This is a genomic window from Marinobacter sp. (assembly GCF_034669625.1).
GTDB lineage: Bacteria > Pseudomonadota > Gammaproteobacteria > Pseudomonadales > Oleiphilaceae > Marinobacter.
In genome coordinates, this window is the sequence record NZ_JAXMOY010000001.1 from 230,687 (window position 1) to 459,028 (window position 228,342).

Genomic DNA, 228,342 nt, shown 5'->3' on the forward strand with positions numbered 1-228,342 from the left:
AGAACCGGTTGTGAAAACGGCCGTTCACGCGCTGGATCAACAGTGCCATCGGTTCTTCGCGCTGGTCCAGCCCGCGCCGTTTCCGGTATACCAGCGCATCCTCGCTCATGGACGAGGCATAGACCTCCCGGATGGCGTTTTCCAGAGCCGCCAGACGTTGCTCCGGTGAGCCCTGATTGACCAGGAAAACGCTGTCGTATTTGCCCGCAAAGGCGTTGCCGAAACCATCTTCTTGCAGGCTGGAGGAACGCACCAGAATCGGATATTGCCCGTAGTGGTCGAGCAGCCGTTCCAGTTCGGTCCGGATTTCATCCGGAAACTGGCCGCTCAGAATGCCTTTCTGCAAGGCCGGGGCTTCGCTCAGGTAACCGCTGGCGGAGCGCTGACGCATAATGGTTGGCCACAGGCCGTTGTGGACCAGAAACGCGTAGTAGGCATCGGTGCCCAGATAACTGGAATCATGGGGCTCCAGTTGCTCTTGCCATTGCTGCGGGTCGTCTTTGAGCAGGATGTTACGGGCAATCAGCATGCCGGTGGCCTTGCCGCCAATATAGCCGCTGCCAATCAGCCGACTGCGGATGCTCAGCAGGTCTTCCAGCGACAGGTAACGCCGGGCCAGGTCCAGTATTTGCGGGTCTCTGCTCACCAGAACTTGAAGGACCTTTTCCTGCAAGGCGGCGATGGCATCAGGATTCTGTTCGGCCAACGCTCGGCTTGCGTCCTGAAACAGACGGTCCCAGTAGTCCAGCAGAGGCTGGTTATGCAGACTTTCCTGCTCGAGGGAGGCCTGCAGCCGGGTTGCATCACTGCTGTAAGTGATCGGTTGAAACTGCCCGTTGTGCTCGCGATGCGGCAGGAACATGGTGGGGGATTGCCGCCGCCAGGCTTTGATCGGCTGGACCTGCACGTTGTCACCGTGGCGGTGTACGTCGAGCATCACTTGGGTGGTTTGGCGGATACGGTCCAGTGTCATCCGGGAGTGACGGTCCGGATGAAGAGCAAACCAGGCGACGGTATCCAGCTCGAACAGGAACGGACAAATAACCCGGAAAAAATTGCCCACCATGGCATCGGTGGCCCAGGCGTTGAGGAGTTCGCTCAGGCTGTCACAGATATAGAAAGCACCTCGACCATGTTGTTCGATCAGGCGCCAGACCCGGCCGGTGAAGCTTTCGAAGCCGCCCAAGGCGTCTATTTCGATGGTCCTTACGGCGGGGTGGTTTTCGATGATCGGGGGATGATCGCCAAAACGTAGGTAGAGAATCTGTCGGCCTGAATTCGCGGCAGCCTCTACAAAGGGGAGGACGAAACGGCGATAGTCATCGAGGTCGGATACCCGCCAGACAACATTGTCGCCGATTCTGAGGTGATCCAGAACCTCATCGAGCCCGTCCAGACCGGTGGATACCCGGTCCGGGGACTGACGAGGATCGTTCTCGTTCATGACAGGATCAGATAACGCCCATGGCGTCCATGGCTTTGGCTACCCGCAGGAAGCCGTTGATGTTGGCGCCCATGACGTAGTTGCCTTCGGCTCCGAACTCGGCAGACGTTTCGTAGCAGTTCTTGTGAATATCGATCATGATTTCCTCAAGACGCTTCTGGGTGTAGTCGAAGGTCCAGGAGTCGCGGCTGGCGTTCTGCTGCATTTCTAGCGCAGACGTGGCGACACCACCGGCGTTGGCGGCTTTGCCCGGGCCATAGGCGATTTTCGCGTCCTGGAAGATCAGAATGCCTTCGGGCGTCGTTGGCATGTTCGCGCCCTCAGCCACTGCGATACAACCGTTTTCAACCAGAATCTTGGCGTCTGTGCCGTTCAGCTCATTTTGAGTGGCACACGGCAGCGCGACGTCACAAGGCACGGACCATAGGTTACCGTTTTCAACGTATTTGGCGTCTTTGTGGATTTCAGTGTAGGCGCTGATACGGCGACGCTCAATTTCTTTGATCTGCTTGAGCGCTTTCAGATCGATGCCCTTCTCATCCACGATAATGCCCTGTGAGTCGGAGCAGGCAATGACTTTAGCGCCCAGCTCATGACACTTTTCGATGGCGTAGGTGGCCACGTTGCCGGAGCCGGAAACCACAACAGTCTTGCCCTCGAGTGAGTCGCCGCGAGCTTTTAGCATTTCATGGGTAAAGAATACCGTGCCGTAGCCAGTTGCTTCCGTACGGGCGCGACTGCCGCCCCAATCCAGGCCTTTACCAGTAAATACGCCGGATTCGTAGCGGTTGGTAATGCGCTTGTACTGGCCAAACAGATAACCGATTTCGCGACCGCCTACACCGATGTCGCCTGCTGGCACGTCGGTGTACTCGCCCAGATGACGATACAGTTCGGTCATCAGGCTCTGGCAGAAACGCATGATTTCGTTGTCGGAGCGACCTTTCGGATCGAAGTCACTGCCGCCTTTCCCGCCGCCGATGGGCAGGCCGGTCAGAGCATTCTTGAAGATCTGTTCGAAGCCCAGGAACTTGATGATGCCCAGATAAACAGACGGGTGGAAACGCAGGCCGCCTTTATAGGGGCCCAATGCGCTGTTGAACTCTACGCGGAACGCTCGGTTGATGTGAATCTCACCTTGGTCGTCCTGCCAGGGTACTCGGAAAATGATCTGACGCTCAGGTTCGCAGATGCGCTGGATGATTTTCTTGTCTGCGAACTCTGGGTACTTCACCAGAACGGGACCGAGGGTTTCCAAAACCTCGTGGACCGCTTGATGGAACTCCTTCTCGCCCGGGTTGCGGTGAAGGACGTCCTGGTAGATCGGTACCAGCTTTTCGTCGAGTTTTGCTGTCATAGGAATAGCCCTCGGGATACGCGTATTGAAACCCGAAAAAATCCGGGTGCCCAAAAAAAGGGCAGTGATTGCACCATAATCGAGCGCCACTTGGCAAGTCGGTCGCTCAATTATTGGCAGCATGCTTATCGGTAGGGACCAAAAATAAGAGGTGAGATTGCGCCCGACTTTCGGAGAGACCGGGTCATTTATGTTCTTCCTTGTCTCCATGTTTTTATTGAAAAGTGCCCGGAATGAATCGGCGTTGGCGGAGCAATCCCGCTAGAATGAATTCAAAGCACCTGTACCTACAAAGACGCTGGGTTTGCCCCGTTGGGCCAATCAACACAGAAGGCTGACTATGCTTAAACGCTTGATCCCCCTGGCTATTATTGCTGTCGGCGTTGTGGGTTTTATGATTCTTAAAGCGACAAGGCCCGAGCCGGCGGAAGTTGCCGCGACCGAGCGCAGTTGGCGGGTGGAGATTCAACGGGTAGAGCCGGCTAGCCGGGCGCCTGTGCTGTCGCTTTATGGAGAAGTGGTGGCGCCGGATCAGCAAACCATCACCGCTACTTTGGCGGGGCGCGTAGCGCAGCGGCCTGTCTCAGAGGGGATGGTTGTCCAGCAGGGTGACCTCCTGCTGGCGTTGGATGAGGCCGACACACGCCCTGCTCTGGCACAAGCCCGAGCACAGGTGGCCGACCTTGAGGCTCAGACCCGTTCGGAACAGGTTCGCTACAGTAACGATCAGGTGTCGCTTAAGAGTGAGAGGGCCATTCTTGCCAACGCTCGTCGCCAGTTCGAGAGAATTGAATCACTGGTGGAACGTAATCTGGCCTCACGGGAAAACCTGGAGGTGGCAACCGATGCTCTGGTTCGCGCCGAGTTGACGATCAGTGCCCGTACGCGCGCGATTCAGGAACACCCTGCGCGCCTGCAAAGTACCGAGGCCAGATTGGCTCAAGCTATGGCAACTCTCGCTTCTACGGAACGCGATATCGAGCGGGCCACGGTCTTGGCGCCGTTCGATGGGGTGGTCACAGGGATTCAGGTGGCGGTGGGAGATCAGGTTTCTCGCAATGAACCACTGTTTTCGGTCTATCCGAATCACGGCATGGAAGTGCGGGCGCGGGTCCCGCAGGCGTTTCAGGCGGAATTGATGGCGGCCGTTGAAAAAGGTGATGTTCTGACTGCTGAATCTGCACAAGGACATGAGTTTGTGCTGGAACGCTTTGCTGGTTTATCTGACCCAGCCGGCACAGAAGTTGTACTGGCACTTCAGGGTGAACCCGGTGTTCTGCGCCCCGGAGCGTTGCTGGCGCTTAGCCTGAATCGCCCAGCCCGAGCGCAAGCGGTGGCGGTTCCGTTTACGGCTTTGTACGGCGCCGACAGCGTGTATCTGATGACCGGTCAGGGCCGTATGAAGCGGGTCGAAGTAGAGCGAATTGGCGAAGCCCAAAGCGATAACGGCGAACGCTGGTTGCTTATAGCCGGGGAGCAGCTTACCCCCGGGGCTCCGGTGATCATCACGCATCTTCCCAACGCGGTGACCGGTCTCAAGGTTGAATTGGCCGTTGCCGCGGGAGACCCCTCCCTGTGAAACGTAAAAAGGGGGTGATTGGTTTTTTTGTTCATCACCGCGTCGCCGGCAACTTGGTGATGTTGGTGATGCTTCTGGGCGGTGTGTTGGCGCTGACCCGAATGAACATCCAGTTTTTTCCGACCTTCGCTTTGGATATGGTTAACGTGAGTGTGGTCTGGAGTGGAGCCTCCGCTGAGGACGTAGAGCAGGGTGTCACCGATCCACTGGAGCAGCGTCTGCGCAGTGTCGATGGCTTGAAGAAAATGACCTCCACTTCAGCCCAGAGCGTGTCGTCTATCACTTTGGAGTTCCACGAAGGCACCGATCCGATTCAGGCGGTGGATGACGTGCGCCAACAGGTCGACGAGTTCAATAATCTCCCCGCGGATGCAGAAGAGCCCCGGGTCACCCGGATAGAGCGATATGAACCGGTCGCTCGGTTGCTGGTATACGGCGATGTGGACCGAAGCGAACTGCGCGACATGGTCTATCGGTTTGAAGATGAACTGCTGGACCGGGGGATCGACCGGATCAGTATTCGAGGATTGCCGGAGCATCAGATAAGCATTGATGTGCCGGTGGAGCGCCTGGAAACCCTGGGCCTGACACTGGAGCAGATTGCGGACCGGGTAGCTTCGCTGTCTCGGGACCTCCCCGCCGGCATGATGGCCCAGCAGGACGCCACACGGGAGCTGCGCTCGGTGGAGCAGCGCAGAAGCCCCCAGGATTTTGAAACCGTGCCGCTGCTGAGTGCGGATCGTATTCGGCTGCAACTGGGTGACATCGCCATTATCCGGCAGGAGAGCCGTGATAATCAGACCGTGATGGAAAACGCCGGTCAGCCCGCCGTTGAGCTGCAATTGCAGAGAGCAGAAAACGGGGATTCGCTGGCTGCCGCCGAGGTTCTCGAAGGCTGGCTGGAAGAGACCCGCCCGGGCCTGCCGCCCACGATCAAACTCGATGTTTACGACGAAACCTGGCAGTTGCTGGAAGACCGTATTTCGTTGCTGGTGAACAACGGTCTGGGTGGTTTGGTGGTGGTGATTACCTTGCTGTATTTGTTTCTGCCCGGCCGAGTGGCCGCGTGGGTCGCGGTGGGTATTCCTACCGCGTTCATGGCGGCATTAGCGGTGCTGTGGTTGTTGGGCGGATCCATCAACATGATCTCACTGTTTGCACTGATCATGGCCTTGGGTGTCATCGTGGATGACGCCATTGTGGTCGGGGAAGACGCCGACGCCCACGCCCGACTGGGGGAAGAGTCCATCTATGCTGCTGAAGGGGCCGCCAAACGCATGGTTTGGCCGGTATTGGCCTCTTCCCTGACCACCGTCGCCGCGTTTATGCCGTTGCTGGTGGTGGGCGGTATTATCGGCAACATTCTCGGGGACATTCCGCTGGTGATGATCTGCGTTCTAGTGGCATCTCTGCTGGAATGTTTCATTGTCCTGCCGTCACACCTGCGCCGTGCGTTTATTGCCAAGACGAAAGGCAGTGACGACGAAGCCCCTCGGGGGAATCCGGTTGCCCGATTTCGGGATCGGTTTGAACAGGGATTCGACCGTTTTCGGCACGGTTCGTTTCGCCGATTTTCCCGGTACAGCCTGGAGCATCGAGGTGTGACGGTTGCCACGGCGGTGGCGCTGGCCTTGGTGACCGTGGGGCTGTTGGCCGGAGGCCGGTTGGGCTTCAATTTCTTCCCCACGCCCGAGCCTTCGGTGTTTTATGCCAACGCGAGTTTTGTCGCCGGCACCGACAAACAGACCGTTCAGGATTTCATTCATGATATGCAGCAATCCCTCGCGGAAACCGAAGAGGTCCTGGGTGGCGATCTGATTTTGACTGCCGTCACCACCTACGGTGCAACTCTGGGCGCTGAAGGCAGTTCCCGTAACGACGACGAACTGGGCGCGATGCTGGTTGAGTTGGTGCCTTCCGATCGCCGCTCGGTGCGTAACCCCGATTTTATCCGGGAGTGGCGTAGTCGCTTGAACCTGCCCGCAGGCCTGGATGCTCTGAACATAAACGAACGTCAGGCCGGCCCCCCGGGGCGCGACGTGAACGTGCGATTGATAGGGAGTAATGCGACCGGCCTGAAAAGTGCTGCCGATGAAGTGGCTCAAGCACTGAGTACCCTGCCCGGTGTGCTGGATGTAGAAGATGACATGCCCTGGGGGCGGGAGCAGTTAATTTATCAGGTGAGCGCTTATGGTGAAGCCCTTGGCTTGACCACGGTTGACTTGGGTCGGCAGCTGCGGGCGGCGTTTGATGGCCGCGTTGCGCAGATTTATCAACAGGGTCGTGACGAAATCGAAGTCAGGGTGCAGTTGCCGCGAGATCAACGCGAACAATACTCCACCTTGGCACGGATGACCGTGCGCGTGCCGGATGGCCGGTTTGTACCTTTGGCGCAGGTGATGAATCTGGATCACCGGCAGGGCTTCCAGGCATTGCGTCATGCGGATGGCAAGTTGGCGGTGGAAGTGACGTCGGCTCTGAATACACGGATAGTGACGACCGATCAGGTGCTAGAAAGTTTGGAAACGGACGTATTGTCCGATATTGCCAGTCGGTATGGGGTGCGCTATAGCTTCGAAGGCCGGTCGGCCGATCAGCGTGAGACTATGAATGATATGAAGGCGGGTCTGATCATCGGTGTCGGGCTGATGTACGTGGTGTTGGCGTGGGTTTTTGCATCCTGGATGCTCCCCGTGATCGTAATGGCGATTATTCCATTCGCTCTGGTGGGTGCGTTACTGGGGCATTGGCTGATGGGCTTACAGCTCACGATTTTATCGTTGTTCGGTCTGTTTGGTTTGTCCGGTATTGTGGTGAATAACGCGATTATTCTGGTCGCCTTCTATAATCAGCAGCGCCAGAAAGGCCTGGCCATTACCGATGCGCTGAACGAAGCCGTTGTCCAGCGAGTTCGTGCGGTATTACTGACCTCGCTCACCACCATTGGCGGGCTGATGCCGTTATTGTTTGAAACGTCACTGCAGGCCCAGTTTTTGATTCCGATGGCGACCTCCATCGCCTTTGGCTTGGGGTTGTCTACGGTACTGGTGCTGTTAGTTATTCCGGCCCTGTTATCGTGGGTGGAGCATTTTCGGGCGTGGCGGAGCGAACATCAATAATGGTTTCGGTTTGCCGGGCACTGTGGTCAAGTAGCTCTCGCAGGCGCAGCCGCTCTTCCTCTTGAGGTTCGTGCATATCGACGATGATCTCGACGCGGCGGTTCTTGGCCCGGCTGTCCGAGGAATTGTTGTCAACGCGAGGTTCGGTATCCGCAAGACCTTTTACCGCCAGCCGGACCGGTTCAACGCTGCCGGTTGCCAGCAACGCATTGGCAACGGCTGCGGCGCGAGCCGCTGATAGATCCCAGTTGCTGTAAAAACGTGAGTTGCGAATCGGGATGTCGTCCGTATGGCCTTCGACGGTGAGATCACCCGGAATATCCGCTAGCACCTCGGCCATCTCCAGCAGCAGTGTCTCAAAGTCCCAGGTCAACTCCGCTGAGCCAGAAGGGAAGGACCCTTTTTCTTCAACCCGAATAACGATCCGGTGTTGATCAAGGTCGGCTTCGACCGTAATGCGTCCGTCCTCAAGGGCTTCTGCCAGAACTTCCCGAATACGTGCAGCATTGGCTTCGAGCGCTTCTTTTGCCGCCTGTTCGCGGGCTTCTTCTGTAGGGCTCTTTAGCGTCTCCAGCTCAGGTTTTTGATCGGTGGTGGTTTGGCGGATTTCGTTCACCACCGTTGGCTCGGGCGGAGCCGGAGAGAAGGTATCGAAGATCGGGCTCGTACCTTGAGGTATTTCCAGAGCGGGCACTTCGCGCTGCACCCCGAAGGCTTTTGAAAGCTCGCCAGCAATCTGCTTGAACTTCATCGCATCGATCTCAGAGAACGACAACAGAAGTACAAAGAAGCACATCAACAGGGACATCAGATCGGCGAATGTGACCACCCATGCCGGGATGCCCGGTTTTTCCTCTTCTGGGAGCTCATCCATAGTGCTTATCCGTCGCTAGTCGCTGCCTCAGGCGCTTTGTCGCGCTGATTCGGAGGCAGGTAGCTAGAGAGCATCTGTTCGATGACACGAGGGTTGGTACCTTGCTGTATAGCAACCAGAGCGTCCGTGTAGAGCATTTGCATGCGAGCCTCTTCGGTCATCCGAAGCGACAGTTTGTCGGCAATGGGGGAGGCAATCATGGTTGCTATCATGGCGCCGTAGAGTGTGGTGAGCAGTGCCACAGCCATGGCCGGCCCGATGGATTTGGGATCTTCCATGTTGGACAGCATCTGCACCAAGCCGATCAGAGTACCAATCATGCCCATCGCCGGTGCGACGTCTGCCATGGCAGTGAACACTTTGGAGCCGGAGCGGTTGTAATCCAACGTCATCAGTCGCTCTTTGTCCAAAAGCTGTTTGATGGTTTCGTCGTTCTGACCGTCTACCAGCATCTGAATACCGCTGGCCAGAAACGGTGAGCTGACATCCCGACCTTCAAGGCCTAATGGCCCCTCTTTTCGGGCTATGCCGGCAATCTCCACCAGTTCTTCAATGCTCTCCTGAGTTTCCGGCAATTTGAATTTAAACGCTCGGGCGGCAGCTTTAAATGCGCCTAGAAACTGGGGAATGCTGAATTTGGCCAATACCACCAGCAGGGTGCCGCCAACGACAATCAGCAGGGAAGACGAGTTAAGGAAAACGTCGGGAGATACGCCGAGAATAACGGCAGAAGCGATGAGTAACAGTGCGCCGACAAGGCCGACCAGAGTAGCGAAATCCACATGCGCTCCGGAAAGTGAATGACTTAAGGTTGGAAGAAGATTACTGGCAGTTCATGGTTGAGGCAATTGGTTTATGATTTTACTCGCTTCCTGACGAAAGTTCTTTCCAAGCGGCGTACTTGTGTAAATCCGCTTCAACCAATTTCAAGCAGAGTGCCACAACACCCGCATCGTCGAGCAACCCGAAGCCGAAAATGAGATCGGGGATCAGATCCAACGGGTTCAGCACGTACAGTAATGCGCCTGCGACAGCGGCAATCGTTTTCCACGGAACGGTGCGGTAGCGACCTTTCCAGTAATCCCGAATCAGGGAAAACATCAGTTTGATGTCAGTGCTGAAGCGCTGGAGACGACCGCTGCTTTTGACCTTTGCTTCGATCGCCTCCTGCTTTTGTAGCAGTGCTTCCAGATCGTCTTTGCGAACTTTGCCCGCTTCGTCGTTCAGTTGTTTTTCTGCTGCTCTGTTTGAAAACACTGCCATGGCTGGGTGCCTATAAGTTTTAGCCCACAAAAATGCGCTTGGCCAGACCGGCCCCTTTCAGGCCCTGAATGGAAAGCGTGGTAATCAACCCGCCTATCATCGCGCCAACAACGCCACAGGTCAGAATGTCCTGCCCCGTCAGATACAGGCCGGGAATATCGGTTTTCGGTCTCAACCAGCGTTGTTCGAAACGCTCCGGGTTGTGATCCAGACCGTACAACTCACCTTCCTCGTAACGGCAGAACCAGGCCGTCGAAAGCGGAGTTGAGGTCTCCACGTAATCTATTTTACCGCGTAGTTGGGGGAGTTTGTCATACACCTCTTCCAACAGTCTTTCGGTGATGTTGGCTTTTAGCGCTTCGTATTCCTCTCCGCGCTTGCCCCATGTGGTTCCCTCCCAGGCCTCGAACAGTTCCCAGGGCGTGGGCGCGACCACTTCAAGGGTGGACGTGCCCGGCCAGCGGTTCTGGTAGTCCGGGTCTTTCGCCGCCGGGAACGACAGGTACACGACGGGGAAAGGCGCGTTGTGCGGGTCTTCCATGAAGGTTTTTACATTGGCGTCGTGATCTGCGCCCGGGTAAATCCAGAAGTTAGTGCGTGGTAAGCCAAGCTCTTCAGGCGTGCCTTTCAAGCCGATGTATAGGCCGATGTGCGCCATGGACGGCTTGATGTGTTTGCGGTCTTGCGGATAGCCGATCTTTTCGGATGCGTCCTTTGGCAGCAGTCGCTCAAAGGTGTTGATGACGCCAGCGCCACTGATGATCTTCGGCGCCCGGATTTCTTCTCCGTCGGCCATTCGCACGCCCACGGCCTTGCCCTTCTCGATCAAAATATCGGTGACGTCTGCGTAGGTAAATACTTCGCCGCCAGAGCTTTGAATGCCAGGAATGATCGTTTTGGCAATTTCCGAAGCCCCGCCTACCGGGTAAAAACCACCGTGCAAATAATGTTTGGCGATGATGGCGTGAATCATGAAACTCGACTGCTTCGGGGTAACACCACAGTCGCCCCATTGCCCGGTGATGGCAGCGATCAGTTCGTCATTATCGGTCAGCTCACGGAGTACCTCGTCAGTGGTGCGGTTAAAGCAGTCTGGCAGCACTTTATTCAACCCTTTGGATACCAGAGGGCTGATGAGTGAGGGTGAGAGCTTGGACAAGGTATACCACTGCATGCCGCTGGTGACTTGGTCGAGCAGCGACAGGTAGCGGTCGATGGCTTCCCCTTCTTCCGGGAACGCGTTAAGCAGCGAGTGTCGCAGGCCCTCTTTGCCCGCGCGCAGATTAATCACCTTGTCACCGAGGAAGAAACGGTCGTAGTTTTCATCCATCGGCGCCCATTTGAGCTTGCTGTCGGTGATGTAGTCGAACAGGCGCCGCGCGAGCGTGGTGCTTACCCCCATATCCCCGATGTAATGAACGCCCACATCCCATTCGTAGCCGTTGCGGGCGTAACTGTGGGTGTAGCCACCGGCGGTGTAATGCTGTTCCAGTACCAGAACTTTTTTGCCCGCCCGGGATAGGCACGCAGCAGCGGTCAGGCCGCCAATGCCGGAACCAATCACAATGGCATCGTAAGGGCCTTTCAAACGGTTGGCTCGGTATCGGGTACCGATTCTGATGGTGCTGGGTTTGAGGGTTCTTGGAGTTATTGTCTGTGCCACTGTGATGTCCTCATGATCCTGGATCGGGCGGTCTGATGAGGCGGTTCCAACTCAGCCGTCCCGGTATTATTGTTAGAGTAACTTTCAGCATCCTATGATCCTGTTTGCTTGTCTACACCTACGCGTTGAAGGTCTGAACGGGGCTTCCGTTTGATTAGCGGTTATTAACGCCCCTGCAGCATGAAGGTTTCATATTCCAGCCGATCAAACTTGCGAGATAGCAGTGCCAGCCCAATCACCGACGACAGGAAGGTAGCACCTGCGTATCCGTAGCCGTAGAAGTTCGCGCCAAGTTCGATGGTGGCGAAGGTGAAGATCAGGTTGCTGGCGAAAAAGATCACGCACAGGGATACGTTGATGTGCCGGGAGTCGAGATAGAACAGCACGTTCTGGATGGCCAATAGCATCAGCTGCATGCTGACCGAGACCAGATCAATGTAAAACATGGGCAGGTACAAGGTAGAGATGCCGATAGCGGCGAGAATCTCGTCAGCCCAGATGAACAGAATGATCAGCGTGAAGCTCTGAACTTTGCAAATCTCGTAAATACCGTTGCGGGCCACTCGCACCATTTCATCTCGAAAACCATTGATGTGGGCCAGTGTGTCGCCTTCCCTTACGGCGGCGTAGAAGCGGTCGTAGGCTTCGGAAAAATCGGTTTCCATTCTAACGAGAAAGACCGCCATGCCGGGAATGATGGCGAGGTAAGCCAGAAAGATCGAAAGATCGTAGATGGCCGACGCCCGGAGCGTGCCGATAACGTGCTGGGAGGTGTCGGGGTGAAACCAGAAGATGAATTTGTCGGCCCAGACCGCAGCATTAAACAGTAGTCCGGTTGCGATAAGGGCCGGAAACACTTGTGACCGGCGAGCAAAGCTGAAATCGATCAGTTGGTCGCTGGGGTATTGCCGAATGATGGTGAACAGAAAGCTGAACAGCAAGAGACTGTGGCCAAGAAGCAGGCCGCCCAACAAGCCTTCGAGTCCCAGACCGGATAGCAGCAAGGAGGCGATAATCGCTGTTGTGTAGCCAACGGCAAACAACACCACAATCAGGTAGTAAGATTTCATGCCCGACAGGAATATGGTGACAGGCCAGAGATTACACAGCACCACAAAATTGGCCAGCATCAACAGCTTATACAGCGTGCTGGTATCGGGCAGTAAAAACACAATGGCAGGCAGGCCACCCAGCAACGCCAGCACGGTCGAAAGCCAAAGCACGCCCATCAGGTTAGGCAGGATCAGGTCGTTGCGTTTTTCATAGAGCCGGTCGGCCACCCAGCGTGTAAACACATGCTGGAATAACCCGGAAAGGACCAGTGAAATTGCCATCAGGTAGGTCACCGAGACCAGGAACTGGATGATTTCCAGGTCACGAACGGCCAGTGTCAGACTGACGATACCAATCAGCATGACCCCGAGCACCGAGAGCACCCAAGGGCCCGAGCTGATGATGCTGGCAAGCCCGTAAGCGCCGATCAGGCTGCTCAGGCTGTCCCGCTTCAGAATGCGTCTGAGTTCGAATCCAATGCCAGCCATCAGTCTTCCCGGCCCTTGGCCGTTAATGCAGTGTCGTAGATATCTCGGTAGGAATCGTACATGGAATCCAGCGTGTAGAATTGTTTAACCCGAGCCAGCCCGGCTGCACTGGCCTGACGCCAGAGTTGGCTGTCGAGCAGAAGCCGGGTGGCCGCTCTGGCTGTGGCTTCAGGATCTGCGATTGGTACCACCGCCCCGCTGGCTCCCAAACGCTGGTCTTCGCGCGTTCCGCCTTCAATGAGCTCGCGACAGGCTCCGACATCGGTCGCAAGACAAGGCAGGCCTGCAGCGTTCGCTTCAAGGATTACCAGGGGCAGTGCCTCGGAGATCGACGTCAGTACCATCAGGCCCAGCTGTGGGAGTATGTCGTTCACGTTCTGGAAACCCAGGAACTTGACGCAGTCTTCCAGACCGAGGCTGCTGACCAATTCGCGGCACTCTTTCACATAGGTTGGGTCTTCTTCTTCCGGTCCGACGATCCAGCCTTCAACGTTCGGTATCACCTCGTAAACGGCCCGCATGGCCCGGATGAAGGTTTTGATGTCTTTAATAGGAACAACTCGGCCCACCAGCCCCATCACCATCGGTACTTCGTCAGACCGGGCGGCCAAAGCACCTTCAAAACGGCGGGGATCAATGCCGTTGGGAATAATGTGAGTGCGCGCCGGGTCGGCCCCGTCCGCGAGTTGGCGTTGCTGATTGCCCATGTAAAGCGAGATGATCGGGTCGGCCATTTGATACGACATCCGACCTAATGATTCGAAAAAGCGAATCCAGAGTTGCCGGATGTACCCCAGATCGTCGTTCAGGTTGGTGCTGACTTTATCGGTGACATCTTTGATCCAGTCGGCCTGAGAGAGGTCGATTTTTCGCTCTTTGGTGTAAATGCCATGCTCGGTCAGGATGTAAGGAATGCCTCGAGATTCTTTCAGCATGGCCCCCATCAAACCGGCGTACCCTGTGGAAACGGCATGCACTGCACGGGTTGGCGGAATGTTCTGGGCAATCTCGGCGATCCGGAATAGTGGCCCGTGCATGATTTTGATGGTCCAGAAGTAATCGATGAACGACGGGTCGGTGCAGTACTTGGTGTAGCTTTCGTCAATCACCTTCCAGCTTTCTTCGCTGTACAGAAAATCTTCTTTGCTGATGCCGTCTTTGCGCCCAAGGCCCTGGAATATTTCACTCATAACACCTTTCTGTACCGGGGCTTTGTTTCTTAACTGGGTGTGCAGCTTGCGCTGGGTATTGAACGCCGCCCGATTGCCTTTTCGAGCTTTGGGCTTTGATTCCGCTAAAGGATCCATCAAGTAGTGGCATTCGAGATGGACAACATTGTCCGGCAGTTCGTATTGTTTTTCCCCGTAGTGGCTGCGGTCGCCACCCAGGAAAATCAGCGAAAAATGGTATTGGGGCAACCCGGAAATGATCTGGTGCACCCAGGATGAAACACCACCGCGAACAAACGGGTAGGTGCCCTCCAACAACAGGGTAATGTCGGCAGTGGGTGTTTCCGGTGCCGCTGGTTTCCGGCCAATCATAGCCAACCCTCCATCAGTTCTTTTACCGGGGCGGAAGGACCGAAGCGTGAGCAGTTGGCCAGGTGAAAGCGTACCTTCTGAAAGTCTCGTGCCAGAAAGGCCATTTCTGCCTGATAGGGGTATATCAGCTCGGGGGGCGCGCCACTGGCCAGAGCAGCTTGGAATGCGTTATTGGCAGCTTCGGTATGGCCCAGAGCTAGTTCGATACGGCCAAGCAAACGCCAGTCGTTGTGAAAAGATTTTGCCGCGGTCAGGTCGGCAAGCAGATTGCGGGCATTCTCGAGGTAATACTGTTTTAGGCCGCCTTGTGCCAAGCCAAGATATGCGATTTCCCACCAAGTATGGGCCAGTCGGCGAGTCAGCCGGTGCCAGTCAGGATGGTCCGGATCATCGATAAGTTTCTTGAGCTTCTGGGCCCGGGTTGCGAGTTGTTTCTCTTTTTGTTCCAGCATTGAATAAGCCAACAGCCGGATGTCGTCCGTGGGGTCTTTGAGTGCTTCTTTCAAAATGTCGACGGCTTCCTGATCGGCTAATTGTCTCGATGCAAGTAAAGCTTTCAGGCGTTTGTCGGAGGAACTCGCCTCACGAAGCACTTCCCGCAAGCCGCCGTCACTAAAGCCCAGTTGCTCATCCATATCCACCGGGCGATAGGGTAGATCCGGGATGGCGGTTTCCTGCCACGGAATGTGGTGTTCGGAACGAGGCAGGCGAAGGGGCAGCAAAATACCCGCAAACACACCAATGCTGCCGATGACGGGCATGGCAAATTGTAGAGTGAATAAAAAGACGCCGGCCAACACCAAATTACGACGATAGCTGGCGGGTAAAAGGGGCAGACATACCACTGTAAACAGCAGTGTTGCCAGTGCGTGGGCGGTTAAATAGGCAGACAGCGCCAATAGCGAAGGCAGATCGGTAAAAAGCGCGGCAAGGCCGCCAGCTTCTATGGCCAGCCCCAGCGAAACAATCCATCCGCTCATGCTGGCTCCTTTTGTTGGCGATCAAGCCATTCGGATGGATCGATTTTGTCGCCAAGCGAGAGCTGCTGAATTCGAGCGAATGACTCCAGATAACGGCCGGACTGTAGCTGCACTGCATCTGCCAAGCGCTGAAGGTAGGCGGCAGTTCCTAGTTCGTCTGTGAGTGGTAACAACACGACAATCTGTGTATCCGCTGCTCCCGGCGGCTGGGTAATAACGTCCAAACCACGCCGCGTCTGCTGCATCATTTGGTGGACGTGAGTCGCGGAAGCCGCGCTGTTAAAGGCAAAGTGGACTAGTGTAGACGGCAATTGGTGGTCGCGGGCATCGGTTGTGACCCGTGCAAGTTGGAACAGGAAGTGGCGCCAGTCGGACTGTACCTGCCCTGAGATTTGGCTATGTTCCAGCAATATATCGGTCATGTGTCCCGACATAATCGCCAGTAAACGAAGTGTTTTAGGTTGGAAACTGAAAAAGGGCATAGCTTCTACAGTGACGATGCCGACCATATGCTGTTCCGAATCAATCAGCGGAAGGGCGAGAAGCAGTTGGGTGTCCAGATCACCCCGGTTGTCACGATATTCAGTGTGCACAGAAACCAAGGTTCTTTGTTCCAGCGCATGCACTAATAATGGATCGTCCGGGTTGAGTGGTTGCCCGCTGCCCACGGTTGCTACGGGCTCTTGTGCCAACACGCCATCGTTGATCGGATAGATGGCCGCAATTTGTAATTGCCCGTAACGCACCAGCAATCGCATCACCAGTGCCCCGGTCTCTGGGTTAAGGCCGGTGCCCCGGGCATGGGATATCTCGCTGTATAGTCGCCGCAAAGCTTCGCGTAGGCTGTTGGAGTTGCCGGCAAGCTGCTGTTCGAGACGATCGTGAGACACTTTTAGAAGGTAAAAGTTACGGGTGAATTCTTCCAGACGAACGTGACGGTATTGGTTGGCCGCGATGAGCTTTTCAATACGACGGTCCCAATAGTCCCGGAACTCCCCTGCCAGCAAGCCGGTTGTCAGAACACCGACGCCCCAGGTGTAAGGCAGCGGGTCACCCGGTAAGAAACCGGCCCTATGCATCAACCCGGCGGCGGTAAAAATCAGGCTGGAAGAGACCAGGGCCATCATGAAACCGTATCTTAGACCTGCGCCCAAGGCTGCCAAAACGGGCCAGGGGAAAGCTTCGCCAATAAACAGGGGGTTTTCCGGGTTCAGCCAGAGGCCTGCCGCGATAAACAGCAGTGTCATGAGAATGGTTTCCAGCCATTTCACCCAGACAGCAGTTTCCTTGCTGGAGAGACTGAGGTCGCCGTGTACGTCGGATTTAGTCATGTCGGTTTAACGTACAGCTTCAATCACAGGCATTTCGTCCAGCAATTCCTCAAGTACCTTGTGGCCGGCAACCGCAACGCCTTCTCGGCCCCAGCCAGTGCGGGCACCGGTGGCTGACCAAATCACCGAGTTGTCGTCGGCATTACGAAACACCAGGGTGAGGCCAACGGCGGGCTCGCCGTCGAGGCCGGATTTATACCGCCACTCATCCACGGTGCCTTCCACGATGATGTCTGCGCCTTGATCCATTGCCGTCGCAATGGCGTCCTGCTGGCGGTCATGGTTATCGTAGATCAACGGGTTGTCATCGGCGGGGAGGTAAAGCTCAACTTGCGTAGCGCCACGAGCTCGCAGCAGCGCACTGAGAATACTGGCGGCTTGGTCTCCGGCTTGAGGGGTCTGCGACAGGTTGCCTAGAGGAATCACCGCGAATCGGCTGTCGAGATCGACCGGCTCGGATTGAACCTGGCTTTGCATGACCGAGCAGCCAGCCATAAAGGCCAGAGATAACCCGAGGGTAAGAGATCGGATGAGCATCATAAAACTCCTGTTAGTGACCAAAATAAAGGGTATACGTTAATTTTGCGTTTGCACGGGGCTGGCCGCCCAGACTGTCGGAGCTGTAGCCGCCAGACAGGGCTAATTCGTCATCGCCAATCACCCGCCAGCCCAAGCCAACACGGGCACCGAAGTCAACGCTTGCGTTGGATAGTACGTACCCGGTATCCAGAGCTATAAAATAGCGAGGTGATGGCGTGGTTCGGTACAGGGCATGAGGTTCTCCGTGCGACCATTCGGAAGTGAAGCCCACGCGCTGATAGTCTTCGGTAAGCAAGTCACCCGGTGCGAACGGCGTTTCCAACAGCGACAGAGCCTCAGACGATAACGTATCACCAACGCTTAATTGCTGGCGTTGATAGTTCAGCGATAGGCGCCAAGCGGGATCATTCTCGAACAGGCGGTAGGTCGTTTGCAGGTTGGCGTTGTAGCCCTTGGCTATCCGGCCTCCGAAGGCTTCGTCGATCGTTCGGTAATCAAGACTTCCGTTGATCGTCAGCCTAGGCCAGGGGGCGTAGCTTGCGGATAACGACAGTCGATTGCTAGAGCTAAGCCACCAGGCCTCAGCGCTATCGCTAACGCGTTCATTGAGGGCTGCCGTGGCGGAGACGGACACACCGTCTGTGGGCTGGCTGTCCAGTGTGAGTAAACCAGACAATTGTTCCCCGCCCGCGAAGGTATAGGTGCCCATTTCGGCCGTAAGTAAGTGATCGACAAAGTTGTTCTGCAATTGCAGTTTGCCGTTAGTGCCCGGTTCCGGTGTTTGTTTGAGTAGCCCTTGGTCGTGGGCACTGGCTTGTTCTGCTGAAAACAGCCAGCGGTATCGGTCATGGCTGAATTGGCCGGTTAATACGGCAGTATTCAGAGAAAAACCGCCTAGGTCACGTATCTCGAGGCCAGCTTGCAAGGCTCGGTTGTCCGATTGGTAGAGGGGCGCTTGACGCGATGGCTCTGGGTCTCGGAGTACCGAATAGAGTTGCTCAACAACGTCCGGGTGCAGCTGTTCACGCTCTCTGGCGTTGTGCACGGCTTGTTGCCGCAAGGCTTCGGCTTCCGCGGCTTTGCCGGATTCGTAGGCCTTGGCATAATCGGCCAATGCCAGTAGCTGGTTCGGTTCGTCTGTTAATTGCTGACGCGCGGCGCTTAACCAGGCATTCGCTTTTTCCGGTTCACCCAGCGCGAAGTAACCATAGACCTGAAGTGCGTAATCATTGGCAGCGGGTGAGTCCTCCAGCCTCGTCAAAATGATGGGTAACCGCCCGGGTAATCGCTCAGGTTGACTGAGCAGGAACCAGCCCCAGCTGGAGAGCAGTCCGGTATTTTCCGGCGCCAAGCGATGCGCCTGAATGAAGGCCTGCTGTGCCGCTTCTGTGTTGTTCTGATGCTGATGTAAACGTGCGCTGAGCCGCCAGAACATCGGGTCACTCTTTGTTGCTGCTGAGCGTTCGTTCCATGTTTTGAGTGAGTCGGCCAGTTCGTCGAACCGGCCTAGGGAGCTTTGCAGCTCGGCCATGATGGTCAGGTAGCGGGTTTCATCGGTCTCTTGATATTGTTCGCTGCTCAGTTGCAGGGTTTCTTCCGGAGACCCGAATTGCCATGAATAGCCAAGCAGTTGCTCTCTTGTTTCTGCGGTCAGAGTGCCAGGTGGGCGTGAAGCAAGGCGATTATAGTACTGCCCGAGAATATCAGTACGATTCAGAATGTGGGCCAGGTCCAGTCGCATGGATTCGACTTCCTGCGCCAGTGCAGGATCTTCAGGGGTGAAGTCTAACGTAGCTAAAGCGGCCTCTGGATTTCGTGTGCGCCAATGGAGGTTGGCCACTTGTACTTTTTCTTCATCGGTGAGGTTCGGCGCCGCTTCCAATAGTTCAATGGCCTCGAAAAACTGACGATTGTCCGTTAACAGGGTAAGTTCGCGTTGCCGGAGCGCCTTGCTGGCCGGAAATTGTTGGGTGCCTTCCTTCAGATAACGATCCGCAGCTTGCCAGTCCCCCGCGCTGATCAGTGCATTCGTTAGTTCGATATAGCCTTCTTCAGACAGCTGCCGCCGCTCGGCATGCACTTTGTGCAGCTCAACCAACGTGGACCATTGAAACAAGCCCGCCGCCAGATTGGTTGCACGATCGTAGGCCCGGGAGGAATTGTCAGTCGGGGATTGCTCTAAAAACAGCTTGCGCCAATAGCTCAGGGCTTTTTTCGGTTGGTTGCTCCACTCATAGAGTTGGGCAAGCTGTTCTTGGTCTGAGCGGGTGAGGCTCCGGCCGTTTGTCTCCATCCGTTGTGCGGTTTTCAGGGCTTCCGACAGGTTGTTTTGCCCGAGTTGATGCGCCAGTAGCTGGCGCTGGATATCGGTGTTTGAAGGTTCGGCTATTGCGAGCTGAGCTAACCAGCGGGTGGTGATTTCGGGTTGCCCGGCAAAATTCGCAAGGCGAATGCCCTGCCGTAATTGTGGAGCATTCAGCTGGTTGCCTTTGTGCAGTGCAACGAACCTTTGTAATGCGCGTTGCGGTTCACTGGTGGCCAAATCGAGCCGTATCAAATTTTCGACAAAAGCTTGCTCTTCCTCCGCGGACACGAGCTGCCGGACAGATTCCAATGTGTAGATGGCGTCAGTCGGGTTGCCCAAAGCTTCTTGCTGTTTCGCTAAGGCTTGGCCCGCTCTTAAGCGTTTACTGCCTGTGGTCAGCTCAAAGAACTGTTGACGTATGGTCAGTTGTTCGTTGGCGGTAAGCAGCGGCAGGTTGTCGGCCATGAGTGTTTCTTTTTCCTCAATGGCATAAGGCTGCAACAGGGCTCGCCTGAGGGTGGTCGCGAGTTGGCTGCGTGCCAGTGCGTGCCCCAGCGTGGTTTGGGCTCGAAAGAACTCGCCTCTAATGAGCTCGGTGTAAGCGGTCATGGCTTCGATTGGCACACTGGGATTGTTCATCAAAGGCAGGAGTGTGCTTATTGCTTTGTCGTGCTCGCCTATTTTTTGTTGCATTCGACCCAACGTGAGGCGCAGGGCCTGGTTGTCCGGGTCAGATCTGAGCAGCGTATCCAGATAAGCAAGGGAAATGCTGTCTGGTGATTCAAGATACCCAGCGTTTTCGTATATGGCTTGTCGCGGAAACAGCAAATACAGCGTGACCATAATCAGCGCGGCCAACGCCAGCAAAGCGGGAACGCTGAAAAAGGCAGGCTTACGTGGGCGCATAGCTCAATCGCACTCCAACTCGAAGCGTCCTGCTTGTTGTGTGCGCGAGCGAAGGTGCACTGAATTATTGGTGGTACGTTGAATCAGCTTGGCCCCTTTGATGTCGCAGTGCGAGGTTCCTGACAAAGCAAAATCCAATGCTTGATAGCCTTTCAGTTCGATTTGAACTTGCCAGCGACCGTCATGGTGACTGCGTTGCCAGTTGACGACCTGCGCATTGGCGGAATCGAGCATCGGGCCGGGCTCGGGCTCTGGTGATAGCATCAGGAGAGGATCGCTACCGGCAAGATGGACGAAACGCACCCCTCCAACATCGTGATATCCGGCCACACCCTGGCTAAGTTTCATATTGGGATACTGGTTCTGGCTGATGCGCACGGTTGATGGTGGCCGAATGCCACGCCAACGGTAGCTGTTTTCGTCCGGTTGCAACAGAACGGAATAGTACTGGCCCTGAACACGCTCGGCATAGTCACTCAAATACAGTGGCGTTACGGGTTGTGACAGGGCGTAATCGTAGACTTCTTTCAGTGCTTGAAGCGCTTCGGGCTTGGTGCCGGAGTAAAAATGGTAATAGATACCGATGGGTTTCAGGCGATTGTGGGACGCCAGAATCTTGAAGCTATCTATCACGTTGCGATAGCCGAAAAATGGGCCCGTCCAGAGGTTGGTGTATACGTTTTCGTTCATGACCGGAGCGTATACCTGCAATTCGTCGCCTACCGGTCGCGCATCCGGCCAAACACCGGCTAATTCAGAATCGAAAGGTAGTGGGTGGGTGTCGCCACCGTTGACGTTTACCAGACCCAGCTCCCGGACGGCCTTCAGGGCTTTCGGGCCCGGCCGAGCATCGCCGGTCCAAAGGAAGATGGATACGGGCTTGTCTTTCGGGGCAAGGCGATTGTTGATGTAGGCGACAGCGTCGTCAGTTTCCCGGTCAACGTAGGGGCTGTAGCCGGGAATATTCATGGAATAGCCGTACAGTGTGTCGTTGAAATTCGGCGCTTTGCCTGAATCGCCCTCGAGTATGGCCCAGAAGAAAGGGTGGCTGTATGAGTGTGAAGCCACCTCGACTTTGTCCATTCTGAACATATCTCGGGCACTCGCCTCCGCTTCGGCACTGACTCCAGGGTAAAGGCCTTTGGGAGACGTTTCGGCTTCAATCACAGACACCGTATGAGGAATATCGTACACCTGCAGGATATTCTGTTGGATCGCTTCTGAGCTCAGCGGGCGGCCAGGTAATTCTGCTCGGGACACCAAACCGTCGCCGTCAATGTGTGCCGTCAGTATGCGACGACCACTTTCGGTGGTGCTATCAATGGCCGGGAGGTGGTTCAGCCTCAGTGCTTCTCTGAGGAAGCTGAACGGATCAAATAGCCAGTACGCTTGATCATCCGGCCCTTTCTCGAAAATAAAGGTTGCGCTGGCCACGGCACCTTTTTCGTGCGTGTAAACCGGACTGAACCGGGCGCCGGAAGCATCGGTGATTGTTAGCCACTGATTGGCTGCACCAGGCTGAGGTAATGGGTCAAAAGCGACTGGAGGTAGACGAGTGCTCTCAAAGTTGCCCATGGACGGGTGTCCTTTGGAAACCTTTAACTCCCCTTTGGGCGCGGCCGTTCGGCGGCTTTGCATCAGTTTGTTGCACTGAGTTGCGGTGGGCCGCAACCCGAACAGGACCACCGGGAAGTCGGCAGACTGTGATTTACTGGCCCAGCGACAAAAATTTGTTTTTCGAGCGTTGGTTTCCCACCAGGCGATCATGCCCACGTAACGGTCATCCAACGGCTCGTTTGGAAAGGGCTGTGAAAGGGAGCGATAAACTGGCACCAGCCCCAGACGCTCCAGCACAATGCCTAAACGTCGGTGTGCATCGGTTCGATCCATTTGGTCTTCTGACAGGTCGTGATACACCAGAACGTGGCGTTTTTTGACCACTGGATCCGACGGGCCAAGGCGGTTCAGGTTGTGGTCTGACACATAGGGAATGAAGCCGTCCTGTCTTAGCTGGTCCGACAGGTCCCGGGCTTGGGCGCTGTTTTTGGCGTAGTCGATCGCAATAATGGGCAGCTCGGGGTGCGTGTTACGCCAGTGAGCGAGTTGGCTGGCGAGCCACTCACGATCTTGATCGGAGACGGCGTAGTATCGGCGTCCACCGGCTTCGTAGCCGTTGCGCCAAGATTCGAAGGCCAGTGCATCGACGATGTCATGGGTCGATTCAGGCAGATGGAAACCGCGATTGATAATGATCCGGCTATCTGGAAAACGTTGGCGGATGGCTGTGATGAGCAGCCCCTGAGCCTCTGCGAACGCCTGGGCATTTTCCTGACCTTCAGTGGTCAGGAGATGGCTGTCCAAAGTGTCCAGAAAGACGCCTTTGAATCCGCGTGCCATGGCGGGTGCGATTAATTGCTCGAGCATAAAATGCCGGACATCTTCTCGTCGAATATCCAGCACATAACTCTTCCAGGCTGTATTTTCCCCGAGTACCCAGTCTGTTTGTAAGTTCTTTGATGCTTGGTCCGAATACGCCATTTCACCGGCGCTCAGATAGGCGATCGGACGGGTATTGCCTTTGTGCAGTAAGTCGAGGCGGGCGTCCGTAACCTGACTTGGCTGAAGCACCAGCCAGTCATATGCATACAGGCTGCCGATGGGGGCTTCGTGGCCGTAGTAAAAGCCCACGTTGCGAGGCGAGGTGGGGCCTGGAACACTTGCAGCCAGTGTTTGTATCGACAATAACAGTGTTGTGAGAAGTAGAAGATATCGATACATCTTATGCAGGGTCAGTTCTCTTTGGTGAGGCGGGGCACTCTTCCCCGGATGGGTTTCGACCAATCAGATGAGATTATAGATTTACATAGACTGACACAAGGAGTCCTTAGGCCAAAGCGCAGAGGTGTGTTAGTGGGTGTTCTTGGAACTTACAAAGCTCGATGCGGTCTCGCATCGAATCGATAGCGATGAGGGATAGGTATGACAACCATTCGGTTGTGGGATTTGCCCACGCGTTTGTTTCACTGGCTCTTGGTGCTGGCGGTCACGGGCGCAGTGATTACGATAAAAACAGGGATGCCGGAATGGCACGGACGACTGGGTTTGTTCGTGGTTGGTTTGTTGAGTTTTCGGGTTTTTTGGGGCTTTGCCGGCTCCACCTACGCACGTTTCAGTTTTTTTGTTCGTGGGCCTGTGACGGTTGTTCGCTATCTTAAAGGGCAATGGCAGGGCGTGGGGCATAATCCACTTGGCGCTCTGTCGGTGTTGGCCTTGCTCGGCTTGTTTGGGTTCCAGGCGGTGAGCGGTTTGTTTGCCAATGACGAGATTTCGTTTCAGGGCCCGTTGTACCCACTTGTTTCATCAGCGTGGAGCGACACGCTAAGCAGTTGGCATCGGCAGACAGAATGGTACCTTTACGGATTGGTGGCGCTGCATGTGCTGGCTGTGATGTGGTATTCGAAAGTAAAGAAAAACAGTTTGGTAAAACCGATGATTACCGGCAAGAAGCAAGTCGCGCCGGGCACGGCAGCTGATGCCAGTGGTGGCGGAGCGGTCGCGTTTTGGGTGTCGTTGGCGCTGGCGGGTGTTGTCGTTCTGGGTGCCAGCGGCAGTTTGGTGCCACCGCCGCCGGCCCCGGAGCCACCACCCCAGAATCTGGGGTGGTGACGAGCGTCGCTTACTTCGCGCGGAAGTTGTCGTGGCAGGCCTTGCAGGTCTTGCCCAAAGCAGCAAACTGGCGCGCCAGTGCGGCTTTGTCACCCTCGGCGGCAACAGCCTGAAGTTTGTTGGCTTCACGACCAAAGTTCATGCCTACTTCGCGGGCTTTTTCGGGCTGTTCGAAAAACTCGGGCTTGAGACGAGTGTCGTCAGCTTTATCCAATGATGATCCTGGGCTGAAAAGCGCGCCCAGGCCAGAATTGGCAACGGCCGCAATGGCATTGGCGGCGGCTTTCATCTGGTCGGCGTTGAAAGCAACATCACCCTCGATTGCTTGTGCTTTGATTTTGCTCATGTTCCAGGCCATGAACTGGTAAGCCGATTGGCGAGCTGTGATTTGATCTTCAATGCTCATCTGGGCAGCGGCTGGCATGGTGAATGACAGTGCCAGAGCAGCGCTGGTCAGCAGGTGTGTTTTTTTCATTTCAGATCCCTCTCTTGTTGGTAAACCTAATGGCAAAAAGGATTATAAAGGCGTGGTTCTAAGCATCCTACCTGTATAAACTCATTTCGTGACAATAATATGAGCCTAAAGTTCAACCCGGAGATCTTTCAGAATGGCAATTTGGACAGTAACCCCGAATCTTGAGCAAATGACCGCTGCAAGTCAGAACACGGCAGTCAGTCACATGGGAATCGAGTACCTGGAAATTGGTGACGATTACGTGAAAGGGCGTATGCCGGTTGATGAGCGGACTGTTCAGCCGTTCGGTATTTTGCACGGGGGTTCCTCGGTGGTGCTGGCAGAAACGCTGGGCAGTATGGCGGCCAACTGTGTTCTCAAAGATAAAGGTACCGTTGCGGTAGGCCTGGACATCAACGCTAACCACATTCGGCCAGTGGCCGGCGGCTGGGTTTACGGCACTGCTCGCGCTCTTCATATCGGAAGCGCGACTCAGGTTTGGGAAATTCGCCTGGAGAATGAGCAGGGTAAGCTCACCTGTATTTCCCGCCTGACCATGGCTGTGACCAAGCGCCGTTAATAGGCGCGGCCATTAAGCTGTGTCGGTCAATGCACCGTGAGATGCGCCCCCGAAGAGTCGTGATCAATTGGACCGTCTCGGGCTGGCGAGGCCCTGCATCACCAGGAGCTAGTGTTTGTTATGAATTCTGCTGATTCGTGTGTTCAGTGTCCTTGTGGTAGCGGGAAGGAGTACGCGCGCTGTTGTCAGCTCTGGCATCAGGGGGAGCCTGCTCCTTCGCCAGAAGCGCTGATGCGTGCCCGTTACACGGCCTTTGTGCTGAACAAACCGGACTATCTGCTGGCAACCTGGCACGCCGATACCCGGCCCACGGAGCTGGAACTGGAAGATTCGCCGGATTGGACGTCGTTGCAGGTGATCGACACCGCCGTGAAGGGGCGCCAAGGAACGGTGCACTTCCGCGCGACATATCGAGCGGGCGCTGGTTGGGGCTATCTTGAGGAACGATCGGATTTCATTAACGAAGGTGGTTGTTGGTACTACCTGAGTGGTGAAACGAATGAAGGCCAACTCAAGCCCGGACGGAACGATTCCTGCCCTTGTGGTAGTGGCCGTAAATACAAAGTCTGTTGTTTGCGTAAGTGATTGATTCATGGCCAACGCGGTTTCTGAATCCAGTAAGGGAGTGGCGTATGGCTTGGCGGCCTACACTCTGTGGGGCAGCTTTCCTCTGTATTTCGCGCTGTTTGAGGGTATTCCTGCCTGGGAGGTATTGATTCACCGGGTGGTGTGGTCGTGCGTATTTCTTGCGGTGGTCATTTCGCTGCTGAAACGCTGGTCACCGGTGAAAGCCGCTCTAAAACAGCCGAAACGGCTCGGTTTTGTACTGGGCTGTGCCGTGTTTATCGCCCTGAACTGGGGAATCTATATCTACGCTGTGGAAACGCGGCAGGTGATGCAGGCCAGCTTGGGTTACTTCCTGACGCCTTTGGTGAATGTGGCCATGGGTTTGCTGATTCTGGATGAACGTATATCGCGGCTGCAGGTGGTTGCAGTGGTGTTGGCTGCTGTGGCGATTGTGTACCAGATTGTTCTACTCGGCGAATTGCCCTGGATTACCTTGGTCCTGGCGTTTAGCTTCGGAACCTATGGGCTGATGCGCAAGAAGGTTGAGCTGGATGGGTTATCAGGGCTGTTCGTGGAAACCCTGTTGTTGTTGCCGCTGGGGCTGCTGGCACTGGCTTGGTTGTCGGCACAGGGGTTGTCACACCTTTCTGACAGCACAGGTAGTGCTTTGCTACTGCTGTCGAGCGGTATTGTGACCGCGATCCCGCTGCTGGCATTTGCCGGTGCCGCCCGCCGGTTACGGCTGTCTACCGTCGGGTTTCTGATGTATATCAACCCTACCCTGCAGTTTTTGATTGCGATGTTTATTTTTCATGAGCCACTGGGTACGGAGAAACTGATCAGTTTCGTGATGATTTGGCTGGCTTTGGCCATCTACTCCTGGTCGGCTTGGAATGGCAGGGTCCGGGCATGAAGCAGCCGATTACGGGCTACCACAAGGATAATGAAAACCATTGGGTTGCCCAGTTAGCTTGCGGGCATAACCAGCACGTACGCCACGACCCGCCGTGGGTGAATCGGCCCTGGGTTATTACGCCCGAGGGCCGGGCGTCCATGCGGGGGGGGCGAGCTGGACTGCAAAAAGTGTGATGTCAGCGCGCCGTTGGATGAGCAGCCTTAAACCATGGTCCCCAGATAGGTCTCAAGCTCGTTGGCCAGCCAACATACTACCGCGCCGCCTTGGGTTTGCTCCGTCTCCAACGCACTGAAGACTTTCCACCATCGGGCGCTCCGGTGATGGATGGTTTTCAGTTGCTCTTTCCTCAACGCTCCTGCAATCAGGGGCAAGGGCAGGTCCGCCCAGCCGGCGCCATCAATAACGGCATCTCGAATCAGTTCGTATTGCGTGAAGGCGAGATAGTTAGCCGTTTCCGGTGACTCCGCAACCAATTGAGAGTCTTCCATGTAGGCCATGGTAATCTCCGTGTGGGCGATCAGCTGATCCTGCGTCACCCGCTTGAGCTGGCACAGCGGATGGTCGGGCGCGGCTACCGTTAGCATGCGCACATCGGCCAGTTCTCTAAACCATTGATAGCCTTCGCTCAGGAGTTCGGGCATCAGGCCGTAGGCGACATCGACGGATTGATTTCGTACCAAATGGGCAAGTTCTCGAGGTGGCGCGAGATAAATCGACAAGCTGGTTTGTGGGAACTTTTGTTTGAGGCGTTTGAGAAGATCCCGCCAGATGATCTCTGGAATTGCGTCGTCTCGGGCGATGCGCAGCACGGATTCCGCGCCGCTTAAATGGTGTTGGCAGCGAGATTGTATTTGGCCGGCTACCTGGTCGAAGCGCCGGCAATCCGTCAGGATCGACTGGCCGATGGCGGTCAGGTGCAGCTGATTTCCGCTGCGTTCAAAGAGGTGGACTCCTAACTCATCTTCGAGCGCGGCCAGAGCCGTGCTTACGGTGGTGCGGCTGCGGTTCAGTTGTCGAGCGGCGGCGACAATACTGCCGTTATCGACAATCGCCAGAAATGTTTTGATTTGAGATGTTTTCACGATTGCTTGGTCTCGACGGTTTTTCCGTCGCTCAGTGACTCACGCTGACGAATTGATCCCACTAATATGGCCCCTTCCACACAGGAGGTCAAAATGTTCACTTCTATAGCGCGGGAAAAGCTGGCGCTGAAATTGTCTGCGATCGGAGCCGGTTTGTTTGCGGTTGCCGGTATTGTTTGGGGCCTTTGGGTCGATTCTCTGGTGATTCTTTTCGATGGCGCCTATTCCTTTGTCAGCTTGGCGTTGTCGCTATTGTCATTGTATGCCGCCCGTTTAATTCGTCGCCCAGCAACGGAAGACTATCCGTTTGGTATGGGCAGCGTAGAGCCGTTGGTTATTGCGGTGAAGGGGCTGGTGATCGGTTTAGTGTGTGTGCTTTCATTTGCCTCGGCGGTAGTGTCGATTCTACAGGGTGGCCGGCCGGTAGAGGCGGGTATGGCGCTGGTTTTTGGTGCCGTGAGTGTGGTGGGTTGTTTGGTTGTTTGGGGTTATTTGCGTTTGACCAGTCATCGCAATGGTTCCGGCCTTGTGCTGGCTGAGCAAGACCAGTGGCTTATGGATACCGTGTTAAGTGCGGCTGTGATGCTCGGTTTTGCCATCGCATGGCTGATAGAACGCAGTCAGTGGTCAGCGCTGTCGATGTACGCTGATCCGGTGATGATGCTGCTGATCTCGGGTTACTTCATGACGGTTCCTGTCAAAATGGTTCTGGGTGCGGTGCGTGAGTTGTTGCTCGCAGCGCCAGCGGAAGAGGCCATGGATGAAATTCATGATGCTTTGAAAGACCTTGGCGTAAACCCCGAGACGGTGAAAGTTGCTAAGCTTGGGCCGAACCTGTTGCTGGAAGCAAAATTGGTGCGTATGTAAGTGCTATTCGCGCACATGTCGCTGAAAAATTTGGTTAAACTGCACTTAAGTTGTGGCCGTATAGGCCGATACCAACATCAAACAAAGCCACTTTTTTGGCCGCCGCTGATACCAACAAGAATCCGGAGTCACAGACATGCCGCTGATACGCAATATGCGAATACGAACTCGACTGCTCATCGGCGTATTGGTGCCGGTGCTTCTTACTGCGGGGGCGATCGCCTGGATCACGGTCACTGAAATCAATGCCAACGGTCAGGCAGAGTTGGAACGCCTCGAAGAAGAGCTGTTTGCGGCGAAGAAACAGGGGCTTCAGGATCTAATTGAGGCGATCAACGATGTCGTTGAGGAGGCCAAAAATAACCCTGATCTATCGCCTGAAGAAGCCAAGAGCGAGGCGAGAAAGCGAATTCGCTCGATTTCGTTTGGTGATGGTAATTATGTGTTTGCTTACACTCGCGATGTATTTAACCTAGCGTATGCGCCGAATCCTGACAAAGAGGGCCCGACGACCAATCCCGCGGTCCGGGAGCTTGTCGGCGCTCTTTTCGAAGCGGCTCGTAATGACGGCTTTCATCAGTACGAATGGTCGAACCCGGCCTCGGGCGGAGATATTGAGCCGAAGATGTCTTACGCCGTCTTGGTCCCTGGTTGGGACTGGATGATCGGGGCAGGCGTTTATATTACTGATATTGATCGGGTGTTGGCGGCTGCCGAGCAAGATATTGTCGACACCATTTCATCGGCCATGCTCTTTATCCTGATAGCTACCATTGCGGTGGTGATCGTCGCACTGATCGTGGGTTTGTTGATTGGTCGCACGGTCACGGTGCCGTTGAAAAAGGTCACTGACCTGATGCAGGAGATTGCGGATGGCGATGGAGATTTGCGCCAGCGCTTGCCGGAGGAGGGTTCCGATGAGCTGGCGGATCTAGGGCGCCGGTTCAATCACTTCGTGATCAAAATGCAAAATACCATTCGCGAAGTCGGGATCACTACTGATCAAGTGGCTTCTGCTGCGGAAGAGCTTAGTCGGGTGGCCGCTGAAACCAGCCAGTCGGTGCAGGAGCAAGGCTCCGAAACGGATCAGATTGCCTCGGCGATCAATGAAATGGCCGCGACCATTCAGCAGATCTCAGGCAATACCAACGAAGTAGAAAGTGCGGCGTCGGATGCTGACCGCATGGCTCGCGAAGGGGGTGAAACCATCTCTAGCGCCCAGGGAGCGGTCACGCAGTTGTCACAGGAGATCGAAAGCACAGCCTCCAGCATCAATGCGTTGGCGGAGAAGTCCGGTGACATTCAGCAAGTGCTGGATGTTATTCATGCGGTGACCGAACAAACGAATCTATTGGCATTGAACGCCGCGATTGAGGCCGCCCGGGCAGGCGAGCACGGGCGTGGTTTTTCCGTGGTTGCCGATGAAGTGCGTCAGTTGGCGAAGCGCTCGGCGGAGTCAGCGGACCAGATTGGTGAAATGATTGGCGGCTTTGTCGCAGAAACCAAAGCCTCGGTCGAGCGGATGAATCATTCACGCCGGAGTTCTGAGGAAACGGTTGAGCGCATTAATCACGCCACCTCTGCGTTGAATACCATTGTGAATTCGATTGAGCAGATTCATGATCAGGTTACTCAAATTGCGGCGGCTGCTGAGCAGCAAAGCCAGGTGGCGGAAGAGGTGAACCAGAACGTGGTTCGGATCGTCGATGCTGCGCAACGAAGCGATACGGGGGTCACGCAGACCAACGACGCCAGCCACGAACTGGCCCGTTTGAGTGAGAGTCTGCGAGAGTTGGTCGCGCAGTTTAAAGTGTAAAGTCATTTCGGGTCTTGCTGGGGAGGCGATCCTGCGCGTTTATTGTGGTTAAATAAGAGGTTAGTGCACGTGCCCAATAGTTTTAACAATGGAAGTCTTTACTATGTTTATGCGTAATACCTTTCTGGCAGCCCTCGCCGCAGTTGCGGTTCTCGCCAGCCCGTTTGCAGCTGCCGATAAAACGTACACCATCCGTTTGGCGGAAACCTGGGGAACCAACTCCGGTTTGCTGAGCGATACAACTCGTAACATGGCCGCCATGGCCGAAAAGATGTCCGATGGTCGGTTGAAGTTTCGAATTGACTCGTCCAATAAGCACAAGGCGCCCTTCGGCATCTTCGATATGGTGCGTAACGGTCAGTACGACATGGGGCATACGGCCTCGTACTACTACAAAGGCACCATTCCGAACGCCATGTACTTCACCACCACACCGTTCGGTATGATTGCGCCAGAGACCTACGCGTGGTTCTACCATGGCGACGGTATGGAGCTGATGCAGAAGGTGTATGAGCCGTTTGGTTTGCTGTCCTTCCCGGGCGGTAACACCGGCAACCAGATGGGTGGCTGGTTCCGCCAAGAGATCAAGTCGCTGGAAGACCTAAAGGGCTTGAAGGTTCGGACTCCCGGGTTTGCGGGCGAAGTCATGTCAGAGTTGGGCGTGGCGGTGACCAATTTGCCACCTGGCGAGCTCTATACGGCTCTGGAGCGCGGCACCATCGATGCTGTCGAATGGGTGGGACCGGCACTGGATCTTAGAATGGGCTTTCACCAGATTGCCGATTACTACTACTCCGGCTGGCAGGAGCCGAGTGCCGAAGTTCAGTTTCTGATCAACCAGAAAACCTGGGAAAAGCTTCCGGAAGATCTGCAGGAAGTGCTGAGAGTTGCGATGCGTACCGCAGCCTACGACATGTACATCCAGACCACTCACGAAAGTGGCGCAGCCTGGGCCAGCATGAGAGCAGAATACCCGAATGTGACTCATAAGGTGTTCCCACCGGATGTGATTGACGCCCTTCGCGAGACCACCAACCGTTTGTTGAATGAGTTTGCCGCGGAAGACGAGCTGGCGAACGAAATCATTACGTCCCAGCGTGAATACCTGAAGCAGGTTCGTCCTTGGACAAACATTTCGGACAAAGCGTATTTGAACAGCGTAGCTGACCAGTAAAATCGGCATGAAAGCCAAGGGGCGTTGGGGTTGTGGAATACCCCAACGCCCCTTTTTGTTTGTCATGGTTTCTGGAAAAATACGCCGTTAACCCTTTAGGCGGCGGTCGATGAAACAAACACTGCTTTCTCTGAGCAAGCTTTCCAAGCAATTTGATGATCGTAAGGTGCTGGATTCGCTCGATCTTGAGATCTTTGATGGCGAATTTATCACCTTGTTGGGCCCTTCCGGCTGCGGCAAAACCACGCTCCTGCGCATGATGGCAGGGTTTGAACACCCGGATGAAGGTTCCATTACTCTGGGTGGCCAGGACCTGACACACACGCCTCCAGAAGCCCGCCCTCTTAATACCGTGTTCCAGAACTACGCTTTGTTTCCGCATATGTCGGTCTTCGACAATGTGGCCTATGGCTTGAAAATGGAAAAGCGTCCGAAGCCGGAAATTCTGCGGCGGGTCGACGAAGCTCTGGCCATGGTGCAGCTGGAAGATTTTGCCGAGCGCAAACCGCATCAGCTTTCCGGTGGCCAGCAGCAGCGGGTCGCTATTGCTCGGGCTGTGGTCAAACGCCCGAAAATGTTGCTGTTGGACGAGCCGCTGTCGGCACTGGATTACAAACTGCGCCGCACCATGCAGGTGGAGCTGAAACGCTTGCAGCGAGAGTTGGGTATTACCTTTGTGTTCGTGACCCACGATCAGGAAGAAGCTCTGTCTATGTCTGACCGCATTGTGGTGCTGAAGGACGGCTTGATACAGCAGCTGGGCACCCCGCGTGAAGTCTATGAGCGCCCCGCCAACCTGTTTACGGCCCGGTTTGTGGGAGAAACCAATCTCTTCCCGGGACGGTTAGATAGCCTTAATGAAGACGGCACCGTTATCGTGGATGTCTTCGGTTTGAAGCGCCGATTCCGCAAACCGGACTTTCCCGTTACTGAAGGGCAGTCCCTGCATGTTTTACTCCGGCCGGAGGATATCCGTGTGCTGGCACCGGACGATCACGATGGCGTGGCTGGTAAAGTGGTAGAACGCAACTACAAAGGCAGCACCCTGGATTCGGTGATCCATTTGGCCGATGGCACCGAAGTGCTGGCCTCTGAATTTTTTGATGAAGATGACCCGACGTTTGACTATCGCCTGGGTGAGCCGGTCCGGGTCAGCTGGGTTGACGGCTGGGAATGGCTATTGCCGGAAGAGCCTACGGTTGTGACCGAGGAAGACACCATTGATGGGTAACACATTGCAGCAACCATTCAGAACCGCGGTGCTGGTTCTGGTGTGGGGTTGGTTGCTGTTTCTGGTGTTTACCCCGAATCTGCTGGTGGTTGGTGCCAGCGTGATGACCCGAGACCCGAGCAACTTTATCGCGTTCCCGGTCAATCTGGATGCTTACCGCCAATTGCTGAATCCGCTGTATCTGGAAGTGTTTTTGCATTCCTTGTACATGGCGGCGATGACCACGTTGATTTGTTTACTGATTGGCTACCCGTTTGCGTGGTCGTTGTCCAAAATTGCCCGAAAACATCGGGTGTTACTGATCTTTCTGTTGATCGTGCCCTTCTGGACCAACTCCTTGGTGCGTACCTACGCCCTGAAGTTGATACTGGCAACTAACGGGCTGCTAAACAATGCTTTGATGGCGATGGGAATCATCGATGAGCCCATGCAGATGCTGTATACCGAAGGGGCTGTCATCATCGGTCTGGTGTATCTGTTGTTGCCGTTCATGATTTTGCCGTTGTACACGGTGTTCGAGGATTTGCGCGAAGATTTCCTGCGGGCTTCCCACGACTTGGGCGCAGGCCGTTGGTCAACGTTTATCCACGTTATCGTGCCGCTGACTCTGCCGGGCGTGCTGGCGGGCGTTATGCTGGTGTTGCTGCCGGCCATGGGCTTGTTCTTCGTGCCGGACGTTTTAGGTGGCTCGCGTAACTTACTGGTGGGCAACGTGATCAAAAACCAGTTTCTGGATGCTCGGAATTGGCCCTTCGGTGCGGCGGCCAGCATCATGCTGACTCTGGCAATGGCGTTTTTGATGTTTGCCCACCGGCTGAGTAAGCGGCGTATCGGGGAGGGCGGTGTATGAACCGCTGGTTGCCTCGGACCTACCTGACCCTTGTGTATGTGCTGCTGTATGTGCCGATTGCTGTGTTGGTGGTGTTCTCGTTCAATGATTCCCGCACCGGTTATGAATGGGGCGGTCTGAGCCTGCGCTGGTATGAGGCGCTGTTCAGCAACCGCGCCATGGTACAAGCCATGTGGAACTCGCTCTGGCTGGCGCTGTCGGCGGCGACCGTGTCGACCCTGATCGGCGCGCTGACCGCACTGGCCTTGCACCGATACCGTTTCCGGGGCAAGCAAATGCTGAGCGGTATGCTGTTCATCGTGATGATGTCGCCGGAAATTGTCCTGGCGATCTCGTTGCTGGGCTTGTTCCTGATGGTGGGGCTGCAGCTGGGTTACGTTTCCTTGCTGTTGGCACACGTCACCTTCTGTCTGCCATTCGTGGTCATTACGGTGATGGCGCGTTTGAGTGGCTTTGACGAGCGGTTGCCGGAGGCGGCCCGGGACTTGGGCGCCAGTGATTTCACTATGACGCGCACGGTGTTGATACCGGTGATCATGCCGGCCCTGCTGGCGGGGTGGTTGCTCGGCTTTACCCTGTCGTTGGATGACGTGGTGGTGAGTACCTTTGTCAGCGGCCCCAGTTATGAAATTTTGCCTTTGCGCATCTACTCTATGGTGCGAGTTGGCCTGAAACCGGAAGTGAATGCCCTAGGTACCCTGTTGCTGGTGTTTTCACTGCTGATGCTGATGTTATCCCAATGGATCCTGTTAAGGAGTAAACGATGAAGAAACTGGCACTGGCCACGATGCTGGCGGTTGGTCTGACTGGCTGCAGCAGTTCTGAAGAAACCCAAGTGTTGAACCTGTACAACTGGTCGGAGTACATGCCGCAGGAAGTGCTGGATCGTTTCACCGAGGAAACCGGCATCCAAGTGGTTTACACCACGTATGACAGCAACGAAGCTATGTATGCGCGTCTGAAACTCTTGGACGACAGTGCTGCTTATGATTTGGCCGTGCCATCGACTTACTACGTGAGCAAAATGCGTCAGGAAAACCTTCTGATGCCCATCGATCGCAGCAATATTGAAGGTTTCGATAATCTGTCACCTGAGTTGGTCAATCTGGACATCGACCCGGAAAACGCATACAGCGTGCCGTACTTGTGGGGCACCACAGGCCTTGGTGTGGACACCGCAGACGTAGAAGGCGAAGTGACTGCGTGGGCTGACCTTTGGGAAGAGCGTTTTGAAGGTCGCGTGGTGCTGACCAATGACATGCGCGAAGTGTTCCACGTAGCGTTGCGTGTATTGGGCTATCCCGGCAACAGCACCGATCCGGAACAGATTGAAGAAGCGTATGAGAAGTTGACCGAGCTGATGCCTGCTGTTCGTACCTTCAATTCCGACGCTCCGCGGATGCCTTTCCTGGAAGGTGAAACTGACATTGGTATGATCTGGAACGGTGAAGCTGTGATGGGGCGTGAAGCGTTGCCGACACTGGAATACGTTTACCCGGCTGAGGGCATCATTGCGTGGTTGGACAGCTTCGTGATTCCGAAAAACGCGAAAAACCCGGAAGCCGCTCACGAGTTTATTAGCTTCGTGCTAAAGCCGGAAATCTCAGCGCTGATCAGTGAGGACATCGGTTATGCCACGCCAAACCTTGCTGCCCGTGACTTGCTGGATGAATCGGTAGCCAATGATCGGTCCAGCTATCCGACGGCTGAAGACATGATCAACGCCGAATTCCAGGCCGATATCGGCGAAGAAGCTTTGCAGGTGTATGCGAAGTATTGGGAAAAGCTGAAGTCTGGTCTCTAAAGCGGTTTGTTCACCGGATTGAAAAAGGGAGGCCTCGGCCTCCCTTTTTCGTGGCGGGGTTTCACACAATCGTCATATATGGTCTATAACTTCCTGATAACAAGAAGTTAGCGAAGTGCTTCGCCACTGAATTTAGAGGAAGAAACGACCATGAAAGCCCAGAAAACACGGAACGCGGCACTGTTGTGTACCTCTCTGCTGGCCGCATCGGCCTCCAGCCAGTTGTTAGCGGAGGAGCTACGGTTGATCACTTGGGGCGGTTACGCTCCGGACGAAGTCGTGGCGCAGTTTGAGGAAGAAACTGGCATTGATGTAAAGATCACGCTGTCGAACAATGAAGACATGATCTCCAAGCTTCGGGCGACAGGCGGTGCCGGTTTTGATTTGGCCCAGCCGAGCCAGGACCGGATCGTTGGCGTTCAGCGCCAGTTCAATGTCTACAAGCCCATCGACTATAGCCGTATCAATACCGATCAGTTACAGCCATCTATGGTGAACGCCACCCAGGAAGCCACCGCGTTGAATGGCCAGTCCTACGGCGTGCCGTCGGTCTGGGGTACCAGTGGTTTGATTGTGCACAGCTCCGTGGCGGATACCGTCAACGATTACACCGACCTGTGTGATCCTGCTGTGGCGGGCAAGGTGAGTTACCGGCTCAAGCGCCCGACGCTGATGGGATTCGCCTTTGCCATGGGGATGGATCCGTTCGCGGCATACAACGATCGTGACGAATATGCGTCGATCATGGCGAAGGTCGAAGACAAACTGATCGAGTGTAAAGCCAACGTGAAAACCTACTGGACTGGTGGCGATCAATTATTGTCGCTTCTGCGCACCGGCGAAGTGACCGCGGCCATGGCTTGGGATGCCGGTGGCTGGAAGCTGAATGCAGAGAATCCGGAGATACAATTTGTTGCTCCGGAGTCCGGTGCTTTGGGTTGGATTGATACCTTTGCTATTCCGCGTCGCAGCGAAAATGAAGATGCGGCCTATAAGTGGATTAATTTCGTGATGCAGCCGGAAATTGCCGCGAAGATCACCAACGCCTCTGGTAACTTCACCGCGTCTAAAGCTGCGGACGAATTTGTGAAGGCGGACCTTCGTGATGCTTACCGCGCGAGCTTTGACGAGCAAGCCATCACCAACATTAAGTGGTACCCACCTGTGCCACCTGGGCTGGAAGCCACCGAAGGGCAAGTGCTGGATCGTGTTCAAGCGGCGAACTGATCTGCATGGCTACACAATCAGATCTTTCCTGTAACGGGCTGGTGCGGCGCTTCGGCGCCCATACAGCCGTAAATAACATTTCACTGGACGTACCTGCGGGTACCTTCTTCTCTATTCTCGGCCCCTCCGGTTGTGGAAAAACCACGCTGTTGCGCCTGTTGGCGGGCTTCGACAAGCCGAACGAGGGCGATATCTACATCCGTGGAGAGCGGATGAACGATGTGCCGCCCAACCACCGGCCAGTGAACATGGTGTTTCAACATCTGGCGTTGTTTCCCACCATGTCGGTAGGAGACAACATCGGTTATGGCCTGAAGCGGCGAAAAGTCGCTGCGGCGGAACGCCGGAAGTTGACGGCGGAGGTGCTCGAACAAGTCGGGCTACCCGGGCTTGAACACCGTAACCCGATGGAGTTGTCTGGTGGTCAGCGCCAACGGGTCGCCCTTGCCCGTTGTTTGGTGCTGAAGCCTACGCTGTTGTTGCTGGATGAGCCGCTAGGTGCGCTTGATCTTAAACTGCGGGAGCAGATGAAGGTCGAGCTCAAACACCTTCAGAAACAGTTCGGTACAACGTTTGTATACATTACTCATGACCAGTCGGAAGCCATGGTGATGTCGGATCAGGTGGCGGTGATGAAAGACGGTCGCTTTGATCAGGTGGCGCCACCGGAAGAACTCTACCGGGAGCCAGCGACCCCGTTCGTGGCGGGCTTTGTCGGCGATAATAATCGACTGTCGGGAGACGTGATCTCGCTGGCCGACAATCTGGCGCAGATTCGACTGGATAACGGCGAACTGGTGCGCGGGCGCGTGGCCGCGAGTGACCTTCAGCTCGGCGAACGTGCAGAATTGTACATCCGCCCTGAATCTCTGGTGTTCAACGATTCTACGCCGGATAACCACTATTCGGTGATGCAGGCCAGAGTGAAGGCGACACTTTTTGACGGCGCGAATAGTCGGGTTGAAGCGGAGAACAGCGGCAGCCCGATTTATGCTCGGCTGCCTCAGGACGGTTCGGCGCCGGCCTTGACCGCCGACAGTGCAATCAAGCTGGCTTGGGACCCTATGCTGGCTCGAGTGTTCAGGGCAGATTGGTCATGAAGTCTTCGGCGAGTCGTCTGTCACTCTGGCTGTTGCTGACTCCCTTCCTGCTGTGGATTGTGTTGCTGGTGTTGGTGCCGCACATACAGATGCTAAGGGTGTCGTTTCAGGTTCGGGAGAGCTGGGATACGCTGGCCTGGGGGCTGGAACAGTATCAGAACTTCTTTACCGAATCCTATTACTGGCGGACCTTCGTTCGCACCGGCGTGATGTCGTTGTTTACCACCTTTCTGACGCTGCTGGTGGCGTTTCCGATTGCCTGGTACATCGCCAAAATGGCCCGCGGCCGGAGTAAGGGCGTTCTGTTTCTGGCCTGCCTGATTCCATTCTGGGCCAGTGAGTTAGTACGTACTTACGGCTGGATGATCCTGTTGCGTGAAAGTGGTTTGTTCAGCTCCTGGCTGCAGGCATTGGGCTGGGCTGATGGTCCGGTGGAAATGCTCTATAACGATGTCGCGGTCATTATCGGACTGGTCTACAACGGCTTGCTGTTCATGGTGGTGCCTCTGGTGACCACTTTGGACGGTATGGACGAGAATCTGGTGGAGGCCGGTTACGATCTTGGCGGCGGCCATGCCACGGTGTTGCGGGAAGTCGTGGTGCCTTGGGCCATGCCCGGCATTGTTTCCGGTTGTATCGTGGTGTTCATGTTAACCCTCGGCAGCTACCTGACCCCCGTGTTGATGGGCGGTAAAGACAGTGCGTGGTTCACCGAACAGATCTTTACCCAGTTTATTACCCGTTTTAATTGGGAACAGGGGGCCGCGTTGGGTGTGCTTCTGCTGGTGTTGTCGTCCGTGATGGTCTGGTTGGGGCTGAAATTGTCCGGACAATCTCTGCGCAAGGTAATGGGGTGACCGCATGATCCGTTCAGTACCCCGTTCACGATTGTTTGATGGTCTGTATCTGGCCTATTTGGTCGCGTTTTTTGTGTATCTGGCGCTGCCGTTGCTGGTGACGGCAGCCTTTGCGTTCAATGATTCCCCGTTTCCTTCGTTGCCTTGGCAAGGTTTTACGCTGGATTGGTATTTGGCTGATGGTGTCGAAGGAAGAACGGGCCTGTTCCATGACGATAGCTTGCTTGGAGCACTCTGGGTCAGTACCAAAATTGCCTTCTGGGTCACTCTCGGCAGTGTTGCGCTGGGATGCGTGAATGCGGTGTTGTTTGAGCGTCTGCAGTTCCGCGGCAAGGAGTTCCTGTATTTGCTGATGCTGTTGCCGCTGGTGATTCCCGGGGTGATTCTCGGGGTCTCCATTCTGGTGTTCTATAGCGGTACCGCGAACGAGGTGTCCCGATTGTGGGGTATCGAACTGGATATCTTTCGGCCCGGCATGACGCTGGTGGTAATGGGGCAAGTAACGTTTATTACCACGCTGGCAACACTGGTGATCGGGGCACGGTTGCGAAAGTTTGATCCACAACTGGAAGAAGCCGCGCTGAACCTGGGCGCGACGCCCTTGGTGGCGTGGTTTACCGTGACCCTGCCTTGGTTGTTGCCCTCGATCTTTGGGGCTGCCGCGATGGCCTTTCTGATGTCTTTTGAGAACTTTAATACCACGGTCATGCTGACGGGCAGTGATACGCCCTTGACCGTTGCCTTGTTCAACCGATTGCGAGAAGGGTCCACGCCGGTGCTGAATGCCGTCGCGTTGTTCTTGATGGCGGTATCGGGGTTGTTAGCGATGCTGACCTTGCGGCAAAACCGAGGGAGTTAATGGTTCGCGGTATACAACGAAAAACCCCGCAGTTATCAACCGATAATTGCGGGGTTTTTCAGATCAGCGCCAGATGTTGCTGTCGATCTTTTCGTGCAGCTCCGGGTAGTCTTTTGACTTGAACTGCGGGACCACGCCTTCCTTGCGTTGGGCTAAGTAGTCTTGGGTCAGTTTTACGACCGTGCCGGACAACAGCACAATGGCGATCAGGTTGATCACAGCCATCAGACCCATGGACGCGTCTGCTGCGTTGAACACTGTGACTACGGCCTCGTAACCTCCCCACACGACCATGCCCAGAGCGGCCAGTCGCAGGATTGTCAGGCCCAGGGTGTTGCCCCCTTTGAGATACACCAGAGCGTTTTCAGCATAGGTATAGTTGGCGACGATTGAGGTAAAGGCAAAGAACAAGATGGCTACGGCAATGAAGTAGCTGCCGAATTCGCCAAGGTGAACTTCCATAGCCTGTTGTGTCAACTGAGTACCGGTAACGCCGGAGCCTGGCTCCAGAACGCCTGCCAACAAGATCATGACCGCCGTTGCCGTACACACCACGATGGTGTCAACAAATACGCCGAATGCCTGTACCAAGCCCTGGGAAGACGGGTGGTGTGGTGCAGGCGTTGCCGTTGCGGCAATGTTCGGTGCTGAACCCATGCCCGCTTCGTTAGAAAACAAACCACGCTTGATGCCGTTAAGCATGGCAGCGGTGACGGAACCGGCGGCGCCACCGGCAGCTTCTTCAAGGCCAAAGGCACTTTTGACAATCAGTGCCAGTACGCCCGGTACTTCAGTGATGTGCATGGCCATAACGCCCAACGCCAACAGGACATAGGCTCCGGCCATAAACGGCACAACGAATTCAGCGAAACGAACGATCTTGCGCAAACCACCGAAAATCACCACGCCGGCACAGGCTGCAATCACCACACCCACGCCGAGTTTTGGAGTGCCAAAGGCACCTTGCATAGCATCGGCAATGGAGTTGGCTTGAACCGCGTTAAACACCAGACCGAAGGAGATGATCAGGCACACTGCGAAAATGGCAGCAGCCCAAGGGGCTTTCAGCCCCTTGGCGATGTACACAGCGGGCCCACCACGGTATTGGCCGTTGCCATCACGAACTTTGTAAAGCTGTGCCAGCGTGCTTTCGGCATAGCCGGTGGCCATCCCGACCAAAGCGACCATCCACATCCAGAAGATGGCACCGGCACCGCCCAGATACAGCGCTACGGCAACACCAGCCAGGTTGCCTGTGCCTACGCGCGAGGCGAGACTGGTACACAGAGCTTGAAACGGCGATATGCCGTGGACGTCACTTTCACGGGAACCGCGGATGGCTCGTACCATCTCTCCGAAATGACGAAATTGAAGAAAACCGAGGCGAATGGTGAAAAAAATACCGACGGCGAGCAAGCCGTAAACGAGGACGTAGCCCCAGATAATGGAGTTGAGAAAATCGACAATTGCGGTCATCGACAAGCGCCTTGTGGGTTGTGAATGATGATTAACCTAGAGGCGAGGCAGTTTAGCACGGTGAAATTTTACGCAGCTTGCGGATATCCGTGATAGCCCGGCAGCAAAAAATCTGCTGCCGGGTGGTGTTCTGAAGGAGGGGGTGGCGTTGTCAGACCACCAGTACCGGGCACTTAGCCTGGGAGGCTACCCGGTGCGAGACGCTGCCCAGAAACATTCCGTCTTTGTCGGTGTTGGTGCCCTTGGTGCCGACGACAATCAGGTCGGCTTCTTTGTCCTGGGCGAACTTCACAATGACTTTCGACGGTCGGCCCGCTTTCACAAAGCCGCGGACCTTGGTGGCGCCATGTTCCTTGGCAAACTCTTTGGCGTGGTTAACCACGCCTTTCGCGTATTCCGACAGCACCTTGTCCGGAATGTCCATATCATCTGGCCGCCCTATTGATAGGGAGGCCTCAAACAGGCTGTGGTGTTTGTAAACGCAGAGGATGAAAATCTCCACGTCTGGCATCAGCTGTTGTAGCCCAATCGCCTTATCCAGTGCCCTCAGCGAAGTTTTGGAGCCATCAACGGCCGCCAGAATTCGTTTAAACATAGCAGTCTCCTGTTATTGGCCGGCAATCCGGCTTACTGCGGGTAAGCCAGATCCCTCAGGAACAACGCAATTTGCGGGAAGGCGATAATCAATCCAGCCGCCGCCACCAGCATGAAGATGAACGGTGGCGTGCCACGGATAACCTCCAGATAGGGCCGTTTGAAGATGGCGATGGCGGTGAATATATCGCAGCCGAACGGCGGTGTTGCCGAGCCAATTGCCACCTGCAAAGTGATCAATACACCGACCAGAACGGGGTCAAGGCCGGTGGACTGGATTGCAGGTGCGAAAATCGGGGTGAGTACCAAGATCACCACAATCGGGTCCACAAACATGCAGGCAACGAAGAAAGCGATACAAATCGCGATCAGCACGCCAACCGGGCCGGCTTCGTTGACGCCGACGGATTCCAGGATGGCTTGAGGAATCTGGGCAAAGGAAATGATCCAGGAGAAACCATTACCAACCGCGACCAAAATGAACACCACCGCTGTGATCAGGCCAGTGGATTTGGCGATCCGGTAAATGTCATTGAGTTTAAGCGAGCGGAAAACCACGAATTCCAGCAAGAACGCGTAAAGCACGCAAACGGCCGCCGCTTCTGTTGGACTGAAGATCCCGCCATAGATGCCACCGACAATAATGACCGGGAACATCATAGGCCATGAGGCATCCCGCACAGACAGAGCGCGTTGTTTCCAGCTGGCTTTTGCTTCCGTTGGCACGTCGTTCTTGTAGGCGTAAATCAGGCAGTACACCGAAAACATAAGCAAGATCAGAAGGCCCGGACCAATGCCGGCGATAAATAATTCTGCAATGGAGGTTTCGGAGATAACGCCGTAGATGATCATTCCGATACTGGGCGGAATCAGGAAGGCAATGTCACTGGCGTTGATGATCAGCGCCAGCGTAAAAGAGTCAGAGTAGCCAGCTTTCAGCATTTTTGGGCGCAGCGGAGAGCCCACGGCAACGACTGTTGCCTGAGTAGAGCCCGAGACTGCCCCGAACAGGGTGCATGAAGTGGCGGTGCTGATCGCCAGGCCGCCTTTAACGTGGCCAATAAACGACATAACCATGTTGATCAGCCGGTCGGCTGACTGGCCGCGGGTCATGATGTCTGCGGCCAGAATAAACATGGGTACGGCGATTAACGACGCCGGCCGGATGCCACCCATCATTTGCTGGATGAAAGTGCCCATCTGGCCGAAACCGTCAAACATCATTACAAAGCCAACCACCGCAGCGGTGATCAGCGGAATCATCATCGGGAAGCCCAGAAGCAGCAGCCCGATCATGATGAGCATCATAGTAGTTGCCATAGTATGCGTGTCCTCAACCTTCCAGGTTTCTGCTGCTGTTAAACTTCCGATTCTGTGTCGGCATAACCGTCAACCACCCCTGTTGAAAGGTAAACGTCCTTGCTGGTGAAGTTTTTGATGGCGGTGAGGAAGTACTGAATACCAGTGATAGCAAAACCGATCGGTGCCCAAACGTAAATCCACCAGATAGGTAAGCCCAGCGCAGGCAGGATTCGGCCTCGGCCGTGCAAGGTTTCTATGTATCCGTAGGAGTAGTAACACAGGAAAAACATCACCACTGAGGTAAAGAGAGCGATGATGATCATCAGAACTTTTCGACCGCTGGCCGGAAAAGCATCGTAGACCGCAGACATGCGAATATGGCGGCCGTGCCGGGCGGCATAACCAATGCCGGCAAAGGTGATCAGAATGATGAGAATTCGATTGATTTCGCCGGAGAAAAACAAGCCTTCTCCAAACACGAAGCGGCCAATCACGTTAGTACAGGTGTTGATGGCCATCAGGATAACGCCAGCGGCAAGCATCACCGCTTCGGTTTTGGCAATCCACTCGTCGATGGTGCCAAGAATGCCGGGCAAGCCGGATTCGTAGGTGCCGGTATCGTCTTCAACAGCCTCTTGGGGATGCTCAGACATGGGTGTTGCTCCACAACTGATTGCTCCCGGCCGGCAAAGACCCCGGCGGGGCGGGTTTAATCCTTAGCCGGACAACAAAGGGTGGCCTCAGCCACCCTTTGAATCCTGCTCTTTATTCGCCTTGGACGGCTTCCAGGTCGGTTTTGAACTGTTCCAGAAGGTCCTTGCCACGTTCACCGGTCATTTCAATGAACTTCTCTTCAACCTGCGGCGCGCGGGCGCGGAAGGCTTCGATCTGCTCATCGTTCAGGCGGGTAACGGTGACCTCGTCACTCTTCGAGGTAATCTTTTCCAGAGCTTCGTCGGCCAGGCCATCGATGTGCTCGATGATTTCTTCGAAGGCATAGTCGGCGGCATCCTGAACCAGTTTCTTGTCATCGTCAGACAAGCCGTTGTAGAAGTTCTGGTTGGCCATCATGGCGGTGGTGAACCAGCCGTGTCCGGTGAAAACCAGGTTCGGAGAGACTTCGTACAGGCCGCCTGACTCAATCCAGAAAATCGGGTTTTCCTGGCCTTGAATCATGTTGGTTTGCAGAGCACCATACACTTCACCCCAAGGGAGTGGGGTCGGGGTAGCGCCGAACGCCGAGTAGGTTTCAGACAACAGTGGGTTGGTCATAACCCGAATTTTTTTGTTGTTCAGCTCTTCAGGTGAGGTGACCGGCTCGTCAACGGTGACCACCATTTCCCCTTCAGGATACATCTGCAGCAGTTCCAGGCCCTGCTCTGAATACAACGCAGGGAAGTCCTGGTTGATCGCCTTGGATTCACGGAAGAATTCGATCACCGTGTCCATGTCGGTGGGCATCAAATAGGGGATAAAGAAAATCTGGGCTTCAGGAATCAGAGAGCCGGTGAAGCCAGGAGACTGGTTCACAAAATTGAGGATGCCAGCTTGGGTTTGCTCCATGATGTCGTCCGACTCACCCAGCTCACCAAAGCGGAATATTTGCAGCGTGTGGTCAGAGTTTTCTTCGATGTACTCTTTGAATTTGTAGGCGTAGACGTCTTGAACATCACCCTCGTATTCTTCGTGGGCGTAACGCCAGTTGGCTGCATTTACCGCGTTAGCAGCCGTCAGTCCGGCAAAAGCCAATGCAGAAACACCGACCAGTTTCCGGAATTTGTTTGTGCTGTTCATTGCGTGATCTCCGCTCGCTTCTGTTCGTTAGTTCCTTGTTAACCTTATAAAGACTGGCAAAACAAAGCGCTTTTCGCAAGGAATTGCCCAAAATTAGAAAATATGAGTAAGTGAACGAACGGAATCTGCAAGGTTCTGATTTTAGTCTGGATTCTTCTCTTGTAGACACGTTGTCATGAAATGACGAAATTCCCTGACGACCCTGTCCACGCTGTGTTCAAGCCGATGACCATCGGGAAGTACCAGCGTTTCCAAACCCTGCTGGTGCGCCAGATCAAGCACCGGCATGACGGGAACGACATCGTCATTCCAGCCATGAATAATTTGGCTGTGGTTGGCTCGAATGGTTGGGCTGGATTGCGGGTATTTCGCCAATGCCAGCGCTGGCGCCAGCAGAAAACAACCTAATACCGGGGTGTGCGAGCTGGTCTGAGCGCAGACCCAACCACCCATACTGGAGCCCGCCAAAATGGTCCGTTCCGGGACGGCACCCGCTGCAGTGATAGCTTCCTGCATTTGCTGGAGACGGGTTGCCGGGTCTTTGGTGCTGGTGTGATCAATTGCATGCGCAAAAACGCCGGGAAACTCTTCAGCCACGGCTTTCATGGCCTGAACTTTGGTACCGTTCGGGCCGCTTTCGAGCCCGTGTGAAAGAAAGACGAAAAAGCGAGGATCAGTCATTGGCCAAACTTCCAGCGAGAATGTCGAGAGCGTGCCGGCGCTTTTCCGGCTCATAGATATCAACGGTAAACATCAGTTCTTCTACCTGAATGTCGGAGAGCAGTTCGTCCAGTTGCTGTTTGATGTCACTCGAATTCCCGAGTACCTGCAGACCGAGAAAGTCTCTCACGCCGGCTTCTTCGGCGGCGTTCCACAGGCCTTCCATGGAGTCGACGGGAGGCTTCATCCACAAAGGTTGGCCACGGAACAGCGAAAGAATGCGCTGGTAGCTGGTGGTGGTCAGGTGTTTCGATTCATCCATAGAATCAGCCGGTACGGCAGGGATTGCGAGCATAGCGTAGGGCTTGTGCAGCTGCTTCGACGGTTGGAAGTTGTCGCGGTACACTCGCAGTGCTTCCCGGTACAAGCGGGGGGCGAAATGCCCAGCAAAGGCATAGGGCAACCCGCGCATCGCGGCAAGTTGTGCGCTATAGAGGCTCGAGCCCAACAGCCAAATGGGCACGTTGGTGCCCGCGCCCGGAATGGCTTTGACCTGTTGGCTTGGCTGCAATGGGCCAAGCAGGCTTTGCAGGTGTGCAACATCTTGCGGGAACTGGTCGGCCCCGATGCCTTCCCGGCGCAGTGCTCGGGCTGTTATCTGATCTGTGCCCGGTGCGCGGCCAAGCCCGAGATCAATGCGGCCCGGGTAGAGGCATTCCAGCGTGCCAAACTGTTCGGCAATGACCAGAGGCGGGTGATTCGGCAACATAACACCGCCAGAGCCGACCCGAATGCAGTTGGTTTTACTGGCAATGTGGCCCACTAGTACCGAGGTAGCCGAACTGGTGATGCCTTCCATGTTGTGATGCTCGGCCAGCCAGAAACGTTTGAAACCCAATGTTTCAGCGTGTTGCGCGTAGGCTACGCTGTTGGCCAGTGTGGCGGATACGGAATCACCTTCGCGCACGGAGGCCAGTTCAAGCAGGGAATATTCGAGTTTTCTGGACATGGGACTCCCGAGTGGTGGAAAGGTACGGCGTCAGTCGCCTAAACATGGCGCCGATAGGATGTGTCTTCAAGGGTAGACTGAAAATGGCTGGGTAAGAATCCGCTATTCTTTGGGTGTAGGAAGAAGTTTCTCAAGGACAGTTCGAAAGCATTCCGTTCTCGTTTGGCAAAGGACAGGATTGATGGTCGAGTTCATTGCAGTCGTGGTTGAACAACTGAAGAAAAACCTTGGAGATACACTGAGCGCTTTTGGTGGTCATGAGTTTGCCTGGCGCGAAGTGGGCGCTTATGTGCTCAGCCAAGTGGCGATTTCGATTCTGTATTTGGCTTTGTTTCTGAGTGCCTACTTGGTGTTGATAGGGCTTGTTCGTCTGGTTGCCGGTAAGCAAAACATGGATCGCTCGATATTCAGGCACGGAAAAACCGGATTGCGGTATCTGGCGGGACTGGGTGCGTTGCTGGTGATACTGGCGCAATTCGGTGCCGGAGTAGAGTTTTTAAAAGCGGTAGCCAGGGCCGGCTTGCTGGCGTTGGGATTTTACGTGGCGTGGCTGGTCATTCGTCGCCTGACCGCAGAAACCCTGCGTCGCAACCGGTTGGATGCGTCTATCCAGCAGTTGGCCGGTAATGTGTTGTCTGTGGTGATGTCGACCTTTGCGGTGGTCACCATTCTTGCGCAGTTCGGGTTTGACCTGCTGTCGATTGTAGCGGGTCTGGGTATTGTGGGTATTGCCGTGGGGTTTGCGGCTCAGTCGACACTGTCAAACTTCATTGCCGGTATCACCTTGCTGATTGAACGCCCCTTTCGCATTGGTGATTGGGTCACCATCAATGGTCAGGATGGAAAAGTGGTGAAGATTGCGCTGCGCACCACTTGGCTGCGGACCCGGGACAATATTTTCACCATGATTCCCAATGACAGCGTCGCTTCTTCCGAGATTGTTAATTACAGTGCCGAAGGCGCTACAAGGCTGAATATTTCGGTGGGTATTGCCTACAAAGAGTCTGCTCAGGCGGCCAGAGATGTGATTATGCCGGTCCTATTTAAACACCCGGATGTGCTGCAGTCGCCGGGCATGGAGCCCCGGGTAGTGCTTAAAAATCTGGGCGATTCGTCGGTCGATCTGGAAGTCAAAATCTGGATTACACCCGATAACCTGGATGTCCAGCCAAGCATCATGGCGGACGTGCTGGAACGGATCAAAGAGGCGCTTGACGAGGCCAGCATCGAAATACCCTTCCCGCATCTTCAACTCTTTGTTGATGAAGCCAAAGGTTTGAAACCTTTGTTGGAGCCGCTTTATCCAAAAAGCAAAGAAAATCAACAATTAGAGTCCGGAGGTGATAACGCGTGAGTGAACGGTTCTACGATGCTGCACCCAAAGCCACCCGGGCCGCGCAAGAAAGGCCAGCACCCAGGGTGTATCCCGAGAAGCCAGCGGAAGTGACGCTGTTCGGAACCTGCGTGGTGGACCTGTTTTTTCCCGAAGCAGGATTGGATGCCATCCACTTGCTGGAGCGAGAGGGCATTCGAGTGCACTTCCCGCAACAACAGTCTTGCTGTGGTCAGCCCGCCTGGACATCCGGTTATGTCAACGAGGCCAGAGACGTTGCCCGGTCCCAGCTGAACCTTCTGGATAACGGCTTGCCGGTGGTGGTGCCCTCCGGCTCCTGTGCAGGCATGTTTCGCCGGCATTATCAGGAAGTTTTTGCGGATGAGCCTGAGACCCTTGAACGGGTGGCGGATCTGGCCGAACGAACCTATGAACTGACTGAGTTTCTGTTGCACGTGTGCAAGGTGCAGTGGCGCGACATGGGCCAGCCCACCGAGATTGCCCTGCACACGTCCTGTTCGGCGCGCAGGGAAATGAATACCCATCATCACGCCCGGGAGCTGTTGGCCAAGTTAGAGAAAGTGACACGGCTGGATCACGAACACGAAAGCGAATGCTGCGGGTTTGGTGGCACCTTCGCTGTCCGTATGCCGGAAGTGTCCGGTGCCATGGTGCTCGATAAAACCCGAGCTCTGAGGGAAACCGGAGCCGTCGAGATGGTGACCGCTGATGGCGGCTGTCTGTTGAATATTAATGGTTCTTTGGATAAGCAAAAACAGGCTTTCCGAGGGCGGCATCTGGCCAGTTTTCTGTGGGAAAGAATTAATGGTGAGGGTGCGTCATGAGTCAGCGTATTCCTGTGACAGAACTCACCAGCAGTTTCCGTGGCCGTGCTAAAGAAGCCCTGGCGGACAGCCAGTTGCGGACTAATTTTCGGGTTGCTATGGACTCGCTGATGCAAAAGCGAGCGGACGCCTTTCCTGATGAGCAGGAGCGCGAGGGGTTGCGGGAACTGGGCAATCACATCAAAGCTCGTGCCTTGTCTCAGTTACCGGATTTGCTGGAACAACTGGAAGCCAAACTTACCGAAAACGGCGTCAATGTCCACTGGGCTGAAACTACCGAAGAAGCCAACCACATAGTGCATTCCATTATCGAGTCAAAACAGGGCTCACAGGTGGTCAAAGGCAAATCCATGGTCAGTGAAGAAATGGAGATGAACGACTATCTGGCCGCGCGGGGAATAGAGTGCCTGGAATCCGACATGGGCGAGTACATTGTCCAACTCGATGGTGAGAAGCCGTCTCACATTATCATGCCTGCCATCCATAAAAACCGCCAACAGGTCGCGCAACTTTTCCACAACAAACTGGGTGTCGAAGAAACCGACGATGTGAACGAGCTGATTCAGATTGGCCGGCGTACCCTACGCAAAAAATTTATGGAAGCGGATGTCGGGGTGTCGGGCGTGAATTTCGCGATCGCGGAAACCGGAACCTTGTTGCTGGTGGAGAACGAAGGCAACGGCCGCATGAGTACCACCGTCCCGCCTGTGCATGTGGCGGTCACCGGTATCGAAAAGGTGGTGGAGAACGTTCGGGATGTGGTGCCGTTGTTATCCTTGTTGACGCGCTCGGCACTGGGGCAGCCGATCACGACCTACGTAAACATGATCTCGGGCCCACGCCAACCGGAGGAGCTGGACGGCCCGGAAGAAGTGCATCTGGTGTTGCTCGATAACGGTCGCAGCGCGGCCTTCGCCGACGCACAGCTGCGCCAGACCCTGAACTGCATTCGTTGCGGCGCCTGCATGAACCATTGCCCGGTGTATACCCGAGTGGGCGGCCACACCTACGGCGAGGTTTACCCCGGGCCGATTGGCAAGATTGTGACCCCGCACATGGTTGGCCTTAAGCAAGTGCCAGACCATCCCAGCGCCTCGTCTCTGTGTGGCGCGTGTGGCGAAGTATGCCCGGTAAAAATTCCGATCCCGGAACTGCTGCAACGGCTGCGGCAGGAGAACGTAAAAAGCCCTGACGAGTCGTCGTCCGTTAACGGGGCTGGCGCCAAATACTCGCGTAAAGAGCGCGCGCTTTGGCGTATTTGGGCATCTCTGAACACCCGACCGGTTTTGTACAAATGCTTTTTGTGGGCGGCAACCCGTTTTGCCAAACTGACACCGAGCAAGCTTGGCCCCTGGACGGACAATCACACCGCGCCGATACCGGCTCGCCGGTCCCTACACGATTTGGCGAATGCCCACCTGAACACCAAGAAAAATCCGGGAGGCCAGCCGTGAGCGCTCGCAACAACATTCTGAACAAGCTGCGAGCCGGCTTGGAAGGCACCACGCCAAGGCCGGATGACTTTGACGAAGCGCTGGTGATCGAGCCTTGGCAATATGCCCCGGAAGATCGCATTCAGCGCCTTCGCAGTTTGATGGAAGCTGTTCACACCGAGGTAGATACACTGCCTGCAGCTGACTGGCCAGCCAAAGCACAGGCATTGTTGGACAGCCGAAATTTACGCAACGTGCTGTATGCACCGAGTACCGAGCACGGCCAGCAACTGGCAGAACATTGGGCGGATGCCGGAGCCAAACAGTTACTAGTGGCCTATGATCGTCCGATTGAAGAATGGAAAGACGAGCTGTTCTGGCAAGTGGATGCCAGTGTTACCGGCACGGCTGGCGCAATTGCGGCGACCGGATCGCTGGTGTTGTGGCCAGACCGGCACGAGCCCCGGTTGATGAGCCTGTTGCCGCCGCTGCACATTGCTTTGCTGAAGGCCAGCGAGATTGAAGACAACCTGTACCGCATGATGCAAAAACAGAACTGGGCGGCCGGATTACCCAGCAATCTCCTGCTGGTTTCCGGACCTTCCAAAACCGCGGATATCGAACAGGTGCTGGCTTACGGTGCTCATGGCCCGAAAGAACTGGTTGTCCTCATCCTTGAGGACGCCTGAATTCATGCATACGTCGTCAGCGCTTACTTAACGCCGAACCCTCGTTTGTTCAGGAAATCTTTCATGTGCGCGCGTAGTTTAGTAGTGAACAAAGGCTTCAACTGTTCCGACCAGTTGGTGCTCTTGTTGCCGCCTGTGCGCTCCTGGTAGTAACGGGCCATGGTGTCGTTAAACTCAGCGACCTGCGCTTCATCGTCAGAGTCGTCGTAGACGTCTTTTTTCAGGATGCTGGCCAATGGCAGGCGGGGTTTCACCTCCGGGTTTTGGTCCGGGTAGCCCAGGCATAGCCCGAACACCGGATAGACATGCTCCGGAAGCTTCAGCAGGTCGCTGACTTCCTGCGGGTTGTTGCGAATGCCGCCAATGTAGCAGATACCCAGACCTTCGGATTCCGCAGCCACCACCAAGTTCTGCGCCATTAAGGCGGCATCAACACTCGCGACCAGCAATTGCTCTGTCATGCCACGGATGACCTCTGCGCCCGATCGCTCGGCGGCTTCGGTCGCACGTTTCATATCGGCACAGAACACCAGGAAATCAGAGGCGCTTTCGACATAGGGTTGGCCGCCCGCCAATTCGGCCAGGCGCTTCCGGCTTTCAGAATTGACCACATGAACAAGGGTGTACGCCTGCACATGGCTGGAGGTGGCTGCACTCTGGCCGGTCCGAATCAGTTCTTCAAAAAGTTCCTTGGGGATCTGCTGATCTTTGAACTTGCGAATGGAGCGGTGTGATTGGAGAAGTTCGATTGTTGGATTCATGGTCTCTCATCGGTTGTGGATAGAAATCTGGTTAAGGTTCCCATCGTCGGTTAATTCCGTGTACTATGCTACTGTATAAATATACATGCATTTAACGACTGCGAGGACGCCTCATGGCAGTGCAATCATTATACTTTTCTGATCGGGACGGACTGGAAATGGCACTAAGCAACCCAGATACCATGCTCTTTCAAAGCAAAGCCGAAGCCGATGCACGGGATAAAGTACTGGAGTTGGCGGAGAATGTGGCGCTCTGGATGGAGAAAAATGTAGACGGACTTTCTGAAAAATTAGCAGAGCAGTGCGCGATGAGCATTGCCGAAAACAAAGATCTGTTCGCCAAAGCCATGAAAAAGCCGGAATTGCTTGCCGAGGCTGCGGAAGCCGCGCCGACGGAAGGCTGAGTTGCCGTCTTGGGCCCCGGCTCGAACAGGTTATCCCCGGTTCAGTTCGTAGGCGGCCATATTAACGGCTGAGGCCAGATTCAGGGACTCAATCGCCGCCGCGCCAGGGATGGTGTATCGATGGGCCTTGAGTTGGGTTAACGCTTCGGTCGGCACACCACGGGCTTCGTTGCCGAACAGGTAGCAATCGTGGTTCTGGAATTCGGGCCGGGTGAGGCTGTCACCGCCGATGTCCAGACAGGCAATGTTCGGGTAACGCTGGCTCAGGGCATCCAGACCGATGTCGGTTTCCAGCGGAACATGAAAAATGGCACCCATGCTGGAACGGACCACTTTCGGATTGTAAGGGTCGACACTGCCGGGGCTGAGCAGGCAACGCATGTCGCCAAACCACGCCAAGGTTCGCAAAATGGTGCCAAGGTTGCCTGGGTCCTGAACTTCATGCAGGTAAACGGCTTTTTCGCCGTCTGCAGAGTCGGTGCTGGCGGCGGTGGGCAAAGGAACCACCGCGAGGATACCTTGTGGGTTTTTGGTGTCAGTCAGTTGTGCCATTTGCCGATCGCTGATGACCTGCTTGGGCCAAGGGCTGCGCCAGTCTTCGTAGGTGCTGGTGACAAACAGCTGAGCCCGCTTCCAGTGCGGGTTGCTGGCAGTCGCCTTTTCCAGTTCGAGCACCAGGTGCTCACCTTCCACCAAGAAATGCCCCAACGATTGGCGATATTTCTTTTGATGCAGTTTCTTGATGTCGTCCAGCTTCACGGTAGGCTTCCATTGTTAAGCAGTGCTTGGCGGTGATGTGCCATTGTACTGGTGCACCTGTTGCTTGTCAGGCGCTTGGCGGCTTTTGCGGTCGTGTAGGCAGCGGCGTACAATGGCGCTTTCCCGCAGTAAACAGAAGACGATTCCGATGGCCCGTTCAAAAAGCAGTAACCGCTGGCTCGAAGAGCATGTTAACGATCCCTTTGTGAAGCAGGCTCAGCTGGACGGCTATCGCTCCCGTGCCAGTTACAAATTGCTGGAAATCAACGACAAAGATCGCCTGATCCAGCCCAACATGCTGGTGGTGGATCTTGGTTCCGCACCGGGTGGTTGGTCGCAGGTGGCAGCCAAACTGGTGGGCCACAAGGGTCGGGTACTCGCGTCGGACATCCTTCCTATGGATAACATCGCCGGAGTTGAGTTTATTCAGGGCGATTTCACGGAAGAGTCGGTGTTTGACGAACTCATGGGGGCGTTGGACGGCGCCAAAGCTGATGTGGTTATTTCCGATATGGCACCCAACATCAGTGGCGTGAACGCGGCCGATCAGGCGGCATCGATGTACCTTGTGGAGCTGGCTTTGGACATGGCCTGCCAGGTACTGAAACCGAAAGGCAGTTTCGTGGCCAAAGTGTTCCACGGTGAAGGCCACGATGAGTACGTAAAATCGGTGCGCGCCGCCTTTGATAAGGTGTCGGTGCGCAAGCCGGATTCCTCGAGAGCCCGTTCCCGTGAAGTGTATCTGGTCGCCAAGGGGTTTCGGGGCGCCTGATGAGTACGGGGCCTGGCTGGCCCCAACGCCGATTGTTCTTGACGTGTTTTTGCCTTTTGGTCCTGCCGCTTTTGAAGGCTGTTTCCTACCCTGCCTTACGTTATCCCTGAATCCTTCCTCCACGACTCCTTTCGCAAAAAGGCTTCCACGGAATTCCTCGAAATTTTCCTTTTGGCGATTTACACCGCTCACCTAATTGGCTGAATTTCATGCTGAATTTCCGGTTCCTTGTAAAACTCATTCAAGTACCGAATAAAAATACCTATAAAACCAAGTAAAAACCATTGATTGGGTGAGTGGTAATGCTTAGTATCCTGTTGGGGTTAAACCTCTACTGTTGCATTTCCACATTCCGTTGGATGGAGAATAAAAACAATGTCCTTACAGAAGAGACCAGCAGGCGGTGAGCAGCCGTCGGCGTTAGGGGCGTTAAAACTACGCGTACCCTTCGTGCACTACAAACTAGAAATTCCGGATATTTTGCAGGGCGCAATTCTTTGTGTTGTCCCTTTGAGTATCACGGCACTTATGACTTCCGTATTAGGTATTCCGTTTGAGATCGCGGTTGCCTTTGTATTGTTCAACAACATACTTTACTTGCTGCATACGCACTTTGGTGACCCTACGGTTGCCGGTTGGATTACTGCGGGTATTCCTTTGTATGTTGCATTCTTGATGGGTTATCCAGAGGGGGAAGCCAGAATACTGGCGCTCATTGCTCTCCAATTGACCGTTGCTTTGGTTTTTCTGGGGCTTGGGGTTTTTAAGGGGGCGGATTCGCTAGTACGAAAAATGCCCATGTCTCTAAAAGCCGGCATCCTTATTGGTGCAGGTGTTTCTGCGGTGATGGGAGAGTTCGCTGCAGATGGTCGTGTTTGGACGATGCCAATCACTATTCTGACGGGCGCCGTCCTTGGTTTCTTCATGCTCTTCTCAGAAACGGCCGGACCACTGCGTGCCCGTTATGGTTTTTTCCGTTTTGTAGCTCAGTACGGTATAGCGATTCCTTTCCTAATAGCATACGTGTTCGGTCTGATTATCGGAGAGGTCGAGATGCCTGTGATCGAGTGGGGCTTCACGACTATTCCGATAGGTACGATCCTCGAGGAATACAGCATCATCGGTCTGGGGCTGCCGCCGTTTCAGTACTTTATCGATGCCATCCCGCTGGCTTTGGCTGCCTATATTATTGCGTTTGGCGATATCTTGGTTATGGACTCGCTGTTTAAAAATGCTGATAGCACCCGCAAGGATGAGAAGCTTGTTTTCAGCCCGCGTCGTAACAGCATCATCGTAGGCATTCGTAACACTCTGCATGGCATTTTTGCACCGTTCATCAGTCTGTCGGGTCCGGCTTGGACGGGTGGTCAGGCGCTGGTTATTAACCGCTATATGAACAATCCACGTTCTGTCATGGATAGCTACTGGGGTGGAGCAACCAGCCTGTACTGGGGGATGACCATAGCGATTGTGTTGGTGCCCGTTGTGACCTTGTTTAAGCCAGGGCTCAACATTGGTATGGCATTGACCTTGTTGATTCAGGGTTACTTGTGTGGATATCTGGCCATCGAAATGCTGGAACGTGAAACCAATCTTGAACGAGGCGTTGCAATCATTGTGGGGTCGGTTCTTGCCGTTAAAGGCGCGGCATGGGGTTTAGGCATCGGTCTCGTGTTGTGGCTTGTGTTGGAAAAAAACTGGTTCGCAGACGCCTACATTGCAACACATCACCATGATGACGAGCCTGCACCAGATGCAGATGCAGATGCAGATGCAGATGCAGATGCAGATGCAGATGTTGTTGCCGAACGAAGTTAAAGGCAGCAGAGCGTCGTCTGAGGGAACAATAAGAGGTTAAACGAAATGGAAAATATGTTTGAGGTCGGACTCGATAAGACAGAAGCGAATTATACGCCTCTGACACCTATCACCTTTATTCAGAGAACGGCCCTGGCGCATCCGTCGCGCACAGCGGTTATTCACGGGAGCATCCGTCGGGATTGGTTGGAAACCTATGAGCGCTGTCTGAAAATGGCCTCTGCGCTGCGCAAGCTCGGGGTGCGTAAAGGCGATACGGTCGCTGCTCTGTTGCCAAACATTCCTGAAATGCTGGAATTGCATTTCGCGGTGCCGATGATCGGTGCGGTATTGAATGCCCAAAACACCCGGTTAGATTCCAAGACCATGACCTTCATGCTCAATCACAGTCGCGCCAAGGTGTTCTTTACTGATAAAGAATACAGTGACCGATCCCGAGAAGCACTTAAGGGCTGCGATGCCAAGCCCACTGTCATCGATGTTGAAGACCCGAACTTTGAAGGCGGTGAGCTGATTGGAAAGATGACCTATGACGCTTTGCTGGCGACCGGTGACGATGATTTTCAATGGGAAATGCCGGACGATGAGTGGCAGGCCATTGCTTTGAATTACACCTCGGGCACTACCGGCAACCCCAAAGGCGTGGTTTACCATCACCGTGGGGCCAATTTGAACGCCATGAGTAATGTAATTGGTTTTGGATTGCCTGCAGGAGCTGTTTACTTGTGGACGCTGCCGATGTTCCATTGCAACGGCTGGTGCTACCCGTGGGCAGTAACAGCTGTGGCAGGCACACATGTGTGCCTGCGCTCACCGCAGCCTAAGGCAATCTATGAGGCGCTTTCAAAACACGGTGTTACTCACTTTTGTGCAGCCCCGGTTGTTATGAACATGCTCATTAATGCCCCCGAGGAAGATAAGAAGCCGTTTAGCCAACATGTGACAGCCGCAACTGGCGGCGCGGCGCCCCCAGCTGCAACCATTGAGGCTATGGAAGCTATGGGCGTGCAGGTGGTTCACTTGTATGGATTGACGGAGACCTACGGCCCCAGTCTGATTTGTGAATTCCAGGACGAATGGAGTTCCATGGATGCCAAGAACAAAGCCAGCAAGATGGCGCGCCAAGGCATTATCTCTCTGTCTATGACAGACATGATGGTGGCAGATCCTGTCACGCTTGAGCCCGTTGCAAAAGACGGGGTGAGCATTGGTGAGCTGTTTGTCCGAGGCAACTCCGTGATGAAGGGTTACCTCAATAATCCAGAAGAAACTGCCAAGGCCTTTAATGACGGTTGGTTCCACACTGGTGACCTCGGTGTATGGCACAGCGATGGTTATGTGGAAATCAAAGACCGTTCCAAAGACATTATTATCTCCGGCGGTGAAAATATTTCGACTTTAGAGGTCGAAAGCACACTATACGAGCACCCGGCGGTATTGGAAGCGGCGGTCGTTGCGGCGCCGGATGATCATTGGGGTGAAATTCCGTGTGCCTTTATTACCCTGAAATCCGGGAGTGACGGTGTGACAGAAGCGGACATGGTGGCTTTTTGTCGTACCAAGCTTGCCGGTTTTAAAGTGCCTAAGAAGATCGTGTTCGCAGATGATTTGCCGAAAACATCAACCGGTAAACTGCAGAAGCATGTGTTGAGGAGCCAGCTGACAGCATAGCGGTGGATTTGTTGTAACGTTGTAGCTATGTTCCCCCGGCCTCGGCCGGGGGCTTTGTTGGCATAAAAAAACCCGGCTAAAAGCCGGGAATAAGCCGTGAGATGCCAAGTTAAAGGGCGAAGCCCCCCAATTTGGTTTCCAGATATTCTTCAATACCTTCCTGAGCACCTTCCCGTCCAAGACCGCTGTTTTTCATGCCGCCAAATGGTGCTGCAGCGCTGGTGGGATTGATGTCGTTGATACCGATAATGCCGAAATCCAGAGCTTCAAACGCGCGCATAGCGGTGGTCATGTTGGCGCTGTAAATGTAGGCGGCTAAGCCATACTCGGTGTCGTTGGCCATAGCAATGACATCGTCTTCAGAACGATAGGTGATCACAGGAGCTACTGGGCCGAAGGTTTCTTCCCGGTAGATCTTCATGTCTGGAGTGACGCCGGATAGAACCGTTGGTGCGTAAAAATAACCGTCTGACAGGCCGTTTTCTGTCAAGCGCTGACCGCCGGTTTCAATTTTCGCGCCTTTGGCGACGGCATCCTGAACCTGACTGTCGACTTTCGCGATGGCTTGCTCGTTAATCAGCGGGCCAATGCCGACGCCATCAGTCATACCGTTACCGGCTACCAGGCGTTTGGCACGACTGGTCAGTTCTTTGATGAACGGTTCCAGGTGTTCTGCGTGCACGAACAGGCGGTTAGGGCTGATGCAGGCCTGACCGGTATTCAGGAACTTGACCAGTGAAAGGCCTTTGGCTGCATGCACCGGGTCGGCATCGGGGAAGACAATGGCGGGCGCGTGGCCACCGAGTTCCATAGAAACTCGCTTCATGTTGGCTGCAGCCAAAGCGTTCAGCTTTTTGCCAACAGGCGTAGAGCCGGTGAAGGTCAGCTTGCGGACTCGCGGGTCGGTGCAAAAGGCATCGCCTATCCGGGAAGGATCCTGCACGGTGAGCATGTTAATCACGCCGGCCGGGAAGCCTGCTTCGGCGAAGATTTCCAGCATCGCTTTAGCGCACAGAGGCGTACTTTCAGCCGGTTTCAGGATGACCGTACAACCGGCCGCCAGTGCGGGTCCCAGCTTTCGGGTAATCATGGAAATCGGGTAGTTCCAGGGCGTAATTGCGCCGACCACCCCGACAGGGGATTTCTGAACCATAAATCGCTGATTTTCCCGGGCGGAAGGGATGCTTTGCCCATACACGCGCTTGGCTTCTTCGGCAAACCAGAGCAGAAAATCGGCGCCGTATTGCACTTCATTGAGCGATGCTTTCAGGGGCTTGCCCTGCTCGCGGGTCATCAGTTCGGCGAGTTCGCGTTTCTGTCGGATCATCAGTTCCCAAGCTCGGTAGAGCAATTGGGAACGGTGATAGGCCGTGGTTTTTTTCCATTCTTTAAAAGCACAATCAGCAGCCGTAATGGCCGCCTCAATATCTTGATCTGAGCAGTCGGGCACGTGCCCGATGACTTCACCCGTTGCCGGGTTGGTGACCGGAAACTCGGTGCGCCCGGTTACCCATTCTCCGTTAATGTACATGAGGAGATACCTCTTCGTTGTTATTAAAACGCTGTTTCCGACAGCGCCATGATGGCGTCGTCTCCGGATCGCATCGAGCTCAGGTGCGCGGAGCAGCGCGGCAAGATGTGGTCCATGAAAAAGTTCGTAGTCGCCAGCTTGTTTGCTGCGAATGAGTCCGGGTCAGCTTCTGTATTCGCGGCTGCAGTAGCGGCTTTCAGCATTAGCCAGCCTGCAGTCACGGTAGAACTTAGCATCAGGTAGTCGAAGGCAACAGCGCCGGTAAACTGGTCGTCATCGCCGCGCTCTAGAATCAATCTTGTGGCATCTTCAAGGAAGGCTACCGATTGGTCAAATCTGGCCTGGCGCTCAGCAGTGAGCACCGAGCTGCTGAGCAGCGGCCCCGTGAGTGGTCGCATATCATTAATAAGCTCGGCCATGGACTGGCCATTGTCACGAACGGTTTTTCGGCCAATCAGGTCAAGGGCCTGAATACCGTTGGTGCCTTCGTATATCGGTAGAATGCGGGCGTCACGATAGTGTTGTGCAGCGCCGGTCTCTTCGATAAAACCCATACCGCCGTAACATTGAATGCCCAGAGACGTGACTTCCTGAGCGATTTCTGTGCACCAGCCTTTAACCAGTGGTGTCAGCAGGTCCGCTCGGCGCTTGTAGCGAGTTTGGATGTCGTCTGGCAGGGTTTTCGCGTTGGCGTAATCAACGGCGACACAGCCGGTATATGCGAGTCCTCGGGCGGCTTCGGTCAGGGTCTTCATAATCATCAGCATGCGACGTACGTCCGGATGCTTGATGATCGGGGAAACACCTTGTTCACCGGGAGCCGTGCCTTGTGTGCGCTCTAGCGTGTAGTCGCGCGCCTGTTGGTAAGCACGCTCGGCAATAGATACGCCCTGTAGGCCAACCGTCAGCCGTGCATTGTTCATCATGGTGAACATGCAGGCCAGGCCGCGATTCTCTTCGCCTACCAGATAACCGATGGCGCCCTCATTATCGCCGTAACTCATGACACAGGTCGGGCTGGCGTGGATGCCTAGCTTATGTTCCAGCGAGACCGCTTGGCAGTCGTTTCTTTTTCCGGGCTCTCCGGAAGCATCCGGCAGATACTTGGGTACAGCAAACAGTGATATACCTTTGACGCCGGGGGGTGCATCTGGCAAGCGAGCGAGTACAAGGTGGATGATGTTCTCCGCCATGTCATGCTCACCCCAAGTGATGAAAATCTTTTGACCTTTTATCCGGTAGGCATCGCCATCTGGACAGGCTTGAGTGCGAATGCCTGACAAATCCGAACCGGATTGTGGTTCAGTCAGGTTCATGGTCCCGGTCCATTGTCCGGAGATCATTTTTGGCAGCAGATGCTCTTTCAGCACATCGCTGGCGTTCTCCGAAAGCGCCTCTACGGCGCCTTGAGACAACAAAGGACAGAGCCCCCAAGCCATGTTGGCGGCGTGCCACATTTCCTGAACAGGAATGGCCAGAGAGAAAGGCAGGCCTTGCCCACCGAACTCCGGGTCAAACTGCAGACTGGCCCAGCCGCTCTCAGCGTATTGCTGGTAAGCCGCCCTGAAGCCCGATGGCGTTATTACCTTGTGGTCGCTATCCAGACGCACACCGGTTTTATCACCGGTGACGTTGGTTGGGGCGATGACTGAGCCGGCAAAACGAGCGGCCTCTTCAAGAATAGCGGCAACGACATCCTCGGAGGCATCTTCGTAGCCACAGGCTTTCGCCATTTCTGAAAACCCAGCGACTTGCTGCAGGGTAAATGCCATCTCACGGGTGGGTGCTCTGAACTCTGTCATGATTTACTCCCTTAGGCCATGTATTGGCCGCCGTTAACCGACATGTTAGTGCCGGTCACGAAGCTCGCTTCATCAGCCGTCAGGTAGGCTACAGCTCTGGCGATGTCTTCAGGCTTACCAAGGTGGCCAACCGGAATACCCGCAACAATGTTGTTCAGAACTTTTTCAGGTACCTGACGAACCATTGGGGTATCGATGTAGCCAGGGGAAACGGAGTTGGCGGTTACGCCTTTACGCGCACCTTCCTGAGCAATGGACTTGGTGAATCCATAGATGCCGGCTTTCGTGGCGGCATAGTTGCACTGGCCGAACTGACCTTTTTCACCGTTCAGGGACGAAATGTTCACGATCCGGCCAAAACCGCGCTCGCACATGTTCTCGAACACTTGCTGACACATATTGAACATGGAAGTCAGATTCACATTGATGACCTGGTTCCACTGTTCGGGCTGCATTCTCTTTAACGGTGCATCGTTGGTGATACCAGCGTTGTTAACCAGAATGTCGATGGAGCCTAGATCTTTCTCAACAGCAGTAACAAAAGATTTGCAGCCGTCAAAGTTGGTGACGTCCAGCGGGTAAGCGGTAACTTCAATGCCTTCTTGTTGAAGGCCGGCTTGCCAGTCTTTGGCCTGGGTTTCGTCGCCAGGCAAGTGAGTGCCCACTACTTTGCGCCCCTGAGCGGCCAGCGCTTTACACATAGCGGTCCCCAGACCACCGGTTGCTCCGGTAACAACTGCGATGCGATTCGTCATGGTGTTCTCCTTTCATTTTACGGATTGTTTATTTCAAGAGTTTCTTGATGTTGGATGACTGGGAAATGATTCCCTCTGAGGTGTACTGGTTACTGCGGTCAACAATCTTCGGAAGTTCGTACAGGTAATTAACCATCAAACCGGCAGATTGCTTCAGGCCTTTGTCTGAGGTGTCGGCCATCCAGTTGAGTCGTGCAACCTGGGCACCGTTGCTCAAATGGAAGTTGGCCACTGGGTCGTTTGCGCGCGAGGTGCCAGGTTTACTGGAACACAGGTAGGACACCGCCAGTTTCATGATGGCTTCCTGTTGGGCGCCGGTGGCATCGGCCTGACTTGCTCGAACCGGGTCCCGTGGCGGAGGGAAGCTAAGCCATTGTTCCCCACCCGGCAATTGGGTCAATTGGTCTGCCGGTGTGTTGTCCAGCCAGCGGCGGAAGCCCGGAATGGGTGACAGGGTTGCGAACTGTTTTAATTGGGGGAATTCCACCTGAAGCTTGCTGACCACTTGCTTGATGAGAAAGTTACCAAAGCTGATGCCTGCCAGGCCTTGTTGGGCGTTGGAGATTGAATAGAAAATCGCAGTATCAGCTTTATCAATGTCTTGCGTGGGGGCGTGCTCGTCCAGCAGTTTCTGAACGTTATCAGCCAAACCGTTCACCAACGCGACTTCAACGAAAATCAACGGTTCGTCGGGCATATTCGGATGAATAAAGGCGAAGCAGCGGCGGTCAAAATCCAGACGATTTTTGAGGTCGCTCCAGCTCTTGATGGCGTGTACGGCTTCGTAGGCAATCAGTTTCTCCAGCATGGCACCACTGGAATTCCAGCTGATTTCTTCCAGTTGTAGCAGGCCGATGTCGAACCATGTCGCCAGCAGGTCGCGAAGGTCGGTTTCCAGTGGTTTCAGTTCTGGATAGTGTTTGCAAAGCTGTAGCAGTTCTTCGCGCATATCCACCAGAAACTTAACCCCGGAAGGTACCCCATTAAATTGCTTAAGAAGCGCCGTACGGCTGGGCACCAGTGCTTTGCGCAGAGATTGGGCCGCTTGTGTTTTCTTGTTGGCTTTAGCGTTGTGCCACTGCTCGATGGCTTGCTCGACGCTGGCTTCGTCAACGCCGTAGTGCTCAGCGAGCAGGCCCAGGAAACGGGTTCTTCCGGTAGCCGAAAGTTTTAAATAGGCGCGACCGAGCAAGGCTGCGCGCTTGCGGGCTTCTACTTGACCGCCGTTTTCGGCAAGGCAATCGTCGATCCATTCTTTAACAGCGGCAAGATCCGGCTCCGGGAGGTCTTCGGCTATGTTCATGATGTCTGAACCGCGACGGCCTGTAGATTCCAATCCGCCCGGAACCAGTTTTTTAAAGGCCTTCTCAAAAATGCTTACGGGTTGCCTCTGCATAACCGCGACTCCCTATGTACAAAGCGGTGTTGTCTTTGTGAATGAAGGAAGGCTACCAGAGCATTTTGAAAAAACCAAGTAAAAGTACTTGGTTTGGTGGATACAAACCAGTAAAGTAGTCGGCATATGGATCAACGAGAGGAAAGCACAATGCAAGAATTACACGGTTATTACCTGGAAGACCTGGAAGTTGGAATGGAAGCGTTTTACGCCAAGACCATCACTGAGGCAGATGTTGTTTTGTTTGCCGGTATCAGCGGTGATGACAACCCGGTACACATTAATGCCGAGTATGCGAAGACCACACCGTTTAAAGAACGGATCGTTCACGGCATGTTCAGTGCGGCTTTGGTTTCTTGCGTGTTGGGCACACGCCTGCCAGGCCCGGGGGCCATCTATGTCGATCAGCAGATCAGATTCAAAGCACCGGTTCATATTGGCGACACCGTTGTTGCCTCTGCCAAGGTGATTGAGATCAATGTAGAGCGACGTCGGGTAAAACTGGAGACGGTCTGTAAAGTCGGCGACACCGTGGTTGCAGAGGGTGTTGCAACGAATATGGTTGACCGCCGCCCGGCGTAAGTCTGGAGATTATTATGTTAATGGATCAAGAGAATTGCCTCGTTGCCGTGATCGATGTGCAGGCCCGCTTGTTGGGCGGGGTGCATGAAAACGAGAAACTGGTTAACAACTGCAGTTGGTTGGTGCGCCTGGCCGGATTGTTGAACGTACCGGTGATTGGGTCCGAGCAGTACCCAGAGGGCTTGGGCCATACGGAAGAGGGGCTGCGCGAACTGGTGGGGCCTGCCAACATTTACGGCAAAACATTTTTTGCCTGTATTGATGACCCAGACTTCGAAAAGGCATTCCAGGCGCACGACCGCAAGCAGGTGGTTCTGTGTGGTATGGAATCTCAAGCTTGCGTGATGCAATCAGCTATAAGGCTGCTGGAAAAGGGAATGGAGGTGTTTGTGGTGGCGGATGCCATTTCCGCACGCAACTCGTACGACACTGAAGTGGCGCTGCGCCGGATGGAGCAGGCCGGAGCCCGGATCGTGAGTAAAGAAATGGTCGGCTTTGAATGGCTTCGGCGTTCGGATGCGGCCCAATTCAAGGCCTTCAGCAAAGAGTTTCTGCGCTAGTCAGTCGCGAGCCCCTGGCGCCCTGTGGTCAAGGGCTCCAGAGACCTTCAGAATAGGGTTAATTAACGCAACCCGAGCGCTCGAGATCGCATAGCCATGAAAAACCACACACCGGAAGAAGGGCTGACGGCCCTGACCGACGATGCCGAACGTAACCGCCTGCTGGCGGAAATGGCGGAACAATCTACCGACATGATCTCCCGGCACACACCGGAGGATTGGCGATTTATCTATGCGTCACCGGCCGTTATGCACTTGCTGGGGTATTCTGTTGAGGAGATCGTTGGCATCTCCGCCTACGACCTGTATCACCCCGATGATGTGGAAGATTTCCGTTTACGGGCACCGACGGTAAATTACGATCGGGGTTTGTATACCCACACTTACCGGTTTCGGTGTAAGGATGGTCATTACACCTGGCTGGAAAGTACCAGTCGAACCATTCGGGATCCTGAGACCAATGATATCCGGGAAATTCTGGTGGTCTCCCGAGATGCGAGCCACCGAGTCAAGGCTGACAAAGCCAGCCGTCGGTTGGCGCGCGTGCTGGAAAGTACTCAGGATCTGGTGATATTCGCGAACCTCGATTTTACCGTTTCACACCTGAATGAAACCGCGCGAAATGCTCTGGAGCTGGAACATACGGATTACAGTGCTTTCCCTTTATCCCGCTTTGTGACCGGAAAAGGCCTCGCGACCTTAATGGAAGAGGGGTTTCCTACCGCGGAAAAAACCGGGAACTGGCGTGGGGAACTGACTATGCGGAGCCTGAAATCCGCCCGCATACCGGTCCTGCTGGAGTTGCTTGCTCACCGTTCTTTACACGGAGACATCGAGTATTTCTCCTTGGTGGCCCATGACCTGACAGAGAAAAAAGCTGCGGAAGAGCAGCTCAAGCAGTACCAGGCTGATATCAATCACGCGAGCCGGTTGGTGACCATGGGAGAACTGGCATCGAGCCTGGCCCATGAGTTGAACCAGCCACTCTCGGCGATGGTGAACTATCTCCGCGGGATTGAGCGCAGGTTCGCCGATAAGCCTACATTGTCCTGGAGTGATGTAGAGTTACCGATTACCCGAAGCATCAAGACAGCGCTGAGGGCTGGGGAGATTATCCATCGAATGATGGACTTTACCCGCAAACAGGAACCGGTTGTTACCCGCCTCAATTTATCCGAGTTGATTGGCGAGATGATCGACTTCTGCGAGAGCATGGCAGAACGGGATAACGTTGGCATCGTGTTTGAGCAACCGGCAGACTTGCCAGCAGTCAGAGGGGATAAAATTCAGCTGGAGCAGGTCTTGTTGAACCTGATTGTGAACGCTATAGAGGCAAGCGCTTCAACCGACCAGGAAGAAACGGCCACAGTGACCATTAGTGTCAAGCCCCATGCAAACAATCAGTTGCGGGTTGAAGTGGATGATCAGGGGCAGGGGGTTTCGGAATCGGATATGTCCCGCCTATTTGATCGTTTTTTCTCAACCAAAGAAACCGGGCTTGGAATGGGGCTAGCCATCAGTCGTTCATTGGTAGAGAATCTTGAAGGTGAGCTTTGGGCAGAAAACATCCCTGCTGGAGGCGCTCGCTTCTCATTTACTCTCAATATTACTGATTGATCACCCATGAACTCTAATAAAGATGCACAAACAGTTTTCGTTATTGATGACGACACGGACGTAAGAGACTCTTTGAAGTGGCTGCTTGAGTCTGTCGGTCTCAACGTGCAGACCTACGAAAATGCGTTGGCATTTTTCGAGGGCTTCGATTCGAATGTTAGCGGTTGTATTGTGATGGATGTGCGAATGCCGGGCCTCAGTGGCATTAACGCCCAGAAGAAGTTACCTGAGTACAATATCGAACTGCCTGTGATCATGATTTCCGCCCACGGTAATGTGGATATGGCCGTGACTGCGTTGACGCAAGGTGCCACTACGTTTATCGAAAAGCCCTTTGATGATCAGGTGCTGATCGATCACGTTCACAATGCTCTGGAAAAAGATCAAACCCGATTTGCTCAGCGCCGCTCCCAGTCTCGGATCCGGGAGCGTTACGACAGCTTGACCCGAAGAGAGCGTCAGGTCTTGGAGCTGATTGTTAAGGGGTTATCGAACCAGGAGGCGGCCGATGAACTCGGTATCAACAGGAAAACTGTTGAGGGACACCGAGCCAACATGACGGCCAAAATGAAAGTAGATTCGTTTGCTGAGCTGGTGCAAGTGGCCATAGCCTTGGGGCTTGTTCAGGGCATCGCTCAGTAAGCTACAATCGCCTCTTTGCCCGACTGCCGGGCGCCGTGTTTCCTTCCTTTTTCTGTGTTCCCTTCCCTCCGTTCTGATGACCTTTGCTAGGAAGTCATCAGGGCGAATGTTGAGCAATGCGCCCGCCTACCGTCCAAACGGATTTCTCAATCACTCATCAATGTATGAGCCCATAAGGTTTCTTTGGCTAATCGTGCTACATGGTTCCGAAGTGCGGAATATAGTTTTGTAAATGGCCATAGAAAAGACTAATCTGGCTCTATCTCAATTACAAGAATTGCTCATCTTTGGTGGCTGACTGGTTTATGAATGGAACCCTTCGCTGGTTGCTAGCGTCTGCTGTGGTCATGGAGCTCGGGGCGATTTGCCTGCAGAGTAAGCCTCTTAGCGCCTTTGCAGGGCTAGTGTTCGTGCTGGTGTTTCTGGTGGGCAGCATGCGTCTTCAAGTTTATGCCCGAACTTTGTTCCTGCTTTCTCTCGCGCTAAGCATTGGCCTGTTGGCGAGCGGCAGTCTCGGGTTTGATGGCGGGCTTGATGCGCTGTCGGATGCCGCGTTCTATTCCACGTTTCTGGGCAGTCTGGGGATGATGCAGTGTCTGGTGCGCCGGTTTGAAGTGCTTCGGCGCATCCACGATGTCATGCTCGGGGGCAGGGTCTCCCTTTTGTACCCCAAGTATGCCTTGGTGAGTTGCGGTATTGCGTCAGTACTCAGTTTCGGAATGATGACTCTTTTGTGCGGCACCCTGGCCGACAGTCTCAAGGAACGAGGGGTCGAGGGACATGCGCGTGTTCAGTGGCTCCGAAGTGTACTGATTAGTGCCTTACGGGGATTCGCGTTGGTACCGCTGGTGGCGCCGACCAGTGTGGCGGTCGCGATTCTCACCCGGGAGCTGCCGCAGCTAAGCTGGTCATCGCTTTTGCCTTTCGGATTTGTGGCCGCGTTGTTGATGATTGTGATTGGCTGGATGTTGGAAAGGCACCGGTTCAGGGAAATCAGCGGTGAACGTGTTGCTCTCGACGGCTGGCCCGCGGGCACCGGTAAACTATTTGTGTTGGTTCTGGTGGTGTTCTCTTGCATGGGATTGCTGGTCGCGCTGGTCGAGGTAAAAGTTTCGGTGGCGGCAATGCTGGCAGTTCCGGCGGTTACTCTGGCTTATATGATGTGGCAGGAGCGTTCTCCACGCTCGGCTATAACCGAGGGTGTCGGGCAGTTGACCGGGATGTTCAACGAGATGGCGATTTTTGCGGGCTCTGCCATGCTGGGGGTATCGGCGGCGGCTATCGTGCCTGCGAATATGTTCGACGGGTTTGTGGTTAGCGGTTGGGGGAGCTACCTGATTGCGGCATTGGGCTTGTTGATCATGCCGCTGTTTTCCATGGTCGGCGTGATTCCGATAACCGTACTCAGTGTTCAGTCAGGCATGCTCGCGCAACTGGTGGCAAATGGTGCAGACCCAATGCTGGTTGCTATTGGTCTGGTTATCGGCTTCTCGCTGGCGATGATGGTTTCACCTTTCGGGCCTTCGGTGATGTTGCTGTCCCGGTTTGGGCAGGTTTCCCGTCACGTGGTGGCTTTTCAATGGAACGGTCTTTTTGTTGTGCTGGTGGTGCCGATGTTGCTGGTATTGCTGGCGGTATTTGCGGTGGTTCTGCCGACCTTGGGTTGACCGGCAGCCCCTTGGCTGGTCGCGACGTTAGTTCGCGCCTGGAGCAGCTGGTCCGCTACGAAGCGTGCCGTCATCGATGCTGCGAAGTAGGTGTATTTGTCAATTACACGAACCTATTCCGCATTGCAAAATTACGTGCCGATATTTTGTGATAAAGTTTGCTCGAGCATCCAATCCGGTTGTTCAGTGGTGTGCGGCAGTGCATGTGTTTCAAATCTGGCATGAAAGTTGATTGAATATTGTGGTTCTTGTGTTTCTCATCAACTAGAATAGCTGTAATTATTAAGCCCACGGTGCTTTGGGTTATCCGTGATCGGCAATGAAGTTTCAGAAAATAGGCATTTTATGGCAAAAAAGCAGCAGGATAACTCACCGGAGTTGAACGTGGCGTCAGGTGATGGGACGCCGGTCCAGCCGGGCAAGGATCGTAAGTTTGTGGAGGCATTGTCCCGGGGTTTGGATGTGCTGCGCGCGTTCAGTCAGGGCTCTGTCATTCTGGGTAATCAGGATATTGCCAGAATTGCTGGCCTCCCGAAGCCTACCGTTTCCCGTATGACCTATACCCTGACAAAGCTGGGTTATCTGAGCTACAACCAGCAATTGGAAAAGTACCAGCTTAGTTCTGGCGTACTGGCTTTGGGTTATGCCTATGTATCGAACCTGAAGGTAAGGCAGTTGGCCAAACCATATATGGATGAGTTCGCTCGGCAAACCAATATGTCTGTGGGTCTTACTTGTCGCGACCGCTTGCACATGATTTACGTGGAAAACCGCATGCCGCCGGAGGCAACATTGCTGCGGATGGATATCGGCCTGAAACTGCCAATGTCGACGACTTCTGCCGGCCGAGCTTATTATTGTGCGGTCAGTGATCCGGTACGCAAACAGATTGACGATGCGCTGGCTGAGAAGCATGGCGAAAAATGGTCGACCATTAAAGAGGGGCTTGATCAGGCGGTATCCGATTATCAAGAGCACGGATTCTGCTTGTCATTGGGCGACTGGGACCGGAATATTAACTCTGCGGGTGTGCCGATTCATTTGCAGGATGGCACGACTATGGCGTTAACCTGTGCGGCACCCTCTTATCTGGTGTCTGGTGAGAAGTTACGTAACTCTTACGCTCACCAGTTGGCAATGCTAGGGCGAGACATTGAATCGCTCGGTGTCTAGCTGTGAGCACCAGTGAATAGCGAGTTAGCTAGAGAAGACAGAGCTGTTTAAGGAAACCGCAGATGAATATCTGCGGTTTTTTGTGCCCGAAACAGCCCGATGCTTGAGATTAAAGGCGCGTCTTTATTAAAAATTAATAATATTCCGCTGGATAAAACATGGTTTCATTAAAGGTTTGAGTGCTATGTCTTGGATTGTTGCTGTTAAGCCTTGGCCTTAAGCCTCACCATCATCTTGGTGTAGCCGCGGACAAAGTTTGACTGCACATACTCTGGCTCATCCAGCACTTCAATGTCGTCGAACCGCTTCAGGATTTCCTCCCATAGAATCCGCAACTGCATTTCCGCCAAACGGTTGCCCATGCAGCGGTGCACGCCAAAGCCAAAAGAAAGGTGTTTACGCACGTTCTTGCGATCGATGATAAACCGGTCCGGATCTTCCTCGAAGGCTCGCTCATCGCGATTGCCCGAGGCGTACCACATCACCACCTTGTCGCCCTTCTTGATCGTTTTACCGGTCAGCTCAAGGTCTTGTTTGGCAACGCGGCGCATATAGGCTAAAGGCGTTTGCCAGCGAATGATTTCCGAAACCATGTTGGGTATCAGGCTGGGGTTTTGTTTGAGTTTGGTGAATTCCTCGGGGAACTGATTCAGCGCTAACACGCCCCCGGTCATGGAGTTGCGCGTGGTGTCATTCCCACCCACGATCAGCAGCACCATGTTGCCCAGAAACTCCATGGGGCGATTGATCATGGTGCGGGTGTTTTCGTTCGACAGCAACAAACTGATCAGGTCGAAACCGGGCTCTTCTCCTGCGGCTTTTCGGGCTTCTTTTTCTCGCCACAGCAAGGACATCTGTTTAGCCATGTCGGCCGATGCAATGAACGATTCATCGATGCCTGCGGTGCCGCCGGTCGATTCAGGAGGCGCGGCGGCCATGTCGGACCAGTAGGCCAGTTTATGGCGTTGTTCGTAAGGGAAGTCGAACAGGGTTGCCAGCATGCGCGAGGTCAGATCGATGGACACACTCTGAACCCAGTCAAAGGGTTCGTTCACCGGTAAGTGATCTAATACATCCGCTGTACGACTGCGAATCAGACTTTCCATTTGTGCCAGATTTTTAGGTGCGACCACGCCTTGAACGGCCTGACGCTGAACATCGTGCTTGGGCGGGTCCATGGCGATGAAGGTTTCTATTTCCAGACCCGGCGGTGGTGGGCCGAGGGAGATGATGGGCTCGGCCGAGAAAAGATCGTGGTGGGTATCGACAAACATGATGTCTTCATAGCGGGTCACCGACCAGAAGGGCCCGAAGGGACTGTGCTTCTGATAGTGTACGGGGCACTCGTCCCTTAGCCGCTTGAAGTAGGAATGCGACAAGCCTTGCCGGTACAGAAATGGGTTGCTGACATCGATGTCTTCCAGCGCCAGGGAGGAGGCCTCCGGGAGTGGCGTTTCTTTGAAAATCGGTGGCTGTTCACGCCTTCCAATATGTTTCTTCAAGTTCTGAAAGACGTGCATACCTTTGATTTGCCATTCAATAGGCACAGTAGCTGCGGCTTTATTCGCCACCGGTTCAAGGAAAGGGCTCAGTAGGCTCATGCAAAGCTCCAGGGTCAGTGTTATTTTTATGGAGTATGTATCATCGGTTACAAACAGAATGTGCGCGCCCTGGCTTACATCTGAAACTCCGGCAAGCGCACGACCAAGCCATCCAGCAATTTTGAAAGCGTGATCTGACACGCCAGACGCGAGGTATCGGATCGCTCGGGAGTGAGCTGCAGCATACCCAGCTCATCGGCATTGATGTTGCCGGTGGCCTGCATCCAGTTGTCATCGACAATGACATGGCAGGTGCCACAGGCGCAGGCGCCGCCGCAGTCTGCGTCGATGCCGGGCACGCCGTTGTCGACGGCAGCCTGCATCAGCGATTGGCCTTCTGCGATTTCCACCACATGTTCTGCGCCGGTGTGTTCGATAAATGTGATTTGTGCCATAGACACCTCGTTTGTGTGGGCTTCGGGATAAGCGCTATGGCAGTCAGATTACGGGTAGCTTGGGTGTTCCGGCAGGTCATTACTTGACAGGTGGGGGTCATTAAAAGACTCTTATTGAATGCGTGCTGTGTGCGCTGCGCTGAAGCTTCACGCTAACTAACTGATATAACAATAATGATGAACGTTGTTGACCTCGATTTGCCCAGCATTCCTTCCAGTTATAGCCGCTTAGTTGCCCGGGAGTTGGGTTTGCTGGCCCGTGATATGTCGGACCTATTGGCGAACACCCAACTGTCGGTAGAGCAATTTCTGCAGGAAAGCACCTTACTGACGCCGCATCAGCAACTGAAGATCCTGAGCAACTGTCTGCGGATCGCCAAGGACGATACCTTGGGTTTGCGCTTGGGTCAGAGGCTGACCTCACCCACCCACGGTGCCCTGGGGTTTCTGGTGAACAGCAGTCCGGATTTGCTTACCGCATTGAAGGCCTTTCAAGCTTACCTGCCAACGCGAATGAATCTGGCCCGGCTTGATCTGGTGATTGATGGAGAATGGTTGGAGCTGAGCTGCGAATACGCTGTGGCGCTGGAACAAGACCTTCTTCGACTGCTAAGTGAAATCTTTACAGTCATTTTTTTCGACACCGCAGAGTTCATCGTCGGGCGTCCTTTATGTGAAGCTAGCATCGATTTCATGCACCAAAAGCCTGCTTATGCGGTTCGCTATGAGGAACACATTCCGGCAAGTATCCGGTTTGGCGCCGACGCCTACGTTCTGAAAGTACCACTTGAGGTCTGCAAGATTTCGAACGCTTCCGCTAACCATGAAAGCTATAACATGGCGCTCCGGCATTGCGAAGCGATGCTGGCACAGCTGAATCCAAACACGAACAGCTGCAAATATCAGGTACAGAAAATGATGCTGTCACACCCGCCGGGCGTGCTCAGTGAAGAGGAGGCGGCCGCTGCGATGTTCATCTGTAAGCGCACCTTGGCACGGCGGTTAAAGCAGGAAGGTTCCAGCTTCCGTCAAGTGCGGGATGAAATTCTGTCGCAGCAGGCGGTAGGGTATTTGCTGGACAGTAAACTGTCGGTTGAGGCAATCGCCGAGCTATTGAATTACCACGACAGTGCCAATTTCCGGAGGGCATTCAAGCGTTGGTTTAATCTGACACCGGATCAATATCGACGTCATCATTCATCACTTGAACGCGGCTTGTCGACCTGAGCGATTTGGCTCAGCGTGGGGTTCGCCCGTCAGCTGAAAACCCTCCTCATTGTTAACTTACTCATTATAACCATGCACTCTTTTTGAGCCTTAGTGACTGTTTTGGTGCGCTTTTATTTTTGGGGCTAAGGTTTACAGGATGAGAAATGCGAGAAAATCGTGCGCAAATCAATCACTCTGATTGGTATTTAGTCAGCTGTTGGCGAAACGACTAGAAAAGACATCAATGGCACACTCTGTGCTTTTCTCCGGATCAGGCGCGCAGCAACGCGCTTTCAATTTCATTCGGAGGTTTGAGTATGCACAGATCAAGTTTGTCGGCTGTGGCATTGGCCAGCGTTCTGCTTTCAGGAGCAGTGCAGGCGACTGAGGTTTTTGTGCCAGAGGTTCTGACCGTGGAAGAGCGGATTCAGCCTGGCCCCAACCTGTTTGTTCTGGATCAGAGCTGGGAAGGCTCGAGTCAGACGGTCGTTTTGTCGAGAGATGACCTCAGCGTAAAGGGAAACCTGAGCTTTGGCATCGTTGGCCAAATGGCCGTCAACAGTGATTTCACTCGCCTCTACAGCTTGTCTCATTACGCAAAACGAATCATGTCGGGGCCAACGGAGTCCGTCCTTCAAGAATATGACATTCCAACCCTGACCACCTTGCGTGAAGTGATCGTGCCGGATAAAGCGGCTCAGGTCGCGCCATCCAATGCCATTCTGGCAATTTCACACGATGACAATTACGCGTTTGTACAAAACGCCACACCTGCGACTTCGGTAACCGTAGTGGATCTGGAGGACGGAAGCGTTCTGCAGGAAGTACCCACCCCCGGTTGCTATGGCATCTACCCGGCTTTGGATTCGGTGAAGTTCACCACGATTTGTGGCGATGGACGGTTCCAGAGTTTCTCTTTGGATTCCAACGGCGAGTTTGGTTCTCCGGACAGTAGTGAAGCTATTTTTGACCCTGACCAAGACCCCATTTTTATCGTGGGTAAGCGTGCGGGTGAGAACCTTCTTTTCATTTCCTTCAGCGGCGATCTTTACCAGGTTTCGGACAGCGATACAGCCCCTCGTTTGGTCAGCAAAAAAACGGTGGGTTCCATGGGCGACGGAGAATGGGCCCCAGGCGGTGTGGATCTGATTGCTTACAACGAAGCTAACGACTTGGTGTTCATCACCATGCACTCCGAACCCTACGATGGCAGTCATAAGAATGGCGCAGAGGAAGTGTGGGTAGTCGACCTGGAATCCGGTGAGGTTCAGGGTCGTTCGGAAGTCAAACATCTGGTTTCGCTGTCGGTAACGGGTGGCGAGCAGCCGGTGCTGTTTGGTCTGGATGAGGACGGCATGCTCTATCGCTATGAGGTGCAAGTGGATGCCGACTTTGCGCTGGAAGAAACCAACTCTCTTGACGGTGTGGGCGGCTGGGCCATTTTCTCTCTGACGGAGTCCTGAGAATGGTTCTGGAGTATCTGGAAATGAGTGTGCTGACGGCGACGGTGGTGCTGGCTCTGCTGTTTGCACACGCGGTATGGCACAAGGTTTCGGATTACGGCCGGTTTCTGGGTTACGTCATTGACTATCGCCTGGTGCCGGAATCGGTGGCCGAGTTTGTAGCCAAGGCATTGATTGCTGCTGAAACCATACTCGTTTTGCTGTTGCTCTACCCGGCCACTTCCTGGCTGGGTGCCATCGGGCTGGGAGCTCTGCTGTTGCTTTATGGCTGTGCCATGGCGGTGAACCTGTTTCGCGGGCGCAGTCAGATTGAGTGTGGCTGCGGCGGCGCCTCCCATCCGGTGTCCTGGTTGCTAGTCGTGCGCAATCTGCTGTTGGCCGGTATGGCGATCGTGGTGGCGATGAACGCTGTGGAAGTGTTGGCCGCAAGCGCGTTGGTGGTGGCCCTTGGCGCGGGTATCGGGCTATGGCTGATCTACAACCTGCTCGGGACCATTGCCGAGAATCAACGGCGTCTCACCACCACTGGCAAATCGTGAATTTCAGAGGGTAATACTGTGGCAATTTTATCGTTTTCTGTTTTTGTTCTGGCGGTGCTGGTTGCAGCGCTGATACTCGGGTTCTTTGTGATGGCCCGCCAGATCGGCATTCTGCATGAGCGGGTTGCGCCCGTGGGGGCAATGATCAACGACAGCGGCCCTAAAATCGGTGAAACATCCCCGGTCTTTAATCTGGATAGCCTCACCGGAGGCAAAGTCAGTATTGGCAACCCGTCCAACACTCATACGCTGGTGTTCTTCCTGTCCCCAACATGCCCGATCTGCAAAAAGCTGGTACCGGCCTTGAAGTCGATCAGCGCGTCCGAAGCCGATTGGTTGTCTGTGGTTCTGGCCAGCGATGGCGATCAGCCGAGGCACGAGAAGCTGATTTCGGAGCAGGGGCTGGAACAATTTCCCTATGTGCTATCGGAGCACCTTGGCGTGACCTACAAGGTCTCACGCCTGCCATTTGCTGTGCTTCTGGATGAACAGGGTGTGGTAAGAGCAAAGGGATTGGTGAACTCCAGGGAACAGCTGGAGAGCTTGTTCAATGCGTTGGAAACCGGCTATGCATCCATCCAGGATCTGGTCAGCAAAACTGCACATTAATGAAAATTGGGGAGGACATTATGTCCAACATGATGAATCGTTTATTTAACCTGGTCGATAAAGCGTCCGAGAAAAGTACCCGGAAAGCGGCTCAACAATACGGCCGCAGGTCGTTCCTGGCCAAAGCGGGTACGGTGTTTGCCGGTGCCATGCTGGCTCCGGTTCTGCCGTTCGACCGCTCTTTGGGAGGCGCCGCATTTGCCGCTACCGTAGAGGATGAAAACGACTGTAGCTATTGGAAACACTGTGCTCTGGATGGAAATCTCTGCTCCACGTCCGGTGGCTCTTTGACTTCTTGCCCTCCGGGTACAGAGGCTTCGAAAGTGTCCTGGATTGGTACGTGCCGGAACCCCAACGACGAAAAAGACTATCTGGTTTCGTACAACGATTGCTGCGGCCGGGCAACGGTGCCCAGTTCGACCTTCTGTTTCACCAGCGAAGGTGAGCGCCCGGGCTACCGGATGGCACTGCACAATGACATCAACTGGTGCATGGCCAATACCAACAAAGGCTACCACTGCACGGTATCGGTGGTTCTCGGAGTGGCGAATGGTTGATTTGTCAGTTGGTGTTAAACCATTTCTGAGCACAGGGAGTTAAGACAATGAGCGGGAAACGGGTGGGGCGGTTGTTGATCCCTCTTCTTTTAGCCGGGCAACTGTTGTCGCAGGCCGCTGCGACGGAACGGTCGGCTGAGGCCAACTATGTATTACGGTGCGCAGGTTGCCATGGCACGGATGGCGAGGGAGTAGAGGCGGCCGGAATCCCAACGTTTCCCGGCTTTGTTGATGAATTTTTTAACGATGAGGAAGGGCGGCTTTATCTGATGCATGTGCCAGGCGTTGTCGGCGCCGGCCTTAGCAACAACGAGATTGCCCGCGTGATGAACCTCGTGGTTGATCGTTGGGGTAAGCCCGGTGTGGTGGTTGAACACTTTACGCCAGATGAAGTTCATCGGTTACGGCAACAACCAGTGAAGGATGTGGTCAGGCTGCGGCACAGTATAACGTCCCGATTGTCTGAGCAGGGAGTGGCCTTGCCTAAGTACACCTGGCCGTAAGCTCTCACGCCTTCACTAAAAAATGGATGAAATTGTGGGGAGAAAAATGACGTCAGGCTTCTGAGGTTGAGTTCTCAGGAGCCATGTTGGTTTTGCCTGCGATACTCACCTGGGGACATGCCCATCCATCGCCGGAATGCGCGGGTAAAGCTTGCGGTGTCGGTATAGCCCAGGTGAATGGCCAGCTCATCCAGCTTCATGTCACTGCTGCTGAGTATCTGGGTGGCGGTTTGGCGCCGCTCTTCTTCAACGATTGCGCGGAAACTGCTGCCTTCCTGTTCCAACTTCCGGCGCAAACTGCGCGGCGACATAGCCAGCTTGCTGGCGACTTCGTCGAGTGTGGCGACCAGCCCCAGCGCACCCAGCACTTGCTGTCTCACCATGCCCGTCAGGCCACTGGTTTGTCTTTGTTCGAGCTGAAACCGGCATTGGTCGTCCAGCATGCGCACGAGCCGGGGGCTAAAGGTCGGCAGCGGCCGGTCAGCGGCTTCGGCGGAAACCAGCATGGCTGTGCGGTGGCTATGGAAACTCGGTGGTACACCCAATGTGTCAGTGAGCAGCCCGACGTGATCGGGCGGTGGCCCCTGAAATTCGGCGGCGCAGATGCTCAGACCAGACAAACTAAGCTCTTTCAGCAGGTTTATACCGGTGGCCAGATCCCGTTCCAGCAGGAACTGGCGCAAATGGTGGGGAATAGGTTCCGGGTCTAGCCCGATTCCAAAGCGTCCACCCTCCTCAAAGGTGTACATGCGGCAATAGGCGGTGCTCAACGGCAGATAGCGCAGTGCCGTGTTAGCCGCATCTCTTAGCGTTCGGCTGGTGCGGAGCGCAAAACCCCACACCCCGAAAGTCGCCACGTTGTATTGCAGCCCGAGCTTGAACCCCAGCGCAGGCGTGTCCGGGAGTGCCTGAATCAAGTTCTCGATCAGGCGAATTTCCTGTTCCCGGGTAATCAGTGCTTCCCCGTCCTGCAGCTCGCCTCCAGTGATTGATGTTCCATCCAGACAAACATCCGCCGTGACACCATGGCTGGCGGCAAAGTTGATCATTACCTGACTGATGGCAATGGGGTGGAGGGTCGATTCTTGTTTCAGCATGGGCAAAGTGTATCGGTTTCGGTGATTGCATGGTACTTGGCCTAAAGAGTCCCTCGAATGGCCGCAGATGTCCTTGGGGAATGCGTCTCGGGCAACTAGATTGTATGGCTGTTCGAATCCTACGCATGAGACCGGAGCTATGTCGCACGATAAGAAGAATCCAAACCGAGAAGCGGTGGAGTTCGCCAAACACTATATGGGCGAGATAGCCTGGCCAACGATGGTGCTGGTGGCGTTGGTGCTCTCGGGCTATGTGGTGGTTTTGTGGTTGTTTGCCATTGGGTGGCTGAATCCGGGTGTGACAGTGCTGGCGTTGGCGGCGTTAACGTACATGTCGTATACGCCGGTGCATGAGGCCGCGCATGGAAATGTTCACGGCAAATACGAGAGTTTGCGCTGGCTTAATGACGCTTGCGGCTACTTGATGGCACCGCTGATTGCGATTCCGTATGCCTCCCATCGACTGGAGCACATGACCCACCACCGGTACACCAATCAGCCGGACAAAGATCCCGATTATGTGATCAGCGGTATGGGCAAGGGCCTGATGAATGCGGTGGTCACGGTGTTCCGGTTTCTTTGGCTGCAAAACACATTTTTCGTGACCACACATTGGAGCAAGGCAACCACCAAAGAGCGCGCTGTCTATTGCACGGAAGTTGCGGTATCGCTGGGCTGGCGAGTCGCTTTTGTCATGCTGACGGACGTGGCCTATGCCGGCTGGGTATTGTTTGTGAGTTACTTTATTGGCGGCTTTTTTACCGCGTACTGGTTCGCTTATCGGCCGCACATTCCCTACCAGGACTCCGCTCGTTATCGAAACACCAACAGCTTGATCATGCCGGTCTGGATGAAACCCCTGGGCTGGTTCTGGTTAGGGCAGAACCTGCACTCGATTCACCACCTGTTCCCGCGCGTACCGTTTTATCGTTATCACGCATTACACGATGATATCGAGCCGATTCTGCGGGAGCAGGGTACCCCTATTGTTGGAATTTTCAGTCGCAAGCCGGTGTCCTAGACTACTTGAACCTGACGACCAGTTCGTGCAGCTCTCCGGCGATTCTCTCCATTTGCTGCACGCTAACGGTCGATTCTTCACCTTTATCGAGGTTGTCTGCCGCGAGTACGGAAATCTGGGCCACTTGCTCGTTAATTTGATCAGATACCTGCACTTGTTCCTCAACGGCCGCCGCCATTTGAATGGCCATCTCGGCAATTGTGCTCACCGAACCGGTGATCTGAGAGAGCGTTTCTTCAGCTTCCAGCATTCGATCGAGGCCTTCGTCAGCAGCTTTGTTTCCTTGCTCAGCGACGTTGACGGATTCCGATGATCGCGACAACAACATGTCAATGATGCCGTGAATTTCGCGAGTGGAGTCTTGTGTGCGTCTTGCAAGATTGCGGACTTCATCGGCGACCACGGCGAACCCTCGGCCGTGCTCCCCAGCCCTGGCGGCTTCGATAGCTGCGTTTAGGGCGAGCAAGTTGGTTTGATCGGCAATGTCTTCGATAATCTTGGCGGCGCCGGCGATCTTGGCGCTTTCTGTTGCCAGCTCACCGACCGACTCGCTGATGCCGTGCACGGTCGTTTTCAGGTTTTGAATGGACTCTCGGGTGGCTGCGACAACCGTTGCGCCGCGGTTCGAAAGCTCCCGGGCGCCCTCTGCACTTTCTGCTGTTTGTTGGACGTTGGCCGATACCTCACCAATCGTCTGAGCCATCTCGTGCACGGCGGCGGCCACTTGCTCGGTTTCGGCTTGCTGTCTGCGCAGGGTCTCTTGAGCCTCGTATGTGATCTCCAGACCCTGGACGGCACCGACTTTTACGTTCCCGGCAGCGTCTTCTATCCGGGTTAGAACGGCATCAAGATGAGCTTGTTGCGCCCGAACGCCCACTTTGACTCTGCCCAGCTGCAGATCGTCATCAGTGTAGGTGCGTGCCGCCAGGTTATCCGTGAATGTTTTGCCCATCAGCTCAGTGATCGATTGAATCAATTGCTTCTTGGCCACATGAAGCCCGATGATGTAAGCCGCGGTGCCGACAGCAACCACAATCTGCGCTGCAAGCGGTTGGCCAAATAAAAACAGGGCCGCTGTAGCGAGTAGCACGCCCGTCAGGAACAGTGTGCTTGGTGTAAAGCGCTTCCACCATGACGTGCTGGCCTTACCTTGACGGAGTCTGCTGTAAAGATTGTCGGCTCGAGCGACATCTTGCGCGTGAGGGCAGGACCGAACGGATTCATAGCCTACAACTTCTCCGTTTGCGGTTACTGGCGTTATATAGGCGCTGACCCAATAGAAATCGCCGTTTTTGCAACGGTTTTTTACCATCCCCATCCAGGGCTGACCGGACTTCAGGTGCGACCACATATTTTCATACGCTTCCGGAGGCATGTCTGGGTGGCGCACGATGTTGTGGGGTTGGCCAATGAGCTCTTCTCGGGTAAAACCGCTGACCTCAACAAAGGCGTCATTGCAGTGGAGAATCTTTCCCCGAAGGTCTGTTGATGAGATTAGCTTTTGAGAGGGAAGAAAATTCTTCTCATTGTTCGTGACTGGAAGGTTCTTGCGCATGCTGTGATCGCCTGGTGCGGACTCTGGGAGAGTGGGTCCTTATGCTCTATATATCGACGCATCTTCCAGAAACTTCAGAATTTTTTTTATTTTTATAAGCCCATTGCTAAGTCGGGGCCGCACGTGTCCCCGGGGCGTTCTTATCGGGAGCAACGAGTCGTGGCGGTGCAGAGGGGGTTGGGTGACCCTGATTGGTGCGTTGTTTTTCAAAGCCGACGGCAATCGCCATAGAAAAGCCCTTTTAAATATGGACTTACAAAACCTGAGCAATTGGCCAGCTTTTTGCTGAGTTTTCTGTTTAGTAAGCGATCCGAACGGAAAAGCAAAACGAGCCAAACCCTCAGGAGGGTATCCATGAAACTGAAATCGAGCCTGGTACTTGCTGCCACACTCAGTCTATCACTGCCGGTCATGGCAGAAGACCCGATGAAGGTGGGCTTTGTCTATGTAGGCCCCATCGGTGACCACGGCTGGAGCTACCAGCATGATCAGGGACGCCTTGCCCTTGAAGATCACTTCGGAGACAAGGTTGAAACCGCCTATGTTGAAAACGTCAATGAGGGGGCCGATGCCGAGCGAACCATCCGTCGTCTGGCCCAGGCCGGCAATGATGTAATCTTCACGACTTCCTTCGGGTTTATGAACGCCACTGAGCGGGTTGCGAAGGAGTTCCCGGATATCACCTTCCTGCACGCAACCGGGTACAAGCAAAGCGAAAACCTGGGCACCTATCTGTCGGTCACCTACGAAGGTCGTTATGTGACCGGTACGGCTGCCGGCCTGGTAACTGAGACCAACACGCTCGGCTACATTGCTTCCTTCCCGATTCCAGAAGTGATCCGTGATATCAACGCGGTCTATCTTGGCGCCAAGGAAGTTAACCCGGATATCGAGCTCAAGGTGGTATGGGTCAATACCTGGTTTGATCCGGCGAAAGAGGCAGATGCCGCCAATGCGCTGATGGATCAGGGTGTAGACGTGATTGTTCAGCACACTGATAGCCCGGCGCCGCTGATCGCAGCGGACAAACGGGGCAACTGGGGTGTGGGCCAGGCTTCAGATATGCGGAAGTTTGGTGGCGATGCTCACCTGCAGTCCGTGGTCAACAATTGGGCGCCTTACTACATCGACACGGTGCAGTCGGTTATGGATGGCTCCTGGGAATCGGCTGACTTTTGGGGTGGTATCTCTGAGGACGTAATCCGAGTGGTTGGCATCTCTGACCGTTTGACCGAAGAGCAGAGGGCCAAGGTGGACTCTGTCATTGAGGCCATCGGCAATGACGAACTCCATCCGTTTACCGGCCCTCTGAAAGACCAATCCGGCAAGCTTCGGGTGCCTGACGGGGTGTCCATGACCAAAGAAGAGCTGGCCACTATGGACTGGTACGTTGAAGGCATGACTGCGACGCTTCCGAAGTAAACGCGGCTCGCTCTACACAAAAAACCGGCGGGTGGTTAGCCCGCCGGTTTTTTTGATTCTCAGCGAGGATCAGGCGTTATCGAGGAGTTGCCTGACGCTTTCCTGCACCTTCCGGGTTAACTCAGCCTCGTCCAGACCGCCAATCTGACCATCGGTCACAATTCGCCTGCCCTGCACGAAACTGTCTCTGACGTGCACCGGCTCACCGCACATGAGTGGCGACATCAACGGAGCGTGCACCCCGGCAAAGCGGGGTTTGTCGATGTCATACAGTACCAGGTCTGCTGCTTTTCCGACGGCTAGGCTGCCGGTGTTCTCCAAGCCTAGGAGGTCGGCGCCACCCTGGCTTCCCCACTCAAGAATCTGTTCCAGTGTGGTCGCATCGGGCCCGTTCTGAGCTCGGTGAATCAGCCAGGTCAGGTTCAGCTCCTGCAGCATCGAGCCGGACTCGGCAGAGGCCGAACCGTCTACCCCCAAGGAAATGGGGACACCGGCTTCAGCCATGCGGATCACCGGCGCGATCCCGCTACCAAGGCGGCAGTTTGAGGTGGGACAATGTGCGATGCCCGTCTGTGTGGCGGCAAGGCGCTCGATGGCATGGGGGTCACTGTGAACCAGGTGCGCGTACCACACGTCCTGTCCCAGCCAGCCGCAGGATTCCGCATAATCGATCGCGCTCTGACCATATTTCTGCTGGGCCTGAATCTCGTCGAAATCCACCTCCAGCAGATGCGAGTGCATTTTCAGCTTGTTTTCCCGTGCCCACTGCGCTTGGGCTTTCAGGCCTTCCGGTGAACTGGAGTGGATCAGGCTGGTCGGTGCTACCACCAGCTTTTTCATTGCGTCGGGGCCGGTCTGATGGTGCTTCTTTCGGCTTGCATCGAGACGCTCGATGATCTGCTCAATGCTTTCCGGCTCGATCTTGTGTTCGATCATGCCCTCATGAGAGCCGGTTTCCGTGGCGCTGCCCCGGCACAGAACCATCCGGATGCCGAGTTCCTCGGCGGCCTGCCAGACGGCGTCTTCCAGCTCTGGGCTGGTGGTGCTGTGGTAAAGGTAATGGTGGTCGGCGCAGGTTGTGCTGCCCGAACGGATCAGTTCATACAGCCCGAGACGAGCCGCATGGTACATGAGCTCCGGCGTAACCTTGGGCCAGAAACGGTAAGGCACACTGCTGAGCCAGGCGCCAAGGTCCTGGTTCAGCCCTTCCGGCACGCCTTTCATGATAGACTGGGCAAGGTGATGGTGAGTGTTCACCAGCCCCGGCCAGACCACGCAGCCAGCCGCGTCAATGACGGTTTCCGGATCCTCCGGTGTGGGGGCCAGGGCGTTGCCTAGCTCGGTGATGTATCCGCCCCGAATACGCAGGTCCCGGGCATCCGGGAACTCGGTGGACGCTACTGCGGCAGCGTTCTTGATAAGGTAGTCCATTGGTTGCTCCTCTCGATGTTCAAGAGCAATGTCCCGAGGTGTTGCCGGTATCGGGCTTTCCTCTGACCGCTTCTACTCTTCTGAATAATGATTACCCGGGACTGCAATGCAAGATTGTGTCCATTTCCTGACCGGTCGGTCAGAACGGGGGACTTTCCTCGCGGCCGCCGGTTTTTGTGCTTTCTTCTGGTGCATCAAGGCCGGAGCGTGCACTCGAGTGGCTCTCCTGGAGCTCACCTTAGTCCTCTGCATAGCCCCAAGCACTTGAATTTCAACGCGGCCGTGGAGTTAGGTGGGTGGCACGAATGCTGCTTTCTTCTGCATGGCAGGTTCGGTTCTCTCGGGGATCGCCTGCGAGTCTGAGTAGAAGCAGTCAGGAATCGCCAAACGCGCGATCTCAGGTCATTGCTCAGTCGTCGACCGGAAGCGCCCGCAGGCGCGGTTGGCGGCGATGGCCTTGTTCTGCCTCCCGCATTCCCGCCCTGTTCGCCTTCGGAAACCGTTCCATTCATTGACGATATGCCGGGAGGCACGATGACTCACACTGCAGAAAAATACGCTCTGAAAGAACTGAACCTGGAAACCACCTTTGGCGGTATGGGCCGGGAGATCGAAGGGGACATACCCATTATTGATCTGTCTGACTTTGAGCACCGTCGGGAAGAGATCGCCGATCAACTCTGGCAAGCCGCCACTGAGGTGGGCTTTTTCCAGCTGTCCAACCACGGGCTTGAACTTGACCTGATCAAGCAGGCTTTTGCCTTGTCCGAGCGCTTTTTTGCGTTGCCGGAAGGCAGCAAGCAACAATACCCGCTGAAAAAAGGGCTGAATGCCGGTTGGGAGTTCAAATCACAGGTACGGCCGTCCACCGGAACGGCGGATGATAAAGAGTCATATCAGATCACCCTTCCGCATATGGATGGCCTCTGGCCGAACCAGACGGTGGTCCCGGAATTCAACCGGGTGATGCTGGATTTCGAGAACCGCGCCTGGCAGCTGGGTATGACAGTGCTGTCTTGTTTTGCCGAGCGCCTCGGGTTTGAGCGGGACTTCTTTACCCAAGCCCATGATCGTCGCCTGGACGATTATCAGAGCACGCTGCGGTTGTTGCATTATTTGCCTTTGGCCGACGATGCTCGCTTGGACGAGTCGATCTGGCGCGCTGGGGCCCATACCGATTTTGATTGCCTGACCATGGTGTTCCAGCAGGAAGGTCAGGGTGGCTTGCAGGTCAGTCCGGGCAAAGGTGCCGAGGGCAAGGGCGATGATCGCGAGTGGTTCACGGTGGCGCCGAAAGAGGACCGGATTACCTGCAATATCGGTGACATGCTGATGCGCTGGAGCGATGATCGTCTGAAGTCCACCCTGCATCGGGTCAGGATGCCGAAGGAGGGCGACTACAACGGCCCACGTTACAGCATGGCGTTCTTCTGTCAGGCGAATAAAGAGCAGATCATTCAAGGGCCGGAAAAGAAATACCCACCGATTTCTGCACGGGACTACCTGCTGCAGCGAATCCAGGCCAACTTCGATGCCGCAGAGAAGGCGGCCGAAGCTCGGAAGTAATCGGGATAGCATGCCCCAAATGAGAAAGGGCCTCCTTCGGGAGGCCCTTTTTTTCAGGGTAATGTCAGAGTTTGTTGTCCTGCAGCCATTGTCCCAGTTGCTGGCGTTCCTCGTCGGTCATGCCAGTCAGGTTGCCCAGCGGCATGTAGTGAGAATCTACCGCCACCTGGCGCACCTTGCCGGCATGCATGGCCAGAAGCGATAGGCTCTCCAGTTTGATACCGGCCGGCGCTGCCTGAAAGGCCGGATGGCCTGGGCTGCTGGCATGGCAGGCCACGCAGTGGGTGTTGATGAGGGCGCTTGCGGCCTCGTCACTGACCTCTGGGAGGTGAGTCGTATCAGACATGGTTGTCGGTGCCGGGGCAATACTCCAGATTAATGCGACGGTGAGCCCCGCGGCGACTGCCAGTATCCAGGGCTGGTTGATGTCCCGGTGGCGCAGGTTGAAGTAGTGCCGGGCAAAGGCTGTGATGAACCCGATGGCCGCCAGAACCGCCCAGCCGTGTGGATTGCCATACAGTAGCGGGTAGTGGTTGCTGATCATGATGAAGATGATCGGCAGCGTCAGGTAGTTATTGTGGGTCGAGCGCAGTTTGGCGAGCATGGCCAGTCGAGCGACCTTTTCGTTTGCGTCTTCCCCCGCCTGAACGGCGGCGACCAGTGCCCGTTGTGAGGGCATGATGCCGAGAAAGACGTTCGCCACCATGATGGTCCCGATTACGGCCCCGACGTGGATAAACGCGCCTCGGCCTGAGAACACCTGAAACAGACCCCAGTCGACGAGAACCAGAATGCCGAACAGAATCAGTGCGAACGCCTTGCCTTTGTCAGCCAGAGGGCTTCGAATCAGGGTCTCGTAGATCGCCAGGACGACGGCAATGGTGCCAAGGCCGATTGCGATAGCGGCACCGGTGCTGAGATCTGCCTTGGCCGGGTCGATCAGATATCCCGGCGAGCCCATGTAGTAAACAACAAACAGCAGAGCCAGACCGCTGAGCAGAGTTGAATAGGCTTCCCACTTGAACCAGTGTAGCTCCCGGGGCATTTCCTTCGGCCCCATTTTGTATTTGGCGACCTCGTAAAAACCGCCGCCGTGAATGGCCCATAAGTCACCCTTTATGCCTTCCTTTTTCTTCCATTCCGGTGGTTCCCGCAGGTGATTGTCCAGCCAGATGAAGTAAAACGATGCGCCGATCCAGGCAACGCCTGCGATAACGTGAAACCAGCGGACCAGAAGGGACAACCATTCGCTGAGGTAGGCTTCCATGGTTCAGGCTCCTTGGGTGAGGTAAGTGGGGGTGATGGCAGCGTCAGTTTCGGCTGCCTGGTGGCGTATTTCACCGGCCACGATGGTGGCGGTGATGGCCCGGTCGTCCCCTAGAATCATCAGATTGAAGAGAGTTTCGAAGGGCGTGTGTGTGAATTGCTGTTTCATGGCCAGTTGAGGTGTTCCACCCGGATTCAGGACCACGAAGTCGGCATGACGTCCAGGTTGAAAGCTGCCGGTCTGCTGATCCTGATGCAGGACCCGGGCATTGCCGAGTGTGGCGAGGTAGAACGCCTGCCAGGGCGTCAGAGTCTGGCCTCGAAGCCGACAAACCTTGTAGGCCTCGGCCATGGTGGCGAGCATCGACAGGCTGGTGCCGCCGCCAACGTCAGAGGCAAGCCCGACCGCAACACCGGCTTCGCGGGCTTCCCGGAAGTCGAACAGTCCGCTGCCCAAAAAGGTGTTTGAGGTAGGGCAAAAGGCGATGCGGGTGCCGGTCTCTGACAGTCGTTTTCGGTCGACATCATCGATGTGAATGCCGTGTGCCAGAACGGTGTGATCGCCGAGCAGACCATAGTGATCGTAGACGTCCAGATAGCTGGAGCGTTCCGGGAACAGTTCACGGATCCACTGGATTTCGCCGGTGTTCTCCGCCCAGTGTGTCTGCACCATGACATCCGGGTGCTCGGCGGCCAGCTTGCCGGCGAGCGAAAGCTGTTCCGGCGTTGAAGTCGCGGCAAACCGTGGTGTGATCGCGTAGCGTTGGCGTCCGCGTTTGTGCCAGGTCTGCAGCAGCGCGAGGCTGTCGTCGTAGCTGCTCTGGGCCGTGTCCTTCAGGTTTTCGGGGGCATGGCGGTCCATCATGGCCTTGCCCGCGGACAGGGCCATGCCCCGCTGCTCGCCAGCCTCGAATAGGGCATGCACCGACTCAGGGTGGGAGGTGCAGAACACCAGGCCCGAGGTGGTGCCGTAGCGCAGCAGCAGATCGGTAAACCGGTTCGCTTCTGCCCGGGCCCAGTCTATGTCGCTGAATCGGGCTTCATGGGGAAAGGTGTAGGTTTCCAGCCAGTCCAGCAACTGGGCACCGTAACTGGCCATAACCCCCAACTGGGGCATGTGTGCGTGGGTGTCGATAAAACCCGGCAGGATCAGCTGGTTTTTCCAGTGGGTCACCTCGGTGCCTTCGGGCAATCGGTGCAACCACTCACTGGCGTCACCGGCTACCAGCACTTTGCCGTGATGCACAATCAGCAGGCCGTCCTCGAAGAAGGCCACACTGCCTGCCGCCGGCTCCGGTTTGTTGCCCGGGTCCTCCAGAAAATGGAGCACGGTGCCTCGGTGAGCCTGACAGCCCGCCGGAAGCTGTGTTTCTGTCACTGTGGCCATCAGCTTCCCCGATATGTCGAGTAGCCCCACTGATTCAACAGCAGGGGAACGTGATAATGGGCATCCGGATCGTTGACCCGGAAATCCAGGCAGACCTCGGGGAAGAAGGTGTCCATCCCGCGGCCCTGGTACCAGTCGCCGGTCGCAAACCGGAGCTGGTAGTGGCCGGCCTCAAGAGCGGTATCGAACCAGTTCATCACGCGGCCATCGGCATCGGTCGTCCCGCTGGCAATGGCGGTATGATTCTGGCCCTGAACCCGGAAGAGGCTGACCGCCACACCGGCAGCAGGCTGACCGCTGCCGAGATCGAGAATGTGAGTCGTAACGGGGCTTTTGGCGCTCATAGCAGTTTCTCCAGTCGCAATTCGGTAATCCTGGCCTGCTCTCTGGCCGCGTTTTCAAGTTCCTCAGCGCGGCTGTTGGGCAAGCGGGCTTCCAGCAGTTCCAGCATTTCGCTGGCCGATTTTCCGGAAGCGCAGACGATGAAAATGAAACCGAACTTGGCCAGGTAGGCTTCGTTACCGGTCTTAATGCGTTGCAGAACGTCTTCGGACGCTGTGCTGGCTCCGGCTTGTTCGCCACTGGCCATGGCTTTGGTGCTGGCGTACTTTGCACGCAGGCTGTCGACGTCTCCGATCTTCGGATGGGCTTCAAAGGCGTCAAGCCAGTCTTGCTCTGTCAGCTCTGGCCAGAGTGCATGGCTGCGGGTGAACAGGGCTTCGGAACTGGCATAGGGCCGAGCGTCCAGCATGCCCTGAACCCAGGGATTCGCCGCGCAGCAGTCCCGGAACCGGGCTTCGGCTTCCTCATGGTTCAGGACGTTGAGTGCTTCAATGGTCATTCGGTTGTCTCTTTCGCATCGGTGTTCTGGATCAATCCCCGCAGTTGCCGCCAGGGCAAGCCACGTCGGGCGGAAGTTGTCCGGTGGGGGGTGGTCAGAGCCAGCAGTTCGGCGCTGATCGAGACGGCCACTTCCATTGGCCGCTTACCCGGGACGTCAGGATGACCAACGGGGCAGCGGATGGAGTTGATGGCGTCGGCACTGAACCCCCGGTGGTCCAGCCGCTTGCGGAATCGTTCGGCCTTGGTTTCTGACCCGATCAGGCCCAGGCTTGCGCAATCGCCTGCGGTTAACAGGGCGCGGCAGAGATCGAAATCCAGCTGGTGATTGTGGGTCAGGATCAGAACCTGTTTACCCGAGCACAGGTCGGGCGCATCACCGACGGGGTCATCGGTGTGGTGGATATGGACATTGGCGGGTACATCAGATGGAAACAGCTCAAGACGTTCGTCCACCCAGGTGATTCGCCAGGGCAGCTCGGCGAGGATAGTGACCAGCGCTTTGGCGACATGGCCGGCCCCGAACAGGATCAGTTCCTGCTCACTCCCCGGGTGCGCTTCCAGCAACACCGACACGCTGCCGCCGCAGCACTGACCAAGGCTGGCGCCCAGCGGGAAGTGTGCCAGGTCGCTGGTATAGTCCTGACGAGCCAGCCTTTCCCTGGCCTGCTGGCAAACCTGGTACTCCAGGTGCCCGCCGCCGATGGTGTCGTAACTGTGTTCGCCGGTGACGACCATCTTGCTGGCTGGCTCCCGGGGGACTGATCCGGCCACGCCGAGAACCGAAATCAGGACATAGGGCTCACCGCGCGCTTCGCAGTCTGCAACGGCCTGGTACCAGAGCTTTCGACGTTCCATCAGGATGCCTCCTGCTGCTTGCCGGCCCAGACCTGGCTGGCGGTGACGGCACCCAGCACCCGCTCAGGTGTGGCGGGCGTGTCCAGCGGTGGGCTGAAGCGATAGTCGGTGAGGCTTGAGACCGCGTCCCGCAGGGCACTCCAGACGGCGATGCCGAGCATCAATGGCGGTTCCCCGACCGCTTTGGAGTGGAATATCGTGGCTTCACGGTTCGGGCTGTCGGCCAGTAGAGCAACTCTCAGGTCAGGCGGGCAGTCCGAGACCGCTGGAATCTTGTAGGTGGCAGGACCGGTTGTGAGCAGTTTGCCTTCATCGCTGTACACCAGTTCTTCCGTGGTCAGCCAGCCCATACCCTGGACGAACCCGCCTTCGATCTGGCCGATGTCGATATCGGGATTCAGAGAGCGACCGGCATCAAACAGGATGTCGGTACGAAGGACCCGATATTCCCCGGTCAGGGTGTCGATCACCACTTCAGAGCAGGCGGCGCCGTTTGAGTAATACAGAAACGGGTGCCCCTTTCCGCTTTTCGGGTCGTAGTGGATCTTGGGCGTGGCGTAGAAACCTGAGGAAGACAGCGGTACCCGGTTCATATAGGCCGCCTGAACAAAGCTTGCCCAAGGCATCTGCAGGTCGCCGATCTGCACCTGATTATCCGAGAAATGGATGGCTTCTGGTGAGACCGACCAGTTCTGTGCTGCAAAGTCTGTCAGCCCCGCGAGAATCTTTTCACAGGCGTCCAGTGCAGCCATGCCGTTCAGGTCGGAGCCGGAAGAAGCGGCGGTTGGCGAGGTGTTGGGCACCTTGTCGGTGCGTGTGGCTGACACTTTGACGCGTTCAAGATCGACCTGGAAGGCGGACGCAACCACCTGCGCGACCTTGATATAGAGCCCCTGGCCCATCTCGGTGCCGCCGTGATTTACATGAATGCTGCCATCGGTATAGATGTGCACCAGAGCGCCCGCCTGGTTCAGGTGTTTGGCGGTGAAGGAAATGCCAAACTTCACAGGCGTCAGCGCCAGCCCTCGCTTAAGTGCCTCGCTTGACTGGTTGAATTGGGTGATTTCCGAACGCCGCTGACGGTAGTCCGAGCTGGTTTCCAGCGTCTCCAGCAGCTTCGGAAGGACGTGCTGTTCAATGGTCTGGTCGTAATGGGTGATGTCGCGTCCGGGTCGGTACAGGTTGAGTTTGCGGATATCCAGCGGGTCGCGGCCCAGGTGGCGGGCAATATCATCCATGGCCTGTTCGATGATCATCATGCCCTGGGGTCCGCCAAAACCCCGGAATGCCGTGTTCGAAACGGTGTGGGTCTTGCAGCGGTGGCCGGTAACCCGGGCCTGGTCCAGATAGTAAGCATTATCGGCATGGAACATGGCCCGATCGACGATGGCATCGGACAAATCTGTGGAGTAACCGCAACGGCCGGCCACCATGATGTCGGCACCCTGAATCAGGCCCTCATCGTCAAAGCCGATATCATAGGTATTGAAAAAGTCATGCCGCTTGCCGGTCTGGATCATGTCGTCGGGGCGTGACAGACGGTACTTCACCGGTCGGTTGGTTGCATTGGCCAGCAGGGCTGCGATGCAGGCGACTGGAGCCGCCTGGGTTTCTTTCCCGCCGAAGCCGCCGCCCATTCTTCGAACCTCAGTCTGGACCTCGTGAATGGGCAGTCCCAATACCTCAGCGACCAGCTTCTGTACCTCGGAAGGGTGCTGGCTGGAGGTGTGAACGAACATGCCCCTGTCTTCGGTGGGTTCGGCCAGACAGGCCTGTCCTTCCAGGTAAAAATGCTCCTGTCCACCGACGACCTGTTTGCCGGTCAGGCGATTAGGTGCCTGGGAGAGGGCTTGGTCCGGGTTGCCTCGCAGCTGGGTCTGGCTGGGGCGGACAAACAATTCCTTGTCCAGTGCCTGGTTTACGGTAATGACCGCATCCAGGGGTTCGTATTGAACGTTCGCCAGTTTCGCTGCCTTGCGTGCCGCCTCGTGAGAGGTTGCGGCGACGGCGAACAGGGGCTGTCCGATAAACTCCACGATATCATCTGCCAATACCGGGTCGCCGGGGAAAACCGGGCCGATGTCGAGATGGCCCGGCACATCCTTGGCGGTGACCACGGCGATGACGCCGGGGTATCGGCGGACGGCCTCCAGATCCACGGACACTATTCGGGCATGGGCCTGTTGGCTGTGACCGACCGCCGCGTGCAGGATGCCTTCCGGCATGGGTAAGTCGTCAATGTAACGGGCCTGGCCACTGACGTGTTTCCAGGCGCTGTCGTGTTTGGCGCTTTGTCCGGCTAACCCCTGGGCGGTGTGGGCCGGTGTGGGTGTGTTCAGGGGCAGTTTACGCATAGTCGGTCACCGTCAGTTGCTCGCGTGGGAGTGAATCCGAAGACAGCCAGGCGCGGCGCAGAAGGTTGCCGGCAACCTGAAGCCGGTAAGAGGCCGAAGCCCGGACATCACTTAGAGGGGAAAAGTCGCTGCCAAGGACGTTGATCGCAGCGGCCACGTTGTTTTCGGTCCAGGGCTGCCCCTTGAGCGCGTTTTCCGTTTGCAGTGCCCGGGCGGGCGTGGCGGCCATGCCGCCGAAGGCCAGGCGACACTCACTGATCACACCATCCGTTATGGTCAGTCGGAAAGCACCCAGAACGGCGGAGATGTCGTCGTCCAATCGCTTCGAGATTTTGTAGATGTGCAAAGTTTCGTTGGGTTTCGGTGCCGGGATCCGCACAGAGTGCAGGAATTCGCCCGACTTCAGGGCCGTCTCTTTATAGCCCAGGAAAAAATCTTCCACAGGCATCGAACGCGGCCCGTCCGGGCCATCGAGCACCAAAATGGCATTGAGCGCGATCAGCGGTGGCGGCATATCGCCGATGGGCGATGCGTTGGCAATGTTGCCGCCCAAGGTGCCCCGGTTGCGGATCTGTAGTGAGCCGAGGCGTTCGAGCATGGCGTCGAACGCCGGCCAAAGTTCGCACAGGGTCTTCCGGAAGGCCTGATAGGTGGTGGCAGCACCGATCACCAGTTCGTCGCCCTCCAGGACGCAGCCTTTCAACTCCGGAACACGTTCGACACTGACCAGATGATCCAGGGAACTCAGCTGTTGTGTGATTTCCAGTGCTAGATCCGTACTGCCGGCGACCAGTCTGGAATCGGGATAGGCGCGGCGCAATGAACGAAGGTCCTCAAGGCTGACCGGCGCGTCATACCGTGCACCTCCGGCTGCCTCCACGGTGATGTTGTCCCGGTGAATCCGGCTCAGCGCAGAGTCCGAGGGCCCTGGGCCCATGCCTGCGGCCGGGTGTTCAGTGTCCGGCGTCCATTCTTTAACCATGGCATCCTGGCCCGCCTCGATGATCGGTCGGTAGCCGGTGCAGCGACAGAGATTGCCAGACAGCGCTTCAAGAATCTGATGGTCGCTGACCGTGCCGTCCTTGCGTCTGGCATGCAGGGCGGTCAGAGACATCACGATGCCCGGCGTGCAAAAACCACACTGGGCACCGTGCTTGTCCAACAATCCCTGCTGAACCGGATGGCGTGGTTCCTGCTGGAAGGCTTCGACAGTAATCAGTTCCTTGCCGTGAAGACTTCCCAGCAAGGTAATGCAGCTGTTTATTGCGTCGTAATGGGTGTTGCCATCTTGGTCAGTGGTTCCTGTAATGACCGTGCAGGCACCACAGTCTCCGGAGGCGCAGCCTTCTTTGGTGCCGGTAAGGCGCATTTTGGTGCGTAACCATTCCAGGATGCTCAAATTTGGGTCGAACTGGTCAACTTTTTCAATTCGGCCGTTCAAAAGAAATTCGATCACGGTTCTCTCCGCTAGCAGGCTATTTGCGGTGTTTAGCGGTACCCCATTCCTCTCTTCAGGCAGGTTTTCCGCAGCGTCTGGAAGGTTTTCTGCAAAAAACTGACCAACTGGTTCAATTAAAGGTTTTTTCGGTTTTATTAACTATTGGCAAGCATATTGCTCTCACTTGAAATGTTGATTACTTGGTCAGTTTCTTAGTCGGCTGGCCAGGCATACATAATAGAAAGAGGCTGTGTATGACTGCGGCGTTGCGCTTGAAACTGGAAAACATCGTCAAGGAATACCCGGGTTGCCGGGCTAACGATGGAATTGACCTCACGGTGGAAGCCGGTGAGATTCATGCGCTTTTGGGAGAAAATGGCGCCGGCAAGAGCACCTTGATGAAGGTGATCTATGGCGTTGTTCAGCCGGATGAAGGCCGGATGCTCTGGAATGGTCATGAAGTCAGGGTGACCAGCCCGGCTCAGGCCCGGAGTATGGGCATCGGCATGGTGTTCCAGCATTTCTCCCTGTTCGAAACCCTGACCGTCGCCGAGAACATTGCCCTTAGCCTGCCTCCTGTTGAAGCCCGGGACCGGAAGCGCCTAGACGAGCGTATCCGTGAAGTATCGGAGCGCTACGGTATGGCGCTGGATCCCCGGCGTTATGTCAGTACCTTGTCTGTCGGGGAGCGTCAGCGGGTGGAGATCGTCCGCTGTCTGATTCAGGAAAGCACCTTGCTGATTCTGGACGAACCGACATCGGTGCTGACGCCTCAAGAAGTTTCATCACTGTTTGCCACGCTGAGGCAGCTCGCGAGCGAAGGCTGCAGCATTTTGTTCATCAGTCACAAACTCGAAGAGGTGCGCAACCTGTGCCACAACGCCACGGTATTGCGCCAGGGTCGTGTGAGTGGTGATTGCAGGCCGGCAGAGGTGTCGGCGAACGACATTGCGCGCTTGATGGTCGGTAACGATACGCCGATTTCAACCCAGGTGACCGCAGCGGCGCCCGGCGATGTTCTGCTCAATGTCAGGGCGCTGGAATGGAAGAGTAACGACCCGTTTGGCACCAGTCTCAAGAAGGTGGCCCTGGAACTGCGCAAGGGTGAAATTGTGGGGATCGCCGGGGTTGCGGGCAACGGCCAGGATGAGTTGTTGAAAGCGCTGTCGGGAGAAATCCTGGTGGATACCGGTAGCATCAGCCTGGATGGCAAGAGCATCGAAAACCTGTCGCCGGATCAGCGCCGGGATCTTGGGGTTGCGATTGTTCCCGAGGAACGCCTGGGACGGGGGGCGGTTCCCAATATGTCGCTGGCCGACAACGCTCTGTTGACCGCCTCCGGTCAGGGGCTGGTGGGCCGTGGATTGATTCGTTTTGGGCGGGTCCGGGAGTATTCCCAGGAGGTGATCCGTCGTTTCGGTGTGCGCTGTAACGGTGAAAACAGCACCGCCGGCAGCCTCTCGGGAGGCAATCTCCAAAAATACATTATTGGTCGTGAAGCGTTACAAAAGCCCCGCTTGCTGGTGGCGTCGCACCCTACCTGGGGCGTTGATGTCGGCTCTGCTGTGGCGATCCATGAAGCTCTGGTTCAACTGCGGGATGCAGGGGCGGCCGTTGTCCTGATTTCGGAAGACCTGGATGAGCTCTACCAACTTTGCAATCGGTTGGGCGCCCTGTGTGAGGGGCGGCTTTCACCCCTTGCGCCTACCTCTGAGCTGAGCATTGAACAGCTCGGGCAATGGATGGCAGGAGACTTCGAGTCTGCGGAGGTGAGCCATGTTGCTGCTTGAGCGTCGCCCCGTTGATTCCGCTCTGATGAGATGGGCATCGCCACTGCTTGCCCTGGTACTGACCATCATTACCGGCTTTTGCCTCTTTCTGGCGATGGGCAAGGACCCTGTGGAAGGTCTGAAGTTCTTCTTTATTACACCGATCAGCGACCTGATGGGACTTGCCGAACTCGGGCTGAAGATGGCGCCGTTGCTCCTGTGTGCGGCGGGGCTGACTGTTTGCTACCGGGCGAAAATCTGGAACATCGGTGCTGAAGGGCACTTTCTGATGGGGGCTCTAGGGGCCAGCATCATGGCGGTCTGGTTGGTTAATGCAGACGGCTTTTGGGTGCTGCCAGTGGTTCTGCTGTCGGGAACCCTGGCGGGCATGTTATGGGCGGGGGTTGCGTCAGGACTGAAAACTCATCTGCACTGCAACGAGATTCTCACCACCATCATGCTCAACTACATCGCGCTGAATCTGCTGCTGTATGTGGTGCATGGTCCTCTCAAAGACCCCTATGGTTTTGGCTTTCCTCAGTCTGTGATGTTTGCGGACTCGGCCCTGTTGCCAGCGCTGATTCCCGGTACACGGTTGCATCTGGGGCTGGCGTTCGGGTTGCTGGCTGCAGTTGTGGTCTGGGTGTTGTTTGCCCGCAGTTTTATCGGTTTTCAGCTCAACGTGGTGGGGCAGGATCATCGGGCCGCCGCTTTCGCAGGTTTTGGGGCCCGCCGGCTGACCTGGTTTGCTTTTCTGGTGGGCGGTGCCACCGCCGGCCTAGCCGGGGCTTCGGAGGTCACTGGCCCTATTGGTCAGCTCGTGCCGCAGGTGTCTCCCGGGTACGGCTACACCGCCATCATCGTCGTGTTCCTTGGCCGTATGCATGCTCTTGGCATCGTGGTTGCCAGTGCGCTGCTGGCGCTGACCTTCATAGGGGGAGAGATGCTCCAGATCGCCATGAATATGCCCAAGGCGGTGACCGGTCTGTTCCAAGGCTTGCTGCTGTTCTACCTGCTGACTTGTGACGCTTTTATCCACTATCGCATCCGCCTGAAACGGCCGGCGCGGCAAACCACCATGGCAGCCAAGACTGCCCTTGGGGAGGCCTGAAATGGAATTGCTGACGAACGTGCTGGCGGCCACTGTTGTGGCGGGTACTCCGCTGTTGCTGGTGGCGCTGGGTGAATTGATCTGTGAGCGCTCCGGGGTACTGAACCTCGGGCAGGAAGGCATGATGCTGATGGGCGCCGTCGCCGGGTTTGTCGCGGCGCTGACTAGTGGCAGTCTGGTTGTCGGGGTGGCTGCTGCGATTTTGGCCGGGATTGGCATGTCGTTGCTGTTTGCCTTCATGGCGGTATCCCTGGCCGCAAACCAATACGCCGCCGGATTAGCCTTGACCATTTTCGGCACCGGATTAAGTGCCTTCCTCGGGGCCGGTTTTGTGGGCCAGTCGATTGACGGTTTCTCCCGTGTCGCGATTCCGTTCCTGAGCGATATCCCGGTGCTGGGGCGTGTTCTGTTTAATCAGGATCCACTGGTGTATCTGTCCCTGATTGCCTTTGTCGGTGTGGCCGTTTTCCTGCGCCATACCCGTGGTGGCCTGTTGTTGCGCGCGGTGGGTGAAGACCCTGAAGCCGCCAATGCCAACGGCTTGAAAGTGCTGACTGTGCGCTACCTGGCGGTGGCGTTCGGCGGCGGCATGGCCGGCCTGGCCGGTGCTTATCTATCTCTTGCCTATACCCCGCTTTGGACCGAGAACATGACAGCCGGCCGTGGCTGGATAGCCCTGGCGCTGGTCGTGTTCGCTACCTGGCGGCCCGAGAGGGTTGTGCTGGGTGCTTATCTTTTCGGAGCAGCCAGTATTTTGCATCTGGTTCTGCAGGGCCTCGGTTGGACGAGCTCTACGGAACTGCTGGCGATGCTGCCCTACGTTGTCACGATTCTGATGCTGATTCTGTTGTCCTGGAATCCGGCCCGAACCCGATTGAATACCCCCCTTTCCCTTGGTCAGCCCTATCGGCCGGGACGCTAACAAGAACCGTTAAATGAGCACCAACAATGAAACCAAAAGAAAGTAACCTGAGAGGTAATACCATGAATGCATTTCGTAAAACATTGATTGCCGGCTGCGTGGCCGCTGCTTCCTTCGCCCCTGCTGCCCATGCTGAGAAATTCTTCGGCAGCTCCAGCATCTCGATTTTGCACAGTAACCAGTACGAGGGTGTTGAATTCGACGCTGGTGGCAATGGTGGTATGGAATATGAAGCCACGTATTTTACCTTCGAGAACGCATCGGCTCACAACTGGGGAAGCACCTTCTTCTTCATTGACCGTGATCAGGGGCAGGGTGATGTCGAAGGCTCCGATAACGTCTACGGTGAATTTGCTCCCAACGTGAGCACCAGCTGGCTGACCGGTGCGGACATGAGCTTTGGTCCGATCAAGGACGTGACCCTGGGCGCCCAATATGAATTCGGTGGAGGCACTCAGGTAAACAACTACATGGGTGGCTTCGGACTGGCGTGGGACGTGCCTGGCTTCATGTATTTCAACACCTCTGTTTATTATGTCGATAACGAACAGGTCAGTGATGATTATCAGCTGACCGTTACCTGGGGCGCTCCGTTGGAGGTTGGTTCTGCCCTGTTCCTGATCGACGGCTACATCGACTGGTCCACCGCGGAATCTGACCATGAGTCCGAATTTCAGTTCACCCCCCAGATCAAGCTGGACGTGAGTAACTTCTGGGGTGCTCCGGGCGTGCTCTATGCTGGTATTGAGTACCAGTACTGGAACAACAAGTACGGTCTTGGCGATACCCTGATCGGCGATCAGAGCTCCGTCAGCGCCCTGGTGAAATTCCACTTTTGATCCTGAACAGGAGTCCGGCAGAATATTGCTGTCGGACTCCTGAAAAAATGGACAATAAGTGAGAGGCCCATGACAAACAATTCTGCTGCAGAAAGCTCCGTTGCCGTCAAAAAAGACAGCAATGGCAAGAATCGTACGTATCGCCCCGGAAGGATACGGGAGCGTAACCGGGAAAGGATACTGATTGCCGCCGAGGAAGAGTTCGCGCTGAACGGCTACAAGGGTACGACGATCCAGAATATTGCCGAGCGGGCAGGATTGCCAAAATCCAACGTGTTGTACTACTTCAGCAATAAGAAGCGCATGTACGGGGCCATGTTTGACGACATCCTCGAGCGCTGGAACAAAGTATTCACCGAGATCAGTCCGGAAGACGACCCGGCGGAAGCCCTGACGACGTTTATCCGGAACAAGGTGGAAATGTCGCGCCAGTACCCGTTGGCATCCCGGTTGTTTGCAATGGAAATTATCCAGGGTGCCCCTTTCTTGCTTGAGCACCTGCGCACCAACATGCGCGAGTGGGTTCGGGGTCGGGCGGAGGTTATCCAGTCCTGGATCGACGACGGGCGCATGGCTCCGGTCGACCCGGTGCAGCTGATTTTTCTGATCTGGTCTTCAACCCAACATTATGCCGACTTCCAGGTGCAGATCCTGATGGTGGAAAACAAAGCCGAATACGAGAAGCGCGACTTCGACCATGCGGCGAATTTTCTGACCGGTGTGATCCTCCGGGGGTGTGGTCTTGAGAGTCCGACATGAATGAGCGTGTTTCATATCCGAGGGATATGCGGGGTTATGGTGAACATCCTCCTCATGCCCAGTGGCCTGGTAATGCCCGGGTCGCGGTGCAGTTTGTACTGAATTACGAAGAGGGCGGGGAAAACTGTGTGCTTCATGGTGATGAGCACTCGGAGAGCTTCCTCTCTGACATCATTGGCGCCCAAGCCTACCCGGATCGGCACATGAGTATGGAATCCCTCTATGAGTACGGGTCCCGCGCCGGTGTCTGGCGCATTTTGAAAGAATTCCGGAAGCGGGAACTGCCGCTGACCGTTTTCGGCGTAACCATGGCGATGGCGCGTAACCCGGACGTTGTTCAGGCGTTCCTGGATGACGGCCATGAGATTGCCTGTCACGGCGAGCGCTGGATTCATTACCAGGATATGAGCGAGTCTGAGGAACGCCGCTACCTTGAGCGGGCGATCGAACAGCATACGCAGCTCACTGGAACGCCCCCACTGGGCTGGTACACCGGTCGGGACAGCCCGAATACCCGCCGGCTTGTGGTGGAGCAGGGTGGCCTCGAATACGACAGCGATTACTACGGTGATGACCTGCCATTCTGGACCACCGTCGAGACCAGCGCGGGCGAACAGAAACCCCATCTTGTGGTGCCTTATACGCTGGAGGCTAACGACATGCGCTTCTGTTCACCTCAGGGTTTCAACTCCGGAGAGCAGTTCTTCCAGTACCTGAAAGACAGCTTTGATGTGCTTTATGAAGAGGGTGCGGAAGCTCCGAAAATGATGTCCGTTGGCCTGCATTGCCGGGTTGTCGGGCGTCCGGGCCGATTCCGCGCATTGCAGCGCTTCCTTGATTATATCCAGCAGCACGAGCGGGTATGGGTGTGCCGGCGCATTGATATCGCCCGCCACTGGAAGCAGATGCACCCTTACCAACCTGATTGATACCGGAGTTTTAGAATGACTGACGCCGTTGTGGCTCCTCTTGTGGAGGGCCCCGAGTTTACCCGTCTTGGCTTGAATCTGGCAGATCGTAGTCTGGGCGCGGAAGTGACCGGGGTGACAGACGAGTTTTTTGGACCCAGAGAGCGCATGCTCGACCCAGAACAGCCCGTATTCTACCCCGACCGTTATGACGATCATGGGAAATGGATGGACGGCTGGGAAACGCGTCGCCGGCGGACGACCGGCCACGACTGGTGCATCGTGCGCCTGGCCATGCCGGGCATCCTGATGGGCGTTGATTTTGATACCAGTTTTTTTACCGGAAATTTTCCTCCAGCGGCCTCTCTGGAAGCCTGTTTCAGTCTGGACGCAGAGCCGGATGAACACACAAACTGGCAAGTGCTGGTGCCTGCTACCGGACTGAAAGGCAACGATCATCGCTTCTGTGCGATTGAATCCGATCAGCCCTGGACCCATTTGCGACTGCATATCTACCCGGATGGCGGGCTGGCGCGCCTGCGCGTGTATGGCAAGCCCTTCTGTGACTGGACAACGCTGTTGGCGACGGATGAGAGCCGGAATTTGCTGGCCCTGGAACATGGCGGGGACCAGGTCGCCTGGAGTGACGCCCACTACGGCGAGCCGCGCAAGTTACTGCGACCGGGGCGCGGTCTCAACATGGGTGATGGCTGGGAAACCCGCCGACGGCGTGAACCCGGCAACGACTGGTGCATTCTGGCGCTCGGTCACAAGGGTATTGCTGAACGCATAGAGGTCGATACGGCTCACTTCAAAGGAAACTTCCCGGCCGCTTGTTCCATTCAGGCAGCCTGCGTGGCGGAGGGAGCCGGCACGGCAGAGTCCCTGATCACCCAGAGTATGTTCTGGCCGACCTTGATGGAGGAGCAGCCGTTGACGGCGGACAGTATCCATCAGTTCCAGGAACTGGTGGATCTAGGGCCTATTACGCACATCCGATTCAATATGATTCCTGACGGTGGTGTCAGCCGCGTTCGCCTGTTCGGAAAAGCCGCGTCATGAATGGGGTCAGGATTGTGATGAGATCAATCCTCAGCAATCCATCACATCCATTCAGGCCGCTCGCTAGCGTATCTCCGTGCCAGCCGCCCTGCCTGAAATGAGCCCGGTGACCGCACGGCGAGCGATCCGGGTCCTGCGCCCGGATTCTCCCGGCGAGGCGGTCCGTCTGGCCCGCCAGTTCAGGGCGCCTTATACCGCAGGCGGTACCTGGCTTCAGCCGGCCCATGAGCGGGATCAATGCTGGCCGGAAAAACTGGTGGCACTGAATGCCTCGTGGCCTGCCTTTCGGGGGCTGGAAGAGGGGCCGGACGGGCTGGTTGTGGGTGCGCTGACCTCTTTGTCTGAAATGGCACGGCACCTTCTGGCCCGTGAATATCTGCCGCCGCTGGCGGTTTTTCTGAACCAAGTGGCGGGGCCGGGCGTTCGGGCGCTGGGAACCGTTGGCGGCAATCTGATCGTGGGTGGTGATCTGTCTGCCCTGGCCATGGCGCTTGATGTACGAGTGGACGTAGTCGGTCACGCAGGCGAGCGGGCACTGCCGCTTTCCCTATGGCTGCGGGAGCGGGCACCGGACGATCTGTTGCGTGGTTTTACGATTCCGGATTGCAGGGGGTGGCGGATGTCGCTGGAGAAACTCGGCTATCGAGAGCGGTTCAGTCCGACCCGCGCCACTCTGGCTTGTGTTCATGATGGTGTTCGGGTGCGTCTGGCGGTGTCGGGCGAAGGAGGCTTGCTTCGGCTGGCGGCGACGGAAGCGTTTGTTCACGATCAGGCTGCTTCGGCACCGGGTGATTTCGGAGCGGTGATTGACCGCGAATTGGCTGCTCACGGTTGGCAGGACCCCGATCTGCGCATGGCGCTGCGACGGATGACGGAGGGGCTGTTGTCGGAGGTGGCGCTTGGAACTTAAAGCTCAGCCCGCTATGGCGGGAACCAGTGTTCTTCAACGCATCGAAGGGCGCTTTGGCTACGCCACGGACCAGCAGCACCTGCCCGGTCTGTTGCACGGGGTCATCCTGCGCAGCCGGCACGCGCATGCCCGTCTGCTGCGGGTAGATACGACCCGGGCCAGGTCGATGCCGGGCGTCAGAGCCGTGGTGACGGCGGCGGATGTGCCGGGCCTGAACCGTTTTGGCATTGTTGTGCGTGATCAGCCGGTGTTGTGTGAAGACCGGGTCCGCTATGAGGGTGACGCGATTGCGGCGGTGGCCGCAGACACCCTGGAGCAGGCGCGGGCGGCGTTGGCGCTGATTGACGTCGATTACGAACCCCTGGTTGTGGTCGATCAGGCTGAAACGGCGGAACAGATGGCGCCCCTGCATGGCGAAAGTAACGTTGTGGCCCGGGACTCTCTCGCGCGCGGCGATAGCAACGCAGCCTTTGCACGATGCGCCGTGATCGTGGAACATCATTATCAAACACCCCGGCAAATGCACGCCTTCATGGAGACTGAGGGCGGCGTAGCGATTCCGGATAACAACGGTGGCGTGGCCTTTCGGGTAGGGTGTCAGTCAGGTCACCGTGATGTTGAACAGCTGGCCGACATTCTCGGCCTGAAGCCGTCTCAGGTCACAGTGGAGGCGACCCCGACCGGCGGTGCCTTTGGCGGTAAGGACGAGCTGACCATTCAGCCGGTGGCGGGCATTCTGGCGTTACAGACCGGTTTCCCGGTACTGATCCATCTGGACCGGTTCGAGTCCTGTCGTGTTGGTATCAAGCGGCACCCTGTGTCGGTGGTGATGACCACCGGGTGTGATCGCCAGGGCCGAATTCTGGCCCATCGTGTCGACGCGCTGCTGGACACCGGTGCCTACGCCAGCCTGGGGCCTGCGGTGTTGGAAAACTTTTTGGATCACGCCACGGCGCCTTTGTACCGGATCGAGGCGTATTCCGTTTCCGGGCGTTTGGTCTACACCAATAACGGCGTTTCCGGTGCCTTCCGGGGGTTTGGCGGGAATCAGGCGACGTTTGCCGTGGAATCCCAGCTCGACGCCCTGGCGGGAAAATTGAAGATGTGCCCGTTGCAACTGCGCAGAATCAATCTGCGCACGGTGGATGAGCCGGGAAGTCGGGGGCAGGCGGTGCGCTGGACAGCACCGCCGACCGAGGTTCTGGCTGAAGCTGCAGCATCACCACTCTGGTTGCCCGCTGCTGCCGACGCTTGTGGGCGCTGGCTAACCGGCACGGGTATGGCCATGGGGGCTCAGGGTAACGGGCTCGGCGATGGTCTGCCTGACAGTGGTGGCGGCCGGATGAGTCTGACCGCAGAAGGCCGGATTCGCCTAGAATTCGGCTTCGTCGATTATGGCCAGAATCTTGTCGAAGCCATTACCTGCCTTGTGTGTGAGGCTTTGGGCTGTGCCGCCAGCGATGTCGACGTGGTGCTGGGGAACTCGCGGGGACCGGATTCCGGTCCCACCAGTGCTTCGCGCAGCTCGGTTTTGGTTCAGGGTGTACTCGCAACTATTCTTCCTCGCTGGCAAGACCGCGTGCGGGATCAGGCCGCTGCGCTGACAGATCTGCCTCGTGACGAGCTGGACAGCGGCCCTGGAGGCCTGTTCGTTAATGGCCAGCGGGTGCTGAGCTATCAAGAACTGGCTAAAAAAGGTCAGCCGGAACAAACCATGGTGGATGCCAGCCAGGAATTTCCCGTTGCCCCGGAAGGGAATCAACCTGTGGGTCGTTACCTTCAGTTGCAGATTGCGACAGTGGCCCGGGTGGCCGTCGACCGATTGACCGGTCGGGTTCGCGTTACGGAGCTTCATCACATAACCGCGGCGGGTCGCGTTATCTACCCTCCCGGCTACCTCGGACAGATCGAGGGTGCCGCCATCATGGGCCTCGGCATGGCCCTCACCGAAGATATGCCGACCCGGGAAGGTCGCTATCTGGCCGACAACCTGGACCAGTACATGATACCCACCATGCACGATGTGCCTGACCAGCGTGTGGATATTCTGGATAACACACCGGAGACGGACCCCTTTCCGGTGCGAGGGGTTGGAGAACTGGGCATTGAGGCGGTGGTGCCGGCCATCTGTTCGGCGATTGAGGCGGCCACTGGTATCCGGCTGCGGCACCTTCCGGTCGACGCCGGCTCTCTGTTGTCCGCGCTTTGTGCTCAGGAGGAACAGCGCTTATGACCAGACCTACTCAGCCGGAAATCTGCACCCCGGAAAGGGTAACGTTTAAGCTGAACGGAGACGTTATTTCACAGCGGGTAGCGCCGGCAACCACGTTGCTGGACATCCTGAGGGACAGCGGGCGGATCACCTCTGCGCGTGCCGGTTGCCGTATCGGCAGGTGCGGCGCTTGCACCGTGCTGCTGAACGGTGAGGCCGTTCCCGGGTGTCTGGTGATGGCTTGGCAGCTATCAGACTGCACGGTGCAAACCGTTGAGGGTTTGACCGAAGACCCGGATTTTGTCCAGGTGAGAGACGCACTGGCGACCGAAAGCGCCTTGCAGTGTGGCTATTGTACGCCGGGTATCGCGGTATCGCTGGTGTCAGGTTTGCGCCAGCAGCAGAGCGGCGATGCCGTTGATCTTCAAGAGGCCGTGGCCGGTAATCTGTGCCGATGCACCGGATACGGTGGTCTGAAACGTGCCATCGCTGTGCTTACAGAGGCGAGTTCTGAAACCTAGGGGGAGGGCTGAGTGAATTCAGGCCCCCACCTGCCGGTTTCTCGTTTCTAGCAAGGGCTCTGTTCTCGGTGAATGGCATACGGCCCCCAGGCCTGCCGCACCGGTACCATCTCCACCCGATTGATATTGATGTGATCGGGCAGGTTGGCTATGTGAGCGATCTGCTCGGCAATGTCCTCCGCGGACAGGGGAATGGTCCCCTCGTAGACCGAGTTCGCTGCGGTTTTATTGCCACTGTTGCGAACCAGCGAAAACTCGGTTTCAGCAATGCCGGGTGCGAGATCGGTGACGCGCACCCCTGTGCCTAGAAGGTCACTGCGCAGGTTGTAGGAGAACTGTTTGATAAACGCTTTGCTGGCTCCGTACACATGACTGCCAGGGTAAGGCCATTCACCGGCGGTGGAGCCAATGTTGATGATGTTGGCGCCGGCTCCGCTTTCGATCAGCGTTGATAGCAGGGCATGGGTCACATTGACTACCCCGGTGATGTTGGTGTTGATCATAGTGTGCAGGTCGGCAAGCTGAACATCCTGCATGGCCGCCGGTGCCAGTGCCAGGCCGGCATTGTTGACCAAGGTATGGATCTGGCGAAAGTCTGAAGGCAGTGAGGCGATCGCCTGTGTCACCGCTTCAGCGTCCTGGACATCCAGTTTCAGGGCATGCACCTGAGTCATGCATCCAAGCTCATCCGCCAATGCGTGCAGGCGTTCTTCCCTGCGGCCGCAGATAACAATGGACCAACCGTCGGCGGCAAATCGCCGGGCTGTGGCTGCGCCAAAGCCGGAGGTCGCACCGGTGATAAACAAAGTCTTGCTCAAGGTATTCTCCTCGTGATTGATGTTGGGTCTGGTTCCGCCGGTTCAGGTGCGTTCTTCCCGTATAAACGGTGTCCCCAGAGCGCCGGGCTGGCTGTTGCTGTCCCGCTTTGATGCGGCCACCCAGATCATGACGCCCAAGGTGATGGCATAAGGCGCCATGAAGACAAAGTATTGCGGGAGCTTGATGCCGGAAGCCGCCAGTTGGGGAATCAATGCTTCAATACAGCCGAACAGAACCGCCCCGGTCAGAGCCTTCCAGGGAGACCAGCGAGCGAAAATGACCAGTGCGACGGCAATCCACCCCCGACCTGCGGTCATATTCGAAATCCAGAGTTTGGTACTGAGAACGGCAATGAATGCACCCGCCAGACCAATCAACGCGGCTCCGATCACAATCGCAGCCAACCGGTAGCTCAAGACGGGAATGCCGGCGGCGTCTGCGGCTTGCGGGTTTTCGCCAACGGCACGCATGCGCAGGCCCGGTGTGGTGCGATTCAAGGCCCAGACGGAAACCAGGAAAATCACCGGTACCAGGTAGACCACAGGATTCTGAATGAAGAACCGGCCCAGGTAGGGCAGCTCGGAGAGCGGCCAGAATGCAATGGTCTCCAGTCCGGGAACAGGCTGGTTGGTCCAGCCCATCAGTGTGCCCGTCAGGGTCGTTAGGCCCTGGCAGAAGAACACCAGTACCAGACCCGAGATAACCTGGTTCATGCGCATGACCAGCACCATCAGGGCAAACAGCAGGGAGACCACGCTGGCGGCAATCATGGCCATGATCAGTGCGACCGCAGTGTGTTCAAAGGTCAGGTAGGCGCCGATTCCGGCAACGGCACCGACCAGCATCAGGCCCTCGGCGCCCAGCGCGAGAACGCCGGACTTCTCGGTGATGATCAGTCCCAGCGCCGCAAGGGCAAAAGGAACCGCAAATTCAGGGATATTACCCATCCAACTCGAAATCAGGTCCATGATCAGTCCCCCCCCTGTACGCGGCGAATACGATGACGAATAAAGAAATCTGAGGAAGCGACGCAAATCACCAGTACGGCCTGGATCAGTTGCACCATGGCAAACGGGATCTGGTAGAACACCTGAAGGCTTCTGCCCGCAACGAACAGGGTAGCGATCAGCAACGCGGCGAAGGTGGCCGCGATCGGATTGTTTCGGGCCAGAAACGCGATCAGAATGCCGGAAAATCCATAGCCCACATAAAAAGAATGGGTGAGACGACCTTCCTGCCCCGCAGCGACCATAAGCCCGGCCAGCCCAGCCAGGGCTCCGGAAAAGAGCACCGCCATCAAGATGGTTTTGGCGACCGGGACCCCGACGGCACTGGCGACTTTAGGACTCTTGTCCACGAATCGAAGATAGAGGCCGGCACGGGAGATGTTGACGAACCAGAGTACGAGCAGGGCAATGCCAATGGCGATGGGAATGGACAGGCTGAGGCCGTTCCCTAGCTCCGGCAGAAGCTCAAAGCTTTCATACTTCGGCGAATAGGGGAATGCGTCTTTAGGGTCTTTCCAGGCTCCGTACATCAGGTGCAGCAATACGTTGATCGCGATGTAGTTGAGCATCAGGGTCGAGACGATTTCATTAACCTGCAGTTTGAGCCGGAGAAGCACCGGGGCAACGGCCCACAGCAACCCGCAGGCCATGGCCGCAGCGATCATCAGCGGCAGACGCATGCCCGGAGCGCCGATGTCCCACATGGTGATCGCCGTCGCGCCGATCGCTCCGAAGATCATCTGGCCTTCCAGGCCCAGGTTCCAGAACTTGGCCCGGAATGCCAGGCAACCGGCCAGACCCACCATGATCAGCGGTGAGGCCTGAAAGAGCACGGATGACAGGCTCTGGGCATCAAACAGCGTGAGGATGACGAATTCATTCAAGAGCTCTCCTGCCGGAACTCCCGCCACCACGAGAATGGTGCCGGAAATCAGCAGACCCAGAATCATTGATCCGGCGAGGATCAGTGCCTGCCAGTGCCAGGCCATCTGCTGGCGGACTTCCAGGGTATATCTGCGCTTGATCAGTGGTTGTTCTAAGGCAAATTCAGACATGGTTCACCATTGCTTGGCCAATGGCCTGACGATCGGCAGGCTGTGAAAACTCGGTCACGATACGTCCGGCGGACATGACTCCGATCCGGTCGGCCATGGCCATGACTTCGTCGAGATCCTCACTGATAAGGAGAACCGCTGCGCCATTGTCCCGGGCCGCACGCAGGCGTTCCCTGACGGCTTCGGTCGCTTTAACATCGAGGCCCCGGCTTGGGCTGTGGGCTAGGACGAGCTTGGGGGGATGACTGAACTCCCGGGCGATGACCAGCTTTTGTGCGTTACCTCCGGATAGCAGTGCTGATTTTTGTTTCAGCGAACGAACGCCCTGGACATCGAATTGTCGAACAGCTTCCGCCGCGTCTGCTTCGATGGCTCCTGTTTTCAGATACCAGAACGGGCCGTATCGCCCGGAATGGATGTCGCCGAGGGCAAAGTTGTCGGCGATGGAGAGTGGGCCGGCCAGTGCAGAGCCATAACGGTCGGCAGGGATGGCAGCGACGCCGATGGCGCGGCGCCGGGCGGCATCGAAGTCGGCGAGATCGCCCTCGCCGATCAGTTCCATGGTGCCTTTAACACTTTCGGGAATGCCCATCAGGGCGTTGGCCAGCTCGCTCTGGCCGTTACCGCCGACTCCGGCAATGCCATAAATCTCTCCCTTGTTCAGGGTCAGATTCAGGTCATTCAGGGCTCGATGGCCACCGGTGCTGGTGAGCCCTTTGACCTTCAGGAAAGGCTCGCCGGGGCTTCGTTTCGCCGTCGCAGCCATTTGTTCCGGCGCCGATTCGCCCACGGTCAGCTTCACCAGTTCATCGACGGATACCGAATCCGGCTTCAGGCTTTTGATGGTCCGCCCCGAGCGCATGATGGTGACCTGATCGGCATAGCGCAGAACGTCATTCATCTTGTGGGTCACGAGGATCACCGCAGCGCCCTCCCGGGCAAATCCCTGCACGGTAGTGAGCAGGTTTTCGGCTTCTTCCTCGGTCAGCACGGCGGTCGGCTCGTCCAGAATCAGTATCTTGGCGCCGGCCAGCAGTACTTTAAGAATTTCCACGCGTTGTTGTTCCGCGATGGACAGTTGATCAATTCGGGCGCCGGGGTCAATTTCGAACCCGATGCGCTCGGCCATGGCGCGGATGTCGTCAGACACCCGGCGCAGGCGTTCGCGGTAAAGCCCGCTGGTTTGTATATGGCCCAGGTTCAGCAGGATATTCTCGGCAACGGTGAAGGGTGTCACCAGCTTGAAGTGCTGGTGCACCATTCCGATGCCGAGTTTTGCGGCTTCTTTCGGGCCTTTGAGTTTTACCGGGTTGTCATCAATGAACAGCGATCCGCCTTCAGGGCCGTAGAGGCCGGCCACGATGTTCATCAGGGACGACTTTCCGGCTCCGTTTTCGCCCAGCAGGGCGTGAACTTCGCCCCACTTGGCGGTGAAATCAGCGTCGGACAGGGCCTTGAAACCGTCGAAGGTCTTGCTGACGCTGCTCAGCTGGATCGCGTTCTGTTTATTCATTGCTGGGTAATCACTCCGTCAACAAACCAGTCCATCTGCCAGAGCGCGCCGTCGGATACGACTTCGCCCTCTGCCGCGCGCACTGTGCCGTTCTGGTCGGTCAGCGGTCCGGCATAGATCTGCAGTTCGCCATTCATCAGCTTCTCGCGGGCAGCCATGATCTTGGCTTTCTCTTCTTCATCGATGTTCGGACCACAGCATGCGATGTCGGTGCCACCCTCTTTCATGGACAGCAATGCGCCATGGGGGGCTGGTTCCCAGTTGCCTGCGATGATTTTCTCCAGCTCATTCTTCAGGAAGCGATCCCAAACCCAGACTGACGAACAAATCGTGGCTTTCGGCGCGAACTCGCGGAAATCACGATGGTGCCCCGTGCCGTAGACGCCATTCTCCTGGGCGACCAGTTGAGGGGTCGGGGTGTCTACATGCTGGCCGATCACATCGGCACCCTGATCGATCAGGGCCTTGGTCGCTGAGCGCTCTTTGGTAGGGTCGTTCCAGGCGCCGGTATAGACCACGGTAACGGTTGCATCCGGGTTCATTTCACGGGCACCCATGGCGTAAGCGTTGATGGTCCAGTTCACAACGCCGAACGGGTTGGCAGCGACGAAGCCGAGCTTGCCGGATTCAGACGCTGCGCCGGCTGCCATGCCGCAAAGGTACTGGCTTTCGTAGGTGCGGCCATAGTAAGACAGCAGGTTGGGACCGTTGGTGGTACCGGAACCGTTCAGGAAGGCGACGTCCGGGTAATCTTCAGACAATGACTTGAAGGTATCGGAGTAACCGAATGCCGTACCGATAATGATGTTGGCGCCACGCTTGATAAAGCGTTCGACGGCCGGTCGGATGGCGGAGGCCGATTCAGGAACGCTTTCCACATACTGGATCTTGATATCCAGCTCATCTTCTAGGCGCAGGCGGGCTTCATCAAATGCCTGGGTCCAGCCGCCATCATTGGTCGGGGAAATGTAGAGCATGGCAATCTTCGGTTCGCTCTTGAGGGTGAGGCCCTCTGCGTGAGCGTTATTTAACAGGCCCAGGAAACCGGCCAGTGCGAAGCCGGCACTGAGTATGAGTTTTTTCATCTTGGTACTTCCTTTGTTGGGAGAAACGGTCTTACATCATGTGATTGATTCGAAAGACGTTACCTTCCGGGTCCAGCAGTACAGCCTGGTACCAGTTGTAATAGGTGGTGTATGGCTCTTTGATGAGCGTTGCGCCGGAGGCGAGGGCCTGGGGAACGTACTTGTCCACCTCTTCCTTGCTGTCCACATCGATGTTCAGCAGGAACTTGCATCCTTTGGTGTCGGAGTAATCATCGAGCTTGAGCAGGTCGTAGGCGTCCAGCGCATTGAAACCGATGCAGGAGCGCCCCGTGTCCAGGCCGCGGAAGATGGGTGAGCGGATCTCCGGGATTTCCTTGAATCCGAACAGATCCCGGTAGAAAACATTCAGGGCTTCTATATCTTTGGCGAAGACATTGACGTAAGAGAGCGTACCCATATCAAGCTACCTCCTGGGTGCCACCAAAGGTGGTTTGTTTGACGAATTTGGATTTCAGGTGGTCGCCAGAGCTGACAGCCGGGTATTTGCCTTTGCCAGCTTCGTCTAGACAGCTGGGCAGACATTCGATCATGGCGTCGTAGTTTGGCTGGTGGAAAAAGACGATGGACTGGCGTGGCTTGGTGGTCGCGGCGTCCAGAGGCGGGTTGACGACACGGTGCAGGGTCGAGATCCACTGGTCATTGGTCCATCTCATCATGAGGTCGCCAATATTGACCGCAAAACTGTCGTCCACGGAGGGCACGCTGACCCATTCCCCGTTCTGGTTGCACACCTGCAAACCACCCGGTGCGTTGTCGGGTTTGACAATGGTCAGGCTGCCATAGTCTGTATGGGCCCCGGCACGCATTTGGCCGGCTTCAATATTTGTCCCCATGTTGGGGTAGCTGAGGGTTCTTAGCATGCTGATTTCTTTGTCGATTTTGTCGTCGAAGAAATGCTCATCCAGCTTCAGGGAAAGGGCAAAAATACGCATCAGCGAACGGGCCAGGCCGCTCATGGCATCGAAATAGTTTGAGTAGGCCTCTCTGAAGCCCTCAATGGTTTCCGGCCAAACATTGGGCGCAAAGTGAGGGCCTGCGGCGGCGCCACTGTGGTACTCGTCGTCCGGGACTTCCGTGGGCCCGATGGAAAAGGATTCTTTCAGGTCTCCCGGCGCAGCCTCTTCCATCGAATAGGACAGGCTTTCTTCGGCGATGGCGCTATAACCGCGCACCATGTCAGGACTGGGGCGATCTACTTTTCGCTTCTCGGGCATGGGCTGGTTGAAAAACTTGCGACTCAGTGAATAGACGCGATCTACCAATTCCTTGGGGATTCCGTGGTTAGTGATGACCAGGAAACCAATATCCTTACAGGCCCTGTCGACCTCCTTCGCTACCTGGGCCTTTCCTTCAGGGGTACCTTCGAAGTAAGGGGCAAGGTCGATCGTTGGTACGTGTTGCAACTGCATGGCACAACCTCCTTCAATTCAGTTTTGCGAGAAGGGCCCGGATAAAAAAGCAAAGGAGTCGTTCTCGCTCGCTGATTGACGTAGCAGCAAGCGTGCCATTTTTCGATTTTGTTAAAAAACAAAGAGTTAGGGATTTGTAAAAAACCGATATAGATCAAATGGTCTAAATTAGAGCGTTTGGTTCTAATCTGAGCCCGAATTAAGGGCAGGAGAGATTCGGGGGAGAGTTCCGCTCCGTTCAGCGGGGGCGGACTCCATTAAGGATGATGGTTTCGAGACTGTTGAGGGTTTCCTGAAAGAAGTCCGGATCTCCCAGTGTTTTCCCGGCGACAGCCTCTACCTGCACGCGAAAGTCTGCGTAGTGCTGTGTAGTCGCCCACAATGAAAAAATCAGGTGGTACGGTTCTACGGGCGCCAGCTTGCCCTGATCAATCCAGGTCTGGATAACCTCTATTTTGTTCTCTACCAGATCGTGCAGTGGTTGCTGCAGTTCGGCTAGGAGTAATGGCGCTCCCTGCATGACCTCCATACAGAACAGTCGGGATTCGGCAGGGTGATCCCGCGAAAACTCCAGTTTGACCCGAACATAATTTCTGATGGCATCGATAGGATCCTGCTCGACCGTGAATGCCCGGAGCGGTTTGAGCCACAAATCCAGAAGCTCGCGAAGCACGCTGACATAAAGTTCTTCTTTATTACTGAAGTAATAAAACAGGTTGGTTTTGGAAACATCGGCCTGAAGCGCAATTTGGTCGATGCTGGCGCCGTGCAACCCGTATTTTGAAAAGGTACATAGCGCGGCCTCCAGAATGGTTGCTCGTTTCTTCTCACTATTGCGCATCCGCCGGTTGAGCGACGCAGCGGAAGGTACCCGTTGTGGCTTCCGTTTGCTCTGGCTGGCGGTTTCCTTGCCCTTTCTGGTGACGCTCACGTATTTCTCCGCTGGGTTGACCGGACGCTCATTCTAGCACCGGATTTCCCGGTGAATAGGTCTTTTGGCTGTGATTGGTCGGCTCGCCCCAAAAATGCCCGCAGTGCACAAACCGAGTGCTCTATTTCAGACCGATTGGTCTGAAATAGTTTTAAGGAAAATCATAATAAATTGATTTTTAACAATAAAAACTATTTTGGCCGGCATTATGCCTTGGTGTTAGAGAACGTGAGTCAAAGGCGGTGGCCCCTGGGTGCGCCACCGGACCGAAAACATCAAGGAGAATTCCATGAGCGAACAGATGAATATCGGCGTCTTCATTCCCATCGGTAACAACGGCTGGCTGATCTCAAAGAACGCGCCTCAGTACATGCCGACGTTTGAGTTGAACAAGGAGATCACTCAGAAGGCAGAAAGCTATGGCTTCGACTTCGCGCTGTCGATGATCAAGCTGCGTGGTTTTGGTGGTGAAACCGAATTCTGGGAGCACAATCTGGAGTCGTTCACCCTGATGGCAGGCCTTGCTGCCGTCACCAGCAAAATCCAGTTGTTCGCCACTGCTGCCACGCTGACCATGCCGCCGGCCATCGTTGCGCGTATGGCCTCCACCATTGATTCCATCTCCAATGGGCGTTTCGGGGTGAACCTGGTGACGGGCTGGCAGAAGCCGGAATACTCCCAAATGGGGCTATGGCCGGGCGATGAATTCTTCGGCTCCCGTTATGAATATCTTGGTGAGTATGCCCAGGTGCTGCGGGATCTTTGGGCGACCGGCCACAGCGACTTCAAAGGCGAGCACTTCCAGATGGATGATTGCCGCGTGAGCCCCGTACCGCAAGCCGACATGAAGGTCATCTGTGCCGGGCAGAGTGAGGCCGGAATGGCGTTTACCGCCAAATATGCCGATTACAACTTCTGCTTTGGTAAAGGCGTCAACACGCCAACCGCCTTTGCACCAACCGTTGAACGCCTGGTGAAGGCTACCGAGGAGGCTCAGCGGGAGGTCAGTTCCGTCGCCCTGTTCATGGTGATTGCCGACAAGACCGATGAGGCGGCCCGGGCCAAGTGGGAATCCTACAAAGAAGGTGTCGATGAAGAGGCAGTGGCCTGGCTCGGCGAGCAGGGTGCCGTGGACAAGAAGTCGAAGTCCGACACCAACATCCGTCAGATGGCCGATCCGACTTCCGCCGTGAACATCAACATGGGCACCCTGGTAGGTTCCTATGAAAACGTTGCCCGGATGCTGGATGAAGTGGGTGCGGTCGAGGGTGTCAGTGGCGTAATGCTGACTTTTGACGATTTCGTTCAGGGCATTGAGAACTTCGGAAAATACATTCAGCCGCTGATGAAAACGCGGGTACATATCAACCAGGAACTGGAGCAGGCCGTATGAGCATCGCCACGGAGCAATCGGGTTACGCCCTGAATACGGGTACGGAACCGGTTCTGGAATTGCCGGGAAAACCCGAACCCCTGAACATCCGCGCCAGTGAGTCGGCGCTCGTCGTGGTGGATATGCAGAACGCGTATTCCACGATCGGAGGTTATCTGGACCGGGCCGGATTCGACGTTTCCACAACCGGACCCGTCATCCAGCAGATCAAGAAAGCGATCACTGCGGCGCGGGCGGCAGGTATTCCGGTGATTTTCTTCCAGAACGGCTGGGATCCCGAGTACGTGGAAGCCGGTGGCCCCGGTTCCCCAAACTGGTACAAATCCAATGCCCTGAAAACCATGCGCAAGGAACCGGAACTCAATGGCAGCCTTCTTGCCAAGGGTACTTGGGACTATGACCTGGTGGACGAGCTCCAGCCGCAGCCCGGCGATATTGTCATTCCCAAGCCCCGTTACAGTGGTTTCTTCAATACCTCGTTTGACAGCATCCTGCGCAGCCGGGGCATTCGTAACCTGATCTTTACCGGCATCGCGACCAACGTCTGTGTTGAATCGACTCTGAGAGACGGCTTTTTCCTGGAGTACTTCGGGGTGGTTTTGGCTGATGCAACGCACCAGGCGGGCCCGGAGTTCGTCCAACAGGCTGCGCTGTACAACATTGAAACGTTCTTTGGCTGGGTGTCCAGCACAGAAGACTTCTGCCAGACCTTCGGCGGCGCTACAGGCGACGCAGAAACAGCTCAAACTGAATCCACAGCTGCATAAACGACGGAGATACACCATGCCAAAGACTTCCATTATTCCCGAAGGTTCAGGAAAACCACTGGCTCCTTACGTCCCCGGCTCTATGGCCGACGGCGTTGTCTACGTTTCCGGGACCTTGCCGTTCGATAAGGACACTAACGTGGTTCACGTCGGCGATGCAGAGGCCCAGACCCGTCACGTTCTGGAGATCATCAAGGGTGTGGTTGAGGCTGCGGGCGGAACCATGGACGACGTTACCTTCAATATGATCATGGTCACCGACTGGGACAACTACGCGGCGGTCAACAAGGTGTATGCCGAGTACTTCCCGGGAGAGAAACCAGCCCGTTACTGCATTCAATGTGGTCTGGTGAAGCCGGATGCGTTGGTTGAGATCGCCAGCATTGCGCACGTAGGTCAATGATGACTGGTAACGTAAGCCCACTCTATTGGGAAATCCATGGCCCGGCCGACGGTGAGCTCGTTGTGCTGAGTGCCGGGCTTGGTGGGTCCAGGAATTACTGGGCCGCCCAGTTGCCTGCTCTGACCAAACGTTATCGGGTGCTGGTCTATGACCACTTCGGCACCGGACGCAGTCGGGGTGAAATCCCGGAGCTCTACACGGTTGAAGCGATGGCGGCTGAGCTGGGTGGGCTGCTGGAGGATCAGGTTACCGGGCCGGTGCATTTCATTGGTCATGCACTGGGCGGACTGATCGGTCTGGAATTGGCCCGACGGTCGCCGGAGCTGGTCGCCAGCCTGCTGTTAATTAACGCCTGGTCAGAACCCAATGCGCATTCCCGTCGCTGCTTCTCGGTGCGCAGGAAGTTACTGCTGAATTCCGGGCCTGAGGCGTATCTCGAAGCCCAGCCCCTGTTCCTGTATACGCCGGTATGGATAGCGGCCAACACTGAGTGGCTGGAGCAGGAGTCTTCCCATGCGCTGGCCAGTTTCCCGCCTCCGGCAAACGTTCTGAGGCGCATCGCGGCGCTTCTGGCCTGGCAGCCGGCTGCGCAGGAACTGGCCAAGGTGCATGCGGAGACGCTCGTGCTTGCGACCCGTGATGACTCATTGGTGCCCTGGACCTGTTCCCAGAAGCTGGCAGCCCGTCTGCCAAACTCCTGCATTCGGCTTCTGCCCGAGGGCGGTCATGGGGTCAATGTCACAGAGGTTGAACGGTTCAATGAACTGATGCTCGACCACCTCAGGAAACATCGTTTGCCCGCAGCGGCGTTAACTACTCAGGAGGCCCTATGAGCCAACAACTTGATGAAAAGGCTCTCGGTCAATTGTTTACCGAGGCGCGCACCCACAATGGCTGGCTGGATCAGTCCATCCCGGAAGACACGCTCCGGGCGTTATACGAGCTGGTGAAAATGGGCCCGACGTCGGCCAACAGTAGCCCGGCTCGATTCGTATTTGTCCAAAGTGCTGAAGCCAAAGAGAAGCTGGCAGCAGGCCTGTCCGGCGGTAACCTGGAAAAGACAATGAGCGCCCCGGCCACGGTGATCGTCGCTTATGACGAAGAGTTCTACGAGCGCCTGCCCGAGTTGTTTCCCCATGGCGATGCCCGCAGCTGGTTTACCAGCAGCCCCGAAATGGCTTACGAAACCGCATTTCGCAACAGTTCGATGCAGGCTGCCTACCTGATACTGGCTGCCCGGTCGTTGGGCCTGGATACCGGGCCAATGTCCGGCTTTGATCCCGGCAAAGTCAATGAGGCGTTCTTCGCCGGAACGACCTGGAAGGTCAATCTTCTGATCAACCTTGGCTACGGCAATCCGGACAAGGTTTACGGCCGATTGCCTCGCCTGGAATTCGACAACGCTTGCCGACTGGCATAAGGAGAGAATGATGAAATTTCAACCGCAACTTCGTGAGGTGCTTTCCATGCCACCGCTCGTGGATAAGCAGTCGTTCCGCAATGCCATGTCGACCCTGGCCGCTGCGGTCAATGTGGTCACTACCGATGGCCCCGGTGGCCGCGCGGGTTTCACTGCCACGGCTGTCTGCAGTGTTTGCGACGAGCCGCCGACATTGTTGGTGTGCCTGAACCGCGGCGCTTCGGTGTACGACACCTTCCAGCAGAATGACAGTGTGTGCGTAAACACACTGGCGGATCATCAATCTGATTTATCGAACCTGTTCGGCAGCAAAACTTCCATGGACCAGCGTTTTGCCGGTGCTACTTGGAGCACCGCGGTCACCGGTGCACCGGTATTGGAAGACGCGCTGGTGAGCTTCGACTGCACCGTGAGCAAACGGGTGAGCGTGGGTACTCACGATATTCTGTTCTGTGAGGTCGCCAACGTTCGCCATCAGGATGATATAGGTGGCCTGGTCTACTTTGATCGTGGCTACCACCGCTTGGGAGGCGAATGACGGGGCCGCTTGCTGTCCGGTAATCGACCGACCGGACAGCATGGAACGTTAAGCCATCAGTAGTTCCGCCATCCGGTTCTGTTGCTCGATGATGTGAGGTAGAGAGCGGGTCATCAGATGTCCCTCTTCAATCACCACACGACCATTGATGATGCTCCATTGAACGCGCGGTGGGGTGCAGAACACCAGCGAGGCCAGCGGATCGCTCTGGCCGCCGGCCATGGCAATATCATCGGTACGGAAGGCCACGATGTCCGCGCAATAGCCCGGTTGAATTCTGCCCAGAGTATCACCCCGGCCGAGCACCTCCGCACCACCACGGGTAGCGATCCGCAGTGCTTCCCGGGCGGTCATGGCGCCGGGCTCCTGATCCCTCACGCGGGCTGACAACATGGCCAGGCGTGCCTCATCCATCAGATTGCCACTATCATTTGAGGCGCTGCCGTCCACTCCGAGCCCCACCTTCACGCCGGCATCCAGCATTTTCCGGACCGGGGCAATGCCTGAGGCCAGTCGCATGTTCGAGCAGGGGCAATGGGCGACGCCGGTGCCGGTTCGGGCAAACAGTGCAATGCCGGGTTCATCCAGGTGCACGCAGTGGGCGTGCCAGACATCCTCTCCGACCCACCCGACCTCTTCCGTATACTCTGTCGGCGTCATGCCATAGCGTTCCTGACTGAACGCCAGATCCTTCCAGTTTTCCGCCGTGTGGGTATGTAAGCCTACCTTCAATGACCGGGCCATGGTGGCGGCTTCGCGCATCAGGTCGGTCGTTACGGTAAAGGGTGAGCAGGGTGCCAGTGCCACCCGAGCCATGGCGTCCGGGCTGTGATCATGGTGTGTTTCCACCACTCGCAACATGTCCCGGAGGATCGCGTTTTCGTCCTGCTCCACCAGTTCGTCCGGTGGCAACCCTCCCTTGCTCTGACCCAGGCTCATGGCGCCCCGTGCGCCATGGAAACGGATGCCCATTTCTGCGGCCGCCTGGAAGCTGTCGTCCAGAGTGATGCCGTTAACATGGAGGTAGGCGTGGTCGGCGGCCGTGGTGCAGCCCGATAGCATCAGCTCCGCCATGGCGGTTCGGCTGGCCGCCCGTTGCATGGCCGGGGTGATGTTTCGCCAGACTGGGAATAGGGCGCTCAGCCAGTCGAACAGCTCGCCATTTTGTGCTGCGGGCAGTGCGCGGGTCAGGGACTGGAACATGTGGTGATGGGTATTGATCAGTCCCGGAATCACCACATGGCCCTTCAGGTCGATGGTGCGATCTGCGGTATCGGAGCAGTCGGCAGCAGCGCCGACCGCTTCAATACGGTTATTGCGGATCAGAATGTAACCATTCTCGATCTCTCGGTCGTTGTCGTCCATGGTGGCGATAACGCGAGCATTTTTAAGTAGCAGAGTTTCTGTCATTGCTGGAATCGTCTTGGTGGTATGTGGCCAGATTGCTATGCAAGAGTGGTGCCTTGCTGGTTTTCGGAAAAAGCCTGACCTTGTGGTCAATAAAATAGCAGGGCGCACTTATTTGATGCAGAAGATCTGCTTGATAGTCCAATTATGGGGCTTTTAAGGCGGTTTTTTCATGGCACGTCATTTGCAAATTATCTGACCAACTGGATAACAAAGCATGGTGTGATGTAGGAGAAAGCATGCCGAACGAGACACAGGAAATACCCGTAATTGAATTTGAACGGTTCTTGAACGGAACCAGTGCGGAACGTAAATCGGTGGCGGATCAGATGCGCCGGGCCAGTCAGGATTGGGGGTTTTTCTATCTGTCGGGTTGTGGAATGCCAGAGCAACAGCTGGAAGCGGCATTCTCCGGTTCGAAGGCGTTTTTTGCCCTGCCACTGGAGGATAAGCAAGGAGTCGCCTGGCAGAACCCGGAGAGTAATCGAGGTTATGTGGGCATCAAACGGGAAAAGCTTGATCCCAATCGTCCGGGTGACTTGAAAGAGGCTTTCAATCTGGCGCCGGAAAGTCCTGGCCCGGACAGCCATAAAAATCTTTGGCCCGCCGGTTATCCCGGATTCGAGACTGTCATGACCCAGTTTCTCGGGGAGTGCATTCTAACCGCCGATCGGGTGCTAGAAGCCTTTGCTCTTGCGCTGGGTCAGCCGGAAGATTTCTTCAAGAATGCCCACAACGAACACGACCATACCCTGCGGCTGCTGCATTACCCGCCATTGCCCGAAGGATTCGAGCCGGAAGACGGTGAAAGCCGTGCCGGAGCCCATACCGATTACGGCAGTATCACCCTTTTGTTCCAGGATGATGTTGGCGGTCTTGAAGTGTGTACCCGCTCGGGAGAATGGATCCGGGCGACGCCGATACCCGGCACTGTTGTGGTCAATACCGGTGATCTGATGCATCGCTGGACCAACCATGTGTTCTGCTCGACGCCCCATCGGGTGAACGTCGCGCCAGAGCACCGTCATCGTGATCGTTACTCCATTGCCTTTTTCTGCCACCCCAACAAAACATCGGAAATAGCCTGCATCGAGAGTTGCGCCACGGCCGACAATCCCCCGATTTACGCGCCCATATTGGCGGGGCAGCACTTGAATGAAAAACTCTCCAACACCTACGGGGCTCAGGCCCAAAACTGAGGATTTACCATGAAACAACTGAAAAATCTTGCGGCTGGCCTCACTCTGTCGCTCAGTGCTGCTGCCGGTTTTGTCCAGGCAGAGGAGCTGACCCCGGTCTCCGTCGCTACAACCTGGTACGCCCAAGCTGAACACGGTGGCTTTTATGCCGCAAAAGCGATGGGGATTTATGAGAAGCACGGACTGGATGTCACTATCAAGATGGGTGGTCCCCAGGTGAACAATGTCCAGTTGCTCATGGGTGGATCGGTGGATTTCATCATGGGTTACAGTCTGCAGTCGTTCAATGCCGTTAATCAGGGAATCCCCCTGGTGACGGTCGCAGCATTCTTTCAGAAGGATCCACAGTCGTTAGTGGTCCACGAAGGTGTCGGCAATGATTCTTTGGAAGCCATGAAGGGCAAGTCCATGCGTGTCCCGACCGCCGGACGAGTCGCCTACTGGCCGTGGCTGAAAACCGAATATGGCTACACCGATGACCAGCTGCAGGCCTACGATTACAGCTTCGCCCCGTTCATCCAGAATGAGCAGACGATTCAGCAGGGCTATGTAACCAATGATGGTTTCTTCCTGGATCAGGCCGGTGTCAAAGGGAACAGTCTGTTGCTTGCCAACTACGGCTGGGAAGCTTATGCGGCCACGCTGGATACGACGGCTGACATGATCGAAGAGAATTCGGAGATTGTGCAGAAAATGGTGGCCGCGACAGCGGAGGGCTGGAAAGCCTATTTCGAGAATCCGGCCCCTGCGAATGCCTTGATCAAGGAAGACAACCCCGAGATGCAGGACGCCTTGCTGGCCTACAGCCATGCAAAAATGCAGGAGGAGGGCATTCTCCTGTCCGGTGCTGCCGAGGACGGTCTTTACGGGATGATGACTCAGGAGCGCTGGCAGGCATTCTTTGAGGATATGGTTGAAGCAGGCACCCTGCCGGAGGATCTGGATTGGGAAAAGGCGTTTGATCTGTCCTACATACAAGCGGTCTACGCTGATTGAAGTAGCGTACCCGGTAGCTTGAAACAAAAGGACGGCCGTAAAGGCCGTCCTTTTTTACATCTGGCTGGCTGTAAATTCTGCCAGAGCACAGGCAACGAGGCCTGGTGCCGCAACTTGAGGAACGTGACCCGTGTCCAGTGAAATGACCCTGGCGCCCGGGACTAACTGCTGCATTCGCCGTTGCACCGGCAAGATCACGGAGCGGTCTTGTCTTGCTTCGATGTAAAGTCTCGGCAGTTTTCCAAAACGTGCGTCAGTCCAGTGAGGCACCAACATCCGGCTGCCCTCGGCCTGGGGGTTGAAGTGGGGGATGGCCTGCTCAGCGATGGATTCACTGACGTCTTGCAGGAATATCTGGCGTATGGCTGCTGCCGGCACCCGGGAAACCCGTCCGTCGTCCTCCCAGGTCAGAAACGGGCCAATGCCGGAGGCTTCCGGGTGCTGTTCCAGCATGTCGCTGACGACTTCGCCAAAACCCGTGCCGGAAGGGAGCATCATACCGGCGAGATAGGCAACGCCAATGACTCGCTCGGGAATCGCTTCCGCCAGTTGGGTCGCAACGGCGCCGCCACCGGAATGCCCGACCAGAAGCAAGGGGCCTTTGACCTGCTGGAGCATTTTCTCCAGGTCGGCGACGCACTGGTCGAGTGAGGCGTCGGCCGGGTTGCCCAGGCGGTTTCCGCACCCCGGAAGGTCTGGTGCCATCACGTTGAAGCCCTGTTCGGTGAGGTAAGACGTAATGGTTTCCCATACCCAGCCGCCGGCCCAGGCGCCATGAATCAGAACGGCGGTCGTCATTTGTTCAGGCATAGGTTCTCCGGTACATCTCCATCAGGTGGGCCTCGACCGTTGTGGACGGGTAATGGGGTTGCTCACCCTCGGAAAGGCATGTGGGTAGGCAGCTGACAGTGTGGTCGGGGTTGCCGCTGAAGAAAAACGGCACCGAGTAGCGTTCGGCGCCCGACGTATTGACGACCCTGTGCAGGGTTGAGCGGTAACGGTCGTTGGTCCAGCGGGCGATCATGTCGCCAAGGTTGACCACAAAAGTGCCGGGGATGGGTTTTGCTTCGATCCACCGTTCACTGTGGGCATCCCACACCTGAAGCCCCGGCTTGTCGTCTAACAGCAAGACGGTGATGCCGCCAAAATCTGTGTGGGCTCCGCACCCTTTTTCCCCGGGTTCCGGCTGGGCGGGTTGGGGTGGGTAGTGCAGCAATCTCAGGGTGGATAATGGTTGATGGCAGAAGTCCGTAAAGAAGTCCGGCTTCAGATCCAGCGATAGCGCCAGAGCCTCCATGATGCGGGTGCTGAGCTGGTTCATGGCGTTGAAGTATGCGGTCATGGTGGTGCGAAAGCCGGGTAGCGTTTCGGGCCATTGGTTCCCACCCTGGTTGAACCGGCCGGCCTGTACGCGGGGATCGGTTTCGTCCAGTTCCTCGCCTATGTAAAACCCTTCTTTCAAGTCTGGTGGCCCGCCGGGCTCCAGTGTCTGCCCCTTCATTGATTCATAGCCCCGGTTCGCTCGGGAGTGAGCTTTGTGGATCGCCTGCTTGTCTTCCTCAGGCAGGTTGAATAGAGCCTGTGACTCCCTGAAAACCTGATCGATCAGCTCTGCGGGGATGCCATGTTCGCGGATATAGAAGAACCCCGTGTGCAGGCAGGCTTCGGTCAGAGAGCGCGCCAGCGCCTGTCTTTGTTGCTCGGTTCCCGAGAGTAACGACAGCTCAATGATGGGTAATGAACCGTCTGTTTCATTCGTGGTGCTCATGCTTTGACTCCGGATTACGATTCTAAAACTGTCCATATGGTCAGTAATTCACAAAGCGTGCCAAGCAAGAAATATCGTTGGCCGGGCGGATGGCGGGAAGCGCCACGGTTTTCGGGGCTTCAGTGGCGTTACGTCGGATTTCGAAAAGGCTTCATATCAGGGCGATTCATCATTTCATGCACCAGATTCGCGCGCCATAAGACACCGCCCCGTGCTTGTTTAGGCCTGCACGAAGAGTCATGTGGCTGAGGCACCCAAACGCAACACTGGCCCGGAAATTGGTGTGTTTTCAGCGGTAAAGGTGAGATCCCGACCGATTTGTGCGGTGGCAGACATATTCTGGCCTGTCCTTTGCAGTTCAATTTTAAAACCTGACCGAATGATCAAAAAACTCGGAAAGATAAAACCCGAAGGAGAATACTCATGCACAAAGGTTTCAAACGCTCGATTCTGATCGCGGCCTCACTGGCTGGCGGGTTGATGGCACAGGCAGCACTGGCGGCCGACAAAGTGGTTTACCAACTGGATTGGCTGCCAGGGGGGGATAAGTCTCCGGTGTATGTAGGTGTACAGGAGGGGTTCTTTGAAGCCGAAGGTCTGGAAGTCAAGATCGCCAGTGGCCGGGGTTCGACCGACGCGATCACCAAGATTGCGACCGGCCAGGCCGACATTGGCAGCGCAGACATTGGTGCGCTGATGGCGGCCAAGGCCCAGGACAATAGTCTGCCGGTGACAGCCGTCTATAGCATTTTCAACCAGGCACCCCATGCGTTCTTTACCTTGCAGACGTCCGACATCAGTGAGATGACGGATATTGAGGGCAAGAAAGTCGCTACGTCACCGTTCACATCCTCCAATGCGTTCCTGCCTCTGGTGCTGAAAGAAAATGGCATGGCAGAGGATGCGGTGCGTCTGACCAAGGCTGATCCGGGTGCCCTGGGGCCGATGCTGATGAACGGCGGAACCGACGCCATTATCGCCTGGGTCACGAATATTGCCCTGTTTGCAGACCAGGCCAAGGCCACCGGTAACGAACTGGTGGTACTGCCATGGTCCGATGCCGGCCTGGAACTTTACTCGGCATCAGTGGTGGCCAGCGAGGCCTTCCTGAGCGAGCGCCCGGATGTGGCCAAGCGCTTCTTGCGGGCTTTTGACAAGTCCCTCAAGTTCACCAGCGAGAATCCGCGCAAGGCGGCCGAAGCCCTGAACAGCATGGTGCCGGAAGTGGATGTTGACGTAGCGACCGGCCAGATTGGCGACACCATGGAACTGATTATGAACGACGTCAGCGACCGTGATGGCCTCGGAGCTCTCACCGAGGAGCGTGTGGCACTGACCTGGAGCTGGGTTGCGCAAGCCGAGAAACTGGCCGGTGATGCACTGGACCCGGAAATTATCATCGACCGGACCCTGTTTGAGGCGTTGTAAGCATGACTGAGCCCGCCACTAATCGTTCGTTTGTGCGGCTCTCCGGAGTTGGACACCGTTACGATCCGAACCCGGAAATCCCGCCTGCGGTCACCGGCATTGAACTGGACATCCGCCGTCACGAATTCGTGGCGGTGGTGGGACCTTCCGGCTGCGGAAAATCCACCTTGCTGCGCATGATTGCCGGGCTGTTGACCCCGACTGAGGGCGAGGTCTCGGTATTTGGAAAGCAGGTCTCCGGGCCCCGGGACGACGTTGGTATCGTGTTTCAGAAACCAACGCTGTTGCCCTGGCTGAGTGTTCGTAAGAACGTGCTTTTCCCGCTCAAGCACAAATTCGGCCGTTACGGTCGTGACGATGAGAAGCGTGCCGACGCTTTGCTGGCCATGGCGGGCTTGGAAAGTTTTGCCAACAAGATGCCGAATGAGCTCTCCGGCGGCATGCAGCAGCGGGTCGGCATCGTCCGGGCGTTGTTGCTGAACCCGGATATCCTGCTGATGGACGAACCTTTCTCGGCACTTGATGCAATGACTCGGGAGCAGATCGGGTTCGATCTGCTGAAGATCTGGCAGGAAAACCCCAAGACCGTGCTGTTCATTACCCATTCCATTGCCGAAGCCGTGCTGCTGGCCGATCGGGTGCTGGTCATGAGCAAGCGCCCCGGTACCGTGTTGGAGATGGTGGATGTGGATCTGCCTCGGCCACGCACGACCCAAACCATATCCGAACCCAGGTTCGGCCAGTTAACTGAGCGTCTGAGGAAGCATATCTATGAGCCTGAAGCTTGAGAGCAGGGCGGGCCGCTCCCTGTTGACGGCGGCGCCCTGGTTGTTCTTTGTGGCGCTGATTCTGCTATGGGAATTGGTCTGTCAGGGATTCTCGTTGCCGGCCTATGTGCTACCGGCCCCCTCGGCTATCGTCGAGGCCTTTTTCAATGTCGAGATGAGCCGCTGGTTTAGCCATCTGTGGGCGACCTTGCGGGTGGCGTTGATGGGTTTCGCGGTGTCCATCTTGGTGGCAATTCCCATTGCCATCGCCATGATGCGATCGGAGTTGCTGACACGCACACTCTTTCCGTTACTGGTGGTGGTTCAGTCCACCCCGGTAGTAGCGGTTGCGCCACTGATCATTGTATTGATGGGGTCCGACGACCCGTCACGGGTGTTGATAACCTGTCTGTTGACGTTCTTCCCGCTGGTGGTTTCGACGGCGACCGGCATCAACGAAACCCCTGAAGAATTGGTTGAACTGAGCCGCTCGCTGGATGCTCCTCTGCGTCGGGAAACCTGGCAGATCCGGATACCTTACGCCATTCCGCATATTTTCAGCGGCCTGCGTGTGGCCATCACCCTGGCCATTATTGGCGCCGTGGTGGCGGAATTTGTTGCCGCCGAAGAGGGGTTGGGGTACTTCATCCAGTTCTCGACGTCGTTTTTCCGGATTCCGCAGGCGTTCGCCGGGCTTTTCTTCCTGGCGGTGGTCAGCTTGCTGCTGTTCAAGTCAGTTCAGTGGACGCAACAAATTTTCTTCCCCTGGAGCCTGCCCAAAAAGTAAGGCTGGGCAGGCCCGTATGAGGTAAACGATATGTCTGAGTTGGAAGCCTTGAATGATGTCGATCTGGCCATGATGCATCACGTGATTGACATGGCCGACACCCTGGCCGCAGAGGGCGTTCACCCGTTTGCCGCGCTGCTGGTGGATGGTGCCGGGAACATACTGATGGAACAGGGGAATGCTTATCTGCCAGATCAGGACATGACCGGTCATGCCGAGCGGGTGCTGATGACCCGGGCCAGCAAAACCTGGCGCCCGGACTTTCTGGCCGACTGCACCATGTATGTATCCGCCGAGCCCTGTGCCATGTGCGCGGGTGCCGCGTATTGGGCGGGCTTGGGACGACTAGTCTACGGGCTCAGCGAGCACCGGTTGAAGAGCATAACCGGCAATCATCCTGAAAACCCGACCTTGGATCTGCCCTGCCGGAAGGTATTTGAATCCGGGCAGCGGGAGGTTGAGGTGATTGGGCCTGTGCTGGAAGACGAGGCTGCGAAAGTGCATGAAACCTTTTGGCAGAAACACGGGAAATGAGGGCGGTCACCATGACAGCAAGCCGGGTAACCGTGGTTGTTGATTCACGATACGGAAGTACTCTGGCGCTTGCCCAAGCAGTGGCTTCGGGCGCGGCTTCAGAAGGTGCCGAGGTTCGTCTCTGTCGGGTGGGGATTGATGAGCCTGAATTCAGTGTGGATTCTGAGCGCGATGATTTTATTGCCGCCCAAGCCGAGTTCCGGGCCCTCCCCCGAGCGACTGCTGATGATCTTGACTGGGCCAAAGGCATTGTCTGGGGCTCTCCCACCCGGTACGGGTTGATGAGTACACCGCTCAGGGCGTTTATCGACGAAGTGGCGCCACTTTGGCGGCAGGGTGCTTTGATTGGCAAAGTGGGGGCCGCGTTCACGTCCACCGGCGGTATGCATTCCGGAAACGAGATGACGTTGCTCTCCTTGTTGTTGCCCTTTATGCAGCATGGAATGGTGTTAGCGGGGGTTCCGCACAGCGTTCCGGAACTGGTACGGACGGACAAGGGAGGTTCGCCCTATGGGGCGACAACGGTAACCGGATTCGATGGAACCCGGGGCGTTGATGAGAATGAACTCGCCATTGCTCGTGCACTGGGTGCCAGAGTAGCGAGACTTTCAGGCTGGGTAACGCCCGAGCCGGCATCCGTTGAGCTTGCGGCTTATTCGACTCAGGTCCCAGGAACGGTGTGAGTGTAAGGTTGTGTCGTCATTTTGCCGCCTTCGGGCGGCTTTTTTTTGCTTGTTCAAAAGTAGAGCGGTTGGCCAGCATTTGATTCAATCTGGTGCGCATGGTGCTTTCGTGAATTCTTAACCTTATGAAAAATAACAATAAAAAGTTATTTTTTATGTGGCATGGCGGTTGCTTTAAAAAACCTGAACAGTTGGTCAATTAAAAGAGGCGTCAACCGCCTGAATCAGGAGAGTATCCATGAAGACGAAACTGAGTGCCGTTCTGGGTGGTTCGATAATGATGGCTGGCCTGGTCGCTTTCTCGCCGGTATCTGCGGATGAACTAGACAAGGTCGTGTTTGGAACCAATTGGTATGCCCAGGCTGAACATGGTGGCTTTTATCAAGCGCTGGCGGAGGGGCTCTACGAGGAGCACGGGCTGGATGTGGAAATCCGGATGGGTGGCCCTCAGGTAAACGGAACCCAGCTATTGGTCACCGGGCGCTACGATCTGCTCATGGGCTATCCCATCGGCAACATCAATGCCGTTGAGAAAGGACTGCCGGTTATGACCGTCGCCGCCTCCATGCAGGGCGATCCCCAGTCTCTGGTGGCGCACCCCCACGTTGAATCCATTGAGCAAATCAAGGAAGAGGGCCTGCCCGTTTACCTGGCAACCCAGGCCCATTCCACCTTCTGGCCATGGCTGAAGGCTGAGTATGGGTTTGAGGACGATGTTGTGAACGCTTATACCTTCAGCGTTGCACCGTTTCTGATCAATGAAAACATTGTCCAGCAGGGGTACTTGTCATCGGAGCCTTTCGCGATTAAGAAAGCTGGGATTGAACCGAACGTCTTTCTGTTGTCCGACCACGGTTACCCGCCTTACGCCACCACTATCGAAACCACAACCGACATGATTGAAGAGCGACCAGATGTGGTCAAACGGTTTGTGCAGGCCAGCATGGAAGGCTGGCAAAGCTACCTGGAGAACCCGGAGTTAGGCAACAAGCTCATCATGCAGGAAAACCCGGAGATGACGCCGGAGCAGATTGCCTATGGCATCGAAAAAATGAAGGAGTATGAACTGGTGACCGGCGGCGACGCGGGAACCCGCGGTATTGGTGTGATGACCGAGGAACGTTGGACGAAGATCAAGGACTTCATGGTTGGCGCAGGTCTTGCGTCTGCAAACCTTGATCTCAGCAAGGTTTACACCCTGGAATTCCTTCCCGAAGAGCCGGTGCTGCCGTAAGCATCGAACCCTATCCTGATGCCGGTCGGTGACGCCATCGACCGGTCCTGGAGATATCATTATGACAGCGAACACAGTAACACCCCTGAATCCGGCCCGGGAGCCGGATGTTGATGCCCCGGTGCCAGAGGCACTCGCTGCGGGCCGACCGGTCCTGCAGGTGGACGGGGTCAACAAGATTTATGGGAATGGCACGGTCGCCCTGAAAGGAGCCGATCTGACCATAAAACAGGGAGAGTTCGTCAGCCTCCTCGGGCCTTCCGGCTGTGGCAAGAGCACCTTACTCCGGATTATGGCGGGTTTGGGTGAAGTGACCACCGGCACGGTCAAATGGTGGGAGCAGGATTACGGGGTGGTTGGCAGCAAGGGCCGAAAACTGGCCTTCGTGTTTCAGAATGCCACGCTGATGCCCTGGGCTCGGGTGCGCAAGAATATTCGTCTTCCGCTGGATCTGGAGCATGCTGGCAACGCACCGGAAGTCGAGAAAAAGATTGATGACGCCCTCGATATGGTGGGCCTGACGGGGTTCGATGAGAGTTTCCCTAGAGAGCTTTCCGGCGGCATGCAAATGCGAGCGTCCATCGCTCGTGCCATGGTGACCGAACCCGACCTGTTGTTGATGGATGAACCTTTCGGCGCCCTCGACGAGATGACCCGCAACAAGTTGAATGACGATGTCCTGAAACTCTGGAAAGAAAAAGGCTGGACCATTGTCTTCGTGACTCACAGTGTTTACGAGGCGGTCTATCTGTCCAGCCGGGTGGTAGTCATGGCAGCGCGCCCCGGACGGATCGTGGATGACATCGAGATCAAAGAACCCTATCCCCGTTCCCCTGATTTCCGGGTATCCACCGAATTTGCCGGATATTGTCGGCAGGTGTCGATGGCTCTCGAACGAGCCAGTGCCATGGGGGAAAAAAAAGAGGGGAATGATTCATGAAAACACCATTGATCCAGAATGAGCGTTTTGTTCAGATTGCGGCCCCTCTGGTTGTGGGCGTGTTAGTGCTTCTGATGTGGCAATTGACGGTGATGGCGTTTGAGGTCCCGAAATACATCGTACCCAGCCCCGTGGATATCGGACAGTCTCTGGTATCCGATTTCAGTTCTCTATTTAACGCCTTGTTGATGACCCTCAAGGTAACGTTCTTGGCCTTTGCTATTTCGGTTGTTGTGGGCGTGGCAGCCTCGTTGCTGTTCGTGCAGAGCAAGTGGATCGAGATCAGCCTGTTCCCCTATGCGGTATTGATGCAAGTAACACCGATTGTGGCCATCGCGCCATTGATTATCATCTGGGTGAACGACACCACTTGGGCTCTGACCATCTGTGCGGTAATCGTGGCGATTTTCCCGATCATCTCCAATACCACATTGGGGCTGCGCAGTGTTGATCCGAACCTGTTAAGTATGTTCCGGATGTACCGTACCAGCCGTTGGCAGGAACTGGTGCGTTTGCGTATCCCGAGCGCCTTGCCTTACTTCTTTGGTGGCTTACGTATCAGCTCTGGTCTGGCCTTGATCGGCGCGGTGGTGGCCGAGTTTGTCGCCGGCACCGGGGGCGCCAAGGCGGGCCTGGCCTACATGATCCTGCAATCCGGCTACAACCTGCAGATTCCCAAAATGTTTGCGGCCCTGATCCTGATCACCGTCACGGGGATTCTGCTGTTCGGGCTGATGGTCTGGATGTCGGACCGGGCTCTGCGTAACTGGCACGAGAGTGCATTGAAAGTTGAGCACTGACTATGTCGCATGCCGGTCCGGTAATGCCAACAGCGGGTACGGGCTACGCCTGGCGCAACGGATACCTGTTGGTGGCCTTTACCGCACTGGCCTGGGGGATTAATTTTCCCATCATGAAGATGGGTCTGGCCTATAGCCCGCCGCTTTTGTACACGACCTTGAGGATGCTCCTGGGGACTCTCACCATGTTCGTGATTGCCCGCATGATGGGGATTCTCCGGATGCCGCACCGAGCGGACATACCGGTGGTTTTCTCGGTTGGCATTCTTCAGAACATGGGGTTTATCACTCTGGTGACCTTTGGCATGCAGTATATGCCCGCGGGTCGGGCGGCGATTCTGGCCTATACCTCACCGATCTGGGTGGTGCCGGCAGCGGCCTTATTCCTCGGAGAGCGATTAACCCTGTTCAGAGCCTTGGGTACCGGACTGGGGCTTTCTGGTCTGCTGGCCATATTCAACCCGGTGACTGTCGACTGGCACGCCGAAGGCATGTTAATCGGGGGCGGCTTGATTGTCTTGGCGACGCTGGTCTGGACGGCGGGTTTGATTCATGTTCGCCGGCATCATTGGCGAGGTGATGTGCTGTCGCTGATTCCTTGGCAGTTGCTGTCGTCGATCTTCTTCTTGGTGCCTTTGTCGTTGGTTCTTGAGGATGTTTCCACTATCCGGTGGGAACCCGCTTTCTTGGTAAATATCCTTTTCAGTGGAGCCATCGCCTCGGGGCTATGCGTTGCAGCCCAGGTTGGCGCCATCCGTTCCCTGCCGGCGGTGACCATGTCCCTCAGTTCGGCAGCGGTCCCAGCGGTCGGCTTGATTTCCGCTGCCCTGATCCTGAATGAGCAGCCGGGCGTCCCGGACCTGGTCGGTTTCTGTCTGATTGGTCTCGGGATTTTAGTGGTAGGACTGGCGGACCGGCGACAGGCGACGATGTGTCGGTAGCCGCCGAAAAATGCAGATTTTTCCGACTCTAGCGGACACTCACAAGCAGATAGAACACATGGTGCAGGATCAGAATGACCGGCACCATGTGCTTTTGCAGTGATTATCTTGCTTCGATAATCGGCTTTCAATGATCCTTGAAGATCACGGCTTCATTGAGCGGAACACGTGTGGTCCGGGTCTTGTTGGCTTTGACTTCAGGATCTTCGTAACCGAAAGAAATACCGAAAAGAACACCCATATTCTCGTCCAGTCCGAAGGCCTCGCGCACCAGGTCCGGGTGCGATCTCAAGCTGCCCATTGCGCACGAACTGATGCCGTGTGCTGTCATTGCCAGCATCAGCGTTTGCGCGTAAATGCCGACATCAAGAGCTATAGTGGCGCCAAAGGAGCGATCCATACACAAGAAGGCTACATGCGGCGCGTCAAAGAACTCGAAGTTACGCAGCGCAGCGCGATTTCGCCCAGCTTTGTCATCGCGGGCGATCTCCATTTCCCCATACAGGGCCGAGGCGCACTCAACCTGGCGAATACGATAAGGACCATCAAATTTGTTGACGTAGCTGAAATCCGGCTCAGAGGGTATTCCCGTCATGGCCCGATCTACGAATTGTTTGCACAGCGAGTCACGCAGTGCGCCTGACGCCACGACGACTTCCCAGGGCTGCGTATTGCAATTTGACGGGGCTTTCTGGGCTTGTTCAAAAACCGCTCTCATCGTACTTTCTGGCACAGGTTTTGGTAAAAAACCACGGACGGACCGTCGCTGGTCAATCGCATCTGCCAGGGACATGTTGGGCTTGCTGATAGCGTTCATATGAGACTCCAGGAAACTGCAAGGCCGCTGGAGCGCTCGTGACGAGTGCTCCAGCGGGGCTGGCGGTGCTTAGAAAAACACACCCGGCAGCCAGGTAGCGATTTGCGGATAGATCATGATGATGGCAATGGCCAGTATCTCAATGATCACGAATGGAACAACGGAAGCGTAAATATCCTTCATGGTAATGCCCGGCGGAACCACGCCCTTAAGGTAGAACAAATTAAAGCCGAAGGGTGGCGTCTTGTAGCCGATTTCCATGTTGATCACGAACAGGATGCCGAACCAGATAGGATCAAAGCCGAGGGACTTCACGATCGGCATGAACACCGGCAGGGTGATCAGCATGATACCGACCGGGTCGAGCACCATGGCCAGGAAGAAGATGATTACCATCATGGCAATGATGATGCCCCAGGGGCCGCCGGGAATGTGCTGCATCATGCCTTCGATCAGTTCCTGGGCGCCCATGCTTTGATAGGCCGCGCTGAATGCGTGAGCGGCAAACAGGATCCACATGATCATGCCCGTGAGCTTGAACGTTCGGATAGCGGCTTCCTGCAAAATACCCCACTTGAGCTGACGATAGACGGCCGCCGATATCAGTGACCCGAGCACGCCCATAGCGGCGGCTTCAGTTGGCGTAGTGATACCGCCGATAATGGAGCCAAGCACCATGAAGACAACGCCGATGGGCAGCAGGACCGCTCTCAGGGCGCGAAACTTATCGGGCCAGGAGCCGCGCTCCTCAGGGGGCAGAGCGGGTGCCATATGTGGCTGGAGGGTTGACCGTACAACGATGTAAATGACGGTCATAACCATCAGCAGAACACCCGGCATAATACCCGCCGCAAACATCTGGCCTACGGATACGCCGGTGATCAGTGCGTAGAGAATCATCAGAATGCTGGGAGGGATCAGAATGCCCCAGCCACCACCGGTATTGATGACGCCCAAGGCCATCTTACGGTCGTAGCCGCGCTCCAGCATGGAGGGTAGTGCGATGGTGCCCATCGCAACCACGGCTGCGCCGCTGATACCAACCATGGCTGCAAATACCGCACAGATCACCAGGGTTCCTATTGCCAGGCCGCCGCGAAGGCCACCAAACCAAAGGTGCATCATCCGGTACAAGTCTCGTGCGACGCCGGTTCGCTCCAGCACCATGGCCATGAAGACAAACAGGGGGATAGCGACGAGGGTAAAGCTTTCCATCGTGCCCCAGATCTGCGAGGCCACCATGTAAAAAGAGTCAAACCCCCAGGTGAAGTAGAGGAAGACCACCGAAACACCACCGAGAACAAACGCCAGTGGTAAGCCCAGTAGCAGGAAGAACAGCAGCGAGCCAAAAAACAGGAGGGTCAGGACTTCAATGCTCACGACTGCTCTCCTTCAGAAATGTTTTGATCAGGACGGTAGTAGTCCAGGTCGAATGCGATGGCTATGTCTTCAAGGAGCTTGGCCAGGCCTTGAAGCACGAGCAGCCCGGTGCCGACCGGAATGGCAAGTTTGACCGGCCAGATGGGGGGGTTCCAGGCTGAGTAAGAGGTTTCCCAGCTTGCGATGGATTCGCTGGCCATATCGATGCCGAACCACAGCAGGGCAAGTGTAAAGATAAAAAATAACAGGGAGGTGGCAATGTCCATGACTGCCCGCTTGCGAGGTGGCAGTTGCGCGTGCAGAAGGTCGACATTCACATGGCCCCGGTGAGCCATGATGTAGCCCCCGGACATCACCGCATAAACGCCGAACAGCATTTGGGTCAGTTCGTTGGTCCAGACTGTGGGTGCATTCAACAGGTAACGGAAGCCGACTTCGAGCAGCAGGAACGCGAACATCGCGAAAACCAGCATGGCTATCCAGCGCCCGACGAAGTCATTAAGACGGGTAATCCCTGTTATGAATGCGGTCAGCATACTCATGACATTCTCCAGGAGGACGTTAGGTTTTTTTCAGGGAGAAAAAGGCCGGAGGTGAAAGACTCCGGCCATTGTTACTTGTTCAGGCTTTCAGCTCAGAGGTAGCCGAGATCGGACAGGTAGCCTTTCAACATATCCAGCGCCTTCTTTGTTCTGTCGCTACGCTCGCCTTCTTCGTCCCACATGGACTGGGCAGCTTGGACCAGTTTGTCCTGAACTTCGTCTGGCAGGACGTTCACCTGAACACCCTGTTCGGCGATGATCTTGGCCAGAGTTGTGCGCTCTTTATAAAGGTATTCGTTCGTGCGAATCCAGAACTGCTCGGCGAGTGCCTGTTTTACGATCACTTGCATGTCTTCCGGCAGCTTATCGAGAGCTTTCTGATTCACAAGGAAGACGTCTGTGCCCGCGATATTCAGAGCTGGCTGAACGTGATATTTGGCAACCTCATACAGGGACATACTGGCTGCGCCCTGAACTGCGCCCCAGTGAGCACCGTCAACAATGCCGGAATCCAGTGCGGAGTAGAGTTCGCTGCCCGGGATATAAGATGCGGCAGCACCCGCTTCGGTCAGAAACTTCTGCAGGACACCGGAGGAGCGGATTTTCAGTTTAGTGAAATCATCCCAGTTGTTGATCGGGTTTTTAACGACTATTTCCGTCGGAAACACTTTGTCTGTGGACCAATAAACACCATGCTCTGCCGCTTCGTCACGAAGCATTTGTTCGAAGCCCAGTTGCTGGTGGAAGTACGCCGCTTCCCAAACATTGCGAAATGCAAATGGCAGTCCGGAAGCAATGCCTGCAAGAGAGACTTTGTCTTGAGCGTACGATGGTGAGATCGCACCCATCTCCAGGATGCCACGGCTCACTGCGTTGAAGGTGTCTTTGGCTTTGAAGAGGGCGCCGGCTTCATAGATGTTGAGCTTCAGGCGTCCGTCGGTACGTTCCTCTATGACACGTTTCAGTCGCAACATACTGTCCGTGTAGGAAGAGCTGGCCGCGGGCCAGTGTACTTGTACTTTCCAGGTGAAGGTTTCCTGAGCGGCAGCGGGTGCAGCGCTAAGGGTGGCGGTAACGCCAAGAGTCAGGGCTGACGCGTAAACGGTCAGGGTTTTGCGTAAGGTGGCAAAGATGTTCACGGCTATGCCTCATTCGTTGTTGTGGTAGAACCTGTTATTGTTTCACTCTGCAAAATTTGTGATTGCAGGGTGAATTTAAGTTCCCTGAATCTATCATAAGATCGGGTTTATGCAATAGGATGTTTGATACCAAATCAACAGAATGTTTCTGGAAGGATAATTCAATGATTGAAAGAGAGCAGTTCGAAGGTGTGCTTCACCTTGTCATTAATCGCCCCGAAAAGAAAAACGCCCTGACCCGGGCAATGTACCAGGCACTCGGTGCCGCGGTAACCGATGCCAATAACGATGAGACTGTAAGCGCCATCGTCATCTCCGGAGCCGGTGGTGTGTTCACCGCAGGCAACGATCTGGATGACTTCCGGGCAAGGGCCACGGATGAAACCCCGAAGCCCTCGGACGGGCTGGCGTTTATTGAGGTACTGATGGATTGCGATACGCCGGTCATTGTCGCTGTTGAAGGCCTGGCAATCGGTATTGGTACAACATTGCTGCTACACGTAGATGTTGTGGTGTCGGCCGAAAATGCGAAATTCAAAACGGCGTTTGTGGACCTTGGGCTGGTGCCGGAAGCGGCTTCTACGGTAACCATGCCCCTGCACCTCGGGGCTCGAAAAGCCACTGACTTGCTCTTACTGGGCGAGACAATCAGCGGTCGCGAAGCGAAGGAGTGTGGGCTGGTCAGTCGCACTGTGCGAGACGGAACGGCGGTAGCAGAGGCGTTGGTAATGGCCGAAAGCCTCACAACTAAGCCTCGTCAAGCTCTGCGGGCTACCAAGCGTCTGATTCGTGCGCCCTGGCGCGAACAGGCAAAACAGGCAATGGAGCGTGAGCGAGATGTGTTTGCCGAGCGGCTTCGATCCGAAGATTGCCGGGTAGCCCTGGATAGGCTGGCCCGGCGTTAAGGGAGATTAGAGTGCGGCCTTTTGCCAATAGGGTGCGCGCAGTTCCCGTTTCAGGATTTTGCCTATGGTGGAGCGGGGAAGTTCATGGCGGAACTCAATAGCTGAGATCCGCTGGCTCTTGCCCAGTTGCTCGTTGGCCCATTCAAGAATCTCAGGCCCGGAATGATTATGTCCGGGCTTGAGAACGACCAGACCCAGGGGGGTTTCACCCCATTGTTCGCTGGGAATGCCGATAACCGCAACATCATCCACTGCAGGGTGCGCCAGCAGGGCCTTTTCAAGATCCACCGCGTAGATGTTGAAACCACCCGAGATGATCATGTCCTTGCGGCGATCGAGAATATGGATAAACCCGTCCTCGTCGATTCGCCCCATATCCCCACTACGATAAAAAATATCGCCTTCAGGGCTGGTCCATAACATTTCCTCGGTCTGCTCGGGCCGGTTCACATAGCCCCGCATCATCGAAATGGCGCGACCAACGAGCTCGCCGGTTTCGCCTTTAGGCAGTTCACGGCCATCATCGTCGATCACCCGCACTTCAGCGCCCTCTGTGGGCACGCCCACCGTGCTCCATTTGTCCGGGTGTGCGGCGCAGTCCAGGCTGGTGGAAATGCCGCCTTCGGTCAGTCCGTACACCTCACGGATGTTGCCGGGCCAGCGTGCCATGGCATCCCCTATAACGTCTGGTCGCAGTGGAGCACTGGTGCACAGCTTTAGCTTGAAGCTGGATAGATCAAAGTGATCAAATTCTGGCTCAGCCAGAATCCTCTGATATTGCACCGGTACCAGCATGGCGTGCGTGACGCGGTGCGTCTCTGCCAGCTCCAGAAAGCGCCGAGCATCAAATTTTGCCATCAATACCAGGGTGCCACCGTGAAACAGCGTGGGTAACACGGATACCAGCGTCGTATTGGAATAGAGCGGTGTTGAAACCAGGTTAATGGCATCGCCATCCAGTCCGAAACGGCTCATACGCACCATCTGGCGTTGCCGGAAGCGGTAGTCGTGAAGGATGCCCTTCGGGGTGCCTGTGGTTCCGGAGCTATAGATGATGTTAAACGGGGCGTCCAGTGATACATCCGCGGGCCGGGCCTCAGCTGAGGCGTTAGCCATCCAGTCACCCAGTGTCTGGCCAATTCCTTTGCCGTCTTCGCCCAGAGCAATAATATGGTCGTCCACTATTTCGCTTAACTCGGGCCGAAAACTATCAAGGAGCGCGCGGTTTTTCTGGGAAACAAACAGAAATTGTGCACCGCAATCAGCCAGCATCAGCTGCAGTGCTTCAGCACTGGCCATACCTGACAGCGGCACCATGCAGCCGCCCGCCGCAAGTGTACCCAGGTACAGCGCGACGTAATCGGCACTGTTCTCTGACAATGCTGCGACTGTGTCACCTTGCTGCAGGCCGGCGTCTCTTAAACGATTGGCTATCCGATTGGACTGTTCCAGAAGGCCCTGCCAGCTCAGAGTGCCCTGTTCACTAATCAGTGCCGGGTGATCTGGCTGCGTGTTGGCAAACGTCTGTATACGGTGGCAGATCGCCTCCATCGGCTCGTTGGGGGTTACGGGTGCATACACCGGCATTTCGCTCAAATTACTTTTCATTTTTATTCCTTGTGCTGTCATCGTGTTTTGACTAGTGAAACTTGCTTCCGATATATTGACTCCAAAGCGTAATGCATGACAAATTAATGCGAAAGCAAAACCGATAGCGTAATAATAAAACCAAGAGCACAAGGAACAACGGTATGAGGCGTATTGATGATCGGGTGGCTATTGCCACCGGTCAGGCGCTGCCGGTCGACGGCGGCAACACAGCTTCTTTGAACCTGCCAGGAATGAAAGCGTAATGGACAAGAAAGAACCCCTTTATCTCGACAGTTCGGAGCTACCTGGCTTTCACAACATACTCGGCTACCGCCAGGCCTCCTGGGAAGAAAACGAAGCGGTTATTGAGTTGGAGTTGCAGCCCAAGCATCTGAATCTGGGTGGCGTTATTCACGGTGGCGTGCTGACCTCGCTGCTGGATATTGCCTTGGCTCAGGCTGGTACACATTGCCCTTACCCGGGGCGGATGCGTAAAGCGATCACCTTGTCTTTGACCACCACTTTCACCGGGCAGTGCTCCGGCGGCACCATTCGTGTGACTGGGCGCAAGCGGGCCGGTGGTACGCGAATTTTCAACAGCAATGGCGAGGTTCATGACGATAAAGGCAACCTGCTTGCCATTGCTGAAGGCACGTTCCGGATTCGCTCCGGCAGCGATAAGCCGGAAGGTGTCCCTATCTGATTTGCAGTCGTTAAAACAAGAACCTGACGGGCTCCCAAAGCCGGCCACAGACCTGATACCAACAATAAGGAAGTCAATATGTTCGCGTTGTCTGATAAAGCTAAAAAACTGCAGGCGCAGCTGACTGAGTTCATGGATGCGAACATCTATCCCAATGAGGCCAAGCATCACGAACAGATTGAAGCGGCCGAGAACCGCTGGGCACCGGTACCGATCATTGAAGAACTGAAAGCAAAAGCCAAAGCCCAAGGCCTCTGGAACTTGTTTCTGCCGGAGAGCGATCTGGGTGCCGGTCTGACCAACTTTGAATATGCCCACCTTTGCGAAATTATGGGCCGCTCTGAAATGGCTCCGGAGGTGTTCAACTGCTCCGCGCCAGACACCGGAAACATGGAAACCATCGCCCGTTACGGTAATGAGGAGCAGCAGGAACAGTGGCTGAGGCCGTTGCTGGCCGGGGAGATTCGTTCGTGCTTCTCCATGACCGAGCCCGAAGTAGCCTCTTCGGATGCCACCAATATTGCCTGTGAGATTCGCCGAGAGGGTGATGAATATGTGATCAATGGCAAAAAATGGTGGTCGTCCGGTGCCATGACCACTTCCGCCAAAATTGCCATCGTTATGGGCAAGACCGACCCGGCTGCACCTAAGCATCAGCAGCAATCCATGATCCTGGTTCCTCTGGATGCTCCCGGCGTAAAACTGACCCGTCCGTTGACGGTGTTTGGGTATGACCACGCACCTCACGGTCATGCCGAGATTCACTACGAGAACGTACGGGTTCCTGTCAGCAATATGTTGTTGGGTGAGGGGCGCGGATTTGAAATCGCTCAGGGTCGCCTTGGGCCGGGCCGCATTCACCACTGCATGCGCACGATTGGCGTTGCTGAACGTGCGTTGGAAATGATGTGCAAACGCGCCAATCAGCGCGAGGCATTCGGCAAATCCCTGTCCAGTTTTGACTCTATCCGCAAGGACATTGCTCGCAGCCGTATCGAGATTGAGCAGGCCCGGCTTATGACGCTAAAGGCAGCCCACATGATGGATACTGTGGGCAATAAGGTCGCTCGTCAGGAAATCGCCATGATCAAGGTGATTGCTCCGAGCATGGCGTTGAAGGTGCTCGATCGTGCCATTCAGGTGCACGGCGGCGCTGGCGTAAGCCAGGACACCTTCCTGGCCTCAGCATGGGCCAAAGTGCGGACGTTGCGGCTGGCCGATGGTCCGGACGAGGTGCATCTGGACTCTGTTGCCAAGATGGAGCTCCGTCAGTACCGCTAATCAGACTAAAACCTTGGTGGCACAGCGTTCAGAGGGGCATTCCCTGCACGCTGTTCCCGCACGTTCCTGAAGCTTCGAGTATGAGGATCGAGTTATGAATAACCCGCTTTTTGATATGACTGGAAAGGTTGCCCTGATTACGGGTTCTACAAAAGGTATTGGCCGTTCAATCGCTGAAGAAATGGCCCGGCTGGGCGCCAAAGTTGTTATCTCCAGCCGCAAAGCCGAAGCCTGCGAGCAAGTGGCAAATGAATTGAACGCCCAGGGTTATGAGGCCATAGCCATACCCTGCCACGTCGGAAAAAAAGATGACCTTCAGAACCTGGTGAACAAAACCAACGAAGCCTGGGGTGGTATCGACGTACTGGTATGTAACGCCGCCACCAACCCGGTTTACGGCCCAACCTCCGAAATGACCGACGAGGCCTGGGACAAGATCATGGACACCAACGTCAAAGGCACTTTCTGGCTCACGAATATGGTGCTGCCGCAGATGGCGGAGAAAGGTGAGGGCGCGATCGTATTGCTGTCCAGCATCGCCGGAATCCGTGGCAATACCACCATCGGCACCTACGGTGTATCCAAAGCCGCAGAAGCAGCGCTGGCAAGAAATCTGGCGGTGGAATGGGGTCCGAAAGGCATCCGTATCAACAGCATCGCCCCGGGTCTGATCAAAACCGATTTCGCTAAAGCACTCTGGGAAGATCCCGTACGTGTGAAGCGCGCGGAAGACAAAACCCCGTTAAGACGAATCGGCGATCCAGTCGATATTGCTGGCCTGGCGGTATTCCTGTCAACCAAAGCCAGTGCATACATAACCGGCCAGACCATAGTCGCCGACGGCGGCGAAACTATCTGCTGAGCGGCCAATAACCCAAACAAAGCATCGGTCGCAGACCATCGCCTCAGCACAAAGTCGCCAACAATAATGAAGGCAGTAAAAAAAATGAGCATAACCCCAGAGCTGGTAGACGTCCTCCCGGCCCACCAATTCGACGAAGCTAAACTTCTGTCCTGGCTCCAGCAAGCCATGCCGGGTTTCGGAAACCGCCTTGTTGTAAAACAGTTCCAGGGCGGCCAGTCCAATCCGACCTACCTGCTGGATACTGACAGTGGCCGCTATGTCCTGCGTAAGAAGCCACCGGGAAAAACGCTTCCTTCTGCTCACATGGTTGAGCGGGAATATAAGGTTATCCGTGCGCTGTCAGATAACACCTCCTTGCCGGTACCCAAGGCCCGCGTGCTCTGTGAAGACAGTGATGTGATCGGCACACCGTTTTATATAATGGACTTTCTTGAGGGCCGCATCGTCAGTCATTCAGCGTTGCGCGCACTGGACCGCAAAGAAAGACTGCCGGCCTATCAATCCGCCATCGACACGCTGGCCGAGCTGCACTCCGTTGATGTGAATGCGGTGGGTCTGTCTGATTTCGGTCGTCCGGAAGGCTATGTCGCCCGGCAGGTAGCGCGCTGGAGCAAACAGTACCTGGCCGCTAAAACGGACGAGATGCCGGCCATGGACAAGCTGATGGCGTGGTTGCCCGAAAACCTCCCTTCGACGGATGAGTGTGCTATCGCCCACGGAGATTATCGTTTCGGCAACCTGATGTTGGCACCGGATCAGCCTGAGGTGATTGCGATTCTGGACTGGGAGCTTTCTACTCTCGGGCACCCGCTGGCGGATCTGGCCTACTGCTGCCTGCCTTATCATTTGCCATCCGATATGCCGGGTATGCGCGGGTTGAAGGGCGAAGACCTGGAGGCACTGGGTGTTCCGGATGAGGCGGAAATCATCGCCCGCTACTGCGCTAAAACGGGTCGTGAAGGCATCGCTGACTGGCACGTGTATCTAGCATTTTCATTGTTCCGGTTGGCGTCTATTGTTCAGGGCGTATACAAGCGCGCGTTGGATGGTAATGCTGCCAACGCCAATGCTCTGGAAGTGGGCGCGCGGGCGAGTATGCTAGCCGAGACCGGCTGGAAAATTGCCTGTGAAGGAGAAAGAGCATGACGGCTCCCATTGTAAGGCGCATTCTCATTACCAACGACGATGGCATCAACGCGCCGGGGTTGGCGAGGCTGGAAAAGATTGCCCGTAATCTGGCGGAAGAAGTCTGGGTGGTTGCCCCGGAGCACGATCGAAGCGGCGCAGGGCAGAGCATTTCCATACACCATCCTTTGCGGGTATACGAAACCGGAGATAAGCGTTTTGCGGTTTCTGGTACTCCGGCAGATTGTGTGCTGTTTTCCCTTGCCCAGTGGTTTGGCGAAACGCCTCCGGATCTGGTGCTGTCTGGCGTTAACTGTGGTGCCAACATCAGTGATTCGGTGCAGTATTCAGGTACGGTGGGAGCCGTGCTCAGCGCCCAGCATATGAACATTCCTGCCATTGCCCTGAGCCAGGCATTCTTATCCAGAGACGGCATTCAGTGGGGACCGGTTGAACGCTTCGGTGAGACGGTCATCCGACAGCTGTGGCAGCCCGGTGAAAACCGCGCCTGGAACGTGAATTTTCCCGCTTGCGATGCCGACGACATTGTCTCTGCGCGCCTTTGTCATCAGTCCAGTGGCTCCATTCAGGACGCCAGACTGCTGGCTGGGCAGGATGCCCGTAGCCTGCCTTACTGGTGGCTAGGGTTTAATCGGAGCTCCCAGCACATCGTGGATCCGGACTCGGATGTGGCGGTGCTGAGAGATAAAGCCATCGCCATCGCCGCCCTGCGGCACGAAGGATCCCTGCCGGGGGATATCAAAGAGCTTGATCTGTCCTCCATGCCGACAAATTGAATTTAACCTGAAGAGAACAAGAACCATGTTCACACGCCATTACGATGTCTGGCCCAAAGAACTGCCAAAGACAATGACCCTGCCGAATACCAGTGTTTTTACCAATCTGGAAATCTCGGCCCTGCGGTACCCTGATCATACCGCCATTATTTTCTATGATGCGCACATCACATACCGTCACTTGTTGGCGGAAGTAGAGGCCATGGCAGGCTACCTGCAGGCACAGGGTGTTAAAAAAGGTGATCGGGTGCTGCTGTATATGCAGAACTCGCCGCAGTATGTCATTTCCTACTACGCGATTTTGCGCGCAGATGCCGTCGTAATTCCGGTGAATCCGATGAACCGGACTGCTGAGTTGGAACACTATATCGCGGATACCCAAGCCGCTGTATGTCTGGCGGGCCAGGAGCTCGTGGACTACATTGCGCCGCTGGTAAAAACGACGGACCTTGAGCAGGTAGTAGTCGCCTCATACAGCACCTACATTAAACCGAATACCGACCTGGAACTGCCCGCAGAAGTGGCAGCCCCGGCCTGGTCCGGCGATGTAACCGGTGTGGTGAGCTGGGAGAGTGCGATGGCGCCAGGCCATAGTCCTTCAGAGCACACCGCAGGCCCGGACGATCTGGCGGTGTTTCCGTACAGTTCGGGCACCACCGGCGCGCCTAAAGGCTGCATGCACACCCATCGCTCGGTAATGGCAACAACGGTACACCGGGTGTTCTGGAACCTGAGTACCCCCGACAGCGTGCAATTGGCTACCCTGCCATTTTTCCATGTAACCGGCATGACGGGTTCCATGAACGGGCCGATCTTTTCGGGCTCCACGGCTGTGATTATGACGCGCTGGGACCGAACCACGGCCTCAAAGCTCCTGGAACGATACAAGGTCACAGCCTGGACCAACATCGTTACCATGGCGGTGGATTTTCTCTCTAACCCGGATATTGGCAACTACGATCTCTCCAGCCTGATCATGATTGGTGGCGGAGGCGCGGCCATGCCGGCCGCTGTTGCAGAAAAACTGAAAAAGCTGACAGGCCTTGATTACATCGAAGGTTACGGCATGTCCGAAGCCATGGGTGCGACCCACATTAACCCCAATGCTCGCCCCAAAGACCAGTGTCTGGGAATTCCGGTGTTTGATGTGGATAGCCGGATTATTGATCCAGAAACATTTAAAGAGGTGGGGCCGGGGGAAACTGGTGAGATCGTGACCAATGGCCCGCAAGTAACCCTTGGATACTGGAACCGGCCTGCTGAAACGGAAGCGTCCTTCATCGAGATTGATGGTAAACGTTTCTTCCGTACCGGCGATCTGGCGTATTACGATGAGGAAGGTTATTTCTTCATGGTTGATCGTCTTAAGCGAATGATCAATGCCTCCGGGTTCAAAGTCTGGCCGTCGGAAGTTGAGGCCTTGATGTACCGCCACCCGGCTATTCATGAAGTGTGCGTGATCTCGGCGCCAGACCCCAAACGTGGTGAGACGGTAAAAGCCTGCATCGTGCTCACACCTGACGCCGAGGGAAGCACCAGTGTTGAGAATATTACCGACTGGTGTCGGGAATATATGGCGGTCTATAAAGTGCCGACCGTTGTTGAATTCGTGACGGCGTTGCCGAAATCGCCTACGGGCAAACTGATGTGGCGAGCGCTTCAGGACGAAGAATGGAAAGGACGAGCGGAGGCATGAAAAATACGCCCAGTGTTCTGATTGTTGGTGCGGGAGCTATCGGGAGTTTTTATGGTGCGATACTCAAAAGGGCCGGTTGTTCTGTTAGCACGGTGTTGCGATCAGATTATGACGCAGTCAGAGCCCAGGGCATCCGTCTAACCAGCCCGCTTGGAGATCTATCGTTCGAGCCTGATCATGTCTACCGCGATGGTGACCAGGCTGACGAAGCGCCGGACTTTCTGATTCTGTGTGTAAAAGTGCTGCCCGGTGTAGACCGGGTCGCACTGGTTGCTCCCTGGATGGGGAAGAAAACTTGTTTGGTACTGATTGAAAACGGCCTCGATATCGAGAAAGAGCTGGCTGACGCCTACCCGGATAATCCGCTTGTCAGCTGTCTGGCCTTCATTGCCGCGAGCCGGACTGAGTCTGGTGTCGTTGAACATAAGGCCTATGGCAAGCTGGTGCTTGGGCGGTATCCGGAAGGTATTGATGCGAACTGCAGGACCCTGTCTGGGCTGTTTATAGACGGCGGTATAAAGATTGATCTCACTGAACGTGTGGTGGGTGAACGCTGGCGCAAGTGCGTCTGGAACACACCCTTTAACCCGCTGTCTGTCATTGCCAACGGTGCGGATACCCGGACTATTCTGGACACGGAAGGCGGTGAAGTATTGATCCGGGCCATGATGGCTGAGGTTATGAGTGTCGCTGCAGCCGAAGGCTATCCCCTGGATGAGGGGCTGGTCGATCAGAACATTGATGCGACACGGAAGATGCCCGCCTACAAGAACAGCATGGCGCTGGATTATCTGAATGATCGCCCGATTGAACGCGAGGCCGTGCTGGGTAATGTGGTCGCGCTGGCCATGCACCATGGCATTGCTGTGCCTCACCTGAACACGGTGCTGGTTACTCTGAAAATGCGGGCGGCTTTGGAAGGGCGGGGATAGTATTTCGGGAGTCTTCAGGCTCTTTTATTCAGACGTAAGGTTAACAAAAACGGGCCGCTTCCACTGGAAGCGGCCCGTTTTTGTATCTATTTCACAGCAATTGGCGCTCCCTGTCCGCGGTTGTCGAGCCAAACCATGGCGACAAGCACAACGGAGATGATGCCACCAAGGACACTGGTCATCAGTCCGGGGAAGCTGAACGCAAAACCGGCGGCAGCCAGTGGCAGCCTCAACAGCGTCCTGACCCGACCTACGCCTAGCAACCAGCCTTCGAATCCAGCGCAAATGAGCATGATGCCGGCAACGATGGAGGGCAGAAGGTAGGTGAGCGGCATCAAGTCTCCCTGCAGTACCAGCGATGGCTGGAACAGGAAGAACAGGGGCACGAAGTAGATGACCACTCCGAGGCGCATGGCCATGAACGACGTCTGCATCGGCTTGGCACCGGCGATGGTGCCGGCCAGAAACGCTGCCGCACCGACCGGTGGGGTGATTGCCGAGACCATCGCGTAGTAGACGATGAAGAAATGTACGGCGATCTTGTTCAGTCCACCGACTTCGATGATGGCAGGCGCCAGGGTCACGGCCAGGAATATGTAAGCGACGATTGCCAGCCCCGCCATGCCCATGATGAAGCAGGCCAGTATGCCGAACAGGAGGACCAGATAGATGTTTCCACCGCCCATACCCACGAGACCTGAAGTGAGCGAGCCAGTGACGCCGGTGATGGTCAGCGCGCTAACCACGAAGGCAATCGGCAGGATGATGGCCGCTGTCTGTGTGACCAGGACACCGATCTGTCGGGCTGTCTCGTAGGTCTTTTTCGGCGTCATCCAGGTATCACGCTGAAGAAACGATAGGGCAATCATCAAGAGGCTGGCATACCATGGCGCGTAGTATTCCCAGCGCATGTAGAGTAAGCCCCAGACCAGAAAGATCATGACCAGGAGATACGGCCAGCCACGCTTTAGTACCCGGCGTGCCGACGGTAACTGGCTCTGTGGTACGCCCTTCATGCCAGTGCGGGCCGCATAGGCATCGACCTGCAGCAGCAAACCAAAGTAGAACAACAGCGAGGGAATGATGGCTGCGATCAGGATGGTGGCATAGTCCACGCCGATGGTGATGGCCATGACGAACGCGATGGCACCCATCACCGGCGGCATAACCACCCCACCCATGGACGCACAGGCTTCGATTGCGCCGGCGTAGTGTGGCGGATAACCAGCCTTTTTCATGGCCGGGATAGTAATGGAACCCGTACCGGCGATGTTGGAGAAAACCGATCCGGACAGGCTGCCAAAGAACGCGCTGGCGACTACCGAGACTTTTGCGGGTCCACCCCGGTAGCGGCCAAATCCGGCATTCGCAAGGTCGATAAAGAATTGGCCTGCGCCTGTGGCGAGTAGCACGCCGGCGAAGACCAGGAAGCCGAGGGTGATCTCTGCAACGATCTTGGTGGTGATGCCCATCATGCCTTCCGCGCGAAAGACGTGAGCCGCCATCATGCGATCGAATTCGTAGGGAATACCCATCAGCAGACCGGGAAGCATGTCCGCGACCAGAGGGTAGATACCCAACACCAGCACTACCAGCAGGAACGGGAATCCGCCACTGCGGCGGGCCAGTTCGAGCATTAATAACGCTATAACAGTGCCCAGAATGTGATGGGTCCAGCCGGTTTGTACCATTTCCCAGGCGTGGGCGGAAAAGTAGAAGCTGACCGTCAGCGCAATGATCGCGGCAACGATATCGTAGATTGGCACCTTTTTATGGCGTGGCGTGGCGGGGAGGGCGATATACGCAGCTGCGGTGAAACAGCCAATGAATATCCAGTAGTACTGCCCCTCCAGCAGGGGCTGATTATCCCAGGTTGCGCCGAAGATATAGGCTGCGCCGACGGTCACACCGGTGACGCAAAGAATAACAAAGATAATGCTCTGCCAGGAGAAGAGGCCGCCAAGTCGGGTGACTTCCGACTGCGGCATCGTGTCCTGCGCTTTCGATGGTGTGTTGTTCATGATTAGCTGCCCGAATGGCCTGATAAAACGGTCAATGTGCAACGAGCATGTGGGCGGCGTTAGCTACCCACATGCTCATTATTACCTGCCGATTAAAGTCGGGATCTGAACGGTTCCAATCCCTCGGTGTGCTTGTCGAGAATATCCCGATACTCCGGATTATCGAAACTCATCTTGACCCGATTTTCTCCTGCTTCGGCCATGGCGGCTTTACGAGCCTCCATCCAGCGGTCCATTTTGGCAATGGCTTGCTGGTTCCAGATATCGTCCTCTTCTGTCCAGGCTCCGACTTCCCGCAGATACTTCACTGTGCCTTCGTGAACGGGTAGTGGCGTGCGGTCGAGGTAGTTACGGAATTGCTCCAGTGACATGCGCGCGGCTAGCGGGTGCGTGCCCTTGTAGTCGTCATAGGATTCGTGGAACCACTTCGCCAGGTTATAGGCCAGGTCGGTATCCATGTCTTCGGGTGCTGCATAGACGAAGTTCGATGTGGCTCCGTCGATACCGTGGGCTGAGGAAACACCGATACCGATCTCTGTAGGAACAACCATCGAGCTGTGATCAAGAAAACGATCCCATGCCTCTGTGTTGTCCGAATCCATCGGCAGCCAGCGAATGCCGCCGGGTGCGCCTTCCATTTCCGACAGCAGGCCGCTGATGGTTGCACACCAGGCAACATCAACCTTGCCCTCGACGACGGAGCGGCAGTTCTCGGCGTAGCTGCTAGCAGGCACGTAGCTAATGGTTTCCTGTGCTTCTTCTTCCGACAGTCCGAGGTAGGCGGGTAGGGATTTTCTGGCCGTGGTCGTCATGGCGGATGTCCAAATGCCATCCGACATCCGAACGCCGCCTTTCTTCAGGTCTTCAACGGTCTTGAGCTCGGAATCGCCCGCGACAACCAATCCCCAGGGCGTGTCATTGTGATGCCATACGATGCGTTGCGGGACAGGTTTGGTGGCAGCATAGGCGCCATGACCTTCAGTTTGAAGCCGGGCTTCCGCTACGCTCGATGAGCTGATATGGATATTCTTGTCGACGGTCAGGCGCTGGTAACGTATGAATTCGGAGTCTTCGGGTATAACGCGTACCGCCATTCCCGCCTGTTTTTGCAGGATGGGCGCCCAGGCGTTGGACGACGCGAAGCCCCCGGTTGCCGTGCTGGGTGTGCCGACAATCAGCATTCTAGGCCAATCGAAGTCGTTGCCCTGGGCAAGGCTTCCCGAACTGATAGTTAGTGCTGCGGTGATGGATGCAGCGGTATAGACACGTCGCCATTGGTTTTTGATGATCATATTCCACCTTTTTTATACTTTATAGTTTCAGAAATGTCAGACCTGAGCTTATGAGTCGAGCGTAAAGGGTCAGGTTACATACATCGCCAGGTTTTCCGTTACACAGGCCGGTTTGTCCTGTCCTTTTATTTCGACGGTGGTTTTGTAAACCGCCAATGTTCGGTTGTCGTCTACGGGGGTAACGTCGATCAGTTCAATCTTGGTCCGGATGTCGGAGCCAGCGGGCACCGCTGCCGGGAAGCGCAGTTTGTTCGTTCCATAATTAATGGTGGCGGTGGCCCCGGTTACCCGCAAAGCCTGTGGGCTGAGCTGGGCAATCAGCGACACCGTCAGATAACCATGAGCGACCGGGCTCTTCCAAGGGGACTCCCGTTTTGCCCGTTCTACGTCTACATGGATCCACTGATGATCTCCCGTGGCATCGGCAAATGCCCCGATCATCTCTTGGGTGATGGTCAGCCAGGGACTATAGCAACACAGAGTGTTCTTGTGGCTAGCCAGATTGTCGAGTTGTATTTCCGTCATGCTGCCTCCTTTTATACCGCGTAACCGGGGTTTTTGTTGTCGAGTAGTCGCAATAGGGCAGGCCAGGTGAGCTTCGCTGCGCTGCCCAGTGCCTGTGACTGTTCTGCAGTTGTCTGGATCGCTTGTTCTGAGGGCATGCACACAGGGCCGCAACTTTGTGCTTTCACCTGTATCTCGCAAGCCTTCATGAGGAAATAGAGGTATGTGAAGGTTTCAGGCACGTCTTTGCCGGCGGTCAGTACACCATGATTGCGTAGCATCATCATGGACTTATCGCCAAGGTCACGTATCAGACGTTCACGCTCATCGAGGTTCAGGGCAACGCCCTCGTAATCGTGGTAGCTCAGGTGGTCCAGGCATAGCATGGCCGTCTGGCTCAGGGGTAAAAGGCCATCTCGATGGGCAGAAACGGCTACGCCATCGGCGGCATGAAGGTGCATCACCGCGCCAGCATCGTCGCGCCCCATATGTACGGCACTGTGAATGGTAAAACCGGCAGGATTCACCCGGCCAAGCCCACCGGATTCCACTACCTGACCGTCTTTGTCGACCTTCACCAGAGAGGACGCGGTAATTTCGTGGAACAGCAGACCGTAAGGGTTAATCAGGAAATGGTGTTCGGGACCTGGTACCCGGGCTGATAGGTGGGTAAAAACCAGATCGTCCCACCCGAACAGGGCGACGAGTCGGTAAGCGGCGGCCAGTTCACAGCGAGCCTGCCACTCTGCAGCTCGTAGGGCTTTTACGTCGGAATCTGAGGTGTTTGTTGTCATATTGTTCACCTTTTCTGACTGTGCAATAAAAAAAGGGGGGGGGAAATCACCCCCCCCCAAAAAAGACCTCTCATTGGTAACACAGAGGTCTCAGGCTCACTGATCAAGGGGGTTTAGTGTGCCTGTAACAAAGACGCGTGGCGCTCCAGGTGGAAGTCGTCGTCACCCAACTGATGATTGATCATGATCAGGCGCTTGGCGTAATGGGCAAAGTTGTATTCCCAGGTCATACCAATGCCACCATGGGACTGAACGCCTTTCTCTGAAATAAACTGCCCGCTACGGCCAATGATGTTTTTGGCGGCAGACAGCACGCGACGGCGTTCGTCATTTTGTTCCGCATCCGCCACGCTGGCGGCCAGAATGGCCATTGAACGGGCCTGCTCCAGTTCCGACATCATGTCGACCATGCGGTGCTGCAACACCTGAAACTTGCCGATGGGAATGCCAAATTGCTTACGCTGCTTCAGATAATCCAGCGTCAGTTCGTTGGCAACTTCCATCACGCCGACAGCCTCTGCGCACAGCGCTGCAATGGCACGGCCTGACTGATATTCAATAGCCTCGAAGGCATTACCTTCTTCGCCCAGCAGGGCATCGGCACTGACCTGGACGTTGTTCAGGATCAGGTCACAACCTTTGAAGCCGTCAGTCGTCGGGTACTCCCGGCGCTCGATTCCGGCAGTGTCTGCTTTGAGAGCGAACAGGCTGATGCCGCCGGTATCACGAGACTCGCCAGAGGTGCGTGCAGAAACCAGAATGACGTCAGCACAATGCCCGCCAATCACGACGGCCTTTCGGCCATTAAGGAGATAGCCGTCGCCATTTTGTTCGGCGCGGGTTTCCACGTCGCTCAGGTTGTAGAAGCTCTGGGGCTCCTGAAGCGCAACCGCTGCTTGCAGTTCACCGCTGGCAATACCGCCCAGCCAGGTTTCTTTCTGGCTGTCATTACCGGCCTGGCTGATAAGGCCGCCGCCGAAAATGACAGACTGCAGGTACGGCTCAAGGCACAGCCCACGACCCAATTCGGTCATGACGGATTGCACTTCTACGCCACCACCACCAAAGCCGCCCAGTTCTTCGGCAAATGGGACAGCTGTCAGGCCCAGTTCACTGAGCTGTTTCCAGAAGTCGACGCTGAACCCGGCGTCAGTTTCACTGTACTCCAGACGCTTCTCAAAGCTGTACTCACCGCGCACCAAGCGGGCCACGGTGTCCTGCAGCATCTGCTGCTCTTCATTAAGTCGGAAATCCATGGTTGCCTCCTTAGAGCCCGAGAATCATTTTCGAAACGATGTTTTTCTGGATCTCGTTGGACCCACCGAAAATCGAGAGCTTGCGATTGTTGAAGTAGTGTGCGGACACCGGGGCAGCATTCTCGTCAGATAAGAAATCACCGTCGTAATCGAGGTCCAGTTCTTCGGCCACAAACGGAATGGCGTAGGGGCCAATAGCCCGGCGAGCCAGATCGTTAATGGCCTGACGAATCTCTGTGCCTCTGACCTTCAGCATCGAGCTTTCCGCTCCGGGTACGCCTCCGCCTTCGACGGCGGCAATAATGCGCAGGTTGCTGATGGTGGCCGCGGTAAGGTCGATCTCAATCTGGGCAATACGCTGGCTGAATGAGGTGTCCTCAATCAGCGGTCGGCCATTCTTGATACGACGGGAGGCAAGTTCTTTCAGGTGCGTCAGTGCGGCTTTGGAAAGGCCAATGCCAGCGAGACCGGTGCGCTCATAGGTGAGCAGGAACTTGGCGTAGGTCCAGCCTTTGTCTTCCTCTCCGACCAGGTTCTCAACGGGAACCTTCACATCTTCAAAGAAGACTTCGTTCACTTCGTGCTCACCGTCAAGGGTGATGATCGGGCGAACGGTGATGCCGGGCGTGTTCATATCGATCAACAGGAAGGAAATGCCTTCTTGTGATTTTACCTCAGTGTTGGTGCGCACCAAGCAGAAAATCATGTTGGCGTGCTGGCCCAGCGTGGTCCAGGTTTTCTGACCATTGACGATGTAGTGGTCGCCCTGGCGAACAGCCCGTGTTTTCAGGGATGCCAGGTCGGATCCGGAACCGGGCTCGGAATAGCCCTGACACCACCAGTCTTCACCGCTAAGGATGCGGGGCAGGTAGGCCTGCTTCTGTTCTTCAGTGCCGAATTTGATGATAACCGGCGCTACCATGTTCACGCCGAACGGGATAGAGCGAGGCGCGCCGTACCGGCAGGACTCCTCGTCCCAGATGTGCTTTTGAACCGGCGTCCATTTAACACCGCCGTATTCTTCAGGCCAGTGTGTGGCGTACCACCCTTGCTTGCACAGAATCTGTTGCCAGCGTTGGTGGTCTTCTTTGGACAGATGACGGAGACCCTTCACTTTTGCAGCGAGGTCAGCCGGCAGCTTCTCATCCAGGAATGCTCGCACTTCGTTGCGAAAAGCGAGCTCCTCGGCGGTATAGTTCATGTTCATTGAATAGCCTCGTCGTTTTGGACTTATTGGGTTCAGCTAAACGCTGCGATACCGGTCTGGCCACGGCCAAGAATCAGGGCGTGCACATCATGGGTGCCTTCGTAGGTGTTGACCGCTTCGAGGTTCATGACGTGACGGATTACGTGATACTCGTCGGCAATACCGTTGCCACCGTGCATGTCGCGGGCAACACGTGCGATATCCAGTGCTTTGCCGCAGTTGTTGCGTTTTAGCAGGGAGATCGCATCGGGAGTGACGCTGCCGTCATCCATCATGCGGCCTAGTTGCAGAGCGGATTGCAGGCCGAGGGTGATTTCTGTCTGCATGTCCACCAGCTTTTTCTGAACCAGTTGGTTGGCAGCCAATGGCCGGCCGAACTGTTTGCGCTCCAGGGTGTAGTTGCGGGCTGCGTGCCAGCAGAATTCAGCGGCGCCCAGAGAACCCCAGCTGATACCGAAGCGGGCTTTGTTCAGGCAGCTGAACGGGCCTTTCAAACCTTCGACTTCCAGCTTGTTTTCATCCGGCACAAACACCTCATCCATAAAGATGGAGCCGGTGTCGGATGCGCGCAGTGAGAACTTGCCCGGAATCTTGGGGGTTTCCAGACCCTTGGAGCCTTCACGTTCAATAACAAAGCCGTTTACTTTGCCGTCCAGCTTGGCCCAGACCACGCACACGTCGGCGATAGGGGAGTTGGTAATCCAGGTCTTGGAGCCGCTTACCAGGTAGCCACCGTCCACTTTCTTTGCCCGGGTTTCCATGCCGCCGGGGTCAGAGCCGTGGTTGGGCTCGGTCAAACCAAAACAACCCACCATTTCGCCAGAGGCCAGCTTGGGCAGAAGGCGTTTTTTCAGGGCTTCCTGGCCGAACGCATGAATCGGGTGCATCACCAGTGAGGATTGAACGCTCAGTGCGGAACGGTATGCAGAGTCAACACGCTCGACTTCGCGGGCAATCAATCCGTAGCAGACATGGTTCAGACCGGGGCCGCCGTATTCTTCCGGAAGGGTTGCGCCAAGCATGCCCAGTGCGCCCATTTCGTTGAAAATATTGCGGTCGAACTTTTCGTGGCGGTTGGCCTCGGTGATGCCCGGCATCAGGCGCTGATCACAGAAACTGCGAATGCTGTCCCGAACCTGACGCTCGGTTTCATCCAGCTGTTTGTCAAACTGCAGAAGGTCATCCCAAGATGTGGAAGTCATTTTTTAGTTCCTATTTAAAATCAGTTGTTTACGCGTTCAATTACAGCTGCGATACCTTGGCCAACGCCAATGCACATGCTGATCAGGGCGTAGCGGCCACCGCTGCGTTCGAGCTGGCGGGTGGCGGTGAGTGCGATGCGTGCGCCAGATGCACCAAGCGGGTGACCAACGGCGATGGCACCTCCGTTCGGGTTCAACCGGGGGTCCGTGTGAGCGATACCCAGTTTGGTTGTGCACCCGAGAACCTGAGCGGCAAAGGCTTCGTTAATCTCGATGACATCCATATCCTTGAGCGTCAGGCCGGCACGAGCCAGTGCCTTTTCGCAGGCTGGAACCGGGCCCAGCCCCATAACCCTAGGTGAAACGCCCGCAATTGCGGCCGAAACAATACGCGCTCGGGGTTGAATGCCGGCGCGCTCGCCAGCTTCCCGGGAGCCGATGATCAGGGCTGCTGCGCCATCGTTAATGCCAGAGGCATTGCCTGCCGTGACAACGCCGCCTTCAAAGAGGGGGCGCAGTCCCGCCAGTGCTTCGGCGGTGGACTGAGGGCGAGGGTGTTCGTCCTGATCGACGGTGATGGGGGGCTTTTTACGGCCTTGGGGTACGTCGATTGCGAGGATTTCGTCCTCATAGAAGCCGGCGCGACGGGCCTCTTCGTAGCGAGCCTGGCTCTGGGCGGCAAACTGATCTGTCAGCTCCCGGCTCAGACCAAGTTCGCGGGCAATGTTGTCGGCGGTTTCCGGCATGGTATCTGCGCCGAAAGCGCTCTCAATACGTGGGTTCGGGAAGCGTGCGCCGATAGTGCTGTCGAATGCCCGGAAATCCCGGCTGAAAGGGGTTTCACTTTTGGCCATTACGAAGGGCGCGCGGCTCATGGACTCCGCACCGCCCGCAACAAACAGTTCGCCCTCGCCGCAACGAACGGCACGGGCAGCGTCCATTATGGCGGCGAGGCCGGAACCGCAGAGCCGGTTCACTGTTAGTCCGCCGGTCTCTTCGGGAAGTCCAGCCAGCAGCCCGGCATGGCGGGCCAGGTTACGGGCATCTTCACCGGCCTGGTTGGTGCAGCCGGCAATGACATCTTCATAGCTTTCCGGGGCAAACGTATTGCGCTCAACAAGAGCCTTGATCACGCTGGCCAGCAGGTCATCAGGTCGAACCCGGGCCAGGGAGCTGGCGTGCCGTCCAAATGCGGTTCTCAGGCCATCATAGATAAACGCGCTCATAGTTTTTCCTCTGGAGTATGAACAGGCCGCTAGGTTCTGTTTTGGGAGTCAGTAAATTAAATATCCGAGCCGGCTTTGTGTTTTTGGCTACTCGTGTTTCGTCAAGCGGAACTCGGTTTTGTAATTGCTTTTGAGAAGATTAATCCGGGTGTGTGGCAAATGCAAGCAAAGAGCAGCTCTATAAATGAAAATCCGGAGGGGATAGTGCGGTAGGTGGGAGAGTCACTGATCGTCTGGCAGTTGCTGTTGGAGGTTCTAGGCGGAAGAACTGAATACCCGTTCGTATTTTGGTGCGAAATTTCTGATGGCGTGTGGTACTTGCGTTTCCCAACGATTAGTATAGTGCACAATATTTATGCATGGGTTTCATGCATGAGATTTATGACCCTGGAGAGCGGGGTATGCGACTTTTTTGGAGGACGCCACCTTATGTCAACAGCAACAAATATTTCGCCGGAGATGATGGCGACGTCCGACGACGGAGACTCGGTGCAGACGGAAAAAGACCGAAAGTTTGTTGAGGCGCTGTCCCGTGGTCTGGATGTGTTGCGTGCGTTCAGTCACGGTTCGGTGATTCTTGGCAATCACGATATCGCCCGACTTACCAACCTGCCCAAGCCAACCGTTTCCCGTATGACCTATACCCTGACCAAGCTTGGGTATCTGAGCTATAACGCCCAGCTGAAAAAATATCAGCTGGGCTCAGGTGTTCTGGCGTTGGGGTATGCCTATGTGTCTAACCTGAAAGTCCGTCAGCTAGCCAAGCCGTATATGGATGAGTTTGCGCGCCAGACGAATATGTCGGTGGGTCTGACCTGCCGTGACCGGTTGCATATGATCTATGTGGAGAATCGGCTGCCCCCGGATGCGTCTTTGCTGCGTATGGAGGTCGGACTCAAGCTGCCGATGGCAACTACGTCGGCAGGCCGGGCTTATTATTGTGCAAGTCCAGACAAGGGGCGCAAGGTCATTGAAGATGCGATGGCGCGGAAGTACGGGCCGGAATCCTGGCCGGAGAAAAAAGAAGGGCTGGATCGTGCCATGGAAGATTACAAGAACCACGGCTTCTGCCTTTCCATCGGTGAATGGGATCGTAATATTAATTCCGCCGGTGTTCCTGTTCACCTGCAGGACGGGACTATCATGACGTTGACGTGTGCTGCGCCATCTTACGTGGTTTCGGCTGAAAAACTTCGCAGCACGATTGCTCATCAGCTTGCGATGTTGGCCGGCGACATCGAGTCCTTGGGGGTGTAACCCGGTTCTGGAATCCGCAACAACTGCCCGAAGTGTTCCGGGCTTTACGACAAAAACCGCAGAATTCGTTCTGCGGTTTTTTTATGCCTGATTTCAATTGGTAGTTGAAAACCAGAGGCAACTTGTATTAAATCGTTCCTATGTTTCGCTTGTCAAAACTACATTCCATATAAATATAAAGCGAGGAAGAAATTATGTCTGAGGTCGTAACTTATAAGCGTGAAGGCAGCACTGGTGTGATTACCGTGAATTACCCACCGGTCAATGCCCTCAGTCATGCGGTGCGTTCCGGTCTGGTTGCTGCTCTGGAACAGGGGCAGAAAGATGCCGAAGCCAGTGTGCTTTTATTGGTGTGTGAGGGACGTACTTTTATTGCCGGCGCTGATATTCGCGAATTTGGCAAGCCCATGCAGGAGCCAGGGTTGCCCGACGTAGTGGCGCAATACGAAAACAGTGACAAACCGTTGGTTGCGGCTATTCACGGCACTGCGCTTGGCGGCGGTCTTGAAACGGCTCTGGGCTGCCATTACCGCGTAGCACTGAGCAGCGCCAAAGTCGGTCTGCCGGAAGTAAAGCTTGGCTTGCTGCCCGGTGCCGGCGGCACTCAGCGTTTACCTCGTCTGGCCGGCGCGCAGAAAGCCCTCGAAATGATTACTACTGGCGAGTTTGTTGGTGCCAAAGAGGCTCTTGCGTTGGGCATCGTGGATGCTGTTGACGAAGGCAATGATGTTAAAGCTGCGGGTCTGGCCTTTGCGCAAAAGGTCGTGGATGAGGGCCTGCCGGTGCGCCGGGTTCGTGAGCTGACAGATAAAGTCGATGCGGACAAGGGCAGCGACGTATTCGACCAGTTCCGTGCCGCGTTGCAGAAGAAGGCACGAGGTCAGTTTTCTCCCTTCAAGTGTGTCGATGCTGTTGAGGCGGCGTTTAACCTTCCGTTTGCAGAAGGTATGAAGCGTGAGCGCGAACTGTTTATGGCGTGTATGGATTCACCCCAGCGCGCGGGTTTGATTCATTCGTTCTTTGCCGAACGTGAAGTTTCCAAGGTTAAAGGGTTGTCGAAGGACACGCCGGTACGCGATGTAAACAGCGTCGGCATCATTGGTGCGGGCACCATGGGCGGTGGTATCGCCATGAACTTCGCCAACGTCGGTATCCCTGTCACGATTGTGGAAATGAAGCAGGAAGCCCTGGATAAGGGTCTGGGCATTATTCGCAAGAACTATGAGAACTCTGCGAAGAGGGGCCGCATCACCTCGCAACAGGTGGAAGACCGGATGGCGCTGATCACCGGCAGCCTGAATTATGAGGATTTCAAAGACGTGGATCTGGTGATTGAGGCCGTGTTTGAAAACATGGCGGTCAAGAAAGAGATCTTCGCGAAGCTGGACAGTGTGTGTAAGTCCGGGGCCATTCTGGCGTCCAACACATCTACTCTCGATATCGATGAAATTGCCTCTGCCACCCAGCGCCCTGAAGACGTTGTCGGTATGCACTTCTTCAGTCCGGCCAACGTCATGAAACTGCTGGAGAACGTTCGAGGCAGCAAGACGTCGGACGACGTGAAAGCGACGGTGATGGCCGTAGCCAAGAAGATCAAGAAGGTGGGTGTGCTGGTTGGCAATTGCCACGGCTTCGTGGGTAACCGCATGCTCCACAGACGCGGTGCCGAGGCCATGGCTCTGGTCAATGAAGGTGCCACCCCGCAGCAGGTTGATAAGGTGTTGACGGAGTTGGGTTATCCCATGGGTCAGTTTGCCATGTCGGACCTTGCGGGTATCGACGTTGGCTATCGGATTCGCGAAGAGCGTCGCAATGCGGGTGAGCAGGTCGATGCGAGCTGGATGGATAAGCTGGCCGAACAGAATCGCCTGGGCCAGAAGACCATGGCAGGCGTTTACAAGTACGAAGAGGGCAGCCGCAAGCCGATTCCGGACCCTGAGGTCGAGCGCATTATTGAGGATTTCCGGAAGGAGCAGGGCATCAGCTCTCGGGTGATTACAGATCAGGAGATTCTTGAACGCTGCATGTATGTGATGGTGAATGAGGCCGCCAAGATTCTGGAAGAGGGCATTGCCGACCGGGCTCTGGATATTGATGTGGTCTGGATTTATGGCTACGGCTTCCCGGCTTATCGTGGTGGCCCTATGTTCTGGGCGGATCAGGTTGGTCTGGATTCGATTCTGGCTGCGGTAGAGAAGTATCACGGCGCTGTGGGTGGTGAGCAGTGGCAGCCTGCAGGTTTGCTCAAGAAGCTGGTCGCCGATGGGAAGAAATTCGGGGATCTCTAAGACCGCCCGCTTCAAGCCAGGTTAGAAGTCCGGATTTGTATCTTAGTCCTGTCCCGATTGGGGGCAGGCACTCCATTTTGATCTCGAGGTAATTCTTATGTCAGACGCAGTCATTGTTTCTACCGCACGTACCGCACTTGGGAAGTCCTATCGTGGTGCGTTGAACAACACGCACAGTGTGGACCTTGCCGGGCATGTGATTGAACACGCGGTTGCCCGCGCCGGGATTGATCCTGCAATTGTTGAAGACGTGATTCTTGGCGCTACCTTCCATGAAGGCGCGCAGGGCAAGAACATGGCGCGTCTGGCGGCGATCCGCGCAGGCTTGCCGGTAACGACGGCCGGTTTGTCGATTAACCGTTTTTGCAGCTCCGGTTTGCAGTCGATTGCTATTGCCGCGCAGCGGGTGGTGTCCGAGAAGGTGCCTGTGATGGTGGCCGGCGGTGTGGAGTCTATCTCTTTGGTGCAGAACGATAAGCTCAACAATTACCACGCAGCGAATGAGTGGCTGATGAAGAACAAGCCCGAGCTGTACCTTTCGATGATCGAAACCGCGGATATCGTAGCCCAACGCTATGGTGTTAGCCGTGAATCTCAGGATGAATACGCGCTGATTTCCCAGCAGCGCACGGCTGCGGCGCAGGAAGCCGGCCGGTTTGATGACGAGATCGTGCCCTTTGATGCGACGATGCTGGTGAAGGATAAGGAAACCGGTGAGGTCAGCAAGAAAGACGTCACGCTCACTCAGGATGAGTGCAATCGCCCGAACACCACGCTTGAGGGTCTGCAAGGGCTGAATGCTGTTCGTGGAGAAGGCAATTTTGTTACTGCCGGCAATGCCAGTCAGTTGTCTGACGGGGCCTCTGTCTGCACCGTGATGAACAGCACTTATGCCGAGAAAAACAACATTGAGCCGATGGGCATCTTCCGCGGTTTTGCGGTGGCAGGGTGTGAGCCGGATGAAATGGGTATCGGGCCAGTATTTGCTATTCCCCGCTTGTTGGAACGCAACGGCCTGACCATGGATGACATTGATCTGTGGGAACTGAACGAAGCCTTTGCGTCTCAGGTAGTGTACTGCCGTGATCGCCTGGGTATTCCGATGGAAAAGCTGAACGTGAACGGTGGTTCCATTGCGATTGGCCACCCATACGGTGTTACCGGTTCCCGTCTTGCAGGTCATGCCCTGATTGAAGGTAAGCGTCGCGGTGCGAAATACGTTGTGGTCACCATGTGCATTGGCGGAGGCCAGGGTGCAGCGGGTCTGTTCGAGGTAGTTTGATCTGCCAGCAGTTCCTGGAAACCCTGCGTTAACAACAATAAGTCATTGCAAAGGTGCCAAAACGTGCAGCAAAAAATCATCAACACTCAGGATCTGGCGTTCCAGCTTTTTGAACTCCACGAGGTGGAGCAATGTCTCGGTTTTGATCGCTACTCGGATCACAGCCGGGAAACGCTTCAGGCCGCGCTTGACCTCGCGTTGAAGGTCGCTGCTGAAGAGTTTGCGCCCCATGCGCGGTTGGTTGATGAGGAGGAGCCGCGCTTTGAAAACGGACGGGTGGAAATGCGCCCGGAAGTTAAAAAAGCGCTGGACGTGCTGAAGGGCACCGGACTGATGGCGGCGGGTCAGGATTACGAACGCGGCGGCATGCAGCTGCCGGCGGCCGTGACTCAGATGTGTGTCGGCATGCTCAAAGGTGCGAATGTTGGCACTCAGGGCTATGCCGGCCTGACCATTGCGGCGGCCAACCTGATTATGGTTCAGGGAACGGAGCAGCAGCAGGCCCGCTTCGCGGAGCCGATGATGGCCCTACGGTACTTCGGCACCATGTGTCTAACCGAGCCCCATTCGGGTTCCTCCCTAGGCGATTTGCGCACACGCGCCGAGCCTCAGCCGGATGGAACCTATCGCCTGTTTGGCAACAAGATCTTTATCTCCGGTGGCGACCATGAACTGAGTGAAAACATCATTCACATGGTGCTCGCCCGATTGCCGGATGCGCCCTCGGGCGTTAAAGGCATTTCCCTGTTTCTGGTGCCGAAAATTCTGGTCAATGAAGACGGTAGTCTTGGTGAGCGGAATGATGTCGCGCTGGCGGGTCTGATCCACAAGATGGGGTACCGCGGCACCACCTCGACCATGCTCAATTTTGGCGAAATAGACGGTGCGGTCGGTTATCTGGTGGGTGATCCCAACAAGGGTTTGTCGGCCATGTTCCACATGATGAACGAAGCCCGCATTGGTGTTGGTTTAGGTTCTGTCATGCTCGGCTATACGGGTTATCTGCATGCATTGGAATACGCTCGCGAACGCCGCCAGGGTCGACCGATAGCGGAGAAAGACCCGGCAGCTCCGCAAGTGCCGCTGATTCGCCACGGGGATATCCGGCGTATGCTGTTGGCTCAGAAGGCCTATGTGGAAGGCGGGCTAGCGTTGTGCCTGCAGGGCGCTATGTTGTTGGACGAGAAAAAATACGCGGCCACCGATGGACAGCGCAACCTGGCTGCCGGTCTGCTTGATTTGCTGACGCCAGTGATCAAATCCTGGCCTTCGCGCTATTGCCTTGAAGCCAACAGTCTGGCGATTCAGGTGCATGGCGGCTATGGCTACACCCGGGAATATCCGGTGGAGCAGTTCTATCGCGATAACCGCCTGAACCCTATCCACGAGGGCACCCACGGTATTCAGGGTATTGATCTGTTGGGCCGCAAGGTCTCTATGGCTGGCGGCGAGTTTTATCAGGAATTGATGAAGCGCATCGACGCAACCATCGTTGAAGCCCGGCGGGAACCGAGGCTGGTTGAATCGGCTGACCGCCTGGAGCAGGCGATGACGGCAATCCTTGAAACGACCGATGTGATCAACAGCGAGAAAGCCAACGGCGATAAAGAAAAGGCTCTGGCAAATGCCACGCTGTATCTGGATGCTTTTGGTCACCTAGTGGTTGGCTGGATCTGGCTTCGCCAAGGCATCAAAGCGATAGATGGCCTAGCTGGCAACGGTGAGCAGACGCCGGCGTTTTACGAAGGTAAGGTCAAAGCCTGTGAGTATTTTGCCCGTTACGAACTGCCCGGTGTGGTGAGTTCTGCAGAATTGTTGAAAGCCGTAGATACCACGGCTCTGGAGATCCTTGAGGATCAGTTCTAGGCATCCGTTGCCGGAACCAACCGTTTTGATTTCATTTAAGTGACGAAATAGGAAAGCGATCATGAAAACCCGAATCACCGAGATGTTTGGCATCCGCCACCCGATCATTCAAGGCGGTATGCACCATGTTGGTTATGCCGAGCTGGCATCAGCCGTCTCCAATGCGGGTGGCCTGGGTATCATCACTGGGCTTACCCAGCCCACGCCAGAAGATCTTGCGCGTGAGATTGCCCGGTGCCATGAGATGACCGACAAACCGTTTGGTGTGAACCTCACCTTTCTGCCTTCTTTCAGTACGCCGCCGTACCCTGAGTATATCGACGCGATTATTGAAGGCGGTGTAAAAGCGGTTGAAACGGCTGGTCGCAGTCCGGAAAAGTACATGCCTCAGCTTAAGGCCGCCGGCATTAAAGTGATTCACAAGTGCACGTCGGTTCGTCATGCTCTGAAAGCTGAAAAGATTGGCTGCGACGCAGTCAGTGTGGATGGCTTCGAATGTGCGGGTCATCCCGGCGAAGACGACATTCCAAACTTTATTCTGTTGCCCCGGGCAGCCGAAGAACTAAAAATTCCGTTTGTTGCCTCTGGCGGTATGGCGGATGGTCGCAGCCTGGTAGCCGCCATGGCTCTGGGTGCGGAAGGCATGAACATGGGCACTCGTTTTCTTGCCACTCAGGATGCCCCGATTCACGACAACGTCAAACAGGCGATTGTTGAGGCGGATGAGCTGCAGACCCGGCTGATTATGCGCAACCTGCGCAATACGGAAAGGGTTCTGAACAACGCTGCCGTAAAGGAAATTATCCGCATTGAAAAAGAGAAAGGCGAGGCTGAAACCATTGATGACATTCGTCATCTGGTCACGGGTGTTAAAGGCCGTCTCGTGCTTCAGGAAGGAAAAATGGACGAGGCAGCCTGGAGTTGCGGCATGGTGGCGGGGCTGATTCATGATATCCCGACCTGCGATGAGCTGATCCGGAATATCATGGTCGAAGCTGAAACCATTGTCCGCCAACGCCTGACGGGTTTTCTGGAAGACTAACGTTCTACGGTAACCCGAACCACATTGTTGTATTGCCGGTGTTCGAATGTCCCCGTCGGACTACCGGCCTCATCGGTTACCGGGAACACATAGCGCGGCGTCATGATGACTTCATAGTTGTAGTCACCGGAAGGGCGGACATCAACTTCAAGAAATCCGTAGTGCTTACCACCATCAACAAGCTGATCGCCGTTCCAGATTTCCGGAGCATCGCCATGGGCACTCCAGTGAGTTTCCTGAGCTTCTTCAGGTAAGAGGTCAAATGGAACATAGTCTGTTGTCGGTGGGTAGCCCGGGCCTCGAAGGCCATCGCCGGCAAAACCGACATCCCAGTAGCTCACGCCATTGATGCTCACATACTCCACCAGTTCATCGTGCCCGGAGAGTACGGCCGTTACACCGTAACGTTCGAAAAGGTCCTGATACACCCGCATCGGCATACCGGATTGGTTATCTTCTCCGTTGGCGATACCGGCAGAGCCTGAGGGTAGGCTATGAACACCGGTGCCAAATGCGGTGTGATGGAACTGCACGAAAATGATCTGGCCCAGAGCTTGGGCATTCGCGAGTTCGCGTATCGCCCAATTCCACTGTTCGCTTCCGGGGTTAAAGTCAGGCACCCGCGACTCGGTGCCATCAATATACAGGTTAGTGTCCTGGCTCGGGTCAGCATCGTTACCATTTGACGAATCAAGGGTGATGAGGGTGACGGGGCCATAATCAACGCGATAGAAGCGTTTTTCATAGCGCTCATCGGTTGCATAGTTTGTTGGAAGATCCCAATAGGTATTCCATTTGTCGTAGGACAGCATGGAGGCTTCTGCGTTGTATCCGGGTGCATCGGGATGCCAGTAATTCTCGTGATTACCCAGCGCCGGGAATATCGGCGTGCTTGAGGCCAGGGTGCCCCATTCACCGGCGCTATGCCTCCAGAATTCATCCCAATCTAACTGACGACCGCCCTTCTCGACGAGGTCGCCCGCAATTACCCAGAAATCCGGATTTCGCTCAGCCGCGTAGACCAGATTTGCCTTGTACCCGGTTGTTTGGTCAACCGGATATTGGCGCGTGTAGGTCTCAGGATCTGTTCCGAGTTTGTCTCCTCCGATTGCCAGTGCGCTGGCGGTCCATCTGACAGTTTTCTGCGTTGATTCAGGCTCTGTTTCCATGTCGGACATGGTAATGAATCTGACCGCCTCGCGGCTCCCCTGGATAGGTGCCGTGCGGAACGTCGAAGCAAAGTCGTCTGCTCCCGGTTGGTCAACGGAATAGCTGTAGGAAGTGCTTGGTGCAAGTCGTGTGATTCTGACGGAGTGCTTGTAGCTGGCCGCAGGGGCCTCGCCGTCGGCAGCATTCGGCTGTGTTTCACCGAAGTTTGAATCGCCATGTATGTAGTCGATTTCCGACGTGCCGTAGGTCAGTGCTTCCGCAAGTTGGGATTCGGACGTAAAGGAACCTATGCCCTCTAGAGAGACGGTACCCGGCTCAGCAGAATCGCTGAGCCAGCTTACTGTCATGGCCGTAGCAGTGGGGTTCTGAACGTAAGGAAGGACATGGAAGCTGCTAACGGTTGATGGAATGCTTGCTTCGTCTTTCGACGAGGACGACTCTGAACCTTCAAAGCATCCGGCGAGAGAGAGAATACTCACAGCCAGTGCCATTTTTGGAAACAATGGGTTCATTCGGTTCACTTCCTAGGGTCAATGAAGAGGTTAATGTGACCAAGAGTCTAGTGAGCGAATGTTTCGTATTTGTGACCTGTTGGTCACCGAGTAATAGAAAAAACCCCGGCAGCACTGAGCGTGCTGCCGGGGTTTTTGTCGTATCTAATAGACGTGAGCTGTCTTTTAGAAGTTGTACTGCGCTGCGAACATCAGGCGATTGGCATCACCCTCGTCACCGCTTACTTTCTTCACTTCGTAACGGCCATATTCTACGCCCAGCATAACGCTCTTAATGGGTGACCATTTATAGGTTACGAAGGCGTTTGTGTTGCGCTCGTGCTTTTCGCCAACGCTTAAACCGTCGTCTTTTGCGTCGTCCCAATCCATCGTTGTCATACCGTAGACGGCGCTGAGTGATCCGGGACCAACCTTGATAGTTGTGCCGAGGTTGGCGCTGTAGCCGACGATGGTTTCAATATTGTCGCCGTTCATGTATGCATCTTCACCGTAGTAATTGGTGCCAGAGCGCCAAAGATAGCCGTTAGCCCCATCCGTGTAGTTGACGTTACCCTGAATGCTTACGGTATCGGTCACCTGGAACTTGGCTGCGCCGAAGACCGCGTAGCCGATAGCTGAGTCATCGTTGGTGCCGTCGTCATATCCGACTTCCTGAATAAGCGCAGCAGTGGAGTACTTCAGCGCTCCTGCTTTGTTTTCGTAACGGGCAGTGAACGTCGGCAGGCCACTTTTGGCCGTCTGATCAAGAATCTTGGGTTTCGGATCTTCTACAGCGAACGAAAAATTGCCTTGGGTATAGCGTACCTGGGCAGTCCGGTTATAAAGGCCTGCGTTGCCTGCAACGCCGTCCATTTCGAGAACAGAAGTGTTACCCACAAAACTGCTGTAGTTAGACCAGGTGCGACCCATTAGCCAGTTGCCGTATTGGCCATACGCATGACGCAGGCGGAATTGGCCACCGCTGGTGCCCCCTCTGAAATCGCCTTCCACGTTAACCATGACACCATTGGCGAAGCTGGTGCGAATGCCCAGACGAGATTGAACGGCGTCGGCTCCGAAGTAACCGGAAGCTTCGCTGTCTTCAGCTGCGCCGGTGTTAACCTGGCTGAAGTCACCGGAGCGGGTACCAGTGCTTTTGTTGATATCTTCGTTGATATCGTAAGACGCGTTTAACCGGGCGTAGCCGTAGATGTCAATCTTGGCTTCGTCTGTTTCGATCTGGAATGCGCTGGCGGTGTTCGCCAAGCCCATAATAAGAACGCCAGAAAATAGTTGTACTGAGGAGGACAGTTTGTTCTTGGTCATCGTTGGTGCCTTTGTCAACGTTGTTTGTTCTGTTGCCGCAGAGCGGTGGCACGCTATGACATGATTATCCACCACCGGGAATCTCGCGGGCGGCAGAAATTATCAGTGTGGAATAATAAGGACAATTACCTAAATTGAATTTCAGTTATGCCGGGATGTTATATCTGGCCATTCAGGTTAGCTGTTAATGTGATGTCACGCCTCGGCCAAGCCGTAATCAGCCGGGGTGCTAATGCTGTCCAGAGCGTTTTTACCAAACAGCGGCCGCCCCTCCCAGATACCCTCTGCAACCTGCAGCGTTACCTGGTTCATGATGATCTCGGCGAGTTTCAGGGTGGCAAGAGAAGGCGGCAGATCGCGCGGTGTCGCAATGGCCAGAGATCGATGGAGTTCGGGGGTATCAATAGGAATGGCGACGACTTCTTTGCGCATCGCCATTTCATAGACCGAGGCGTAAGACAGCACGGTGTAGCCTAGCCCACGCTTTACCAGGTCGACCAGCAGAGGCCAGGCGTTAACCTCAATGGCCAGCTGAAGTTTCCTCTGATGTTTCACCGCTGCTTTTTCTATCAGTTCCCGCAAGCCGTGCTTCTCTTCTGGCATAACCAGAGGCAACTCAAGCACCTCTTCCAGAGAGATGCTGGGGCGCATGGCGAGGTTGTCCGTGGGCGGGGCAATCAGGAAAAAGCGCTCTTCGATCAAGGGTGTGTGCTGCACATGCTTGTGTTTACCGTGGTTGTATGTGACCGCCAGATCTACCCGGTGTTGTGACACCATTTGCTGCAAGGTACCGCTCATGGCGGATTTGACGGAGAGCCTGACACGGGGAAATTTTCGGCGGAATTCCGCAATGATACTGCCGGAAAACGTGTCGGCGGCGGTGGGCAGCATGCCCAGAATAATTTGCCCTGTGACTTCGCCGGAAATAGCGGCCACGGAAGCTTGGGTGCGCTCCAAATCCTGAAAGATGGCCAAAGCTTTTTCGTAAAGTAATTCGCCTGCAACGGTCAGCACCACACCGCGGCCGTGCCGCACAAAAACCTCCGTATTAAGAGCTTCCTCCATCAAGCGGATTTGCCGGCTCAGTGCGGGCTGAGCAACGAACAACTTTTCCGAGGCGCGACTGAAACTGCCAACCTCTGCAATGGTGAGAAAGGTATTGAGTTGGCGCAGGTCGATCTTTAACTGGAATGACATAGGATGCTCTCGCCTGAAGCGGATGTTGGCTTTGCTGGTTGGTGTTGCCGCCTGATCACGGCACCGCATGGGTATCTAATAATTAAATAGAACATATATAAAGTATATAATAGTGGTATTTTTTTTGTGATGGTATCTTTCGCGATCAATTGTAAAAGCCAGTAATGGGGCGGCTGCTATGAGTAGGACCGATGTGATCGCACAAATCGAAAACGGCGGATTGGCGCTGCAGTGCTAAGGGTAGCGATGTTGTCACGCGTGCGTTCAGGTCTTGCCTACTTGACCCTGTGTTTTGGCGCAATGGCGTTCCTGCCCGGTAGCTCTGCTGCGGTGGCGCTGTTGGCTTGTACCGTGATTTTTATGGGGTGGGGGCAGCTACGCCCGGTGGCTAGGGTGATTGCATCGCTGATCCTGGTGGTCACTGTATTGGCTCTGTTGTTGAACCCCGGGGTCCTCGCCAGCGCGGTTCACCGTATGGCCGGAATCACTGGGCTGATCTTGGCGGTGATGTTGCTTTCGGCGGTACTCAGTACGTCTAAGGACTTGGCTGCGATTTCCCGAAGCCTGTTCAGTGGGCGTTCGGCTACCCGTTATTTGGGGTTGAGCTTCGGTACCGGGGTGTTGGCGATCCCACTGAACTTCGGATCGGTGGGGTTGGTCGCCACGATGATTGGTAAACAAGTACAGGATGGCGGCGATGACGCGGCCACCCGGAACGCGTCGCGGGCTGTGATTCGTGGATTTGGTGCTTCACCTATGGGGTCACCATTGTCGATAGCGGTGGCGTTGACCGTGACGTTGTTGCCGGGGCTGGCGAGCTGGACGCTGTTGGTATGGAGCATTCCGTTCGCGCTGAGCTATCTGATGGTAGGGGTATGGTTCCGGGAGAGAGAACTGGGTGCTGCGCCGGCGTTAAGCGTATCGGACGTAAAGGGTGAAGATGAGTTACGCGCCTTCTGGCCGTGGATGCGATTTGTCGGGCTTGCTCTGTTTATCTCGCTGGAAGCCTATGCACTCAATACCTGGGTAGGCCTGAAGTACTCGCAAGCGGTGACCCTGAGCTGTCTGACCGTGATCATCTTGTATCTTGTGATTTGTCGTCTTGTGGCCGGAACGGTAAGCCTGCCGTCCATGGCGAATGTCTCCAACGAACTGGCAATCATGGGTGGAGCCTCCTTTCTGGGTGGCGCACTGACGGTCACGGCGCTGAGCTCACTGGGCAGCGATTTTGTGTTGCCGGACTGGGCGTACGTCGTCACGGTCATCTGCATTCCGTGGTTGTTTTACGCGGGTGGGGCGATTGGGATTAACCCTATTTTAACCGCAACGGTTTTCGGGGGCGTGTTGGGCCCTATCTGGCCGGAGTCCTCTATTCTCGGGCTCGGTATTTCCATGGTCACGGGGTGGGGAGTCACCATTGCCGGCACCCCCTATTCGGCAAACGCCATACTGCTTGAGCGATTTACCGGCTATGACGCGCGGACGGCTTCCTACGGCTGGAACCTGTCTTATTCATGCCTTTTTCTCGGGCTTAGCAGCTCACTGTGCGCAACCGTAGTGCTGGTTTCGTCCTGATCGTTGCAGTAGCTCTTTTCAGGTATTCATTTTAACTATCTAGCTGTCGCTTTGAGGGACAGCTTTTATCAACTCGCAAGAAGTGTGGAGGCCATAATGGCGCTTGATCAAGAAACTCTGAACCAATTTATCGATAGCGTGCGCCGCTATGTGCGAGATCGCCTCGTGCCTCTGGAAATGCAGGTTGCGGAAGAAGATCGTATTCCTGAAGAAGTGATTGATGAAATGAAGGAAATGGGCTTGTTCGGCTTGTCCATTCCAGAAGAGTTCGGCGGGCTGGGTCTAACCATGTCGGAAGAAGTCGCCATCATCCAGGAAATGGGATACACCTCACCGGTATTCCGCTCGATGTTCGGCACCAACGTGGGTATTGGCTCCCAGGGTATTGTGATTGATGGCACCCCGGAGCAGAAAGCCAAGTACCTGCCCAAGCTGGCCACCGGCGAGTTGATTGGTTCTTTTGCGCTCACCGAGGCTGATGCCGGATCCGATGCAGGCTCGGTGATGACCAGTGCCCGTCGCGATGGCGATGACTACATTATTAATGGCAGTAAGCGTTTTATTACCAACGCTCCTCGTGCCGGTGTGTTCACCGTGATGGCCAGAACGGGCACTCGCGAAGAGGGTGGTCGGGGCGTGTCTGCTTTTCTGGTGGACGCTACGTTGCCGGGCATCTCTTTGGGCAAGCCTGATAAAAAGATGGGCCAGAAAGGCGCGCACACCTGCGATGTTATTTTTGAAAACGTTCGGGTACCAGCGGATGCTTTGATCGGCGGTAAAGAAGGTCAGGGTTTTAAAACCGCGATGAAGGTGCTGGACAGGGGGCGTTTGCACATCAGCGCCCTGAGCGTAGGTACCGCTAAACGCCTGATTGATGAAAGTGTTACTTACGCCACGCAGCGTAAGCAGTTTGGTACTGAGATCAGCAATTTCCAGCTGGTGCAGGCGATGCTTGCGGATAGCCAGACAGAGTACTACGCCGGTAAGTGCATGGTTGAAGCAACCGCATGTTCCTACGACGCCGGTGAATCTGTGTCGCTGAATGCGGCCAGCTGTAAACTGTACTGCACGGAAATGGTCGGTCGGGTTGCCGATCGCGCCGTGCAGGTTCACGGTGGCGCCGGTTATATCAGTGAATACTGCGTCGAGCGTTTTTACCGGGATGTGCGGCTGTTCCGTTTGTACGAAGGCACCTCTCAGATTCAGCAGCTGGTTATCGCCAAACAGATTATCCGTAACGCCGAAAACGCGCTTTGATCGAGGAGACAGCTATGGCAGGCCCATTGTCAGGTATTCGTGTACTTGATCTATCCCGTGTAATGGCGGGCCCCTGGTGCACCCAGATCCTAGCCGATCTGGGTGCAGAGGTTATCAAGATTGAACGGCCGGGTTTGGGTGATGACACCCGGCACTGGGGACCTCCCTGGTTTAAGGACTCGCAGGGTAATACCACCAAACAGTCAGCCTATTACCTTTCCGCTAACCGTGGGAAACATTCGGTGACGGTGGATATCGGCAGCGAGGAAGGGCAGGCGCTGATCCGGGAATTGGCCGCAGAGTGCGACGTGCTGGTCGAGAACTTCAAAACCGGAGGGCTCGACAAAAAAGGTTTGGGTTATGCGGACCTCTCCAAGATCAATCCCGGCCTCATCTACTGTTCGGTCACTGGGTTCGGTCATACCGGCCCGATGGCAGCGGATGCGGGCTACGATTATCTGATACAGGCGCAGTCTGGTCTGATGAGTATTACCGGGGTCGCGGACGGCCAGCCGGGCGCGGGCCCGATGCGCGTGGGTATGGCGGTAGCCGACCTGACCACCGGCATGAATGCCGTGATTGCCATCTTGTCGGCGGTTCATCACCGCACGAACACCGGTGAGGGACAGCATCTCGACATGGCGTTGCTGGATGTTCAGGTCAGCTGGATGGCGAATCAGGCACAGAATTATTTTTGCAGCGGCAAGGTGCCCGGACGCACGGGTGAGTATCACCCCAATCTTGCGCCCTATCAGCCGTTCCCCACCAAAGACGGAAAGGTGATCATTGCGGTCGGAAACGACGGTCAGTTCCAGCGACTGTGCAAGGCGCTGGGGCAGCCGGAGCTAGCAGAAGATCCGCGCTTTGCGACCAACCCGCAGCGAGTCCTCCACCGGGAGGAGTTGGTGGGAAAACTGTGTGAATGCACACGCACCAAAACCAGCCGGGAATGGATGGATTGCCTGGTCGGCGTACATGTTCCCTGTGGCCCCATTCAGAATCTTGCGGAAGTCTTTGAAGACCCGCAGGTGCAGGCCCGCAACATGAAAATTGAGCTGGAACACCCTCAGTTGGGCAAAGTGCCGGGTATCGCTAACCCGATAAAGTTTTCCAAAACCCCGCAAGTCTATCGAAAAGCGCCTCCGCTGCTAGGCGAAGATACAGATACGATTCTTCAACGTGTGCTTGATAAGTCGCCTGAAGATATCGAGTCGCTGCGGGCCAGAGGTGTTCTCTAGTTTAACCGCAAAGTTCTTTTCAATGATCTCCATCGCCAGAAGCCGTCGCGCAAGCACGGCTTCTGCTATTCAATCTCAAGGAGCGCCTCACTATGTTGGTTTCTTATCGCCGAGTAGACGAACTCGCTGTTATCACGATTAATAACCCACCGGTAAATGCCCTTTCGCACGGCGTCCGCAAAGGCGTCCTTGACGCCATAACCACCGCCCAGGCAGACGACTCCAAAGCCGTTGTTATTCTGTGCGAAGGTCGCACGTTTATTGCCGGTGCTGACATCAGTGAATTCGGTAAACCGATCGAAGCGCCTTCATTGCCCCAGGTAAATGCGGCGATTGAAGCCTCGGCCAAGCCCGTAATTGCGGCTATTCATGGCACTGCCTTGGGCGGAGGTTTTGAAGTGGCGTTGAGCTGTCATTACCGTTGCGCGCTCGACTCGGCTGCCGTCGGGCTACCCGAAGTCACCCTTGGGCTCTTGCCCGGCGCAGGGGGAACCCAGCGAGTGCCCCGGCTAATTGGCGTGCAGGCAGCGCTTGATATGATCACCAGCGGACAGAAAATTGCCGCGGAGAAAGCGCTTACATTGGGGTTGATTAATCGCGTGCTCGATGGCCCTCTTGAAGAGGCCGCACTGGCATACGCGCGTGAGCTGGTAGCAACGGGTGCTGAGCCACGGCGTATCAGCGATACCTCCATTCCGGCGGATAGCTTCGATAGTGAGGCATTCGAGGCCTATCGCAAGGTGCTTCGCAAGCGCAAGCGCGGGCAGGAAGCGCCGCAGCGCATTGTTGATTGCATCGAAGCCGCGATGGTGAAGCCATTTGATGAGGGGCTGGCGTACGAACGCTCCCGTTTTGTCGAATGTTGCGAATCGGAGCAATCGGCAGCGTTGCGGCACACTTTCTTTGCCGAACGTCAGGCGCCAAAAGTACCGGGACTGGATAAAACCGTTGCGTCGCGATCGATTGATCGAGTAGCGGTTATTGGTGCTGGCACCATGGGCGGCGGAATTGCCATGTCCTTTGCCAACGCGGGTATTCCGGTAACCCTGCTGGAGCTTAATCAGAAGGGGTTGGATGCAGGTCTGGCGCTGATAGGCAAGAATTACGCGACCACCGTCAGCAAAGGCAAGCTTTCGCAAGAGCAGGCAGCGGCCCGTCAGGCATTGATTGGCGGTACCACGGATTACGAAGATCTGGCGGATGTTGATCTGGTTATCGAAGCCGTTTTTGAAAGCATGGACGTGAAGAGGCAGGTATTTGGTCGTCTCGATGAGGTCTGCAAAGAAGGCGCGATTCTGGCATCGAACACCTCGTATCTGGACGTTAATGAGATTGCGGCAGCGACTTCGCGCCCTCAGGACGTCGTGGGCTTGCACTTCTTCAGCCCGGCGAACGTCATGCGGTTGCTTGAGGTTGTCCGTGCCGACAAAACTGCGGAAGAGGTTATTGCGACTGCCATGGCTCTGGGTAAGCGCATTGGTAAAGTGCCTGTGCTGGCAGGGGTTTGTTATGGCTTCATTGGCAACCGGATGTTGCGCCAATACGCGCGTGAAGCTCAGCTTTGTATGATTGAAGGGGCAGAGCCCGAGCAAATCGATGGCGTGCTGACCGGGTTTGGCATGGCCATGGGCCCGCTGGCTGTGGGTGATCTGGCCGGACTGGATATCGGGTACAAGGCGCGGCAGGCGCTGACGGATGAGCAGAAGGGTGATCCGCGCAGCTATTGCATTGCGGACACGCTGGTTGAAATGGGGCGGCTGGGACAAAAGACAGGCGCCGGATACTACCGTTACGACCCTGAGACCCGCGCCCGCTCAGCGGACCCAGAGGTTTTGGCTGTCATCGAGGAACAGGCCAGGCAACACGGAGTGGAGCGCCGCGTGTTCAGCGATGAGGAAATTCTTGATCGCCATCTGATGGGGTTGATCAATGAAGGCTTCCGCATTCTCGAAGAAGGTATTGCCCAGCGTCCGAGTGATATCGACGTAGTGTATGTGCACGGTTATGGTTTCCCCTCATACCGGGGCGGCCCCATGTTCTATGCCAGCCGTCGCGGCCTGAAAGCGGTGTATGACTGTATAGAAAGCCTGCACAAGAGCACCGGTGAAGCTCACTGGGCCCCGGCACCATTGCTGCAAAAACTGGTTGAGAGTAACGTGACTCTTGATGACTGGATGGCCGGCAAAGGCTGAGTTCAAAACCTCTGATTTTGGGGCCGGGCATCTTGCTCAGCCCCTGAATTTCTTGGGCGCAGCTAGCTTGCATCGTCGATTCTTCGCTGTCATTATCCGCCGCTTCGAACAATCGTCCGATTATCGAACGGTTACTGAGGCTAATGCAGAGGGGGGGGATGAATCAGGATGAATCACCAGAATTCGGATGGTACCGGTGCAGACAAGGAGTTCCTGTCTACGTTTGCGCGCGGGCTTGAGGTCATAAGGTCTTTCGATACAGAAACGCCGTCGATGACGCTGTCGGCCGTTGCGGAAAAAAACAACCTGTCGAGGGCGTCTGCGCGTCGCTTCCTGTTGACGCTGCAAAAGTTGGGTTATGTCTCCCTGGATGACAAGAAGTTTGCTCTGACCGCCAAGGTTCTGGAGTTGGGCTATTCGTATCTGGCGTCTCTGGACTTTTCGGAAACCGTCACGCCCATTATGGAAGAGGTATCCTATCAGCTGGGCGAATCCTGCTCTGCCTTGGTACTTGATGGCGTCGATATTGTCTACGTTGCCCGAATTCCCCGTCGTGGCCTGATTCCTATTAACCTCCAAATCGGTGCCCGCTTGCCCGCTTACGCCACTTCTGGTGGCCGTGTGCTGATGGCTGCCTTGCAGAGCCCTGAACTGGATGATGTCATCGAAAAAACCCACTTCGAACAACTGACCGCTTATACCAAGGGGCCGGACGCGCTCAGAACTGAATTGAGCAAGGTTCGTTCTGATGGCTATGCCATTGTGGATCAGGAACTTGAATTGGGTATGAGGGCGCTGGCGGTGCCGGTGTTTGATCGTCGCGGTACAACGCGGTTTGCGCTCAACTCCAGTAGCCATGTCAGCTCGGTTTCGATGGAACGCATCGTGCAGGAATATGTACCCATCATGCAGCATGCTGCCCGTAAACTGACTGAAGTACTGCCCTGACAACGTGCCTCTGATGCTTGGGCCCCGATGAAAAGGGGCCGCTTACCTTCCTCCTGCTCCTCCTGCAGGCGTGTTTCCTTGAATCGGCTCTGTGCCTTGCTTTGACCTGAAAATCCGAATCGCGGAGGTGGAGTTAGCGATCACTCGCTGAATTCCTATGCTCCGTTGTGTGTTTTTTTCCGCTGAAGGTGTTGGATGTATAAGGGGAAAAATCTTGCACCTTGATCTCGAATATGTGAGATTACGTACCCGCGCAATATGCGAACATAAGTTCGATAATCGAACAGTTATTTTTGCTGAGTAGGATAACCACAAGAATGATCAATTTCGTGAAAAGTCGTGTAAGAAATAAGATTCTGTACACCCTGGCCGCATTGACGCTGTCTTATGCTGGTTTGGTGCAGGCTGATGAATGGCCGGAGGACAATATTCGTCTGGTGGTTCCCTATTCAGCCGGTGGTACGACAGATCTGTTGTCCCGAAAGGTCGCTGATCTGTTGCAAAAAGAGCTGACCACCGTTGTCGTTGAAAACCGCCCTGGTGCCGGCTCTACCGTAGCAACTGGCCAGTTGGCGCGCGGTGGACGCGGTTCAGACCATATGCTGCTGATGGCATCTCCCGGCCACACTATTGGTGCTTCTTTGTACCCGAATTTGCGTTACGATCCGGTGGCGGATTTTGCCTTTGTGCGCAACGTAATCAATATTCCCAACGTGATGGTGGTTCCGGCCGATAGCCCTTACAACACCGTTGCCGAATTTGTAGAAGCCGCCCGTGAGCAGCAACTGTCTTTCAGTTCGCCGGGTATCGGCAGTTCGATTCACATGTCAGGTGAGCTGTTCAAAAACCTGACCCAGACGAATCTGGTACACGTGCCTTTCCGTGGTTCGGGTGAAGCGCTTCCAGCTCTGCTTTCTGGCGATGTGGATGTGGCGTTCGAGAATATGCCAACGGTTTATCCCCATATTCAATCAGGCAAGCTCAAAGCTTTGGCGGTAACGACACCGACAGCGTCTGAATTCCTGCCCGACGTACCCCCTCTTCAGCAGGCAGGCAAAGGCTACGGTCTTGAGAACTATGAAACCTCAGCATGGTTTGGTTTGATCGCACACAAGTCCTTCCCGCAAGAAGGGATGGTGAAACTTCAGGCGGCCCTGGATAGGGTTATGGCCGGCGAAGACTTTAAAAAGTTCCTGCCGCAGTTCGGTGCGGAAGCTGGAACGGTTGTAGGTGATGACTTCCGTCAGTTTGTTCAGAGCGAACTGGAGAAGTGGTCTGAGGTTGCAGAAAAAGCAAACCTGAAGCGTTAATGCAGGCTGCTTTCGGGGCGGAGCTTACTGAAAGGTGAGCCCGCCTTTTTCTTTGAGAGAGATCGGTATATAGGGCCTAATCATGGAAAAGTCTGAACTGCAATTCGTCGCGGCCAGCGAGTCCCATTATGGCAGGTGCAACCCTAACTCGGTTTTGGGATGTGCTTTTTCTATTCTGGCATTGGGCTTTTTGTTCTACGTTATCCCCGCGCACATCGAGATACCCGGGCAGATGCAGCATCCGTTGCTGTCACCGCGGTTCTTGCCCCAGCTGGCGGGTTGGTTGGTGTTGGTGCTTTCGCTGATTCTTATGATCGATGGCCTTGTCACGCCACCAAAGCGAAGTGAAGCGGATGAATTCCGTCGAGGTGTTCCCATCATGCGGCAGGTGTTAATGGTCGCAGCCGGGGTTGTCTACGTACTGTTTTTTGAAGAACTTGGCGCCATTGGCAGCGGTTTTCTTGCCAGTGTTTTGCTGTTCCTGGCAAGCGACTTACGCAATATCTGGGTGTATGCCCTGGCGATCATCTTTCCCGCCATCGTGACCTTGCTGTTTATTTATGTGCTCAATGTTCCACTCCCTCCCGGAACGCTTTGGGAGTCGCTCTCCCTGATCTGAACCGCGTACCTGACGCTCTGTCAGGCACGCACGCAGATAACGACGTCCGTCTGTTATCAGGTATTACGTATTTGGGTTGCTCAAAATGGAAAATTTTTCTGAAGTTCTGACGCTCTTTTTGAGTGTTGATAATTTTCTTGCCATTGCGGCGGGTGTACTAGTCGGTGTTGTCGTGGGTGCTATTCCAGGCCTGACGGCAACCATGGCGGTGGCGCTGGCATTGCCGTTTACCTTTTCCATGGAGCCGGTCACCGCTATTCTGCTGCTGGTTGGCATCTATAAAGGCGGGATGTACGGCGGCTCGATTACGGCCATTCTGATCCGGACCCCGGGCTCACCAGCCTCTGCCTGTACGCTGTTGGATGGTTACCCCATGGCGCAGCAGGGCCAGGCCAAGAAAGCCTTGAAAACGGCGCTGTACTCATCGGTCGTGGCGGATATGATTTCCAATGTTGCCTTGATCTTCTTTGCGTCCTACCTGGCGAAAATTGCGCTGAACTTCGGTCCACCCGAGTATTTCTGGCTTATCTGTTTCTCGCTGACCATCATCGTCTCCGTATCCGGTAGCTCGGTGGTCAAAGGGTTGATTGCAGCGGGGCTGGGCATCATCGTTTCGACCATTGGCCTCGATGCGGTATACGGCACCCAGCGGTTGACCTTTGATAACTATAACCTGATGGATCGCGTTTCCTTCATTCCTCTGCTGATCGGTTTGTTTGCGATTCCGGAAGTGATCGAGTTCTACACATCGAAGGTGGCCCCGCACATTCGAACGGCGGTCAGTGGTGCATCGCTGACATGGAAAGAGTTCAAGGGCCTGTTGAAAACCATCGTCCGCGGTAGTTTTATTGGCGTGATTATCGGCGCGATCCCTGGCACGGGAGCCACCTCGGCAGCGTTTATCTCCTACAGCGAAGCCAAGCGAACCTCTCCCCGCAAGGCGAATTTTGGTAAGGGTGAGATTGAAGGTGTTGCCGCCGCTGAGTCGGGTAATAACGGCGTTGCCGGCGCGACACTGATTCCGCTGCTCTCGCTGGGTATTCCGGGTGATGTGATCACGGCGATCATTCTGGGTGCTTTCATGATCCATGGCCTCACCCCCGGCCCAGTTCTGTTCCAGGAAAACCTGACCCTGGTTTATGCGCTGTTCTGCGGCATTATGGTCAGCTCTTTCGTGTTGGTATTCGTTGGCAACGCGGCTATTCGCTACTTTTCTCTTATTGCCGACATCCCCAAAACTATCCTGCTACCCATCGTACTGATGTTCTGCATCTACGGGGCTTATGCAGTGAACAACAACACCTTTGATATTGGCTTGATGCTGGCCTTTGGTGTTCTCGGTTTTGTCTTTAACCGAACCGGAATTGCGGCCGCGCCCTTCTTGATCGGCTTTATTCTCGGGCCGATGTTTGAAGACAACCTGAGGCGTACCATGCTCATCAGTAAAGGCGATCTGTCGATTTTCTTCCGGGGACCGATTACCTGGGTCTTCGTGATGCTTACCGTTGCCTCTCTGATTTTTGCGATTCGTCGCTACTGGGTGGCACGGAAGGAAGATGCGTTGGCGTAGGTAATTCGATGTGTTCTGTCAGTGGCAGGGTGCGAACGCACCCTGCGGATTGCTAACAAGCCCCGGTATTCCGGGGCTTGTTACGTTAGGGTTTATACTCGTTCGATAAGTGTCGCGATACCCTGGCCGACCCCAACACACATAGTGCACAGAGCATAGCGTCCACCGGTGCGCTGCAACTGGTAGGCGGCGGTCATCATCAGGCGTGTACCGGACATGCCCAGAGGGTGACCGAGGGCGATGGCGCCACCGTTCGGGTTTACCCGTGGATCGTCGTCGGCGACGCCGAGTTCCCGAAGGACAGCCAGCCCTTGCGCAGCGAAGGCTTCGTTCAGCTCGATCACATCAATATCATCCATGCTGATGCCGTGCTTCTCCAGCAACTTGCGAGTGGCGGGCACAGGACCGATTCCCATGATGCGCGGTTCAACGCCAGCGGTAGCCATGCCCAGCACTTTAGCCATAGGTTTGAGGTTGTGTTGTTTCACCGCGTCGGCGCTGGCGACGAGTATGGCGGCGGCACCGTCATTCACACCAGATGCATTGCCGGCGGTAACGCTGCCGCCTTCGCGGAACGGGGCCGGTAGCGCTGCAAGCTTGTCGAGGGTTGTACTGCGGGGATGCTCGTCAGTGTCGAATACTAGCGCTTCTTGTTTCCGGCGAGGTATCAGGACCGGCACGATTTCCTCGGCAAACACACCTTCGCGCTGGGCTTTGGCGGTTTTTTGTTGCGAGCTCAGTGCGAACAAATCCTGGTCTTCGCGAGATACGTTGAATTGTTCGGCGACGTTCTCGGCTGTTTCCGGCATCGATTCCACGCCGTATTCTTTCTTCATCAGCTTGTTCACAAAGCGCCAGCCAATGGTTGTGTCCTCAATCTTCTGGCTGCGGGAGAAACCGCTATCGGCTTTGCCCATTACATAGGGCGCCCGTGACATCGATTCGACACCGCCTGCTAGTACCAGGTCCATTTCGCCGGCGCGAATGGCGCGGAATGCAGTACCTACTGAGTCCATGCCGGAGCCGCACAACCGGTTCATGGTGGTGCCCGGTACAGAGGTGGGCAGCCCGGCGAGCAGTGCCGACATGCGTGCCACATTGCGGTTATCTTCACCCGCCTGGTTGGCACAGCCCATGATCACTTCGTCGATGGCGGCCGGGTCCAGTTCCGGGGCCTGTGCCAGTACCGCTTTGAAGACCTGAGCTGCAAGGTCGTCCGGGCGGACATTGGCCAGGGTGCCGCCAAAGCGGCCGATGGCCGAGCGGCGGGGATGGCATAAAAATACATCAGTCATAATAAACCTCAATGTTGGCCAGCATGGTGGGCATCGGTGCGTGCTTTCAGGCTACGCAGGATTTCCAGCTCTTCGGCGGTGGGGGCAGGGGTGGTTCCAAGTTCGTCGGCGAAGCGGATCTCCCAGCCGGTGGCGTTGATCACGTCTTCGCGGGTTACGTTAGGGTGCAGCAGGTGCACGACCAGTTCCTTGGTTTCCGGGTCTGGTTTAAGAATGCACAGGTCGGTGATGACGATTGTCGGGCCGCGACCAATGTTGGGTACGTTATCCCGAGCCTTACCGTCGCGACCAAAGCCGACCGTGGTAAGGAAGTCGACGTCTTTCACAAAGGTACGCTTGGAGTGTTTCAGTGTGACAAACACTTCTTTCGCGTTGGTGGCTATTTCCGGTGCGCCACCGCCTCCGGGCAGGCGAACTTTGGGTGCCCGATAGTCGCCAATCAGAGTGGTGTTCAGATTGGCGTAGCGATCAATCTGGGCGGTGCCCAGAAAGCCGACGCTGACATGACCGCCTTGCAGCCAATAGCGGAACATCTCCGGCACCGACACCGTGGTCAGGGCTGACTCGCACAGTTCGCCATCGCCGATGGACAGGGGCAGAACATCGGGCTTGGTTTGCAGGGTGCCGGATTCGTAAATCAGGGTGATGTCCGGGGCGTGCGTCAGGCGAGCCAGGTTGGCGGCTTCACTGGGCAGGCCGATACCGACGAAGCAAGTCATCTCATTGGTCAGTGCGCGGGCAGCGGTGACGCTCATCATTTCTGAAGACGTAAATTCAAGGCTCATCACGCAGCTCCTTTCTCAAACACGTTGGCTTTCATCCAGGCCTGGAAGGTTTCCCTGTCACGGGCGATGCCGTCCCATTCTTTGTAAAAGGCATTGTCACGATCGTAGTAACCCAGGGCATAGGACGGGCTCGCACCTTTTGGTGCCTCGGCAATCGCTGTAACGGCCCAGGAAGGAAGAACGCAGGCGTTCACGCCGGCATCAAGGTCATCGACGATTTCCTCAACGGTGACGATGCTGCGCTTGGCGGCCAACACCACTTCCTTTTGAATGCCGACAATGCCTTCAATTAATACGTTGCCGTTGCGATCGGCACGCTGGGCATGAATCACCGCCACATCGGGCTGAACCGAGCGCACCGCGGCCAGCCGTTCGCCGGTAAACGGGCAGTCGATGAATTTGATCTGGTCATTTACTTTGGGCAGATCGCTGCCTATGTAGCCACGCAGCACGGCTAAGGGCAGGCCTGCTGCGCCGGCATCGTAAGCGCAGGCCATGGCCGCGTGGCTGTGCTCGAGGATTTCAATGCTATTTGGCCAGTCGTTTTCCAGCGCGTCGCGCAGCCGGTGCAACGAGCCAACCCCCGGGTTGCCGCCCCAGGAGAAGATCAGTTTTTTGGCGCAGCCAGCGCCGATCATTTGGTCGTACACCAGATCTGGCGTCATTCGGATCAAGGTGAGATCACGTTTTTTCTGCCGAATGACTTCATGCCCGGCGGCGAAAGGAATCAGATGAGTAAACCCTTCCATCGCCACGGTGTCGCCGTCATGAATGTGTTTGCCCACCGCGTCACGGAGAGAAAGAAATTCAGCCATCGCAGATCCTCGCGTAATTTAATGTTCGCTATCTGAACATATGTTTTATATGCGAACATGATCGCTTGATTCGATTTCCATCGTCAAGGCCAAATGCGTGCAGGAGCAAAGTAACGGACCGTTGTTCGTACTGCGAACAAACTGCTAGGATATCGGCCCAGATGACAACAATTGAAGGGTTGAGAATGGATGAGCGTAGCCTTAAACCCGGAGATCGGGATTTCGTCAGTGCACTGGCTTCGGGGCTTGAAGTGCTGCAAGCCTTCGATGTTGATTGTCCGCGCATGACGTTGAGTGAAGTTGCGGCGCGTGCAGACATGGATCGTGCTAAGGCCAGACGCTTCGTTTTAACGCTGCATGCCCTCGGATTTGTGAAGCGGATTGGACGTCAGTTTGAGCTAACCCCCAAAGTATTGCAGTTGGGTTACGCCTACCAAGCCTCCAACCAGTACCGTGCTGTGATTGAGCAGTACCTTAGCGAGATTACCGTAGAACTGGGCGAATCCTCGTCACTGGCGGTGCTTGATGGCCAGGACGTGGTTTATGTGGTGCGTTCATCGGCTCGTCACAGGCTGATGGCCATTAACTTGTCAGTCGGTACGCGGCTGCCGGCCGTCTATACATCCATGGGCCGGGTATTGCTTGGCCAGCTAACGGATAAGGAATTGGATGACTTTCTGGATAGCATCGAGTTAAACCCTTCCACGCCCAATGCGATCAAGGCCAAAGCGCCGTTGAAGCAGGAAATATTGAGCGTTCGGCAGCAGGGTTTCGCCATTGTCGATCAGGAACTGGATTCCGGCCTGCGTTCGGTGGCGGTACCGGTATACACGAGCAGTAACGTATTGCTGGGTGCGCTTAACATCAGCACGAATGCAGCGAGGGTGAATATGGAAACCCTGATGACGGTTTATTTACCGCGGTTGCAGGACGTTGCGGCGAGGGTGAAGGTAATAACGCAATAATTAGCGTCAGACACACTCGCAGTGGCTGAAGTGATATCCTCTCGCTTCGCTATAAACATGCCAGTTGAGCCTGAAGCCGACACTCGGCAGGCCACTTTCAATCCGGAGCTTGAACTTTACCTATGAGAGTTATTATTCGTTATTTTTTTCGCACCCTGCGCATGGTCTTAACTCCCTTCATGTTGCTTAGCGAAAAGCTCAGCACGCCTAAAGGTATGACGCGCACCGCTGAAGAGCAGGCCCGTGCCGATGCGGCCAGCAAGCATTTGGCTCTATACCAGTTCAAGGCTTGCCCGTTCTGCATCAAGGTACGAAAAGAGATCGCTCGGCTTGGCCTGAGCATTGAAACCCGCGATGCTCAGCACAACCCGGAGCATCGTGCCGCGCTGGAAGCCGGTGGCGGCCGCATTAAAGTGCCTTGTCTGAAGATTCAGCAGGAAGATGGCAGTGAGCGTTGGCTGTATGAGTCTGCCGAGATCAACGCATGGCTGCAGGAACGATTCGAGCCGGCCTGATCAAGATGATCTAAGATATTCAGTGACTGGAATCCAGATGATGGGGGACGGTCACAAATATTGTATATCTGCGATACCAATAGATTTTGGCAAACTTTGGACTCTGCCCAGTAAAAAGGCCTGCGTTTGCACGCAAGCCTGTGAAATAATGGCCCGCCCGAGACGCATGACACATCTCAGCCTCAAACGGAGTCCATTTCGAAGGCCTCTGGGCTGACGGGGTGGAATCCAATTCATGGAGGCCGGTAAATCGGTTTGAAGGTGCGTCTCAGTGGAAAAACGCCGAAGTGCACCGCTTCGGCGTTTTTCATCTGTCAGCTAACTCGTTTCCCTATGGCCCAGTAATATCGTTAAGCACCTGCTGGTATGTGTCCAGCGGGAGTGTTTCTGGGGCTTCGCTGGTGCCGTCCATTAGTGCCTGCTGCATACGAGCGTTGAATTGCGCAATCGTTTCGTTGCCCGTCAACGGTGAAGGCACGAGGCTCGGAGGTGCGCGGTGAAGTGTGGCCTGCTCATAGTCGTAAGCGATCCCAAGGCCAGTACCTTCATCATATTGGCGCACAAAAATTTCCATACCGCGTGGTACACCGACCGATTCATCGAAGCCAACCGGTACGACTATAGAGCCCATTTGCGTGCTCGATCCAAAGTCACAGGTACGTCCGCCGGTCGGCCCGGGACTCAGGACAAGGGCGTCTAGTCGTACAGGGTTCAAATTGTTATCCAGAACCGGAGCACCATTTTCATCCACTAGGGCGTCCATTACCGAGGTCGTATAGTTGCGTACATCAACAATACCTTGAAGCTCCTCGACGGTGGGTGCTTGGTTTGGATCTGAGGCGGCCACCAGTCCAAACAATGCGGCGGTGCGAGGGCCAACCCGCCCGGTTTCCAAGATTCCCTCGATGCCGGTGCACTCAGAGCGACCGTGCGCGACGGAGCTGCGATCAGACAGCAGGTCAATGGTGGCACTGCTGACGCAGGAGCGTTCGCTGAGACCACCTTCGGCTTCAAAGGTCTTGAAGTATTCGTTCATATCATAGTGGCTGGAACCTGCGCCTTTATTATCGAAATCAGGCAGATAGACGTCATAGATGTTGGCGCCCATGCTTTCCAGCGTTGCTACAGCTTGGGCGATCAATTCGCCCTGACGATCTGTTCCCGCGGCGCTGGTGTTGCTTCCGAGTTGCCGTACAACACCGATATTGCGGCCGGCAACTCCATGTACTTCAGTATCCAAGAACTGCGTGTAACTATCGGGACGCATCTCTTCCGGGTAAAGCAAGGTCTTTGGGTCTCGAGGGTCAACACCCGCCATGCCCTGCAGCATCAGAGCGGCGTCCTTCACGGTGCGGGTCATGGGGCCTCCGGTATCGCGAGAATGACTCAGAGGAAAGATTCCATGCTGGGAGATCACGCCGAGACTAGGACGAATGCCTACCAGGCCATTAACTGACGATGGGTGCCGAATCGACTGACAGGTGTCGCTACCGGTGCCCCCCAAGGCAAAGTTAGCGGCGATCGAAGCGCCAGTGCCGGAGGATGATCCAGCAGGGCTCTCGCTGGTGTTATAGGGGTTGCTTACTTGAATGGCGCGATTGGAAAAGCCCGTGGTAAAAAACGCGAACTCATCCTGATTGGCCTTCCCAAGAATCAAGGTGCCCGCCGCTCGCAGGTTGGCGACTGAGTGGGCGTCGACGCCCGCTTGATGGCCAAGCATGCTGTATGAGCCTTGGGTGCTCGGATAATCAAAGGTGTCGTAGTTGTCTTTCAGAAGGATCGGCATGCAGTGCAAGAATCGGTCGCCGATTCCGCCATCGCGCTCATAGAGGGCATCCAGTGCTCGAGCTTGCTCAAGGGCTAAGGGGTTGATTGCAAGCACGCCCCGGACCGGCAGGCCATTACTTGGCTGGGGAGCGTCATTGTAGGCATAGATTCGATCGATATACATCTGAGCCAGTGACTCGCAGGTCACAGCACTGCCGTCTTCAAGCATCCGTCGCCCCGCCAGTGCTTCGTGCACCCTATCCATTGTGGTTTCATTTAGTGTGAACAGGCCGAGGTCAAAGGGTTCGGCGATTGGCTGCTGCCCACTCGACGGTTCACTCGAAGATGTGTCGGTATTTTCGCTGGCCGTTGTAGAACTGCTCGACTCACTCGAGCCGAGGCAGCCGCCGAGCATACAGAGGCTGGTCAGCAAGAGAGGCATAGAAAGTTTATGTTTCATACAGCTGTTATCTCATGAGGCTTGAGGAGTAAGGGAATAGCTTTCGCACAGCACAAAACGATTAGCGAGCTCACCCCTGCAAGTGGTAGGCCAGAACGGAGCCAGAAAAGATAAAACGGGGGTATGTCAGCAACATGTCGATGGAAGTGGGGGGTTGGTGGTTGGCCCAGTGGCGGCTCCCGACTGATTTTTCGCACCTAACTGGTGCGGAAAATTGTTAATGGGGCTTGGCGCCATTTGTCGTGAATATATTGATCCGCAGTCGGTTTCTAAAAATCTGGTTAGATCTAATTCTGAGTCTGGTTAAAAAACGAATGATGGTTGACCAATGCCATCAACCATTCGAGTACAAGGAGGCTTGTTGTATGGCCGCAATGAGTTTCTTGTCGCTACCGCAGAGAGGGAGGTGAAACCGACGGTCTAAAAAAAGGAAAGCTGCGTCTGACTTTCGGTTGGCTCTTCTCGATATGGGGTTTTCTATGAGCCAATTTAGCGTGTATGTATAAGCGATATCGCACCTGCCCTACACAGATTGAAACCTATTGTAAGCGTGTGGAAGAGGCGTTGCCTGACGGCGGCAAGGTGAACATCCTTCAATTTACAGACAAGCAATATGAAAGAATCACTTCTTATAGTTCGGGTTTTCGGCAAGCGGCGTACAAAAAAGCGGATCAATATGATTTGTTCTAGAGAAATTTCCTTGGAATTTAAGTGGCCAAGCCTAGTAAAGTCACCTTTTTATCAGTGTCTTACTGGGCTTGGAGTATAGCGGATTGGGAACTGTGCTCTAGCGTCCCCGGCTCTGTCTATGATTCGGTATATACAACGCTTGTGTCTAAGGTACAGAGTGAGTGTTTCAGGGCAAGGGTCAGAATTTTCTGGAAGTGATAATCACCCTAACATGCGGGACACAGCCAAACAAAAAAGGCCTGCGTTTTCACGCAAGCCTTTGAAATTATGGCCCGCCCGAGAGGATTCGAACCTCTGACCTCTGCCTCCGGAGGGCAGCGCTCTATCCAGCTGAGCTACGGGCGGATACGAAATCGTTGATTGCTCAACAATTTCGAGTGCGCAATCTTACGTGCGCGGGCCGTTTCTGTCTAGCCCTTGAGAGCAAGTCCTTGCCTCATTGTTGTGGCAGACGTTGCTCGGGGGTGATGCTGACGAGGCCCTTGTCGTTACTGAACGTCACTTCACCATCCTGTATGGAAATCTGAAGCGTCATGGACCGTTCCGCCAGGGTCGCCAGTTCGGTGACAGGATCGGCGGGAAGATCGACGATGGTCAGGTTGCCAAATCTGGTTAGCTTGTTATGGTGTTTTTCCCACCACACCGGCACCGCTCGGCCTCCGTAGGTGTAAAGTATGACCTTTTGAGAGCGATTGCAGGCTTTGCGGATGCGGTCTTCGTCAGGCAGTCCCAGCTCTATCCAGAGTTCGATTTCGTCAGACAGAGATTTTTGCCAGAGTTCCGGCTCATCGTCACTGCTGAGCCCTTTGGTGAATTCCAGCGTGTCGTTGGCGTTCAGGGCAAAGGCTAATAACCGGATCATCATGCGCTCGTCGGTTTCAGACGGGTGGCGCGCGACGGTCAGTTGGTGGTCGCCGTAATAATGCCTGTCCATATCGGCAATATGGAGTGTGGCTTTGAATATGGTGGCTTTCAGTGCCATTGAGAATCCTGTCTGTTAAGTCGGGCAGGGTCGTAGTGTAAAGCAAATTAGAAGAGGCAGTGCATAGTAGTATGGTGATGTTGCGTGGTTTTCTGGTTCTGGTGGTGTTCTTTCTGCTTGGTGAGGCGCTGCGTTTGCTGGCAGCGCTGCCGGTCAGCGGTGGGGTGCTCGGTATGATCATGGTGACCTTCACGCTGATGCTGAGGGGCAAGGTCAGTGATGAGCTTGCCGAAGCCAGCCGAGGGCTGATTTCGGTATTGGTGCTTTTGATCACGCCCGGGGTGGTGGGTGTATTTTTTATTGTTGATCAGTTTACCGGGTACTGGACCACTGTTGTGGTGGCGCTGGTTGTGGGAACGCTGCTCAGCGTGTTCACCACGTTGCTCCTGATGAAGAAGGTCGCCGGTTTGGCGGAAGAGGGCAGCAAACATGACTAATCCTTCTCCCTTAACCAGCGTGATGACGGTTTTGGCGTCCGGGCCGATGCTGTCGATTGCGCTGACGCTGGGTGCCTTCATCGCCGCGCAATGGCTGTTTGCCCGCTTTCGTCGCCCGTTGTGGATGCCGCCGGTGTTGATTGCAGCGGTATTGCTGGCGGTGGTGGTGGCCATCTCTGGTCTCGGTTTTGAACGGTATTACACCGGGGCTGCCTGGCTGACCGCATTGCTGGGCCCGACTACCGTGGCCTTGGGTGTTCCGCTGTACCAGCAAATGCATCACATTCGCGCGCTCTGGAAACCCATCGTGGCGACCTTGCCGCTCGCGGCCACGCTTGCCGTCGTGTACGCGCTTGGAATTGCCTGGTTGATGGGGGCTACCCCACTGGTACTGGCATCGCTGGCACCCAAATCCGTCACCGCGCCCATTGCGATGGGGATCGCCGAGCAGGTTGGAGGTTCGGTGTCGCTCACGTTGGGCGCGTTGCTGATTACCGGTGTGCTGGCGTCTTTGTTTGTCGACTGGATGGCAAGGTGGTTGAAAATCAAAGATGACCGGATTATCGGTTTTGCGCTGGGTTTGAATGGCCATGCCATTGGAACGGCTAGAGCGTTCGAAATCAGCCCCATGGCTGGGGCATTCGCGTCTTTGGGTATGGGCCTGACTGGCGTCTTCACCGCGTTGATTCTGCCGTTGATATGGAGCTTGGGCTAGCTCTATAGTTTCTTGCTGGATGCCCTTCGGTTCGTTGACTATTGTTAAAGCAACACGATAACGAAGCCATGCTCGTTGCTTTAAGTCAGTGCCAACGGAGGGGTCTTCCCATGGCTGATGCTGCATCCATATTGCCAGAATGGCTGGATATGACGTTTATGGGGCATGGTCACTGCTACCTCTGGCGGTCGGACCTCTTAGCCCTCCATGCTATTTCCGATACGCTCATCGCTGTCGCCTATTTCACGATCCCCCTCGCTTTGTACGTGCTGCTACATAAACGCAAAGATATCGAGTTTGAATGGATGTTTTTGTTGTTTGCCCTCTTCATCTTTTGCTGTGGCGTTACCCACCTGATGGCGGTCTATAACATCTGGAATGGGGCCTATTATCTTTCCGGGTTCCTCAAGGCGCTGACGGCCGTGGTCTCACTGATTACCGCAGCTCTCGTTTGGCCGCTGATTCCGCGGGCGCTGGCGTTGCCTCGCCCGGCCCAGTTGCAGGCGGCCAACATGGAGCTGGAATCGGAAATTATTCGCCGGAGCGAGACGGAGCAAAATCTCGAGAAGGCTAGATTTGATCTGGAAGGGCAGATCGAAGAATTGACGCGAACCAAACTGAGGCTCGAACAAGAGATTGAGCAGCGGAGTCGTCTGGAAAAACAACAGCAGCAGCAAACGCGTGCGCTCGAACGCTCCAACGAAGACCTCGAACAGTTTGCCTTTATTGCCTCCCATGACCTCCGGGAGCCGCTACGCAAGCTGATGGCCTTTACCCAGATGCTGATGACCGGCAAGTACGGAGAGTTTAATGAAAAAGGCGAGCAGTTTGTCCGCTATATACGGGAAGCCGCCGAGCGCATGGACGCATTGCTCAACAGCCTGCTCAGTTACAGTCGTATCAGTTCCAGTGACGAAGGGCATGAAGACCTGAGCTTGCATCGTATTGTCGACGAGGCTTGCCGGGATTTACAGCTCAGCATCGAGGATAGCCATGCGGTTATTCGGGTTGGCGACCTGTGCAGGGTTCACGGAGACCCCGCCCAACTGAGGCCGTTGATGCAGAACCTTATCAGCAACTCTCTGAAATATTGCTCGCCGGATACCCCGCCGGTGATTGAGATAGCCGCGTGCCAGAGTGACTTGCCCGGTCGTTGTGAAGTCACTGTCACAGACAATGGAATCGGGTTCGATGGCGCTTATAAAGATCAGGTCTTCGAGGTGTTCAAACGGTTGCATGGGCGGGGCGAATATGAGGGAACCGGGATGGGGCTCGCCATTTGCCGAAAAATCGTAGAGCGACACGGGGGCTCTATCTCGGCTGAAAGCAATGAGGGACAGGGCGCGCGGTTCCGCTTTGACTTGCCGCTGGCCGCCGAGTCAGGAGGCAGCTTTTGAACCCCGTGCCGATTTTAATGGCAGATGACGATCCGCTCGATCAGTTGTTAACCAAGGAAGCGTTTGACGAGGCAAAAGCGGTCAATCCAATTTATTTCGTCGAGAATGGTGTTGAGCTGATGCGTTATCTCAGGCGGGAACCGCCTTATACCGATGAAAACGAATATCCCATGCCTGGTCTCATTCTTCTCGATCTGAACATGCCCAAAATGGATGGCCGGGAATGTCTGGCTGAAATCCGGAACGACCCGAAGCTGCGGTTTCTGCCCGTGATCGTCATGACCACGTCCAATAGGGAAGAAGAGATATTCAACAGTTACCAAATGGGTGCGAATTCCTACATTGCCAAGCCTGTGGATTTCGAAAAGCTGGTGACTCAGGTGAAAGCGTTCAACGCCTATTGGTGTTCAGTTGTGGAGCTGCCTAGTGGTTAGTCACAAGAAAACGATTCGGGTGCACATTGTCGACGATGACCCCGCCGATTTCCTGATCCTGGATGAGCTGCTTCTAGGCTCGACCCGGTATCGGTTCCAACTGTGCCATTTCGGTTCGCTGGACGAGGCGCGTCAGGAATTACTGGCCCCGGAATGTGATGTGTTTTTAATTGATTACTTTCTGGGTCGGGAAACCGCCTGTGACATCCTGCGGGAAGCCAGAAGAGTACATTGCGAAGTTCCGATTGTCGTTTTGACGGGGGCAGATTCGCAAAAACTTGATGACGAAGTGCTTGAACTTGGTGCTGCCGATTTTTTGCCCAAGGGTGAGGTCAGTTTGCCCTTGCTTGAGCGTACGATCCGTCATGCGATTCGGCACAAAGAATCTGAACTGGCGCTGCAAAGGTTAGTGAAGCGGGATCCGTTAACCGGGTTGGGAAATCGACTTCTGTTTGAAGAAATTCTGGAAAGCTCACTGGCTCGATGCAAACGCTCCGGCGGACGGTTGGGGGTGCTGTTTCTGGATCTTGATCGCTTCAAGGAAATCAATGATTCACTGGGTCACCCAACGGGTGACTTGTTGTTGATGCTCATATCGGACCGTTTGAGGTCGGTGGTCCGGGAAGCCGATTTCATTGCGCGCATTGGCGGTGATGAGTTCACCATTCTTATTGATGACCTGCACAGTGCCGGTGATGCCTTGGCGGTGGCGCACAAGATCGTGGTCGCTCTATCTCATCCATCTCCGGTGGGCGCACACGAACTGAATATCACGGCCAGTGTCGGTGTTGCCCTGTATCCGGAAAATGGTGATACGCCCATCAAACTGATGCAAAAAGCAGACATTGCGCTTTATGAGGCGAAACGAAAGGGTGTAAGCAAAATTCAGTGTTTTACCGCGAACCTGCAAACCCAGCTCGAAAGGCATCTCTATATCGAAAAAGGGTTGCGGCATGCACTGGAGCACGACCAGTTCGAATTGTATCTGCAGCCGCAGTGGACTCTGGAGGATCAGCGTTTATTCGGTTTTGAAGCCTTGTTGCGTTGGCATTCGGGTGAAGAGGGGATGATCTCTCCGTTTGAGTTCATTCCGGTTGCGGAAAAGACCGGTTTGATTGTGCCGATCGGGGAGTGGGTGGTATCGAAAGTTTGTGAGTACTTGAGTGATTGGAAAGCACGTGGGGTCTCGAACTGCCGAATCGCTCTCAATGTGTCGCCACTGCAACTGAAGTCCGGCAAGTTTGTTGAGGCCATAGAGGCGATGGCCTCTGCCAATGGGGTCGCGCTGGATCAGTTTGAGGTTGAAATCACGGAGGAAAGTTTGCTGGACGGTGTTGAGGAACATGGCCGTGTTTCTAACGAACTGGTCCGGTTGCGGGAGCTGGGTGTCAAAATCGCCATTGATGACTTTGGAACCGGGTATTCCTCTTTGCGTTACCTGCGACAATTTCCGGCCGATATTGTGAAGATTGATAAAAGCTTCGTGTCTGAAGGTTTGGTTGATTTGAAGGAACCAGAAATTTGCACCGCTATTGTGACCATGGCGAGGTCACTGGGCATGGACGTCATCGCCGAGGGGATTGAGACCCCGGAGCAGTTGCTGTCGCTTCAGAAAATAGGGTGTTTGCTAGGGCAGGGGTATCTCGTATCTACGCCGTTGAACTTTGAAGAAGCCAGTGAGTGGGCTTTGCGAATGCGAGCCGACCTCGAACAACAGTGATGGTAATGACAGCAGGTTAGGGAGAGACGATGCTGTATCCAAGAAGAGTGGGTTTGAACGTGTGGCTGATTGCCGCCAGTAAAGAAGGTGAAGACCTCGAAGAAGCGCTGCGAATGAATGCGCTGGGTCACAATCTAACGGTGCTGGCTAACGAAGCAGAGTTTGACGCGCGCGCTGCGGATCTTGCTGTGGATTCGGAGTCGTTTCCCCATTTGGTGATGTATCTGATTGGCGAACAGACGACCAGCGTCGATGATTGGATCCTGCAAGTGAAAGCATCGGGGCGCTTCGGGCATGTGCCGCTCATTATCTTTTACGGGGATCAAGCACAATTCGATCTCACGAGCCTGTATATGCACGGCGCGGCCTCGGTGATTCGTGTCCCTGTCCGTTTTCAGGGCTTGGTCGAGGTTATGCGGGTCATTGAGGCCTATTGGTTCAAGGTGGCGTTAACACCGTGAACGGCACACCGACCGGAAGCGCCCTCGCGACTTCCTGCTGAAGACCCCTGACGAACAATTGCTGTTGATGTAACGTACTTTGCCAGCTAGGTTTGAGCTTAGACATCGAGTTCAGATGCCATATCGATGTACCAATAAAATCTATAATAACGATGAGGTAAACGATGAAAAAACTATTGGCAGCGATGGTAGGTACGATGGCGTTGGCTGCGGCGCCTATGGCTTGGTCGGTTGAGGCAACGAAAGAGCTTAAAGTAGCTTACGACTCTGACCCGGTCACGTTGGACATTCACGAACAGTTGTCTGGTGGCATACTGCAATTGTCTCATATGAGTTTTGATCCACTGATCCGCTGGACCAAGGATCTTGGTTTTGAGCCGCGTCTGGCGGAAAGTTGGGAGCGCGTGGATGAAAACACCATGCGGTTTACCCTTCGCAAAGGTGTGAAGTTTCACTCGGGTAATGAACTGACCACGGCCGATCTGCAATTTACGTACGATCGCCTGAAAGAAAGCCAAGACTTCAAAGCCATCTTTAAGCCCTTTAGCGGTATCAGAGTCATTGATGATTACACCTTCGAGTTGATGACCTCTGAGCCCTATCCATTGCTGTTGAATACCGCGACCTACATCTTCCCTCTGGACAGTAAGTTTTACAGCGGCCAGACCGAAGACGGCAAGGACAAAGGCGCCATTCTCAAACACGGCAACTCCTTTGCCTCTGAAAACCTCTCCGGTACCGGGCCCTTTACAGTAGCTGAACGCCGCCAGGGTGTGCGTGTCGAGTTTGATCGCTTTGATGACTATTGGGACACCGAATCGCCGGGCAACGTGGGCAAAATTATCCTGACACCGATCAAAGAAAACGCGACCCGTGTGTCAGCACTGCTGTCGGGCGGTGTGGATTTTATTGCGCCTGTGCCACCCAATGATCTGGACCGTATCAAACGCGACCGCAACAGTGAGCTGGTGACCATGAGCGGTACCCGCATCATCTTGTTCCACATGAACCAGGAACGGGTTGAAGCGTTCAAGAACCCGAAGGTGCGCCAAGCCATAGCTTATGCCATCAATCAGGAAGGCATTGCTGCCAAAATCATGAAGGGCTTTGCCACGCCAGCAGCCCAGATGTCGCCAACCGGTTATCAGGGCCACAACGAAAGCCTCAAGCCCCGGTTTGATGTGGCCAAAGCCAAGCAGTTGATGAAAGAAGCGGGTTACGAGGATGGCTTTACCATCACCATGATGGCGCCGAATAATCGCTACGTGAACGATGACAAAATCGCTCAGGCGGCTGCGGCTATGCTGGCTCGGATCAATATCAAGGTGGATCTGAAAACCTTGCCGAAAGCTCAGTACTGGCCGGAGTATGATAACCGCGCCGCAGACATGATGCTGATTGGCTGGCACTCGGATACCGAGGATTCTGCCAACTTCTTCGAGTTCCTGACCTTCTGCCCGGAATCAGATTCCGGCGCTGGCCAGTACAATGCGGGCAATTACTGCAACCCGGAAATCGACGCACTGGTGCAGAAGGCCAACGTCGAGACCGACCTCGACAAGCGTGCGGCCATGTTGCAGGAAGTTGAACAGCGCTTGTACGACGATGCGGCATTTGTGCCTTTGCATTGGCAGGATCTGGCATGGGCGTCCAAGAAAGGCGTCGACATCGCGCCTGTACTCAACGTCATGAATTTCCCGTATCTGGGTGATCTCGTCGTTGAATAACGGGTATTAGTTGCTGTTCTCAAACCCCTCTTCCGTTCTGGGAGAGGGGTACATCAGTACTTACTAACGGTGAGCCTTCATGCTAGCTTTTTTGGTTCAGCGGATATCCCAGGCGTTGCTGGTCATGTTTGTGATCAGTGTTATTGCCTTTGCCATACAGGATGGTCTCGGGGACCCGCTTCAGGAAATGGTGGGCATGTCCGTTTCGGAAGAGGAACGGGAAGCCATTCGAGAAGAGTTGGGATTGAATGATCCCTTCCTGGTTCAATATTTTCGGTTTGCCGGTAAAGCCATTCAGGGCGACCTGGGCAACTCCTATTTTTACAGCAAACCTGCGCTGGAAGTGATTGCGGAGCACCTGCCTGCCACTCTGGAGCTGGTCATTGGCGCCAGTTTAATCATCATCTTTTTATCGGTGCCTATTGGCGTTTACGCCGCCATTCGGCCACAAGCATGGCTGTCTAAATTTTTTATGGGCGTGAGCACGGTGGGGATTTCCATACCGGTGTTTCTAACGGCCATTGTGTTGATTCAATTGTTCTCCATTGGTGTGACCGTGAACTGGTTTCCAGGTGATACCGGATGGGGGCAATGGATGAACGAGTTCCTGACCACCGAAGGCGGCTTGCCTTCTTACGGCCGTGGCGATGACCTTGTTCATTTGTTTGGCACCTGGGAGTCGGGGTTGTTTACCCGCGAAGGCCTGGCCCATCTGTTGCTGCCTTGCATCTCATTAGCCTCAATCATGTTGCCGTTGTTTATCCGTCTGATTCGCGCGGAAATGATGGAGGTGTTGCAGAGTGATTACATTCGTTTTGCCCGGGCTAAAGGCTTGAGTGCGGGCAGGATCAACTTCCTTCATGCCTTGAAAAACACCATGTTGCCAGTGATTACGGTCGGTGGTGTGCAAATTGGCATCATGGTGGCCTACACCATCCTGACTGAGACAGTGTTCCAGTGGCCCGGATTGGGGTTGATGTTCCTGGAAGCGATTACCCGCAGTGACATTCCGCTGATTGTGGCTTACTTGATGGTGGTGGGCCTGATCTTTGTGATTACCAACACTCTGGTGGATTTGATCTACGGATTGGTTAATCCCACCGTCAAACTGGCAGGTAAGAAAGCATGACAACGGCAACGGTTTCCCGCTGGGACCGCTTCCGCGAGTCCTTCTTTTGGTACAGCTTTAAACGCGATAAGGTCGCCATTCTCAGTTTTTTGGTCTTGCTGTCGATGGTGTTGGCCGCTGTGTTCGCACCGATGCTCGCACCGGCAGATCCCTACGATCTGGCCCAGATCGATATCATGAATTCCGAGTTGCCACCGGTCGGTTTGGACGGCTCTGACCCCGCCTTTCCGTTGGGTACTGACGCTCAGGGGCGGGATATGCTCTCGACCATTTTGTACGGCACCCGGGTGTCGCTGATGATCGGTTTCGGGGCCGTGTTGCTGCAATCGATTCTTGGTGTCCTGTTCGGTCTGTTGGCCGGCTACCTGGGTGGCAAGGTCGACGCGGTGCTGATGCGTATCGCCGATGTGCAGCTGTCTTTCTCGACACTGATGGTTGCGATCATTGTGGGTGCGGTCTTTAAGGCCAGTTTCGGTAACCTGATGTTCGGCGAGATTGCCATCTATATGCTGATCTTCATCATTGGTGTGGCTGAATGGCCGCAGATCGCGCGTACCGTGCGCGCCTCGGTGTTGGCAGAGAAGAAGAAAGAGTACGTGGACGCCGCCAAGGTCATGGGCTTCGGTACGCCACGCATTATGTTCCGTCATATTTTGCCCAACACCCTGTCACCGATTTTCGTCATTGGCACGGTGCAGATTGCCAACGCCATCATTTCCGAAGCAGCGCTGTCGTTTCTCGGTTTGGGTATGCCGGAGACCCAGCCGTCCCTGGGGTCTTTGATCAAATCCGGTTTTGATTACATTCAGAGCGGCTCCTGGTGGATCACCTTGATTCCGGGGTTGGTGCTGGTGGTGCTCGTACTGGTCATCAACCTGTTGGGTGACTGGTTGCGGGATGTGATGAACCCACGGCTGTATAAAGGGTAACGCCATGGCACTGTTGGAAGTGAAAAATCTGGATGTGCGTTTTGCCGTGCGTGGTGGTGATTTAACGGCCCTGCGTGGTATCAGTTTCAGTCTCGACAAGGGCGAGCGTCTGGGTTTGGTCGGAGAGTCCGGTGCCGGTAAGTCGGTGGCGGCGTTCTCTATCCTGAACCTGATCGCCAAGCCGGGCTACATTGCCGGTGGCCAGATCCTGTTTGAAGGTAAAGATCTGGCCGCCATGAGCGAGCGAGAGTTGCGCAAGATTCGGGGCAACCGCATCGCGATGATTTTTCAGGATCCGATGATGACCCTGAACCCGGTGCTCACCATTGGTACGCAGATGGTTGAGGCCATTCTGGCGCATCGCAAAATCAGTAAGAAAGAAGCCCGAGGCATTGCGCTCGACCGGCTGAAAAAAGTGCAAATTCCGTCGCCGGAGACGCGACTGGACCAGTATCCCCATGAGTTGTCTGGCGGGATGCGCCAGCGGGTGATCATTGCCATTGCCTTGTTGCTGGACCCGGAAGTCATCATCGCGGATGAGCCCACCACGGCGCTGGATGTCACCATTCAGGCTGAAGTCATGGATTTGCTGCTACACCTGTGCGAGCAGGAAAACGTGGCACTGATGCTGATCACTCACGATCTGGGCGTGGTGTCTCAGGTGACCCAGCGGATGCTGGTGATGTACTCGGGCCGCATCATCGAGCAGGGCCCGACTCGGGATGTCATCGACAACGCTCAGCACCCGTATACCCGAGGATTGATCAACGCCTTGCCACAAATGGGTGAACCCGGAGCAAGACTGTTTCAGATTCCGGGCTCTATGCCGTCGCTCAAGAACGTTCCCACCGGTTGCCCGTTCCACCCCCGCTGTCAGTACGCGACCGATGAGTGCCGGCAGGCGATGCCGGAGTATGTTCGTGCTGGAAATGCCGACGTCGCGTGTTTTGAGGTCAGCAAGCGGATTGAACAGGAGAAACACATGCAGGAGGCGCGCACATGACCTCCCCCTTGGTTGAGATTCGTGGTCTGGAAAAGCAGTTTGATCTGTCCGGTAGTTTGCTGGAGCAAATCACCTTCAAAAATGGCCGTTTCCAACGCAAGCAAGAAGCGGTACACGCGATCAACGGTGTCGATTTGCAGGTGCAAAAAGGCGAAGCCCTGTGTGTGGTGGGTGAATCTGGCTGTGGCAAGTCGACGGTTGCGCGCACGGTGATGGGGTTGTTGTCCCCGACAGCTGGCGAGATCCACTACGACGGTAAACGCATTGATGACTTGAAAGGTCGGGATGTGTTGCCGTATCGCCGTAAAATGCAGATGATCTTCCAAAACCCCTATGCGTCTCTGAATCCACGCATGACCATTCAACAAACACTGGAAGAGCCGGTTAGCTTTCACCAGCCGGATCTGTCTCAGAGTGAGGTGCGCGCCAAGGTCCAGGAGGTGATGCAGTCTGTGGGTATCGATCCCGACTGGGGTAGCCGATTTGGCCACGAATTCTCCGGGGGCCAGCGCCAGCGCATCGCCATTGCCCGGGCGCTTGCCGTGGACCCGGAATTTATCGTTGCCGATGAGCCCATCTCGGCGCTGGATGTCTCTATCCAGGCACAGGTACTGAACCTGATGATGGACGCTCAGGAAACCCGCAACCTGACCTATCTGTTCATTACCCACGACCTGGCTGTCGTTGAACACTTTGGCACCCGGGTTGCGGTGATGTATCTGGGCCGGGTGTGTGAGCTGGCGGATACCAAAACTTTGTTCGCTCATCCTCGCCATCCCTACACGCAGGCCTTGTTGTCCGCTATTCCCAAGCTGGAAGATGAACGGCCCAATTACATTCGCTTGCAAGGGGAAGTGCCAACGCCGGTAAACTTGCCTTCGGGGTGTGTTTTCCACGGCCGTTGTCCACACGCCAACGAACGCTGCCGCACCGAAGTACCGAGGCTGATAGCCACCGATGCCAACGTACAGGTTGCCTGTCACGGGGTGGAAGAAGGGCGGCTGTAACGATACACATTTTGGGGAATCGACATGTCGGAGAGCGAACGCTTGGCGCTGCAGGTAGATCACGTGAAAACGCTGCAGGGTCGTTACGACGAGGCGATGGGTGCGCAGGGTTATGACGGGCTTCTGATCAGCTCCGGTGCGGCGCCGATGCAATACGGTGACGATCAGGGCTGGACCTTTCAGGGGTATGGGCCATTCTTGCACTGGACCGGGTTATCCGGCCTTGAGCACGCTTGGCTGCTGATACGGCGTGGGCATAAGCCGTTGTTGTCGTTGTATCAACCGGTGGACTTCTGGCATGCGACTCTGGAGCTGACTCCAGAACCTTGGCACCAAGAGTTTCAGTTGGTGTTTAGTGAAAGTCGAGAGACACCTGAATTTGACGGCGTAAACCAGTTAGCGGTTATCGGGGACCCAAGTTTGCTGACCGACCTGCCGGGGAGCCACAACCCGGAGGCCCTGTGCGCTGCACTGAATGAAACCCGAGTGCACAAAACCCCCTACGAAATAGCCTGCTTGGCCAAGGCCAACGTTTTGGCGGTGGCCGGCCACCGAGCCGCACGCGATGCGTTTCTGGCGGGCGCCAGCGAGTTTGATATTAGCCTGGCCTACCAGCAAGCAACCCGGCAGCGTGAGGCCGAAGCGCCTTATCACAGCATTATTGGTGTCAATGAACACGCCGGCACGCTGCATTACCAGTATTACGCCACCGCAACTCCGGCAAAGTCACGCAGCCTGTTGATCGATGCCGGTGTGCGTTATCGGGGGTATTGCTCTGATATTACCCGCACCACGGCCGGGGTAGGAGAAGGGCGTTTTTCGGCGCTGGTGCAAGGTCTTGAACAGTTGCAGTTCCGCTTGTGTGACATGGTGGCTCCGGGTGTTGAATATGTAGACATCCATCGCCGAACCCACCAAGGTATTGCCGTCCTTCTGAGCGCGGCGGGTCTGGTCACCGGGCTGAGTGACGAAGAAATCGTAGCGGAAGGGATCACCCGAGCATTCTTCCCCCACGGTATCGGTCATTTTCTCGGAGCTCAGGTTCACGATGTTGCCGGTAAGCCGGTGCCGCCACCCTCCGACGCCCCGTTTCTGCGCCTGACGAGAACACTGGAGCCGGGCATGGTGGTGACCATCGAGCCTGGTCTGTATTTCATTCCGTCGTTGCTGGAGCCCTTGCTGACTGGTCCTCTCGGGCATCACCTCAACCGCGAACTGCTGGCCGAATTGCAGGGTTGTGGCGGTATCCGCATTGAAGACAATGTGCTGGTGACTGATACGGGGAGTCGCAACCTGACCCGCGAAGCGGAATCCTGATCCCGCCCGTTGCACAAAAATAACGCAACTGGGGTTGCAATCGGTGATGGTAATGACAATAATTATCACTAACATTGTTATCGTTAGTGAGACCACTCTTATGTACGTATGCGTTTGCCACGGAGTTACCGACAGAGATATCCGTGAAGCCGCAGAAAATGGTGTTTCCTCTGTGCGTCAGCTCGGCAAAGAGCTGGGTGTCGGCACCCAGTGTGGCCGCTGTGCAAGCATGGCTCGCAGTATACTGAAAGAGACCCGTTCATCAGATTATTTAGCCTTGGCCAATTTATTGGCCAGTCCTGCCTGACGGGTCTTTTTACCTTTCCGATTTAGAAAAATGCTTTAACACGCTATCCTTGTCTTTTGATACGGGAGTTCGGCGCGAATTCGCTGAACCTTAACCAGCCCTGGCATCGTTTCGGACTTGAAGCGGCCACGGAGAGATGAGGAGCGCTGTAATGAAAGGTGATAAAAAAGTCATCCAGTACCTGAACAAGGTACTCGCTAACGAACTGACGGCCATCAACCAGTATTTCCTGCATTCACGCATGTACAAAGACTGGGGCATCACCAAGCTTGCCGCCAAAGAATACGAAGAATCCATCGATGAAATGAAACACGCCGATCAGTTGATCGAGCGCATTCTGTTTCTCGAAGGCCTGCCTAACCTGCAAGACCTCAACAAACTGCTGATTGGTGAGCATGTGCAGGAAATGATCGAGTGCGATCTTAAAATCGAACACATTGCCCACGTTGATCTGAAAGAAGCGATAGCCCATTGCGAAGCGGTGAACGACTATACCTCTCGCCAGCTGTTCCGCAGCATACTGGACAGCGAAGAAGAGCACATCGACTGGCTGGAGACCCAGCTGGAAATGATCAAGCAGATGGGCATTCAAAATTACATCCAGCTTCAGTCATCTGCAGCAGAGTAAGGACGTACAATGGATCTGTCTTGCTTCAAAGCCTATGACCTGCGCGGCAGCGTTCCGGACCAGCTGAACCCGATCCTGGCCGAGAAAATCGGCCGGGCTTACGTTGAAATTACGGGTGCCAAAAAGGTCATCGTCGGCTACGACATCCGCCTATCCAGCCCGGAAATTGCCGAAGCCTTGAGCTCCGGCTTGATGGCTGCAGGCGCAGACGTGCTCGACATAGGTTTATGCGGAACCGAGTACGTGTACTTCGCGACCAGTCATTACGGTGTGGACGGTGGCATCATGGTCACGGCGAGCCACAACCCCAAGCACCACAACGGCATGAAAATGGTCGGCCCGGAATCCCGGCCCATCAGCTCAGACAACGGTTTGAACGAGATCCGTGACCGAGTGAAAGAGCCGTTCGCCGATGCGCCGGTGCAAGGCCGACACGAAACACTGGAAGTCACCAGTGCTTATATTGACCACCTGCTGGGGTACATTGATGCGGCAGCGCTGAAGCCGATGAAAATCGTCGTCAACGCCGGCAACGGCGGCGCCGGTTTGGTCATTGATGAACTCGAAAAGCACCTGCCATTCGAATTCATCAAAGTGCATCACCAGCCGGATGGAAACTTCCCGAATGGTGTGCCCAACCCCATCCTCGAAGAAAACCGCGCAGCCACCGCCAACGCGGTCAAAGAACACGGCGCTGCAATGGGCATCGCCTGGGATGGCGACTACGATCGCTGCTTCTTCTTCGACGAGAACGGCCGGTTCATTGAAGGCTACTACATCGTCGGGCTGTTGGCGGATCAATTCCTGAGAAAAACCGGCCCGGGCAGCGTCATTCACGACCCAAGACTGGTCTGGAACACCCAGGACCTGGTCGAAGCCGCCGGCGGCAAAGCCATTGAAAGCAAAACCGGCCACGCCTTCATCAAGCAAAGAATGCGCGACGAAGACGCCGTGTACGGTGGCGAAATGAGCGCCCACCACTACTTCCGTGACTTCGCCTACTGCGACAGCGGCATGATCCCGTGGTTACTGATCGCTGAACGCCTGTGCCAGTCCGGCCAATCCCTGTCGTCTCTCATCGACGCCAGAATAGAAGCCTACCCGGCCAGCGGCGAGATCAACCGCACCATCAATGACCCGGCGAAAGTGATTGCGGCGATTGAACAGAAGTACTCCTTCGGCGCCAAAGACATCAGCTTCGTCGACGGTCTGAGCGTAGAATTCGACAACTGGCGCTTCAATCTGCGCATGTCGAACACCGAACCGGTGGTCCGCCTGAACGTCGAATCCAGAGCTGACATAGCCCTGATGGAAGAGAAAACGAAAGAATTGTTGGAAGAAATGGAAAAGCTGAACATTTAAAGAAACCCAGTACGAAATACGGGAACAAGGTGCGGGGCACCCCTCTTAAACTATCTGGAAAACCACGTTTTCCGTTTTAGAGGGGTGCCCCGCACCTTGTTCTACTCTATAGCTTAGAGCCAATCGTTCAGCATAATCCCAATGCCAAACCGCTCAATCCGCACGTTATAGTCAATCAAGCTCTCCCCATACCCGTTGTAATACTGGAAAAAGCCCTTCAACGAATCACTCATGGGAAAGCTATAACCAAACTCCACCGACGTCCGGTTATCCGACCGCAAATTATTCAACAGCTTCAAAGAAAACGTACGATCCTCCGTCAGCTTATAGACCGCGTGATAACTCGCGTGCCCCAAATACCGCTCGATATCGGCATTGTCATCATCACTACTGCGCTCAGGAAGCCGCAACCAAGGCCTCACCATAAACAACCACCGGTTATAGCTGTACGCCGCCGAACCCATAATACGGTTCCAGCTCCGTGAACGCGGGTCCGCCTGCCCGTTAGACTGATGATTGAGTCCTACCGACACCGTGTTTAACGTGCCCGGCCCGATGTTCCAGTTCAGCTGATGACGAACAAACAACTCCGGCTCGTAATTGGTCTCCCGGAACGGCGCAGACTGATCCTGGTTATACACCTGCCAAAGTGACTTCTGGGTATAACCAAACCAGAACGTGGTCTTCTTATCGAAAATACCCGTCAACAGCGGCACCTTGAAACTGAGCTGGTACTTCGCCTCTTCCCGAGTGAGGTCGTAATCGTAAAACGTGGCACCTAGCCGGGGGCTGTATGGGGTGTAGTTCGGATTTTTTACCCAGGTCAGGGGCAAAAAGTAATTGGGTTTATGGGAGACAAAGCTTCCGGTGAAATTGAACAGGCTTTTTTCGGCCTCCAGATAGCTACTGACCAGAGAATCCATAACCCCCGAATCCGGGTCGCCCGCCAAGGCATTTCCAACGATCTCCTCGCGTTGTTCCTCGTCAAACGCCAACGCCTCGGCACGCTGGCTTGCTTGCTCCACAGCTTCCTCCTTCGCTTTTTGTCGGGCCGCTTGCGGGTTATGTTGAGTATCGTAGCAAGCAAGCCGCTGCACCCCCTCGACGATGAGGGCGCAATTCACGTTGTTCTCGTCTTTTTTACTTTCAGCCCACGCCGGCGAAGCCAGTGCCAGAGAGGTGGCGCACAGAGCAAGATAAAGTCGTAAGGTCATGGGGGCGGTCCTATTAGCGGGCGTTGAGGCTTAGCCAGGTGTTACCGATGCCGTATACCCAAACACCCAGCAGCGTCACGGCCAGTAATACAAAGATGATCTTGTGGCGGGTGCGGCGGTCATCACGGACTGAGGCGACCCAGCGCAGGTACATCAAGCCGATAAAGCTCAGGAAAACGCCAAGGCTGGCAACTGCGGGGAGTAATAGCCAAGCTGGACTGATCGGGCTGTCTGCACTGGACTGACTGCTGAACCAGCCCATGGAGGTCAATAGAATCGCCAAACAGGAAAATTCGAGAATCAGTAAGGGCTTGCGCCGTCTATCCGGCTTGCCGGCAGGTAATTGGCTCATATTAAGGCTCATAGATCGCGAAGGGTGATACAGTAGCGCCTATGGTAACCGGAAATGAATACCATTGGGTTGCGGCCTACAAAACTGTCATTAAATGGGTTGAAATCAAATTCTGATTCTGCTGTTTGGTTTTTTTGCAGGGGCTCAATCGCTATAATGCGGCGACCGAAATATTATAACGCTCAAATGCGAGGTGCATTGTGAAGATGAAGAGAGTCCTGGCTGTTGGTTTGCTCGGCTTTAGCCTGGCTGCCGGTGCTGCACTGGCAAGTGTTGAAGATGAAATTCGTGAACGCATCAAGCCAGTGGGCGAACTGTGCCTGCAAGGTGATGAGTGCGGACAAGCGGTTGCTGCGGCGGCCAGCTCCGGACCACGTTCTGGTAGCGAAGTTTACGATACAACCTGTATGGCTTGCCACGCGACGGGTGCTGCAGGTGCACCGGTGGTCGGTGATGCCGGTGCATGGGCTCCTCGCATCGATAAAGGCATGGAAACGTTGTTTAATCATGCACTTAACGGTTTCAATGCTATGCCGGCGAAAGGTGGTTGTGCTTCTTGCTCGGATGAAGAAATCACCGCAGCGGTTGAGCACATGGTAGAGTCAAGCCAGTAAGTTTGGCTTGCAATACAACAAAGCCCCGCATGTTGCGGGGCTTTGTTGGTTTAGAGGCCGAGATCTCCGATCAGCGCACTGAGCGTTGCCTTACCTTTTTTCTGGTTGGCTTCTTTGTCCTGGTCGCCCAGCCCTTCCCATTTCACATCTTCTTCGGGTAACTCATCCAGAAAACGGCTGGGAATGGTTTCCAGTTTTTCCCCGTATTGCTTCCTCGAGGCCGCATAGGTCAGCGACAGGGTTTCCCGGGCGCGGGTGATGCCCACGTACATGAGTCGCCGTTCCTCTTCAATATTGCCTTCTTCAATGCTGCTCCGGTGCGGCAGGATTTCCTCCTCGAGGCCCATAATAAACACGTGGGGAAACTCTAGACCCTTGGAGGCGTGCAGCGTCAGTAACTGCACCTTGTCGCTGTCGTCTTCCTCCTCCCGCTGCTCCATCATGTCGCGCAGAATCAGCTTGGCGATGGCATCCTCGATACCCAGCTCGTCGGCGGTGCCTTTGCCGTCGTCCAGCATGCGCTGGATGGATTCCACGAGGTACCAGATGTTTTCCATCCGGCGTTCCGCCTGTTTTGGGCTGCCGGAATGCTGATGCAGCCATTCTTCGTATTCGATGTCGGTAAACAGCTGCTTGATCACCGGAATTGGGTCTTCCGAGAATAGGCGCTCGCAGGTTTTGTCGACCCAGTGGGCAAAGCGGCGAAGGCGGTCCAGCCCTTTTTCCGTCACGTGGGTTTCTGCGCCCATGTCGCTCAAGGCTTTGAACAGGCTGACGTTGCGAGAGCGCGCGTAGTGGCTCAGTTGCTCAAGCGTACGCGGGCCAATTTCTCGCCGGGGTACGTTTACCACCCGCAGGAACGCAGCGTTGTCGTCGGGGTTGATCATCAGCCGCAGATACGACATCGCATCTTTAATCTCGCTCTTGGAAAAGAACGACTGGCCACCGGAGAGCCGATACGGAATCTGGTACGCCTGCAGTTTCATCTCCAGCAAACGGGCCTGATGGTTGCCACGGTACAGCACGGCAAAATCCTGAAAGCTCAGGCCGTTCTTGAGCTTTTGATCCAGTATCTCGGTGGCGACTCTTTCCGTTTCGGCATCTTCGCTGCGACACCGAATAATACGAATTTCTTCACCGATGGTGTGATCACTCCACAGCGCCTTTTCAAAGACGTGTGGGTTGTTGGCGATGACGGTGTTGGCACTGCGAAGAATGCGAGCGGTGGAACGGTAGTTCTGCTCCAGTTTGACAATTTTCAGGCTCGGAAAGTCCTCCTTGAGCTGCACCAGATTCTCTGGACGCGCGCCACGCCAGGCGTAGATCGACTGATCGTCGTCGCCTACCACGGTAAACGCGGCGCGCTCGGCCACCAGCTGTTTAACCAATTCGTACTGGCAGACGTTGGTGTCCTGATACTCATCCACCAGCAGGTAGCGAATTTTCTTGCGCCATTTGGCCAGTACATCCGGGAAATCCCGGAACAGCTGTACCGGCAGCAGAATCAAGTCGTCAAAATCGACCGCGTTATAGGCTTTCAGATATTCGTTGTAATGCTTGTAGATAATCGCGATGCGCTGTTCCCGTTCGTCGGCCGCTTTGCTATAGGCTTCAGTGGGGCTGCGCAGAGCGTTCTTCCAGGACGAGATGGTCATCTGCACATCGCCGACTTCGTCGCCGGCCTCGGCGCTGCCGTCGCGCATCGTCAGATCTTGAAGTAAGGCTTTGGCGTCTTCCGCATCAAAAATTGAAAAGCCGGGGTGGTAACCCAGATGCGGGTGTTCATCACGAATGATGTTCAGGCCCAAGTTGTGGAAGGTCGATACGATCAGGCCACGCGCCTTGCCACGATCAACAATTTTCCCCACCCGTTCTTTCATTTCACGAGCCGCTTTGTTGGTAAACGTCAATGCGGCAATGTGACGCCCGGGAATGCCCAGCTCTTCAATCAGGTGGGCAATTTTTCGGGTGATTACGCTGGTTTTGCCACTGCCCGCGCCGGCCAGTACCAACAGGGGGCCGTCTGCGTACCGAACCGCTTCTCGTTGTCTGGGGTTTAGCTTGTTCACAGTGTTGAGGCCAAGTAAAAGAATCGTGCAGAAGATGTGAGCTGTACATTCTACACCAGCACAGCGGTATGTACCTTGGGGATCTATGAGCTATGCTAGAAACTACGGATGTTACGCTTAACGATACATGGATTCTGTGCGATGACTTTGCCGCCCGACAGCAGGCGAGACCACTTACGTCTTCTTGTTTTGACTCCCCAGTACGCCGATTTTTTGTGGTATCAGGCCATGCTGTCGAGTGATGCCGAATTGAATCCGGATGCTACTTGGTGTCCCGATCTTATCGATTGTGATGATCTGATCCACAACGCCAGTTTTGATGTCATTGTTTGGGATTGTGTTTTCCACGCTGGTTGCGAATCCTCTTTCCTTCAATATCTAACGGTCTCCGGAGGTGATAAGCCTGTTCTGGCGATAAGTGCCGAAGCCTGCGAGGTAAAAGGGCCGGAAATGCAAGCAGGGGGCGCAGCGGATTACTTGTGCCGACAAGGTCTGGAAGCATGGGGTTTTCGGCGCGCCGTTAAGTGTCTGTGGTATCGCGAGCAACTGTCCGGATATGCTCACGGGCAATTAGGCCGGGAGGTGGCGTCCGGTTTTATCAATCGGGATCTGTTTTTTGACCGCTTACAACAAGCTCTCTTGCGCGCGGAGCGGACCCAGACTCGGCTCGCGTTAATGCATTTGAACGTGGACAGTTTTCGCAGCATCAATGAATCCTTCGGGTACCAGAAAAGTGATCAGTTAATTGTTCAGCTGGCTGAGCGCCTGCGCCAGACCTTGCGGCGGGTGGATTCTCTGGTTCGTATCGGCGGTGATGAGCTGGCGATTATAATTGAAAAAGTTGAGGACTCTCTGGATCTCAGTCAGGTCATCCGGAAGCTGGTAATGACCGTGCCCGAGCCCGTTGTCATTGATGGCCAAAGCATTGTGATCAGTGCCAGTTTGGGCGTGGCGACCTATCCGGAAGCGGGCGACAGCCCGGAGGAGTTGATGCGCAGAGCCAACCGGGCGATGTTCGAGGCCAAGCGGGACACCGGCACCAGCTACCGTTTCTACAATCGAGACTTGCACATTTCGACCGGGCATCAATTACGTTTGGAAGCGGACCTGCGGCATGCAATCCGCGGGCAAGAGCTGGAATTGTATTATCAGCCGCGAATCGATTTGGCGACTGGCGAGGTGCGCGGAATGGAGTGCTTGCTGCGCTGGAATCACCCCAAACGAGGCATGATCGGGCCGGATGAATTCATCCCCGTGGCTGAGCGCAGCGGGCTGATTGTGCCAATTGGGTACTGGGTCATTGAGCAAGCTTGCCAGCGCTTGCAGGAAAGTGCCGAATTGGGCTTCCCGGGTCTGGTGCTGGCGGTGAATTTATCGTTCCGGCAGTTCCATGATCCGAAAATGACCGAAACCATTTTCCGGATTATCTTTAATGCCAACGTTGATACCAGCTTGCTGGAGTTAGAGTTAACCGAAAGCGCCATGATGCATGACCCTGAGTATGCCCATCGCTGCCTGCGTGAACTCAATCAGTTAGGTGTCAGTTTTGCGCTGGATGATTTTGGCACCGGATATTCGTCTTTGAGCAATTTGCAGCACTTGCCGATTTCGCTGGTCAAGATTGATAAGTCGTTCATTCAGGGCTTGGGGAAATCGGCGGACGCGGAACACATTATTCGCGCCATTATTACCCTGGCTCACAGTCTGCACATGAGCGTGGTGGCTGAAGGTGTGGAGACCAAAGAGCAGCTTGAATTTCTGCAACAGCAGCATTGCGATGAGATTCAGGGATATTATTTCGCCCGCCCCATGCCCTGGAATGAACTTGTGCAATTTTTAACCCGACAGAATCAGTCTGCTTGCCTGTAGCGGGAAGCCGCTGTACCTTTGCGCTTTAATTTCGCAAGCGATATTACAGAGGTTGCATGAACAGTATCTCCCAGCGCATTGCTGAAGAACTTGGAGTACGCGAGCAACAGGTTAACGCCACGGTTGCTATGCTGGATGAAGGATCCACGGTTCCGTTTATTGCCCGCTACCGGAAAGAAGTGACCGGCTCGCTGGATGACAGTCAGTTGCGAACTCTGGAAGAGCGCTTGCGCTACCTGCGAGAACTCGAAGACCGTCGTGGGGCGATCCTCAAGAGTATCGATGAACAAGGTAAGCTGACCGACGAACTGCGAACCAGCATCAGTGCTGCCGAGACCAAGAACCGCCTCGAAGATTTATACCTGCCGTACAAGCCCAAACGTCGCACCAAGGCCCAGATCGCTCGTGAAGCCGGCCTGGAGCCTTTGGCCGATGCCTTATACGACGATCCCACGTTGGACCCCGAAGCCACCGCTGCAGGCTATCTGAATGCGGAAGCTGGCATTGATGACACCAAAGCCGCTCTGGATGGTGCCCGCTATATTCTGATGGAACGCTTCGCCGAAGACGCTGAGCTGTTGGGTTCACTGCGAAACTTTGTCTGGCAGGACGGGCAGCTGAAAGTGACGGTGGTAGCCGGTAAAGAAACCGAAGGCGCCAAGTTTCGGGACTACTTCGACCACGTTGAGCCGCTTAAGAAAGTGCCTTCGCACCGTGCATTGGCGATCCTGCGCGGGCGTAATGAGGGCGTGCTGACTTTTTCGATTGTCATGGGTGATGGCGAAGACGATCGTCGCCAGCCACACCCGGCCGAACAGCGCATCGCTGGCCACTGGAACATTCGTGATAACGGCCGCGCCGCCGATAAATGGTTGAGTGAAGTGGTGCGTTGGACCTGGCGGGTGAAGCTGTCCACGCAGATCGAAACGGACTTGATGGCTCAGGTGCGCGAAGCCGCCGAAGCCGAAGCCATCAATGTGTTTGCCGCCAACCTCAAAGACTTGCTGCTGTTGGCGCCCGCAGGGCCTCGGCCAACGCTGGGTCTGGACCCCGGTCTTCGTACCGGTGTCAAAGTGGCGGTCATCGATGGCACCGGCGAAGTGCTGGATCATGGCGCTATTTATCCTCATGCACCGAAGAATCAGTGGGATCGTTCGATTGCCCAGCTGGCGGCCTGGTGTCAGAAATTCAAGATTGAGCTGGTCGCTATTGGTAACGGCACGGCCTCTCGGGAAACTGAGAAGCTGGTGGCAGACCTGACCAAGCGTCACCCGGAATTGAAGTTGGCTCGCATTGTGGTGAATGAATCTGGCGCGTCCATCTATTCAGCCTCGGAGTTTGCCTCTCGGGAACTGCCGGATCTGGACGTGACCATCCGTGGTGCGGTGTCCATCGCCCGCCGGCTGCAGGATCCGCTGGCGGAACTGGTGAAAATTGAGCCGAAATCCATTGGTGTGGGCCAGTACCAGCATGATGTGTCTCAGGTGCAATTGTCCCGTAGCCTGGACGCGGTTGTGGAAGACTGTGTTAACGGCGTCGGCGTCGACTTGAACACGGCGTCTGTGCCATTGCTGGCAAGAGTGTCCGGCTTGAGCCAGACCATTGCTCAAAATATTGTCGATTTCCGGAGCCAGAACGGAGTGTTTTCGAGCCGTAAGCAGCTATTGAAGGTCGCACGCCTGGGCGATCGAACCTTCGAACAGGCCGCTGGTTTCTTGCGGATTGCCAGTGCCGATAACCCGCTGGACAGCTCTTCCGTTCACCCCGAAGCCTATGGCGTGGCTGAAGCCATTGCCAAACGCAGCGGTCGAAAGGTGGAAAACATCATGGGTGATACCAGCTTCCTGCGCAGTCTGAACCCGCAGGACTATGTCACCGAACAGTTCGGTTTGCCCACCGTGAAAGACATCATCGCAGAGTTGGAGAAGCCGGGCCGCGACCCGCGCCCTGAATTCCGCTTTGCCAGTTTCGAAGAGGGTGTCGAAACCCTGAGCGATTTGAAACCAGGAATGGTTCTCGAGGGATCGGTCACTAACGTTACTAATTTCGGCGCGTTCGTTGATATTGGTGTGCATCAAGACGGCTTGGTGCACATCTCCGCTTTATCTAATACTTTCGTCAAAGATCCCCGCGAAGTTGTGAAGGCGGGTGATATTGTGAAGGTTAAGGTCATGGAAGTGGACATCCCCCGAAAGCGGATCGCTTTGTCCATGCGAATGGACGACCAGCCGGGTGCTGAAACGTCAGCGAAGCCTGCCAAAGGCGGTGATCGAGCTGGCAAGCGCTCCGGTAGCAAGCCGCAGGGAAGCCAGGGCCAGGGAGCGATGGCCGGTGCGTTAGCCCAAGCTTTGGCTTCGGCGCGAAAAGACGGTCGCTAACCCCTATTCATGATTCAGTGGTGGCGTGCGCGATGAAGCGCACGCTGCCGGCACAGGAGCTCACCATGGCTGATTCCCGCCATTCCCTGTTTTACCAGTTCTCCGCTTCCGATTGGGGCGGCTTTCTCAAGGGTGTTGAAAAAGAAGGTTTGCGGGCAGATGCCAACGGCTTTATCGCCCAAACGCCGCATCCGTCCGCCTTGGGCGCGGCATTAACGCACCCACAGATCACCACCGATTACTCTGAATCATTGTTGGAGTTGATCACTCCGGTGTTTAGCAACACCGACGATATGCTTGCGTCACTGCGGGATACTCACAAGTTTGTGCAGCAGAATCTTGGCGATGAAGTGTTCTGGGCTGCCAGTATGCCGTGCGAGATCAACGGCAACGAGAGCATTCCGGTTGCTGAGTTTGGCCGTTCTAATATCGGTCAGCTAAAACACGTCTATCGTCAGGGCTTAGCGGTGCGCTATGGCCGCATCATGCAGAGCATTGCGGGTACCCACTATAACCTTTCGCTGCCCGACAGCTTCTGGCGTAAGTGGCAGGAAGTGACGGGTAATCACGGCGCACTGAAAGACTTCAAATCCGAGCAGTACTTCTGGTTGATTCGAAACTTCCGTCGGCGTAGCTGGCTGCTGATGCTGTTGTTTGGAGCCTCACCGGCGCTGGATGCCAGTTTTGTTGCCGGTGTGACTCATGATCTTAAGCGCTTTGGTGATGGCACTTGGGTTGGTCAGTATGCGACGTCTCTGAGAATGGGCGATTTGGGTTATCACAACAATGCCCAGGCGTCGTTGAACATCTGTTTCAACGAATTGACCACCTACACAGAGACGCTGGATCAGGCCATTCACACCAACTGGCCAGACTATGAAGCCATCGGTACGCGCCGGAACGGTCAGTTCATTCAGCTTAATACCAGCATCCTGCAGATCGAAAACGAGTACTACAGTGCGGTTCGACCCAAACGCACCACTGAACGCGGTGAAAAACCGATTCAGGCACTGGATGCTCGGGGGGTCGAATATATCGAAGTTCGGTGTCTGGACCTTGATCCTTTCTCTCCGGTGGGTATTAATCGTGAGCAAGTGGATTTTCTGGATCTGTTCTTATTGGATTGCCTGCTCTCAGAGTCACCGGTGATCGGTAAAGCGGAGTGTGAGCGGCTGGATGATGGTTACAAGGATGTCGTTGCCCAAGGCCGCTGGCAGGATCTCACGCTGTGTCAGGGCGGAGAGCGGGTGCAGGTTGGCTCAGCCGCGAACGAGTTGCTTGAACGCCTGCAGCCGTTAGCGGAGCTGTTGGATAGCTGGCAGGATGGCAATACCTATCAGTCGGCGCTGTCAGCGCAGCAAAGTAAAATTGAGGGTGACGACTGGTCAGTGCCCTCGGCTCGAGTGATGGAGGCCATGAGTGCTTCCGGCCTGGGCCATCGGGATTGGGTGCTGTCGATTTCACAGCAACACAAGCAGACTCTGGCTGACGAGACGATGTCTGGGGAGGCGCTGGCGCGCTTTGAAGCCATGAGTCGCGACTCGAAGGCTGAACAGGCCGCTATGGAAGCCGCTGATACCCAATCCTTCTCTGAGTTCCTGGAAGACTATATAAAATCCTGAACAGTCTGTGCGTCACACCGTGAAAGGGACGTGACGCACAGATTGTGGATCTGTGTTTGCTGCTTTGGTTACCTGCTGTTACGTTGAGTAATACTAGGTAGGGAGGCACGTTATGGCGAAGGATAGTGGGCTCGGATGGGATGTCGAGGCGCTTAATAAAGCGTATCGCCAAGGTGCAATGGCAGGGTCTATGAGGATGGATAAATCCCGTTGCCCCTACCGTGGTGACGTCGTGATCGCAGCATGGGAAGCTGGCTGGGACGATGCGCAAGCGGCTGTCGAGGCCCAAAAACAGCAGCAGACCGACAGTCTATTCGCACGCATCGCCTGATACGTGTTTTAACGCTGAACGACAAACTCGGTGAATAACACGCCGGTGATTTGCTCCCCGGTTTGTTGCTCTTCCAGTACGCTATTAATTCTTCGGGCCGCTTCTTCTCGCAACGTCTGTTGACCCTCCATTGATGACAGCGTGTCCAAATCCGTTTGTTCCCCGAATAGCATCACCAGTTCATGACGCAGTCTTGGGTTATGAGTCTCTACGACAGAGCGCACCGACTCGCTCGACGCCCGAAGGGTAACGGCGGCTTTCAGATAATTAACCTTGTTCCCCGGTTTGCCCACGTGCGTTACGAATGGCGGTTTCATCTCAATGTAGTCGGTCACGCCTGTGTCTTCGGGGGCGCTGTCCTCCGCCTCCTCGGCCAACGCCGCACTCTGCCAAAAGTTCATCGTACAAAGCACCAGTAGCAGGCGTAAGAAAAATATACGGTTCATGGTCATGTGCTTGGCATTATTCATAGGTTACGATTGGGTCCATCGGTTATTTGTATCTGACATCATGATTCCGGGGTGACGTTTTGACAAGCAGATGGGTCTTTGGCTTTGTGTTTTCAATGTGTGCTGCGCTGTTGGGTGTGGCGTTTTATATGGAACATATCATGGGCCTGGATCCATGTCCGTTGTGCTGGTTGCAGCGATTCGGGTTTATGGGGGCCGGCTTGGTCAGCCTGATTGCCTTTCTGCACGGTCCCGCCGAGGTTGGTCAGCGGGTGTACGGATTTTTCCTGATTCTCACCGCAGGTGCAGGCTTGGGCGTTGCCGGTCGGCAGCTATGGCTACAGAATCTACCCGCGGATCAGGTGCCGGCGTGTGGGCCTTCGGTGGATTATTTGTTGCAGGTTTTACCTTGGTTCGACGTGCTCAAAACCGCGCTCCAGGGTACCGGAGACTGTGCCGAAGTGGTTTGGCGTTTTCTTGGGCTGAGCATTCCGGGTTGGACGGCGGTTTTCTTTGCAGCGTTGATTCTGGTGGGTTTGGTTATGCTGTTCCGCCCGGGTCGGCCAGGAAATAAGTTGCAGAGCTGAAATAGTTGCGGCTCACCGCAGCCATGGGGTAACTTGAATGAACGAAAGCGAAGCTATTTGAATAAAAACCAGTGAACTGGTTGCTTGATCTAGGGAGACAGGCGTCATGTTGGAGAATTGTCGGAATGCCAAGGAGCGCTGGGGTGGAGTCAGTGAGTTGATTGACCGTTGGTTGAAAGAGCGGCAGCAACTACTTGTCCATTATTGCGAGTTGTCAGGTGAAAGCGATCGCAGCCCAACAGAAGCCCTGAGCAAGAAGTTCGTCCGGTTGTGTGAAGCGTTGGTGGATTACGTTTCAGCGGGGCATTTCGAAGTCTATGAACAGCTGACTCAGGAAGCCCGGGATTTTAACGATGGCGGGCTGGAATTGGCTTCCAAAGTGTATCCGGAGATTCAGAAAACGACCGAAGTGGCGTTGGCTTTTAACGATCAAGTGGATGGCCGTATCTTGACCGAAGAGGACGTAGACACATTGTTTAACGAGCTGTCACGTCTGGGTGAAGTGCTGGAAAGCCGGTTTGAGATGGAAGATTTCCTGATCGAGCATTTACACAATGCGCACGCTGAAAAGGTGGCATCGGTCTGAGACCAGGGTTGCTTAAGGTTTTCTTGAATCCAATAAAAAGCCGGTCTGAGGGGCAACCTCAGACCGGCTTTTTAGATGCTGGCTGGCATCAATTGGCTTCTGGGTTAATCTTCAGAATCTCAACGTCAAAAACCAGTGCTTCGTTGGGAGCAATGGCTTGATTGCCTGCCGCACCGTAGGCCAGTTCAGCCGGGATGTACAGCTTGTAACGCGCACCTTCGCTCATCAGCTGCAGGCCTTCAGTCCAGCCGGGTATAACCTGGCTAACGCCAAACGTGGCTGGCTCGCCACGGTCGCGAGAGCTGTCGAATACGTCACCGTTGATCAACTCGCCCGTGTAATGCACTTGCACACGATCTGAAGCGGTTGGTTTTTCGCCGTCGCCTTCTTCAATCACTTCGTATTGAAGGCCAGATTCTGTTGTTTGGACTTCTTCGCGCTCGGCGTTTTCAGCCAGGAAAGCTTCGCCGGCTTCTTTGTTCTTTTGCGCCAGTTCTTCGTACTGTTCCTCCTGCTGGCTTTGCAGATCTTCCCGGTAAGCCATAAGCGCTTTTTGAATTTCTTCGCGAGTCAGCCGCTTGGCGTCTTCATCGCCAGATTGACCGTGTTCAAAACCCTGAATGAACTGCTGCATCTGCAGGTCCGGCAGATCATTGCTCATGCGCTCGCCCATCACGAGACCCATGCCGTAGCTGACTTTCTCCGACGTGGTTTCCAGCGACGGATCCTGCTCGGTGGTTGAACAACCGGCGACTACACCGGCCATGGCTAGGGCTAAGAGTGTTTTCTTCATGAATCGTTCCTTTGCACATGTTTCAGGGCTCTTCGACCCTGTTGGAAATGTTGGGTCAACAACTTAACGGGTTCTGTAAGAGGATGCTACTGAACAAGTGTTAAGGCTGCGGAATGATGATTGTCATGACTCTCTGTTGTAGGCAGGGCTGTTCATTGAGAATGGTGCGCTGTACGGCGTCTCCCAATCATCGCTCGAGCCGGCAGAGGGGCCTTTCTGGGACGAGGGTTCACTGCGCTCGATGGCCAACGCATTCCACTGGCCTTGAGCGGGGGGCTGATCAGCATAGTGCCAATGGCCGTCGGTGTCTTTCCACTTGAAAACAATCTCCGGTCCGTTCGCAGGAGTCGGAGACGGGACGAGCCCTTCGAAGGGAGGGAGAGTTTCCTGAGTTTCTGCGTTTCGCACAGGCTCAGATACATTTTCAGGGTCGCCCAAGCCAAAAAAGATCAGCAGTAACAATAAGCCAAGAGCGGGGAAGGATAGCCGTATCAGCCACTTCATCAGCATGACTCGGTGCTCCGGCAAGTGTGCTCTGCCAAAAGATCTGCAAGCTCAGTGATCTGGGTCATATGCTGCAATTCCCGTGTCGTGAGTGGAGCTGCGGTAAGTAAGTTCTGCACGATAACCGTGGTGCAGTTTTGCATGCTCGCAACGTCCGGGTTGCGTTCATAAATCGTTTGCCATGCCAGAGCCAGCTCTGTTTGCTCGGCCTGTAATTCGGCTTTCGCGAGCGCGCTTCGGAGTTCCTGGCTGGGTGCATGGTGCCGGGGGATCGATTTTCGCGCTGAACGAATGCGACCGGTTACATGCTCGCGCCACTCTGTTACCTTAGCGTCCTCGATGCCGGTGAACGTGCGCCCATTCATGCCTAACCAGCCAGCGCACAGGATTCGGGTTACGCTCCAGCCTTGCTCTTGAAGAGACAGGCAGGTTTCGGCCAATCCCGGTTTCTGCCAGCAGGCCAGTGCATAACGCCATAGAGGATTGTCCGGTTCCATTAAGGTCGGCAGATTCAACGATTCTGTCTGCGTCATGGTCACGGTAGCCCTCTTCCTTGGCTGACATCCATGGATTAAAGTTGCTCTATGTTAACGATAACCGATCTCAGTTTACAACGAGGCGGCGTCTGGTTGCTAGAAAACGTCAGTCTGACGGTTCAGCCAGGCCAGCGTGTAGCCATTGTGGGTGCCAATGGTGCCGGTAAATCCAGCTTGTTTCAGCTCTTATTGGGCCATTTGAGCCCAGAGCAGGGCAGTGTTTCTTTGCCAGGTGGGTGCCGTATCGCCCATATGGCGCAAGAGGTGGCGTCATCATCCCGGTCAGCACGGGATTTCGTCCTCGACGGCGACCTTGAGTTGCGTCGGCTGGAGGCTGAACTGGCGGCGGCCGAAGCCCGTGGGGACGATTATGGCATTGCCCACATCCACGGTGAGTTGGATAACCACGAAGCATGGTCTGCATCCCGCCGCGCGGAATCGCTGATTCGCGGCTTGGGTTTCGCGGACAGCGATGCCGACCGTCCGGTTTCTGCATTTTCGGGGGGGTGGCGTATTCGTCTCAATCTGGCTCAGGCACTGATGCGCCCGTCGGACCTGCTCCTGCTCGACGAACCCACCAACCACTTGGATCTGGACGCCTGCCTCTGGCTCGAAAATTGGTTGCGCAAGTATCAGGGCACCTTGCTGTTCATCTCCCACGACCGGGACTTCATGGACAGGGTCTCTACCCATCTGGTGCATTTCGATCAAAAGAAACTGGAGCTCTATACCGGTAACTATTCGGCTTTCGAGACGCAGCGCAGCGAACGGCTGGCTCAGCAACAGGCAAACTTCGAGCGACAACAGGCCCGAATTGCCGAAATTCAGAGTTTTATTGATCGTTTCAAAGCGAAAGCCACCAAAGCCAAACAAGCGCAAAGTCGGGTCAAATCGCTGGAGCGCATGGAGCGGATTGCGCCGGCTCACGTGGATTCGCCGTTCAGTTTCGAGTTCCCGGTTGCCGACAAAGTGTCGAGCCCGTTGTTGTCGATTCGTCGTGGTTCGGCGGGTCATGGCGACACTACGATTCTGACAGACATCAATATATCGTTGTTGCCGGGTTCGCGGATCGGTCTGTTAGGGCCAAACGGTGCGGGTAAGTCGACCTTTATGGATGCTCTTCGGGGAGATGGCACCCTGATGTCGGGTGAACGCTCGGCAGGTGATAATCTGGCCATAGGCTATTTCGCCCAGCATCAGCTGGAATCTCTGGATCTTGACGCCAGCCCGTTTCTGCACCTGCAGCGTCTCGACCCGCGAGCATCTGAGCAAAAAGTGAGAAATTTTCTCGGGGGCTTTGATTTCCACGGAGATGAAGCGCTGAGCCCGATCCGTTCGTTCTCAGGCGGTGAAAAGGCCCGGGTGGCCTTGGCCGTCATTGCCTGGCAGAAACCCAATCTGTTGTTGTTGGACGAGCCCACTAACCATCTGGATCTGGAAATGCGTCAGGCTCTGACCATGGCGCTACAGAACTTTGATGGCGCCATTGTGGTGGTGTCACACGACCGCCATTTGCTGCGCAATACTGTCGACGAATTTTGGCTGGTTTCTGATGGCGCAGTGAAAGAGTACAAGGGTGATCTGGAAGATTATGAGCGCTGGCTGGCGGATCGTCGTAAAGACGATGAAGAGCCTCCCAAGCGTCAGGTAGCCGAAGAAAAAACGGGCAGCAAAGCCGGTCCGGTAACGTTGAGCGCGGATGAGCGCAAAGCCCGGAAACGGCAGGAAGCAGAGATTCGAAAGAAGATCAGCCCGTGGCGCAAGAAACAGGGCACCCTGGAGGCCCGTATGGATCAGCTGCAAGAGAAGCTGTCGTCAGTTGAGACATCGCTATCCGATCCCTCTGTATACGATGACAGCAACAAAGTGCGCTTGAAGGAGCTGTTGGCGGAGCAAGCGGGATTCAAGCGCGAGCTGGAAAACACCGAAGCGGAGTGGCTGGAGGTGAGCGAAACCGTCGAAAGCCTCGAAGAGGAATTGACGCTCAGCTCTGCCGAGTCCTGATTTCCAGACTGAATTGCTGGCGCGTAAGATAATCGCGCTCGTTGTTCAGGTCGGCCAGGGTGAGTGGCCGATCATCCAGCCAGCCTTCCGGAAACTCGATTGTCAGCCCTTCTTCCTGGGCATGGAGCAGGAACTCCGGGGCCGACTCCAGATTTCGGGAGTGCTGGATGACAACCGCAAGCCGCAGCAGGATGCACAGGTAGTGCAGTCGGGGTTTGTCTTCTGGTTCGACGTACTCGAATACCAACGGTGAAAGTTTGCGGCGGTGCCCGCGTACCAGCGTAGCCAGCGCTCTCTGAAATTGCAGGGTGAACCCCGGCAAGTCCGAGTAGTGCAGCAAGTATGCACCGTGCTTGTGGTATTGCGAGTGGGAAATGGTCAGGCCGATTTCATGCAGCCGACAAGCCCAGCGCAAGACGTCTTCATCTGCGGGCGAGCGTAAACCCCATGTGTCCGCAACCTGTTCCCAGGCGGCAAGTGCGGTGTGTTCTACTGCGGTGCCATGAGCCTGATCGACATGGTAGCGCTCCTGCAGCGCGGTGATGGTTCGCTCGCGAACGTCTTCGTGCTGGATGCGCCCGAGCAAATCGTACAGCAGGCCTTCCCGAAGCGCGCCGTCAGCAAATTCCATCTCTTGAATGTCCAGAGCGCGAAACGCAGCGAGCAGAATCGCAAACCCCGCCGGGAAAATGCTTTGACGATCGTCGCGAACGCCTAACTCGGCGAGTTTGTCTATATTGCCCATGTCCACCAGGCGTGTGCGGAGCTCGTCCATCGCTTCCCGGGTGATCCTGCCATCGGTGAGCTTGAGGGTGGCTAAAACGTTGGCTATGGCCTTGATTGAGCCCGACGAGCCCACGGCACTTTGCCAGCCGACCGCTCGATAACGCCGCCAAATACTCTGGAGTTCCTGCTCGGCGTGGGTGATGGCCTTGTCCATCTGCTTGCGGGTGATCTTGCCATCCGGGAAATACAGGTTCCGGAACGACACACAACCCATGTGCATGCTCGATAGTTCTTGCGGCTCGAAACGTTCGCCGATAATAAATTCGGTACTGCCACCGCCGATATCGATCACCAGCCTCCGGCCTTCATCATCCGAAAGCGTGTGAGAAACGCCAAGGTAAATAAGGCGAGCTTCTTCCCGGCCAGCAATAACCTCCACCGGATAGCCAAGCACTTCTTCCGCTTTGTCGATGAATTCCTGAGCGTTGCGGGCGACTCGCAGCGCATTGGTGCCCACAATTTGCACGCCTTCCGCCGGGGTGCCCTGCAGCCTTTGTGCAAACCGGCGAAGGCACTCAATGCCCCGTTGCTGGGCTTCTTCACTCAAATTGTTGTCCGCATCCAGTCCGGCGCCAAGCTGAACTTTCTCGCCCATTTTCTCCACGGTACGGATTTCACCGTGAACCAGGCGGGCCACAACCATGTGGAAACTGTTAGACCCCATATCAATGGAAGCCAGCAGGTCCGGGGAAGAGACTTCGTTCTCGGCAATAGATGCGGCCGTCACGGTGATAGGCGTCCTGTGTAGAGTGAACTTGGCTGTACTATAAGGGAAACATCATCAAAGTGTCAGTAGCCGAATGTGGACAATACTGACACTAATCCATTGGGCCGTGGATACAACTTACTTCACATCCACGCTGCCAATCGCGTAAAGTATTGCGTATCGACTTTCGGGTAGACGGCTTCACTGAACAGAAGATTAACCGTCTGCTATAGCCAACAGCGACTCCAATGCTGATACAAAATCAGATTGGAGCGCCTGAATCAGGAATAGGTAATGAGCGGAAATATCGTTAATGTCACCGACGCTTCCTTCGAACAGGACGTACTGAAATCCGACGTTCCGGTACTGGTAGATTACTGGGCTGAGTGGTGTGGTCCTTGCAAAATGATCGCGCCGGTTCTGGAAGAAATCGCCGACGAATACGAAGGCAAGCTCAAAGTCTGCAAACTGAACATCGACGAAAACGAGCAGACTCCACCCAAGTTCAATATTCGTGGCATCCCGACCCTTATGCTGTTCAAGAACGGCAACGTGGACGCTACTAAAGTAGGCGCGCTGTCCAAGTCTCAGCTAGCCGCCTTCCTCGACAGCAACCTCTGATCCGCTGTTGATGAGAACCGCCCCTGAACATCCGTTCACGGGCGGTTTTTTTGTGCTATGAAGAACCCCAACCGCATCATCGGTCTGCTACTGGCAGGCGGAAAAGCCACCCGAATGGGCGGCATCGACAAAGGCATGGCGATCTGGAACGGTGAGCCCATGGCCGAACGGGTGCAGCGAGCCCTGAAAGCCGTCACTCCGCAGTTTTTCATCAGCGCCAACCGATCCCTGCACGATTACGAAAGCCTGGCTCCCGGTCGAGTACTGGCCGACCTCGAGCACCTCCAGGGCCAAGGCCCCTTGGCAGGCCTGCTGACCGGCTTGATCACCGCCAAGGATCAAGGCGCCGGCGCCGTCTTGGTGTGCCCCTGCGACACGCCAGGCATCACCTCCGACATTTTTAAAACCCTGATCAGTGCCTGGGAAATCCAGCCTGATCGCCCCGTCATCGTCGAAAATCAGGGGCGAACACATCCGCTTCACGGTGTTTACCCAGTCAGCTTGATTGAAGAACTGGAGAGTTGGCTGGCGACGGATAATCGAAGAGTGATGGGGTTTGTCAAGAAAGTAGGTGCGGTCATGGTGGATTGCCCGGAAGCCGAAGCGGTGTTCAAAAACCGAAATCGGCCGGACGATCTGACAGGGTAATATGTGATTTTTATATCGGGCGGTTCATCTCCGAACAAATTTACTCCCAAGCCCGAGACCGATCAACATCAGAATCCTTCTGCTCAACCCAATGCTCCGAGTCCCCGGTAATCTCCTTCTTCCAAAAAGGCGCCGAAGTCTTCAGCGCATCCATAATGAACTCGCAAGCAGCAAACGCATCCGCTCGATGTGCACTGCACACCCCGACAAACACAATCTGATCCGATAGGGCCAGCCGCCCGACCCGGTGAATCACTCGCGCCTGCCGAACATCCCAGCGCCGAGACGCCTCATCAATCAAACCTTGAATCACCTGCTCCGTCATCCCCGGATAATGCTCCAGAAACAACCCCGTCACACCGGACAAATCCCCGGAATCCCGCACCAACCCGGAAAAGGTTGCAATCGCGCCGGTACCCGAGCCGCTTGAGCGAAGCGCCTCGTACTCAGTCCCAACATCGAAATCTTCGGTTTGGACAGAAATCATCTCAACCTCCGGTTACAGGCGGGAAAAAAGCAACCTCATCACCGGCATGCACTGGTGTACTTGATTTTGCCATGGCCTGATTGACCGCCATCAATACTGGTTGGGAGCCCTTTAACTGCGCCCAAACACCACCACGGTTGGCCAGCTCCGACAACACATCATCGACTGTTTGGCCCGGAACCGCCGGAAATTGCAGACTCTCGGTGCCAAGTTCTTCCCGCAGACGGGCGAAAAAACGAATGTTCAGGATTGCGTTGGACATAATCAGCTCATCAATTCCGCGAACGGGTAGTAGGTAATCAAATCGCCGGCTTTCACCGTTGTATTCTCCGGCACCACCGCAAGGCCAGCGCCCCAGCAAGCGGAACTGAGAACCCCGGAACTCTGATTCGGGTAGGCCGCGACGGACACCGCTCCGTCAGAAATCTGCTTGCGGGCCCGGACAAATTCACGGCGAATGGACGCAGACGCTATATCAAAGCTCGCTGGTAACTGCTCTCCCAGTGGGTGAACTTGTGGGCGACCCTGACAATGACGAATGTAAGGCATGCTTGCCACCATAAAGGTTACCAAAACCGCCGCGGGGTTTCCGGGCAATCCCAGTATCGGCGTACTGTTCATCTCGCCAAAGGCCAGGGGCTTTCCGGGCTTGATCGCCAGACGCCATAGCGACAGCTTGCCGGAAGCTTCCAGTACCGCTCGGACATGGTCTTCCTCACCCACGGAAACGCCACCGCTGGTGATGACCAAATCCGCCAAAGCGCTGGCACGCTTGAGCGCGCTCTCGGTTGCTTCCCGAGAGTCTTTCAGAGTTTCGCACAGCACCACCTCACAGCCGGCTTCCGCCAGAAGACCCAGCAGAGTGAAGCGGTTGGTGTTGTATATCTGCCCCGGTGCCAACGGCTCGCCGGGCTCTACCAGTTCATCGCCGGTGGTGAGAATGGCGACCTTGAGTCGTGCAAACACCGTTACCCGATTGACCCCCATTGACGCCAGTAGCCCCATTTCCTGTGGTCGGATGCATGTGCCCTGCGCGAGGGCAAGATCGCCGCGAGCCAAATCCTGACCACGACGCCGAATGTTTTGGCCGGGTTCAACGGTGGCGTTAATAATAACGGTATCGCCACTGCGATCAGCCCGTTCTTGCATGACAACAGCATCGGCACCGGCCGGTATCTCGGAGCCGGTGAAGATCCGCGCCGCCGTTCCAGGTTGCAGGGGCTGAGGCGCGGCCCCTGCAGGAATGCGGTCCGACACATTCAAAGGTTCGCTATCGTGAATGTCGCCGTGGCGGATGGCGTAGCCATCGACCGCACTGTTATCGGCCGGAGGAACGTCTGCAGGCACGTGATAGTCTTGGGCCAGAACCCGCCCCAAGCTACCACTTAGAGTCACGGATTCTGTTTCGGTGATCGCGGTAGCGTGCTCCAGAAGGTGCGTGAGAGCGTCGTCCAGTGACGTAAGATTTGCCTTTGTCATGATGCCTCCTGGTTATCGCTCAGCCCGGTCGCCAATGACTTCCTGCAGGCGCTGGAAAGGGCGATCAGGTTTGCGTAAAACCAAGGCGGAAAAGTTGCATGGGCCGTGGCGACTGTCCAACTGGTTTTTCAGAATGCCGTCCCAGCCTGTTCGGCAGGCACCGGTAGAGCCGGGTAAGCAAAAAACAACGGTGTGGTTGGCCAAACCGCCAAAGGCACGGGACTGAATGGTGGACGAGCCAATCTCACCAGCCGAGATGCGTCGGAATTCCTCCCCGAAACCGTCAATGGTTTTATCCAGCAATGGTGCAATGGCTTCCGGTGTACTGTCACGCTCGTGAAAACCGGTGCCGCCAGTGATCATCACTACATGGATATCAGAGTCTGCGATCCATTGAGCCACCAGCGCGCGCATCAGATAAGGGTCATCCGGCAGAATGCGGCGGGCGACCAAACGGTGTCCCGCCTCAAGCGTGCAGTCTTCTAAGTGCTGGCCAGAGGTGTCTTGATCCGCCGTACGGGTATCCGACACCGTGAGAATGGCGATGTTCAAGGGCTTGAATGCATTGGCGGGGTCACTGCTCATGACAAGGCTCCGGTTCAGGTGAGTTCTGGTGTTTACCTAGTATCCGCATCAAGAGGGCGGATGGGAAGGTTGGCTTAATTTTGGACAGGGACTTGACATATCCGGTCAAGGTGGTCGATTATGCTGACTGCCCGGCGAACAGTTGTTCCCACTCTACTGGCTCAAGCAATAATATCCGGCTTCCCTCTGCACCGGATGCTCCATCTGCCAGCACCTTGTTTCAATATATTTTTATGATCAACGCGTTCAGGGGCATCCCTGCAATTTTAACCGTCGTTCACTTCCATTCCTGAAAAATCCTACAAATTATGAATCTTACTGAACTCAAGCAGAAATCTGTGCCCGAATTGCTCGAAATCGCGCAAGAAATGGGCCTCGACAACCTCGCCCGTTCGCGCAAACAAGACGTCATCTTCAGCATTCTGAAGAAGCACGCCAAGAGCGGCGAAGACATATACGGTGATGGTGTACTGGAGATTCTGCAGGATGGCTTCGGCTTCCTTCGTTCTGCTGACGCGTCCTACCTGGCCGGCCCTGACGATATCTACGTGTCCCCGAGCCAGATCCGTCGTTTCAACTTGCGGACTGGCGATACGGTTGCTGGCAAGATCCGCCCACCGAAAGATGGCGAGCGTTACTTTGCTCTGCTGAAAGTGAGCGAGATCAACTTCGACAAGCCCGACAACGCTCGTAATAAGATTCTGTTTGAGAACCTGACGCCGCTGTTTCCAGACGAGCGTTTGCTGCTTGAAGTGGGTAACGGCAGTACCGAAGACCTTTCGTCTCGGGTACTCGACCTGGTCTCACCGATCGGTAAAGGTCAGCGTGGTTTGATTGTTTCGCCGCCCAAGGCCGGTAAAACACTGCTGATGCAGGGTATCGCCCAATCCATCGTTCGTAACAACCCAGAGTGTCACCTGATGGTGCTTCTGATTGACGAGCGTCCGGAAGAAGTGACCGAAATGCAGCGCACCGTGCGCGGTGAAGTGATTGCCTCCACCTTTGATGAGCCGCCGGCCCGTCACGTTCAGGTGGCTGAAATGGTGATCGAAAAAGCCAAGCGACTGGTGGAGCACAAGAAAGACGTAGTCATTCTTCTGGATTCCATGACCCGTCTGGCTCGTGCCTACAACACGGTGATTCCTTCTTCCGGTAAAGTTCTGACCGGTGGTGTGGACGCTCACGCTCTGGAAAAACCGAAGCGCTTCTTTGGTGCTGCCCGTAACGTTGAAGAGGGTGGCAGCTTGACCATTCTGTCGACGGCTCTGGTCGACACTGGCTCCAAAATGGATGAAGTCATCTACGAGGAGTTTAAAGGCACCGGTAATATGGAAGTCCACTTGGACCGTAAGATTGCCGAGAAACGCGTTTACCCGGCCATCAACGTACGTCGCTCCGGTACTCGCCGTGAAGACCTGTTGATGTCTGAGTCGGAGATCCAGCGCATCTGGATTCTGCGCAAGTTGCTGCACTCCATGGATGACGACACAGCGTCACTGGAATTCCTGTTGGACAAGCTGCGGGATACCAAGACCAACGACGAATTCTTCCAATCTATGAAGCGTCGTTGAGTTTGAACTTCGGAGTCGGGCGAACACCGCATATGCGCGGAACCCAAGCCTAACGTTCGAAGAACCAAGCCGGGCGAGGGGGCAAAACATTCGGGAAAACCAGGTTTTCCGTTTTGGCCCCTCGCCCGGCTTGGTTCCAACTCCCCAGTCCAAACACTGACTTTGACCTACCGACCCCTCAAGGTACGGAAGGCCAAAAGCGGAGCATAAGATGAAATACAGCGACCTGAGAGACTTCATTGCCCAGCTGGAAAAACTGGGAGAGCTGAAACGTATCAGCGTAGAAGTCGACCCCCACCTGGAAATGACCGAAATCTGCGACCGCACCTTGCGGGCAGGTGGTCCGGCGTTGTTGTTTGAAAATCCGAAAGGCTATGACATGCCTGTGCTGGCCAACCTGTTTGGCACGCCGAAGCGGGTTGCTTTGGGCATGGGGCAGGACGACGTTACCGCTCTGCGAGAAGTGGGCAAACTGCTGGCCTTCCTGAAAGAGCCTGATCCCCCCAAGGGCTTTAAAGACGCTCTTGAAAAACTGCCCATCTTCAAGCAAGTGATGCGCATGAGCCCGAAAGTGCTGCGCTCTGCGCCTTGCCAAGAGGTAGTGATCGAGAAAGATCAGGTTGACCTCTACCAGATTCCCGTTCAGCACTGTTGGCCCGGGGATGCCGGTCCGTTGGTGACCTGGCCTCTGGTTATTACCCGAGGGCCCAATAAAGAACGCCAGAATCTGGGCATCTACCGGCAACAGGTAATCGGTCGTAACCGATTAATCATGCGCTGGCTCAGCCACCGCGGCGGAGCGTTGGACTATCAGGAATTCCGCAAAGCGAATCCGGATAAGCCGTACCCGGTAGCGGTTGCCTTGGGTGCCGACCCGGCCACCATTCTCGGGGCCGTTACGCCGGTGCCGGATAGCCTGTCTGAATACGCCTTTGCGGGCCTGCTGCGCGGTTCGCGTACCGAATTGGTTAACGCTGGGCTCAGCGATCTTCAGGTTCCGGCGAGTGCTGAAATCGTGCTGGAAGGCTTTATTTATCCCGATGATACGGCGCCAGAGGGGCCGTTCGGTGACCACACCGGGTATTACAACGAAGTGGATGAGTTCCCGGTATTTACCGTTGAGCGCATCACTCACCGCAAAGATCCCATTTACCACAGCACCTACACTGGCCGACCGCCGGATGAACCGGCGGTGTTGGGGGTGGCGCTGAACGAAGTCTTTATTCCGATTCTGCAGAAACAGTTCCCGGAAATCGTAGATTTTTATCTACCGCCGGAAGGCTGTTCGTATCGAATGGCCATTGTCACCATGAAAAAGCAGTATCCCGGCCATGCCAAGCGCGTGATGATGGGGGTATGGTCGTTTTTGCGGCAGTTCATGTACACCAAGTTCGTGATTGTGACCGACGACGACGTCAACGCTCGGAACTGGGAAGACGTCATCTGGGCCATGACCACCCGGATGGATCCGACCCGAGACACCACACTGGTCGATAACACGCCGATCGACTATCTGGATTTCGCCTCGCCGGTATCCGGTCTGGGCTCCAAAATGGGGCTGGATGCGACCAATAAATGGCCCGGTGAGACCGATCGAGAATGGGGTGTGGCGATCGCCATGACGGACGAAGTGAAGCAGCGAGTGGACGACATCTGGGACAGCCTGGGGATTGAAATTCCCGATAACTCCCCAAAATGAAGGGGTAGCAACCTTGCATCGCATCTGTTTGCGCCCGGCAGAGCTGAGCTACCCGGTAAACGGCACTGAAGACTTGTTGTCGGCCGCTGCAGAGACGGGCATCCAGGCACCGGCGGCATGCCGTAACGGCGTTTGTGAAATCTGCGAAGCCCGACTGGTGAGCGGGCAAGCACTGAATACCCGCAATCAGCAACTCATTTTAACCGGAGAGCGTCTGATGATGTGTCGGACTCAGGCCCTTTCCGATATCGAATTGGAGATACCCGCCGTTATGGCAACAGGAAAGCATCAGCCCCGTGTATATCAAGCCAAGGTGGTGGACGTCAGTTCCATCAACCACGACGTATACCGGGTAGAGTTGAAGTTGCCACGTCGCCGGGACGTAAGCTTCCACGCCGGCCAGTACTTATCGGTAAACCTGCCGGACGCTGAACCCTGCTATTTCTCGATTGCCAGTAGTCCTTCGGCGACTAACATCGTCCTGCACATTCAGGCCACACCGGAATGGGTTTCCGCACAGAAGGTGATTGATGCGTTGACTTCAGGAGAAGATGTCTCGGTGCAGTTGCCGCACGGTAAGGCTTGCCTGGCAGCAGCGCCGGATAAGTCTCTGGTGCTTGTGGCTGCGGGCACGGGTTTCGCGCAGATGAAGAGTTTGGTGGAGTACCTGAAAGAAACCAACTTCAGTCATAGCATCACGCTGTTCTGGGGCGTCCGCAAACACGAAGATATGTACCTTCGCGCGCTGGCCCAGCGTTGGCAGGACGAGTGGGATGCCTTCACCTTTGTTCCGGTGGTTGGCGATGACGAGGACAACGACTGGGGTGGCCACCACGACCAGTTGGTGCGTGCGGTGCTTGCAAAGGCCATCGACTGGAGCCGGGTAGAAGTGCATGCCAGCGGCTCACCGACCATGGCGTACTCGCTGATGGACGCGTTGGTCGATGCGGGGCTCTCCGAGCAAGACTTTTTGTCGGATGTTCTGGAGTATGCCCCAAGGGCCTGATAAATCAGGCCTTGGGCATTGGCAGTTGGGGCAGGGCGTTGTCTGATTCAAGCTCTTGCATGATCAGTTTTACGCTACTTTCTTCTTCGCCCATATGGGCATTCAGCCGGCTCAGCTCGGCCATGGTCTCACGGTCTCGCTTCAATTTCAGGCTGGCCGTAAAGTACTCTCGGGCTTTGCCCCACAGCTGATTTCGTAAGCTTAAACGCCCCAATGCCAGTAACAGTTGGGGGTTGTTTGGGCGATCTTTGTACCATTGTTCGGCGGTGAGCAGTTGCACTTCAGGTTCACTGCCCTCCAGCCGCCCGTACAGGTTGATCAGCTCATCGCTCCAGTGGTTTCTTAGCACCTTGCGCAGCAGGGTTTCTGCTTGTTCCTCGTCGCCCAAGCGGGCTAATAAGCGAGCGTAGTCTCGAATGGTGTGCTCGTCCCGGCGCACGAACCGAGGTAATTCGTCCCACAAATGGGTCAGGGGCTCCAAAGAGGCTTCTGGATCGCTCTCACGGGTCCTTTCGCAAGCTTCTGCGGCGCGCTCCAGTAAGTTCTTCCAGACCTCACGTTCGAGGTCGTCCAGCTCTTTTTCGGTTAATACGCTGCGCTTACGCAGTTCCGGCAGCAGTTTTGAGAGTTCTTTCCAGTCTTCCAGTCGCAGATACGTGGTTTTCAGAAGCTTCAGCACGAAAGGATGGTGAGGTGCTTCCTTGCGCAGGCGTAACAGTGTTGCCAGCGCTTGCTCCAGGCGATTGCCGGAAAGCTGCAACTGGGCTTGGGTGATGCCAACCGCCAGGCTGGAACCCGGCGTGCTTTCGAAGGCCAGACGCAACAGGTCATCAACGCCTTCGTGATCACCGGTTTCGGAGGCCGCTTGGGCGGCGGCTAAATAGTTAATAAGCGGTGTGTCGGCATGGTTAGCCGCACTGGACAGCAGTTTTCGAGCTCTGGGCCAATTGCCTTCGGCAAGGGCAAGAAGGCCTTTGGTGGTGCGGCGTCTGGCGCGGCGCTCGTGGCCCCGGCTAACCCAGGTAGCCATCAGGCTGGTGCCTTTGCGGAACCGTTTGATGGTATTGATAACCAGCAGGCTCACAATCACCAGCAGAACAATCAACGCCAGGCCGACCCAGAAATTGGTTTCGATCAGATAATTGCCCAAGCTGATGCGGATGTAGCCCAAATCGTATGCCAAGCCAAGAGACAGCCCGGTTCCGATCAGTAGCGCGCCAAGAATAATCAGCAACAGGAGAATCATGAATCTTTATCCTCACTGTCGTTCGCCAGTCGGCCAGCCAGACGCTCTTTGAGCAAACTGAGAGATTGGCTGACATCAGGCAACTTCGGGTCGACGTGCTTGTCGGCCAACTCAGCGAGGACATCGGATAAGCCTTGAATAGCTGGGTTGCTGGAGTCGTACCATTCGCTGACGGTGTTGCTGGCTTTTACAAGGGCACGCTCGTAAAGCGCCTGGTTGCCCCGAAGTACCGCCATTTCAGCCTCTTCCAGCATGAGTTGCAGGTTCAGGCGAGCCCAAGCACTTTGGTCGGGGGACATCAGCGGTTTCACTGTTTCATCCATTCTGCGCACCACCACGACGTCTTTCAAAGTGCTCAAGAAGCGGTTCCAACCCCGGGTAAACATATTGCTGCCATCTTCCGGAGCGTTGCTGTCTTCGGTCATGTTGAAACCCGGTGCCTGGTCGTGAATCAGCGCCTGAGTGGTGAGTTCGTTCACGCTGGCAATGGCGGCTTCAAGTTTCAGATACAAACCGGTGCGATCCACGCCTTGGATGCTTTTCAGGGCGAGGATTTCCTTCGCCAGTTGCTCCCGAACCGGGTATACACCGATATCATCGGATTCCGCCAATACTTCATCCGCCGATTCCAGTGCCGACAATGCGCCGCCAATGTCCTTTTCGATCATCAGGCGCTGGTTGCCTACACGCAGCAGGTATTCAGCTTCCGCCAACAGCCAGTCGGTGCGGGTGCGGTTGCCGGCCTCGAGCAATTCCCGGGCGTTATGGTCGATTTGCCGTTGCTGGGTGGCAATCAATTCGCGCTGTTCAGCCAGTTTGTTTTCGAGCGTTTGAATGCGCTGGCTCTGCTCGCTGCCCCGACTTCCGTAGAGACTCTCGAGTTGTTCGGTGTCTTGCTTGAGGTCCTGAAGCGCCTGCAGACTGCTGTTTTGCCTGTTCCATTGCTGCCAGTTCCATAGGGCAAGCAGTATCACAAGGATCAGGGCAATGATGGCGATGATCCAGACAGGCCAGAGACGCGGTTTTTTGGTGTCGGTCTCTTCAACCGGGGCGGGCAATTGGTTCGTTGTTTCAGTCACGGGCATCCTTACTCGGTTATCCGTTGTTGTTAGCTTTTACTGCAAGCTTTGAAGCGACGCTGGTAATCAGAGTTTGATCATCCAAACCTTCGGGAACGATCAGGTTTCTGAAGCCAGCCTTCTCGGCCTGCTGAGCTACTCGTTCGGCCGGAACCACCACGAGAGCACGGTGCAAATCAGGGTGGTAGTCAGGCGCAAGTTCATTGAGATTGTTCAGGGTTTCTCCGGAAAGCGCAATGACCACTTCGGGCCGGAAATCACCAAAAATCTCGTCTACCTGTTTTGGAGGATAGTACGGCTGAGCGCGTCGGTACAGTGGCATGACGGAGACTTTCGCGCCGCGCTGTTCCAGCGTTTGACGAATTAGCTCCCGGCCTTGCTCGCCACGAGCCAATAAAACTTTGTCCCCCGCCAGATTTTGCAGGGACGGGAGCTCGAGCAAGGCTTCGCTGGTCCAGCCCTGTTTGGGCTGGCGAGCTTTTAGTCCGTTGCGTGCAAACACTGAGGAAGTGCCTGAGCCTACGCCGTACCATTGAATGCCCAGAGGGGTCTGGGGCCACCAGGTATCGATGTGGTCGAGTAACAGGCGCGCAGCAAAGGGACTGACGGCGATCACATGGCTGAAGTTATCCAGTTCTTGCAGCAGTGTTCGCTGTTCGGGCGTCTCGGGTAGAGGTTCCCGGACCAGCAGTGGCATCGACCGACATTCTGCGCCGGCGGTCCGGAAGGCCTCGGCAAGGCGCGACGCTTCCGGTTCCGGTCGGCAAATCAGGATTCGTCGGCCTGCCAGATTTGGGCAGACGTGCTGGCGGTCAGGTTGGGGTGTGGCCATACACTTCAGCCAACACTTTATCGGCGCCCATGCCCAGCAGTTGCTCTGCCAGCTCACGGCCCAGACGTTCGCCTTCGGCTCTTGGTGCTCGACCCTCGACACGAAGGATTTGCGTGCCATCCACAGAGCCTACCAGGCCGCGCAGCCATAAGGTGTCGTCGTCTTCCAGCAGCGCATAAGCGGCAATCGGCACTTGGCAGCCGCCTTCTAAACGACGGTTCATGGCACGTTCCGCTTTTACACGGTCAGCTGAATCGGCGTGGTTCAGTGGGTCCAACAGTTCTTTCAGGTCGTTGTCGCTCAGTCGGCACTCAATACCCAGTGCGCCCTGACCGACAGCGGGTAAGCAGAACGTATCGGGCAGGCAATAACGGATGCGGTCGCTGAAGCCAAGACGCTTCAGACCGGAGCTTGCCAGAATGATGGCGTCGTAGTCGCCGGCATCAAGCTTGGCTAAGCGTGTGTTGACGTTGCCGCGGAGCACTTTGATTTCGAGATCAGGGCGATTGGCGCGGATCTGGGCTTCCCGTCGCAGGCTGGCGGTGCCCACCACAGCGCCTGAAGGCAGCTCGTCAATATTAGCGTAGTGGTTGCTGATGAAGGCGTCGGTGGGGTCTTCGCGTTCGCAAATCGCTACCAGTCCAAGCCCTTCCGGAAAGTCCATGGGTACGTCTTTCATGGAGTGTACGGCCAGATCGGCGCGGCCATCCAACATGGCTTCTTCCAACTCTTTGACAAACAGACCTTTACCGCCAATTTTCGCCAAAGGCACATCAAGGATCTTGTCGCCTTGGGTTTTGATTTTGATCAGTTCGACGGTGATATGGCTGTGAAGCCGTTCCAGTTCGGACTTGATGAATTCTGCCTGCCACAATGCCAGGGCGCTGCTGCGGGTTGCGATGCGAAGAATACGTTTGGACATTGCACTCACTGTCGTTGAGAAAAATGTATCTACAAGGTTACCTTGAGCGATTAGAAAAGTCCCGCAAGGTGCTCGGATGTAACGTTTTTGAGCGCTTTTCATGCCCCGTCAGGCTGAGGGCTGGTGTTCCTGCAGCCATTGGCGGACGAAGCTGGCGTGTCTGCGGCTTACGGCGAGGCGATTGGCAACACCCCGGAGTTCCAGTTCGTTTTGGCCATCGGGGGTGCGCCTAAGCGCTTGAATGAAACGGGCGCCCACCAACGTGTGCCGGTGGATACGCAATAATTGGTCGGGGTAAGCGTGCTCCAGCTCTTTCAGGGTGTAGTCACATACAGTTTCGCCGCGGCTATGATGGAGCGTGACGTACTTCTGATCGGCCTCGCAGTAGTGAATATCGGCCAGTTCAATTAATTCGGTGCCGCGGTGCGTCCGAACGGCAATCTGCTCGCTGGATGTTGCGGAATCTCGGTTTAAAACCTGAAGTTGTACCCGGTTGATTTTACCCGCCCGGGCCAGAGCATCGGCCAACGCTTCTCGGCGCACAGGCTTTAACAGGTAGGCAATGGCCTGCACGTCAAACGCCTGAATGGCGTAATGATCGTAGGCAGTGCAGAAAATGACCGCCGGCGGGTTGTTCAGTTGGCTTAATTTCTCCGCTGCTTCCATGCCGTCCAGTCCCGGCATGCGAATGTCCAGCAGCACAATGTCCGGCTCAAGCTCGGCAACCTTGTGCAGAGTGTCGTTACCGTCGGCGGCCTCGCCGCAGACCTGATAGCCATCATGTGCCTCCAATAGTCTCTGGATGCGCTGGCGGGCAAGCGGTTCGTCGTCAGCGATGAGGATGCGTTGTGGTGCTGTGCTCATGGTGACCTTGTATCGTTATTGTTGGCTGTGTTGGTTAACCGTCCTGCGCGGCAAACGCAGGGTGACGGTGTAGATGTCGCTCTGTTGGCTCTGCTTGAGTATGGCAGGTTCGCCGAACAGAGCTTGCAGGCGGGCTCGGGTATTTGTCAGTGCAACCCGATTGCCTTGATGCTGTTGTTTTTCGGTGTCCGGTTTTGGGTTCTGCACCATCAAATAAACGAAATTGCCTTTCGCATAGGCTTCAATGCGAACCGTGCCTCTGGTCGCCTTGGGTTGAATGCCATGACAGATCGCATTTTCCACCAGAGGTTGCAGGGTGAGTGGGGGGATGGCCTGATGTTCAAGGCCGGTTTGTATATGCCACTCGAGGTTAAGCCTGTCACCCAAGCGTAATTCTTCAATGGCCAGATACCGCCTGCACAGTTCCAGCTCCCGTCTTAGAGGGACCAGTTGATCGTCGGTGCGAAGGCTGGCGCGAAACAGCTCTGACAAATCCAATACCGCCTCCTCGGCCCGGTTTGGGTTGCTGGCGATCAGGCTGGCGATGGTGTTCATGCTGTTGAACAGAAAGTGAGGCTGGATTCTGGCCTGTAGCGAGGTGAGACGGGCCTGCATTTCCGCCTCGGTTTGTTGTTGCCATTGGTACT

At 55.5% G+C, this 228,342-nt stretch carries 209 protein-coding genes and 1 tRNA gene (2 of these 210 only partly in view); 119 read left to right on the forward strand and 91 right to left on the reverse strand.

The annotated features are described in order from the left end of the window. Positions 1 to 1,444, reverse strand: partial view of a PEP/pyruvate-binding domain-containing protein gene (locus VOI14_RS01005; protein ID WP_323750153.1) — the 5' portion only. Its footprint begins 1,139 nt before the window's first position; only the first 1,444 of its 2,583 coding nucleotides appear in the window; the start codon lies at positions 1,442 to 1,444; its stop codon lies beyond the left edge, outside the window. Positions 1,445 to 1,451: 7 nt separating this feature from the next. Continuing rightward, positions 1,452 to 2,801, reverse strand: a complete 1,350-nt coding sequence (gene gdhA / locus VOI14_RS01010; RefSeq protein ID WP_323750154.1) for an NADP-specific glutamate dehydrogenase — start codon at positions 2,799 to 2,801, stop codon at positions 1,452 to 1,454. A 340-nt stretch (positions 2,802 to 3,141) separates the two neighbouring features. Between gdhA and VOI14_RS01015 the strand changes: the two genes are divergently transcribed. After that, the gene (locus VOI14_RS01015; protein ID WP_323750155.1) at positions 3,142 to 4,380 is read left to right on the forward strand and encodes an efflux RND transporter periplasmic adaptor subunit; all 1,239 of its coding nucleotides are present in this window, start codon (positions 3,142 to 3,144) and stop codon (positions 4,378 to 4,380) included. Further along, positions 4,377 to 7,499: an efflux RND transporter permease subunit gene (locus VOI14_RS01020; protein WP_323750156.1), complete on the forward strand. Its 3,123-nt coding sequence runs from the start codon at positions 4,377 to 4,379 to the stop codon at positions 7,497 to 7,499. Before VOI14_RS01015 ends, VOI14_RS01020 begins: the two co-directional genes overlap by 4 nt. Here the strand turns inward: VOI14_RS01020 and VOI14_RS01025 are convergent. From VOI14_RS01025 to VOI14_RS01075, 11 genes are all read right to left on the reverse strand, one after another. Beyond that, positions 7,438 to 8,373 carry a MotB family protein gene (locus tag VOI14_RS01025; RefSeq protein ID WP_323750157.1) on the reverse strand — a complete coding sequence of 312 codons (936 nt, stop codon included), beginning with the start codon at positions 8,371 to 8,373 and terminating at the stop codon, positions 7,438 to 7,440. The genes VOI14_RS01020 and VOI14_RS01025 overlap by 62 nt on opposite strands. A gap of 5 nt (positions 8,374 to 8,378) precedes the next feature. Next, complete coding sequence (locus VOI14_RS01030) at positions 8,379 to 9,155, reverse strand: MotA/TolQ/ExbB proton channel family protein (RefSeq protein WP_323750158.1); 777 nt, start codon at positions 9,153 to 9,155, stop codon at positions 8,379 to 8,381. Between the two features lie 79 nt (positions 9,156 to 9,234). Further along, on the reverse strand, positions 9,235 to 9,636 hold the full coding sequence (locus VOI14_RS01035; protein WP_323750159.1) for a YkvA family protein: 402 nt from the start codon (positions 9,634 to 9,636) through the stop codon (positions 9,235 to 9,237). Between the two features lie 19 nt (positions 9,637 to 9,655). Continuing rightward, positions 9,656 to 11,299: an NAD(P)/FAD-dependent oxidoreductase gene (locus tag VOI14_RS01040; RefSeq protein WP_323750160.1), complete on the reverse strand. Its 1,644-nt coding sequence runs from the start codon at positions 11,297 to 11,299 to the stop codon at positions 9,656 to 9,658. Positions 11,300 to 11,463: 164 nt separating this feature from the next. Beyond that, positions 11,464 to 12,840, reverse strand: a complete 1,377-nt coding sequence (gene pelG, locus VOI14_RS01045) for an exopolysaccharide Pel transporter PelG (RefSeq protein WP_323750161.1) — start codon at positions 12,838 to 12,840, stop codon at positions 11,464 to 11,466. Further along, positions 12,840 to 14,381, reverse strand: a complete 1,542-nt coding sequence (gene pelF, locus VOI14_RS01050) for a GT4 family glycosyltransferase PelF (RefSeq protein WP_323750162.1) — start codon at positions 14,379 to 14,381, stop codon at positions 12,840 to 12,842. Before pelF ends, pelG begins: the two co-directional genes overlap by 1 nt. Beyond that, positions 14,378 to 15,361, reverse strand: a complete 984-nt coding sequence (locus tag VOI14_RS01055) for a polysaccharide biosynthesis protein (RefSeq protein WP_323750163.1) — start codon at positions 15,359 to 15,361, stop codon at positions 14,378 to 14,380. The genes pelF and VOI14_RS01055 overlap by 4 nt, the downstream gene beginning before the upstream one ends. After that, positions 15,358 to 16,692: a PelD GGDEF domain-containing protein gene (locus VOI14_RS01060; RefSeq protein ID WP_323750164.1), complete on the reverse strand. Its 1,335-nt coding sequence runs from the start codon at positions 16,690 to 16,692 to the stop codon at positions 15,358 to 15,360. Before VOI14_RS01060 ends, VOI14_RS01055 begins: the two co-directional genes overlap by 4 nt. A 6-nt stretch (positions 16,693 to 16,698) precedes the next feature. Next, on the reverse strand, positions 16,699 to 17,232 hold the full coding sequence (locus tag VOI14_RS01065) for a hypothetical protein (RefSeq protein ID WP_323750165.1): 534 nt from the start codon (positions 17,230 to 17,232) through the stop codon (positions 16,699 to 16,701). A gap of 10 nt (positions 17,233 to 17,242) precedes the next feature. Then, positions 17,243 to 20,443, reverse strand: coding sequence for a tetratricopeptide repeat protein (locus tag VOI14_RS01070; RefSeq protein ID WP_323750166.1), 3,201 nt, complete (start codon positions 20,441 to 20,443; stop codon positions 17,243 to 17,245). 3 nt (positions 20,444 to 20,446) lie between these two features. Next, complete coding sequence (locus VOI14_RS01075; protein ID WP_323750167.1) at positions 20,447 to 23,185, reverse strand: endo alpha-1,4 polygalactosaminidase; 2,739 nt, start codon at positions 23,183 to 23,185, stop codon at positions 20,447 to 20,449. Positions 23,186 to 23,422: 237 nt separating this feature from the next. Between VOI14_RS01075 and VOI14_RS01080 the strand changes: the two genes are divergently transcribed. Beyond that, positions 23,423 to 24,109 carry a cytochrome b/b6 domain-containing protein gene (locus tag VOI14_RS01080; RefSeq protein WP_323750168.1) on the forward strand — a complete coding sequence of 229 codons (687 nt, stop codon included), beginning with the start codon at positions 23,423 to 23,425 and terminating at the stop codon, positions 24,107 to 24,109. Between the two features lie 10 nt (positions 24,110 to 24,119). Here VOI14_RS01080 and VOI14_RS01085 read toward each other — a convergent pair whose 3' ends face one another. Further along, on the reverse strand, positions 24,120 to 24,584 hold the full coding sequence (locus VOI14_RS01085) for a cytochrome c (protein WP_323750169.1): 465 nt from the start codon (positions 24,582 to 24,584) through the stop codon (positions 24,120 to 24,122). Positions 24,585 to 24,717: 133 nt separating this feature from the next. On the opposite strand from VOI14_RS01085, the gene VOI14_RS01090 reads away from it, so the two are divergent. From VOI14_RS01090 to VOI14_RS01105, 4 genes are all read left to right on the forward strand, one after another. After that, positions 24,718 to 25,143, forward strand: coding sequence for a hotdog fold thioesterase (locus VOI14_RS01090; protein ID WP_323750170.1), 426 nt, complete (start codon positions 24,718 to 24,720; stop codon positions 25,141 to 25,143). Positions 25,144 to 25,263: 120 nt separating this feature from the next. Beyond that, on the forward strand, positions 25,264 to 25,728 hold the full coding sequence (locus VOI14_RS01095) for a YchJ family protein (RefSeq protein ID WP_323750171.1): 465 nt from the start codon (positions 25,264 to 25,266) through the stop codon (positions 25,726 to 25,728). A gap of 7 nt (positions 25,729 to 25,735) precedes the next feature. After that, positions 25,736 to 26,623, forward strand: a complete 888-nt coding sequence (gene rarD / locus VOI14_RS01100) for an EamA family transporter RarD (RefSeq protein ID WP_323750172.1) — start codon at positions 25,736 to 25,738, stop codon at positions 26,621 to 26,623. Further along, positions 26,620 to 26,799 carry a DUF3565 domain-containing protein gene (locus VOI14_RS01105; protein WP_323750173.1) on the forward strand — a complete coding sequence of 60 codons (180 nt, stop codon included), beginning with the start codon at positions 26,620 to 26,622 and terminating at the stop codon, positions 26,797 to 26,799. Before rarD ends, VOI14_RS01105 begins: the two co-directional genes overlap by 4 nt. Positions 26,800 to 26,826: 27 nt before the next feature. On the opposite strand, the gene VOI14_RS01110 is transcribed toward VOI14_RS01105, so the two are convergent. Further along, entirely contained in the window at positions 26,827 to 27,708 is an 882-nt protein-coding gene (locus tag VOI14_RS01110; RefSeq protein ID WP_323750174.1) for a LysR family transcriptional regulator, read from the reverse strand. 93 nt (positions 27,709 to 27,801) lie between these two features. Between VOI14_RS01110 and VOI14_RS01115 the strand changes: the two genes are divergently transcribed. From VOI14_RS01115 to VOI14_RS01165, 11 genes are all read left to right on the forward strand, one after another. After that, positions 27,802 to 28,575, forward strand: coding sequence for a cation diffusion facilitator family transporter (locus VOI14_RS01115; RefSeq protein WP_323750175.1), 774 nt, complete (start codon positions 27,802 to 27,804; stop codon positions 28,573 to 28,575). A gap of 136 nt (positions 28,576 to 28,711) precedes the next feature. Further along, positions 28,712 to 30,391 carry a methyl-accepting chemotaxis protein gene (locus VOI14_RS01120; protein WP_323750176.1) on the forward strand — a complete coding sequence of 560 codons (1,680 nt, stop codon included), beginning with the start codon at positions 28,712 to 28,714 and terminating at the stop codon, positions 30,389 to 30,391. A gap of 103 nt (positions 30,392 to 30,494) precedes the next feature. Further along, a complete protein-coding gene (locus tag VOI14_RS01125) occupies positions 30,495 to 31,565 on the forward strand; it encodes a TRAP transporter substrate-binding protein (protein WP_323750177.1) in 1,071 nt (356 codons plus the stop codon). A gap of 109 nt (positions 31,566 to 31,674) precedes the next feature. After that, entirely contained in the window at positions 31,675 to 32,796 is a 1,122-nt protein-coding gene (potA, locus tag VOI14_RS01130) for a spermidine/putrescine ABC transporter ATP-binding protein PotA (RefSeq protein ID WP_323750178.1), read from the forward strand. Further along, positions 32,789 to 33,646, forward strand: coding sequence for a spermidine/putrescine ABC transporter permease PotB (potB, locus tag VOI14_RS01135; protein WP_323750179.1), 858 nt, complete (start codon positions 32,789 to 32,791; stop codon positions 33,644 to 33,646). Before potA ends, potB begins: the two co-directional genes overlap by 8 nt. Next, entirely contained in the window at positions 33,643 to 34,413 is a 771-nt protein-coding gene (potC, locus tag VOI14_RS01140) for a spermidine/putrescine ABC transporter permease PotC (protein WP_323750180.1), read from the forward strand. Before potB ends, potC begins: the two co-directional genes overlap by 4 nt. Beyond that, complete coding sequence (locus tag VOI14_RS01145) at positions 34,410 to 35,450, forward strand: extracellular solute-binding protein (protein WP_323750181.1); 1,041 nt, start codon at positions 34,410 to 34,412, stop codon at positions 35,448 to 35,450. Before potC ends, VOI14_RS01145 begins: the two co-directional genes overlap by 4 nt. 150 nt (positions 35,451 to 35,600) lie before the next feature. Beyond that, positions 35,601 to 36,677, forward strand: a complete 1,077-nt coding sequence (locus VOI14_RS01150) for an extracellular solute-binding protein (protein ID WP_323750182.1) — start codon at positions 35,601 to 35,603, stop codon at positions 36,675 to 36,677. Between the two features lie 5 nt (positions 36,678 to 36,682). Beyond that, entirely contained in the window at positions 36,683 to 37,777 is a 1,095-nt protein-coding gene (locus tag VOI14_RS01155) for an ABC transporter ATP-binding protein (RefSeq protein ID WP_323750183.1), read from the forward strand. Then, complete coding sequence (locus VOI14_RS01160; protein WP_247063858.1) at positions 37,774 to 38,634, forward strand: ABC transporter permease; 861 nt, start codon at positions 37,774 to 37,776, stop codon at positions 38,632 to 38,634. The genes VOI14_RS01155 and VOI14_RS01160 overlap by 4 nt, the downstream gene beginning before the upstream one ends. A gap of 4 nt (positions 38,635 to 38,638) precedes the next feature. Continuing rightward, on the forward strand, positions 38,639 to 39,493 hold the full coding sequence (locus VOI14_RS01165; protein ID WP_323750184.1) for an ABC transporter permease: 855 nt from the start codon (positions 38,639 to 38,641) through the stop codon (positions 39,491 to 39,493). A gap of 63 nt (positions 39,494 to 39,556) precedes the next feature. Here VOI14_RS01165 and VOI14_RS01170 read toward each other — a convergent pair whose 3' ends face one another. The 7 genes from VOI14_RS01170 to VOI14_RS01200 all read right to left on the reverse strand — a co-directional run bounded on the left by VOI14_RS01170 (position 39,557) and on the right by VOI14_RS01200 (position 46,328). Continuing rightward, positions 39,557 to 40,969: a sodium:alanine symporter family protein gene (locus VOI14_RS01170; protein ID WP_323750185.1), complete on the reverse strand. Its 1,413-nt coding sequence runs from the start codon at positions 40,967 to 40,969 to the stop codon at positions 39,557 to 39,559. Between the two features lie 151 nt (positions 40,970 to 41,120). Beyond that, complete coding sequence (locus tag VOI14_RS01175; RefSeq protein WP_323750186.1) at positions 41,121 to 41,564, reverse strand: universal stress protein; 444 nt, start codon at positions 41,562 to 41,564, stop codon at positions 41,121 to 41,123. 32 nt (positions 41,565 to 41,596) lie between these two features. Then, a complete protein-coding gene (locus VOI14_RS01180) occupies positions 41,597 to 42,883 on the reverse strand; it encodes a TRAP transporter large permease (RefSeq protein WP_323750187.1) in 1,287 nt (428 codons plus the stop codon). A gap of 38 nt (positions 42,884 to 42,921) precedes the next feature. Further along, positions 42,922 to 43,518 carry a TRAP transporter small permease gene (locus VOI14_RS01185; protein WP_323750188.1) on the reverse strand — a complete coding sequence of 199 codons (597 nt, stop codon included), beginning with the start codon at positions 43,516 to 43,518 and terminating at the stop codon, positions 42,922 to 42,924. Positions 43,519 to 43,630: 112 nt separating this feature from the next. Beyond that, positions 43,631 to 44,659: a TRAP transporter substrate-binding protein DctP gene (gene dctP / locus VOI14_RS01190; protein ID WP_323750189.1), complete on the reverse strand. Its 1,029-nt coding sequence runs from the start codon at positions 44,657 to 44,659 to the stop codon at positions 43,631 to 43,633. Between the two features lie 141 nt (positions 44,660 to 44,800). Further along, a complete protein-coding gene (locus VOI14_RS01195) occupies positions 44,801 to 45,340 on the reverse strand; it encodes a YqiA/YcfP family alpha/beta fold hydrolase (RefSeq protein ID WP_323750190.1) in 540 nt (179 codons plus the stop codon). Further along, entirely contained in the window at positions 45,333 to 46,328 is a 996-nt protein-coding gene (locus VOI14_RS01200) for an LLM class flavin-dependent oxidoreductase (protein WP_323750191.1), read from the reverse strand. Before VOI14_RS01200 ends, VOI14_RS01195 begins: the two co-directional genes overlap by 8 nt. A gap of 181 nt (positions 46,329 to 46,509) precedes the next feature. Here VOI14_RS01200 and VOI14_RS01205 point away from each other — a divergent pair, with 181 nt between their 5' ends. Genes VOI14_RS01205 through VOI14_RS01220 form a run of 4 tightly spaced genes read left to right on the forward strand, consistent with a single transcriptional unit; the run spans position 46,510 to position 50,628 of the window. Next, positions 46,510 to 47,682 (forward strand): mechanosensitive ion channel family protein, encoded by a 1,173-nt coding sequence (locus tag VOI14_RS01205; protein ID WP_323750192.1) that lies wholly within the window; start codon positions 46,510 to 46,512, stop codon positions 47,680 to 47,682. Further along, positions 47,679 to 48,506, forward strand: a complete 828-nt coding sequence (locus VOI14_RS01210) for a (Fe-S)-binding protein (RefSeq protein ID WP_323750193.1) — start codon at positions 47,679 to 47,681, stop codon at positions 48,504 to 48,506. The genes VOI14_RS01205 and VOI14_RS01210 overlap by 4 nt, the downstream gene beginning before the upstream one ends. Then, on the forward strand, positions 48,503 to 49,960 hold the full coding sequence (locus tag VOI14_RS01215) for a LutB/LldF family L-lactate oxidation iron-sulfur protein (protein ID WP_323750194.1): 1,458 nt from the start codon (positions 48,503 to 48,505) through the stop codon (positions 49,958 to 49,960). The genes VOI14_RS01210 and VOI14_RS01215 overlap by 4 nt, the downstream gene beginning before the upstream one ends. Then, entirely contained in the window at positions 49,957 to 50,628 is a 672-nt protein-coding gene (locus VOI14_RS01220; protein WP_323750195.1) for a lactate utilization protein C, read from the forward strand. The genes VOI14_RS01215 and VOI14_RS01220 overlap by 4 nt, the downstream gene beginning before the upstream one ends. Before the next feature lie 23 nt (positions 50,629 to 50,651). On the opposite strand, the gene nfsA is transcribed toward VOI14_RS01220, so the two are convergent. Next, entirely contained in the window at positions 50,652 to 51,389 is a 738-nt protein-coding gene (nfsA, locus tag VOI14_RS01225) for an oxygen-insensitive NADPH nitroreductase (protein ID WP_323750196.1), read from the reverse strand. A gap of 113 nt (positions 51,390 to 51,502) precedes the next feature. Here nfsA and VOI14_RS01230 point away from each other — a divergent pair, with 113 nt between their 5' ends. Further along, positions 51,503 to 51,793, forward strand: coding sequence for a YebG family protein (locus VOI14_RS01230; protein ID WP_323750197.1), 291 nt, complete (start codon positions 51,503 to 51,505; stop codon positions 51,791 to 51,793). 30 nt (positions 51,794 to 51,823) lie between these two features. On the opposite strand, the gene VOI14_RS01235 is transcribed toward VOI14_RS01230, so the two are convergent. Next, complete coding sequence (locus tag VOI14_RS01235) at positions 51,824 to 52,552, reverse strand: RNA methyltransferase (protein ID WP_323750198.1); 729 nt, start codon at positions 52,550 to 52,552, stop codon at positions 51,824 to 51,826. A gap of 148 nt (positions 52,553 to 52,700) precedes the next feature. Between VOI14_RS01235 and rlmE the strand changes: the two genes are divergently transcribed. The 3 genes from rlmE to VOI14_RS01250 all read left to right on the forward strand — a co-directional run bounded on the left by rlmE (position 52,701) and on the right by VOI14_RS01250 (position 56,813). Beyond that, positions 52,701 to 53,324 (forward strand): 23S rRNA (uridine(2552)-2'-O)-methyltransferase RlmE, encoded by a 624-nt coding sequence (gene rlmE / locus VOI14_RS01240; RefSeq protein ID WP_323750199.1) that lies wholly within the window; start codon positions 52,701 to 52,703, stop codon positions 53,322 to 53,324. A gap of 375 nt (positions 53,325 to 53,699) precedes the next feature. Then, the gene (locus VOI14_RS01245; RefSeq protein WP_323750200.1) at positions 53,700 to 55,142 is read left to right on the forward strand and encodes a hypothetical protein; all 1,443 of its coding nucleotides are present in this window, start codon (positions 53,700 to 53,702) and stop codon (positions 55,140 to 55,142) included. Between the two features lie 45 nt (positions 55,143 to 55,187). After that, on the forward strand, positions 55,188 to 56,813 hold the full coding sequence (locus tag VOI14_RS01250; protein WP_323750201.1) for an AMP-binding protein: 1,626 nt from the start codon (positions 55,188 to 55,190) through the stop codon (positions 56,811 to 56,813). A 109-nt stretch (positions 56,814 to 56,922) separates the two neighbouring features. Here VOI14_RS01250 and VOI14_RS01255 read toward each other — a convergent pair whose 3' ends face one another. From VOI14_RS01255 to VOI14_RS01270, 4 genes are read right to left on the reverse strand one after another with little or no spacing between them, the layout of a single operon-like run. After that, positions 56,923 to 58,344 (reverse strand): NAD-dependent succinate-semialdehyde dehydrogenase, encoded by a 1,422-nt coding sequence (locus VOI14_RS01255; RefSeq protein WP_323750202.1) that lies wholly within the window; start codon positions 58,342 to 58,344, stop codon positions 56,923 to 56,925. Positions 58,345 to 58,367: 23 nt separating this feature from the next. Continuing rightward, complete coding sequence (locus tag VOI14_RS01260) at positions 58,368 to 60,146, reverse strand: acyl-CoA dehydrogenase (RefSeq protein ID WP_323750203.1); 1,779 nt, start codon at positions 60,144 to 60,146, stop codon at positions 58,368 to 58,370. 11 nt (positions 60,147 to 60,157) lie between these two features. Next, positions 60,158 to 60,901 (reverse strand): acetoacetyl-CoA reductase, encoded by a 744-nt coding sequence (gene phbB, locus VOI14_RS01265; RefSeq protein WP_323750204.1) that lies wholly within the window; start codon positions 60,899 to 60,901, stop codon positions 60,158 to 60,160. Between the two features lie 28 nt (positions 60,902 to 60,929). Continuing rightward, entirely contained in the window at positions 60,930 to 62,297 is a 1,368-nt protein-coding gene (locus VOI14_RS01270; RefSeq protein ID WP_323750205.1) for a malonyl-CoA decarboxylase, read from the reverse strand. 150 nt (positions 62,298 to 62,447) lie between these two features. On the opposite strand from VOI14_RS01270, the gene VOI14_RS01275 reads away from it, so the two are divergent. From VOI14_RS01275 to VOI14_RS01300, 6 genes are all read left to right on the forward strand, one after another. Next, on the forward strand, positions 62,448 to 62,879 hold the full coding sequence (locus VOI14_RS01275) for a MaoC family dehydratase (RefSeq protein ID WP_323750206.1): 432 nt from the start codon (positions 62,448 to 62,450) through the stop codon (positions 62,877 to 62,879). Positions 62,880 to 62,893: 14 nt separating this feature from the next. After that, on the forward strand, positions 62,894 to 63,439 hold the full coding sequence (locus VOI14_RS01280; RefSeq protein ID WP_323750207.1) for a hydrolase: 546 nt from the start codon (positions 62,894 to 62,896) through the stop codon (positions 63,437 to 63,439). 96 nt (positions 63,440 to 63,535) lie between these two features. Beyond that, positions 63,536 to 65,056 (forward strand): PAS domain-containing sensor histidine kinase, encoded by a 1,521-nt coding sequence (locus tag VOI14_RS01285; RefSeq protein WP_323750208.1) that lies wholly within the window; start codon positions 63,536 to 63,538, stop codon positions 65,054 to 65,056. Between the two features lie 6 nt (positions 65,057 to 65,062). Next, the gene (locus VOI14_RS01290; RefSeq protein WP_323750209.1) at positions 65,063 to 65,698 is read left to right on the forward strand and encodes a response regulator transcription factor; all 636 of its coding nucleotides are present in this window, start codon (positions 65,063 to 65,065) and stop codon (positions 65,696 to 65,698) included. A gap of 305 nt (positions 65,699 to 66,003) precedes the next feature. Next, positions 66,004 to 67,365, forward strand: a complete 1,362-nt coding sequence (locus tag VOI14_RS01295; protein WP_323750210.1) for a hypothetical protein — start codon at positions 66,004 to 66,006, stop codon at positions 67,363 to 67,365. Positions 67,366 to 67,710: 345 nt separating this feature from the next. Further along, the gene (locus tag VOI14_RS01300) at positions 67,711 to 68,538 is read left to right on the forward strand and encodes an IclR family transcriptional regulator (protein WP_323750211.1); all 828 of its coding nucleotides are present in this window, start codon (positions 67,711 to 67,713) and stop codon (positions 68,536 to 68,538) included. Between the two features lie 203 nt (positions 68,539 to 68,741). On the opposite strand, the gene VOI14_RS01305 is transcribed toward VOI14_RS01300, so the two are convergent. Beyond that, positions 68,742 to 70,139, reverse strand: a complete 1,398-nt coding sequence (locus VOI14_RS01305; protein WP_323750212.1) for a cytochrome P450 — start codon at positions 70,137 to 70,139, stop codon at positions 68,742 to 68,744. Between the two features lie 74 nt (positions 70,140 to 70,213). Next, positions 70,214 to 70,534, reverse strand: coding sequence for a 2Fe-2S iron-sulfur cluster-binding protein (locus VOI14_RS01310; RefSeq protein ID WP_323750213.1), 321 nt, complete (start codon positions 70,532 to 70,534; stop codon positions 70,214 to 70,216). Between the two features lie 174 nt (positions 70,535 to 70,708). Between VOI14_RS01310 and VOI14_RS01315 the strand changes: the two genes are divergently transcribed. The 6 genes from VOI14_RS01315 (at position 70,709) to VOI14_RS01340 (ending at position 75,414) form a co-directional block, all read left to right on the forward strand. Continuing rightward, positions 70,709 to 71,761: an AraC family transcriptional regulator gene (locus VOI14_RS01315; protein ID WP_323750214.1), complete on the forward strand. Its 1,053-nt coding sequence runs from the start codon at positions 70,709 to 70,711 to the stop codon at positions 71,759 to 71,761. A 299-nt stretch (positions 71,762 to 72,060) separates the two neighbouring features. Beyond that, positions 72,061 to 73,206, forward strand: a complete 1,146-nt coding sequence (locus VOI14_RS01320; protein ID WP_323750215.1) for an amine dehydrogenase large subunit — start codon at positions 72,061 to 72,063, stop codon at positions 73,204 to 73,206. 2 nt (positions 73,207 to 73,208) lie between these two features. Then, positions 73,209 to 73,745, forward strand: a complete 537-nt coding sequence (locus VOI14_RS01325; protein WP_323750216.1) for a MauE/DoxX family redox-associated membrane protein — start codon at positions 73,209 to 73,211, stop codon at positions 73,743 to 73,745. Positions 73,746 to 73,763: 18 nt separating this feature from the next. Continuing rightward, entirely contained in the window at positions 73,764 to 74,354 is a 591-nt protein-coding gene (gene mauD, locus VOI14_RS01330; RefSeq protein WP_323750217.1) for a methylamine dehydrogenase accessory protein MauD, read from the forward strand. 20 nt (positions 74,355 to 74,374) lie between these two features. Further along, positions 74,375 to 74,911 carry a methylamine dehydrogenase light chain gene (locus tag VOI14_RS01335; protein ID WP_323750218.1) on the forward strand — a complete coding sequence of 179 codons (537 nt, stop codon included), beginning with the start codon at positions 74,375 to 74,377 and terminating at the stop codon, positions 74,909 to 74,911. A 47-nt stretch (positions 74,912 to 74,958) separates the two neighbouring features. After that, positions 74,959 to 75,414: a hypothetical protein gene (locus tag VOI14_RS01340; RefSeq protein ID WP_323750219.1), complete on the forward strand. Its 456-nt coding sequence runs from the start codon at positions 74,959 to 74,961 to the stop codon at positions 75,412 to 75,414. Positions 75,415 to 75,488: 74 nt separating this feature from the next. Here VOI14_RS01340 and VOI14_RS01345 read toward each other — a convergent pair whose 3' ends face one another. Further along, positions 75,489 to 76,511, reverse strand: coding sequence for an AraC family transcriptional regulator (locus tag VOI14_RS01345; RefSeq protein WP_323750220.1), 1,023 nt, complete (start codon positions 76,509 to 76,511; stop codon positions 75,489 to 75,491). A gap of 139 nt (positions 76,512 to 76,650) precedes the next feature. Here VOI14_RS01345 and VOI14_RS01350 point away from each other — a divergent pair, with 139 nt between their 5' ends. Continuing rightward, positions 76,651 to 77,532 (forward strand): fatty acid desaturase family protein, encoded by an 882-nt coding sequence (locus VOI14_RS01350; RefSeq protein ID WP_323750221.1) that lies wholly within the window; start codon positions 76,651 to 76,653, stop codon positions 77,530 to 77,532. A 1-nt stretch (position 77,533) separates the two neighbouring features. Here the strand turns inward: VOI14_RS01350 and VOI14_RS01355 are convergent, their stop codons facing one another. Beyond that, positions 77,534 to 79,087, reverse strand: coding sequence for a PAS domain-containing methyl-accepting chemotaxis protein (locus VOI14_RS01355; RefSeq protein ID WP_323750222.1), 1,554 nt, complete (start codon positions 79,085 to 79,087; stop codon positions 77,534 to 77,536). A gap of 354 nt (positions 79,088 to 79,441) precedes the next feature. On the opposite strand from VOI14_RS01355, the gene VOI14_RS01360 reads away from it, so the two are divergent. Continuing rightward, a complete protein-coding gene (locus VOI14_RS01360; protein WP_323750223.1) occupies positions 79,442 to 80,509 on the forward strand; it encodes a BMP family ABC transporter substrate-binding protein in 1,068 nt (355 codons plus the stop codon). Positions 80,510 to 80,578: 69 nt separating this feature from the next. On the opposite strand, the gene VOI14_RS01365 is transcribed toward VOI14_RS01360, so the two are convergent. Beyond that, positions 80,579 to 81,940, reverse strand: a complete 1,362-nt coding sequence (locus VOI14_RS01365; protein WP_323750224.1) for an amidohydrolase family protein — start codon at positions 81,938 to 81,940, stop codon at positions 80,579 to 80,581. Positions 81,941 to 82,474: 534 nt separating this feature from the next. Between VOI14_RS01365 and VOI14_RS01370 the strand changes: the two genes are divergently transcribed. Further along, the gene (locus tag VOI14_RS01370) at positions 82,475 to 83,506 is read left to right on the forward strand and encodes an isopenicillin N synthase family dioxygenase (protein ID WP_323750225.1); all 1,032 of its coding nucleotides are present in this window, start codon (positions 82,475 to 82,477) and stop codon (positions 83,504 to 83,506) included. Positions 83,507 to 83,570: 64 nt separating this feature from the next. Here VOI14_RS01370 and VOI14_RS01375 read toward each other — a convergent pair whose 3' ends face one another. From VOI14_RS01375 to xdhA, 7 genes are read right to left on the reverse strand one after another with little or no spacing between them, the layout of a single operon-like run. After that, the gene (locus tag VOI14_RS01375) at positions 83,571 to 84,773 is read right to left on the reverse strand and encodes a urate hydroxylase PuuD (protein WP_323750226.1); all 1,203 of its coding nucleotides are present in this window, start codon (positions 84,771 to 84,773) and stop codon (positions 83,571 to 83,573) included. Between the two features lie 3 nt (positions 84,774 to 84,776). Continuing rightward, a complete protein-coding gene (gene guaD, locus VOI14_RS01380; protein WP_323750227.1) occupies positions 84,777 to 86,159 on the reverse strand; it encodes a guanine deaminase in 1,383 nt (460 codons plus the stop codon). Then, entirely contained in the window at positions 86,159 to 86,503 is a 345-nt protein-coding gene (gene uraH, locus VOI14_RS01385; RefSeq protein ID WP_323750228.1) for a hydroxyisourate hydrolase, read from the reverse strand. Before uraH ends, guaD begins: the two co-directional genes overlap by 1 nt. After that, a complete protein-coding gene (gene uraD, locus VOI14_RS01390) occupies positions 86,500 to 87,000 on the reverse strand; it encodes a 2-oxo-4-hydroxy-4-carboxy-5-ureidoimidazoline decarboxylase (protein WP_323750229.1) in 501 nt (166 codons plus the stop codon). Before uraD ends, uraH begins: the two co-directional genes overlap by 4 nt. Beyond that, positions 86,997 to 87,857: a xanthine dehydrogenase accessory protein XdhC gene (gene xdhC, locus VOI14_RS01395; RefSeq protein ID WP_323750230.1), complete on the reverse strand. Its 861-nt coding sequence runs from the start codon at positions 87,855 to 87,857 to the stop codon at positions 86,997 to 86,999. The genes uraD and xdhC overlap by 4 nt, the downstream gene beginning before the upstream one ends. Then, positions 87,857 to 90,211 carry a xanthine dehydrogenase molybdopterin binding subunit gene (xdhB, locus tag VOI14_RS01400; RefSeq protein ID WP_323750231.1) on the reverse strand — a complete coding sequence of 785 codons (2,355 nt, stop codon included), beginning with the start codon at positions 90,209 to 90,211 and terminating at the stop codon, positions 87,857 to 87,859. The genes xdhC and xdhB overlap by 1 nt, the downstream gene beginning before the upstream one ends. Then, positions 90,204 to 91,667 (reverse strand): xanthine dehydrogenase small subunit, encoded by a 1,464-nt coding sequence (gene xdhA, locus VOI14_RS01405; protein ID WP_323750232.1) that lies wholly within the window; start codon positions 91,665 to 91,667, stop codon positions 90,204 to 90,206. The genes xdhB and xdhA overlap by 8 nt, the downstream gene beginning before the upstream one ends. Positions 91,668 to 91,903: 236 nt before the next feature. Here xdhA and VOI14_RS01410 point away from each other — a divergent pair, with 236 nt between their 5' ends. From VOI14_RS01410 to VOI14_RS01455, 10 genes are all read left to right on the forward strand, one after another. After that, entirely contained in the window at positions 91,904 to 93,439 is a 1,536-nt protein-coding gene (locus tag VOI14_RS01410; protein ID WP_323750233.1) for an ABC transporter ATP-binding protein, read from the forward strand. Further along, positions 93,426 to 94,529 (forward strand): ABC transporter permease, encoded by a 1,104-nt coding sequence (locus tag VOI14_RS01415; RefSeq protein ID WP_323750234.1) that lies wholly within the window; start codon positions 93,426 to 93,428, stop codon positions 94,527 to 94,529. Before VOI14_RS01410 ends, VOI14_RS01415 begins: the two co-directional genes overlap by 14 nt. A gap of 1 nt (position 94,530) precedes the next feature. Then, positions 94,531 to 95,451 carry an ABC transporter permease gene (locus tag VOI14_RS01420; RefSeq protein WP_323750235.1) on the forward strand — a complete coding sequence of 307 codons (921 nt, stop codon included), beginning with the start codon at positions 94,531 to 94,533 and terminating at the stop codon, positions 95,449 to 95,451. Positions 95,452 to 95,477: 26 nt separating this feature from the next. Continuing rightward, positions 95,478 to 96,290 (forward strand): outer membrane protein OmpK, encoded by an 813-nt coding sequence (locus tag VOI14_RS01425; protein ID WP_323750236.1) that lies wholly within the window; start codon positions 95,478 to 95,480, stop codon positions 96,288 to 96,290. A 69-nt stretch (positions 96,291 to 96,359) separates the two neighbouring features. Further along, on the forward strand, positions 96,360 to 97,049 hold the full coding sequence (locus tag VOI14_RS01430) for a TetR/AcrR family transcriptional regulator (protein WP_323750237.1): 690 nt from the start codon (positions 96,360 to 96,362) through the stop codon (positions 97,047 to 97,049). Then, positions 97,046 to 97,978 (forward strand): allantoinase PuuE, encoded by a 933-nt coding sequence (gene puuE, locus VOI14_RS01435; RefSeq protein WP_323750238.1) that lies wholly within the window; start codon positions 97,046 to 97,048, stop codon positions 97,976 to 97,978. Before VOI14_RS01430 ends, puuE begins: the two co-directional genes overlap by 4 nt. Before the next feature lie 15 nt (positions 97,979 to 97,993). Next, entirely contained in the window at positions 97,994 to 99,019 is a 1,026-nt protein-coding gene (gene alc / locus VOI14_RS01440; RefSeq protein ID WP_323750239.1) for an allantoicase, read from the forward strand. 76 nt (positions 99,020 to 99,095) lie between these two features. After that, positions 99,096 to 99,929 (forward strand): FAD binding domain-containing protein, encoded by an 834-nt coding sequence (locus VOI14_RS01445; protein ID WP_323750240.1) that lies wholly within the window; start codon positions 99,096 to 99,098, stop codon positions 99,927 to 99,929. Beyond that, on the forward strand, positions 99,919 to 102,162 hold the full coding sequence (locus VOI14_RS01450; RefSeq protein ID WP_323750241.1) for a xanthine dehydrogenase family protein molybdopterin-binding subunit: 2,244 nt from the start codon (positions 99,919 to 99,921) through the stop codon (positions 102,160 to 102,162). The genes VOI14_RS01445 and VOI14_RS01450 overlap by 11 nt, the downstream gene beginning before the upstream one ends. Beyond that, positions 102,159 to 102,662 (forward strand): (2Fe-2S)-binding protein, encoded by a 504-nt coding sequence (locus tag VOI14_RS01455; protein WP_323750242.1) that lies wholly within the window; start codon positions 102,159 to 102,161, stop codon positions 102,660 to 102,662. The genes VOI14_RS01450 and VOI14_RS01455 overlap by 4 nt, the downstream gene beginning before the upstream one ends. A 47-nt stretch (positions 102,663 to 102,709) precedes the next feature. On the opposite strand, the gene VOI14_RS01460 is transcribed toward VOI14_RS01455, so the two are convergent. From VOI14_RS01460 to rutR, 8 genes are all read right to left on the reverse strand, one after another. After that, on the reverse strand, positions 102,710 to 103,480 hold the full coding sequence (locus VOI14_RS01460) for an SDR family NAD(P)-dependent oxidoreductase (RefSeq protein WP_323750243.1): 771 nt from the start codon (positions 103,478 to 103,480) through the stop codon (positions 102,710 to 102,712). Positions 103,481 to 103,522: 42 nt separating this feature from the next. Next, positions 103,523 to 104,449 (reverse strand): ABC transporter permease, encoded by a 927-nt coding sequence (locus VOI14_RS01465; protein WP_323750244.1) that lies wholly within the window; start codon positions 104,447 to 104,449, stop codon positions 103,523 to 103,525. 2 nt (positions 104,450 to 104,451) lie between these two features. Continuing rightward, positions 104,452 to 105,543: an ABC transporter permease gene (locus VOI14_RS01470; protein ID WP_323750245.1), complete on the reverse strand. Its 1,092-nt coding sequence runs from the start codon at positions 105,541 to 105,543 to the stop codon at positions 104,452 to 104,454. Then, positions 105,536 to 107,056 (reverse strand): ABC transporter ATP-binding protein, encoded by a 1,521-nt coding sequence (locus VOI14_RS01475; RefSeq protein ID WP_323750246.1) that lies wholly within the window; start codon positions 107,054 to 107,056, stop codon positions 105,536 to 105,538. The genes VOI14_RS01470 and VOI14_RS01475 overlap by 8 nt, the downstream gene beginning before the upstream one ends. After that, positions 107,053 to 108,141, reverse strand: a complete 1,089-nt coding sequence (locus VOI14_RS01480; RefSeq protein ID WP_323750247.1) for a BMP family ABC transporter substrate-binding protein — start codon at positions 108,139 to 108,141, stop codon at positions 107,053 to 107,055. Before VOI14_RS01480 ends, VOI14_RS01475 begins: the two co-directional genes overlap by 4 nt. A gap of 31 nt (positions 108,142 to 108,172) precedes the next feature. After that, the gene (locus VOI14_RS01485) at positions 108,173 to 108,559 is read right to left on the reverse strand and encodes a VOC family protein (protein ID WP_323750248.1); all 387 of its coding nucleotides are present in this window, start codon (positions 108,557 to 108,559) and stop codon (positions 108,173 to 108,175) included. 1 nt (position 108,560) lies between these two features. Further along, complete coding sequence (locus VOI14_RS01490; RefSeq protein WP_323750249.1) at positions 108,561 to 109,571, reverse strand: isopenicillin N synthase family dioxygenase; 1,011 nt, start codon at positions 109,569 to 109,571, stop codon at positions 108,561 to 108,563. A gap of 238 nt (positions 109,572 to 109,809) precedes the next feature. Then, on the reverse strand, positions 109,810 to 110,412 hold the full coding sequence (rutR, locus tag VOI14_RS01495; RefSeq protein ID WP_323750362.1) for an HTH-type transcriptional regulator RutR: 603 nt from the start codon (positions 110,410 to 110,412) through the stop codon (positions 109,810 to 109,812). Positions 110,413 to 110,803: 391 nt separating this feature from the next. Here rutR and rutA point away from each other — a divergent pair, with 391 nt between their 5' ends. Genes rutA through rutF form a run of 6 tightly spaced genes read left to right on the forward strand, consistent with a single transcriptional unit; the run spans position 110,804 to position 115,023 of the window. Continuing rightward, entirely contained in the window at positions 110,804 to 111,895 is a 1,092-nt protein-coding gene (gene rutA, locus VOI14_RS01500) for a pyrimidine utilization protein A (protein ID WP_323750363.1), read from the forward strand. Continuing rightward, positions 111,892 to 112,662: a pyrimidine utilization protein B gene (gene rutB / locus VOI14_RS01505; protein WP_323750250.1), complete on the forward strand. Its 771-nt coding sequence runs from the start codon at positions 111,892 to 111,894 to the stop codon at positions 112,660 to 112,662. Before rutA ends, rutB begins: the two co-directional genes overlap by 4 nt. A 16-nt stretch (positions 112,663 to 112,678) precedes the next feature. Continuing rightward, a complete protein-coding gene (gene rutC / locus VOI14_RS01510) occupies positions 112,679 to 113,065 on the forward strand; it encodes a pyrimidine utilization protein C (RefSeq protein ID WP_323750251.1) in 387 nt (128 codons plus the stop codon). Continuing rightward, a complete protein-coding gene (gene rutD / locus VOI14_RS01515) occupies positions 113,065 to 113,898 on the forward strand; it encodes a pyrimidine utilization protein D (protein ID WP_323750252.1) in 834 nt (277 codons plus the stop codon). Before rutC ends, rutD begins: the two co-directional genes overlap by 1 nt. Then, the gene (locus VOI14_RS01520; protein WP_323750253.1) at positions 113,895 to 114,485 is read left to right on the forward strand and encodes a malonic semialdehyde reductase; all 591 of its coding nucleotides are present in this window, start codon (positions 113,895 to 113,897) and stop codon (positions 114,483 to 114,485) included. Before rutD ends, VOI14_RS01520 begins: the two co-directional genes overlap by 4 nt. A 10-nt stretch (positions 114,486 to 114,495) precedes the next feature. Continuing rightward, positions 114,496 to 115,023: an NADH-dependent FMN reductase RutF gene (gene rutF, locus VOI14_RS01525; protein WP_323750254.1), complete on the forward strand. Its 528-nt coding sequence runs from the start codon at positions 114,496 to 114,498 to the stop codon at positions 115,021 to 115,023. Between the two features lie 48 nt (positions 115,024 to 115,071). On the opposite strand, the gene VOI14_RS01530 is transcribed toward rutF, so the two are convergent. Continuing rightward, positions 115,072 to 116,433 carry an 8-oxoguanine deaminase gene (locus tag VOI14_RS01530; protein WP_323750255.1) on the reverse strand — a complete coding sequence of 454 codons (1,362 nt, stop codon included), beginning with the start codon at positions 116,431 to 116,433 and terminating at the stop codon, positions 115,072 to 115,074. Between the two features lie 236 nt (positions 116,434 to 116,669). Here VOI14_RS01530 and VOI14_RS01535 point away from each other — a divergent pair, with 236 nt between their 5' ends. Next, positions 116,670 to 117,629 carry an isopenicillin N synthase family dioxygenase gene (locus VOI14_RS01535; RefSeq protein ID WP_323750256.1) on the forward strand — a complete coding sequence of 320 codons (960 nt, stop codon included), beginning with the start codon at positions 116,670 to 116,672 and terminating at the stop codon, positions 117,627 to 117,629. Positions 117,630 to 117,638: 9 nt separating this feature from the next. After that, a complete protein-coding gene (locus VOI14_RS01540; protein WP_323750257.1) occupies positions 117,639 to 118,625 on the forward strand; it encodes an ABC transporter substrate-binding protein in 987 nt (328 codons plus the stop codon). Positions 118,626 to 118,679: 54 nt separating this feature from the next. On the opposite strand, the gene VOI14_RS01545 is transcribed toward VOI14_RS01540, so the two are convergent. Both VOI14_RS01545 and VOI14_RS01550 read right to left on the reverse strand, forming a co-directional pair. After that, entirely contained in the window at positions 118,680 to 119,435 is a 756-nt protein-coding gene (locus VOI14_RS01545; RefSeq protein WP_323750258.1) for an alpha/beta hydrolase, read from the reverse strand. After that, complete coding sequence (locus tag VOI14_RS01550) at positions 119,428 to 120,393, reverse strand: isopenicillin N synthase family dioxygenase (protein WP_323750259.1); 966 nt, start codon at positions 120,391 to 120,393, stop codon at positions 119,428 to 119,430. The genes VOI14_RS01545 and VOI14_RS01550 overlap by 8 nt, the downstream gene beginning before the upstream one ends. Positions 120,394 to 120,816: 423 nt before the next feature. Between VOI14_RS01550 and VOI14_RS01555 the strand changes: the two genes are divergently transcribed. From VOI14_RS01555 to VOI14_RS01595, 9 genes are all read left to right on the forward strand, one after another. Continuing rightward, positions 120,817 to 121,821, forward strand: a complete 1,005-nt coding sequence (locus VOI14_RS01555) for an ABC transporter substrate-binding protein (RefSeq protein WP_323750260.1) — start codon at positions 120,817 to 120,819, stop codon at positions 121,819 to 121,821. A gap of 2 nt (positions 121,822 to 121,823) precedes the next feature. Continuing rightward, positions 121,824 to 122,609, forward strand: a complete 786-nt coding sequence (locus VOI14_RS01560; protein ID WP_323750261.1) for an ABC transporter ATP-binding protein — start codon at positions 121,824 to 121,826, stop codon at positions 122,607 to 122,609. After that, complete coding sequence (locus VOI14_RS01565) at positions 122,593 to 123,375, forward strand: ABC transporter permease (RefSeq protein WP_323750262.1); 783 nt, start codon at positions 122,593 to 122,595, stop codon at positions 123,373 to 123,375. The genes VOI14_RS01560 and VOI14_RS01565 overlap by 17 nt, the downstream gene beginning before the upstream one ends. Positions 123,376 to 123,444: 69 nt before the next feature. After that, positions 123,445 to 123,909 carry a nucleoside deaminase gene (locus VOI14_RS01570; RefSeq protein WP_323750364.1) on the forward strand — a complete coding sequence of 155 codons (465 nt, stop codon included), beginning with the start codon at positions 123,445 to 123,447 and terminating at the stop codon, positions 123,907 to 123,909. 11 nt (positions 123,910 to 123,920) lie between these two features. Next, on the forward strand, positions 123,921 to 124,592 hold the full coding sequence (gene wrbA / locus VOI14_RS01575) for an NAD(P)H:quinone oxidoreductase (RefSeq protein WP_323750263.1): 672 nt from the start codon (positions 123,921 to 123,923) through the stop codon (positions 124,590 to 124,592). A gap of 238 nt (positions 124,593 to 124,830) precedes the next feature. Continuing rightward, complete coding sequence (locus tag VOI14_RS01580; RefSeq protein ID WP_323750264.1) at positions 124,831 to 125,826, forward strand: ABC transporter substrate-binding protein; 996 nt, start codon at positions 124,831 to 124,833, stop codon at positions 125,824 to 125,826. Positions 125,827 to 125,887: 61 nt separating this feature from the next. Next, on the forward strand, positions 125,888 to 126,766 hold the full coding sequence (locus VOI14_RS01585; RefSeq protein WP_323750265.1) for an ABC transporter ATP-binding protein: 879 nt from the start codon (positions 125,888 to 125,890) through the stop codon (positions 126,764 to 126,766). Continuing rightward, positions 126,763 to 127,566 (forward strand): ABC transporter permease, encoded by an 804-nt coding sequence (locus VOI14_RS01590; protein WP_323750266.1) that lies wholly within the window; start codon positions 126,763 to 126,765, stop codon positions 127,564 to 127,566. Before VOI14_RS01585 ends, VOI14_RS01590 begins: the two co-directional genes overlap by 4 nt. Positions 127,567 to 127,568: 2 nt before the next feature. After that, positions 127,569 to 128,507 (forward strand): DMT family transporter, encoded by a 939-nt coding sequence (locus tag VOI14_RS01595; RefSeq protein WP_323750267.1) that lies wholly within the window; start codon positions 127,569 to 127,571, stop codon positions 128,505 to 128,507. Between the two features lie 127 nt (positions 128,508 to 128,634). On the opposite strand, the gene VOI14_RS01600 is transcribed toward VOI14_RS01595, so the two are convergent. From VOI14_RS01600 to dctP (VOI14_RS01615), 4 genes are all read right to left on the reverse strand, one after another. Next, positions 128,635 to 129,324 carry a nitroreductase gene (locus tag VOI14_RS01600; protein ID WP_323750268.1) on the reverse strand — a complete coding sequence of 230 codons (690 nt, stop codon included), beginning with the start codon at positions 129,322 to 129,324 and terminating at the stop codon, positions 128,635 to 128,637. Between the two features lie 69 nt (positions 129,325 to 129,393). Beyond that, positions 129,394 to 130,704 carry a TRAP transporter large permease subunit gene (locus VOI14_RS01605; RefSeq protein WP_323750269.1) on the reverse strand — a complete coding sequence of 437 codons (1,311 nt, stop codon included), beginning with the start codon at positions 130,702 to 130,704 and terminating at the stop codon, positions 129,394 to 129,396. Continuing rightward, positions 130,701 to 131,246, reverse strand: a complete 546-nt coding sequence (locus tag VOI14_RS01610; protein WP_323750270.1) for a TRAP transporter small permease subunit — start codon at positions 131,244 to 131,246, stop codon at positions 130,701 to 130,703. The genes VOI14_RS01605 and VOI14_RS01610 overlap by 4 nt, the downstream gene beginning before the upstream one ends. 92 nt (positions 131,247 to 131,338) lie before the next feature. Beyond that, positions 131,339 to 132,385: a TRAP transporter substrate-binding protein DctP gene (dctP, locus tag VOI14_RS01615; protein ID WP_323750271.1), complete on the reverse strand. Its 1,047-nt coding sequence runs from the start codon at positions 132,383 to 132,385 to the stop codon at positions 131,339 to 131,341. A 164-nt stretch (positions 132,386 to 132,549) separates the two neighbouring features. On the opposite strand from dctP (VOI14_RS01615), the gene VOI14_RS01620 reads away from it, so the two are divergent. Next, positions 132,550 to 133,290 (forward strand): enoyl-CoA hydratase/isomerase family protein, encoded by a 741-nt coding sequence (locus VOI14_RS01620; RefSeq protein WP_323750272.1) that lies wholly within the window; start codon positions 132,550 to 132,552, stop codon positions 133,288 to 133,290. Between the two features lie 6 nt (positions 133,291 to 133,296). On the opposite strand, the gene VOI14_RS01625 is transcribed toward VOI14_RS01620, so the two are convergent. After that, positions 133,297 to 134,898: a class I adenylate-forming enzyme family protein gene (locus tag VOI14_RS01625; protein WP_323750273.1), complete on the reverse strand. Its 1,602-nt coding sequence runs from the start codon at positions 134,896 to 134,898 to the stop codon at positions 133,297 to 133,299. Positions 134,899 to 135,142: 244 nt separating this feature from the next. On the opposite strand from VOI14_RS01625, the gene VOI14_RS01630 reads away from it, so the two are divergent. From VOI14_RS01630 to VOI14_RS01660, 7 genes are all read left to right on the forward strand, one after another. Continuing rightward, positions 135,143 to 135,583 (forward strand): PaaI family thioesterase, encoded by a 441-nt coding sequence (locus tag VOI14_RS01630; protein WP_323750274.1) that lies wholly within the window; start codon positions 135,143 to 135,145, stop codon positions 135,581 to 135,583. A gap of 78 nt (positions 135,584 to 135,661) precedes the next feature. Next, the gene (locus tag VOI14_RS01635; RefSeq protein WP_323750275.1) at positions 135,662 to 136,864 is read left to right on the forward strand and encodes an acyl-CoA dehydrogenase family protein; all 1,203 of its coding nucleotides are present in this window, start codon (positions 135,662 to 135,664) and stop codon (positions 136,862 to 136,864) included. A gap of 94 nt (positions 136,865 to 136,958) precedes the next feature. Then, on the forward strand, positions 136,959 to 137,726 hold the full coding sequence (locus tag VOI14_RS01640; protein ID WP_323750276.1) for an SDR family oxidoreductase: 768 nt from the start codon (positions 136,959 to 136,961) through the stop codon (positions 137,724 to 137,726). Positions 137,727 to 137,810: 84 nt separating this feature from the next. Continuing rightward, the gene (locus VOI14_RS01645; protein WP_323750277.1) at positions 137,811 to 138,875 is read left to right on the forward strand and encodes a phosphotransferase; all 1,065 of its coding nucleotides are present in this window, start codon (positions 137,811 to 137,813) and stop codon (positions 138,873 to 138,875) included. Then, positions 138,872 to 139,651, forward strand: coding sequence for a 5'/3'-nucleotidase SurE (surE, locus tag VOI14_RS01650; protein WP_323750278.1), 780 nt, complete (start codon positions 138,872 to 138,874; stop codon positions 139,649 to 139,651). The genes VOI14_RS01645 and surE overlap by 4 nt, the downstream gene beginning before the upstream one ends. Positions 139,652 to 139,676: 25 nt before the next feature. After that, the gene (locus VOI14_RS01655) at positions 139,677 to 141,347 is read left to right on the forward strand and encodes a long-chain fatty acid--CoA ligase (RefSeq protein ID WP_323750279.1); all 1,671 of its coding nucleotides are present in this window, start codon (positions 139,677 to 139,679) and stop codon (positions 141,345 to 141,347) included. Then, a complete protein-coding gene (locus tag VOI14_RS01660; RefSeq protein ID WP_323750280.1) occupies positions 141,344 to 142,279 on the forward strand; it encodes a 2-dehydropantoate 2-reductase in 936 nt (311 codons plus the stop codon). The genes VOI14_RS01655 and VOI14_RS01660 overlap by 4 nt, the downstream gene beginning before the upstream one ends. 86 nt (positions 142,280 to 142,365) lie before the next feature. On the opposite strand, the gene VOI14_RS01665 is transcribed toward VOI14_RS01660, so the two are convergent. The 8 genes from VOI14_RS01665 to VOI14_RS01700 all read right to left on the reverse strand — a co-directional run bounded on the left by VOI14_RS01665 (position 142,366) and on the right by VOI14_RS01700 (position 151,781). Then, on the reverse strand, positions 142,366 to 144,300 hold the full coding sequence (locus VOI14_RS01665; protein WP_323750281.1) for a TRAP transporter fused permease subunit: 1,935 nt from the start codon (positions 144,298 to 144,300) through the stop codon (positions 142,366 to 142,368). Between the two features lie 92 nt (positions 144,301 to 144,392). After that, positions 144,393 to 145,592 (reverse strand): TAXI family TRAP transporter solute-binding subunit, encoded by a 1,200-nt coding sequence (locus VOI14_RS01670; protein ID WP_323750282.1) that lies wholly within the window; start codon positions 145,590 to 145,592, stop codon positions 144,393 to 144,395. A 69-nt stretch (positions 145,593 to 145,661) separates the two neighbouring features. Continuing rightward, positions 145,662 to 146,117 (reverse strand): MaoC family dehydratase, encoded by a 456-nt coding sequence (locus VOI14_RS01675; protein WP_323750283.1) that lies wholly within the window; start codon positions 146,115 to 146,117, stop codon positions 145,662 to 145,664. An 11-nt stretch (positions 146,118 to 146,128) separates the two neighbouring features. Next, positions 146,129 to 146,890 (reverse strand): class II aldolase/adducin family protein, encoded by a 762-nt coding sequence (locus VOI14_RS01680; protein ID WP_323750284.1) that lies wholly within the window; start codon positions 146,888 to 146,890, stop codon positions 146,129 to 146,131. A gap of 113 nt (positions 146,891 to 147,003) precedes the next feature. After that, entirely contained in the window at positions 147,004 to 148,146 is a 1,143-nt protein-coding gene (locus VOI14_RS01685; RefSeq protein WP_323750285.1) for an acyl-CoA dehydrogenase, read from the reverse strand. A 10-nt stretch (positions 148,147 to 148,156) separates the two neighbouring features. Continuing rightward, a complete protein-coding gene (locus VOI14_RS01690) occupies positions 148,157 to 149,353 on the reverse strand; it encodes an acyl-CoA dehydrogenase family protein (RefSeq protein ID WP_323750286.1) in 1,197 nt (398 codons plus the stop codon). A gap of 32 nt (positions 149,354 to 149,385) precedes the next feature. After that, on the reverse strand, positions 149,386 to 150,555 hold the full coding sequence (locus VOI14_RS01695; RefSeq protein WP_323750287.1) for an acyl-CoA dehydrogenase: 1,170 nt from the start codon (positions 150,553 to 150,555) through the stop codon (positions 149,386 to 149,388). A 20-nt stretch (positions 150,556 to 150,575) separates the two neighbouring features. Then, a complete protein-coding gene (locus VOI14_RS01700) occupies positions 150,576 to 151,781 on the reverse strand; it encodes a 3-oxoadipyl-CoA thiolase (RefSeq protein WP_323750288.1) in 1,206 nt (401 codons plus the stop codon). Positions 151,782 to 152,243: 462 nt separating this feature from the next. Between VOI14_RS01700 and VOI14_RS01705 the strand changes: the two genes are divergently transcribed. The 5 genes from VOI14_RS01705 to VOI14_RS01725 all read left to right on the forward strand — a co-directional run bounded on the left by VOI14_RS01705 (position 152,244) and on the right by VOI14_RS01725 (position 159,516). After that, positions 152,244 to 153,038, forward strand: a complete 795-nt coding sequence (locus tag VOI14_RS01705) for an IclR family transcriptional regulator (RefSeq protein WP_416361376.1) — start codon at positions 152,244 to 152,246, stop codon at positions 153,036 to 153,038. Between the two features lie 194 nt (positions 153,039 to 153,232). Further along, positions 153,233 to 155,326: a 3-hydroxyacyl-CoA dehydrogenase NAD-binding domain-containing protein gene (locus VOI14_RS01710; protein WP_323750289.1), complete on the forward strand. Its 2,094-nt coding sequence runs from the start codon at positions 153,233 to 153,235 to the stop codon at positions 155,324 to 155,326. A gap of 97 nt (positions 155,327 to 155,423) precedes the next feature. Further along, positions 155,424 to 156,608 (forward strand): acetyl-CoA C-acyltransferase, encoded by a 1,185-nt coding sequence (locus VOI14_RS01715; RefSeq protein WP_323750290.1) that lies wholly within the window; start codon positions 155,424 to 155,426, stop codon positions 156,606 to 156,608. Positions 156,609 to 156,671: 63 nt separating this feature from the next. Next, positions 156,672 to 158,474, forward strand: coding sequence for an acyl-CoA dehydrogenase (locus VOI14_RS01720; protein ID WP_323750291.1), 1,803 nt, complete (start codon positions 156,672 to 156,674; stop codon positions 158,472 to 158,474). 61 nt (positions 158,475 to 158,535) lie between these two features. Next, on the forward strand, positions 158,536 to 159,516 hold the full coding sequence (locus VOI14_RS01725; RefSeq protein WP_323750292.1) for a nitronate monooxygenase family protein: 981 nt from the start codon (positions 158,536 to 158,538) through the stop codon (positions 159,514 to 159,516). Here the strand turns inward: VOI14_RS01725 and VOI14_RS01730 are convergent. From VOI14_RS01730 to VOI14_RS01740, 3 genes are all read right to left on the reverse strand, one after another. After that, on the reverse strand, positions 159,513 to 161,198 hold the full coding sequence (locus VOI14_RS01730) for an FN3 domain-containing metallophosphoesterase family protein (protein WP_323750293.1): 1,686 nt from the start codon (positions 161,196 to 161,198) through the stop codon (positions 159,513 to 159,515). The two genes, VOI14_RS01725 and VOI14_RS01730, sit on opposite strands and share 4 nt — an antisense overlap. 165 nt (positions 161,199 to 161,363) lie before the next feature. Then, entirely contained in the window at positions 161,364 to 162,503 is a 1,140-nt protein-coding gene (locus tag VOI14_RS01735; RefSeq protein WP_323750294.1) for a DcaP family trimeric outer membrane transporter, read from the reverse strand. Between the two features lie 195 nt (positions 162,504 to 162,698). Then, positions 162,699 to 163,700 (reverse strand): LysR family transcriptional regulator, encoded by a 1,002-nt coding sequence (locus tag VOI14_RS01740; protein ID WP_323750295.1) that lies wholly within the window; start codon positions 163,698 to 163,700, stop codon positions 162,699 to 162,701. Between the two features lie 246 nt (positions 163,701 to 163,946). On the opposite strand from VOI14_RS01740, the gene VOI14_RS01745 reads away from it, so the two are divergent. The 8 genes from VOI14_RS01745 to VOI14_RS01780 all read left to right on the forward strand — a co-directional run bounded on the left by VOI14_RS01745 (position 163,947) and on the right by VOI14_RS01780 (position 174,409). Next, the gene (locus VOI14_RS01745; RefSeq protein WP_323750296.1) at positions 163,947 to 165,275 is read left to right on the forward strand and encodes a hypothetical protein; all 1,329 of its coding nucleotides are present in this window, start codon (positions 163,947 to 163,949) and stop codon (positions 165,273 to 165,275) included. Positions 165,276 to 165,371: 96 nt separating this feature from the next. Further along, positions 165,372 to 166,532: an acyl-CoA dehydrogenase family protein gene (locus tag VOI14_RS01750; RefSeq protein ID WP_323750297.1), complete on the forward strand. Its 1,161-nt coding sequence runs from the start codon at positions 165,372 to 165,374 to the stop codon at positions 166,530 to 166,532. A gap of 14 nt (positions 166,533 to 166,546) precedes the next feature. After that, positions 166,547 to 167,770 carry a CaiB/BaiF CoA-transferase family protein gene (locus VOI14_RS01755; protein ID WP_323750298.1) on the forward strand — a complete coding sequence of 408 codons (1,224 nt, stop codon included), beginning with the start codon at positions 166,547 to 166,549 and terminating at the stop codon, positions 167,768 to 167,770. Between the two features lie 92 nt (positions 167,771 to 167,862). Continuing rightward, the gene (locus tag VOI14_RS01760; protein ID WP_323750299.1) at positions 167,863 to 169,962 is read left to right on the forward strand and encodes a 3-hydroxyacyl-CoA dehydrogenase NAD-binding domain-containing protein; all 2,100 of its coding nucleotides are present in this window, start codon (positions 167,863 to 167,865) and stop codon (positions 169,960 to 169,962) included. A 168-nt stretch (positions 169,963 to 170,130) separates the two neighbouring features. Beyond that, complete coding sequence (locus tag VOI14_RS01765; protein ID WP_323750300.1) at positions 170,131 to 170,910, forward strand: IclR family transcriptional regulator domain-containing protein; 780 nt, start codon at positions 170,131 to 170,133, stop codon at positions 170,908 to 170,910. 317 nt (positions 170,911 to 171,227) lie between these two features. Beyond that, on the forward strand, positions 171,228 to 172,220 hold the full coding sequence (locus VOI14_RS01770; RefSeq protein ID WP_323750301.1) for a Bug family tripartite tricarboxylate transporter substrate binding protein: 993 nt from the start codon (positions 171,228 to 171,230) through the stop codon (positions 172,218 to 172,220). 82 nt (positions 172,221 to 172,302) lie between these two features. Then, a complete protein-coding gene (locus VOI14_RS01775; RefSeq protein ID WP_323750302.1) occupies positions 172,303 to 172,839 on the forward strand; it encodes a tripartite tricarboxylate transporter TctB family protein in 537 nt (178 codons plus the stop codon). A gap of 85 nt (positions 172,840 to 172,924) precedes the next feature. Further along, complete coding sequence (locus tag VOI14_RS01780; RefSeq protein ID WP_323750303.1) at positions 172,925 to 174,409, forward strand: tripartite tricarboxylate transporter permease; 1,485 nt, start codon at positions 172,925 to 172,927, stop codon at positions 174,407 to 174,409. A gap of 92 nt (positions 174,410 to 174,501) precedes the next feature. Here the strand turns inward: VOI14_RS01780 and pcaF are convergent, their stop codons facing one another. The 3 genes from pcaF to VOI14_RS01795 are packed head-to-tail and all read right to left on the reverse strand — an operon-like array spanning position 174,502 to position 177,304. Beyond that, positions 174,502 to 175,704 (reverse strand): 3-oxoadipyl-CoA thiolase, encoded by a 1,203-nt coding sequence (pcaF, locus tag VOI14_RS01785; protein WP_323750304.1) that lies wholly within the window; start codon positions 175,702 to 175,704, stop codon positions 174,502 to 174,504. A gap of 8 nt (positions 175,705 to 175,712) precedes the next feature. Continuing rightward, positions 175,713 to 176,489: a CoA-transferase subunit beta gene (locus VOI14_RS01790; RefSeq protein ID WP_323750305.1), complete on the reverse strand. Its 777-nt coding sequence runs from the start codon at positions 176,487 to 176,489 to the stop codon at positions 175,713 to 175,715. Next, positions 176,489 to 177,304, reverse strand: coding sequence for a CoA transferase subunit A (locus tag VOI14_RS01795; RefSeq protein ID WP_323750306.1), 816 nt, complete (start codon positions 177,302 to 177,304; stop codon positions 176,489 to 176,491). The genes VOI14_RS01790 and VOI14_RS01795 overlap by 1 nt, the downstream gene beginning before the upstream one ends. Positions 177,305 to 177,489: 185 nt before the next feature. On the opposite strand from VOI14_RS01795, the gene VOI14_RS01800 reads away from it, so the two are divergent. Both VOI14_RS01800 and VOI14_RS01805 read left to right on the forward strand, forming a co-directional pair. Further along, complete coding sequence (locus tag VOI14_RS01800; RefSeq protein ID WP_416361377.1) at positions 177,490 to 178,269, forward strand: IclR family transcriptional regulator domain-containing protein; 780 nt, start codon at positions 177,490 to 177,492, stop codon at positions 178,267 to 178,269. 122 nt (positions 178,270 to 178,391) lie between these two features. Then, positions 178,392 to 178,784: a glutaredoxin gene (locus VOI14_RS01805; RefSeq protein WP_323750308.1), complete on the forward strand. Its 393-nt coding sequence runs from the start codon at positions 178,392 to 178,394 to the stop codon at positions 178,782 to 178,784. A gap of 331 nt (positions 178,785 to 179,115) precedes the next feature. Here the strand turns inward: VOI14_RS01805 and VOI14_RS01810 are convergent, their stop codons facing one another. The 3 genes from VOI14_RS01810 to VOI14_RS01820 all read right to left on the reverse strand — a co-directional run bounded on the left by VOI14_RS01810 (position 179,116) and on the right by VOI14_RS01820 (position 182,683). Further along, positions 179,116 to 181,011, reverse strand: a complete 1,896-nt coding sequence (locus VOI14_RS01810) for an amidase family protein (protein WP_323750309.1) — start codon at positions 181,009 to 181,011, stop codon at positions 179,116 to 179,118. Between the two features lie 958 nt (positions 181,012 to 181,969). Then, positions 181,970 to 182,046, reverse strand: a tRNA-Arg gene (locus VOI14_RS01815). A 91-nt stretch (positions 182,047 to 182,137) separates the two neighbouring features. Further along, positions 182,138 to 182,683, reverse strand: coding sequence for a YaeQ family protein (locus tag VOI14_RS01820; protein ID WP_323750310.1), 546 nt, complete (start codon positions 182,681 to 182,683; stop codon positions 182,138 to 182,140). 71 nt (positions 182,684 to 182,754) lie between these two features. On the opposite strand from VOI14_RS01820, the gene VOI14_RS01825 reads away from it, so the two are divergent. From VOI14_RS01825 to VOI14_RS01895, 15 genes are all read left to right on the forward strand, one after another. Beyond that, positions 182,755 to 183,120 (forward strand): CidA/LrgA family protein, encoded by a 366-nt coding sequence (locus VOI14_RS01825; protein ID WP_323750366.1) that lies wholly within the window; start codon positions 182,755 to 182,757, stop codon positions 183,118 to 183,120. After that, positions 183,113 to 183,835 carry an LrgB family protein gene (locus VOI14_RS01830; protein WP_323750311.1) on the forward strand — a complete coding sequence of 241 codons (723 nt, stop codon included), beginning with the start codon at positions 183,113 to 183,115 and terminating at the stop codon, positions 183,833 to 183,835. Before VOI14_RS01825 ends, VOI14_RS01830 begins: the two co-directional genes overlap by 8 nt. 110 nt (positions 183,836 to 183,945) lie before the next feature. Beyond that, complete coding sequence (locus tag VOI14_RS01835) at positions 183,946 to 185,232, forward strand: sensor histidine kinase (protein WP_323750312.1); 1,287 nt, start codon at positions 183,946 to 183,948, stop codon at positions 185,230 to 185,232. 17 nt (positions 185,233 to 185,249) lie between these two features. Next, the gene (locus tag VOI14_RS01840) at positions 185,250 to 185,666 is read left to right on the forward strand and encodes a response regulator (RefSeq protein ID WP_323750313.1); all 417 of its coding nucleotides are present in this window, start codon (positions 185,250 to 185,252) and stop codon (positions 185,664 to 185,666) included. Next, the gene (locus VOI14_RS01845; protein ID WP_323750314.1) at positions 185,659 to 187,386 is read left to right on the forward strand and encodes an EAL domain-containing protein; all 1,728 of its coding nucleotides are present in this window, start codon (positions 185,659 to 185,661) and stop codon (positions 187,384 to 187,386) included. The genes VOI14_RS01840 and VOI14_RS01845 overlap by 8 nt, the downstream gene beginning before the upstream one ends. A 29-nt stretch (positions 187,387 to 187,415) precedes the next feature. Beyond that, positions 187,416 to 187,847 carry a hypothetical protein gene (locus tag VOI14_RS01850; RefSeq protein ID WP_323750315.1) on the forward strand — a complete coding sequence of 144 codons (432 nt, stop codon included), beginning with the start codon at positions 187,416 to 187,418 and terminating at the stop codon, positions 187,845 to 187,847. A 164-nt stretch (positions 187,848 to 188,011) separates the two neighbouring features. Next, the gene (locus tag VOI14_RS01855) at positions 188,012 to 189,574 is read left to right on the forward strand and encodes an ABC transporter substrate-binding protein (protein ID WP_323750316.1); all 1,563 of its coding nucleotides are present in this window, start codon (positions 188,012 to 188,014) and stop codon (positions 189,572 to 189,574) included. 79 nt (positions 189,575 to 189,653) lie between these two features. Next, positions 189,654 to 190,703, forward strand: coding sequence for an ABC transporter permease (locus VOI14_RS01860; protein WP_323750317.1), 1,050 nt, complete (start codon positions 189,654 to 189,656; stop codon positions 190,701 to 190,703). Beyond that, positions 190,700 to 191,632 (forward strand): ABC transporter permease, encoded by a 933-nt coding sequence (locus VOI14_RS01865; RefSeq protein WP_323750318.1) that lies wholly within the window; start codon positions 190,700 to 190,702, stop codon positions 191,630 to 191,632. The genes VOI14_RS01860 and VOI14_RS01865 overlap by 4 nt, the downstream gene beginning before the upstream one ends. Positions 191,633 to 191,636: 4 nt before the next feature. Next, complete coding sequence (locus tag VOI14_RS01870) at positions 191,637 to 192,635, forward strand: ABC transporter ATP-binding protein (RefSeq protein ID WP_323750319.1); 999 nt, start codon at positions 191,637 to 191,639, stop codon at positions 192,633 to 192,635. After that, positions 192,632 to 193,642 (forward strand): oligopeptide/dipeptide ABC transporter ATP-binding protein, encoded by a 1,011-nt coding sequence (locus VOI14_RS01875; protein WP_323750320.1) that lies wholly within the window; start codon positions 192,632 to 192,634, stop codon positions 193,640 to 193,642. The genes VOI14_RS01870 and VOI14_RS01875 overlap by 4 nt, the downstream gene beginning before the upstream one ends. Before the next feature lie 24 nt (positions 193,643 to 193,666). Then, positions 193,667 to 194,959 carry a Xaa-Pro dipeptidase gene (gene pepQ, locus VOI14_RS01880; protein ID WP_323750321.1) on the forward strand — a complete coding sequence of 431 codons (1,293 nt, stop codon included), beginning with the start codon at positions 193,667 to 193,669 and terminating at the stop codon, positions 194,957 to 194,959. A 100-nt stretch (positions 194,960 to 195,059) separates the two neighbouring features. After that, positions 195,060 to 195,266 carry a bacterioferritin-associated ferredoxin gene (locus tag VOI14_RS01885; protein WP_323750367.1) on the forward strand — a complete coding sequence of 69 codons (207 nt, stop codon included), beginning with the start codon at positions 195,060 to 195,062 and terminating at the stop codon, positions 195,264 to 195,266. Positions 195,267 to 195,417: 151 nt separating this feature from the next. Then, complete coding sequence (gene bfr / locus VOI14_RS01890) at positions 195,418 to 195,894, forward strand: bacterioferritin (protein WP_323750322.1); 477 nt, start codon at positions 195,418 to 195,420, stop codon at positions 195,892 to 195,894. A gap of 9 nt (positions 195,895 to 195,903) precedes the next feature. Further along, entirely contained in the window at positions 195,904 to 197,256 is a 1,353-nt protein-coding gene (locus tag VOI14_RS01895) for a phosphomannomutase (protein WP_323750323.1), read from the forward strand. A gap of 113 nt (positions 197,257 to 197,369) precedes the next feature. Here VOI14_RS01895 and VOI14_RS01900 read toward each other — a convergent pair whose 3' ends face one another. Both VOI14_RS01900 and VOI14_RS01905 read right to left on the reverse strand, forming a co-directional pair. Continuing rightward, entirely contained in the window at positions 197,370 to 198,470 is a 1,101-nt protein-coding gene (locus VOI14_RS01900; protein WP_323750324.1) for a phospholipase A, read from the reverse strand. Between the two features lie 13 nt (positions 198,471 to 198,483). Beyond that, positions 198,484 to 198,822, reverse strand: a complete 339-nt coding sequence (locus VOI14_RS01905) for a hypothetical protein (RefSeq protein ID WP_323750325.1) — start codon at positions 198,820 to 198,822, stop codon at positions 198,484 to 198,486. A gap of 206 nt (positions 198,823 to 199,028) precedes the next feature. On the opposite strand from VOI14_RS01905, the gene VOI14_RS01910 reads away from it, so the two are divergent. Beyond that, positions 199,029 to 199,436, forward strand: a complete 408-nt coding sequence (locus VOI14_RS01910; protein WP_323750326.1) for a cytochrome c5 family protein — start codon at positions 199,029 to 199,031, stop codon at positions 199,434 to 199,436. Positions 199,437 to 199,486: 50 nt separating this feature from the next. On the opposite strand, the gene rep is transcribed toward VOI14_RS01910, so the two are convergent. After that, positions 199,487 to 201,505 carry a DNA helicase Rep gene (rep, locus tag VOI14_RS01915; RefSeq protein ID WP_323750327.1) on the reverse strand — a complete coding sequence of 673 codons (2,019 nt, stop codon included), beginning with the start codon at positions 201,503 to 201,505 and terminating at the stop codon, positions 199,487 to 199,489. A 141-nt stretch (positions 201,506 to 201,646) separates the two neighbouring features. Here rep and VOI14_RS01920 point away from each other — a divergent pair, with 141 nt between their 5' ends. The 4 genes from VOI14_RS01920 (at position 201,647) to rmf (ending at position 207,705) form a co-directional block, all read left to right on the forward strand. Continuing rightward, positions 201,647 to 203,374 carry a bifunctional diguanylate cyclase/phosphodiesterase gene (locus VOI14_RS01920; RefSeq protein ID WP_323750328.1) on the forward strand — a complete coding sequence of 576 codons (1,728 nt, stop codon included), beginning with the start codon at positions 201,647 to 201,649 and terminating at the stop codon, positions 203,372 to 203,374. Positions 203,375 to 203,430: 56 nt separating this feature from the next. Next, entirely contained in the window at positions 203,431 to 205,752 is a 2,322-nt protein-coding gene (locus VOI14_RS01925) for a Tex family protein (RefSeq protein WP_323750329.1), read from the forward strand. Between the two features lie 65 nt (positions 205,753 to 205,817). Next, positions 205,818 to 207,374, forward strand: a complete 1,557-nt coding sequence (gshA, locus tag VOI14_RS01930; protein ID WP_323750330.1) for a glutamate--cysteine ligase — start codon at positions 205,818 to 205,820, stop codon at positions 207,372 to 207,374. A 112-nt stretch (positions 207,375 to 207,486) separates the two neighbouring features. Further along, on the forward strand, positions 207,487 to 207,705 hold the full coding sequence (gene rmf / locus VOI14_RS01935) for a ribosome modulation factor (RefSeq protein WP_323750331.1): 219 nt from the start codon (positions 207,487 to 207,489) through the stop codon (positions 207,703 to 207,705). Positions 207,706 to 207,713: 8 nt separating this feature from the next. On the opposite strand, the gene VOI14_RS01940 is transcribed toward rmf, so the two are convergent. Next, on the reverse strand, positions 207,714 to 208,175 hold the full coding sequence (locus VOI14_RS01940) for a flagellar basal body-associated FliL family protein (RefSeq protein ID WP_323750332.1): 462 nt from the start codon (positions 208,173 to 208,175) through the stop codon (positions 207,714 to 207,716). 59 nt (positions 208,176 to 208,234) lie between these two features. Here VOI14_RS01940 and VOI14_RS01945 point away from each other — a divergent pair, with 59 nt between their 5' ends. Continuing rightward, positions 208,235 to 208,741: a disulfide bond formation protein B gene (locus VOI14_RS01945; protein ID WP_323750333.1), complete on the forward strand. Its 507-nt coding sequence runs from the start codon at positions 208,235 to 208,237 to the stop codon at positions 208,739 to 208,741. 106 nt (positions 208,742 to 208,847) lie between these two features. Next, complete coding sequence (gene rsd, locus VOI14_RS01950; protein WP_323750334.1) at positions 208,848 to 209,327, forward strand: sigma D regulator; 480 nt, start codon at positions 208,848 to 208,850, stop codon at positions 209,325 to 209,327. 88 nt (positions 209,328 to 209,415) lie between these two features. On the opposite strand, the gene VOI14_RS01955 is transcribed toward rsd, so the two are convergent. The 3 genes from VOI14_RS01955 to VOI14_RS01965 form a co-directional block, all read right to left on the reverse strand. Beyond that, positions 209,416 to 210,120, reverse strand: coding sequence for an FKBP-type peptidyl-prolyl cis-trans isomerase (locus VOI14_RS01955; protein ID WP_323750335.1), 705 nt, complete (start codon positions 210,118 to 210,120; stop codon positions 209,416 to 209,418). Positions 210,121 to 210,243: 123 nt separating this feature from the next. Further along, positions 210,244 to 210,630, reverse strand: coding sequence for a DUF4124 domain-containing protein (locus tag VOI14_RS01960; RefSeq protein WP_323750336.1), 387 nt, complete (start codon positions 210,628 to 210,630; stop codon positions 210,244 to 210,246). Further along, on the reverse strand, positions 210,624 to 211,157 hold the full coding sequence (locus VOI14_RS01965; RefSeq protein WP_323750337.1) for a TIGR02444 family protein: 534 nt from the start codon (positions 211,155 to 211,157) through the stop codon (positions 210,624 to 210,626). The genes VOI14_RS01960 and VOI14_RS01965 overlap by 7 nt, the downstream gene beginning before the upstream one ends. Positions 211,158 to 211,208: 51 nt before the next feature. On the opposite strand from VOI14_RS01965, the gene VOI14_RS01970 reads away from it, so the two are divergent. Next, entirely contained in the window at positions 211,209 to 213,164 is a 1,956-nt protein-coding gene (locus tag VOI14_RS01970; protein ID WP_323750338.1) for an ATP-binding cassette domain-containing protein, read from the forward strand. On the opposite strand, the gene ppx is transcribed toward VOI14_RS01970, so the two are convergent. Further along, a complete protein-coding gene (gene ppx / locus VOI14_RS01975) occupies positions 213,145 to 214,677 on the reverse strand; it encodes an exopolyphosphatase (protein WP_323750339.1) in 1,533 nt (510 codons plus the stop codon). The two genes, VOI14_RS01970 and ppx, sit on opposite strands and share 20 nt — an antisense overlap. A gap of 273 nt (positions 214,678 to 214,950) precedes the next feature. On the opposite strand from ppx, the gene trxA reads away from it, so the two are divergent. Together trxA and mobA are read left to right on the forward strand one after the other, a co-directional pair. Beyond that, positions 214,951 to 215,277 carry a thioredoxin TrxA gene (gene trxA / locus VOI14_RS01980; protein ID WP_014420340.1) on the forward strand — a complete coding sequence of 109 codons (327 nt, stop codon included), beginning with the start codon at positions 214,951 to 214,953 and terminating at the stop codon, positions 215,275 to 215,277. A 57-nt stretch (positions 215,278 to 215,334) separates the two neighbouring features. Then, on the forward strand, positions 215,335 to 215,925 hold the full coding sequence (mobA, locus tag VOI14_RS01985; protein WP_323750340.1) for a molybdenum cofactor guanylyltransferase MobA: 591 nt from the start codon (positions 215,335 to 215,337) through the stop codon (positions 215,923 to 215,925). 40 nt (positions 215,926 to 215,965) lie between these two features. Here the strand turns inward: mobA and VOI14_RS01990 are convergent, their stop codons facing one another. Genes VOI14_RS01990 through moaB form a run of 4 tightly spaced genes read right to left on the reverse strand, consistent with a single transcriptional unit; the run spans position 215,966 to position 218,476 of the window. After that, a complete protein-coding gene (locus VOI14_RS01990; RefSeq protein ID WP_323750341.1) occupies positions 215,966 to 216,412 on the reverse strand; it encodes a molybdenum cofactor biosynthesis protein MoaE in 447 nt (148 codons plus the stop codon). A 1-nt stretch (position 216,413) separates the two neighbouring features. Then, positions 216,414 to 216,674, reverse strand: coding sequence for a molybdopterin converting factor subunit 1 (gene moaD, locus VOI14_RS01995; RefSeq protein ID WP_323750342.1), 261 nt, complete (start codon positions 216,672 to 216,674; stop codon positions 216,414 to 216,416). A 2-nt stretch (positions 216,675 to 216,676) separates the two neighbouring features. Next, positions 216,677 to 217,891, reverse strand: coding sequence for a gephyrin-like molybdotransferase Glp (gene glp, locus VOI14_RS02000; RefSeq protein ID WP_323750343.1), 1,215 nt, complete (start codon positions 217,889 to 217,891; stop codon positions 216,677 to 216,679). 12 nt (positions 217,892 to 217,903) lie between these two features. Next, positions 217,904 to 218,476 carry a molybdenum cofactor biosynthesis protein B gene (moaB, locus tag VOI14_RS02005; protein ID WP_323750344.1) on the reverse strand — a complete coding sequence of 191 codons (573 nt, stop codon included), beginning with the start codon at positions 218,474 to 218,476 and terminating at the stop codon, positions 217,904 to 217,906. A gap of 308 nt (positions 218,477 to 218,784) precedes the next feature. Between moaB and rho the strand changes: the two genes are divergently transcribed. The 3 genes from rho to VOI14_RS02020 all read left to right on the forward strand — a co-directional run bounded on the left by rho (position 218,785) and on the right by VOI14_RS02020 (position 222,752). Further along, positions 218,785 to 220,047 (forward strand): transcription termination factor Rho, encoded by a 1,263-nt coding sequence (gene rho / locus VOI14_RS02010; RefSeq protein WP_323750345.1) that lies wholly within the window; start codon positions 218,785 to 218,787, stop codon positions 220,045 to 220,047. Between the two features lie 211 nt (positions 220,048 to 220,258). Next, entirely contained in the window at positions 220,259 to 221,746 is a 1,488-nt protein-coding gene (gene ubiD, locus VOI14_RS02015; protein ID WP_323750346.1) for a 4-hydroxy-3-polyprenylbenzoate decarboxylase, read from the forward strand. A gap of 13 nt (positions 221,747 to 221,759) precedes the next feature. Continuing rightward, positions 221,760 to 222,752: a 2Fe-2S iron-sulfur cluster-binding protein gene (locus tag VOI14_RS02020; protein ID WP_323750347.1), complete on the forward strand. Its 993-nt coding sequence runs from the start codon at positions 221,760 to 221,762 to the stop codon at positions 222,750 to 222,752. 4 nt (positions 222,753 to 222,756) lie between these two features. On the opposite strand, the gene VOI14_RS02025 is transcribed toward VOI14_RS02020, so the two are convergent. The 6 genes from VOI14_RS02025 to VOI14_RS02050 form a co-directional block, all read right to left on the reverse strand. Next, on the reverse strand, positions 222,757 to 223,998 hold the full coding sequence (locus tag VOI14_RS02025) for a heme biosynthesis HemY N-terminal domain-containing protein (protein WP_323750348.1): 1,242 nt from the start codon (positions 223,996 to 223,998) through the stop codon (positions 222,757 to 222,759). Then, positions 223,995 to 225,083, reverse strand: coding sequence for a uroporphyrinogen-III C-methyltransferase (locus VOI14_RS02030; protein WP_323750349.1), 1,089 nt, complete (start codon positions 225,081 to 225,083; stop codon positions 223,995 to 223,997). Before VOI14_RS02030 ends, VOI14_RS02025 begins: the two co-directional genes overlap by 4 nt. Before the next feature lie 10 nt (positions 225,084 to 225,093). Next, entirely contained in the window at positions 225,094 to 225,909 is an 816-nt protein-coding gene (locus VOI14_RS02035; RefSeq protein ID WP_323750350.1) for a uroporphyrinogen-III synthase, read from the reverse strand. Continuing rightward, entirely contained in the window at positions 225,890 to 226,831 is a 942-nt protein-coding gene (gene hemC / locus VOI14_RS02040; RefSeq protein ID WP_323750351.1) for a hydroxymethylbilane synthase, read from the reverse strand. Before hemC ends, VOI14_RS02035 begins: the two co-directional genes overlap by 20 nt. 108 nt (positions 226,832 to 226,939) lie before the next feature. Then, positions 226,940 to 227,695, reverse strand: coding sequence for a LytTR family DNA-binding domain-containing protein (locus tag VOI14_RS02045; protein ID WP_323750352.1), 756 nt, complete (start codon positions 227,693 to 227,695; stop codon positions 226,940 to 226,942). Positions 227,696 to 227,710: 15 nt separating this feature from the next. After that, on the reverse strand, positions 227,711 to 228,342 hold the 3' portion of the coding sequence (locus VOI14_RS02050) for a sensor histidine kinase (protein ID WP_323750353.1). 349 nt of this gene lie beyond the right edge of the window; the window shows 632 of its 981 coding nt (coding positions 350-981); its start codon lies beyond the right edge, outside the window; the stop codon is at positions 227,711 to 227,713.

What these genes read in the sequence shown, in the direction of transcription:
- gdhA (WP_323750154.1), bottom strand. Translation starts at nt 2,801, where the DNA reads ATGACAGCAAAACTCGACGAAAAGCTGGTACCGATCTACCAGGACGTC.
- VOI14_RS01015 (WP_323750155.1), top strand. Translation starts at nt 3,142, where the DNA reads ATGCTTAAACGCTTGATCCCCCTGGCTATTATTGCTGTCGGCGTTGTG.
- VOI14_RS01025 (WP_323750157.1), bottom strand. Translation starts at nt 8,373, where the DNA reads ATGGATGAGCTCCCAGAAGAGGAAAAACCGGGCATCCCGGCATGGGTG.
- VOI14_RS01035 (WP_323750159.1), bottom strand. Translation starts at nt 9,636, where the DNA reads ATGGCAGTGTTTTCAAACAGAGCAGCAGAAAAACAACTGAACGACGAA.
- pelG (WP_323750161.1), bottom strand. Translation starts at nt 12,840, where the DNA reads ATGGCTGGCATTGGATTCGAACTCAGACGCATTCTGAAGCGGGACAGC.
- pelF (WP_323750162.1), bottom strand. Translation starts at nt 14,381, where the DNA reads ATGATTGGCCGGAAACCAGCGGCACCGGAAACACCCACTGCCGACATT.
- VOI14_RS01055 (WP_323750163.1), bottom strand. Translation starts at nt 15,361, where the DNA reads ATGAGCGGATGGATTGTTTCGCTGGGGCTGGCCATAGAAGCTGGCGGC.
- VOI14_RS01060 (WP_323750164.1), bottom strand. Translation starts at nt 16,692, where the DNA reads ATGACTAAATCCGACGTACACGGCGACCTCAGTCTCTCCAGCAAGGAA.
- VOI14_RS01065 (WP_323750165.1), bottom strand. Translation starts at nt 17,232, where the DNA reads ATGATGCTCATCCGATCTCTTACCCTCGGGTTATCTCTGGCCTTTATG.
- VOI14_RS01070 (WP_323750166.1), bottom strand. Translation starts at nt 20,443, where the DNA reads ATGCGCCCACGTAAGCCTGCCTTTTTCAGCGTTCCCGCTTTGCTGGCG.
- VOI14_RS01080 (WP_323750168.1), top strand. Translation starts at nt 23,423, where the DNA reads ATGACAACCATTCGGTTGTGGGATTTGCCCACGCGTTTGTTTCACTGG.
- VOI14_RS01085 (WP_323750169.1), bottom strand. Translation starts at nt 24,584, where the DNA reads ATGAAAAAAACACACCTGCTGACCAGCGCTGCTCTGGCACTGTCATTC.
- VOI14_RS01090 (WP_323750170.1), top strand. Translation starts at nt 24,718, where the DNA reads ATGGCAATTTGGACAGTAACCCCGAATCTTGAGCAAATGACCGCTGCA.
- VOI14_RS01095 (WP_323750171.1), top strand. Translation starts at nt 25,264, where the DNA reads ATGAATTCTGCTGATTCGTGTGTTCAGTGTCCTTGTGGTAGCGGGAAG.
- rarD (WP_323750172.1), top strand. Translation starts at nt 25,736, where the DNA reads ATGGCCAACGCGGTTTCTGAATCCAGTAAGGGAGTGGCGTATGGCTTG.
- VOI14_RS01105 (WP_323750173.1), top strand. Translation starts at nt 26,620, where the DNA reads ATGAAGCAGCCGATTACGGGCTACCACAAGGATAATGAAAACCATTGG.
- VOI14_RS01115 (WP_323750175.1), top strand. Translation starts at nt 27,802, where the DNA reads ATGTTCACTTCTATAGCGCGGGAAAAGCTGGCGCTGAAATTGTCTGCG.
- VOI14_RS01120 (WP_323750176.1), top strand. Translation starts at nt 28,712, where the DNA reads ATGCCGCTGATACGCAATATGCGAATACGAACTCGACTGCTCATCGGC.
- VOI14_RS01125 (WP_323750177.1), top strand. Translation starts at nt 30,495, where the DNA reads ATGTTTATGCGTAATACCTTTCTGGCAGCCCTCGCCGCAGTTGCGGTT.
- potA (WP_323750178.1), top strand. Translation starts at nt 31,675, where the DNA reads ATGAAACAAACACTGCTTTCTCTGAGCAAGCTTTCCAAGCAATTTGAT.
- potB (WP_323750179.1), top strand. Translation starts at nt 32,789, where the DNA reads ATGGGTAACACATTGCAGCAACCATTCAGAACCGCGGTGCTGGTTCTG.
- potC (WP_323750180.1), top strand. Translation starts at nt 33,643, where the DNA reads ATGAACCGCTGGTTGCCTCGGACCTACCTGACCCTTGTGTATGTGCTG.
- VOI14_RS01145 (WP_323750181.1), top strand. Translation starts at nt 34,410, where the DNA reads ATGAAGAAACTGGCACTGGCCACGATGCTGGCGGTTGGTCTGACTGGC.
- VOI14_RS01150 (WP_323750182.1), top strand. Translation starts at nt 35,601, where the DNA reads ATGAAAGCCCAGAAAACACGGAACGCGGCACTGTTGTGTACCTCTCTG.
- VOI14_RS01155 (WP_323750183.1), top strand. Translation starts at nt 36,683, where the DNA reads ATGGCTACACAATCAGATCTTTCCTGTAACGGGCTGGTGCGGCGCTTC.
- VOI14_RS01160 (WP_247063858.1), top strand. Translation starts at nt 37,774, where the DNA reads ATGAAGTCTTCGGCGAGTCGTCTGTCACTCTGGCTGTTGCTGACTCCC.
- VOI14_RS01165 (WP_323750184.1), top strand. Translation starts at nt 38,639, where the DNA reads ATGATCCGTTCAGTACCCCGTTCACGATTGTTTGATGGTCTGTATCTG.
- VOI14_RS01170 (WP_323750185.1), bottom strand. Translation starts at nt 40,969, where the DNA reads ATGACCGCAATTGTCGATTTTCTCAACTCCATTATCTGGGGCTACGTC.
- VOI14_RS01175 (WP_323750186.1), bottom strand. Translation starts at nt 41,564, where the DNA reads ATGTTTAAACGAATTCTGGCGGCCGTTGATGGCTCCAAAACTTCGCTG.
- VOI14_RS01180 (WP_323750187.1), bottom strand. Translation starts at nt 42,883, where the DNA reads ATGGCAACTACTATGATGCTCATCATGATCGGGCTGCTGCTTCTGGGC.
- VOI14_RS01185 (WP_323750188.1), bottom strand. Translation starts at nt 43,518, where the DNA reads ATGTCTGAGCATCCCCAAGAGGCTGTTGAAGACGATACCGGCACCTAC.
- dctP (WP_323750189.1), bottom strand. Translation starts at nt 44,659, where the DNA reads ATGAACAGCACAAACAAATTCCGGAAACTGGTCGGTGTTTCTGCATTG.
- VOI14_RS01195 (WP_323750190.1), bottom strand. Translation starts at nt 45,340, where the DNA reads ATGACTGATCCTCGCTTTTTCGTCTTTCTTTCACACGGGCTCGAAAGC.
- VOI14_RS01200 (WP_323750191.1), bottom strand. Translation starts at nt 46,328, where the DNA reads ATGTCCAGAAAACTCGAATATTCCCTGCTTGAACTGGCCTCCGTGCGC.
- VOI14_RS01205 (WP_323750192.1), top strand. Translation starts at nt 46,510, where the DNA reads ATGGTCGAGTTCATTGCAGTCGTGGTTGAACAACTGAAGAAAAACCTT.
- VOI14_RS01215 (WP_323750194.1), top strand. Translation starts at nt 48,503, where the DNA reads ATGAGTCAGCGTATTCCTGTGACAGAACTCACCAGCAGTTTCCGTGGC.
- nfsA (WP_323750196.1), bottom strand. Translation starts at nt 51,389, where the DNA reads ATGAATCCAACAATCGAACTTCTCCAATCACACCGCTCCATTCGCAAG.
- VOI14_RS01230 (WP_323750197.1), top strand. Translation starts at nt 51,503, where the DNA reads ATGGCAGTGCAATCATTATACTTTTCTGATCGGGACGGACTGGAAATG.
- rlmE (WP_323750199.1), top strand. Translation starts at nt 52,701, where the DNA reads ATGGCCCGTTCAAAAAGCAGTAACCGCTGGCTCGAAGAGCATGTTAAC.
- VOI14_RS01245 (WP_323750200.1), top strand. Translation starts at nt 53,700, where the DNA reads ATGTCCTTACAGAAGAGACCAGCAGGCGGTGAGCAGCCGTCGGCGTTA.
- VOI14_RS01250 (WP_323750201.1), top strand. Translation starts at nt 55,188, where the DNA reads ATGGAAAATATGTTTGAGGTCGGACTCGATAAGACAGAAGCGAATTAT.
- VOI14_RS01255 (WP_323750202.1), bottom strand. Translation starts at nt 58,344, where the DNA reads ATGTACATTAACGGAGAATGGGTAACCGGGCGCACCGAGTTTCCGGTC.
- VOI14_RS01260 (WP_323750203.1), bottom strand. Translation starts at nt 60,146, where the DNA reads ATGACAGAGTTCAGAGCACCCACCCGTGAGATGGCATTTACCCTGCAG.
- phbB (WP_323750204.1), bottom strand. Translation starts at nt 60,901, where the DNA reads ATGACGAATCGCATCGCAGTTGTTACCGGAGCAACCGGTGGTCTGGGG.
- VOI14_RS01270 (WP_323750205.1), bottom strand. Translation starts at nt 62,297, where the DNA reads ATGCAGAGGCAACCCGTAAGCATTTTTGAGAAGGCCTTTAAAAAACTG.
- VOI14_RS01275 (WP_323750206.1), top strand. Translation starts at nt 62,448, where the DNA reads ATGCAAGAATTACACGGTTATTACCTGGAAGACCTGGAAGTTGGAATG.
- VOI14_RS01280 (WP_323750207.1), top strand. Translation starts at nt 62,894, where the DNA reads ATGTTAATGGATCAAGAGAATTGCCTCGTTGCCGTGATCGATGTGCAG.
- VOI14_RS01285 (WP_323750208.1), top strand. Translation starts at nt 63,536, where the DNA reads ATGAAAAACCACACACCGGAAGAAGGGCTGACGGCCCTGACCGACGAT.
- VOI14_RS01290 (WP_323750209.1), top strand. Translation starts at nt 65,063, where the DNA reads ATGAACTCTAATAAAGATGCACAAACAGTTTTCGTTATTGATGACGAC.
- VOI14_RS01295 (WP_323750210.1), top strand. Translation starts at nt 66,004, where the DNA reads ATGAATGGAACCCTTCGCTGGTTGCTAGCGTCTGCTGTGGTCATGGAG.
- VOI14_RS01300 (WP_323750211.1), top strand. Translation starts at nt 67,711, where the DNA reads ATGGCAAAAAAGCAGCAGGATAACTCACCGGAGTTGAACGTGGCGTCA.
- VOI14_RS01305 (WP_323750212.1), bottom strand. Translation starts at nt 70,139, where the DNA reads ATGAGCCTACTGAGCCCTTTCCTTGAACCGGTGGCGAATAAAGCCGCA.
- VOI14_RS01310 (WP_323750213.1), bottom strand. Translation starts at nt 70,534, where the DNA reads ATGGCACAAATCACATTTATCGAACACACCGGCGCAGAACATGTGGTG.
- VOI14_RS01315 (WP_323750214.1), top strand. Translation starts at nt 70,709, where the DNA reads ATGATGAACGTTGTTGACCTCGATTTGCCCAGCATTCCTTCCAGTTAT.
- VOI14_RS01320 (WP_323750215.1), top strand. Translation starts at nt 72,061, where the DNA reads ATGCACAGATCAAGTTTGTCGGCTGTGGCATTGGCCAGCGTTCTGCTT.
- VOI14_RS01325 (WP_323750216.1), top strand. Translation starts at nt 73,209, where the DNA reads ATGGTTCTGGAGTATCTGGAAATGAGTGTGCTGACGGCGACGGTGGTG.
- VOI14_RS01335 (WP_323750218.1), top strand. Translation starts at nt 74,375, where the DNA reads ATGTCCAACATGATGAATCGTTTATTTAACCTGGTCGATAAAGCGTCC.
- VOI14_RS01340 (WP_323750219.1), top strand. Translation starts at nt 74,959, where the DNA reads ATGAGCGGGAAACGGGTGGGGCGGTTGTTGATCCCTCTTCTTTTAGCC.
- VOI14_RS01345 (WP_323750220.1), bottom strand. Translation starts at nt 76,511, where the DNA reads ATGCTGAAACAAGAATCGACCCTCCACCCCATTGCCATCAGTCAGGTA.
- VOI14_RS01350 (WP_323750221.1), top strand. Translation starts at nt 76,651, where the DNA reads ATGTCGCACGATAAGAAGAATCCAAACCGAGAAGCGGTGGAGTTCGCC.
- VOI14_RS01355 (WP_323750222.1), bottom strand. Translation starts at nt 79,087, where the DNA reads ATGCGCAAGAACCTTCCAGTCACGAACAATGAGAAGAATTTTCTTCCC.
- VOI14_RS01360 (WP_323750223.1), top strand. Translation starts at nt 79,442, where the DNA reads ATGAAACTGAAATCGAGCCTGGTACTTGCTGCCACACTCAGTCTATCA.
- VOI14_RS01365 (WP_323750224.1), bottom strand. Translation starts at nt 81,940, where the DNA reads ATGGACTACCTTATCAAGAACGCTGCCGCAGTAGCGTCCACCGAGTTC.
- VOI14_RS01370 (WP_323750225.1), top strand. Translation starts at nt 82,475, where the DNA reads ATGACTCACACTGCAGAAAAATACGCTCTGAAAGAACTGAACCTGGAA.
- VOI14_RS01375 (WP_323750226.1), bottom strand. Translation starts at nt 84,773, where the DNA reads ATGGAAGCCTACCTCAGCGAATGGTTGTCCCTTCTGGTCCGCTGGTTT.
- guaD (WP_323750227.1), bottom strand. Translation starts at nt 86,159, where the DNA reads ATGGCCACAGTGACAGAAACACAGCTTCCGGCGGGCTGTCAGGCTCAC.
- uraH (WP_323750228.1), bottom strand. Translation starts at nt 86,503, where the DNA reads ATGAGCGCCAAAAGCCCCGTTACGACTCACATTCTCGATCTCGGCAGC.
- uraD (WP_323750229.1), bottom strand. Translation starts at nt 87,000, where the DNA reads ATGACCATTGAAGCACTCAACGTCCTGAACCATGAGGAAGCCGAAGCC.
- xdhC (WP_323750230.1), bottom strand. Translation starts at nt 87,857, where the DNA reads ATGGAACGTCGAAAGCTCTGGTACCAGGCCGTTGCAGACTGCGAAGCG.
- xdhB (WP_323750231.1), bottom strand. Translation starts at nt 90,211, where the DNA reads ATGCGTAAACTGCCCCTGAACACACCCACACCGGCCCACACCGCCCAG.
- VOI14_RS01410 (WP_323750233.1), top strand. Translation starts at nt 91,904, where the DNA reads ATGACTGCGGCGTTGCGCTTGAAACTGGAAAACATCGTCAAGGAATAC.
- VOI14_RS01415 (WP_323750234.1), top strand. Translation starts at nt 93,426, where the DNA reads ATGTTGCTGCTTGAGCGTCGCCCCGTTGATTCCGCTCTGATGAGATGG.
- VOI14_RS01420 (WP_323750235.1), top strand. Translation starts at nt 94,531, where the DNA reads ATGGAATTGCTGACGAACGTGCTGGCGGCCACTGTTGTGGCGGGTACT.
- VOI14_RS01425 (WP_323750236.1), top strand. Translation starts at nt 95,478, where the DNA reads ATGAAACCAAAAGAAAGTAACCTGAGAGGTAATACCATGAATGCATTT.
- VOI14_RS01430 (WP_323750237.1), top strand. Translation starts at nt 96,360, where the DNA reads ATGACAAACAATTCTGCTGCAGAAAGCTCCGTTGCCGTCAAAAAAGAC.
- puuE (WP_323750238.1), top strand. Translation starts at nt 97,046, where the DNA reads ATGAATGAGCGTGTTTCATATCCGAGGGATATGCGGGGTTATGGTGAA.
- alc (WP_323750239.1), top strand. Translation starts at nt 97,994, where the DNA reads ATGACTGACGCCGTTGTGGCTCCTCTTGTGGAGGGCCCCGAGTTTACC.
- VOI14_RS01455 (WP_323750242.1), top strand. Translation starts at nt 102,159, where the DNA reads ATGACCAGACCTACTCAGCCGGAAATCTGCACCCCGGAAAGGGTAACG.
- VOI14_RS01465 (WP_323750244.1), bottom strand. Translation starts at nt 104,449, where the DNA reads ATGGACCTGATTTCGAGTTGGATGGGTAATATCCCTGAATTTGCGGTT.
- VOI14_RS01470 (WP_323750245.1), bottom strand. Translation starts at nt 105,543, where the DNA reads ATGTCTGAATTTGCCTTAGAACAACCACTGATCAAGCGCAGATATACC.
- VOI14_RS01475 (WP_323750246.1), bottom strand. Translation starts at nt 107,056, where the DNA reads ATGAATAAACAGAACGCGATCCAGCTGAGCAGCGTCAGCAAGACCTTC.
- VOI14_RS01480 (WP_323750247.1), bottom strand. Translation starts at nt 108,141, where the DNA reads ATGAAAAAACTCATACTCAGTGCCGGCTTCGCACTGGCCGGTTTCCTG.
- VOI14_RS01485 (WP_323750248.1), bottom strand. Translation starts at nt 108,559, where the DNA reads ATGGGTACGCTCTCTTACGTCAATGTCTTCGCCAAAGATATAGAAGCC.
- VOI14_RS01490 (WP_323750249.1), bottom strand. Translation starts at nt 109,571, where the DNA reads ATGCAGTTGCAACACGTACCAACGATCGACCTTGCCCCTTACTTCGAA.
- rutR (WP_323750362.1), bottom strand. Translation starts at nt 110,412, where the DNA reads ATGCGCAATAGTGAGAAGAAACGAGCAACCATTCTGGAGGCCGCGCTA.
- rutA (WP_323750363.1), top strand. Translation starts at nt 110,804, where the DNA reads ATGAATATCGGCGTCTTCATTCCCATCGGTAACAACGGCTGGCTGATC.
- rutB (WP_323750250.1), top strand. Translation starts at nt 111,892, where the DNA reads ATGAGCATCGCCACGGAGCAATCGGGTTACGCCCTGAATACGGGTACG.
- rutC (WP_323750251.1), top strand. Translation starts at nt 112,679, where the DNA reads ATGCCAAAGACTTCCATTATTCCCGAAGGTTCAGGAAAACCACTGGCT.
- rutD (WP_323750252.1), top strand. Translation starts at nt 113,065, where the DNA reads ATGACTGGTAACGTAAGCCCACTCTATTGGGAAATCCATGGCCCGGCC.
- VOI14_RS01520 (WP_323750253.1), top strand. Translation starts at nt 113,895, where the DNA reads ATGAGCCAACAACTTGATGAAAAGGCTCTCGGTCAATTGTTTACCGAG.
- rutF (WP_323750254.1), top strand. Translation starts at nt 114,496, where the DNA reads ATGAAATTTCAACCGCAACTTCGTGAGGTGCTTTCCATGCCACCGCTC.
- VOI14_RS01530 (WP_323750255.1), bottom strand. Translation starts at nt 116,433, where the DNA reads ATGACAGAAACTCTGCTACTTAAAAATGCTCGCGTTATCGCCACCATG.
- VOI14_RS01535 (WP_323750256.1), top strand. Translation starts at nt 116,670, where the DNA reads ATGCCGAACGAGACACAGGAAATACCCGTAATTGAATTTGAACGGTTC.
- VOI14_RS01540 (WP_323750257.1), top strand. Translation starts at nt 117,639, where the DNA reads ATGAAACAACTGAAAAATCTTGCGGCTGGCCTCACTCTGTCGCTCAGT.
- VOI14_RS01545 (WP_323750258.1), bottom strand. Translation starts at nt 119,435, where the DNA reads ATGCCTGAACAAATGACGACCGCCGTTCTGATTCATGGCGCCTGGGCC.
- VOI14_RS01550 (WP_323750259.1), bottom strand. Translation starts at nt 120,393, where the DNA reads ATGAGCACCACGAATGAAACAGACGGTTCATTACCCATCATTGAGCTG.
- VOI14_RS01555 (WP_323750260.1), top strand. Translation starts at nt 120,817, where the DNA reads ATGCACAAAGGTTTCAAACGCTCGATTCTGATCGCGGCCTCACTGGCT.
- VOI14_RS01560 (WP_323750261.1), top strand. Translation starts at nt 121,824, where the DNA reads ATGACTGAGCCCGCCACTAATCGTTCGTTTGTGCGGCTCTCCGGAGTT.
- VOI14_RS01565 (WP_323750262.1), top strand. Translation starts at nt 122,593, where the DNA reads ATGAGCCTGAAGCTTGAGAGCAGGGCGGGCCGCTCCCTGTTGACGGCG.
- VOI14_RS01570 (WP_323750364.1), top strand. Translation starts at nt 123,445, where the DNA reads ATGATGCATCACGTGATTGACATGGCCGACACCCTGGCCGCAGAGGGC.
- wrbA (WP_323750263.1), top strand. Translation starts at nt 123,921, where the DNA reads ATGACAGCAAGCCGGGTAACCGTGGTTGTTGATTCACGATACGGAAGT.
- VOI14_RS01580 (WP_323750264.1), top strand. Translation starts at nt 124,831, where the DNA reads ATGAAGACGAAACTGAGTGCCGTTCTGGGTGGTTCGATAATGATGGCT.
- VOI14_RS01585 (WP_323750265.1), top strand. Translation starts at nt 125,888, where the DNA reads ATGACAGCGAACACAGTAACACCCCTGAATCCGGCCCGGGAGCCGGAT.
- VOI14_RS01590 (WP_323750266.1), top strand. Translation starts at nt 126,763, where the DNA reads ATGAAAACACCATTGATCCAGAATGAGCGTTTTGTTCAGATTGCGGCC.
- VOI14_RS01595 (WP_323750267.1), top strand. Translation starts at nt 127,569, where the DNA reads ATGTCGCATGCCGGTCCGGTAATGCCAACAGCGGGTACGGGCTACGCC.
- VOI14_RS01600 (WP_323750268.1), bottom strand. Translation starts at nt 129,324, where the DNA reads ATGAACGCTATCAGCAAGCCCAACATGTCCCTGGCAGATGCGATTGAC.
- VOI14_RS01610 (WP_323750270.1), bottom strand. Translation starts at nt 131,246, where the DNA reads ATGAGTATGCTGACCGCATTCATAACAGGGATTACCCGTCTTAATGAC.
- VOI14_RS01620 (WP_323750272.1), top strand. Translation starts at nt 132,550, where the DNA reads ATGATTGAAAGAGAGCAGTTCGAAGGTGTGCTTCACCTTGTCATTAAT.
- VOI14_RS01625 (WP_323750273.1), bottom strand. Translation starts at nt 134,898, where the DNA reads ATGAAAAGTAATTTGAGCGAAATGCCGGTGTATGCACCCGTAACCCCC.
- VOI14_RS01630 (WP_323750274.1), top strand. Translation starts at nt 135,143, where the DNA reads ATGGACAAGAAAGAACCCCTTTATCTCGACAGTTCGGAGCTACCTGGC.
- VOI14_RS01635 (WP_323750275.1), top strand. Translation starts at nt 135,662, where the DNA reads ATGTTCGCGTTGTCTGATAAAGCTAAAAAACTGCAGGCGCAGCTGACT.
- VOI14_RS01640 (WP_323750276.1), top strand. Translation starts at nt 136,959, where the DNA reads ATGAATAACCCGCTTTTTGATATGACTGGAAAGGTTGCCCTGATTACG.
- VOI14_RS01645 (WP_323750277.1), top strand. Translation starts at nt 137,811, where the DNA reads ATGAGCATAACCCCAGAGCTGGTAGACGTCCTCCCGGCCCACCAATTC.
- surE (WP_323750278.1), top strand. Translation starts at nt 138,872, where the DNA reads ATGACGGCTCCCATTGTAAGGCGCATTCTCATTACCAACGACGATGGC.
- VOI14_RS01655 (WP_323750279.1), top strand. Translation starts at nt 139,677, where the DNA reads ATGTTCACACGCCATTACGATGTCTGGCCCAAAGAACTGCCAAAGACA.
- VOI14_RS01660 (WP_323750280.1), top strand. Translation starts at nt 141,344, where the DNA reads ATGAAAAATACGCCCAGTGTTCTGATTGTTGGTGCGGGAGCTATCGGG.
- VOI14_RS01665 (WP_323750281.1), bottom strand. Translation starts at nt 144,300, where the DNA reads ATGAACAACACACCATCGAAAGCGCAGGACACGATGCCGCAGTCGGAA.
- VOI14_RS01670 (WP_323750282.1), bottom strand. Translation starts at nt 145,592, where the DNA reads ATGATCATCAAAAACCAATGGCGACGTGTCTATACCGCTGCATCCATC.
- VOI14_RS01675 (WP_323750283.1), bottom strand. Translation starts at nt 146,117, where the DNA reads ATGACGGAAATACAACTCGACAATCTGGCTAGCCACAAGAACACTCTG.
- VOI14_RS01680 (WP_323750284.1), bottom strand. Translation starts at nt 146,890, where the DNA reads ATGACAACAAACACCTCAGATTCCGACGTAAAAGCCCTACGAGCTGCA.
- VOI14_RS01685 (WP_323750285.1), bottom strand. Translation starts at nt 148,146, where the DNA reads ATGGATTTCCGACTTAATGAAGAGCAGCAGATGCTGCAGGACACCGTG.
- VOI14_RS01690 (WP_323750286.1), bottom strand. Translation starts at nt 149,353, where the DNA reads ATGAACATGAACTATACCGCCGAGGAGCTCGCTTTTCGCAACGAAGTG.
- VOI14_RS01695 (WP_323750287.1), bottom strand. Translation starts at nt 150,555, where the DNA reads ATGACTTCCACATCTTGGGATGACCTTCTGCAGTTTGACAAACAGCTG.
- VOI14_RS01700 (WP_323750288.1), bottom strand. Translation starts at nt 151,781, where the DNA reads ATGAGCGCGTTTATCTATGATGGCCTGAGAACCGCATTTGGACGGCAC.
- VOI14_RS01705 (WP_416361376.1), top strand. Translation starts at nt 152,244, where the DNA reads ATGGCGACGTCCGACGACGGAGACTCGGTGCAGACGGAAAAAGACCGA.
- VOI14_RS01710 (WP_323750289.1), top strand. Translation starts at nt 153,233, where the DNA reads ATGTCTGAGGTCGTAACTTATAAGCGTGAAGGCAGCACTGGTGTGATT.
- VOI14_RS01715 (WP_323750290.1), top strand. Translation starts at nt 155,424, where the DNA reads ATGTCAGACGCAGTCATTGTTTCTACCGCACGTACCGCACTTGGGAAG.
- VOI14_RS01725 (WP_323750292.1), top strand. Translation starts at nt 158,536, where the DNA reads ATGAAAACCCGAATCACCGAGATGTTTGGCATCCGCCACCCGATCATT.
- VOI14_RS01730 (WP_323750293.1), bottom strand. Translation starts at nt 161,198, where the DNA reads ATGAACCCATTGTTTCCAAAAATGGCACTGGCTGTGAGTATTCTCTCT.
- VOI14_RS01735 (WP_323750294.1), bottom strand. Translation starts at nt 162,503, where the DNA reads ATGACCAAGAACAAACTGTCCTCCTCAGTACAACTATTTTCTGGCGTT.
- VOI14_RS01740 (WP_323750295.1), bottom strand. Translation starts at nt 163,700, where the DNA reads ATGTCATTCCAGTTAAAGATCGACCTGCGCCAACTCAATACCTTTCTC.
- VOI14_RS01745 (WP_323750296.1), top strand. Translation starts at nt 163,947, where the DNA reads ATGTTGTCACGCGTGCGTTCAGGTCTTGCCTACTTGACCCTGTGTTTT.
- VOI14_RS01750 (WP_323750297.1), top strand. Translation starts at nt 165,372, where the DNA reads ATGGCGCTTGATCAAGAAACTCTGAACCAATTTATCGATAGCGTGCGC.
- VOI14_RS01755 (WP_323750298.1), top strand. Translation starts at nt 166,547, where the DNA reads ATGGCAGGCCCATTGTCAGGTATTCGTGTACTTGATCTATCCCGTGTA.
- VOI14_RS01760 (WP_323750299.1), top strand. Translation starts at nt 167,863, where the DNA reads ATGTTGGTTTCTTATCGCCGAGTAGACGAACTCGCTGTTATCACGATT.
- VOI14_RS01765 (WP_323750300.1), top strand. Translation starts at nt 170,131, where the DNA reads ATGAATCACCAGAATTCGGATGGTACCGGTGCAGACAAGGAGTTCCTG.
- VOI14_RS01770 (WP_323750301.1), top strand. Translation starts at nt 171,228, where the DNA reads ATGATCAATTTCGTGAAAAGTCGTGTAAGAAATAAGATTCTGTACACC.
- VOI14_RS01775 (WP_323750302.1), top strand. Translation starts at nt 172,303, where the DNA reads ATGGAAAAGTCTGAACTGCAATTCGTCGCGGCCAGCGAGTCCCATTAT.
- VOI14_RS01780 (WP_323750303.1), top strand. Translation starts at nt 172,925, where the DNA reads ATGGAAAATTTTTCTGAAGTTCTGACGCTCTTTTTGAGTGTTGATAAT.
- pcaF (WP_323750304.1), bottom strand. Translation starts at nt 175,704, where the DNA reads ATGACTGATGTATTTTTATGCCATCCCCGCCGCTCGGCCATCGGCCGC.
- VOI14_RS01790 (WP_323750305.1), bottom strand. Translation starts at nt 176,489, where the DNA reads ATGAGCCTTGAATTTACGTCTTCAGAAATGATGAGCGTCACCGCTGCC.
- VOI14_RS01795 (WP_323750306.1), bottom strand. Translation starts at nt 177,304, where the DNA reads ATGGCTGAATTTCTTTCTCTCCGTGACGCGGTGGGCAAACACATTCAT.
- VOI14_RS01800 (WP_416361377.1), top strand. Translation starts at nt 177,490, where the DNA reads ATGGATGAGCGTAGCCTTAAACCCGGAGATCGGGATTTCGTCAGTGCA.
- VOI14_RS01805 (WP_323750308.1), top strand. Translation starts at nt 178,392, where the DNA reads ATGAGAGTTATTATTCGTTATTTTTTTCGCACCCTGCGCATGGTCTTA.
- VOI14_RS01810 (WP_323750309.1), bottom strand. Translation starts at nt 181,011, where the DNA reads ATGAAACATAAACTTTCTATGCCTCTCTTGCTGACCAGCCTCTGTATG.
- VOI14_RS01820 (WP_323750310.1), bottom strand. Translation starts at nt 182,683, where the DNA reads ATGGCACTGAAAGCCACCATATTCAAAGCCACACTCCATATTGCCGAT.
- VOI14_RS01825 (WP_323750366.1), top strand. Translation starts at nt 182,755, where the DNA reads ATGGTGATGTTGCGTGGTTTTCTGGTTCTGGTGGTGTTCTTTCTGCTT.
- VOI14_RS01830 (WP_323750311.1), top strand. Translation starts at nt 183,113, where the DNA reads ATGACTAATCCTTCTCCCTTAACCAGCGTGATGACGGTTTTGGCGTCC.
- VOI14_RS01835 (WP_323750312.1), top strand. Translation starts at nt 183,946, where the DNA reads ATGGCTGATGCTGCATCCATATTGCCAGAATGGCTGGATATGACGTTT.
- VOI14_RS01840 (WP_323750313.1), top strand. Translation starts at nt 185,250, where the DNA reads ATGGCAGATGACGATCCGCTCGATCAGTTGTTAACCAAGGAAGCGTTT.
- VOI14_RS01850 (WP_323750315.1), top strand. Translation starts at nt 187,416, where the DNA reads ATGCTGTATCCAAGAAGAGTGGGTTTGAACGTGTGGCTGATTGCCGCC.
- VOI14_RS01855 (WP_323750316.1), top strand. Translation starts at nt 188,012, where the DNA reads ATGAAAAAACTATTGGCAGCGATGGTAGGTACGATGGCGTTGGCTGCG.
- VOI14_RS01860 (WP_323750317.1), top strand. Translation starts at nt 189,654, where the DNA reads ATGCTAGCTTTTTTGGTTCAGCGGATATCCCAGGCGTTGCTGGTCATG.
- VOI14_RS01865 (WP_323750318.1), top strand. Translation starts at nt 190,700, where the DNA reads ATGACAACGGCAACGGTTTCCCGCTGGGACCGCTTCCGCGAGTCCTTC.
- VOI14_RS01870 (WP_323750319.1), top strand. Translation starts at nt 191,637, where the DNA reads ATGGCACTGTTGGAAGTGAAAAATCTGGATGTGCGTTTTGCCGTGCGT.
- VOI14_RS01875 (WP_323750320.1), top strand. Translation starts at nt 192,632, where the DNA reads ATGACCTCCCCCTTGGTTGAGATTCGTGGTCTGGAAAAGCAGTTTGAT.
- pepQ (WP_323750321.1), top strand. Translation starts at nt 193,667, where the DNA reads ATGTCGGAGAGCGAACGCTTGGCGCTGCAGGTAGATCACGTGAAAACG.
- VOI14_RS01885 (WP_323750367.1), top strand. Translation starts at nt 195,060, where the DNA reads ATGTACGTATGCGTTTGCCACGGAGTTACCGACAGAGATATCCGTGAA.
- bfr (WP_323750322.1), top strand. Translation starts at nt 195,418, where the DNA reads ATGAAAGGTGATAAAAAAGTCATCCAGTACCTGAACAAGGTACTCGCT.
- VOI14_RS01895 (WP_323750323.1), top strand. Translation starts at nt 195,904, where the DNA reads ATGGATCTGTCTTGCTTCAAAGCCTATGACCTGCGCGGCAGCGTTCCG.
- VOI14_RS01900 (WP_323750324.1), bottom strand. Translation starts at nt 198,470, where the DNA reads ATGACCTTACGACTTTATCTTGCTCTGTGCGCCACCTCTCTGGCACTG.
- VOI14_RS01905 (WP_323750325.1), bottom strand. Translation starts at nt 198,822, where the DNA reads ATGAGCCAATTACCTGCCGGCAAGCCGGATAGACGGCGCAAGCCCTTA.
- VOI14_RS01910 (WP_323750326.1), top strand. Translation starts at nt 199,029, where the DNA reads ATGAAGAGAGTCCTGGCTGTTGGTTTGCTCGGCTTTAGCCTGGCTGCC.
- VOI14_RS01920 (WP_323750328.1), top strand. Translation starts at nt 201,647, where the DNA reads ATGACTTTGCCGCCCGACAGCAGGCGAGACCACTTACGTCTTCTTGTT.
- VOI14_RS01925 (WP_323750329.1), top strand. Translation starts at nt 203,431, where the DNA reads ATGAACAGTATCTCCCAGCGCATTGCTGAAGAACTTGGAGTACGCGAG.
- gshA (WP_323750330.1), top strand. Translation starts at nt 205,818, where the DNA reads ATGGCTGATTCCCGCCATTCCCTGTTTTACCAGTTCTCCGCTTCCGAT.
- rmf (WP_323750331.1), top strand. Translation starts at nt 207,487, where the DNA reads ATGGCGAAGGATAGTGGGCTCGGATGGGATGTCGAGGCGCTTAATAAA.
- VOI14_RS01940 (WP_323750332.1), bottom strand. Translation starts at nt 208,175, where the DNA reads ATGAATAATGCCAAGCACATGACCATGAACCGTATATTTTTCTTACGC.
- rsd (WP_323750334.1), top strand. Translation starts at nt 208,848, where the DNA reads ATGTTGGAGAATTGTCGGAATGCCAAGGAGCGCTGGGGTGGAGTCAGT.
- VOI14_RS01955 (WP_323750335.1), bottom strand. Translation starts at nt 210,120, where the DNA reads ATGAAGAAAACACTCTTAGCCCTAGCCATGGCCGGTGTAGTCGCCGGT.
- VOI14_RS01960 (WP_323750336.1), bottom strand. Translation starts at nt 210,630, where the DNA reads ATGCTGATGAAGTGGCTGATACGGCTATCCTTCCCCGCTCTTGGCTTA.
- VOI14_RS01965 (WP_323750337.1), bottom strand. Translation starts at nt 211,157, where the DNA reads ATGACGCAGACAGAATCGTTGAATCTGCCGACCTTAATGGAACCGGAC.
- VOI14_RS01970 (WP_323750338.1), top strand. Translation starts at nt 211,209, where the DNA reads ATGTTAACGATAACCGATCTCAGTTTACAACGAGGCGGCGTCTGGTTG.
- trxA (WP_014420340.1), top strand. Translation starts at nt 214,951, where the DNA reads ATGAGCGGAAATATCGTTAATGTCACCGACGCTTCCTTCGAACAGGAC.
- mobA (WP_323750340.1), top strand. Translation starts at nt 215,335, where the DNA reads ATGAAGAACCCCAACCGCATCATCGGTCTGCTACTGGCAGGCGGAAAA.
- VOI14_RS01990 (WP_323750341.1), bottom strand. Translation starts at nt 216,412, where the DNA reads ATGATTTCTGTCCAAACCGAAGATTTCGATGTTGGGACTGAGTACGAG.
- moaD (WP_323750342.1), bottom strand. Translation starts at nt 216,674, where the DNA reads ATGTCCAACGCAATCCTGAACATTCGTTTTTTCGCCCGTCTGCGGGAA.
- glp (WP_323750343.1), bottom strand. Translation starts at nt 217,891, where the DNA reads ATGACAAAGGCAAATCTTACGTCACTGGACGACGCTCTCACGCACCTT.
- moaB (WP_323750344.1), bottom strand. Translation starts at nt 218,476, where the DNA reads ATGAGCAGTGACCCCGCCAATGCATTCAAGCCCTTGAACATCGCCATT.
- rho (WP_323750345.1), top strand. Translation starts at nt 218,785, where the DNA reads ATGAATCTTACTGAACTCAAGCAGAAATCTGTGCCCGAATTGCTCGAA.
- ubiD (WP_323750346.1), top strand. Translation starts at nt 220,259, where the DNA reads ATGAAATACAGCGACCTGAGAGACTTCATTGCCCAGCTGGAAAAACTG.
- VOI14_RS02025 (WP_323750348.1), bottom strand. Translation starts at nt 223,998, where the DNA reads ATGATTCTCCTGTTGCTGATTATTCTTGGCGCGCTACTGATCGGAACC.
- VOI14_RS02030 (WP_323750349.1), bottom strand. Translation starts at nt 225,083, where the DNA reads ATGCCCGTGACTGAAACAACGAACCAATTGCCCGCCCCGGTTGAAGAG.
- VOI14_RS02035 (WP_323750350.1), bottom strand. Translation starts at nt 225,909, where the DNA reads ATGGCCACACCCCAACCTGACCGCCAGCACGTCTGCCCAAATCTGGCA.
- hemC (WP_323750351.1), bottom strand. Translation starts at nt 226,831, where the DNA reads ATGTCCAAACGTATTCTTCGCATCGCAACCCGCAGCAGCGCCCTGGCA.
- VOI14_RS02045 (WP_323750352.1), bottom strand. Translation starts at nt 227,695, where the DNA reads ATGAGCACAGCACCACAACGCATCCTCATCGCTGACGACGAACCGCTT.